This is a genomic window from Fervidobacterium changbaicum (assembly GCF_004117075.1).
GTDB lineage: Bacteria > Thermotogota > Thermotogae > Thermotogales > Fervidobacteriaceae > Fervidobacterium > Fervidobacterium islandicum.
The window spans coordinates 1,441,786-1,672,471 of the sequence record NZ_CP026721.1; the positions used below are offsets into that span (position 1 = coordinate 1,441,786).

The following is a 230,686-nucleotide window of genomic DNA, read 5'->3' on the forward strand; positions in this document are numbered from 1 at the left end:
ATTCGATGATACAGGAGTTGATAAAAGCAGTAGACTTACTGACGAAAATAAACATTGAAGAATTCAAGTGACGTTTGACATATTAGAACGCTTAGAAAGGTTCTCTCATAGTGTTTCTACGGTAGCAATTTCATACACCTTTGTATGAAGGAAAAAATGGAACGACAAATTTCAACAATGAAAGGTATTTTTCGGTTTTGTTGTTGATTTACAAAATTGCTAAAAATTAATGACATGGGGGATGTTATATAATGGATTTCGGAAGGTTAAAAGCGATCATAAGGAATCCTTTTGCATTTGTCAAAAAGAAAAAATCAAAACTTTTAAAACTTATGATAACACATCCTTTATCGTTCCCTAAAACCATGTATTATAATTTGAGGTAATACTACTTATGGTCCTCGAGGATCTTCAGATTTCCACTATTAACCTTGTGATGGGCAGTGGTCAAGTGTTCAAAGAAGGCAAGCATCTCAATCGATAATAGGCTGATATTAAGGCTTTTCACTTCAAGGATTGGGGAAATCGGGCGAATTAGTTATGATAGAACAATTGCACAATTAGCACCGCACAGAAAACTTATTATCGATGGTACTGTGAAATTAGGACTAAGAACAAGAGTAATACGGGACCATCGGCCCAACTGAAGATTGGAAAAAACACGTTCATTTCGTCCAACTCAAAATTATCTGTAAAGAAAAAATAGAAATAGGTGCTAATTGTGCTATATCTTGGGATGTTCAAATTATGGATACAGATTTTCATACTATGGTAACTTGGGAGGCACAGATAGTGAATCGGACTTTAGTAGTCAATGGAAAGCTTTGGACACCCACGAAGCCTATTAAAATAGGTAATAACGTTTGGATCGAGAGCCGGGTAAGAATACTTAAGGGTGTTACAATAGGTTATGGAGCGGTCATAGGAGCAGGGTCGGTTGTTACAAAGGATGTTCTACCGAACACTTTGGTAGCAGGTAACCCAGCGAGAGTTATAAAACAAAATGTAAGTTGGGTAAAGTGATACTAAGGCTACATAAAGTGAAAGAGAATTGTATATAAATAAATCTGAGGCAATCACAGATACTGTAAAGTAAGAGAAGTTAAGAACAACTATGATAGGGTAGCTGAAGAAAAAACATAAAGAAGCTACCCTATTTTTGTATTAATATATAGCATCAGAGAGAAGAGGTTGACAAGCCATGAGCTCGACAGCAAAGACGTTTCCTGGTAGATGTGATAAACAACAAGAAAAGCAGAATCTTATACGTGGTGGTATTGGACATAACTTTCTCTATATGCAACGTTAAAACTATTTGTTGATGTATTAGCAAAAGCAAAATCGAACTCAATGTACTCTGTGATGTTATGGATAAGCATAAAAATACCAAAATCTGATGATCATTCGTCCCAGTTTCAAATTTAACTAAAAAAATTTTCTAATCTTCCGATAATACAATCGGAAGCTTCAAGGGGGCCCCCAAAGCTGGAAGATAGTATTTGGAAATTTAGGAAAACCACACATGGAGGTGGAGAGGTATGAGGATTAACCACAACATTAACGCTTTGAACAGCTGGAGAAACATCACGATGACCAACATGGATATGGGAAAGACACTTGAAAGGCTCTCATCAGGTTTGAGGATCAACAGAGCAGGAGACGACGCAGCAGGTTTGGCAATCAGTGAAAAGATGAGAGGACAAATCAAAGGTCTTGAGATGGCAGTAAAGAACGCACAGGATGCCATTTCATTGATCCAGACAGCAGAAGGAGCACTGACAGAAGTACACTCGATACTCCAAAGGATGAGAGAACTTGCAGTACAGGCATCAAGTGATACAAACACAAATGTTGATAGGAATCAAATTCAAGCAGAGCTTGACCAATTAAGAGAAGAGATTGATAGAATATCAAGAACAACTGAATTCAACACAAAGAAATTGCTTGACGGAAAGCTTGAAGGATTCAGGTTCACACCGGATGCAAAGGTCGTTACTGGCGGAAACGTTGATGTTAAACTTGGAACAGTAAGTTCTGCGGCTTCTGAGGGTACATATATAATCGAGGTAGGACAGCTTGGCGGAACTGTCGATAGCGCAATAGATGTTAGGATTACTTATATTGGAAAAAATAGGGTTGAATCAACTACTACAGTGATAGGTGCTGGAAGTGTTGTTGTGAATGGTATAACATTCAAGTGGGACAAGAACGCTTTTGATATTTCTAAATTTGGTGGAGCATTGCCACTTAACGAAGTCACTGATAGTGCGGTTGTAAGAGTTGAAGGGATGTACACAGCGAATAATCAACTTGTCTTCCAGATAGGTTCAAACGAAGGACACAACATGATAGCTGGCATAGATGACATGAGTGCAACAGCACTTGGATTGACAACAGCAACGCTAAAGGTTACTGACCAAGACAGTGCGGAAAGAACGATAATGGTAGTAGACGCAGCGATACACAAGGTAAGTACAGCAAGGGCAGCGCTTGGTGCTATCCAGAACAGGTTAGAACACACGATAGCGAACCTTGGAGTAGCGGCAGAGAACCTGACAGCAGCAGAGAGCCGAATCAGAGACGCAGATATGGCAAAAGAGATGATGCAATTCACAAAACAGCAAATCTTGCTCCAGTCGAGTATGTCGATGCTTGCACAGGCAAATGCTCAACCACAACAGGTGCTTCAATTGATGAGGTAATTCTAAACCTGATTAGTGAAAAGCTAATAATCAATAAGATTTGGGAAAGCGGGCGAAAGCCCGCTTTCTTGCTTTTGTATAAAGTTTTAGGAATGTTCTTAGTGTAAAATGAATAATATGTTAGGAAAGTTATATCAAGAATTGGGGGTTTGGAAATGTCTGAGAAGAAGCGTTGTCTACTGAGTGTTGCAATGATTATGAAAAACGAAGAGCACAATCTCGACAGGGCTCTTGGAAGTATTAAGCCGTATGTTGATGAGATTATAGTCGTTGATACGGGCTCAACTGATAACAGCGTTGAGGTCGCTAAGAAATATACAGACAAGATATATTTCCATGAATGGAAAGATGATTTTTCTGAAGCACGTAATTATTCCCTGCAGTTTCCGACGTGCGAATGGGTGCTCATTTACGATGCCGATGAGGAGGTAAAAGAAGATTTTGCAGGAATTAGGGAGTTTCTTGAAAATCTTCCAGCCGACGTGAACACGGTATATCTTCCAACACTGAGTTATCTGGACTGGGATTTGAAAAAAACAGAAATTGCTTCTACGGCAAGGATTTTTAGAAATGGTACGGTAAGGTATGAAAACATAGTTCACAATCAGCCAATTTATAAAGGAAAAGTCGTAGAGGCACCGTTTACGATATATCACTACGGATATATATGGACAAGAAAACTCCGAAGGAAAAAGTACGAAAGAACGAGGAATTTCATCATTAGACTTTTGGAAGAAGGAAAGGATATGCCCAGCCAAGAAAGGGCGTATTATTTGTGCCAGCTTTATAAAACAGAACTGATTGGTGGGAATAAATACGAGCTTTATCCTATCGTTGAGGAAGTTATGAACATTATTCAAAAAGACCAAAAGATGCCCGCTATAGCTTTTGAGGTCCTGTTCATGCATGCACTCGATTTAAATGCAAAAGGCTTTCGTCATAAATCCAGGGAGTTGTTGAAGTTTTTACTGAAAGTTGAACCAAAAAACCCAGATCCATACTACGGCCTTTTAGCTGTTGAAGAAGCAGAAAAGAGTTATGACAAGATAATAGAATACGGCGAGGAATTCCTCAAAAGAATAGAATATGTTGAGAAGAACCCTCAAGAATTCTCATGGACTATAACTGCAATAAAGTATACCCCCATGGCTCATACACTTCTTGCTTTGGCTTATCTTAGGAAGAAGGATTTAAAGAATTTCAGAAGGCACTTTGAGAAAATATTCGATAGGTCTAAGCTTACCTCAGGTGAAGTTCAAAGGTTGGCAAATGCTATTTTGAAAACGGTTGTTGAGGTTGACGATGAGGTTTTCGCTGAGATTGTTGGCGAGTTAGAAGCCCTGCTTGCCATTTTGAAAGAGTTTGGGGTAGCCATCAATGTTATAGACATTGTAGAGCGAATCGTCAAGCTAAACTTAAAATTCAACGTGGACCTACTGAGGCCGTTCTTGAAAGGTCATTTTGGTGAGCTACTTTTTGAAAGACTTAAGGATGGAAAAGATAAATTAATAGAATACATCTTTGGAAAGAATGAAGAAGAATGGGGCCAAAAAATTGAACAATTAGGTTTGGAAGCACTTATTTTCTTCTATGAAAATGTACCGGATGACAATGTTTCAAAGCTCCGAGTATTAAGCAAACTAAGGAAATCGGAGAACCAAGTTATCAAAGGTATTACTCACGGACTTATTGCTGACACATATCTCGCAAAAGCTAATTTCAAACTTGCGTTAGAGTACTACAAGAGCGCAGCGGAAGTTTTACCGGAAATATCAAGGTTTATCAAACCAATACTTGATGATTTGAAAACAAAACTTGATCCTACTGTAGAAGGTGTATTCCACGAATTAAAGAGGTTCTATTTGGAAAACAAAGAACTGATGATGGAAGTTCTCAAGCAGTTTTCGAAAGAGGAACTATCGAAGTTGTATCTCATATCGGATACTGATTTTGCAAAATATGTGAGTGCAGTGAATATTTGGAAAGCGGATAAGAAGAAGTCTGCTGAGCTGTTAGAAAGTATTATGAATAAGGATGAGTTTCCGTTCCTCGAGCACAGATATGCGAAGTTATTTGAGGATTCGAGTGACCAAACTGATTTGGCAAAAGCATACGAATATCACTTAAAGGCTTTGAAGAAAAATGCTGCGCTGGGCGATATTGCGTTAGGAATTTTTAAGTTCGATAACTTCTATCCAGCCGAGAATTTCGGGAACAAAAGCGACGAAATAGTGTGGGTGGGAAATATATCTGAGAAACACTCTGGACTTGGTGTTATATCACCGCTGAGGGTTTGGAGAAAGACGGAAGAGTACTACTACGTTCAGCCGTTCCACATAGATGAGGCGATAAGTGTATATAAAGAACGTTCGAAGAACTACAATTTACCTGTTTTGGAAATCAAGAAAGAGGATATTTTAAAAGTTCTGAGCGATGTTAGCTTTAGCGATACAAAGCTTTTGGAAAATGATGAGAGATATCGTAATTTACTGAGAAGTGTTGCGGTAGAGCTTGAAATTAATCAGGTTGAGGATTCAAGGAATGTTGTTAGTTTTGAATTTGTAAACATCTCTCAGGATTTCTCAAGTCTTGTGAAGAATTTTGAAAGTGGAGTGTTGTTCTATTTTGTTCCAGAATTTGGTAATCATGATGACTTGGTTTGGCACTATCCTATTTTCAGATTCATCAGAACGAAGAAGCAAATCGAAAGTGAGTTAAAGAGGCTTGGTGTGAAGACGGTAAAACACTACATGTTGACAGGACCATTGAGGGCAGTGATATACGAAAAATAATAGGATTATTTTACTTTCCATGGAGGTGAGGTTATGCGTATTAACCACAACTTGTCGGCACTTAACGCATGGAGGCAGATAACACTCACGGACTCAGACATGAAAAAGGTGCTCGAAAGACTTTCGTCCGGTTTGAAGATCAACAGGGCAAGCGATGATGCGGCTGGTTTGGCGATCAGTGAAAAGATGAGAGGCCAGATCAAGGGTCTCGAGATGGCGGTAAAGAACGCACAAGACGCGATTTCACTCATCCAAACAGCGGAAGGAGCACTCAACGAAGTTCACTCTATCCTCCAACGTATGAGGGAACTCGCAGTTCAGGCGGCAAGCGATACAAACACGGATGTCGATAGGTCGAGTATACAAGCCGAACTTGATCAACTCCGTGAGGAAATTGACAGGATCGCTCGTTCAACTGAGTTCAACACCAAAAAGCTTTTGAACGGTAACCTTGAGAGCTTTAGATTTACGCCCGATGCAAAAGTTGTTTCCCAAGGAAACATTGACCTTAACGTGACTGCGGTCAGTTCTGCAGCAAGTGTAGTTGAGGGAACATTTGTTGTTGAAGTGGGACAGTTCAAAGGAAACGTAACCAGTGCTTTGGATGTTAGGGTTGTGCTTGTTCAATCAACGGGAGTAACTACTGTTGTAATCGACTACTCACAAGCTTCTGTCGTTGTTGGCGGAGTTAAAATCAGCTGGAACACTTCAAGATTTGATATCAAGCAATTTGGTGGTGGATTACCTCTGGAAGAGGTAATAGACACTGGAGTTGCAAGAGTTGAGAAAATCAACACGACAGGTAATCAGCTTGTGTTCCAGATTGGTGCAAACGAAGGTGCTAACATGGTAGCTGGTATTGATGCAATGAATGCGAAAGACCTTGGACTTCTGACCTCTACACTCAAAGTTACGACGCAAAATGACGCTGAAAGAACCATCAGCGTCATTGATGCGGCTATTCACAAAGTTAGTTCCGTGAGGTCACAGCTTGGTGCAATCCAAAACAGACTCGAACACACGATAGCGAACCTCGGCGTAGCAGCAGAGAACCTGACAGCAGCAGAAAGCCGAATCAGAGATGCCGATATGGCAAAAGAGATGATGCAATTCACAAAGGCGCAGATTTTGATGCAATCTGGTATGTCGATGCTTGCGCAGGCCAACACGCTACCACAGAACGTGCTTCAGTTGATGAGAGGATAATAACAGCCTTAATACTTAACAGGCGGCGGGGCGATTACGCCCCGCTTTGTTTTGGTGGTATAATAGTTTCTGATGTGTGTTTAAAAGGAACGAATAAGCAGAGGTGAAGTCCATGGGATTACTTGAAGTTTCCGGTCCGGTTATGATCGGTCCATCGAGTTCACATACACTCGGTGCGCTCAGAATTGCACGGTTTGTGTACAAGTTGATGGGGATTCCAGAAAGTGTAGTGTTTGTATTGCACGGTTCGTTTGCTTTAACGTACAAGGGACACGGCACGGACAGGGCATTGCTTGCAGGTATTCTTGGGCTTAAGCCGGATGACCCCAAAGTCAAGGATGCCTACAAACTTGCCGAGCAAGTAGGCTTGAGGTTCGAATTCGAGTTTGCCGACCTTGGTGATGTTCATCCGAACACCGTATTGATTAAAGCGCAGAAAGGCAATCTTTACAACGAGGTTGAAGGTTCTTCCATAGGCGGTGGTGCGATAAGGATTACAAAAATAAACGGTGTTGAATGTTCACTCGCTGGAGACTATCCGGCGTTGGTTATAGTCAATAAAGATAAGCCTGGTGCTTTAAAGGGAATTTTGGATTGTATAAGTGTGAATATAGCGAATGTTTATCTGCGCAGAGTTAATGCGCTTGAGGGAATTGCACTAACAATTATCGAGCTTGACGAAAATCCAAGCAACGATGTTTTGGAATGCATAAGAACTCTTAAGAACGTCATTGAGGTGTACGCTGTGCGTCTTGAAGAGGGTGAACAGATATGAAGTTTTCTGAGCTTGTTGAAATTTGGAAAAATACTAACCTTGAGTTTAGTGAAATCATTTTGGCTCAGGATATGATAGACACTGGCAGAGATCCGGAAAAGGTGAAAAAGCAGCTGGGGAAATTGCTTGAGGTAATGCTTGAAGAAGCGGAAAAGAACTTTGGTAAGAAATTTGAAACGCTCACAGGTTTAACGGGAGAGAATGCGCACAAGCTTGCGAGCGTAAAACCTAAGATGATGAGTGAGTTCAACTACGTGGCAACGGTGGTTGCTCTTTCTATGGGTGAATCAAATGCATCCATGGGACGAATTGTTGCGTGTCCGACGGCGGGTTCATGCGGTGTTGTTCCGGGGGTTGCGTACGCACTGTGGAAGGTGAAAAACGCAGAATTTGACGAGCTTTTAAAAGCTTACATCGTTGCCTCTGGGATAGGCAACGTGGTGGCAAAGAAGGCAACACTCTCAGGTGCAGCAGGTGGCTGTCAGGCTGAGATTGGTACGGCAACGGCTATGGCATCCGGGTTGTTGACTTACTATTTTTCAAAAGATGCAATTAAGGTAGGACATGCGGCTGCGCTTGCTTTGAAGGCACTGATGGGGCTTGTGTGCGACCCTGTCGGCGGATTTGTCGAAGTGCCTTGTGTCAAAAGAAATGCAAATGCTGTGAACGTTGCGATCGCGTCAGCGGAAATGGCGTTAGCTGGTATAGAGAGTGTTATTCCATTCGATGAGGTTGTTGAGGCGATGTACGAGGTCGGGAAATCATTACCCGAGTCGTTACGAGAAACAGGTCTTGGTGGTATTGCTGCCACAAAAACGGCACGGGAGATTGTTGAAAGACTCAGAGAGAACTGGAATGGAAAAGAATAAGGGAAATATACTGAAATATATTGAAATGCTTTGAAAACGTTGTGAAATGCTTTGCTTTCTTGTGTATGGTTATTTTTGAAATAATTGAGAAAGCAGTCTTTCAGAGTTAAAATAAATTGTAAGTTCGGACATCTTTTGAAGGGGGTATTCGGTATGGCTGAAGTGATTAGAGCTCCAAGGGGAACGACGCTGACTTGCAAGTCATGGCTCACAGAAGCAGCAATGCGTATGCTAATGAATAACCTCGATCCAGAGGTTGCACGTGATCCTGCAAATTTGATAGTCTACGGTGGCAAGGGTAAGGCGGCAAGAAATTGGGAATGCTATTACAAAATAGTCGAAACGCTAAAAGAATTGGAAGATGATGAGACGCTGATTGTTCAAAGCGGAAAGCCTGTAGCGGTTTGGAAGACACATGAATGGGCACCAAGGGTACTTATCGCCAATTCAAACCTTGTCCCAAAATGGGCAACGTGGGAGTATTTCAATGAGCTTGAGGAACGCGGACTGATAATGTACGGTCAGATGACGGCTGGTAGCTGGATATATATCGGAACACAGGGCATACTTCAAGGCACATACGAGACGTTTTATGCAGTTGCGAAGAAGTATTTCGGTGGTACACTGAAAGGCAAGCTTGTATTAACTGCTGGGCTTGGTGAGATGGGTGGAGCTCAGCCACTTGCTGTAACAATGAACGATGGTGTGGTAATCGCTGTTGAAGTGGATAAACGAATGATAGACAGAAGGCTTCAAACGGGGTACCTTGATACGTGGACAGATAGTCTCGACGAAGCGTTGAAAATGGCAAAAGAAGCCATGAAGGAAGGTAGACCTCTGTCGATAGGTCTACTTGCCAATGCGGCTGACGTACATCCTGAACTTGTGAGAAGAGGAATCATTCCCGATGTTGTCACAGACCAGACAGCTGCACATGATCCACTCAACGGATACGTTCCGGCAGGTATTTCTTTTGAAGAAGCACTTAAGTTGAGAAAAGAAAATCCACAAAAATACTTGGAGATGGTATATGGTAGTGTTGTTAAACATGTGAACGCTATTTTGGAAATGCAAAAACAAGGTGCAAAGGTCTTTGAGTATGGAAACAATATCAGAAGGCTCGCTTTTGACCACGGCGTTAAGGATGCGTTCAATATTCCAGGATACGTACCTGAATACATCAGAGACCTTTTCAGTGAAGGTAAAGGACCGTTCAGATGGGTTGCATTATCGGGTAATCCGGAAGATATTTACAAGACAGACCAAAAGGTGCTGGAACTTTTTGGAGAAGATGAACATTTAAGGAAATGGATAGAAATGGCTCAGAAGAAAGTAAAATGGCAAGGGCTTCCGGCACGAATTTGTTGGCTTGGTATGGGTCAAAGAGCTGAGATGGGACTTGCAATGAATGATATGGTGAGAAAAGGTGAACTCGAAGCTCCTATCGTTATTGGTAGAGACCATCATGATACAGGTTCTGTTGCAAGTCCGTATAGAGAAACCGAAGCGATGAAAGATGGTAGCGATGCAATTGCCGACTGGCCGATTCTTAACGCGATGCTCAATGTGGCAAGCGGTGCGACTTGGGTATCGTTCCACCACGGTGGTGGAGTGGGTATTGGCTACTCACTGCACGCAGGTGTTGTCATCGTTGCGGACGGAACTGAATTGTCCAGAAAGAAAATAGAAAGGGTACTGACAAACGATGTTGGAATGGGTGTTGTAAGGCATGCGGATGCCGGTTACGAAATAGCTATCCAGACAGCGAAAAAGCATGGAATTAAGATGCCGATGTTGAAGAACGAGGAAGGAAAGTAAGTTCATTAATTTGATAAGGAAGGTTGAGAACAAGCGATGTATGTAGGACCAGAAAAGTTCAAAAAGTTGGAGAGTATAGACTTTGATAGCTCTGAGCTCATTGCGTTTTTGGAGAGCAAAAAAGAAAGGCTTGATGTTTACCACCGCCATGTGGCGGTGGTAAGTTGTCATCTTAACCATACTGAACATTTTTCAAATTTCCCATTTTATTTCAATTTCATCGTCACACCTTCTAATGAAAAGGTTGTCGGTATCTCAATTTCACTGCCGATGTCTCTTACTCCTGCGATTTACAAAATGAACGATTTTGGAAAAAAGGAAGAATTTATCAGACTTTGTGGGGAGCTTATCGGCAACACGAATGAGCAGTGGATTTGCCAGTGTGGTATAATGAAATTGCCTTTGAAAACGAGGTTCGTAGCAGTCGCGGGCGACGAGACATTTTTGAACAAAGAGATGTTCAGTGAGAAAGTCTTTGGAGCAGAATCGTTTTCATTTGCTAAGCGAGTGAACGGGAGAGTATTGGAGTTTTTGGAAAAGTACAAAGATGGGCAGTACAAAATATGCAGAACGATAATAAACGATGAGGGTATCAACTTTTTTGTTGTAGATAAAAAGGTGCCTGATGAATTTCGTGCTTTGTACTCTGAGGTTATCTCGCTTCTAAGAAAAAAATACGGCCTATCACCAGCCAAGTACTATCCAATTTCAGAGCGCGTGATAGGTTCGTTTACGCTGGAATTTGAAACGATGTTTTCCAACGCACCTTTTGAAAGGGTCGACAGGTTGTTGGAAGATTATGAGAGAATTAAATCGGATATTGCGAAGTATTTTTAGATTACAAAGAGTGGAGTTGAGCAGATGAGAGTAAAGCGCATATTTTTGATTTTTTCTGTGATTTTTGTTTCAAGTATGCTTTTGGCTGTTGATTTTCCTACACCAACACCGTACAAATACATCAACGATTACGTTGGCGTTGTTGAGCAAGAATACGTTCAAAAAATCGTCTCTGTTGGGAAAGAACTCGAAGACAAAACAACTGCACAAGTTACAGCTGTTATCGTTGATTCATTGCAAGGAATGTCGATTGAAGAGTACGCTGTCGAGCTGTTCAGAAGGTGGGGAATCGGGCAGAAAGGAAAAGACAACGGCGTGTTGCTTTTGGTTGCGATTAAAGACCGAGAAATGCGCATCGAAGTTGGATACGGGCTTGAGGGTGCTATTCCTGATGGTAAGGCAGGAAGAATAAGAGATGAATACATAATCCCGTATTTTAAAGAAGGCGATTATTCAAAAGGTGTTTACTATGGATACCTTGCGCTTGCTCGAGAGGTTGCGAAAGAATACAATGTTGAATTGACGCTGGATGTTAACGCAGAACTACCGGAGAGTTCCTCAGATTCCGTAGGTATTGATGAAATTGTGTTCATAATCGTACTTATTGTTGTGTTGATTCTCATATTCTCACGAAATGGTGTAAGATATATTGGACCTCGTGGGCCTATGGGACCTGGTGGATTTGGTGGTTTTGGTGGCTCGGGAAGAAGTTCAGGCGGGTTTGGAGGTTTTGGTGGCGGCCGCAGTGGCGGTGGCGGAGCGAGTGGGAAGTGGTGAGGTGCTGAAAATAAATGGGCAGCATTCTCAAAGTTGAGAAAATAAATATACTCATATTAGAGGGGCTTGCGATATTCTTCGTCATGCTTGTACATTCCGGTACACCGAACCAAGTCTATGCTTTTTTTAGCTACGGGCTTGGCGCTCTTGTTTTTGCAAGGGGTTATCAGTGGAAAGAGCGCACAATAAAAGAAGTATTATCATCGAGGATTTTACTTGTTCAAACTTATTACTTTGCAGGTTTAATAAACACCATAGTCTTCTTACTTATCGCTCCACCAAGCGTTGTGAAGTACCCTAAATATGAGTACTTTTTGAATTTATTAATCGGAAGGATGGATAGACTTGATCAGGTGGCGGTTAACGCGATACCTCTTTGGTTTTTCTTAATGTTGTTTTTAGCTGAACTGATGTACTACTTTGTAAGCAAAAACAACGTTCTGTTAATTATTTCCATCGCCTTAGCGCTTGTTCTGAGGATGGTTCCTCACGAACCGCTCGTCTTTAAAATTGATGCTGCTATAGTTTCTCTGCCGTTCTTTTGGCTTGGGAAAATTTGGAAAAAATACAATGTTAAGGTGAGCCTCTTAGGTTTTGTTCTTACTACCGGTGGTTTGCTTCTTATAAGCCAAACGAACGGTGATATATCTTGGAACAACCAGTGGTTTGGCAAAAATGGTGTCATAGCGTTCTTTGGTGAGTTTTTTGCAATCATTGTGATAATATTCCTTTCTGAAGTGGTAAAAGTTCTAAAGGTCGATGGATTTTTCTACAAACTCGCCTTCAATGCACTCTTTGTAATTGCCTATCATATGTTGTTGGGAAGCCTACTGTACGTTATCCTTTCTGCATTTGGGATAGTTATTCCTGATGTTATGAAAGTTTTAAACAAAATGTGGTATATCTATTTTGCATTTGATTTGGCTGTTGTGTATTTGGCGATAAGATATATTCCAGCAAGAGTTAAATCATTTTTGATAGGGGACTTTAGGAGGGTTGTAAAGCGTGTCCGATGAAGCGCTTGTGTCAGTTATAATACCAGCGTACAACCTTGAAAGATACATAGAGCGTTCTTTGAAGAGTGTCTTAAACCAGACATATGAGAATATCGAAATTATATTAGTTGACGATGGCTCAACCGATAGGACAGTTGAAGTGGCGGAGAAAGTGCTCAAAAATTCTGGGAAACCATTCAAAATAATCAGTCAGAAAAATCAAGGTGTGAGTGTTGCAAGGAATACAGGTTTAGCTAACGCGAGAGGGAAGTATATAAAGTTCTTGGATGGAGATGATACGCTCTTTCCATATGCTATAGAAGAGCTTGTTGATGCTTTAGAGACAAATGATTGTCAGATGGCATTTGGAGGACAGGATGTGGTAAATATCGAAGGGAAACAACTTTATGCATACAACGAAACGTACACGTACAACGAGGGAATTTACAGTGGTAAAGAGGTGTTGAAAGATTTTATTACAAGTGTCACGTATGCACATTTAAATACATCTATATTTCGAAAAAACATCATCGAAAACTATACCCTTAGATTCACACAGGGTGCAAGGTATTCAGAAGATAACGAGTTCATAGCGAAATACCTTTATTATTCAAAACGGGTGTATGTCTTTGATAAGGCATTTGCGGAACTTCTTTACCGAACATCGTCAACTACCAAAAGGCCGACTTTAGCAGCATTTCATAACGTTGGTTCGTTGTTGAGGTTGAAAAAGTTTTTTGAGGAAAATGGAGAATCTGAGATTGTTGAAATACTTTTAACAAAAAGCATACCTATTGCTTATTCGTGGACACTTGGTAATCTTGCGTTTAACGGATATCCTTTGAAAGATTGGATGAAACTTGCTAGGAATGAATTAATACGTCAGCAGATAGTGAACGCGCTTCTTGAAGTGAATAAAACAAAAATGGGAAAACAATTAGCTTTCCTTAAAAACATATACAAGATTTCACCTTTTTTATGTTACAGCCTTTTGAGGTTAGCTGGCTGGATATTCAAACTGAATTCGAGACATTAGGATTCGAAGGTTCAATAGTGGATTGAGGTGATAAAAATTGGGCGGTAAGAAATATTTGATAGCTACTGCTTGCAATAAAAAATACGAGGATTTTCTTTTAAATCACTGGTTTAGGTCGTTGAAAGAGAATGTGAATCTGTCAGAAACCGATGTACTTGTAATGGACTACGGTTTATCTGACGAGGTTGTCCAGAAACTTTCTCAACAGGGAGCTATTGTCAGGAAAGCCAGACGGACAGACGGGCATATAAACAACACAAGGTTCTTAGAACTTGCGGACTTTCTTAAAGGAAACACTTTTTACAAAGGAATTGTTCTTTGCGACTCAGGTGATATAATCTTCCAAGATGATATATCAAACCTCTTTAAAGAGAACACGACGCAAATCAAAGCTGTTACAGAAGACATTTCTCCAAATATGGAAATGGTAATCAACGAAAAAAACGTTGATGGAGCTGATGACATAAAAAGAAAGCTTTGGAGAAAGAGATTAATAAATGCGGGTTTTGTTGTCTATCCAAGGAATGTTTACATCGACTTTGTTGAAAGAATGTTCTCTAAAGTGAAGGATATGTACGCTTGGGGAGTTGACATGATTCTTTTGAATTATTACGCCTACGAATCAGGTTTTCTCCAACTCCCTGTAATATACAACTTCATTCCAACAACGGCAAAGGTTAAGTACCTCGTTGAGGATGGTGTGTTCTATGTAGTTAACCATGGTAATAAGATCAAAGTCCGAGTTGTGCACAACGCTGGAGGACATAGGATTTTTAGGCCGATTTTAAACTTCGGATATGGAAAAGGTCACAATATACCAAGACCTGCTACTATATTTATGTTGAGAACTTTTTACGTCACTCTCTCAGCATTAAGAAGATTCGGTGCACTCTTTCAAAAGGAATAGCTCATCTAATTGATTAATTCTCTCAGCAGTTCTTCCAAGTTTTTCCCAGCTGCCAGCTTTTGTGCCAATCTGATTACGTTTCTTTTCCAGAAGTTGTATTCATCTTCTGTGATTTTTGAAAGTTTCTCGTCTAATTCCAACAAATTAGAAATTCCGAAACCGATGTTGTATTCTCTTACAAGCTCAAATATGGCAGCTTCTTTCCACACAATCAACGGCAATCCGCTCACGATGTAAAGTGAAGCTTTGTGAGGCGAATTATATTTTAGATACTCTCCGGTAGTCCCAGCTATCGTTTCTACTTCTTCCCCGTCCCACACTAATCCGAAATGCCCTTCGAGTTTGTAGGGAAGTTCATCGGGATGGAAAGCTCCTTTGAGTTCAAGGAAGCCTTCTTTCATTTGTCCTTGGTAGCCCTTGCCATAGAGATAAATAATATAGTTATTAAAAGACAACTTCTGAAGCATCTTTTCTATAAATTTTGATTTCGCAAGATTACCAGCGAATGCGATTGTGTACTTTCCGAGTGGCTTCTCGGGTATTGAAGAAAGTTTTTGCTGATCCAGGTGGTCAAGTAAATAATCAAAGAATCCAAGTATTAAGACTTCACCCCTGAAACCCAATTCGTTTCTTAGGTAATCTGCCATGTTTTTAGAATGCACTATTGCGTGTGTAAATTTGTTAAACACGCTTCTTTCCCTTGTCTTATCCATTTTCCTCCCCAATCTTATACTTTCAACATCGTGAATCACAATTATTCTTTTTCCCTTTCGGAATGCAGATTTCAGAAAAGGGGTGATGAACCAATCTAAACCTGTTCCGTTTTGAAATACAACGGTCGATTCTGTGAGTTGCTTGTTGCCCCAAGAACGAATTAACAGGGAAAACAATTTGTGAGGCATAAACACCTTTTGGGTATCTTCTGTTTTCCCTTTGAATACGTCTATCCTTTCAAATCCCATATTCATTATTATTCTTTCAACATCCATCTTTGCTTTAAAACCTGCGTTGAATTTGCTTCCCCAGTGAAAATACGGGACATAGTAAACCAATTAGCTCACTCCTTCAACCATCGTTGAACTTTTTCTATACTTGCCTCAATGACTTGGTCCATATTGTAGTACTTGTATTCCGCAAGCCTACCTACAAACAAGTATTCTCCACTTTCTTCTAATTTCCTCACTTGTTCCATATATTTTTCTCGCTTTTCCATATTATCCTGCGTCATCACAATATAGTACGGCTCTCCACTTGCGAGTGGGTATTCAAAACATACTGTTGTCTTGTCGCTCTTTTCGTTTAGAAAGTGCTTGTACTCTGTTATCCTCGTCCAGTCGTAATCGTTTGGGTAATTCACAACCGCAACTGGTTGGTAATATTCTTGGTCGTAAGTCTTCAGCTCAAGCCTTAGTGAACGGTATTCAAGCTTTCCATATGCGTAATCGAAAAATCTATCAAGCTCGCCAGTGTACACCGTCAGTTCAGGTTTGAACAGTTCCCTCACTTCGAAGTAATCTACTCCCGTGAGCACGGCTATGTTTGGGTGATTCAGAATGTTTTCCACCATCTTCGTGTATCCAGCCTTTGGAATCCCCTGATATTTGTCCGAAAAGTATCTATCGTCTCTGTTTGTTCTTATCGGTATTCTCTTTGCCACTTCAGGCGACAATTCTTCAGGGTCTCTTTCCCACTGCTTTATCGTGTAGTTTTTGAAAAACAACTCGTACAGCCTTTCACCAACTTGCGAGACAACAACGTCTCTGAAATTTTTGGGAGGATTATTGAACTTTGATTTCTTTACTTCTTTCTCCAAAAATTCTTCCACTTCGTAGGTTGCTATGTTAACACCAAATACTTCGCATATGGTATCTCTGTTGATTGGAAATGGGATGAGTCTTCCTTCAACGTAGCTTAACACTTTGTGCTGATAGTAATGAAAATCACAGAACCGGTTCACGAAATCCCAGACTTTTTTATTATTTGTGTGAAATATGTGTGGGCCGTAGGTATGGATAGTGATTCCATTTTCGTCTTTGTAATCGTGGCAATGTCCAGCTATATGTCTGTGCTGTTCGATAACAAGAGCCTTTTTTCCTGCTTCAGCAAGCACTCTTGCGGCTGTTGCACCTGCAAGGCCTGCGCCTACTACAACTATCTCAAATTTCATCTTATCACTCCTTATTTGAAATATCCGAATCGAACTTCTGCCATTGACAAGAAAGGTCAGTATGGTAAAATATATCTTGCGTTATATGAGTTGGGAGGTCGTCTAATGGCAGGACTGCGGACTCTGGATCCGCCAGTGGAGGTTCGAATCCTCCCCTCCCAGCCAACAAGTCAGTGAAGCTCCCGAAGGGGAGCTTTTTATTTTTTTATTCCAGTTCGGCCAACAAGTCTTTGATGCCGCTGACTACAAAGTCCTTTTCAAATTCTAATTGCTGGCCTGTCTCCATGTTTTTGACTAATACGATATCCTGTTCGATTTCGTTTTCACCGATGATTATACAAAGTTTAGCACCTGTTCTAGCTGCGTTTTTCAACTGAGCACTTAGTCCGCGTTCCATGATTTCCAAATTAACAGCGATACCTTCCCTGCGCAGTTGTTGTGCTAGCTTCATTGCTTCTATCTTGACTTCTTCACCACCGAAGTGTGCGATGTAAACTTCGTTTATCTTTACATCGTCAACATGTACATTCTCAGCCTTTATCGCAAGAATTAGCCTTTCCATACCCGCAGCAAAACCCAGCGCGGGAACATCTTTGCCGCCGATTTCCTTTATCAGGTTATCGTACCTTCCTCCACCTGCTATTGCGCTCATTGCACCGAGTCTGTGATAGTGCACTTCGAAGACTGTTCGGTTGTAATAATCAAGCCCTCGTACAAGTCTTGGGTCTTCCACGTACTTTATCCCAAGTGCATCAAGTAAGCTTTTCAGCTCTTCGTAGTGTTTTCTTGCGCTATCTCCAATGTAGTCTATGAGTTTTGGGGCTTGTTCTGCATACTGAACATCCACTTTACAATCGAGCAGTCTCAGAGGGTTGCGCTCGTATCTTGCCTTACAATCGTCGCAAAGGTTCTCAAGGTGCTGAGCATAGTATTCTCTGAGTGCTTGCCTGTAATTTGCTCTATCTTCTGCATCGCCAAGTGTGTTTATATGTATCTCAAAATCCACAAGTCCTATATCCCGCAGGAATCTATCCACAAAAGCTATCAATTCGGCATCGGCAAGAGCCGACGGACTTCCGAATATCTCAGCACCAAATTGGTGGAATTGTCTTTGCCTGCCCGATTGCGGGCGTTCGTATCGGAACATAGGGCCTATGTAGAAGTATTTTTGAGGAAAACCTTGAGTGATTAGGCCGTTTTCAACAAACGCACGTACTACCGGTGCGGTTCCTTCCGGTCGCAACGTGATACTCCTACCACCTTTGTCTTCAAACGTGTACATTTCCTTCTGAACTATATCCGTATCTTGTCCAACACTTCTGACGAACAATTTTGTATCTTCAAATATAGGTGTGCGGATTTCCGTAAATCCGTACAGTAAAGACAACTTCCTTGCCCTTTCTTCGATCCAGTACCAGTATTTCATCTCACCACCGTACAGGTCTTCTGTTCCCTTTATTTTTTGGTACACTTCTTTTCCACCTCCGAGAGTCTTTTAACTATCTCATTTTTTGCATCTTCGTCTACTACCTTCCATTCTGGTCTGACAGGTAACAGCAGTGCTGTTTCGTATATGTTCAGTGCATCGCAGAATTGCCCTTTCTTTTCAAGAAGTTTGCCATACATCAGATATGTAAAAATATGCTCTGGATTATTATTTAGTGCCTTTTTCAAATACTGCTCTGCAAGTGAGAGGTTTGGAAAAAGTGGAACTTCCAAGTTGCGCACACCTGCTAAGAAAAATGGTTCCCATTCATTTGGACCGAATTTCATAGCTTGTTCAAGGTGATAGTCGATCTTGTTGACAAGCGTGAGAGCAAGCAGGTTATTTTTTTGAACTCTATGAGATAGCACAACCGCCATTGCGTAGTGAAACTTCCAAAATTCTGGATATTTTTTGAGCATATCATCGGCCAATTTGTAGGCTTTCTCGGAGTAGCTGTAATCTACGCCAGCCCAGCTGTATAGTTCGCTTAGAGCGATTATATAATCGGCCTTCTCTATCAACGATAACTTTTCAAAATCCAACAAGCCAAGAAACTGTATAAGTTCCTTGGCTTGACGGTTGCCTATCATGTATTGAATTTTGTACGATACTTCACTCATCTGTTTTGAGTTCGAAAACAAAGAGCCGGAGAAAACTATCAAAAGTGCAAAGAAGATTAACAATTTGCGGTCTTTTACTATCTTCATCACCAGCTATCAATAGCTTTTTCAATCATCAATCCCCAGTGCCCATTTCTTTACCGCGTAAGCCACACCGGCTTCGTTGTTCGATTTCGTGATGTACCTTGCATATTGCTTCACTTCGTCGTGCCCGTTTTCCATTACGATGGGATATCCAACCATCTTCAAAAGGCCGATGTCGTTGAAGCTATCACCGAGGTACATAGTTTCTTCCGGTGCAACTTTAAAATACTCGAAAAGGTGTTTTATAGAAAGTTCTTTGGATGAATTTGGTCCGAAAATTTCGTAAAATGTTTCGTTTCCAATTGTGGTGTTCTTAACGACACTCGTTTGACTCTCAAGTCCATCAAGTGCCTCATTAATGGCTTGTCTAATTACCAGCTCTTCCCCAACGAGCGCAACTTCTGCAACAGCATCTTTTGTTTTTATGTATTTTAACACATCATCGACAATATTCAACCTCCATTGGTTTTGACCAAGGTAAAGAGAAAAGCTTCCAGAGTACGGCATATCAATGTACATGTCCTTTTCTTCAAGAAAGTCTCTGTAGAGTATGTAGAATAGCTTGTGCCTTCTCGCAGTTTCTATAACTTTAGTTGCAATTTCTGAGCCCAAGGCAGATTTGTATATAATTTTGTTTTCCATCCACTGGTAAATGAATGCACCATTTTGAAAGATAACAGGCACATCGAGTCCCAACTCTTCTACGTACGGTTTCGCCGAATAAAAGTTGCGACCTGTTGCGACACTTACGTGTATTCCTTTTTCCATGGCTGCTCTCAGTACTTCGATATTTTCCTTTGGTATATGCTTTTCATCGTTTAAAAGCGTACCATCAAGGTCTGTAACGATAAGTTTTACCATCCTTTAAACCTCCGGATTTTTCTTTAGCAACATAAGTTCATCTTGAAACAACAACTTTACTAAGGTCACCGACGATAATTTGTACGCCCTTCGGCTTACCGTCGTTTTCTACAATCTCGACCTTTTTGCCTATGAGAGAAGAGTCTATTCTGAAAGATAAGTTAGATATTTTGACTTCGTCCATGACGATAGAGTTCTCTATTTCACAGTTTTCGATCATTACACCGTTGCCTATCGATGTGTAGGGACCTATGTATGCATTTGAAATTGTACAATTATCTCCTATAATCACAGGTCCTCTAATAACGCTGTTGACAACTTCTGAATTCTTCCCTATACTGACCCTACCTTGGATGACGGAGGAGGCTTCAACTGTTCCTTCGATTTTAAATTCTTCAATGATATCGTCCAATATCTTGTGATTTGCTTCTATCAAATCCTCAGGCTTTCCCGTGTCTTTCCACCAACCGTAAATGATGTGTCCTTCAACTGTACCTTTGTTTTGAATAAGCCAATCTATTGCGTCTGTGATTTCGAGCTCTCCTCTCCAGGAAGGCTTGATGTTCGCTATGCCTTCGAAGATGTCTTTCCTGAACAAATAAAGCCCGATTATTGCGAGATTTGAAGGTGGTTCTTTTGGTTTCTCGATGGTTTTGACAATCCTGTTACCTTCCATTACTGCTATACCAAAGCGGGAAGGGTCTTGAACTGGGGAAAGCATGATCAATGCGCTGAGGTCTTTCTTCTCTTCGAACTCTTTTACAAAAGGTCTGATGTCGTCCATGATGAGGTTGTCGCCGAGGTACATCATGAAATCCTCGTCACCGAGGAAGTCCTTTGCCATGAGGACAGCATGCGCCAAACCCTTTGGCTCTTCTTGGAGGATGTAAGTTAATTTGACACCGTGCTGGGAACCGTCACCGAGCGCACTTATGAAATCCTCTCTGTTTTCGGGACTTACGATGATGCCGATGTTGGTGATCCCGGCGCTTTTTATTTTTTCAATCGTGTAGAGAATAACAGGTTTGTTTGCTACCGGAATGAGGTGCTTTGCTGTTGTATACGTGAGTGGTCGTAATCGCGTTCCTTTCCCTGCGCAAAGGATAATAGCCTTCACCTTTCTCACCCCTTATGATTTTTTGTAGATAAGTTTACTATTTTGAGAAGAGCTTGAGCAAAACTATTATATTACAAGAAGGCTGAAATTCAAACATTTCTAATTGAAAATGTGCGTGGTATTAGTGAGCATACTGAAGGATTTTTAAGAAAAGATGAGAAGTTCTGAGAATAGGTAAAGGTAAATCGTTTTTTGTACGCTCCATTGAACTGTTGTAATTTGTTTCTCCAAAAAAACCGTGATAGCATTAGTATGGAAGAAAGTGCCGTACACAAACTTTCGAATTCTGGGAGGGAACGAAATGACCAGTTCTCAGGTTCTAAAGCTGGTAGAACAAGAGGGAATAAATTTTATCGACCTTAAAGTTGTCGACCTGTGGGGCAGATGGAGGCACGTGACGCTTGCGAAGACCAATTTTTCTGAAAAAACTTTTGTCGAAGGTGTAGGATTTGACGCTTCCAACCTCGGCTATGCTGAGGTCTTCAGCAGTGATATGGTTATAATCCCTGATCCGGAGACTGCGATAATAGAAGAATACGATGGTGAAAAAGTTCTCTCAATGATTTGCGATGTCTATGAAGTTGAGAATATGACACCATGTTCGCATGACCCAAGGACGATTTTGAAGAAGACTCTTGAATCAATAAAAGACATTGCAGATGAGGTTTACCTTGGACCAGAGTACGAGTTCCACATATTCGAAGATGTGAGATACGATGTAAAGCCGAACAGGATAATGGTCGAAATCGATAGTGGGGAAGGTTTTTGGAAGTCAGGTGAAACGGGTGAGTATTTTATTGGAAGAAAAAAAGGTTACCACAGAATTCCGCCGTTTGACAGGTTGATGGAAGTAAGGAATGCGATTGTTAAAAAGTTGCTTGAGTACGGCGTACCTGTGAAGTACCACCACCACGAGGTTGGAACGTGTCAGGTGGAAATTGAACTGACACTTGTTGACGCGTTGAAAGCGGCAGATTACACGATGCTTGTCAAACACGTCGCAAGAATGGTTGCGAAGCAATACGGTTACTTGGTGACGTTCATGCCCAAACCGTTGTACGATGAAGCGGGCAACGGTATGCACGTGCACCAATTCTTGAAAAAGAACGGTAAGAACATATTCAACGGAGACAAACTCTACAACCTTTCGCAAGAGGCTCTCTGGTATATCGGTGGTGTGCTGAAGAACGCACCGGCACTCATGGCTTTCACCAACCCGTCAACGAACTCGTATCGTCGTTTGGTTCCCGGATTTGAGGCACCAACGAACGCTGTGTTTGCACTTGCAAATAGAACATCAGCTATAAGAATTCCGGCGTACGTAAAAGATCCCGAAAAGCGCAGAATAGAGTTCAGAACGATAGATGCAACATGTAATCCGTACCTTGGCTTTGCTGCAATGATATTGGCAGGTGTCGATGGCATCAGAAAGCATACAGATCCAACAGCAGAAGGCTTTGGACCTTTCGAAGGGGATGTGTACGAAAAGGAACTGAAACCACTACCAAAGTCGCTAGAAGAAAGCTGCGTTGCTTTGAAAAACAACCATCAATTTCTAACCACATTCCCAAAAGAGCTAATCGAACATTGGGTAAAAACAAAGTTAATTGAAGAAAGACAGGTCAATTCCGTTCCACATCCGAAAGAATACGATTTGTATTTCGATGTGTAATGCGTTAAGATAGTTTTGTCCCAGAGAAGCTTCCTCATACCAGTACCCCCAGCCCTCGGCGCTTTCAGGCCCGAGGGTTTTGTTTTTACACAGTATTGACAATTTATCAGTAATGATATATAATCATTTTGGAAAGTGGAACACTCTTATCTTACTTATCTTGACGTGTTAATGGAGGTGTGAGGTTTGCGTAGAAAATGTGGATGTAGTCACCAAGGGCATGGTCCTCACAGATGTGGAGAAATGGGATTTTCGGTTGGAGACTACTTAACGGCAGCTATTTTGAAAGAGCTATTGAAAAAACCAATGCACGGGTACGATTTGTACGAGAAGATAATCAACTCCGAGTATTATCCATTTAAACATGACCAAAGTGTTGTTTATAGCTTGTTGAGAAAACTTAATTCGCTCGGGTTTTTAAGGTACTCTCTTGAAGAGGGAAATGGTGGAGTGAGGAAAGTTTACGAAGTTACTGAGGAAGGTTCTAGATATCTAGAAGAACTTACTAACTATATAGCTGATCTAAAAGACGCTTTTGAGAAATTTCTCAATTATTAACAAAGATATTTTAGAATTCAGGAGGTGGCGTTATGAGGTTTGTTATTCCAACGGACGATGGTAACGTAGTTGCGGATCATTTCGGAAGAGCTATGTATTTCATGAAAGTGGAAATTAAAGATGGGAAAGAGATTTCAAGAATTTTGGTAGACAACCTCCATGCGAGAAGTCACGGAAACCATGGGCACCATGGACACTACGAACCCGGGCATCACGAACATGCACATGGATATGGACATGGACGCGAGTTCGGACATGAGCATGAACACGGACATGGACATGAAGAGGTTTTTGCCTCAACGGGAGAAATAGATGCGGTAGTTGCCGTGAGAATTGGTCCGCATATGTTTGAAGACCTTAAAGAAAGAGGCGTAGATATTTATCTTGTAAAGCCTCGCACTTCAATAAACGAAATTGTCTCTAAGATGCTCTCAGGTGAGTTAAAAAAGCTCGAATTAAGAAAATAAGAGCAACGAATCAATAGAAAAATCCTTGGCGGAAGCCAAGGATTTTTTTGGAGATTTTCAATAACTTAGAGAAAGGTTTAATCAACTGTTTCGTGTTTATCAGTGTTGATTGCTCTTGATTTGCTTTCGCTTCAAATAATCTTTGCCTAACATATCTGCAGTGATAATTGCCGCATAAACCATATCTGGTGTAACCTTAAACGGCATATTATGAATTGTTTCGCCTTCTGCGCACGCGGCTTGTGAAACAATTCGTATTTTCTCTTCTGTGCCATCTAAAATTCCCATTTGTTCCAAGGTTACTGGTAAGCCTACTTTAACACAAAAATCTAAAACTTCTTCTATTTCTTTCTCCGAACTATTTTGCAAAACTAGCTGGGCAAGTGTTCCAAATGCTACTTTTTCGCCGTGGTATAGATGATGGCAATCTTCAACCAACGTAAAGCCGTTATGAATTGCATGAGCGGCTGCTAAACCACCGCTTTCAAACCCAACACCGCTCAGATATATGTTAGCCTCAACAATTCTTTCGAGCGCTTCTGTAACAACTTTTGCCTCTGCAGATAATTTAGCCTTGTAACCTTCGTTTATTAAGGTTTCATAGCATAATCTGGCTATTGTAATAGCGGTGAGTGTTGGTTCCCCGCCAGCCATAGTAATCGCATGTGAATCATAACACGCTTTCGCTTCAAAGTATGTTGCAAGGGCATCACCCATACCTGCCACAAGTAATCTAACAGGTGCTTTTGAGATAATTTCCGTATCGACGATTACAATATCTGGGTTTTTGGGGAATAGTAAGTATTCCTCGAAAACACCATCGTCAGTATAAATCACCGATAGAGCACTACACGGTGCGTCGGTCGATGCAATTGTTGGAACAATAATGACAGGAGTGTTTCCATAATAGGCGACGGCCTTTGCTGTATCAAGAGCCTTTCCTCCACCTACTCCTATAACTCCCGAGCATTTATGTGTTCGTAACAAGCTCACCAATCTACTTATCTCGTTCTTTGAGCACTCTCCTTTGAATATTTCAAATACTCCTTCGATGCCGTGTTGGTTGAGACTTTTTTCGATAGTTTCTCTCGTCAAGTTCATCACAAACTCATCGGCAATGATGAAATATCTTTTTCCAAAAGGTTCCAGATACTTTCCGATGTAGTGTAAAGCACCAGCTCCTTGGATGTATTTCATAGGTGACTGGATAATTCTTAGCATACGCTTATTCCTCCTTCTCTTCAAAGTTATAAAGTTCTGTTGAAAAACGAAAATTACTATCTTCAAAATATCCTTCAGCTCGATGTTTTGGTGCTTTTTGAGAATTTAAAAGCATACGTACTTGATTGAGAAAAATTGGTTGACCAGATTAAAAATGGAAGCGGAATAATTGTGATATTTTTCACATTACATTCTTATTTTACCACTGCTGATAGCGTGTGTCAATAACTTTAGTGAAAAAAATCACTTATATGATAAACAAAGTAAATTATGTTGAATAAACAGCTTGAGTGAGACATTTGACAGACTTTGCAAAATTTTTTTGAATTTCTCACTCAGCATATAAGAAGTAGTTGGTAAAGTTTCGTAAGTTTCATGATAAAATTTTATTTGGATACACAAGTTATTAGACGAGAACTGAGCGTTATTTGTGATGAATTCTTATTATATGAGTATTTACAAGACATTGTGAGGGGCGATTTTTGTGCGGGTTTTCCTATTTTTGCAATTAATAGCGCTTGTTATCTTTGTGTATACTATGTATTTTCTCCCTTCTAATCTGTATTTTATTTCCGTCGTTTCTATATTCATCATTGTGAACACGGTCGGGCTCACCTACTATATTTTCAGAGCTTGGGCAAAGGAGTTGATTGCATCTTCTAAATCGAAATGGAGCAGATTTTTGTATTTTCTCTTAGTCGTAGTTGCTATCGTTGGCATTACTTTCTTGTTCTTGAACATATCTGGGATGTGGATTTCTAAGTATTCCGAAGATTCACTTGCAAACTTCACCAATTCGCTACTTGTCGTCTCAACATTTTTACTGGTTTCGTTTGGTATTGCTTACCTCACACTCAGGAGGGAATTAGAAAGACAGCTGCGAGAGTACGAAAAGCTTAAAGGTGCACAGCAGAAGTTGAGTATACAGGTTATCCGATACAAAACGAATCCACACTTTCTTTACAATTCGTTGAGTACAGCGATATCGATGCTGGATTTAGGTGAGGCACCAGAAGCTGTTAAAGAATATCTCTCAAATCTTGCGGAACTCTTCAGAACGGTCTTTCAAGCACCGGAGGTTTGGACGTTGAAAGATGAACTTGAGTTAGCAGCTCGGTACTTGGAAATTCAGAAGCTTCGGATAGAAGGGCTGAACTACGAAATCAAAGTCGATGCAGAATGCGACAAGGTTAGAATTCCATCATTGGTGCTCCAGCCTATCGTTGAGAACGCTGTAATCCACGGGATCGCTAAGTCTAAGGACGGAAGAAAAATACTTATCGAATGCTTTATTGAGAATGGTCGTGTCGTTATTAAGGTCATCGATGATGGGAAAGGTAGTGAAAACATAGTTCCCGGCACGGGTTTAAAACTTGTTGAAGAATTGCTGAAAGCGTTTGCAAGGAACGTTGAGCTAAAGGTTGAAAGCTACCCTGAAAAGGGTACCACAGTTATACTTTCTTGGCAAAGGGTTTAAAGTGTTTAGTGCTTTTTAGGGGGGAGCATATGACTTGCGTTATAGTCGAAGATGAGAAGCTTTTGGCATTGTTATTGGAAAAGATGGTGAAAGAGGAAGGAATAGATGTGCTTGGCGTTGCCAAAGATGCGGAGGAAGCGATAGCAATCATTAACGAGAAGAAGCCTGATATCGTATTTCTTGACATAAACTTAGGAGAACACGATGGATTCTATGTACTTGAACATGTCAGCCACAGGCCATACGTGATATTTACAACAGCGTATTCTGAGTACGCTGTAAAGGCGTTTGAAGAGAATGCGGTAGATTACTTGTTGAAACCTATAAAGAAAGAAAGACTGCAAGAAGCCATTGAAAAAGTCAGGAAATTGAGCGCTTTAGAAAGAGTGAGTATTTCTCAGAGTATAGAAAAAGTGAAGGATTTGGCGCAGAAGGTAAAGAGTGGAAAGTTTATTGTGGAGGTTGGTGATGAGATTCTATTTTTGAACGTTGACGAGATAGTTTTTCTAACTTCTGAAGAAGGTGAAACGATAGTTGTTGCAGAGGACAGGAAGCTGAAGACAAGAACTTCTCTCAAAGATTGCGAAGCCAAGCTTCCTGCAGAAAAGTTTTTAAGGGTACATAAATCTTACATAATCAATGTTGAAAAGATAAAGAAGATAATCCGGAATTACTTTGGTACAGTAGCACTCGAGCTCTCAAATGGAGAAATCATCCCAGTAGGTAGAAATTACAAAGATTCGATAAAAAAACTGCTCGAATGAATCGAGCAGTCTATATTGTTATCTGATTTTAGCTCTCGATATTTGACAACAACTTGATTAGACCTTTCATCTTTCCATCCTTCATGATAGTACCGGATAACACAAAAACATTTCTTTTTTCGTCATACGATATCGAAAAGAGCATGCCGTAGTCTGTATCGATGGTTTTTTCAACGACCTGTAGCTTGCCTGAGCTTTTGTCGTATTCAAAAAGGCCGTACCAAGGGAGTTTCTTTTCGCCATCGTATTTATAACCTGCAAAGTAGAGCGTATCTATTCCATTTTGTCCTTCACTTTGCAAACTGTTCAACACAGAATGGATTCTCACGTTCTCACCAAATGTTTTTATATACTCCACTTGACCGTTTATTGTAAGCTTTGCGATGAATGCACGTTCGGTTCCCAATCTTTCAGAGTTAGCATCGTTGAAATTTTCGTACACGTATCCGGAAACAAAGATAGCTCTCTCTGTGATAGACAAGTCCATAGGCCAGAGAGTATGTGAATTGGTTAAGACGGTCTGCCAAATTAACTGTCCAGCCGAATTGTAGCTAACAACGTACCCGTCGTACCTTGTTCCGTCTGTGAATGAATTACTTGATCCGGCAACGAGTATTTGACCTTTCATTGGATCATAGCCGACGGCATAGGCTCTATCCCAGCGTGTACCACCGAAGCTTCTATCCCAGATGATTTTTCCATCACTTGAGAACATAACAGTCCAGTAATCATGTTCGCCGAAGTTCTCTGTTACGTCGTTACCCTTGGCATAGTTATCGCCAACAAATACGAAGTTGTTCCCAGCTCTTACCATTCGATATGCCCTGTCCCAATCCGGTCCCCCGTAAGTTTTTTGCCAAATAGTGTTTCCATTCTTGTCTAAACGCAAAAGTAAAACATCGTATCTTCCTTTGGTACCTAAGCTTTTCGAAGAGGTTGTTCCGAGCACAAAAAAACCATCGTCGGTTTGAATGATATCGTATCCGAGATCGTCATTCTCAGCACCGAAGGTTTTAACCCATACGATGTTACCGTCATCATCGACTTTGGTCAAAAGTATTTGATATTTTTCACTTTCATCAGCTATGGTCGAACCTATTCCTACAAATCCATCAGGCGTGCTAATAACTCTTGATATCCGTGATTCGAAACCTTTGTCGATTGTTATCTCTTTGTCAATTTTTGCGGTTAGCTGAGTTGAACTGGAAATACCTTTTAAAAAGGCCAAAAACGTCGAACTGCGTGAGAAAATGAATCCAAAACTAAGAACGAAAATCCCCAGAATTAAAAATAGCAGAGTAATTGAAATCAAGGTTTTTGATTTAGCATGTCTTTGCGATTTTTTGGGCTCTGGCCCACTGGAGTGGGTTGAAGAACCTAGCGGATTAAGAGCCTCTCGATTTCTGAACGCTTTCTTGCTACGTGATTTACTATATTTTAAAGCCTTTCTCGTAGTATTTAGTTTGTCTCTGTCAAGTCTCAAATTTCTATGCCCCTTTCTTTGGCTATTTCTTCAAGGAGTTTTCTCTCTTTTGATGAGACTTTCCTTGGGATTGAGACCTTCACTTCTACTATTAGATTGCCACGTCTACCTGTCCTTGCGTTTGGAATGCCCTTGCCTTTGATAACTATACGTTCGTTGGGCTGTGTCCCCGCAGGTATCTCCACTGGAACTCGTTCGCCGTTTGGCAATGTAACATATACGATGCCACCGAGTATAGCACTGATGTAATCAACGGGAACAGTTACTATTATATCATCACCTTCGCGTTTGTAGTCGCTTGTTTTTCTAACTTTAACGTGGACATACAAATCTCCGTAATCTCCACCGTTTGTTCCAGCATTCCCTTTTCTCGGAATTCTGATAACCGCTCCATCTTCTACACCTGCTGGGATGTTCACGACTGCGTTTGTTTTTCTTCTAATTCTTCCTGCTCCTTTACACACATGGCAGGTTTCTCCCGGAATTGTGCCGCTACCACCACAGACGTCACAGGTATATTGGTTAATAAACACACCGAACGGTGTTCTTCTCTCTTCCCGAACAACGCCAGTTCCATGGCACTTCGAACATGTCACCCATTTACTTCCAGGTTCTACTCCTTCTCCCTTACAGTTCTCGCACAATTCATACCTGTCGTACTCAACGGTTACATCTCTTCCAGTAAAGACGTCAGCTTCTGAAATGGTCACTTCAAGGTTTATATCCTCTCCTCTTTTGGCATACCTTCTACCACCTGTTGTTCGTTGCGTTTGCGATGTACTTGTTCTATGCCCTCCAAAGAATATGTTGAATATATCATCATTTAAGAAGTCCCTGAAGATATCACTTATATCTTCAAATCCAAATCCGTTACCCCTACCGGACGGCTCGTAAACATAGCCACCTTCACCTACGTATCCAAACTTATCGTACATTGCACGTTTCTGTGGGTCGCTCAGCACCTCGTAAGCTTCCTGTATCTCTTTAAATCTTTGCTCGGCTTCCTTTTTCTTATCTCCCGTATGCCTATCTGGATGCCACTCTTTAACAAGCTTCTTGTAAGCCGCCTTTATCTCATCTTCTGATGCATTTCTTGGCACGCCAAGTATTTCGTAGTAATCTTTTCTTGCTGGCATATTGTATCACCTCTGCTTGTCATTTTTTATTGCTCATTCTCTTGCTTGTTCTCTGTCATGTTCTCAGATGTTTCTGCCTTCTTCCTTGGTTTTACAGCAACGCGCACTTTCGTTGGTTTTACAACCTGTCCGTTGAATGTGTAACCGTCTTCAATAACTTCAAGGATTGTGTATTCTTCAACATCATCGCGTTCTTCTTTCTCAAAGGCTTCATGGTTGAACGGGTCGAATTTACCTGTTGCGTCTATAACCCTTAATCCTTCGTTCTCCAAGGTCTTCAAGAGTTTTTCATATATCTTCTCTACTCCAAGTTTGAACTTTTCCAGGTCATTATCGGATTCGTAGTACTTAAAAGCCCTCTTGAAGTCATCTAAAATTGGTATAAGTGCTTTGATGATGCGAAGTGCGGTTGACTTTGAGGCATCTTTCAGCTGCCTGTCGACGTCCAATTTGTAGTTTTCAAACGTTGCTTTGATTATGCGTGCTGCATTCTGGATTTCTTTTAGTTGGTTTTCAAGTTCGGCTATTTTCTCCTTTAACTGCTTGTTTTCCTCGAATAATCCGTTCTGATTCATCTCTTCGTTCTCCTTTATCTCATTTAAATTTTGCGAATTATTGTTTTGCATTTCTTTCATTTCGTTTATTTTCTTTTCTTCACACATGGTCTCAACCTCCTTCTTATCTGGATTGATTTTAGATATTTCTCGATACAACAGTGAAGTATTCACTCAATCTGTTGAGCATGAATTCAAAGCTGTCGATGACTAAGTCATATCTCCCGTATTTGTCAAAGATGACAGCAACGCGCCCAACAGGTGTATCTTCTGAATAAAACTGACCGAGCATTACCGAGAAGTCTTCCAAGAATCTAAGGCCGTGTTCTTTACCGATGAATATATCGTTTTCAAGCTCAAAGAGTTCTTTGTAGAATGTGTCCGACGCGACGTATGCAAGGATGTTCTGCAATTTCTTCAGGTTGATTCTTTCATTTGAAAGTAAGTTTGGTAGTCCCTCTGTTATGTAATCTTCGTAACTCTCAACTGATAGTCTTTCAGTTATTTCCAGGAAACCTCGGCTGAGCGTTCCGAAATCGTTCTCTTTGAAGTTGTTTAAATTGCTCAAGTTATTTATTCGAGCGAGAATATCCCTAAGCTTGGACCTGAATTCGTTCAAAGTTAGTCCTGTCATTACTTTGTTGAGCATTTCTTCTATTTTTTCCGTCTCGTCGAGTTCACTGTGTTGGATCGGGATTGATGAGCTTAGACCAAGCGATGTTATTATATTCGCGATCGAGAAATTCTTGCTTACAGGTGTGACAACTATCCTTTTTATCCTTAAAGTTAACGGACTCGGTTTTTCGATGACAACCATACCTTTTGTTGAAGAACTTAAAAGTTTTGCGGCACCTGTAAGGACCTTTTCCATATCACCGATAGGGAAACGTGCCGCAACTTCGACGTGTGTGCTCTTTGATTTTATTTCTTCTCTAATTTTCCTAAGTTCGTTTACATAAAACCTGAGACCTTTGTCCGTTGGGACACGACCAGCTGATGTGTGCGGCTGGTATATATAGCCTGTTCTCATCAACCGATTCATGTCGTTTCTGATAGTGGCACCAGACCTTTCAATCGTAGCACTTTCCAAAACCCTTTTTGAACTCACTGGGGTTTTGGTATTGATGTACTCTTGAACGATACAATAGAGAACTTTCTTCTGCCTTTCGGTGATATCGTTTCCGAGCATACTTAACTATCACCTCGCTTTTTTGTATATCCATTCTTGCTGTTCTATTATTATCAAACTTATTAGCAATCAACATCCAAGTCTGCTAATATATTACCACAGATTTGTCGATTTGTCAATTTCTTGAGAGCTTACAATACGGTGTTGTTCGGATTTTTGTTACATAAAACTCTTCTTGATGAAAGGATTATTTTTGATAAAATAGAGACATAAAATTGTGCGGAATGCGAACTTTCTTATCGATGAAGATGAGGTGGTCCCTGTGAACTGGAAGGTTTATATATCTGGAGTAGCTGTTTCTGCTATATTTGGATTGTCTTTTCTTTTTACCAAAAACAGCATACAGCACATCAACGTCTACACGTTCTTAGCTTACAGGTTTGCAGTGGCAAGTATCGTTATGCTTTTGCTCGTTGGTGTTGGAGTTATCAGGTTGTCAAAAAAGCCATATTGGAAATTGTGGAAGGTGGCTTTATTTCAACCGATTCTGTACTTTGTTTTTGAAACAAACGGGTTAAGATTTGCGACTTCTTCGGAAGCAGGGATGTTGATCGCTTTGATTCCGATTGTAATTACCGTTCTAAGTCCTTTGCTATTGAAGGAAAGAATAAAGTGGTACCAATTTCTGTTCGCTTTTCTGAGCTTTTTTGGTGTCTTTCTTATCGTTGCGAGTGGTGGTTTTGAGCAAGGAGCGCTTGTCGGAAAGCTCTTGATCTTAGGTGCTGTGCTTTCTGCAGCTCTTTACAATATCTTCTCGAGGAAGTTGTCTGCACAGTTCACACCTGTGGAGACGACGTTCTTCATGATGATAACGGGTTTTGTGTTCTTCTTTTTGGTGAGTATCTTCACAGGTCAGTTCAAGGTAACACTCCATCCGGCTGTTATAATGGGAGCATTGTACCTTGGTGTGCTTTCTTCAACAGTTGCGTTCTTTTTGGTGAATTTCATGCTCAGCAAAGTTCCGCCAACGGTCTCTTCACTTTTTTCGAATTTGACAACGGTGATTTCAGTAATTGCTGGTAGTGTCATCAGACATGAGAAGATTGCGGCATTGCAGATACTTGGAATGGTTTTAATACTCGTATCACTTGTGGCTAACTCCTATTTGAAAAGTAAAGAAATGCACTGACAACGGTATAAATCAAATGAATTAAAAAGCCCTCGGTTTTTTCCGAGGGCTTCGTTTTAAATTACAGCTCTTATATTTCTTCTTCGTCAAGGTTTTCTGGGATATTAATTTCGATTTCTTCTGTTTCAACTGTTGCAGGCATTGCTTCTTCTGTTGAGTATGGTACCCCTTCGCGACCTTCGAGGTATGCATCGGCTATTTTACCAGCGATGAGTGCAATAGCTCTTATTGCATCGTCATTCGATGGGATCACGTAGTCGATTGGATCAGGGTCGCAGTTGGTGTCAACCATTGCAACTATTGGAATTTTGAGGTGGTTGGCTTCCTCAACGGCGATCTTTTCTTTTCTCGGGTCGACTATGAAGATAACATCTGGTAAACTCTTCATGTTCTTCACGCCACCGAGGTTCTTTCTGAGTTTTTCGAGCTTTTTTCTGAGTTTACTCTGTTCCTTCTTTGGCAGCTTGTCGAGTTCACCGTTTGCTTCCATTTCCTCGAGTTCGATGAGTTTCTGAATTCTCGACTGGATTGTGGAGAAGTTTGTAAGAAGTCCGCCGAGCCATCTGTTGTTAACGTAGAATCCTCCGCATCTTTCGGCCTCGTTCTTAACTACTTGCTGTGCTTGTTTTTTCGTTCCGACAAAAAGGATCGTTCCACCCTTGCTCGCGACATCTCTTACAAAATCGTAAGCTTCGTCGAGTAGTTTAACTGTTTTCTGAAGGTCGATGATGTAAATACCTTTCCTTGCACCGTAAATGTACGGCTTCATCTTTGGGTTCCATCTTTGCGTCCTGTGTCCAAAGTGAACACCTGCTTCCAAGAGCTGTTTCATAGTTACCACTGGCATACCTACACCTCCATGATTTGGTTTTATCCTCCGCCCCCTTGACCCACCGACCTTGCACATGGTCTTTAAATTCTCAATTTTGCAAGGCACCGAGGTGGGAAACGGGTTGGCGTGTGGATTGGGGTACTTTTCCAAATTTACGCACTCGAATTTTATCATATATTTTTGTTTAGTCAAGAGTTGAGCGAAGTTAATTCCAATTAGTTGGAAAATGACTTTGCTGTTATGGTATAATTGTGCTAAAATAACCTACAAGTAAGAACTAATTTAACTTGTTCTTAGAAGTCGGAAGGAGTCGGAGGTGAACATGTGATTGTCGAAAAGAAAAAGTTCTTGGCAAAGTTAGTTCTCATTTTGTTATCGGTGTGTTTACTGCCATCGATTTTGTTCTCTGCGATAAAGATAGGTTACTACGATAACTATCCGCTGACCTTCAACGATAACGGCAAACCAAAAGGATTGTTTATAGACGTACTTAGGAAGTCTGGCATTTTGAGTAGTTATGACGTAGAATTTATTTTTGGTGAATTTGCAGACCTTATGCAGCAGCTGAATAAAGGTTACATAGATATGGTAGTTTGCGTTGCGCATACTCCTGAGCGAGAGAAATTGTATTCGTTTAACAAAGAACCCGTGTTGATGAATTGGGGTGTGCTTGTTAGTTTTAAAACGCTCAACGATATCAGCGAATTGGATGGAAGAGCAGTAGCTGTTAATCGTGGGGATATATACTATCAGAAATTTCTGGAAATAGCCCAGTCGTTTGATGTACGGCCGAATTACGTAGGATTCGATACATACGAGAGCGTAATAAAAGCTGTGAACGATGGTATCGCGATTGCTGGAGTGGTTAGCAGACTATCGTATCTTGTCAACAGCAGTAAGTATCCGAGAGTGAGAGCCACATCTTTAGTTTTCAGCCCTGTTCAACTTAAATACGCAATACGCAGAGGTTCGGAAATCGCCAATAAAGATGTGTTGGAGAAGATCGACAAAACGATAGCATTAATGAAATCCTCTGGTGAGTTGGATGATCTCTTCAACTCGTATTTTAGAACGCAGGTTAATAGAACGACTTTAGGTTTAGAAACATATATGATTTTCATCTTTGCTGGTATCTACATAACAAGCATACTGATTTTCAAAAACATGTTAAAAGTTCAAAAACAGCGCTACGAACAAGCACTTGAATTAAATAAGCAAGCACTTGCCCAGCAAGTAATCGATGAAACAAGAGGTATTTATACTTACGGTATAGGAACTGAGATACTGAAAAAATACATGGAACTTTCAAAAAGAGAAAATCATCTGCTCGGTGTTGTTTGTGTGGAATTTGAAGGAAAGACGTGCGAACAAGAAAAAGAAAAGCTGGAGAAGATATTAAACGAAGAGACAAAAATGGGAGATTTTGTGATCCACGTGGCAGGTAGTACATACGCTGTTGTCCTTTACAAATATGGTGTGTTCTTCGCAGAACACTTCAGACGAAGGATAGGTGATTTAATAACAGATGAAGGACTCATGTGCAATGTCTATGTAGGTTTTGTCAAACACAACATAAGCGGTGATTCGACCGCTGAATCACTTATATACGAAGCAGTTGCGGAAATGGAGAAAGAAAAAGATTTTTGGAAAAGGGTTAAAGAATAAACCGAAAGAAAACTATTTCAATTCCTCCCAAATTTTTCGAATCTCCTCATGATGTTCTTTAAATATATCAAGCACTTTCGGTGAAAAGTGCTCCGGGGAAGTTCTTCCATCTCCATCGAGGATGATCCTCAGTGCTTCTTCGTGCGACATACCTTTTTTATATGGCCTATCGGAGCGCAATGCATCGTATATGTCCACAATCTTGACAATTTGCGCTTCGATTGGTATTTCCTCTCCAACCAAACCAAAGGGATAACCGGAGCCATCATGATTTTCGTGGTGGTACAGTGCGATGTTCAACGCGGTTTCAAATCCGGGTACATCCAATATCCTTTTTGCGTAAACAGTATGTTTTTTCATCTCTTCCCATTCTTCTGGTGTCAATTTTCCCGGTTTGAGCAGTATCTCTTTCGGTATGAAGATCTTACCAATATCGTGCAAGCTGGCAAACATGTCCACATCTTCGATCTTCTCATCGGCTAAGCCTAATTTTTCTGCAAGCAATTTTGAGAGTCGCTTAACTCTATAGATGTGTTGACCAGTGTTTTCGTCGTATCCTTCAGCTATAACAGCTAATTTTTCAGAAATGCTGACCAATAACCTTCTGAATTCTTCGCTCTTGAGCCTTAGCTCGTCGTAGGAACGCATTAGTTCTTCATTAGTTGCTTCGAGCTCTTCCATTGTTGCGCTAAGCTCTTGGAGTATCGCTGACAATGTTTCGTAAAACTCCTGTGTCTCAACCAGGTTAAAATTACCAGCTGGTGGTAGGGTACCCGTATTTCCAATTTCTCTTACGGCAATCGATAACTTACTCATATCTGAGGCAAATGGCTTTACGGTTGCGTTAGTGGAAAGGATCGTGAAAACAGTGACACTTACAACAAGTGTAAGCATGAATGTAAGAACATAAAACAAGATTTTTCTGAAATCAAAAACCACTTTTAGATAGATCGGAATTTTAATTTCTCCGTAAGAAGAGAAATCATATGCTTTATAATAAATATCTTGTAACCAACCTGCCTTGAAGTACTGTCGCGTAAATCCTCTCGCAATCACTTGATCGGGTGTCTTCTTAGAAGTGTCCAGTCTGTTCTCATAATCAACATATATCGCAATCTCCAAGATATTTCCAGCTGTAAGTCCTGACAAGCCCTTTATGAATCCATCGTACAACTTTTGATTTAAGTAGAAGGTGAAAAGCAGATATCTGTTGTCTGTCTCAGAAAGTTTTAGCCACACGTATTTTACCATACGAGCTGTACCGGGAACGAAACCGGTGATATGTGGCAACGAACCTGCAAGAAGAACGTTAGGTTTAAAACCGATGTTTTCTACGTTTGATAGGTAACCTGTAGCTCTTATAATGTCTCCCTTTTCATTTATCAAAGCTACGTTTAAGTCAACAAAAAGACTTGGTATGTTATTCAATACAACTCTTGAAAGTTGTTCGTTTATTTTTTCTAAAGCTTCATTTTCATTTAGATTCTCAATAAGCGTTTTAGCTATCTGAAGGTTGGCCTTGACGTAATTTTCTAACTCATCATCGTGATGGGAAATCACCGTATTGAGTGTTTCAAGGAAATTTCGAAGCGATAGGTCTATTTTTTCGAAATGCGCTTTTGAGTTTTCCATGCTGTAGAACTTTACCCAAAACAGCGCAATGGCCAAAACAAGGCCAGTGACTAAGAACGCAATTACAATATTACGAATAAGAATTTTCCTTTTCAACTGATCAACCCTGAGCATTCTCACACCTTCCCATCGCTTGTATCCATCTGATTCAAAATTTTCAATCTGTCGGGATTTTCGTAGTTCAAACAACATCCGCTTCCAAAGAGCCTAATTTCAAGTTTTTGAGCTTCTTCGTACGCGTTTATCTCTTCGAATTTACTGCAGAGGTTATCTTCCGTTAAGTATTTGCACTGGTTTTTCTCATAGTCCCATTCGCCGTAGTAACAAACGGTGTGCCTACAACACCAACCACACTTCACACACGGCGGGCACGCCGTTTGTTTTGCCTCATTCAGCATCTGTTCAAGTGCGCCTAAGAATTCGTCTGATAAAGGCTCAGAGTTACCCATAAGTTTATTCTCTCTCCTTGAATTTCAAAAATATCGGAGCACCAGTAAACGGATCGACCTGCTCTCTTATTGTTTTTCTTATCGCGTTTTGGAAACTCTCAGGCACTTCTAATTTATTCACAAAGAATAAAAACGTTGGTGGTCGAATATCTACTTGTAATCCGTAGTAGAGTTTCAGTCCATGAGGTGGTCGGGCTATCATCCTTTGAATGGCGGCATTCACAGCACTTGTTGGTACCCTTCTGTGTAGTGAATCGTAAGCGGTGTTTATAGACCTTACGAGTTCCTTGTAGCCCACGTGGTTTATCGCACTCGTAAAGACAACAGGTGCAAAGTCAACAAAATACAATTTTTCGCTGAACTGGTCCATAAAATCTTTGACCCTTTTATCCGCATGTTTGATCAAGTCCCACTTGTTGAAAACAACGACGATGCCTTTACCATTCTTCTCAGCAAGCCCTGCTATTCTCTGGTCTTGTCTTGTTATACCCTCCGTCGAGTCGATAACTAAAACTACCACATCGGAGCGTTCTATTGCGTCTATAGTTCTGAACGTGCTCACACGTTCTATGAAGTCTTCAATTCTACTCTTTTTCCTCAATCCAGCAGTATCAACAAAGAGGTAGTTTTTATCCCCGATTTTGACGATCTCATCTATTGTATCGCGTGTTGTTCCTGCTATCGGTGTTACAAGTGCACGCTCTTCCTTTACGATCATATTGAAAAGGGAAGACTTGCCAGCGTTTGGTCTACCAACGATTGCTACTCTTATGAGATTCTCCAACTTCGGTGCACTGCTCAAATCGTATCCTTTCTCTTCAAGCTTTGAGATGATCAATTCTACCAATTCGTCGAGGTTTTTGCTCTGTTCTGCGGAAACAGGGAAAGGTTCACCAAATCCCAAACTGAAAAGCTCGGGATAAACCTTTGAGTAGTTCTTTTCGCTCTCTGATTTGTTAGCTACTAAGATAACGTCTACCCCAGATTTTCTAAGCATATCGGCGATAGTATGATCTTCGGAAGAAAGTCCATTCTTTCCGTCTACCACAAAGAGTATCAAATCGCTTTCTTGCAGAGCCTTGAGCGTGAATTCTCTACTCTTTTCGTAGATCTCGTCTTCTTTTCCTTCAAAGATTCCGCACGTATCAACAAGCTGGAACGTTTTGTCAAAATAGACGACGCGGTCAACGACCGCGTCCCTGGTTGTTCCTCGCTCGTCCGCAACTATTGATTTCTTTTTGCCGATAAGCTTGTTGAAGAGCGTTGATTTTCCAACATTGCTTTTACCAACTATCAGCACCGTTGGTAACTTGTTTGTGGTGAACGATTTATTTGTCTGACCTTCAGTCTTTACTTGCTCCCCTTTCTGGTTCTTCGGATTCAACAGCATTCTCCAATTTTCCCTCCATACTCACTTGAGCTGTACCTTTTTGTTCTTCGTCTTTTGCTGTTTTCAAAGCAATTTCGTCATCGTGTGCTTTAGGACTTACAATGATTTTGTAAATATCTTTTTGTGGTTCAAGTTTGATGATTTTTCCGCTTACTTCGTCGCCTATGTTTAACGTTTCGTAGACTTGTGTTTTCGGTATGTACACTTCAACGCCTTCACAAAGACCGATGTAGCCTTTATCTAGGACTTTGATAATCTTTGCGCTTACCGTATCTCCTTCTTTGTGATTTTTGGCAAATTTCTCCCATGGGTTTTCTTTTGCTCTTCGGATGCTGACCTTGATCTTTTTATTTTCTTTGTCGATTGAGAGTATCTGGAATTTCACTTGTTCTCCTTCTTTTACAACCTCTTCTATTTTATCGACGAAGTTCCAGCATATTTCTGAAATGTTGCAAAAACCCGTTATATTTGGTTCAAGCTCGACGATAACTCCGTTTGGAAGTACCTTTACAACCTTACCAGTAGCAATGCTTCCTTCCGGATATTTTTCCGCAACCTTGTCCCACGGGTTTCCCTCAACGGATTTGTAGCTAAGCAGAATTCTTCTTTTCTCAGGAACGATTTCAAGTATTTGCAATTTAACCGCATCGCCAACGGCAACAACGTCAGTGACTTTTCCGGGTTTGCCCCAGAAGATTTCTGATATGGGCACGAGACCTTCAATACCATCATCAATCTTTGCAAAGAAACCGAACGGCTTTATCGATGTGACGATACCTGTAACTTGCTGTCCTACTTGGAATTTCTTAGTCACATTTTCCCATGGATCTGGCATCAGAGCTTTTAAACTTAGCGTTATTCTTTTTCTTGTTGGGTCGATTTCTTTGATTTGCAATTTTACGGTTTTACCAACTGAAAGTACGTCTGATGCCTTGGCATTCGTGTTGTAAGAAACTTCCTGATTTGGCAGGAAACCAGTCAAAACACCACCGATTTTGACAAATGCACCACGTTCATCGATGTTTTCAACAATACCTTCGACAACGTCACCTTGTTTTTTCGTTTGGAAGAATTCTTCAACAAGTTTTTGGAAAAGCTTTTTTCTTGAAACGACGATGTTGGTCTTTCTTCCGCGCTGCTCAAAATTAATGACTGCAAAGTGCATCTTTTCCCTTGGTAATTCTTCACCTTCCTTTAAATTAGATTCACTACCTGGAAGGAACGCTTCCACAACGTTTTCAAGAAGAACTCTGTATCCACCTTTTATCCTTTCAAGGATCCTACCTGTGACAGTCTTTCCCTCGTTGAATGCGTTTAATATATCTTCCATAACTTTTCTTTGCATCGGCTTTTTCTCAGAAAGAATGGCAGTTCCTTCTTCCTCGTTGAATTTTTCTATCCTAACAAGGATTTTCTGCCCCACTTTGTATTCAGAAAGGTCTCTGTAAAGCTCTTCAAGTGGTACAACACCTGTGCCCTTCCATCCAAAATCTACGTTTAATCCCGTTGGCGTAACCTCAGTCACGGTACCTTCAACTACGCGCCCCTTCCCCACGCGATTCTGTTCCATAGCCTTTTCAGATTCGTTGAGGAGTTCTTCAAAAGAAGGTTCTAAGTTTTCTTTTGACTCTTCAAAGTTTTCCTGCCCTTCCTGGACAGCGTTGTTGAGTTTCTCAAATTCCGCCATGAAAAGTTCCCTCCCACCGTATTTTTCAAGTATGTATTTGACGATGTTGCTAACATCGCTATTCGATGTTGAAGTACCACTTAAAATGCCAATCTTTGAACTGGAACTTGAAAGGGTCTCCAAAAGCTCAGCATCAGTAGAAATTACATGTTTAAATTCTTCAAGGTCTTCAATATGTATTGCTTTTGCATTGCCTTGCTGGTAAGCGATTTCGTAAAGCTTCTTTGTATTTGAACTGTTCTTTCCACCGACAACGATGACTAAGTCGCATTTTTCTCCAAAGACTTTGGCAAATTTTTCTCGCTCAATAGTGACATTGCATATGGTATTGTAACTGACAATTTGGCAATCCGGGTTTAGTGTTTTCATCAATTCTATGAATTTTTCATACCCTTCCTTTGAACTCGTTGTTTGACTAATAACTGCCCACTTTCCTGGTTCAAGGCGAACTGGGGTCTTGGTGATTATGGAATCCTCAACATGCCCTTTTAGTGCTACCATTTCCGCATGTTGCGGGTTACCATAGGCAACGATTCTAAATCCATCGCTTCTAAGCTTTTCAGCAAGCTTAAATACGTTTAAAACTATAGGACATGTTAAGTCTACTATCTTAAATTGCTGCGAAAGCTCTTTTATTGTCTTCGGAGGTAAGCCATGTGCTCTGACAGCAAAAATCTCACCAACGGAACTTACATTGTCCTGTGTTTTCAAACCAAGTTCCTTAAGGTGCAACATTACGTTCTTGTTGTGCACTATCTCGCCATCTGTGAGAACACTTCTTCCTTCCCGAAGTAGTTGTTCAACCTTCTCAACGGCTCTTTCAACACCAAAACAAAATCCAACAGGACCGATAAAAATTTCTGGCATGGAAATTTTTCTCCTTTGCCATTTTTTACCTTGTTAATTTACATCGCTCTTTAACGATTTCTAATATTTTCTCCACCACTTCCTCAACGCTCAGGTTCGAAGAATCGATCTCAATAGCATCCTCTGCTTTGACCAAAGGGGCTATCTCTCTGGAAGAATCTAGTTTGTCTCGTTCTATTATCTGTCGAAGGAGTTCGTCGTAACTCACTTCCAAACCTTTCATTTTGAGTTCTTCGTATCTTCTCTTTGCCCTAACTTCTGGCGAAGCGACTAGGAATATTTTAACTTGCGCATCCGGCATGACGACGGTACCGATATCACGACCTTCTGCAACGATGCTTCTGTTTGCACAGATCTCTTTTTGCAGCTTTGTCAAAAATTTCCTCACTACGGGGCTTGCCCCGTACTGGGAAGCGTAAACACCCGCTTGAGCAGTTCTGATCTCATCTCCTATTTTCTTGCCGTTCAAATAGTACTCCCCATCTTTGTATTCGATTGAAACTTCGTTAAGTATTTTTTCGATTTCTTCAGTTGAATCAGGATTTACACCGCAGTTATGTAAGTAAAGTCCAACGATACGATACATTGCCCCTGTATCAAGGTACTCAATTCCCAGCCTCTTGGCGAGTTCTCTTGCAACGGTAGTCTTTCCGGAGCCGGCTGGTCCGTCTATTGCTATCTTGCAGTGCAATTTATCATGCCTCCTCAACAGTTTGGACAATTTTGAAGACTCTATCAAGCCTTGTCATTTCAAATATTCTCATAACGGTTTGTTTCAGCGAAGCAAGAACGAGTTCTTTTTCAGCCATTCTGGCATCTTTGTAAAGCGCTACTAAACTACCAAGCCCTGCACTGTCGATGTAGTTAACCTCGGACATATCGAGTACAATCTTTGGTAACTTAGTCTCGGCAATGGCGTCTTTGATGAATTTCTTAACCTCTCCTGAATGATACGCATCTATTTCGCCATGTATAGAGATGATGAGTTTGTCACCTTGTTCCTTTTTCTCAAACTTAATAGCCATACGCACACCTCCCATTTACGCTGAATGTTGCGATATTTACTGCTTTAAGGAAATTCCTAACTCATCGAGTTGCCTTTGTGAAACTGGTGATGGTGCATTTGTTAACAAACACGTTCCGCTCGATGTTTTCGGGAATGCTATAACTTCCCTGATACTGTCAGCACCAGCGGCGATGGTAACCAGTCTGTCCAAACCAAACGCTATTCCACCGTGCGGTGGTACACCGTATTTGAGTGCTTCCAAGAAAAAGCCGAATTTCTCTTCCATTTCTTCTTTCGTCAAACCTATTATATCAAAAACTTTCTCTTGTATATCCTTCCTGTGTATCCTTATACTTCCACCACCGACTTCGAAGCCGTTGATAACCATATCGTACGCATGTGCCCTGATTTTTGAAAGTTCAACGCCGCTTTCTAAATCCTCGACATACGGCATTGTGAATGGATGGTGTCTTGCAACAAATCTGTTTTCTTCTTCACTCCACTCGAGGAATGGGAAGTCTATGATCCACATGGCATCGTAGCCTTCAACTTTGAAGTGTTCTTTTCCTATCTTAAGCCTCAGAGCACCTAATGCTTCGTTCAGTCTTTCCCTGTTGCTGTGGGCTGCAAGGATAAGAACATCCCCTTCTTTCATTTCAAAGGCTTTCGATATTTCAGTGTACTCTTTTTCTAAGTACTTCGCTGTGGTGGAGGTGATTTGACCATTTTCAATCTTAAACCACAGTACACCACCTAAGCCGAATGCTTTCACAAACTCCGAGTATTCGTCTGCTATCTTCCTACTCATCGGTATGTTAGTTTTAAAGCCTTTTACAAACCCTCCGTTATTCAATACATCTGCCACGATTTTGAATTGGGTGTTTGTAAAGTAGTTGGTTAAATCTTGGAGCTCCATCCCGTATCTTCTGTCAGGTTTATCTGAACCGTACTTCTCCATCGCTTCTTCGTATGGTATTCTGTCAAATTTCTCAGGTAGCTGTATCCCTACTTTGGAATATATGTACCGAATGAGGTTTTCCGCAAGTTCCAAGACATCTTCCATGTGGACAAACGACATTTCGATGTCAATTTGCGTGAATTCGGGTTGTCTATCAGCTCTTAGATCTTCATCACGAAAGCATCGTACGATTTGGAAGTATCTATCCATTCCACCGATCATGAGTATCTGCTTGAAAAGTTGTGGGCTCTGAGGGAGAGCGTAGAAGTTCCATTTTTTCAATCTTGAGGGCACGAGGAAATCCCTGGCACCTTCAGGCGTGCTTTTTGTTAAGTATGGCGTTTCGATTTCTAAAAAGCCTTGATTTGTGAGGAATTCTCTCGCATGGAATGCCATTTTGTGCCTGATTATGAGATTATTTGCCATCTTTGGATTTCTGAGGTCTAAGTATCTGTACTTCAAGCGCATTTCTTCAGAAACATCATCACCAGGATAGAACGGCGGAAGTTCAGATTTTGAAAGAATTTCTATCTTTTCAGCAAGAACTTCTATCTCACCTGTTGGATCGGAGGTCACGGCCTCTTTGGGTCTTGCACGGACGGTGCCTTCTACATTGATGACATCTTCTCTGGAAATAGAATTTACAATTGAATAGGCTGGTGAATCAGGGTTCACAACAACTTGCGTTTTACCGTACCTGTCCCTAAGAACGATGAATTTTACGCCGCCAAGGTCTCTGATTCTATCAACCCAGCCCGCAAGTTTTACTTGTTTTCCTTCATCTCTTAAGCGAAGCTCCCCACAAGTATGCGAACGATACATCTATTTACCTCCCTTTGTTTTTCCATTACTTTTACTTTTTCGAAGCTTTGTACGATTCCCAGTCTTGCAGGAACCGCTTTATTCCAACATCTGTAAGAGGATGTGTGAACATCTTTTTGAGTACTTCAAATGGTACAGTTGCTATGTCCACACCGATAAGTGCAGCCTCAACAACGTGCATCGGATGTCTGATGCTTGCAGCTATCACTTCCGTTTCAAATCCGTAGTTAACAAAAATCTGCATGATCTCTTCCAGTAATTTTATCCCGTCGTTTCCGTTATCGTCTATTCTTCCAATAAAGGGACTGACGTACGTTGCACCGGCTTTTGCCGCAAGGAGTGCTTGGTTTGCACTGAACACGAGAGTCACATTCGTTCTAATTCCTTCGGCTGACAGGATTTTGACCGCTTTAATTCCGTCTGGTGTCATTGGGATTTTCACTACAACATGGTCATCGATGGAGGCAAGTTTTCTGGCTTCTTCGACCATACCTTCCCAGTTCAACGAGATGACTTCAGCGGAGACAGGCCCTTGAACAAGTTCGCAGATTTCCTTTATCCGCTTTTCAAAATCGGCTCCTTCTTTTGCGATAAGCGTTGGATTTGTTGTAACTCCATCGACAATACCCCATTCGACCCCTTGCCTTATCTCTTCAAGGTTGGCTGTATCAAGGAAAATCTTCATATCAGTTCACCCCCATCAATGCATTTTAGTGATTGCGAAACCTATGCTATGATTATACCACAGTTCTTTTAAGTTTTGAAAGACCAAAGTTATCCTTTTCTATTTTTGTTGATTTCATCGTAGACTTCCTCTTTTCCAAATTTCACACTCTCACTATTAGCGAATGTGTATCTATCGTTACCGTGGTACAATAGCAATGATTTTGACAAGCCATTTTCGTAGTAAGACTTGTCGTAGTGTATTCCAAGTATTTCTCCAACATAGAGAATATGGTCGCCGTAGGTTCTTGAGTCAACGATTTTACATTCATAACAGGCTATGGCGTTTTCTAAAACAGGTACGGTAGCGACCTTTCCATCGAAATACTTCAAACCGAACGTTTTGACCTTGTCAAGCTCTCTACCCGAAGTTCTACCGACAAAACCAGCGGTCTTGTAGTCTTCGAATTTTAGAAAGTTAACCGAAAATGCGTTACTTTGCTTTAGAAGTTCGTTTGTATACCTTTTCGGTGAAATGAGCACTCCGTAAAGTGGTGGATCAAACGAAAGTTGCGTATGCCAGGCTGCGGACATGAAATTTACTTTCTCACCGGCTTTGACACCTACTATGGCAACGGGGAATGGGTAATGGTAGTAGTATTTACCGCTGCTTGGTTCGAAGATTAACGAACTCATTAAGACTCCCTCCCGTCGTTTAATTGCCAGTATTTTTGCTTTATTATCAATTCTAACATACAACGGTGCATTTTGTTAAAGATGTGGTATAATTTCCTGAGAAAGCAAGGAGGTGTTCACTTTGAGAGAGAAATTTTTCAACACAGAAGAATTTAAGAAACTAACTCTCAGTCAAGCTTTTGAATTTGCAAAAGATAATCCAGACCTACTTGTGAAAACATCTCTGGAGGTTATCGAGAAAGAAGACAAAGTGCTGAATGCATTTATAAGTGTCAACAAAGAAGCTCCGAGTGGTGTTCCTATCGGAATAAAGGATAACATAAACGTTCAGGGGATAGAAACAACCTGTGCATCGAAAATACTGAAGGGCTACGTGGCTACTTACGATGCTACGGTTGTGAAAAAGCTCAAATCTACAGGTTTTTCTGTTGTCGGAAAGACCAATCTCGATGAATTTGCAATGGGAGCAAGTACCGAATATTCTTCGTTTGGACCAACAAGAAATCCGCATGACATAGAAAGAGTTGCTGGGGGAAGTAGTGGCGGTTCGGCTGCAGCTGTCGCTGCTGGCGAAGTAGTGGCAGCCCTTGGTAGTGATACGGGAGGTTCTATTAGACAGCCGGCAGCCTTTTGTGGTGTTGTCGGCTTTAAACCGTCGTACGGCTTAGTTTCACGTTACGGGCTTGTTGCGTTTGCGTCTTCTTTGGACCAGATAGGACCTATCACAAAAACTGTTGAAGATAGCGCTATATTGATGAACATAATCGCTGGGAAAGATGAAAACGATTCTACCACGGTTGAGAGGCAGATAGATTTTACACAATTCATCGGCAAAGAATTGCCGAGGATGAAAATCGCCGTTGCGAAGCAGTCATTTGACGAAGGAGTAGAAGAAGGTGTCAAGCAAAAGGTTGAGGAGTTCGTTAGGTTTGTTGAAAATTTCGGACATTCTGTGGAGCTGGTCGATATAGACGAGATCAAATATTCCGTTGCGACGTATTACATAATCGCACCATCGGAAGTAAGCTCAAATTTATCTAGATTTGATGGGGTGAAATACGGTCTAAGAATATCAGCGGAAGGACTAAGGGAGATGTACGAAAAGACTAGAGGGATAGGCTTTGGGGATGAAGTTAAAAGGAGGATACTCATAGGAACGTTCACATTGAGCGCAGCCTATTACGATGCATATTTTGAAAAGGCCCAGAAGGTGCGAAGGAAAATAGCCATGAAGCTCAACAACGTCTTCGAACAGTACGATTTTATCGTTACTCCAACTTCCCCTATCGTTGCTTTCAAAATAGGTTCTGTAAGTGACCCGCTTGTTTATTATATGATGGACATATTCACAATTCCTGCGAATCTTGCAGGTTTACCTGCCATCAGCGTGCCATTTGGCAAGGTAGGACATCTTCCGGTGGGAATCCAAATAATGGGACCAAGGTTTTCCGATGCCAAGGTCTTAGGTTTCGCTGACCAGATTGAAAGGCATTTGAAGGATAAGTAATTATAACCGAGGAGGTTGAATGAGAGCATGGATAAACTAGATAGATACAAGCCCGTTATAGGTCTTGAGATACATGTTCAGTTAAGTACCAAGACGAAAGCTTTCTGCAGTTGTAGTGCAGATGTGTTCGATTTGGAACCGAATACTTCGATATGTCCGGTTTGTACAGGTCAACCTGGGGCATTGCCTGTACCGTCTTTAGAGATGTTTGAATTGGGAGTTAAGCTGGGATTGGCTTTGAATTGCAAGATAAACAAATATTCGAGATTCGATAGAAAAAATTACTTCTATCCTGATTTGCCGAAAGGCTATCAGATTACGCAATTTTTCTACCCGCTTGCAGAATACGGATTTTTGGAAGTTGAAGGTAAAAAGGTCCGAATAAGAAGAATACACTTAGAGGAAGATGCAGGAAAGCTTATGCATGCTGGTGATAATATCACCGAAGCTGACTACTCACTCGTAGATATGAACAGGTGTGGTGTTCCGTTGGCTGAGATTGTCACAGAACCCGATATAGAATCGCCTGAGCAGGCAAGAATATTTATGGAAAAGCTTAGAAGTATCTTGAGGTACATCGGTGTCAGCAGTGGCGATATGGAAAAAGGTGCTATGCGCTGTGATGCAAACATCTCTGTATTAGACACCTTAACAGGAAGGCAGAGCAACAAAGTAGAAGTGAAGAACATGAACTCGTTTAGATTCGTTGAAAAGGCGCTTGAGTACGAATACGAACGCATCGTAGAGCTCATGGAAAAGGGTTTGGAAGTGGAGAGAGAAACAAGAGGATGGAATTTGAATACAAAGACAACGGTCAGCATGAGAAGTAAAGAAGAAGCGCACGATTACAGGTACTTTCCAGAACCAGATATACCTCCCGTATTACTTGAGGATGAATTCATCGAGCAAATTAAATCAACGATCGGTGAATTACCTGAACAAAGACTTCGCAGGTTTGTTGAAAGTTACGGGTTGAACGCAAAAGAAGCGTGGGCATTGGTTGAGGATAAAGAGGTTGGTGATTTGTACGAAGAAGCAGTTAAAAAGAGTGGAGAGCCAAAAGAAGTTGCCAACTGGTTTTTAACTGAGCTCTTCAGACTGTACAGTGAGCACGAACCAGAAAAGCTACACGTAAATGCTGATACTTTTGCGCAAATTATCGGCTTGGTGAAAGATGGCACTATTTCAAGAAACATGGCAAAAGAGGTGTTCCAAGAATCCGTTCTCACAGGTAAGATGCCAAAACAGATAGTTGAAGAAAAGGGTTTAAGACAAGTTGACGATGCATCATTGATAGAAGAGATTGCAAAGAAGGTCATCGAAAGCCATCCAAAAGAGGTTGAAACCTTCAAAGCGGGAAAAGAAGGTCTCTTCGGTTTCTTTGTTGGACAAGTTATGAAGGAACTAAAAGGAAAGGCCAATCCTAAAACCGTAAACGAGGTACTGAACAGACTACTGAAAGGATGAGTCGGGAAGGGAACGCGTTTGACAAAGCTTGAGGGGGGAACTGGGATGTTTGGAAAGAGGCAGCTAAGGAAGTTGCTAACAGTTGGTGTATTCTTGTTTCTCTTTTTCACAGTAGCTTTTGGAGATTTAATGGAAGATATTACCAATATTGTGAAAGGCATAAGTCCTGAAATACATGGGATGTACAATGCACTTTCGCTGAATATGTGGAATGCATCACTAATTTACGAAGACTCCAAGCTGGCAATAGGATTAAGACTGCACGATGAAAGTACCAGAAGCGAATCGTACAAACTGGGATTCATAACGATGAAACGGCCGGTTGACAAAAGCTATTTCAACTTTATGGCTTTTGTCGGGCAAGTGCATGGTGTTGCACTAACGATTGGGTACGAGAGCTATTCGATACCTGTCACGGGATTTGAAAAAACGTACTACATTTCTACAAACCAAGTCCTGCAATCAGAATATTCAAAGACTTGGTTGTCATTGCCAAGTATTCCATTAGGTGAAACGATTATAGGGCCGTTTGCGTTAAACTATGAAGGCTTCTCACTTTCAAAACTGGGAAATGAAGAACCGAAAATTGAAATAAACCTAAAGAGAGGTTATGCGTTGATCGATACGCTACCTCTTAGCTTTGTTCAAATTGGCGGTATATACTCATTTGGCATGTTCTTGTTTGCGGATAAGTCGCTTGAGCAGGGAGCAATCGTGAACTTAGGTTGGGATTTTGACGAGGGCAGATTGGTAGGTGTCCTTGGTGGAAGATTATTCATAGACTTCCAGGATTTCAGATTTTTCTTTGCAACGTTTGGAACGTACATCCCGTCGTCGCAAAACGTCAAATACGGTGTCTGGTTTAGATTTCTCTCACCGATATCAGGAGATTTGATAATTCAGAATAACGTGGCTTACTTCAAATTAAGATTTTCTGAATGACTTGAATAAACAACTCGGAGAGGCTGAGTATACCGATGCATTTTAAGAAAGTTCAAGATGGTTTAGGTGTCTATATCCATATTCCATTTTGCAAAAGTCGCTGTGTATACTGTGATTTCGTTAGTTATCTGGATAAGAACTATGATGAATACACCGATTACCTGTTGAGAGAGATAGATATGTATAAAGAATACCTCGGTCAAGGTGTTGCGACTTTATACGTAGGTGGTGGTACTCCGAGTATCTTTCCGGTCCAGAACCTTGCAAGGATCGTCAAATCACTAATCGTTTATTCTAAAAACAATTCCTTTGAAGAGTTTACAATTGAAGTAAATCCCGATTCATTTGATGTAAACTTAGCAGTAGAGTATAAAGCGCTTGGCGTGAACAGATTGAGCATGGGATTGCAGAGCACGGATGATACGGTGCTTAAAAAATCAGGAAGACTGTACGATTTTGAGACTTTTTTAAGAAAGTACGACATAGCTCGAAGGTACTTTGACAATGTAAATGTGGATTTTATCGTTGGATTACCTGGAGAAACGTGGGGAACGATACAGGAAAATGTTCGTTTTGTCAGCGAGTTTGTACCTGACCACGTTTCGGTTTATATGTTGGAGGTCCATTCCGAGAATGGTGCTGGGATACTTAAAAAGCCAGATGAACAGGCATTTCAGAGGTATGACGAGTTCTTAAATTCACTGAAAGCTCTTGGATACGAACGATACGAGATTTCTAATTTCACTATCAACGGAAAATATTGCCTCCACAATTTAAAATACTGGTTCAATGTAGATTACATAGGTCTTGGCGTTGCGGCAGGTGGTCACATTGGTTTTCTGAGGTATAATAACTTCGAGCGGTTAAACGATTATTTTTTAGCTATTTCCGAGGGTCGACTACCGAGGTCCTACGAAGTATTCAATTCACCCGAGAGAGAGGCATTGGAAACGTTGTTTATGTCACTAAGAACGAAATGGGGTTCTGACATAGAGTATTTGAAACGTAAGACAGGTGTGGAATTTACAGATGTGTTGGAAGTCCTTAAGAGAAAATTTGATTTCTTCGATGGTCAAAAGCTTACCGAAAAAGGTATGGATTTTAGCAATCTTTTCTTTGTGACACTTCTTAGCGTGTGGGAGGAGTATTTCAAGTGAGGACAGAACTCAAAGTTACGATAGTTACCTATCTGATATTGTTCGTGGTTGGAGCAATTGCGATGTACAGTTTAGACATAGCAAAAGAGCAAGTTTTTAACACTTCAAGCAATTTTTTCGTGAAACATTTGGTTACAATGGGTGTTAGCTTGTTCCTCATGCTCCTTGTGAAGAATATACCATTTAGTTTTTACGAAAGGAACGATAAATGGCTTTATCTGGCGGGTATAATCTTGCTGGTTGCAGTCTTTGCATTTCCACCCATAAATGGTGCGCACAGGTGGTTACACATTGGCGGATTCACAGTTCAGCCCTCTGAGTTTGCTAAGATAATCCTCATATTGTACTTGTCAATTTACGTTAAGAAGCATAAAGGGAAGATGTCAGAGTTTTGGACAGGAATGGTTGTACCTATGCTATACGCAATAATATATGTAGGTTTGATTGTTCTTGAGCCGAATTTGAGTACCGCGATGTTCACGTTTTTGATAGCCGTAGTGACTTTATACTACGGAGGCACGAAGCTGAGGTATTTTGTTATCGCTGTTGTGCTAGTAATAGCGCTTGTCATAATAGGTTCTATAACGGGGTTGCTTCACTCTTATCAACTTGGCAGACTGCGTTATTTCTTCAGCGGGGAAATCGCACCGCAAGTTGATATAGCACTGAAAACTCTGAAAAACTCTGGCCCAACCGGTGTTGGAATTGGGAACAGCTGGTTGAAAGTGTACGTCCCTGAAGCGGAAAGTGATTTTGTACTGGCTGTTATTGGTGAAGATTTTGGATTTTTCGGAATACTTCTTGTTTGCATCACCTACTTGTTCCTGAGCTACTCACTTATGAGGTTAGGTAGTTACATCGAAGACATTGCAGTTCGTGTCTTTACTTGGTCTTATGCAACTGTTATACTTTTCCATGTGACAATAAACTTAGGCGTTTTCGCAGGATTCTTCCCTGTAACAGGAATTCCACTGCCGTTTATAAGCACTGGCGGAAGTTCAATGATGGCACTCTTAATTGGCTTTGGTATTATACTCTCGGGCTTGCTCAACACAGGGGAAGGTAAAGAGAATCAAAATAGTGCAAGGTCATCAATAGAAGGAGAGAGTTTGTGAAGTATGGAAAATACGTCTGCATCAAAAAGTAAAGTACTGAAAATCGCAGTAGCTGGTGGTGTTACCGGAGGTCATCTCTATCCGAACCTCGCTGTCTTGGAAGAATTCCAACGCAGAAGGAATATCGAAGTTCTGTATTTCTGCGTTCAGGGGAAGATAGAAGAACGGGTGCTTCCAAAATTTCACCCAGAGTTCAAAAGGTACAGTGTAAAAGTAAAAGGATTGAGAAGGCCTATATTCCATCCAGAAAACTTGGTAAGGTTTTCGAGATTGTTGATTAACTCGGTTAATATAAAAAGGGCTCTTGAGGAATTCGCCCCAGATTTTGTCTATGTATCTGGCGGATATGTAAGTTACCCAGTTGCTCTGGCTGGAAGAAAACTCGGTATTCCTGTTTACGTTCAAGAACAAAACACAATTCCAGGGAAGGCCAATATAACTATCTCAAAATTTGCCAAAAAGATCTTCGTTGCATTTGAGGAGTGTGTAACGAGATTTCCTGATGAGGTGAGGAAAAAGATAAAGGTTACCGGCAATCCCGTATGGACAAGGGAAGGGAGGGTTGAATTACCACGTCCAACAGTTCTTGTCATCGGTGGTAGTGGTGGTAGCGAGTTTCTCAACAAGATTACCTTGGAAGTTTCATGGTTGTTACCAGATGTGCACTTTATACTTTCAACTGGTGGGAAGAAGGTAGAAGGTGAAGTTCCAGCTAACGTTGAGATAGTGGATTACATAGAGAATATGTATGCCTACTGGCGCAGTGTGGACCTTGCGATTACCAGAGCTGGTGCAACGACTATATCAGAGCTCATTTATTTCAACGTCCCTGCAGTGGTGGTACCTTGGGAAGGTGCAACTGAATCGCACCAAGTTACAAACGCTAAGATTATCGAAAGACATGGGTTGGGAGTTATGATGAGAGAAATCGAATACGAACCAGAAAAACTGGCTGATATGATAAGAACATTGATGAAGAAAGGTAGGAATTTCAACGAGCGGGAAAACCCCGCAAAGATAATAGTAGATGAGATAGAAAGTAACATGTCCCTGTAATTCGCAAAAAATGAAATAATCTACAGCATGGAGGCATAGAAGATGGGTTTTGAGGAAAGTAAAAGAGAGAAAAAAGAAAAGATACACTTTATCGGTGTTGGCGGCATTGGGATGAGTGCACAAGCGATGCACGAACATTTCTGTGGAAAAGAAGTCTCAGGAAGCGACCCGTATAGCTCGGAAAGAACACAGTATTTGAGAACCTTGGGTATTAGAGTGTACGATAGACACGAAGAAGGTAACGTAAACGGTGTTGATGAAGTTGTGATGACGCCAGCAGTTTCCAAGGATAATCCTGAATACATTGCCGCAGTTAGAAATAACGTGAAGATAACGATGCGTATAGACCACTTCAGAAGGATCTTAGAACCGTTCAAGGGTTTTGCAGTGACTGGAACAGATGGGAAATCGACAACCACATCGATGCTCGCAAACAGTTTGATAAACCTTGGCGCTGATCCGTACGTTTTCTTAGGCGCACTGCACAATAAATTGGAACATGGGAATTACAGAAAGGGCTCTGAAAAAACAAAAATTGCGGTCTATGAACTCGATGAGAGTCAGCCAGGTTTTGAACAGTTCCGCCCGGAGTATCTTATAATCACAAACATACGTGAGGACCACTTAGAAAATTATCGAGATCTAGAACACTACTACAGTTCGTTTGAAACGCTTATCAAAAATTCAAAATTCGTCGTTACATTTGCAGACGAGGGCAAATACAAAGGTCATGCAACCTTTGGCATATACTCCGGTGATTTTAAGATGGTGGAGCGAAAACAGGAGGGCTTCAGGCAAGTTGTTACGATAATTACGCCTTGGGGTGAGAAGAAACTTTTCCTGCCTGTTCCCGGATATCACAACGCTCTGAACGCTCTTGCGGTTGTCACATTACTGGCGAGCACAGGTTATAACATTGATGATGTATTAAGTTCGTTCCATGATTTTGCACTTCCCGGTAGAAGGTTTAACGTGAGCTACGAAGATCCGAATAGAAGAATTACGGTCGTCGATGACTATGCTCACACGGCAGAGGAAGTTGAGGTGCTCTTGAAGACGGCTAAAGAGGTATATCCTGACAGAAAGGTTGTTGTGATTTTTCAACCACATCGCTACACACGACTGAAAAGGGAAGCCGACCGGTTCAGTAAGGTCCTGCAACTGGCTGATGAAATATACGTTACTGAAGTCTATGGGGCTTTCGAAAGCAAGAACGGAGCGAGTGCAAGGAAAATAGTGGAAGCTATACCAAGGGCTGTTTTTATTGAGCAATTAGACGAGCTAAAGAAGATGACGTTCGAAGACGGAGCGGTTTACATGTTCGTTGGTGCCGGGGATATTTACAACGTATCGCAAGAGATAATAAAGAATCTAAGCGTTCAATGATTCTGTAAGTCCGAATTTTTTGAGTGTGTTCCCTGTAAATAATGGGGAGGGTGGTCGGTGGTTTTAAAGGAGATTTTTATCAAGGGATTCAAGTCTTTCGCAGACCCTGTTCGCATAGAGATATCCGATAGAGTAACAGTTGTCGTTGGACCCAATGGTTCCGGAAAGTCGAACGTAGTCGATGCGATCCGCTGGGTGCTCGGTGAACAGTCGATGAAAGAAATACGCGCTCAAGAGCGTGAAGACGTTGTATTTTGGGGAAACGAAAAGAGACCACCTGCGCAGTATGCATACGTTGAACTGGTTTTTGAAGACAACGGGAATAAGGTCTCCATCGCAAGGGAACTTTCACGCGATGGAGTGAGTAAATACTTGCTCAATGGCGACGAAGTAAGACTCAAAGATTTAAGAGAACTCCTCATGTCTCACGGGTTTGGCAAAAACCCGTATTCTATTATTGGACAAGGGCAAATAGATAAGATAGTGTCTTCAACTCCCGAGAGTCTGCGTTCAATAATTGAGGAAATCGCAGGGATCGGTATATACAGAGAGAAAAAGAAGGAAGCACTCGCAAAACTCGATGCGACTCAAATAAATTTGAGCAGGATAACCGATGTGCTCTTTGAAGTGGACAAAAATAGAAAATCTCTTTACCTCAAAGCGAAAAGAGCAGAACGTTACCTTGAATATTCTCAGGAATTGGAAAATGTGAAGAGAGAATATTACGGTGGGGTTTATCAAATAGAGACACAAAGACTTGCAGATATGGAAAGCTACTTTAACGAGCTTAATGTTTTGTTAAAAGAAAAGCTGAAAAGGCTTGCTCAGCTGGAGATGAACTGGGCAACCTTACGCGAGGAGTTCAACCAGATAGACGTTGAAATTGAGAGCTACACAAAAACGTTGGAAGAATTTAAAACAAGGGAAGATCAACTAAGGGAGATTAGAGAAAAATTCAGCAAGAAGCTGAACGAATTGGAAAGTAGATACATTGAAACAACAACTCGACTCGATATGTTGACCGATGAAGCAAATTCGTTGAAGAACAGATACGAAGAAATAAAACTTATAGTTTCCAAGATAACAGAGGAACTGAATGAAAAAGAAGAAGAGCTTTCCAAACTCGAAAAAGAGAAAAGTGAAATATACACTCAGTATTCCGAACAGGAAAAAGAGATACTCAAGAAGAAGCAAGAGTACGAAGAAACAGAAAGAACGCTTTCAAGAATCCACAACGAGATAATTCGGTTGAATGAAAGTAACCAAGACATCAAGCATAGGCTTGAGATGATTCAGAGCCAAAGAACATCGAAGGAGACCAGAAAGCAGGAGTTAGAAGAAGAAATAAACGACCTTGAGAAGCATTTGCTTGAAATTGTGGAGAAAGAGAACGAACTTGTTAAGGAGTTAGAACTTGCTAAAAGTTCATTGGAAGAGTACAATCAAAGCAAAGAACAAAAGGTTCGACAGTTGGACGCAATTGTGCGAAGACAAAAAGAAGTCCAAGCGGAAATCGATGTGCTGAACAGACAGATTTCGGAATATCAAGGGTTTGGCTATTCGATCCGGAAGATTTTCGAAAATAAAGACGTGTTCAAAGGTTTAATCGACGTTGTTGCCAATCTCATTGACTTTGATAAATCGCTTTCTGTAGCGTATGAGACGCTTTTAGGAGGAGCTGTCCAGCACGTTGTTGTAAAAACGGCGGAAGATGCAAAACAGATAATCGAATTCTTGAAAGCCGGAGAATACGGACGTGCCACGTTCATACCTCTTGATCTGATCGATGCCTCGTTTTCACCTATAAACGGAATCGAACGTGAACCAGGATTCATCGGATATGCTGCAAATCTTGTGAGTGTATCAGCTGAGTATAAGAATTTGCCACTTTATCTTTTTGGTAACGATATCATCGTAAAGGATATCGATTGTGCCATAGAAATAAAGCGTAAATACGATATTAGGTCGAGAATCGTCACGTTAGATGGCGAGCTCATCTCTGGAAGAGGCTCAATCAGTGGTGGGAAGGCGAAAGAAGATTATTCAAATTCGCTCATAGCAAGAAAAGTAAGATTAAAAACGCTACAAGAGGAACTCGACGGGCTAGTTAGTGAGAAAGGAAAAATTGAAAAAGAAATTGATACAATACAAAGTGAGATTAAGCAACTTCAAGAGAGCATGGGTGTAATAAGGGAAGAACTGGCAAGTGTGTCGAGTAAATCACTTTCATCAAAGCGCGTGCTCGAAGAGCTTCAAAAGGCACTCAAAGACGTTTCGAACGAGCTTGCGGATTTGGTAAAGCTCGAAGCTGAATACAACGGGAAGTACGAAGGAAACCTCGCAAGAGTTGAGTACCTCGAACAGGAAAGTAAGAATTTAGAAGAGAAGCGGAAGGTTTTGCAAGCTGATGTCAGCGAATTTTCAAAAGAACTCGAAGAGCACAGGAAGAAGTTGGAGACACTGAACGAGCATATCGCTACACTGCGCGCTGAAATTAAGAATCTCGCTGAAAGGAAACTCCAATACACCGCTGAAAACGACAGAATAAGTAGCAGGCTATATGAAATCGCCAAAGAAGTCGCCGACGCCAAATACAGTATATCTCAGCTCGAACAGGAGATAAACGAAACTAAGAACTTTCTTATAGAAAACGAAAGAGAACTTGAAAGTCTGAAAGCAACAGCCCAGGATATTTTCACAAGTATAAGGGAAAGGAAAACCGGAAAAGAAGAAAAACTTCAACAACTCCAGATATTAGAAGAAGACATTAGCAAGTTGAAAAACGAAATAGAATCCACAAGGGAAAGAATCCACGAAACTGATTTGAGATTGCAAGAGATCAGATTCAGGATTTCTAATGTTCCTGAGGAATACAGGAATCCTGTGGAAATTGAACCTGAGAAATTGGATGAACTTGCACAACAAATGAAAGAACTGGAAAACAAAATAAAAATGCTTGGCGCAGTCGACTTGAGCGCTATTGATGAGTACAAAGCGGTTGAAAACGAGTACAACGAACTTGTTAAGCAGAAATTGGACTTGGAAGAGGCGAAAAGGAAACTGGAAGAGCTCATTGAACAAACGGACATTCAAGCAAGGGAGCAGTTCTTAACTACCTACAACAGAATCAATGGAGCCTTCAAAAGTTACATAGAGAATCTCTTCTACGGTGGTACAGGGAGCATGAGATTAATAGACGATGGGAATATATTTGAATCAGGGATAGAAATTGTAGTTTCAAAAGCAGGTAAGAAAGTTCAAAAACTTCAACTGCTCTCTGGTGGGGAAAAAGCGCTCGTTGGCATTGCACTCATCATGGCGATGCTTGAGTCGAACAAGGGTGTTTTTTACGTGCTTGATGAAGTGGACGCACCGCTTGACGATTACAATTCTGAGAAATTCAGAAGGTTGTTACAGCAACAGAACTCACAGTTCATAGTTATAACTCACAATAAGTTGATTATGGAAGCTGGAGATATCGTGCATGGAGTAACCATGGTCGATGGGGTTTCAAAAATCATTCAAGTAAAGATGGAGGAGGTAACAGCATGAGGTACTTGTACTTCTTACAACAGTTTTTCGAAAGACTTCCAGCACCCGCGTTCATTAAAGACAATAAAGGACGTTACTTGTGGATAAATAAAGAACTTGAAAATGCTCTGGGGCTGCCGGAAGAGAAGATCGTTGGAAAGCTGGAAAGTGAAATTCTGGGAATTGAGGAGATTGAAGAAATTGACAGGAAGGTTAAAAGAACGAGAAGAAACCACTCGCACGAGATAGTCTACAACGGAAGGTACTATAACATTCAGCGAATGCCTATAAGACTTGGAGACGGTAATTACGGAGTTGCTGGTGTTATGTTTGACATCACTCAAAAAGTTCTTGAACAGACGCTTTATAAACTTCTCACTTTTGTCGAGGAGAAAATCATGGAAGCTTTAGGTGAGGCAGATGGAGACATAGTTACGTTTGTGACTTCTTTTTCCAGAAAGTTCCATGCGCAGTATCCACACATCGCTGTTGTTCTTTTAATGGACAATGAATATCTTATTGGTACAAACGACGAAAAGCTCATAGAGAAAGCAAAAGAAATCGATGAGGTTAAGACTTTTGTTTACGACAAAAAAACTTATCAGGTCGTTCCTATCGACCGGTTTAAGTTTGTTGTGCACGTACCAGAACATTACGTAAGCATGGCAAAGGCGTTAGCAGGATTCCTTGGTTCTTATGTGCTCGCAGCACTTAAAGTGCTAGAAAGCCAAAAGGTCTACAAGGATGTTATTGAAAAGTTAAACTCGATAACAAAGCTCATAAAACTCTGGAACGAAACACAGTCGCTGGAAGAATACCTCAAGATTATGCTTGATGAACTTGTGAAAGTCATTCCGGAAACCCAAAAAGCCTCAGTATGGCTTTTGGAAGGCGACGATTACAAATGCGTTGCCGTTTATAATTATGGCGACGAAGTCAAGAACCTTGTCATCAAGGCTTCGGAAGACAGCTACGGACCACGTATTGGTGAAAATAAAGTTGTGGAGTTTTTGGATGCTTACAAATTCAATAGAGAGAGTAAGTACAAAGACCTTTGGGAAAAGTCGGGAGTTACCTCTCCAAACTTCATACCACTGGTTGGTAGTGTCAAAGTTGGAGATAAGAAAATGATTATAATATCGCTCGATAACTTTGAAGGAAAGCGGTTCTCTGAAGCAAGTAAAAAGGTTTTGCAGATCTTTGTTGAACTGCTCTCGACATTTTTATCTTCTAAGGAAAAATAAAAGGAGAGCAGAGAGAATTGCCGTTCAGACTCGAAAAGTTACTTTCGTTAAGGCAAAAGGAAGAAGAAGCTCTAAAAAACGAGCTTAATAAAGTAAGAGTGGAGATAAGAAGGCTGGAAGAAGAAATAGAAGAAGTTAAGAATTCGAAAAGATTTACCGAAGAGCAACTTCGCACCGGCGTCCAAACTGGTGCACAAGTTGCTTTTTTAATGTACTTGATACATATGTACGATGAGCATTTGAAAAAGCTCAATCTAAAGTTGTCCAACCTGCGTAAGATTGAGGAAGAGACTTTAAGAGCATATCTTGAGAAACGAACTGAGCGAAGGAGTTTTGAAAAGCTTAAGGAAAGGTATCTCAGGGCACAACTGATGGAGGCTGACCGCAAGGAGAGGATTATCATAGATGAAGTTGCTCTTCAAAAATACATACGAAATTTGGAAGGGCAGGTGCGTGAGTGACTGAAAGGGGACTGGTTCTCAGATATGTTTGAACTTATGAAGATAATATCTGCCTTTCTAATCTTTCCTGGTATCTTCGTAACACTCTTCTCAGTTCTGACCGTTTATTTTTTTATAAAGGAAAAGAATTCAAAGTACAATAAAATCTGGATTTTATTTCTTCTTTTATCTATTTTCTTTTATCTAACTTCTTCGACTTGGTTTGTAAACCTATTTTCAAAGGTTTTGTACGTTCCGGACACATCTGATGGCGGAGATTACATCGTTGTTCTTGGCGGAGGAATCGACGAATACTCAGGAAATGTTGAGATAGGAAGACATACTTTGAGGAGGTTGTATAAAGGCTACTTGCTTTACAAATCAAAACCAAGAAAGGTAATAGTTACAGGTGGGGTTGTTTCGAAGGGCATTCCGGAGGCACTTGTCATGAAAGACGTGCTCCTTTCTTTAGGCGTTCCAGAAGAAGATATCGTAGTTGAAGACAAGGCGAGGAATACGTACCAGAATGCAAGATTCACACACGATATAGTTAAGGACAAATCCATAACCCTCGTAACAAGTACAACACATATGAGAAGAAGTTTGATGGTTTTTAAAAAGTTCTTCAAAGAGATTTACCATGTACAGAGTGATGTGCCTATCGATTTTCGAAATTCATTCCTTGACTATATTCCAACGTACAGCGCTTTTTACGGGTTCTGTAACATAGTGTATGAACTCGTTGGACTTCTTCAGTACACGATTTTCAAACATTAGAGGCCTTTTATTTTTTTAGTGAAAGAGTAGAAAGGAGTGGGACCAATGTTCCCATTGTACGATACGATTCCCAGTTTGAGGAAACCTGTTGTGAATTATATGATAATCACCGTCAATGTGTTGGTCTTCTTGTATGAGCTGGCATTATTTTGGAACGAGGAACTACTCCAGGAGTTTTTTTACACCTTTGGTTTTGTTCCAGAACGTATGTTCTACGCTTTCCCAGTCTTACAAATCTTCACGCACATGTTTGTTCACGGCGGCTGGTCGCATATAATTGGAAACATGTGGTTTTTAAAGATCTTCGGTGATAATGTCGAAGATGCGATGGGGCATTTTAAATTTTTCGTGTTTTACATCACTGGTGGTATTTTTGCGCTCTTTTTCCACGTGGTTTTTAACCCGTTCTCCCCTTACCCGATGGTAGGCGCGTCTGGTGCAATATCCGCAGTCATGGGTGCTTATTTTGTTCTTTTTTACTATTCACGCATAGTCTCGCTTGTATTTTTCATTCTGCCTTTCATAGTGGAAATCCCTGCGGTAGTGTACCTCTTTGTTTGGTTCTTGCTACAAGTGTTGAACGGCGTATTTGCCGATGTCACAGGAGCAGGAGTTGCTTATTGGGCGCATGCAGGAGGGTTTATCTACGGTGTGCTGGTTGGAATGAGGATCAGAAGGAAAAGATACTGGTACTGATTAATTAACACACTGAAAAAGGGGAGAGGAATGTATGGCTTTTAAAGACGGTAATTGGCTGACCAAAAGAAGGAAAAAGATAGTTATCGTCAGTACAGGCGGAACAATCGCTATGGTGAAGAAAGGCAGAACTGTTGTACCTTTCGATAAAGGGAACGCACTTGTTACGGACATCCCTGAGCTTTACGAAATAGCTGATGTTGAACTTTACGAATTTTCAAATATCCCAAGCCCACACATGACTCCTCGTTTGATGCTTGAACTTGCAAGAAAGATAGATGAATTCTTGGAAGAAAGAGGTTACGACGGCGCGGTTGTAACACACGGAACAGATACATTAGAGGAGACAGCTTACTTTCTTGACCTCGTTCTGAAAACAGAAAAACCCGTTGTTCTGACGGCTTCAATGAGAAACATCAGTGAGCTAAGTACAGACGGGCCGCGAAACGTTCTTTCATCGGTGCTTGTTGCTTCGTGCGATGATAGTTACGGAATGGGGGTTGTTGTCTGCTTGAACGACGAGATCCATGCAGCACGTGAAGTAACAAAAACATACACGAGCAACGTTGCAACATTCGATTCGCCTGGTTACGGTCCACTTGGCTTAGTTGATGAAAACAACGTCGTGTACTTTAGAAAGTCGCTTACAAGAGAGAAAATACCAACTGACAGAATAGAGGAGAAAGTGGCCGTTGTCAAAACCTTCACAGGTGATGACGGTACAATTCTGCGTGCCGTGTACGAGATGGGCTACAAAGGTATCGTATTGGAAGGATTTGGCCGTGGCAATGTGCCTCCGGAACTTGCAGATGTTGTTGAAGAGATAGTGAAAAGTGGCATTCCCGTTGTTATCACGTCACGCTGTTTCAAGGGCAGGGTCTATCCAATTTACGGTTACACCGGCGGAGGCGCTGACTTAAGGAAACGCGGTGCCATACTCAGCGAACATCCACTTGCGCAAAAGGCGAGGATAAAATTGATGGTCGTTTTGGGAATTACGCAGGACATAGAAGAGATAAGGACATACTTTGAAAAACACATAGGAGGGGTGATAAGTGAAATTGAGCATTAGGCAACAGGCGTTGCTCATAGTACTTTTGTACGCCGGGATATTTTTCATTGCATTCACACTCTCAAAGACGTTACTCTACGTCTTCGTCTTCTCGCTCATATCTATACTAGTTGTGAATTTCATTTACAAGAACATGATGAGATTGAGAATTCCACATCCGATTTCGGTTACTGCGGCATTGATTATCTATTTTGGCGTCCTAATTTATGCGTTCGTCAGAATCATCCCTCTAGTGGTTAATCAAATAGGCTCTTTCTACGAATTCATGAAGAATATTCTCGATTCAAAATACTGGGAGAACTATTTAGCTGATAATCCAGAACTATCAAAGGTTATAGGTAATTTAGCCGACTGGGCAAGTCCAAGGATCACAGAGTTGTTCAACAATTTCCTCTTGGAGTTCGCCAAGAAGCTTCCTGGTATTGGTGTCGTTATCTTTTACAGCGTCCTTTTCACAATTTACGTGACCATATATACAAAATGGACAACAAAGTCATTGCCGGGGCTTTTTCCAAAACGCGTACGACCATTGGTGGAAGATTTCCTGTCGAAGTTGGGAATGTCACTACAAAGCTACGTCGATGTGGTACTTCTTGGAGGCCTTATTGTTGGCTTGAGCTTTTATTTTCTCTTCTCAATTTTTCTGCCAGAATATACCGTCTTACTCTCTTTTTGGGGGTTTATAACCAACTTAATTCCCATAGTAGGAGTAGTTATCGAATGGATACCTATTCTAATAGTTACACTGGGATTGGGACTTAAAAACTTCATAGTTGTCAATCTAATTGTCGCAGCCGTTCATTTTGGAGCGTTTCTGTTCTTCATATTCATAATGAAGCACAAAGCTAACATCAACCCTGTTCTGATGTTGATATTCATCTTCTTGGTAGGCTTAGTCTACGGACTTGTTGGAACGTTTTTTGCCGTTCCCGTCGCCATATTTTTCGTCACGTTATGGAACGAATTCATTAAAACTGAACTGGATGAAACAAGGATATAATCACGGATTATTCAAACACATGCGTTTGTTCTGGGAAGAGTTTTGATTTTACCTCTTCCCTATATTTTTTTACAGCGTTCAACATAACTTCATAGGTATTCGCGTAGCTCTTAGCAAATTTCAAATTCATCTGAGACAAGCCAACGACGTCGTGGAACACGAGAACTTGCCCATCACAAAACCTTCCAGCTCCAATGCCTATGGTTGGGATACCAACACTTTCCGTGATTTCCTTTGCTACACTTTCCACAACGAGTTCAAGAACGATTGCAAAACATCCGGCTTTTTCAAGGGCTTTTGCATCTCTTAGAAGCTTCTCCCTACTTTCAGGTGTTTTTCCCTGCACCCTGTGACCACCGAGCAGATTGACCGATTGAGGTGTGAAGCCAAGGTGCCCCATGACAGGTATTCCCGCTCGTATGATTTGCTTAATTGTTTCTACGTATTCTTCGCCACCCTCGAGTTTTACCGCATTGGCTCCGGCCTTGAGCATCAGTCCTGCGTTTTCGACAGCCTTTTCAATGCTCACTTCGTACGACAAAAAAGGCATATCTCCAACGATGAACGCATCGGATGCCCCTCTGCGCACAGCCTTTATGTGCATCAACATCTCTTCCATCGTTACTGGTATAGTGCTATCGTAACCAAGCACCACATTCCCCAGAGAGTCACCGACCAATATAATGTCAACACCTGATTCCGAGGCTATCTTAGCGGTTGGATAGTCGTAGGCGGTTAACATAACGATAGGTTCTTTGCCCTTCATATCTATAATCTTCTTGGTTGTCATCGCCATTTCTCCTCACCCCTTGAATTTTTGGAAAACAACTCCAACCAAGAAAATTATACCACTTCTGTGATATAATGGCTATATCGAACGTATAACAGCGGTTAAAGGGGTGAAAATCATGAGATGGAACTTAACGAACATCTATCCTTCGTTTGAGTCTGAAGAATTTAAATCCGATTTGGTGAGATTTGAGAAAGAAACTGCAGAATTCCTGAAGTGGATGGATGAAAACCTCAATTCAGCGGAAAATGCCGAGGAAAAGCTGGAGTATATCATCAGCAAACTGAACGAACTTTCTTTGATTGGTGGAAAATTGTACAACTTTGCCAGCCTAACGTTAAGTGCCGATGCAAATAACGAAACTGCTGCAAAGTACCTTGATGTTATCAGGAGTAAGTTCGTTGATCTTTCACTTGCGAGAACGAAATTTAGGAAGTTTTTGAAATCGGTGGAAATTGAAAAGCTTGAGGATACTCCTTCTGAGGTAATTAGATCCCACGTGTTTGTGATTAAAGAACAGAAGATACTTTCTAAATACATGCTTTCGGAGAATGAAGAGAAAATAATCAGTATGATGAGACTAACTGGTGGAAACGCTTGGAATAACTTGTACGAAAAGACCACGTCAAACTTACTGTGCGAAATGGAACTGAACGGTGAAAAGAAGAAATTACCGTTGATGAGAGTGAGAAACTTAGCGTACGATAAATCAGCTGAAGTGAGAAAAAAAGCGTACGAAGCCGAGATACGAGCTTGTGAAAGTGCTGCAGATGTTGTGGCTCAGTGCTTGAACAGCATAAAAGGGGAGTTTTTAACAGAAGTAAAACTGAGGGGATACACTTCTCCGCTTGAGCCTATGCTCTTTGAAAACCGGATAACTGAACAGACGTTCAATGCTATGATGGACGCAGTCAAAGAAAGTATGCCAAAGCTGAGGGAATACCTCAAAAAAAAGGCTAAGATCCTCGGACACGAAAAAGGTTTACCATGGTACGATTTATTTGCACCGCTTGGTGGATACGAACGTAAGTGGACCTACGAAGAAGCAAGAAGGTTCATAGTCGATAACCTGTCAGCATTTTCAAAAGAACTCGGTGATTTTATCGACAGTGCCTTTGAAAAGAGATGGATCGATGCAGAGACAAGGCCGGGAAAACGAGGAGGGGCATTCTGCTCTTCTGTGAAAGCACTAAAAGAGTCAAGAATACTCATGAGTTTTGACGGAACTCTTGACAACGTACTCACACTTGCGCATGAGCTTGGTCATGCATTCCACAACTACTGCTTGAAGGACGAAACACCACTGAACAGTACAACTCCAGCCACACTGGCTGAAACGGCTTCGATTTTTAATGAAACGCTGCTCTTAAACATGATAAAAGCAAGTGCAAAAAGTGAAGAAGAAAAACTCGCATTACTCGATAAAGAACTCTCCGATGCGGTACAGATAATCATAGATATTTACAGCCGGTTCTTGTTCGAAAAAACGGTCTTTGAAAAGCGTACGGCCGGTCCTCTCAGTGTCAAAGAACTCAAAGAAATAATGCTCAACGCACAAAAACAAGCATACGGTGATGGTTTGGACGAAGAGGTTCTCCACCCATTTATGTGGCTTGTAAAACCGCATTACTATTCACCAACGTTCCATTTTTACAACTTCCCATACACATTTGGTATGCTCTTTGCATTAGGCGTGTACGCAAAACGCGACGAACCTGGATTTTTTGGGACATACAAAAAACTGCTCTCTTCAACAGGAAAAGGCACAGCTGAAGAAGTCGCTGCGAGTGTGGGAATAGATATAACCAAAAAGGAATTCTGGCGCTCTTCGTTGGAGGTAATCGAAAAGGCTGTGGAAGAATTCCTCGAGCTCTAAATATAGCCTAATACACAATTAATAACGTGTGAGGTGGGGAAGTTGAACGCTCTGTCTGGTTATGGTTCGGTTGAGCAAAGGCTTTTTGGATATACTCAGGATGGCACACAGGTACACGAATACACACTCATCAACAAAAACGGGTTGATGATGAAAGTCCTCTCGCTCGGTGGCATTGTTCGGGAGTTATGGGTGCCCGATAAAGACGGAAGGTTCGTTGATATTGTTCTTGGATACAACAGTGTGGAAGAGTACGAACAAAACACGGGCTATCTGGGAGCTGTTATTGGTAGGTTTGCCAACCGGATAGCTTACGGAAGATTCCAAATCGATGGTGTTACTTATCAATTAGCGCTGAACGACGGTGGCGGGAAAAGGCCGAATGCACTACACGGTGGTTTTAAGGGATTTGACAAAAAAGTTTGGAAAGCCTTTGATGAAGTGACCCCTGAAGGTCCCAAACTTCAACTAAGACTAAGAAGTCACGATGGAGAAGAAGGTTACCCTGGAAATTTGGATGTTACGGTTATTTACACGCTAACAAACGAAAATGAATGGAAAATAGAATACACAGCGAAAACTGACAAGCCGACAATCGTCAATTTGACACAGCATACGTATTTCAACTTAAACGGCAGAGGCAAAATCTACGATCATAAAGTGTTTATTAACGCAGAGAAGTACACACCGGTCAATGAAAACCTGATACCTACTGGTGAAATTTCCACTGTCGAAGGTACTCCTTACGATTTGAGAAAGCAAACAACCATAGGAGAAGCAATAGAACGTTTGAAAAGCGTGTATCCGAACTTGAAAGGTTTTGACATCAACTACGTTCTTAGTGAAAGTGATGACAGATGTGAGAAATTTGTAGGAAAGGTATTAAGTGAAAAGAGTGGAATTTCAATTGAGGTTTACACAACGCAACCTGGAGTTCAGTTTTACACAGGGAACTACTTACAGGGGTTCCAAGGAAAGTACGGTCAGTATTACGACGAGCATACAGGCTTTTGCCTTGAGACACAGCACTTTCCAGACTCACCTAACCATAAAAACTTTCCAACAACGATCTTAAGATCAGGTGTGCTCTACCACCATATCACACACTTCAAATTTTCTGTAGCTTAAAACAACAAAGCCCCCAAATTTTTGTTTTTCGGGGGCTTTGTTTTAGTTTTTAATTTAAGTGCAAACTATCACGCGTTACCGGCTATATCGAGTGTACTTATCAGCACAGAAGGTGTTATTATTCCCATAAATGCGCGTATATCACTTCCTACTTCCTCGATGTTCTTTATCATCTCAAGGAAGTTCCCGGATATCGTTATCTGTTCAACTCCGTGCGTGATTTTCCCGCCTTCAACTTTGAAAGCTTTAGCACCAAGCGAGAAGTTACCTGATATTGGATTGGCTCCCGAATGCATACCTTCCACTTCGATTATCACAAGCCCATCATCCAAAGTCATCAGCAATTCTTCAAAGGATTTCTTGCCCGGTTCAATGTAAAGGTTTATCGGCTGTATACCGGTTCCCATTGCGTTACCTGTTGGCTCAACGCCATCTTTTTTTGCTGTTTTTAAATTGTGCAGGAATGTTTTGAAAACACCGTTTTCGATAATTGTCTTCTCTTTTGTAGGGACTCCTTGTGTATCAAACGGTGCACAGCTTATACTTAGTGGATGATACGGCAAGTCTTTAACCGTGAGTACCTCACTTCCAATCTTTTCACCAAGTTTTCCTTTAAGAGGTGACAAATTTTTCTGCGCATTTTCTGCGCTGATCATCGAAATAAGCATGCCAAGTATGTCTGAAAAAACGTCGTTTCTAAGAATCACTCTGTATTTCCCACTTTTGACTGATTTTGAGCCTACAAGTGCAAGTGCCTCATCGCGTGCTTTTGAACCCACCTGAATTGGATCAAGAGCTTCTGGTTTCCTTCCAAGTGCGAATTCGACTGCTGACCTGGGAGAGACATCTTTTGCAACGGCCATCGCGTACATGAATCCTCCACCGTTGACGTAAGACACGTCAAGTCCAAGGGTGTTAGCAAGTCGCATTTCGTTCATCTGTTGCCCGTAGACAGCCATATCGTTCATTATTTCCGCGCTTTTACGAATCTCTTCATGCGCCTTCTCAACGTACGACAGTCTTTCTTTCACAGACAATTTCTCAAAACTACCATCGTATGGTTCTATCTGTGGATATTCACCTTTTCCATCGTAGAAATATTCAACATCTTCTGTATCAATTATCGATATATTACTCAACGCGTCTTCGAATACTTTCTCTGGATCGTCCAAAGTTTCCGTGTAAGACATCCCAAGTTTACCATCTTTCAAAATTTGGAGTGTGATTTTGAATTTGCCTGCATCTGTGTACTGATCCATCTGACCATTTTGGTATCTTACTTGGAAGTTCTTATTTTGAGAGTAGCTTATCTGCGCCTCTACGCCATTTGCTTTTGCAAGCTTGAATATCTTTTCTTTGAATTGTTCGAACGTCATGCGTTTCGCCCCCCAACGATGATTTCTCTGACCTTAATCGTTGGTTGCCCAACGTCAGCTGGTATGGAACCACTGTAAGAACCACACATACCTTGTCCTCTTGCCACATCGTTTCCAACCATCTCGATCTTCTGGATGATTTCATAGCCCTTCCCTATCAACGTAGCACCTTTAACTGGTTTTGTTATCTTTCCATTTTCTATCAGATAGCCTTCGTTTACAGCGAAATTGAACTCTCCGGTTGCGGGGTTCACAGAACCTCCACCCATCGTCTTTGCATACAAACCATATTCAACAGAAGCGATTATTTCTTCAGGGTGGTAATCACCTGGGAGGATGAACGTGTTACTCATTCTCGATGTCGGTGCGAACGTGTAATCTTGCCTTCTACCACTGCCTGTTGATGGCATTCCCATCCTTCTTGAGCCGAGCTTATCGATCATGTAACCTTTCAGAATACCGTTTTCAATAAGCATAATTCTTTGCGTTGGTGTTCCTTCATCATCAACATTTGCACTACCCCATGCATTTGGAATCGTTGCATCGTCAACTGCGCTGACACATTCAGCTGCTACTTGTTGTCCAAGTTTGCCGGCAAAAACGGACATTCCGCGTGCCACAGAGGAGGCTTCCAGTGCGTGTCCGACAGCTTCATGGAAGATAACTCCACCGAATTCATTGGAAATTACCACGGTCATCTTACCTGCCGGAGCTGGTTGTGCATCCACCATCCTCACAGCAATCCTTGCCGCCCTAACACCTGCTTGTTCAACATCGATTTTTTCCAAAAACTCAGGTCCCATAGCTGCACCCGGACCGTAAAAGCCTGACTCCATCTGTCCATCCTTGACAGCTACGGCATTTATCATCAACCTGGTGCGCACCCTGTTGTCTGTTACGAATACGCCTTCGCTGTTTGCTATCAGCACATTCTGGTCGTAGTCCCAGTACCTTACGACAACTTGCGCTATCGTTGGTGAGTATCTCTTAGCTGCCTCGTATGCCCTTTTCATATAACCAACTTTTGCCTCTTTTTTGACTTGTTCTGGCTTCCACAAAACAAAATGCTTGTTCTCAAGTTCTTTCTTTCTCAAATCGATCGAGAAATCTTTGAGCTTGATTTCTCCAAGAGCTTCGCCAACGCGCTTGGCAACATTAAGAATATTTTCTTTAGACAGATCGTTTGTGTACGCATATATTGCCTTATCTCCGAGAAATCCCCTTATACCTACACCGAACATCCTGCCAGTTTGTGCAAGTTCTACTTTCCCGTTCTTCAGCTCAATGTTTGTAGAATATCTATCTTCGACAAAAACTTCCGCGAAATCTCCACCGTATCTCAGAACCGTTGCCAAAATCTCTTCAACAAAAGGCTTGTCAAATCTGTCCAACACAGTCTCACCCCTTTTTTCAGATAACAGATAGTTCGCTATTCGAACGAAACACATGTACAATTATACCACAAACGAAATTCATAAGTCAAAGCATATCAAGATATCGATTATGTTCATCTTCTTTCGAAATAACTATCCAGCTGGTCAAACGTGATTTTCATCATTATAGGTCTTCCATGAGGACATGTGAGGAGGTTTTTACCTTTTATCTCCTCGATAAGCATTCTTACTTCCTCTTCGCTCAGTTTATCACCTGTTTTCACGGCAGTTTTACAGGCCTTCGTTGCAAGAACGTGCAGAATGCTCTGTGGTTTGTTGAACGGAAGCCTATATTCCTCGAGTACCTCCAGTAACGTCTCTTGAGCTCGTGTTATCTTTATCAACGAAGGGATGGATTTTAAAACAACCTTGGCACTATTTTCTGATTTTTCCATCTCTATGCTGAAACCAAGCTCTTTCAATTCAGCTTCCAGACCTTCCAAAACATTCGCTAAGCTTTTCCCTATACTAAATTCCACAGGTATCAAAAGATCTACAGGCTGGAATTCATGCTCTTTGAGTTGTTCATAAATAACCCTTTCATGCGCGGCATGGAAGTCTATGATAACGATCCCATCGTTATCTTCAAAAAGGATGTACCTATTCTTTATTATTGTGAACGCTCCTGCTTTATCCAAACTCGTTGGACTGGCGAAATTTGGAAAGAGCGCAGGATGTGAGTTGGCGGTTTTGAAATCGACACTTTTCTGATATTTTTCACCTGTTTGAATCATGTGCTGAGGAAACGAAAGGCTTTTTTCCTTCGTTTGGAATTTTTGAAATTCATCCGTCTGGTTGAACTTTCCTGTTGAATCTTTGCCTGACTCGGTCAAAATGTTTTTTGACTCGCTCTGTTCAACGTACGTTGAAACGAATTGATCAAGAGCACCTTTGTCAATTTTTTCAACAAACAACTGGAATCCTTCGAACTTTCTTAATGTATCCCTCACGCACCTTGCTATCGCGTCGTAGACAACACGTGGTTCAGAAAATTTCACCTGCAGCTTTTGCGGATGAATGTTCACATCGACTTCGTTTGGCGGAATATTTATGAAAATCACAGCGTATGGGTGCGTGCTTTCAACAAGTGACTCACCGTATCCGCGCTCTAAAGAAAGATGAAGCAAATTATCCAACACAAACCGGCCGTTGACAAAAAACAGCTGGCCAGAACGGTTCTTTCTGAAAAACTGAGGTGATGAAATTATCCCAGAAATCGAAACTGAACTATTAACATAATTATCAATAACTTCAAACGACTTCACCTCTGGGAAAATCAACTTGAACCTATCGGGCAAGCTTGATGCAGGTGCATTGTAAACAATTTCTTCATCTACTTTGAAAAGGAACCGAATTTCTGGCTTTGTAAGTAAAAACCTCTCGATTACCTCAGTTACCATGCGCCTTTCGATCTTTTCTGAGGAAAGAAACTTTCTTCTTGCGGGGATGTTGAAGAATAAGTCGTGCACTTCAACGGTCGTTCCCTTCTCCCTGAAAGTTTCTGCTACTTTGACAAGTTTTCCACCAACCATTTCGAGTTTGTGCGACTCAATGCCGTCAGAAGTTGTTATCACCAGTCTTGATACTTCACCAATTGAAGCGAGCGCTTCGCCCCTAAAACCGTAGCTCGTGATGTTGTAGATGTCTTCGAGCGAAGAAATCTTGCTTGTTGTATACCTTTGAACTGCAAGTAGAAGGTCTTCCTTTGACATACCAGAACCGTTATCGACAACTTTGATATAGCTTTTGCCTCCGTCTTTTATCTGAACTTCTATATTAGAAGCACCGGCGTCAATGGAGTTTTCCACCAGTTCCTTAACAACGGACGCAGGGTTAGCCACAACCTCACCGGCGGCTATTTTCGATACAACTTCTTCAGGCAGTTTGATTATCTTTGTCTTCTCACTCATGACCGATTCTTTCCTCCTTTGAACAGCTTTCCAAAACAATTATACCATCTTAAAAGAAAAAAGCCTGCCGATTTCGTAATTGAAAATCGGCAGGTTGAGGGATACAAGTAGGTTTAGGATGTAGTTTTAAGTACTTAACTTACAGACCTCCGGATATTGTTAGTGAAAATCCTATTCCGGGGGTGGAATTGTTTGTTGGTATGAATGAGTTAGTTGTTGCTGTAAGTTTCAAATCGGCATTAAGGAAGAATAGATTCATCCCAACACCTATAGTGTGCGAATAGGTTATTTGGTTGTACCCAAGTATGTAGTATGCCTTAGCAATACCAATGTTCAGTCCTGCGTAGCCTTTTACTGCCCAATTACCGTCGAGCCAGTAACTGCCCATGACTCCCCACATTATGAATCCATCGTTTTTCAAATAAGCTGTAATTTGCATTGGCGGAGCGACACTTACCGGTGTTATCAGCCTTGCAACAATGGGGTCGGAAACAGAATACGTTGCGTCTGCGGTAATATTTGTACCCTCTGCTGTGTACGTGATTTTTCCGTTACCTATTACTTCAACTGAATACCAAGCTTTCGCCGGTGATATTACTATGTTACGTACCGCTATACCGAATACGTCATTTCCGTACCCCACTTCTACCGAAATCCCATAGTCTTCAAAGTTACTAAGGTCATTCACCAAGTTCTGTATATTTTGCGACATTAAGTCGTTCAAAGAAATTCGACTGTAAGCTCTAATTTTTCCAGAAGCACTTAGCTCAGCGTAGGCAGGTGTTGCACTTGAAGTGTACGAAACATCTATCATAGTTGTTTGTGGGTCACTGTACAAAACGGGTGTGAACAAGTTCCCCGCAACGTAAATATCTCCAATAACGATTGCGATACCTCCGTTTGCTGTAATATTTGCATTAAAGAAGTTCGTATAACTGCTTTCATATGTTTCATCTATTTGTGTATCACCAACAAGAAGTTCTGCAAACGTCTTCGGAAGCGTTAAGTTGATGTTACCATCAACACGTGTGTACGGTACAAACCTTAACGCTCCGAGTTTCAAGTCAGCGTATGCGCCTAAACTAACCGGAAGAGCAAACTGAAATCCACTTTGCAAAGCCGAAGAGAGAGTAGTTTTGTCGACTTTGAAATCCTCTTCATTCAAAAGTGCATTAATATTACCCATGCTGAGAATATTCTGACCAAATTCAAATTCAGCAAACGGGACGAACTTTAAGAGCGCCGTAAAATCGTGCCTAACCAACGAGACATTTCCAAAAAGTCCGAAAGGTTGGATGGTAAGAGCAAAACCTGAAATTGCTAGAATCAAGCTCAACATTACTAAAGAAGATGCAATCGTTCTCCTCATTGCACTCACCTGCCTTTAATTTCCAAGTTTGACTTCAGTTGCAACTTTCAGTTCAACGGCGATGTACGGTGCAACACTTAATTTACCGTTGTAGTTCAAGGCGATGTTTGAATTTTTCGGTAACAGTATCTGATATGGTGTGTTGTTCTTTGATAATGTTGCAATATCGTCTTTGTTCACACCTATGGTTGGAACTGAATCTGAAAGTAATACCTCTACTTCGCCATTCTGCCCGAGTTTGAGCTTTGCCTTCAAACCTGTCGTATTTGAATACGTTTTGAACTTTATACTCACGTTATCTACGAGCTCTTTCAGAGGTTCTAACTGACTCAAGTCTACTGTACCTGAGCTTATTACAACATCATGGTCAGGTGTGTTTGCACTAATCGGCAGCGTGAACCCAAGGTTAGCTTTTATCTCGCTATCTTTTGTTAGCTCGCCGGGATCGGTTTCAACCGTTATACTAAGACTCAAAGGCGAACCTCCGCTGATAAGGGTTTCTATAATATTTCCAATATTTACCGGTGTTCCTTTTGAGATGTTGACTGTATTACCGGAGATGTTTAGTGTTAGCGTTGCAGGTATTGTTGAATTCGTTATATCGAACGAGACGGACGCATTGATGTTTAAATCAAGTTCCCTTATAAATGCGAACTCGTCCTTGAAGATGTCACCGAAGTTTATCAATGTCCCAAGGTCTTGTGTAAAGGTTTGACCTTTGAGTTTTACTTTGCTGATTTCAAACTTTTCGATAACTGGTTCTATCCAAAGGTTCACACCTTCTCGTATATCAATGTCAGATACAGTCAGTAAAGGCGGTACCAACGGGATTATCGTCAAGTCAAACGAGGTGAAAGTGGAAAAATCGAAGAGCTTGTTAACAGATTGCAATACAATGGAGTTTTGTCCAGAAAGTACATATGTTCCATTACCCGAGTCGAAGATGTTAGAAGCTATGTTCAAAGTAATTCCTGAGATATTCCCAACATTGTAGTTGAGTTTTACCTTTATAGTTGCGGTTGCTTCACTGACGAAGTTGCGTACTTCACTTGGAACAGGCTGACTGAACGAAATGGGGGCTATACTGATGCCTGAAATCTTCGCGGTGGCTATTTTTATAGTCTGGTCACTTGGCAAATCGATAGTATAGGAAATCATGTTTCCAGTAACATTTCCACTTATTGTACCAGAAACTGACGCTGGCAAGGATACATTTTGGAACGGGATTTGAACACCGGCCGCTGTACTTGTAAGAGCATTATTTCCAAACGTTCCAGATACGTTAACAGATGTAAGGCCACTGAAGTTGAGTAGCATATATCCGCTATCTGAAGTGAATTTAAGCTCAGTAACATTATTTGGAAGTGGTACGTTAACGCTGAGCGGATAGTCCTGTATTTTTTTAACCTGTACGTTTGGCGTGATCTGAACTTTTGGTTTCGTCCTCAAGTCGGCACTGACTAGTCCTGTCAGTTCTATCGTGCCGTTAATATCTATTCCATCTCCTACCGTGAACAGTTTTGTATCATCGAGGTTTATTTGGGTGTTAAGTGAATTAGATGAGCCGATTCCGACTGTGTTACTACCAGAAACAACAGAGTAGTTTTGAGAAATATTTCCACTGAAACCAGCGATTGTTAATTTGATACCAACATTTCCACCAAGGGCTAATTTCCATGTGCCAGAGGTTATAGGTATATGTTGCGAAACATTAATGGAAATCTTGCCGCCGCCAAGTTTTGAAGTATCTAAATCTTTAAAGTAATCCACCTTTTGGTTTTCGAAAGCTAAGGAAATTTTAGCCATTCCTGAAGAGGCAGAATCAAATTTGATTTTTACAGAGGACGTCTTCTTTATCAGAACATTTGCCAAGTTCTTAATTCCATTTACAGTGATTGGATAAGTTGTTCCATCGATTAGAAGTTCTGCATTTGAACCAGTAATTTGCTCAATAATAAATCTTACATTGACACTTTTCAAATTCGCTTCACTAAATATAAGTGTTGACAATACAGCAGGGGGGACGTCGAAAACATTTGTACCACCAGTAACTGGTACGATGAGACCTGAAATAAGAGTGAGATTACCTATTTCTACTTCAGATTGGTTAATCTCTTGAACTACTGGTTCTACAGACGGTAATTCGATTTGTCCGGACATAGCGTTTAAGAAATACGAAGTATCGATCTTGTACTCGAATCTACTTCCAAGTTCACCAAGTTTCGACTCAAGCTCATTTTGAACATCTTGCAAAAGTGTCCCGGGGCTGTAGGTAATTTCCGAGGCGTACTTGAGTGTAATTGGGTCGGTTTTTTCTAAAGTTAAATCTCTACCAAGTTCGTTTGCAAAGCTATCGACCAAATCTTTCACTTTAAAATCAAGAGTCGTCAGTGGGAATTCCAGATACTTAGTGTACTGCACCTTAACCTTTTCAGGTGGTTTTGAAGGTAACTTCAAACCGCAGGAAAACAAGATAAGACCGATGACTACAACGGTGAATACCATGTAGAACTTCCTCATGAATGCCACCTCCTACATAAAAATATGGTATAAATAATTTAGCTTAAAAAAATTGAGGGCAGGACAACTTATGTCACCTTGGCTTTTAAGCCATTTTGGGAGTCTGTTGCCTGCCTTTAACCATGATAAGTTGGTTGGGCTTTCAGCCCTCGTCAGCATGGAGGATTGGTTCAGTAGGCTCCCTGCCCTCATCAATTGAAAGGAGGTTCTTGTATGAATAACTTCTCCATATTCGTCGGCATCGATGTTTCCAAGGATAAGTTCAACGTCTGCGCTATCTCTAATCCCAGTTCCATCATCTTCGAATCTTCTTTCGATATGTCCCAGCAAGGCTTTTCCTCCTTCGCAAACAAACTCTCTGCCTTCCCAAAACAATCCATCATCATCGCTATGGAATCTACTGGCTGTTATCATCTCAACCTTCTGGCTTTCCTTTCTTCCAACGACTTTGCTTGCGCTGTTTTTAATCCTCTAACTGTTAAAAACTTTGCTTCTCTTCGAAAGACCAAAACCGACAAAATCGATGCTCGCATTATCGCTACTGCTTTGTTTTACCTACAACATCAAATTCCTTCTTCTGCTTTTGTCAACTCTGAGCTTCGTGATATTGTCAGAGCACGCGAAAACATTATCCACCGCATCGCAAAAGTTAAAGGCAATATCGAAAAACTGCTCAACGTTCTTTTCCCTGAACTCGAAAGAGTTACCAATATCTACAGTGACACTATCCTCAATCTTCTTTCTCATTTCCCTTCTGCCAAGGCTATTCAAAAGGCTCGTAATCTGGATGTGTTCTTTTCCAAAGACCGTGGCAGAAGTACAAAACTTAATGCTCAAAAACTTAAAGAACTCGCTAATAACTCGATTGCTCAATATTGGCCGATGAAAGAAAAGATTCTTGTGCAAAATATCAAAGAACTACAATTTTTACAGCAACAGCTTGAAGAATACGACAAGATGATGAAAGAATATTGCGAATGTAGTGCGATAAACCTTGATATCGAGATACTCACGTCAATACCAGGTATTGGTGAAAACAGCGCGATGCATTTCTTGGCAGAAGTTGGAGATATCTCAAGATTTAGTACATACAAAAAACTCATTGCGTATTGTGGACTCGATCCAAGCATTGCCCAATCAGGCAAAAGCAAAGTAGAAGGACACATATCGAAAAGGGGCAATGCCCACCTAAGACGAATACTATGGCTAATGGCAGTGAGTGTAGTGATTCACAACGAATATTTCCGAACATACTATGAACGAAAAAGGCAGCAAGGTTTACCGTACAAAAAAGCGATAATGTCAGTAGTACACAAGTTATTGCGAACGTTGTACGCAATGTTGAGAAAGAAAGAGAAGTTCAATATTGATTATGCTATCTCACACTCAAAACAAAAATTTAATTTTGCATAGTTGACTCCCAATATAGTTTCCGTACACAAAAAGCTCTTTCTAATAGTTTAGACAACCAATGTTGTAAAATAGTTCACTTCTATTTTAGCATGTTCGAAGTTCATTCTTGTAGGAATCGGAGAATTTGTGGTAGAATAGTGAATATGAAAACAGGACGATTTGCAACAGGGGGCTTAAAACATGGCAGGTATATTCAACTCGAATTTTGACACACTAAAGACAGCAATGGATGTTCAAATGAAACGGCAAGAACTCCACGCACAGAACATAGCGAATGCGGAAACGCCTGGCTACAAGAGAAAGTACGTAGCATTCGAAGAATACCTTCAGGAATCGAAGATGAAATTGCAGCTGAAAACGACAAATCAAAAACATCTTCCAACATCCCCGAAAGTTGTAACTGCAAAAGAGGTAGCTATGAAAAATACGTCTCTTACCAATGACCAGAACAATGTGGATATAGACATGGAAGTCACGGAAATGGTTAAAGACGCGCTCAGATATCAGGTTCTTTCAAGACTGATGAGTTCGAATATCGATAGGTACAACACAGTGATTAGGAATACAAGGTAGTTGTGTCGTAGAATAACCTGAGAGGTGATATGATGCAGAGTGAATTCAACATAATGAACATCTCGTCAACAGGATTGTCGGCGCAAAGGTTCAGAATAGAGCTCATCTCAACGAATATAGCGAATTCCGAGACAACGAGAACGGAAAATGGGGGACCTTACCGAAGGAAAGTTCCTGTTTTTCAGGAACTTGTCAGAAACATCCAAGGCAAGCGTGAAAACTCTGGTGTGATTGTAAAAAGTATCTACGAAGACCCTTCCGAATTTAGGGTAGTTTACGACCCGACACATCCAGATGCGGATGAGAACGGATATGTGAGACTTCCGAACGTGAACATAGTTCGTGAGATGGTGGATATGATAAACGCACAAAGAGCTTACGAAGCAAATGCTACAGCGATAAACACAACGAAAGCGATGATAACTTCCGCCCTGCAGATAGGGAGGTGAAGTGAATGGTAGATAAAATTGGTGGGGTTAATCCGTTAAGACCTAACGTAACGATGAACGTTAACAACAGCCAAAATCAGGGTGAAAGTGAATTCAGTAAAGTGCTTTCTGAAGCACTGAAAAATGTGAACGATCAGCAAAAGAACGTGGAAAAGTTGACCGATGACTTCGCCATGGGTAAAGTGAGCAACATTCACGAACTGATTGTGGAGGCGGAAAAGGCTTCCATATCGTTGAGACTTACCGTTGAAGTGAGAAATAGGATAGTAGAAGCGTACAGAGAGATTATGAGGATGCAGTTTTAATTAGTTCAAATGATGAAAAAACAAGCGGGGCGAATTGCCCCGCATGTTTGTTTATACAATTTTCGATTATGCCTGCTCACGTAGTTAAAGGCTTATTCCTTTGGCATTACAAAAGGAAGAACAACCGCGATTGCTCCAAGCACTACTCCAAGCCACGCGATCATATTAACGTTGTTCACTTTCTCTTCAACGACTTTTGCGTCAGCTTTCGTATCGATCTTTGCCTGGAGATCTTTTACAGCTGCATTGAGTTCTTCTGTGCTTGCTTTTGTGTCGATCTTTGCTTGGAGGTCTTTTGCTGTGTCGTTAATCTGTTTCCTCAGCAAGTAATCTGTATCTCCGATTTGTGCGGCAAGGCCTGTGATTATCTCGTTCAAACCCGCAATTTGTTCTTGCAGATCTACAATAGTTGCTTCAAGAGTATCAACCTGTTCCCTGTCGGCCTTCATGGAGAGGTTGTCGTATATGTTGACAATGTCTTGGTCATGCATATCAAGTCTGAGGGCAAGTGATTCTACAATAGACGATGCTTCTTCCTGAGCAGCAAGGGCTTCTTGAATTTGTGCAATTTGTTCGGAGAGCATACCAAGGGTGTCGTATATCTTGAGGATGTCACTGTCGTGAATGTCAAGCGTTACTTTGAGGTCATCAAGTTGTGGTTGTAACTCATCCATGATCGCGGTTTTAACTTCTTCTTTAGCCGCATCAAGTGAAACTTCCACAAAAGATGTCAACCTTTCGTCAAGCGCTGCGAGGTTCGCAGAAAGTTCGTAGAGCATATCCCTTAGTGCTGGCAAACCCGTATCAATAGTGCTTTGAATGTTGAGAACTTTCGTTTCAAGTTCTGAAAGTCTTTCGTCGAGTTCTGCAAATGTTCCTTCAATTTCAGAAAGTGCTACCTCAAACTCATCCAGTGAGACTTTTGTTCCGAGTGTGTCGTAGATCATGTTGGTGTACTCTTCCAAAAGTTCAATCCTATTGATAAGTGTTTCTACTTCAGAAAGCACTGATTCAAACTCGTCCACTGAAACCTTTGTTCCAACTGTGTCATAGATCATGTTGGTGTACTCTTCCAAAAGCTCAATCCTGCTAAGAAGTGCTTCCATGTCAACTTCTTGAGCAAACGCAAATATCCCGAAAAGAACGACCGCAATAAGAATCCCCAGTTTCTTCATGCTTAATCCCTCCTTTTAAAAGTGTGATAATGTAGAACCCAAAAAACACCCGGTTTTTAACTAATAAAGAAGATTAACGTATCTCAAATATCGAACTGTCCAAATTGAGAAGTTCAACTAAATTATATTATAGCACCATTTTACAAAAATTTGTAAATAGCTATCTTCAAAAATTCCATAGAAATCCAGCGTTTTTCCATTGGAAACCTGAGAAATTGGCGCTATACGTTTTTTAATCAACTTTTTCCGAATGTTAAATAACACTTCTTCTCAAAATATAGATAAAACGTGGGCGCGATTCTAAACTTGACACGGCACTCATCATATTGTATCATATTAACGCCCTTGCTCGGTTGCGGGAATATTCCCCTACTTGGCAAGAGGACTTTAGACGGAGGTGTAGAAGATGGAGAAGCAGGACATCATTAAGGAATTTCAGATCCACGACACGGACACCGGAAGTACCGCAGTCCAGATAGCACTCTTAACCGCGCGCATAAGGCATCTGACAGAGCACCTTAAGAAGCACCCGAAAGATTACCACTCAAGACGCGGTCTTATGAAGATGGTTGGACGCAGAAGAAAGATGCTTAAGTACCTCATGAAGAAAGATCCAGAGCTTTACAAACAACTCCTTGAAAAGTTGTCACTAAGAAAGTAAAAAGCCAATTTTAAAATCTCAAAGGGCGGGGAACCGCCCTTTACTTTTGGATTTTGTGCAAAGAGGTGTGGTGTAATATGGGTTCAGTAGACCTTTTTAAATTGGAAGCGTACGACTACAATCTTCCAGAAGAACTTATCGCCCAAGAACCTGTCGAGCCGAGGGACCTTTCAAGGTTGATGGTTGTTGACAGACGAACAGGAGAGATCCAACACAAAATATTTAGAGATGTAATCGAACATTTAGACCCCGGTGACTTGTTAGTTTTCAATACATCAAAGGTCATTCCAGCAAGGCTGTTTGGAAGAAAAACAACAGGAGCAAAGGTTGAAATACTTTTGCTTGAGAAAATTGAACAGGGCGTGTGGAAGTGCCTTGTTAAGCCCGGCAAGGCGGTAAAAGAACGCACCGAGATTGTTTTTGACCTTTTTAACAAAGAATGTGGCATAACAGCCAAGTGTGTAGGAAGGGCAGAAGAGGGGACAAGGATTCTTGAATTTTCAACAAAAAGCGATAGCGAAATTTTTGCTATTGGGAAGGTGCCTCTGCCACATTATATAAAGAACGAAAATGTGGACTTCAACAGATATCAAACGGTGTATGCGAAATACGAAGGAAGTGTTGCAGCACCAACAGCCGGCCTGCATTTCACTACGGAATTGTTAGAAAAGATAAAAAATAAAGGAATTCTTACCGCCGAAGTTGTACTCCACGTTGGAATCGGCACATTTAGACCCGTTAAAGTGGAAGATATCAGACAACACAAAATGCATGAAGAATATTATGTTGTTCCAGAAGAAACCGTTCGGATAATAGATGAAGTAAAAATCAGAGGTGGAAGACTAATAGCGGTTGGCACAACGAGTGTGAGAACACTTGAGACGATTGCAAGACTTCCCAAAGCAACATCGTATTCCGGCAAAACAGATATATTCATATATCCACCATTTGAGTTCAAACTGGTCGATGCGTTAATCACTAATTTTCATCTCCCAAAATCATCTTTATTAATGCTCGTTAGTGCATTTACAGGGTACGAGTTAACAATGAAAGCTTACAAAATTGCTGTTGAAGAAAGGTATCGCTTTTTCTCATTCGGCGACGCTATGCTCATACTTTAATTTAACAAAAAGCAAAAATCAAATCGTAACATCCTAAGAAGTTGCAGCGGGTGTATAATTGGAAATCGAAAGATAAAAGAACAAACTCTAAATGGGTTAAATGATCTAAACACTTTGAAAAGAGGTTTTTCAATGCGGATACTTGGAATAGACCCAGGATATGGTATCGTTGGTTACGGAGTTGTGGAAAAGATCGGCAATCGCATAGCTCACGTGGTACACGGTGCCATAACAACGGGCAAAGAAGAACATTTCGAAGATAGACTCGACTACATTTATTCTGAAATCTTGCGCATTATTTCAAATTACACACCTTCACTTATAGCTGTCGAAAGCCTGTATTTTTACAAGAATGCTAAGACGGCTATCTTTGTCGGAGAAGCGCGAGGTGTTATCCTTCTTGCTATAAAGCATTCCGGTATTCCTTTTGTTGAATTTACCCCTCACCAAGTGAAACAGACCGTTACAGGGTACGGACGTGCCGAAAAGTCTCAAATTCAAAAGGTTATGAAAATACTTCTCAAACTCGATGAAATTCCTAAGCCCGACGATGCAGCCGATGCACTTGCTGTAGCTTGGTGCGCCGCCGTGACTCATTCAGGTTTGGCTCCGTCGAGTCGAAAGTAAAACAACCATTCAAAAATAGTACCGGGACCGTTCCGAGGTGGGCTATATGTATCACATATTTGAAGTCTCAAAGAACCTGAAGGATATATCAAAGAAAATAGGTATTGATGCAGAAGGAACAATAAAAAAGATTATTTACGACCGGAAAAGGGAATCGGTATCTTTTGTTATCCAAGATTTCAGAGGCGATGCGCGTTCATTCAAAAGAACGCTTGAGGATTTTATAGGTGTCCACATCGACTTGGTGTTTGAAACCGAAAACGGCAATCATATGGAAAGTTTAGAAACACTGCATAATAGGATCATGCAACTTCTCAACGGTTCGGGAAAATATATAGAAAAGATAGAAATAGAAGGAGAACATTTGAGAATCTATGCGCTTGGAGAATTTGGGAAGGCGCATGTCCTTACCCGTTTGAAAAAAATCGAACGCACCCTACCTTTCAAGAAGTACACCGTGGACGTAGTTGAGCCAACCAACGATACAACACCTGAAGACTTTCTTTTAAATGGAGCATCTCAAGCTTCTCAAAATTCTGTGCAGTTGCCACAAGAAAAACCAAGCAGAGAACTTGGAAAAGATAGTAAAGATGGCGATAAACATTCCATCTCAGAAGGTTTTAGCCCGTCCGTTCTGAAAACGCTCTACACCCCTTCAGAGCCTCCCGCTGTTAAAAAGAAGGCAAAGCTTTATGGCAAGATCTTCAAAATCGACAAAGTATCGGACGAAATACTCAATGTATATATAACAGACAAAAGAGATTCCATCCTTGGAAAAGTCTTCAATTCAAAAGTGAAAGAACTGGAAGAAAGCCTTGCCGAAAGCAATTGGTACATATTCACCGGTTCGATGAACTACGACAAAAACGGCAATCTCTTCTTCAAAATAGATTCCGCAACGTCGATTCCTTCACTCGACAGAATGGACAACGCAGTTGAAAAGCGAATAGAACTCCACGCTCACACGAAGATGAGCGATTTAGACAGCGTGCTTGATATTGCTGAATACGTCAAGACGGCCAAGAAATGGGGTTGGAATACCATCGCAGTAACGGACCATGGAAATGTACAGAGCATTCCCGAACTTTACGAGCTTGCAAAATCGGAAGGATTAAAACCAATTTTCGGTTGTGAACTTTACATTGCAAACGACCCGAAGAAAATAATGGTAAACGAAATAGACGGCTCAATAGAAAGTGCGACATATGTTGTGCTTGACTTAGAAACAACCGGCTTAAACCCTAGGCTTGACGAGATAATGGAAATCGGTGCTGTGAAGATCTTCGATGGAAGGGTTGCTGATGAGTTCCATACGCTTGTAAAACCCACATCTTTAAAAGAAAAGAGCTTGCAGATCACAGGGATTACCGAAGATATGTTGAAAGATGCGCCGGAGATCGCGGATGTTATCGATAAGCTCTGGGGATTTCTGAAAGGGGCTGTTCTTGTTGCCCATAACGCCGATTTCGACATTGGATTTTTGAAACACACGTTCGCAAGGTTTGGTAGAGAATTCAACCCGCCGTACATCGACACGCTTAGATTATCACAGGCTCTTTTAAGAAACCAGATGAAAGCCTTTTCTCTCGATAAACTCGTAGAACACTTCAAGCTCGGTAAGTTCCAACACCACCGTGCGTTGGATGACGCAAGGGTAACTGCAAGAGTATTTCTGCAGCTTGTTGAACTTCTGAAGAAAAAATCCATCACCACATTTGACAGAATAAACAAACTTGTTGAGCATATAAATCCGCTCTCCAAACACCCGCAACACTTGACCGTTTTGGTGCAGAACAAAACCGGTTTGAAAAACCTTTACAAACTGATCTCCAAATCCCACACAGAAACGTTCTTCACAGTTCCTCAGGTGTTGCGTTCTGATTTAGAAAAGCATAGGGAAGGATTGCTTATTGGAACTGGCTGCGCGAATTCTGAAATATTCGAAGCTGCCCTCGAAGGTGATAAAGATGCGCTCAACGAGATGTTGAAGTTCTACGATTACGTTGAAATCATGCCGCTCGATACAATTATTTCTGAAGAATTCACAAAAGATGAAGCGAAGCGTGCTTACAGGCTGTTGTACGAAGTTGCAAAAGAACTGAATATTCCAGTTGTAATGGTTTCGAACGCGCACTTTTTGGACCCGGAAGACATAAAGGCACGCAAAGTATTGTTGGCACCGCAGAGTAACGTTGAGGATGTCGATGCGAATTATTACCTGCGCACAACGGAAGAAATGCTCCAAGCAGCAATGGAAATCTTTGAAGACGAAAAGGTTTCGAGGGAAATTGTGATCGAAAATCCCAGAAAGATAGCTCAGATGGTCGAAGAGATAAAGCCTTTAGAGAAAAAACTCCACCCACCGAAAATTGAAGGTGCCGAAGAAAAATTGAGAGAAATGACGCTCATGCGTGCGTACGAACTTTACGGAAATCCACTGCCAGAAATAGTTGAGAAAAGAATTGAAAAAGAGCTAAACAGCATAATAGGCCATGGATATGCGGTTCTCTACATGATAGCGCATCTGATTGTGAAAAAGGCAGGGGAAGATGGATACGTCGTCGGTTCGAGAGGGTCGGTTGGTTCATCACTTGTTGCACACCTTGTTGGGATAACCGAAGTCAACCCACTGCCAGCGCACTACAGATGCCCGGATTGTAAGTACTTTGAACTTCACGAAGAATACGGTTCCGGCTACGATCTACCAGACAAGCGCTGTCCAAAGTGCGGCGCAAAGTTGGAAAAGGCAGGGCAAGATATCCCGTTTGAAGTCTTCATGGGATTTGAAGGGGACAAGGTTCCGGATATAGACCTGAACTTTTCTGGCGAATATCAAGAACGAGCGCACAAGTTCATCGAAGAACTCTTTGGTAAATCGCATGTCTTCAGGGCAGGAACTATAAGCACGATAGCTGATAGAAGTGCTGTTGGTTATGTCAAATCGTACATGGAGGACAAGAACGGAAACATTGTGAACCCACTGAACCCGGCCGAACAAGAGCGGCTAGCGATGTACGTTACCGGGGTTAAGCGCACAACCGGTCAGCACCCCGGTGGGCTGATGATAGTCCCGAGTGATTACGACATACACGACTTTACACCTTATCAACATCCAGCGAACGATAAAAAGTCAGGGGTTTACACCACACACTTTGCTTACGAAGCCATCCACGATGATTTGGTTAAGCTTGATGCACTCGGACACGATGATCCAACGATGATAAAACTGCTGTATGAATACAGCGGTGTAGATCCGATGAGCATCCCAATGGACGACAGAGCCACGATGAGCATCTTCTCATCGGTCAGAGCGCTCGGTGTGGATCCACAAGAGCTTGGAACAGATATTGGAACGATCGGTATACCGGAATTCGGAACTGATTTTGTTATGGGTATGCTTCGAGAAACAAGACCTAAAACGTTTGCTGAACTCGTGCGAATATCCGGATTGTCGCACGGAACTGATGTGTGGCTTGGCAATGCGCAGACGCTGATTGAAAAGAAAATTGCTACACTGTCCGAAGTTATCTCCTGTAGGGACGATATTATGATCTACCTCATCCACAAGGGAGTTCCACCATCAAATGCGTTCAAGATAATGGAGAACGTGCGTAAAGGTAAGGGGTTGAAAGAGGAAGAAGAAAAGTTGATGAAAGAACACAAAGTTCCCGAGTGGTTTATAGAATCGTGTAAGAAGATTAAGTACCTCTTCCCAAAAGCACATGCTGTTGCCTACGTAAGTATGGCATTCAGAATTGCGTACTTTAAAGTACACTATCCGCTGGCATTCTACGCTGCGTTCTTCTCAACAAAAGGTGACGAATTTGATGCGGAGTTAATTTTAAAGGGGAAAGAAGCTATCAAAAGAAGACTCATGGAACTCAACAACAATCCGAAAAAGGATGTTAAAGAAAAGAACGAAGAAAAGGTGCTTGAGGCTGCACTTGAGATGCTCTTGCGCGGGTTTGGATTCAAGAAACCTGATTTGAAAAAAAGCCACCATTCAAGGTTCATAATAGATGGTAAAGACTTACTCATACCGTTTAATAAAATACACGGTATAGGTGACAACGTGGCGAAATCGATAGTCCAGCAAAGAGAAATCAAGATGTTCACCTCTGTTGAAGACCTCATGAGTAGGGCGAAAGTGACGAAAGCGCAAGTAGAAGTTCTCAAAAGGTTAGGGGTGCTGGACGGACTACCGGAAACCGATCAAGCATCTTTGTTCTGAATTCTTGCTACATTTCCCAGCGGACAAGCAATTTGTTATGTTTTTTACGAGCTCGAAAAAATTCATTGTTTACTATTGCAAATTTAAAAAAAAACATGTTATAATAAACACTGAATCAGATATAGTAAAAGCGAATAAAGTTTGCATGAAGATTTGGAGGTGTTAAGATGCTTGCGGTTGTTTTGCTAATTATCCACACAGTAATTGCAGCAGGTCTTATTTGGATGGTATTGCAAGAGATGAGCAAGTTCGCAGAACTCGGTGGAGCTTTTGGAAGTGGTATGGCTTACACTATGTTCGGTAGAAAAAAGGGATTGGATACATCAGGTAAAATAACAGTTGGATTAGCCGTTGCATTCTTTGTGATGTGCTTTTTAACTTCTTGGGTATTGTCGAGATAATTTAAGTATTTAAGTGGGGTGTATCGCTTGCCAACGACAAAGCTCCCTCCCGAAGAGCAACTGAAAATACTGAAGAGAAATTGCGTTGATTTAGTTTCTGAACAAGAGCTACTCGAACGTTTGAAATCTGGCAGGCCGCTGAGGGTAAAGCTCGGAGTAGATCCTTCAAGACCGGACCTGCACCTCGGTCATGCTGTTGTACTTAGGAAACTTAAGCAATTCCAAGACCTGGGTCACCAAGTGATCTTAATCATAGGTGATTTCACCGCGATGATAGGTGATCCCTCTGGGAGAAATACAACAAGGCCGATGCTTTCAAAAGAAGAAGTTCTCGAAAATGCAAAAACATATGCAGAGCAGGCCTTCATGATACTTGACAAAGATAAAACGGAAATCCGCTACAACGACGAATGGCTCGGCAAAATGACGTTTGCCGATGTTGTGAGGTTGGCTTCAAAGTACACTGTTGCACGTATGCTGGAAAGAGAAGACTTCGCAAAAAGATATGCAGAAGGTTCACCGATCAGCATCTCCGAATTCTTGTACCCTCTTGCGCAGGCTTATGATTCCGTTGCAATAGAATCTGATGTTGAACTCGGTGGAACTGACCAGCTCTTCAACTTAATGGTTGGCAGAAAGATACAAGAAGAATACGGACAGCAACCCCAGATAGTTATGACAATGCCCATCATCGAAGGAACGGATGGGAAGCTGAAAATGAGCAAAAGTTATGGAAATTACATAGGCTTTACAGACGAACCAAAGGACATGTATGGTAAAATAATGTCGATACCTGACGAGCTCATTGTAAAATATGCAAGGTTGCTCACTGATGCACAAGAAGAATTCTTAGAAAAAATGGAAAGAGAAATTGACGAAAAGATTGTAAACCCGAGGGACTACAAGATGTGGCTCGCAAGAGAAATAGTGAAACAATTCCATGGTGAGCAAGCAGCAAGGGAAGCTGAAGAATACTTCGTGACAGTTTTTCAGAAAAAGGAACTGCCCGAAGAGATGCCGGAAAAAATTGTTAAACAAGGTGAATACAACATCGTAGAGTTACTCTTCAACTTAGGAATAGGCACAAAGAGTGAGATAAAAAGGTTGATAACACAAGGTGGAGTCTACTGGGATAACAACCGAATTGACAACTTTAAGGCAACGATTGCAGTTGTCGAAGAACATGTCCTAAGAGTCGGAAAGCGTTTATTTATCAAGATTATTGCTGATAAGACCAGATAACACCTTAAAGAAGTGCTGTTCTTTTCTGGTAAAAGATGAAGAAAAATTTGCAATACTAAGGATTATTGTGGTATAATATACGTGCAAAATGTTTTGCAAAATTCAGAAATCATCATGCATCATGGTATTATTTTAAAATCGACTCTTAATACGCAAGGTTGAACCAGAATCATTATAAAAGGGGGTAAGATTATGAGAAAAGTATTAGCGTTATTGGCGGTTATTGTTCTTGTCACATTCTCCATGGCAGCTTTTAGAGACATTCCGAAGGGGCATTGGGCGGAATCATTTGTGACAAGGCTGGAAGAGGCAGGAATTGCGACGGGGTTTCCCGATGGAACATACCGTGGTGATGAAGCGATAACGAGATACCAAATTGCGGTATTTTTGGTTAGAACTCTCGATTATGTTTTCCAGACTGTTGATTCCAGCTTGGTAAATTTAAAGTCACAGTTTGAAAGCGATGCCAAAAAGCTTGAAAACGATATAAATGCACAGTTTGCTGCGGTTAAACAAGACATAGAAGAACTCCAGATAGCGCTTGAGGATGCAAAGTTAGTTCTTGAACTTCACGACCAAGATATTATAAAGTTATATGACCTCGTCAATTCACTTCAGGATAAGTTCGTTTACACAGATGATGAAGGCAATCAGCAAGAAGTAGACCTTGCTGCGTTGAAGAGCGATGTACAAACGATCAGTGAAATCCTCAACGGTTTGGCTGCTCAGCTTGGCGATGTAGATTACCTTTTGAGAAAACAAATTGCCGACACAAATAAAGACCTTTCATCACAGATAGCAGAGGTCAAAACTAAGGTCGATGCAATAGACCTCGGAACAAAAGTAGACAAGGAAGTATTCGAAGGTTTGGTTTCAAGAGTTGAACTCTTGGAAGAATACGTAAATATGGTATACGAAACCCTTGGGACAAAAGTATCTTCTGATGAATTCGAAAGTGTAATCTCTGAATTAGATGCGAGGATTTCTGAGCTTGAAACACAGGTTCTGAACATTAAGAGCACGCTTGATACAGGATTGCCAGCGATTAGAGATATGGTTTACGAGCTATACAACAACATCGCAGCACTCGAAGAAAGGGTTACATCGTACACGGATGTCAGGATAGATGAACTGTACACAGAATTGCAAACACTGAAAGACGATATCGAACTCAATGCAGCAAAGCTTGCAGAACTTGAAGAAACTGTAGCGAATAATTATGCAACGCTAGAAGACGCGATCCTGGGACTTTACGAAGAACTGAACGCTGTTAACAATTCGTTATCGTCGAACGTTGAGAGAGTTGAAGTACTGGAGGAAAGGTTGAACTTAGTTGAAAATCAGGTAGCAAGTTTAGATCAGATTGTCAACGAAGTCAAAGCTGACAAGAGCGAAGTACAAGAAGTTAGCAAAAAAATTGACGACCTCAAGGCTGAAAAGGCTCAGGATGTTTCCCGCTTAGAGCAGATGGCCATGTGGGGCATTGGGCTTGGTGTAATTGGTGTTATAATAGGAATAATTGGTTGGTTCAGGCCGTAATCTAAGTAAACACTGTTTTTGAGCTCTTCGTTATATGCAGAATACTTCAATCATCCAAAAAGGGGGGATGGTAAAAGATAGTGAAGTTGAAAAAGCTATTTTCTTTAGGTTCATTTATAGACATTTTAACACCTAAACTTACAGGAGGAGGGAGAAGGTTATGAAGAAACTTTTAACGGTTTTGGTAGCACTTTTGGTAGTTGTTAGCATGTTTGCAGCGGAAAAACCATTCACACTCGGTCCAAACGTAACGTACACAGGAACAGTTAACTTCTCGCTTGTCGTAACAAAAGACGGAGTTGATATTGACGGTTCATTAACAAATGTTAAAGCATCGCTTGCATTTGGTCCAACAAGCGATACACAGGCTGGGGCAACATTTAGTATAACTTACGTACCATTTGGTGGAGTTAATCTTACACTCAAGAGCATCACATTCTCCACACCATACTTTGCAGCATTCTACAGCACAGATAAACAGTTTGTAAGTGATTATTTCACAGGTTTGGTCTACAAGCCAGATGGTACAACCTCATGGGCAGACGCAATGGCAGATTTCAAAGACTCATTAAAACTTACACTCCCAGCAGTTCCAGGTCTTGAGGTTTACTACCTTGACAAGACATCAGAAGGTAATGCAACATGGTTCAGCGATATGGTTCTTGTAAAATACCCGGTAGCTGGTTTCACAATCGTTGGTGGAACATACAATACAGGTAACACAACAACACACGAATTCGGTGCAGGAGTAAAAGGTGCACTCGACTTTGGAATATTCAAACCAAACCTCACAGTATTCGGTGGTATGGTTGATGGCGGAAAAGGAATGGTAACAGCATACGACGTTATTCTTTCTGGTTCACTCTCACCAGTTACAGGACTAACACTTGCTCCAATATTCAAATTTGCAGAAAACCTTGACAAACTCGACTACAAATCAACAAAAATTGAAAACGGTAAATACATCAGCCTTGGTGTAACATACACAACAACATTTGCACCAGTTACGCTTACAGCAAAAGTTACACCAAAAGTAGACTTCGCATCAGCCAGACCAACGACAACACTTCCACTTAACGAACTTTCAGCAAACATAGCACTCTCACCAGTAACATTCTATGTAAAGACAACAAATACTAACCTTTTGACAAACAACCCATTCACACTCTATGCAAAAGCATCTTACGCAGATGCAATGTTGTCCGCAGCTGTTGATGCAAGCTGGGCAGATATGACACAGCTTGCAACATACACATACATCCATGGAGCAGTAACCATCAAGGCAACACCAGAACTTACACTTTGCTCGGATGTTCACAAGATAATTGCAAGTACGAACGACTTTGGTTACAACGTTAGAGCAGCATATGCGATCACACCAAACGTAAAGTTGACAGGATCCTACGGAACATTGACAACAGATTCTAACGATGCTTACACAGTAATCAACACAGACCCAACATGGAACGTTAAACTCACATACACAGCAAGCTTCTAAAAGCCAGCTAATCAATAATTAACAAAAATCAACAAACCCCGTCCGAGAGGGCGGGGTTTTTCATTTCTTTCACAAAGAGCGTATATAAAATATAAAAACGCCCCTCCAGCTTGTAGGAGGGGCTTGGCGTTTAAATTTTCTAATATTGTTATCTTTTAATCGAATAGAATGCATCCAGTCCTTTGTAAATTGCCGCATCACCGAGTTCTTCTTCGATTCTAAGTAACCTGTTGTATTTTGCGATCCTTTCGCTTCTTGAAAGTGACCCAGTTTTAATCATACCAACATTCGTTGCAACTGCAAGGTCTGCGATGAACGTATCTTCCGTTTCTCCGCTTCTGTGTGAGATAACGTTTGTCATACCAGCGGTCTTTGCCATTTCTATTGCATCGAGCGTCTCTGTAACCGAGCCAATCTGGTTGAGCTTTATGAGGATTGAATTTGTGGCGAAGAGTTCAATTCCTTTGGCAAGTCTTTTGACGTTAGTGACATACAAATCATCACCAACGATTTGCACCTTTCCACCGACTTTCTGTGTGAATTTCACGTAGCTGTCCCAATCTTCTTGTTCGAATGGATCTTCGATGGAGATGATAACGGGCCAGTATTTGTCGACGAGCATGGAGTAGTACTCAATAAGTTCATCACCAGTCTTTTCCGTTCCATCGATGTTGTATTTTCCTGTCTCTTCATTGTAGAATTCACTCGCTGCGCAGTCGAGTGCGATGAATATGTCTTTTCCAGGTTCATAGCCGGCTTGTTCAATCGCCTTTATGAGAACCTGAATAGCCTCTTCGTTTGAAGAAAGATTTGGTGCAAATCCACCTTCGTCTCCAACGGCTGTCACGTGACCAGCGTCTTTGAGTATCTTTTTGAGTGTGTGGAATACTTCTGCACCATATCTGAGTGCTTCTTTGAACGAAGGAGCTCCTGCTGGAACGAGCATAAATTCTTGGATATCAAGGCTGTTATCTGCGTGTGCACCACCGTTGATAACGTTCATGAATGGAACTGGAAGAACCTTTGCATTTGCTCCACCAAGGTATTTGTAAAGTGGCAAACCAGCGCTTTCAGCTGCAGCTCTTGCAACCGCCATTGACACACCAAGGATAGCGTTTGCACCAAGTTTGGACTTATTTTCTGTGCCATCAAGTTCAAGGAGAACTTTGTCAAGGTAAACTTGATCAAACGCGTTCAATCCAACGACTCGTGGTGCGATGATTTCATTCACATGTTCAACTGCCTTGAGAACACCTTTACCCATGTATCTTTTTTTGTCGCCATCTCTCAATTCGAGTGCTTCAAATTTACCAGTGGAAGCACCACTTGGAACTATCGCACTGCCAAAGCTACCATCTTCAAGAAGAACTTCAACTTCAATCGTGGGATTTCCGCGGGAATCAAGCACTTCTCTTGCCCTTACATCAACTATCTCTACGTACATACTAACACCTCCTAAGTGTTTTGGTGAAAAAAGTTAAGAGCCTAAGTATATTATACCATAGAGTTGCATTAGTGACAATTTTCACTAACGTAACAATCGATGAAATCGTATTTTCACACTTAGACTATTTTCACTTCGTATGGTTTCAAAGTGATTCCTTCAAACGATTCGTTATGTCCTGCGATATTTGCGTATACTCTAAAACCATAATTACCATCGGTTACCGTATATGCGATAACAAATGTGTTGTGTGTAACGTTTTCGACCCATGCGTTTGTGAGCCACTCGTTTTCTTTTCTGAATTTCGTCCATGCTATGACCTCTCTGAGCAAGCTCCCTTCTCTGCTGAGTTGTTCTTCAACAGAGACTCCTGTAAATGCTCTGTTAAATCTAATTGCCTTCCAGAACGTTTGACCTTCTCCAGATAGTGATGCATACCATGGGAATGGTTCGATAACGTCTTCTGTGAATGTGGAGTCGTAAACACCTTTCATGCCAAGTTCATCACCATAGTAGATGAAAGGAACACCAGGAGTTGTCATGAGTAAACCGAAGAAGACTTTTCTTTGTTCTTCCTGTTGGATAAGGCTTGCGAGTCTGTGCATGTCGTGGTTACCTGTGAAGTTGCTTGGTAGGTATGGTTTTTTTGTTAGTGTCCTTTGGAAGCAATCGACGATTTTGTAAACGGCTCCATGTTGCATAGACTCTCTAATTGCTTCTGTGAAATAGAAGTTGAACGAACAACCAATTGTCTTTGCGTATCTGTCAACTATCTCTGGGTCGTCCCAGACCTCCGTAACGGCAAATATGTCTGAACCTTTTACCTGTCTTGCTTTGTCCATAACAAGTTTCCAGTATGCAACATTTTTTTCGTGGTCGTATCTAAATCTACCTTCTTTAATATCGTAATCGTATATGTGTTTTGCTGCATCGAATCTGAAACCATCAACACCTTGATTGAGCCAAAATTCAACGATTTCAAGTGATTTTTGGACAACTTCTGGATTTTCGTAGTTCAAATCAGGTGAGGAGCCTCCGAAAACCCCATAATACCACTTTCCATTCCTGTTGTGCCAGAGTAATTCTTCATCCCAGTGCCTCTTTTCGCTTAGGTTGAAGTGTGGTTGAGCCCAAAGGAAATAGTCTATGTAAGGTTTTTCACCGTTCATTGCTGCTTTAAACCAAGGGTGTCTGTCCGAAACATGGTTGAGTGGAAGGTCAATGACGACCTTTATACCTTTTTCATGGAGCGTATTGACCATCGCTTTGAAATCTGAGAGTGAGCCGAAAGAAGAGTTCGTATCGAAATAATCAATGATATCGTATCCGTGATAGCTCGGTGATTTGAAATGTGGTGTGAGCCAAACAAGGTCAACACCGATAGCTTTTAAGTAGTCTGCTTTCTGTGCTATACCTTTGAAATCACCTATACCATCGTCGTTTGAATCTGCAAAAGACCTAACAAATATCTCGTAGCCTATCATCTATCTTCCCTCCAATTTGAATACTGAAAGCGTTTTTCAAATTATTGTTCCAAAAGCTTTTTGACTATCGCTTTAAAATGGTCTCCACGTTCTTCGAAATTTTTATACGCATCGTAACTTGCACCAGCTGGTCCCAAGAGCACGTAATCGCCTTCGCCTGCCATTTTTGATATTTCAATAACTGCTTCTTCGATATTTTTGTATCTTTTGTAATTAATCTCTCTTTCCTTCAAATACGGCTCAATCTGGTCCGCGATAGGTCCGACTATAGCAACGTGTTTGCATTTTTTCTTTATCTCATCTGCCAGCTTTGTGTAGTCTTCGTTTTTACCTTTTCCGGCAATTATCAAGAAAAGATTCCCGTCGAAATTTTCAAGGGCTTTCAATACTGCTGCAGCATTTGTGGCTTTTGAATCGTTGTAATAATGTGCTCCGTTTATTGTCCCACAATACTCCATTCGATGTGGCAATGGCACGAAATCTTCGAGCATACTCATGTCAAATGGTAAGTTCAACACCTTCAACACGGTCTTCGCAGCGGCGATGTTTTCAACGTTCTGTTTTGTGCGGATGTGGAATGGTATCTCTTCGAATTTGAAATCCGCTGTGAATGGAACACGTTTGGCTTGGACGAGCGAGAGTCTTTTGAATGTTTCCATATCTTTTGGATTGTAGATGAAGTGGTCTTCGTTATCTTGGAACTTTGTTATTTTAAATTTCGATTCAACGTAATGCTCCATAGATGGATGCCAGTCGAGGTGGTTCGGATATATGTTTGTGATAACTGCCACGTGTGGTTTGAAGTATTCCGCCCAGTAGAGTTGGAAACTGCTAATTTCTATGACAAGATACTCAGGTTTTTTACCTTCCAGAAGTACTTGTGCTATTGGTATGCCGATATTTCCAGAGAGTTGAGAGGTTGCGGATTTTGAAATGAGATGGTTAATCATTGATACGGTTGTGCTCTTTCCAACGGAACCTGTAACCGCGATGATGGTTGGGTTCCAATCAAGATTTTTCGTAAAATAAGTGATTTCTGTGTCAACATGTTTGCCCAATTCTTTTGCTTTCATGAGAATGGGATGGTTGTATGGAACACTTGGGCTGGTTAATATAACGTCTGCTTCGAGGATTTTTTCGCTGTTTGTCCCTTCTTCATATGGGATGCCCGTTTCTTCCAAATATTTTTTATCCTCTTCTGAAAGCTTACTACCTTCGCTTACAAAAACTTCTTCTCCGAGTGATTTCAAATACCTTGCTGCGTATTTGTTACTTAACCCAAACCCCAGGAGTGCAAACTTCAAACAAATCACTCTCCTTTTTAAGTCTAAATTTTCCTGGATTTTCTCAAATTCTGAATATATTTTATCACAAAGTAGATTGTGAAACCGATTTTTGTGGAAATGTTCAATGAATGTTCATATTTCTAAACTCTACACTCTTGGCTTAAAATCCCCCAATATTGTTTGACTTTGAAAATCGCTTTATGGTATACTATACTTTAGTAAACTATACATATGTTAAGTATGTGTTATAAAACGTCATTGTTGGATTGATGAATATTGATGAATAATAAGCAGGGGGGTGATATCTGTGCTTTACAAGTGTGTTGCTTTGCTGGATATGGACGCTTATTTTGCTTCCGTTGAGGAAGCGAAAAATCTTTCGCTTAGAGGTAGACCTTTTGCGGTAATTGGGAATGGGGAAAGACCTATAGTTATAAGTGCGAATTATGTAGCAAAAAGTTTTGGAGTGAAGACTGGGATGGTTATAACAAAAGCACGGAAGTTGTGTCCGAAGATTATTTTTGTAAAGGCAGATTTTTCGCAATACGAGTTCACAACGTTGAAGATTATCCAACTTGTTGAGAAATATTTTCCTGTCTACAAAGAGGCAAGCATAGACGAAGTGTATATTGCGGTTGATAGTATTGGAGATGTATCTTATGGGGTGGAAAGGCTCAAAGAACTGAAGGAAGAGATAAAAGAGAAACTCAACCTTACTTGCACGATAGGGGTTGGACGAAATCCGATAATTGCAAAAAGTGCATGTGAGTTAGCTAAGCCGGATGGTTTCTTTGTCGTTCAAGATTTTGAGAAATTCGCAAAGGATTTGCCAATAAAGAATGTAACTGGAATAGGTAAGGAAAGTGAGAAGATTTTGGAAAGGTTAGGAATAGGAACGTTGGAGCAATTTTTGAACGATAAAAGGTTGGACGGTTTGAGTGGATTTCAAAAATTAAAGACGTTGATTTTAAAAGAATACACAGAATCTGAATTTTTTAAATTTGTTCCTCCAAAGAGTATTGGCCATTCGCTTACGTTAGATAGACATGTGAACAATTTAGAAGAGTTACTAGAGGTTTATAAATACCTTACGTTCGGTTTATACGCAAAGCTGTTGAGAGGGCGGATGGGAGCAAAGAGTGTAAGTTTGTATTTAAAAGATAGGTTCGGTTCTTTTTCGATTTCCCGTTCGTTTATTTTCTACACAAACGATTTTCTTTTCATTTCGAAAGTTGTTGAGAATCTGGTTGAAAAGTTGTTCAGAGGGTATCCCGTTTCGAAAGTAGGTATCTCTTTGAATAATTTGAAGTTAATCGATGGTGTTCAAAGCTCGCTATTTTGGGATGAACAGCAGAAAAGGTTTGAGAAATTGGCAGAATTTGAGAACATCTTTTTTGGAGGTTATTTTGTGTTGCGCACAAAGAAGATAGTTTGAGTTTTGTTTGAAATAATTTGGAGGATTGGAAGTGTTGAGGTGTTATAATTAGATTGTGAAATAGCAAAGCAGAGGAGTTGAGAAAGTGTATGAGGTAATTGATGTAACGGAATCTGTAAAGGTGTTAAGGGCGCCTGTTAATGTGGTGTTTTTCTTCAAATCTACGTTGGGAAAAAGCGAGTGCTTGGTCATCGATTCTGGAAGTAGCAATGAATATGGGAAAAAGATATTAAAATACCTTGAAAGCCAAGGTGTGAATAGGTTTTCGATACTCAATTCACACTCGCATGCAGACCATATCGGAGGAAATAGCTTTCTGCAGGAAAGAACCAAGTGCAAGATTTATGCGACGTATTTTGAGAGCGTCTTCATTGAACATCCTCAGCTTGAGCCGATGTATCTCTGGGGAGGACCTATTTTTGAAGGGATAGATAACAAGTTTTTAATGGCAAAATCTTCAATAGTTACAGACATTGTAGAATACGGCTGGTCTTCTGAGCTCGATGTAGAAATCATACCACTTAAAGGGCACTCTTTTAATATGGTTGGAGTGTTGATTGATGATGGTAAAAAGAGGGTGTTGTTCGTAGCCGATGCTGTTGTTTCTATGCAAACGATAGAAAAATACAAGGTTTATTTCTTATACGACGTGCACGAACATCTAAAAACTCTGCGAGGTCTAAATAAATGGGCAGAAAACGTAGATGTTGTTGTGCCGAGCCATGGTGAGATTTTTGACTTCAGCAAAGAAGATGATGGAGAAAACAAAAAAAGAGAGTTTTTGAACCTGATTAAAGGAAATGAGAAAGTTATAGAAGATGTTTTGGGTTTGATTTTGGGAATTCTGGTGGAACCGAAGACGATAGATGAGATTTTGAGCGAGGTTGCAGCTAATTTCTTAATCCCCATTGATGCCACGTCTTATGTGTTACTACTCCAAACTCTCAAAGCCTATTGTAGTTATCTGGTTAATGTAAACGAGATAGGTCTTACTTTCGAAAGAGGGAAATTGGAGTATATTAGAATGCATTGAGCTAAGAACAAAAAATCGGAGGATTGAGCGCAATGGATGAACTTTTAAAAAAAGGTTCGAAAAATGTGCGTAAGGCTACCTTGATAGTGTTATTTGCTGGTGTTTTGTTCTGGGTTGCTACTATATTTTATTTCTCAACCCGACCGCCGGAGGAATCGCACCAGCAATCGAGTTTGGCGTATAAGGTTATAAAGAAAATCGATAGTATTTTGGATTTTTCCAACACGGAAATTTTCAAAAAAGTTGAGAGGAAATTGAAATTGATTTGGTTTGGGACGGAATACGTGCCTGCAGAAATGGTGATTAGAAAGACAGCACATTTTGGATTGTATTTTGTATTTGGATTTTTGGTAGCCTTAACATTTTTTTGGTGGAAGAGAGATATAATAGTATCGGGGATAACAGGTCTTACAATCCCTTCAACGTATGCGATTTTTGATGAATATAACCAAATTTTCTACCGACGGGGTTCTTCACTTAACGATGTTGTTATCGATGCTTCTGGAGCATTAGTTGGTGTTATTGTGTTTCTCTTCTTACTTACTCTGTTTTGGGGAGTAAAAAGGTTAATTCAAATTCTCAAATGAACTTGTTTGAAATTGCTTATTATATCTCGACTGCTGTTTTGTTTGAGGGGTGATAAAATGTGTATGAAAAGGATGCTTAAGGTGGTTTTTAAAAGTTTTATAATGTTTGCTTTGTTTTTCACACCTTCTTTGGTGGTTGGTCAAAAAATTCTCTACACATACGCTCAAAATGCTGAACCAAAATTCATGTTAAGTGGTGGCAATATAACAGGGCTTTGTCACGACATCATTCAAAAGCTGAACGAGGAACTTAGAAGTCAAGCAATTAGAATTGAGTACAAATCAAAAGAGTTGAAAAGCAGCTCCGAGATTTTTGATGCACTTTCCAAAAATGAAATTCAGATATTCGTTGGGGCTGCTTACAGTAAGCAACGAGAAAGTTATACTACATATCTCCAGCCTCCACTTTACGGATTGAGGGAGATGTTTCTTATTAATTCAAGTGATGTAATGAGATTTGCTGAAAAGCAGTATGCGAAGATAGGTGTTATAGGTAGCACTGTAACATCGGAAAGTTTACCTACTATCGCACCAAAACAGGAAGTTATTCCGTTCAAGAACATAAATGATGCTATCAAAGCCCTTGAACGAAAAGAGATAGACACGGTGTTTTATTCCAGTCTAACGCTTGGATATATGCTTAAAAACTCAAAAGGGAAATTCGAAGCCTTAAAAGGTCCTTCGGAAAAGTATTACCATTACATCGTTCTTTCAAAGAGCGTGGGCAAAGATGTTGTGGCTAAAATTGAAACGGCGTTGGAGAAATTGCACAAAAATGGGGTATTGAAGGCGCTTATAAAGAAATACGGTCTGGATGGTTATGTCGTTCCTGGGAATGTTATAGAGATACTTACAATTGATTGGAAACCATACGAATGGTATGATACCATCAAAAAAGATTGGGTAGGCGTAGATGTAGATGTTGTCAGGGCAGTTTTAAGTAAGATGGGATATAAACCAGTTTTTATAACGTTCCCGTGGCCAAGGTGTTGAAGTGATGAAGGTCGGGGCGTACGATGGTATAATGAGTTTGAGAATCAGTGATGAGCGAAAAGGGTTTCTAAGCTTTCCAGAAGAGCCATTAAGCACAGGGAAAGATGTGCTTTTTAAGTTGAAGGGCTCAAAGGTCAACATAAACAGCCTTGAAGGAGTACCGCCTGAAACGCTGTGCGGTTACACGGATGGATATGCCTACGGCGATTGGTTCTGGAATTCGAGGTTCAGAAAAATCGCGGTACCAACTGACGAGGTAGGATTTAAGCTTTTGCAAGGTGGCAGAATAGAGCTTTTTGTGTGTAATTTACTTGTGGGCAGACAGCTTGCAAAGGAACTCGGCATTAATGTTGAGTGGTCTCCAACTTTTGGAGAGAAGATGATTTACTACTTGGCATTCTCAAATAATTACCAAGGAACTCTGTTGTCAGAGAATTTTTCACAAGTTTTGCGCCAGTTTAAATCAACAAAGGAGTATTTGCAGATCCTAAGCAAGTATGGGATAACCTATGAAGATTTTTGGAAGTAAGGTTGCTTGTGGTATAATAAAAAAGAGCATATTCTAAGAACTCTTTTCGAGTTTTGGTATTTTAACATACTTGTCGTACTTGTCAAATCTTGTAGAGGGTGAAAATGTGGTGGGAAAATATGAAGAACGAAAGTCGGAGAGAATATATCTTGCTCTAAATCTTGTTATCCTTGTTATCGTCGCTTTTGTATTCTCATGGTATGCAAAAACCTTCTACGAAAACTGGCAAAAAGAAATTGATACCTTCATGAAAAACATGGCTGCCAGCCTCTCTTATCCAGCTTGGACTTACGATAGAAGGGTTATTGAAGAACTCGTAAAAGTTATGATTGAAAAAAGGGATATCTTTTCAGTTGCGGTTTACGATGATAAAGGCAGTAAACTTGCCATTAAAGAGAAAAAATTGGAACTAACACTCTTCGACCAGATTTTCGGAATAAGACAACTGACAAAATCACTTAACCTTACATTTGCAGATACATTCGTAGGTAGCATAAGCTTTGGTTACACGGACAGGCAAGCCAGAATGTTTTTAGTCACTACGGGTTTCGTTGCTACGCTGTTCTATATAGTTCTTGTACTTCTGACTTTGAATTTGAAAAAGAACAAACAGCTTGGCGCGATGGTTAACGAACTCAACGAGATGAACTCTGAACTTGAAACGGCTTTCAACGAGCTTGAAGAAGCGCAAAACAAAGTCATCAACGCTGAAAAGATGGCTGCACTTGGCAAATTGATGGTGAACATCGCGCATGATATTAACACGCCTACAGGGATAATTTATTCGTCTTTGACTGAACAGATGAACAGATTGGAAAGTGTTAGGGAAAAATTCGAAGCCGATGAACTTACGGAAGAGGATTTCGCGGATTGCTTGAACACTGTGCGTGAGTTAACTGATATTATGATTCGGAATGCCAGAAAAATAACAGAACTTGTGCAGAGTTTGAAGCGTGTGGCACTGAACGAGATGACTCAAACTTGGGCTGAGGTTAATATAAAATCTGTGGTAAACGATGTTCTTAACGCAATGCATCCAAAGTTGAGAAAGACGAAGATCGAGGTTGTTACAGAGGTAGACGACAACCTGGTGGCGTATACTATCCCAGGTGTAATTGCCCAGATTTTGATGAATTTGATAGACAACGCAATAGTTCACGCATTCGACTACGACAACCCTGGGAAAATTGTGATCAAGTTTGAAAAAGTTAAAAGCCGCAATGATGGTGAATTTCTGCTTTTTACTTTTTCTGACAATGGGAAGGGAATGGACGAAGAGACCAAAAAACGTGCTTTCGAACCGTTTTACACAACCGATAAGGAATCTGGCACAGGGCTGGGTCTGAGCATCGTGTACAACCTTGTTGTAGATATACTTGGTGGAGAAATCGAACTTGAAAGCATTCCTGGAAAAGGGACAACTTTCCATATTAAGATCCCCTTGATGAAAAAAGAACGGTAAGAAAACGTTTAAAATTCCTCAAAAGCTTTTTCGATGAAGCCACTTGCTCTGAGAGGTTGAGAGGTGACATAGAATGCCAGAGTTTTTGAAAAAATCAGGAATAAAAGATAGCAATGGAGAATTTTGGAAAATTTTAGTTGTAGACGACGAACCCGATGTGCATGCTATCACATCGGTCGTTGCACGGGATATAGAGTTTGAAGGAAAGAAGGTAAAACTATACAGTGCTTTTTCTGCCGATGAGGCCAAAAAGATACTTACGCAAGTGCCAGACATAGCCCTTGCTATGATCGATGTTGTTATGGAAAAGGATACCTCAGGGCTTGATTTAGTCAGATACATCAGGGAGGAATTGAAGAATCCATATGTAAGGCTTGTCATTAGAACGGGGCAGCCTGGATTTGCACCGCCAAGGGAGATTGTTTTGAAATACGATATAAATGATTACAGAGAGAAGGCGGAACTTTCCAGTAACGGATTGTATACGATGATAATTGCAAGGCTGAGAGAGTACAGAGATATCATTGAGCTCGACACACAAAGGAAACTTTTGGAGCGGAGTGCGTTTTATTCTTCCGTGGTGCTCAACTCAAACGTCGAAGATTTCGACGACGTCTTAGCGGAAGCGTTCGACAACTTTTCTAAGATTTTGGGATTGACCGTCAGAATCGAGAAGCTTAGTGAGGTCAGAGCTGACAAGTTCAATGGTAACGCTTATTCTACCAACGTGTCTTGGAATGAAAGTAAGAGTGTAGAGTTCGTCTTGAGAAAAGAAATAGGCTTAGGTGAGAGGATAAGAGTAGATTTTTCTAAACCTTTGACACGTCATCAGTCCGAGCTAATGACCATGTTCTTGGAACGTTACCTTTCGGCTGTGAATAATTATGTTTTGTCGAAAGACTTGATAGAAACTCTATACAAGATAATTTATATAATTTCTGAAGTTACCGAAACTAGGTCACTGGAAACAGGCGAGCATGTGAGGAGAGTAGGAAAACTTTCAAGGTTAATCGCTTCGAAATTGGGATATGAAGGTGAATATCTCGAGTTTTTCGAAATCGCCGCGATGTTGCACGATGTTGGGAAGATAGGTATACCGGACGCTATCTTGAATAAACCTGCCAAGTTGTCAGATGAAGAATTTGAAATTATGAAGCGACACACTATCATCGGCTACAATATACTCGCCAGTGTTGAACACCCGCTCTTTAAGTTGGCAGCAAATATAGCACTTTACCATCATGAGAACTGGGACGGAACAGGTTATCCGAAGGGATTGAAAGGTGAACAGATACCGCTTGAAGGAAGGATCGTCAGTATAGTCGATGTGTATGATGCATTACTTTCTGACCGAATTTACAGGCCTGCATGGAGTGAGGATGATACTATACGTTACATTAAAGATAGCTGCGCAAAGAAATTCGACTCAAAGGTGTGCGATGTATTTTTCAAAAACTACGATGAGGTTAGGGGTATTTACGGGCTCAAGAAATAAAGTATAAGAATTATAAAGAATTCCGGAATTTTTCTAACTTTCAGCGAACGGTTATCAGTTCCTTCAGTTTTTCGAAAGTTTTCTCACCAATTCCTTTTACGTTTTTGATCTCTTCAATGGTTTTAAATGGGCCGTTAACTGTTCGGTAATCGATTATAGCTTGCGCTTTGGTAGGACCTATACCTGGAAGTTTTTGTAATTCTTCAGAAGTTGCTGTGTTGATGTTAATCTTAGCTTGTTCTTGTTTTTGTGCCGTCTGTGATTGGTTGAGTTTTGCTTGCTGGAGTGTCTGGTTATCATTTTCAATTTCTGGAACGGTTTGAGGTCTGCCGGCGGTATTTTTCGCACCCGCGGTTTCAACTCTTTCAACCTTTATTCTGTCTTTCAATTTTTCGTATGTTTTTTGCCCGATTCCAGGAACGCTCATTATATCCTCAGGCTTTGTGAAAGCTTGATTTTCCCTGTATTCGATTATCGCTCGCGCTTTTGAGGGACCTATGCCGGGAAGTGTCTGGAGCTCCTCAAAAGAAGCGGTGTTTAGATCTATAACAGACGGTGCGTAATTTCGCTGAGCTTCTTGAAGCGTGCCCTGGGTTGTTTTGTTTTCGCCACCCATACCCTCTGCCTGCAATTTCAATCTATCGTAGCTGGGATTGAAGAGTACACCTGAGATAACTATCAGTGCTGAAAAAAGAAGGAAAAACGTCTTTTGTTCCTTCGAGAGCTTGGAGTGAAGTGATTTTAAAAACTCCAGAAATCTTGTAAGCAAGATTTCTGGAGAAAAACGTTCCGAGTCGCCCTGGTCTTCGTCTGGCTTGTATCCACCAACACGGTTCAATGGCAACATAAATACAATCCCCCTGAGATACACCCGTACGTCACGTTTGTTTCATATCTTTTTTACCGTTCTCATCTGAGTTATCGAACTTACCCTCCTATTTTGGTTACCTTTGCCCCTTTTGTGTAGCCGTATTTTTCGAGCTCTACCCAATCCTGCGAGAAGTAGAAGTTCTTCGCCTGATTTTCGCTGGTGAATATTCCAAAACAGATAACGTACCCTGCGTTCGTAGAGACGCTGAAAGCACTTATGCCGAGTGTTCTAAGGTTGACAACGGATTTGAAAGCTTCTTTCGAGCTTGAAATTGGATCGGTCTTCACCGTCCAAAATCCTTTTGAGGGATTCAATTCAGGCATCACGTTCGTTGGTGTCACAACTACATACTTGCCTGAATCTGTACGGTCTAATACGTAGTTCTGTGTTATCTTTGCTATCTTGAGGGCGGTCTCTCCATCAACAACGTACACGTACGCATTCGTTAAAATACTTCCTGGTAGATTCTCAGCCATCCTTGAAACTAAGAGGTTGTAGTCGAATTTTGTGATATCTTTGAGGAACTTGTTTTCTTCAATAACAGGTTTCGCCTGCCCGCCTTCTGCAGTCGTCGTAGTTGCACTCTGGTTTACCTTAGTTCCTAAAGATTGGTCGGAAGATTGTGAAGATTGTGCAGCTGCGGTATCTGTAGTGCTTGTTGCTTGTATCAAAGGTATTAAATTCTCGGTTTGTTTGTTTTGTTTACCTTCTTCGCTCGAAGGCTTTATAACTTGTGATTGAGTAAGGGTGCTTTCATTAACCACCGAAGGTAAGAGCACAGTTAATGTACTCTCCTGTGCAGGCTCGACTACAATAACGGTCTGCGTTGCTGTCGTTAACGTCTTTTCCACAGGTGGATTAGTGTTAGTCCCTATCTCCCGTATCACAACTTCGACTTTGGACTTCTGCATCTTCAGATAAAATGCGTAAAATGCCAGTGCTATTGTGACTAACGAAAGTGCTATGATGATAACTGATAGGATTTTTAAGTCAAAATCAGTAATTTCCCTCCACTTTCTCGAACCAATGGGTGTCCTCTGCTTCATTGCTGATTATAACCCCTCTTCGCAGTACTTTATGGTAAGTTCTATTGTAGCTTCCACATCAGGTTCGTACACCATTTCGCTCGGGGTGTGGATGTACCTTGTCGGTATGGATATCGTAGCGCTCGGTATACCTGCTTTCGTGGCTTGGTAACCCGCTGCATCGGTTCCTCCGAATATGAGTACTTCCATCTGATGCGGTATGCTGTACTTTTCGGCGAGTTCTTTTAGCTTGTCGACGATGTGTCTGTTGCTTATCGAAGCGGAATCCTTTACTTTTATACACGTACCTTTGCCAAGTTCCATTGGGACCCTCTTCAATCCTTTTGGCGTGTCTCCAACGCCTGTAACATCTAGTGCTATTGCAACGTCAGGTTCTATATCGTATCCCGCAACGTGTGCTCCGATGAGTCCCACTTCTTCTTGAACAGCGAATACGCCGTATACGGTATTCGTAGGTTGCTTCAAACGTTTGAGTACTTCTATTATAACCGCACATCCGATTCTATCATCCATCGATTTGCTTATCATGTATTCACCTTGTTTGATGAAATAGCTATCGAACGTTCCGAACGTGCCGATTGGACACAATTTTTCAGCCTCTTGCCTTGATTTTGCTCCGATATCGACGAAGAGTTTTTCAAACGACATCTTTTGGATGTTGGTTTGGAGTTCTTCTGGTGTTTCGCCCTCGATTCCCACGATGCCAACCACATCTCCAAATCTCAATCTTGATTGGTAAATCGTGTACGGAGAAACACCACCAACTCTGTCTATTTTGAGAAAGCCTTTGTCATCGATATTTGTAACAACAACACCGATTTCGTCCATGTGGGCGTCAAGAAGGACTTTTTTATCACTTTTGCCATTCTTCCAAACGATTAAATTACCAAGCTTGTCTATTCTGTAACCATCGATATGCCCTTCGAGTTCTTTGAGGATTACCTGAGTTATTTCCGATTCCCTCCCACTTGGACTTTTTGCCATCGTCAGTTTTTCAACCAATTTTTCCAACACAATGAACACCCCCGCTTTTTTGGTTTTTATGAATGTTGTTTTCGTACTGAATAAAATTATACCACAACTTGCCTTTCGAACAAACAATTAATTAAGGTTTAAACAACACAATCTAAACATATTCTAAATCTATTCCATTGTTTTGCGTGGTATAATCAGAATTACCGAAAATTTCAAGCCAGTAGGAGGCATGTTCAAGAATATGGGAATTGGAATAGAAATCCTCCACGAATGTACGTTATGTCCAAGGATGTGTAAGGTGGATAGAAGTGTAACGAAAGGTGTCTGCACGGTTGGATATTTGCCTAAATTGTCGAATATCGTTCTTCACAAAGGTGAAGAACCACCATTGTCTGGGGAGAAAGGTGCAGCTGCGGTATTTTTCACGGGTTGTCAAATGAAATGTACTTATTGTCAGAACATGGGTTTTTCGCAGAAAGGCGTTGGGTTTGAGATAAGCGTAGAAGAGTTGGCTTGCGGGTTTTTGAAAGCGCAAGAGGCGGGTGCAAAAACGCTTGATTTGGTGACTCCAACACCGCATCTTCCTTGGATAATCAAGGCTTTGGACATGGCTAGGGAAAGAGGTTTTTCGTTGCCCGTTGTTTACAATACATCAAGTTACGAAAGAGTCGAAGTGTTGAGAGAAATCGAAGGCTACGTTGATGTGTACCTTGCCGATATAAGGTACACGGATAATGAATACGGAAAGGTTTATTCGAAAGTTCCAGATTATTGGGATGTTGCGCAGCAAGCGATTTTGGAAATGTACAGGCAAGTAGGCCCTTTCGATGAGGAAAGGATGAGAGGACTTATCGTGCGCATCCTTGTGCTGCCAAACAATGTGAGTGGTCATGAAAAAGCGTTTGAGTTCTTAGCCAAGCTCGATAAGAGGATACCCGTAGCCCTTATGTCCCAATACATTCCACACTTTGGTGCGAAAAACGACCCACTGATAGGCAGGAAGATCACAAAGCAAGAGTACGAAAGCGCACTGGATAAGTTGATCGAGTTTGACCTTGATGGTTGGATGCAACTTGATGAGAAAGAGCGTGTCACAACCGCACCTATAGATTGGAGATGCATGTTGTAGTTCGAGAGAAATTATTATGTTGAGAGAGGTTAGATATGGGCAAGCGTGAGTTCATCGGAATAGATCCATCCGCAACTTTATCGGTTAGCGTTACCAAAGGTTGTCCTCTTAATTGCGCACACTGCGGAGGACATTATTTAAAACACATGGTTCAAGTTGAGGACCTGGAAAAGTACGCAGAAAAGTACAAATCTTTCCTCATCAGTGGCGGGATGTTGCCAAACGGAGAGATACCCTTTGGAAAGTACATCAGCTTTCTTAAAGAGCTCAAAGAGAAATACGGTTTGAAATACAACTTTCACATAGGCTTTCCCCTCAATCCGCCTTATGAGATAGAAGAAGTTGCAGACGTAGTCAGCTTCGATTTCTACGCTGACAAAGAAGTGCTGAAGGAAATATACGGTATAGAAAGGGAACCAGAACAGATATTAGATGCGGTTTGGCCTTTAAAAGTCCAAAAGGTGCCACATATAACAATTGGTGTTTTGTGTGGTAAAATATCTCATGAGGGAAAAGCTCTCGAAGTGCTTTCAGAATATTTTGAAAGCGTTGTCTTAAACGTTTTTATCCCAACTCCTTTGACGAGGTATGCGAATTGTCAGCCACCGGAAATAGACGAGGTGGAGAAGATATTTGAAAAAGCAAGCAAGTTGTTCAATAATGTCGTACTTGGTTGTATGCACCCACGAGGCGAATACAGAAAACAGCTGCAAGAAAGGATACAAAGGCACGCGGGCTTTATTGTGAAGCCTACAGATAGAACTTATGATTATCACGGCTGCTGCTCTTTTTATGTGAAATAACTAAAAATTGGAAACGAAGGTGATAGATATGGGAAGTGTTAAAAAGAACTTACTGGATTTTACTTATGAAGAACTGGTTGAAGAATTCGCAAAACTCGGGCTTGAAAAATTCCGCGTTGATCAAGTGTGGGACTGGATATTCAAAAAGAAAATATTCGACTTCGGTGAGATGACAAACCTTTCAAAAGAGCACAGGCAAATTCTTGCCGAGAGGTTCTATATTGGTATCCCAAAACTTTTAGATATGCAAGTTTCAAAAATTGATAAGACGACGAAATTTCTTTGGGAACTGGATGATGGAAACACAATAGAATCCGTGCTGCTGTTCCACCCAGATAGGGTGACTGCGTGCATTTCATCGCAGGTTGGATGTCCTGTTAAATGTGCATTTTGTGCAACTGGTCAGAGCGGTTATGTCAGAAATCTTTCCGTTGGTGAAATCGTTGCTCAGGTTATTGCGATGGAAAAGGAAAGGCGTGTGAATATTGGTAACATTGTTTACATGGGCATGGGAGAACCACTTTTGAATTACAACGAAGTGGTAAAAAGTGTGCGCATATTGAACCACAAGAAAGGCAAAAATATAAGTATGAGACGAATTTCGATATCAACAGTAGGTATCCCGGAAAAGATAGTGCAACTTGCAAACGATTTGCCCGAGGTCAAGTTGGCGATTTCGTTGCATGCACCAACGAATTATAAAAGAGACATTATTATTCCTATGAACAGAAAGTATTCTGTCGAAGAGATAATCCATGCTGTCAAAGAATATCAAAAGATTACCAAAAACCGTGTCACATTTGAATATATCCTTATTAGGGAATTCAACGATTTTGTGGACGATGCGGAAAAGCTTGCGGAACTTCTCAGAGGTATAGGCGCTTACGTTAACCTTATTCCTGTTAACCCTGTACAGACCGATAGTGAAATCAAAATGGAAAGACCTCACCATTGGGCTATTGAAAGGTTCAAGGAAATCTTAGACAAGCACAACATCGAAAACGAAATAAGAAGGGAAAAAGGAACTGATATAGATGCGGCTTGCGGTCAGCTCAGAAGAAGACATATATCTGGTGGTAAAGTAAACAAGGTGAAAGAAACAAAATAAGGGGATGGTACCGTTGATCGACAAAAGAGGGAAAAAAGTGAAAAATGACGCATCGAAGAAAGGAAAAAACATAGGCGTGTTGCTCGTTTCTGCTCCGGTTTTAGTCGTTATCGTGTTGATGTTGGCGGTAATTTCAGGACTCATTTCGTTTTATTTGTTGATGTTCCTGGAAACGAAAAAGGGAACTGTGCTTCTTCCAAATTTCATAGGTACCGATGTCCGAACGGCAGAACAAAAACTGAGGAGTATGGGTTTCAAAATTGAAAAAGTGGGCGATTCTGGAAAGGTTATCAACATGGATCCTCCCGGCAATACGGTCGTGAAGAAGGGTAGAAAAGTAAAGCTGTTTGCTGAGAATGCAGTTCAGAAATCTCTGCTAATTCCTGATTTTAAGGGAACGTGGTATAAGAGCGTTCAACAACTTTTCAACCTGATGGAAATACATTCCGTAATCAAAAAAGTGCCTGAGGGTGGGTTGGAGGGTACAGTTATCCAAACATCACCTACTCCCGGCAGTAAAGTTTTCACAGGAGACATTGTTACATTGTTTGTAAGTACGGGCACGGGCTCTGCAGGTACAAATTCTTCCGAGAACGAGGATCGTCCAATGGAAAGACTCGATAGCACTATAAGCGAGCCACAGCCGGGAGGGACGGAAAGTGCGCTGGAAGTTATTCCACCGTCAATTCCGGTTGAATCTCGGAGTTCCCAGGAAACTAAAACTGAGCAAGAAACAAACGAAAGTTATCCTTTGAGCGAAGGCACTCCGCTTAATCAAGGGGGTCAGTTCTGAGAGATGAAGCAAGAAAGGAAATTGGGCAGGGTTATTAAGTTTTACTCTAATCTTCTCGTGGTTCAGGACCTCGAAAGTGGTGAAAGGTTTTTATGTAAGTTGCGAGGTAAGTTTAAGAAGCAAGGGATAAGACCCATCGTTGGTGATGTGGTTGAATACGTCAAAGTTGTTGGCAACGAAGGGGTAGTGGAGAATATTCTGAATAGGAACAACGAATTAAAAAAGCCGAGCGTTGCAAATGTGGATCAGGTTATAATCGTTACTACTCTTGAGAAACCACAAGTGCCTTACGATATTCTTGATAGGTTCATTGTTTTGGTAGAGTATGAAAAGTTGCCCATAGTCATCGCATTAAACAAAGTAGATTTACTTTCAGAGAAACAGATCAAGCAATTTGAATCCATATACGGAAAACTTTACCCGATAGTTAAAACAAGTGCCGTCGAAAAGGTTGGTTTAGAGGAGCTAAAAAGACACCTGATGGGAAAGGTATCTGTCTTTGCAGGTATGTCGGGTGTCGGTAAGAGCAGCCTGTTGAACGCTATAGAAAGTACACTTAAATTAAGAACCGGTGAGATTTCTGAAAAGTTGGAACGCGGTAAGCACACAACCACAGCTGCTGAACTGCTTTCGCTTTCGTTCGGAGGATGGGTAGTTGATACGCCAGGGTTTGCAAGTCTTGAGATTTCACACATCAAGCCTTTGGAGCTACGAGAGCTTTTCATCGAGTTCGAAAACGATAATTGCTTCTTCCCGGATTGTTTACATCTGAATGAACCCGAATGCTTTGTAAAAAAGTCTGTTGAGAAAGGGAAGATAAGTCCTTCAAGATACGACAGTTATGTGAAGTTCTTGAACGAACTGATTGAGAATCAAGAAATGCGAGCAAAGGAATAAAAAAGCGCTCCGTTTGTTTTTAAGGAGCGCTTTTTGTTTATTCAAACAGTTCTATGAGCCTTTTAAATATGGCGTTGAGTTTCAGTTGCAAGGAAGTGTTTATTATGGATGGCATATGGAAGTCTATAAACCCTTCTTTCAAAGCCCTTTGATAGATCACCTCTAACCTGTCAGCCATGGTGTTCATTGACCAGTGCTTTTCGACATATTCTATGCCTCTTTTTCGTAGTTCATCCTTCTTTTCAAGGGCAGTGATTATCGCATTGTAGAACTCTTCTTCATCGATACCCGTGGTTATGGCTCCTTCGCCATTTACAAGCACGTTTGCAATGCCTTTGTAAGCTATTGCGACGACGGGTATACCGCTTGCCAAAGCTTCTAAAACGACCAGACCTTGTGTTTCTGTAAGTGATGCAAATACGAATAGATCAGCGGCTTTGTAGTAATCTTTTATTTCCTTATGTGGAACGTATCCGGCAAAGACAACCCTTTCTGATAGCCCTTCGTCTTGGAAGAAGTTCTCAAGCTCTTTCCGTTCAGGTCCATCTCCAACGATTAAGAACCAAACATTGGGTTCATTGTGCATGTAGCGTGAAACCACTTTTGAAAGAAATCCCAGATTCTTTTCTTTTGCGAGCCTTCCTGCGTACATTAACAGTACAGCGTCCTGTGGTATGCTGTATCCTCTACGGATGTCCTTTTCAGGTGGCTTGGAAAACTCTATTGTATCGATGCCTGTCGGTACAACCTCGATAGGCCTTTGCACGCCGTACGATATGAGTTCACGTTTTATTTCTTCCGTTGGTGCTATAACGGTGTTGACCTTGTTGCAAAACCACTTAGAGAATTCCTCAACTGTCCGTCTGTCCGGTGTAAACGGCGGTGGTACGTAATGCCTATATTCGGTCAATAGTGTATGATAGGTATGAACATGGGGCAATTTCAAGTCTTTTTGCACTTTTAAAGCTCGCATACCGAGTGCCATAGGATCATGGCTGTGGATTATCTCTATCTTGTTCGCAAGCGCGAATTCTATTATCTTTATGTGGTTTGCAAAGACGACTTTGTGCTGCTTTTCTAGAAGAAAAGGAATACCTGGTACAACGAGGGCCTTGTCTTCTCCTTCCGGTTTAACGGGTGCTACAATGTAGACCTCATGCCCCCGCATTTCCAAATATTTTTTTGATAAATAAATCGAAGTCGCTACACCGTTAATTTGTGGTAGGTATGTGTCTGAAATCATAAGTATTCTCATTGTTTATCCCCCTGCTCATCATTAGAAGTTGATAGTTTACTCCTAGCTGCTTTCTGGTAAGACTTTTCTGCAGAATTTAGGTACCAGAAGAATGAAATAAGCAGGGCACCTATAAGACCTGCGGATGTGACAAAACCAAATTCCCTCAGCAGTTGCCCTTGCGCAAATATGAAGCTGCCAAAAGACGCAACAGTCGTGAGCACACTCATTATAATCGCTTTTTCCGTTTTTATAACACTCTCTTTTCCATACCGAATACTGTGGTCTAATTCTACAAAGCTATCAACACCTATCCCAAGAAAAATCGGCAAGACGATAAACGTGATGAAAGTTGTTTTTATACCCATAAGGTAAGAAATACCAAAGGCAGCAAGTGTGTTCAATATTGTCAGTGTCAATATACGTGATGCCTTCAAAGTGCTTCTAAAATCTATGTAAAGCACTATAAATTCTATCAAAAAAACTATGCCAAATACCCATACAGTGGACCTTAACAGCTCTTCGATGATACCATAAAAAAGGGCGGTGTAGCCGTACACCCTTATATCTCCAAGAACCTTAACTGACTCAAAGAACTTTTTGATATTATTGTTACTCCAGATGTCCATTGCAGGTGTTATGTGCGCAAGTAGATACTTCTTGCCTTGGATATCTTGGTAGAAAAGACTCGGGATGTCCTTTTCCATTAATTTGAAGAGGTCTTCGGTTGTGGTGATATTTTTTATCACATCCACTGTTGAAACGAAGCTTTCGTATAAGCCGTATTTTCTGAACAAAATCTCTAAAAATGGCGTGTTGGTTATCTCAAGTACCTGGACGTAGATATTCGATTTTTCCTCAGCTATTTTTTCTGGGTTTTGGATGAATGTTAATATAGAAAAGTCGGATGTTATCAAACCTGCGTCTTTGAGCTTTTGAATCGCGCTGTGCAGCTTTTCCGAAGTTTCTTCTGCTATTGCTATGTCACTTGAAGCAATGCTACCGAATTTTTTAGCTATAAGCTCGCTTGTGATATTTGTTTCTGACTTCTTAGGTATCAAGCTTGAAGTTGTGTATGAAAAGTTCAAAATGGAAAATACACCTATAGCTGCCAAGATAACAGTGAGAACCATGGTTGATACCATGAGTATCCGATTTTTTCTTATTATATCAACTATCCTCACGTACGTTTCCCTCTGTCTTCCCTTGAATTTCGAGATGAATCTATCATGGGCTATGGGGACCAGCGTGCTAAAGACGAAGAAATAAACTACTACGCCAAGAGCGATCGAAAAACCCATCTGTTTAATAGCATCGGAAGGACTTAAAAGCATTCCGAGAAATGCTAGTGCTGTTGTTATCATAGATATAAAAGACGGCCTAAAGTTCTCAATAAAGGCAGCAATAATACTCTGGCGTGAGATACCTTCAATGTTGAATCGTTCTTGTATTCTTGTAACGATATACATCGCGTAGTCTATACCCATTCCAAGTAACATGGCGTTGACAAAAGTGGTTACTATGTTCAGTTCTTTCAAAAACAAGGCTATAAGGCCAAGGGCTATACCCATTGCCATGAGAAGGCCTGTTGAGAGAATCAAAAGTTCGAGTAAGTTGCCAAAGCCAATGATTATTATAGCCACTATGGCCCCCAACGATATGAAAGTTGTTAGTGTGAAATCTTTCGAAGCTTGAACGTTTGCCTCGTAAGTAGACATGACTCCGCCGGTGAAATAAACCTTGACCTTGTTCTGAGCTTCGAAATTCTTGGACAATTTTTTCAACTCTTGTATAGCTCCTGTGACAAATTTTACATCGGACATTGGTTTTGTCATAGAGAAGTTCATAACCAACAGCTCTTTATCGGGAGAGATTAAGTAGTACTTTTTTATACCACTTTTTTGAACTATGTTTTCTATATAATTGTTCAAATCGTATAGGGCAGAACCAATGTTTCTCCAAAATCTGAAATCTACGAGTGTCTTTGGTTCCACATTGGTAAGGGAACGGTAGTACCTAACAGTGTCGCTTATTGTTCCTTCACCTAAAGAGAGCAGTCCATATTTTACCAAGGTTTCTGGGTTATCAAAAGGCTCTGCTTGGTTTATGTATGAAGTCTTTTCGAAAAGGTCTTTGAGTTTTTGTGCGACATCATCTGGATTGTGCTCTTTTAGACCATCGACAGCCACAATAAGGGTATTAGAAGTCAACTTTTCAGAAGTGTATTTCACAAGGTCTTGAAACCTTGGATCTTCTTTAGGTGCTAATCCCGTGATGTCCGCGTTTATTCTAAGACCGAGAACAGCGTACAGTCCGAGCGAAACCGAAATAATGAACAATGTGATTATGACTTGTTTTTGCTTATTTAGAATGGTTTCGATATACCACTTGGCAAACCTTTCCAATTCAGCTCGCCCTCCATGTTAACAGTAATAACAACGCTAATCCGTTGAATATAATTATGGGAAATCGTTTTTGGAATTTCGGTTTTACAAAATTACTAATGATGTAACATACCACATAACCATAATGGAATGAAAGTCCGTACCAACCAAGCCTGAACGCAAAGATGGGAGCGAAGGCGTATACAACCAGTCTTTGAACTTCCTGAAAAGTTTCCTCTAAGTTCAAAAACAAACTGGAAAAGAACACAAGTGTTGGAAGATATAAAAGAAAGAAGTTAAAGACCTCAGGGTCTAAGAGAAAGACTCCAAGGTGCAAATACTCGGCAGACCATGGGTAAAGGACGATTAAGAAAAAAAGAGCTACGAGAGACTTTATCATTTCTACAGTAGCTTTCGACTTCAACTTTGCCATTCAGAGTTTCTCCCCTTATCGTTAAGGCTTCAATTTACTTATCAGCAACGAATTCAACGTTGTATTTTTCTGTTATCAATCTTGCTATCTCTTCATCTGATTTTCCCAGACAAAAAGATGTATTCAAACCGTTAAGTGCGCTCCAAAGTGCATCTCCAAAGGTTTTGTTGGCACAGTACTTGCTGTAAATTAAGTAAACTCTTGGATACCAGACTAAGTTAATATGTTTGATTTTGTACCTTATCCACTCGACGCCATACCCCCACCAGTAGTGCCAAACCTTTTTTGTAACATATCTTGCTGCACGTATATCTTGTACCATGAATATCTCGCGTTCAAGTACACGCGAATCATCGTATATATGAATCCTTCTGTTGTATTCTATGAAAAACAGTTGTTGGTTAACCTCGTTAGTCTTTCTCAAAATCGTGTATTTGTATGGATTTTTCAAAAAAAGAGACGGAGAAGGCAGAACCTCCTCCATCGTTACAGGCTTTTTTCCTGTGGTCAGAAAAGTAAACGTGATGACCGTGAATGCGAAGAAAACTAACGCATAAAATTCTACCCTCATCTTTTCATACTTCACTTTCTAAAGTGCGTGTATTCTGATTTAACGAATATCTTCATTGTTCATTTTTTATCTGTTTTACAAGGTAATCAAGTGCAACTTTGACAACGGGGTCATTTTGGTCTACTTCTATTTCGGTTAACGTGTATGTTTTCGCATCCATCTTTCTGACGGTCGTGTTTGTAGCTCCTTGAGTTTCTTCGACTTTGAGATTTGGTTCGATGCCAACTTTGTGTATATCCTTGCCGGATGGTGTTAAATAGTGAGCGATCGTCAAAAAGACGGTCCCACCATTACTCAGAGGGAATCCTCTTTGCACGGAACCTTTTCCAAACGTCTTTTGACCGATAAGTACCGCCCTGTTGTTCTCTTTCAGAGCGCCAGCTACAATTTCTGAAGCGGAAGCAGAACCGTTATTTACAAGAACGGCCATCGGTACCTTTGGATAGTTGTTGCCTTCACTGATGTAACGCTCGGTGATTTTTCCATCCCTGTCTTTTACAGATACGATAATTTTACCTGCATCCAAAAATTGATTGGCCACGTTGATTGCTACGTCGAGTAATCCACCAGGGTTGTTGCGCAGGTCCAAAATCAAAGCATCGATCTTTTGATCGTAGAGTTTCCTGAGTGCTTTTTGAAGTTCTGAAGGGACAGGCTCGTTGAATTTAGTTATAAGTACGTAACCTATCTTGGTTTTGTTATACTCGGTTATACCGGATTTGACAGGGATTATCTGAATGATTTCACGAACTATAGTAACTTCAATAATGTTGTTTCCACGTTTTATGGTAAGTTTTACAGAAGTACCGGGTTTTCCTCTCATCTTATTTACAGCTTCCATGTATTCCATTTCACTCACAGGTTGGTCATCGATGCCTATGATAAGGTCTCCCGCCTGCAATCCCGCTCTCCAAGCCGGGGTTCCGTACATTGGGCTTACAACCTTAACAGCTCTGTTCTCACTGTCGTACGTAACTTCAATACCAAGTCCACCGTACTGACCTTCCATCTCTATCTGCTGCTCAGTCATCTGAGATGGAGGATAGTAGTAACTGAAGTCATCTCCGAGTCCTTTTACCATACCGTCTATTGCAGAATCGATGAGCTTGTCGAATTTTACATTCTTAATGTCGTAGTAAAAGTAATTAATTCTGTAAAGCGTCTCGTAGAGTGGAGAAATGTAATTGAGTAGTTCCTTGTCCGATGCTCCTGATAGTATCAAGCTCGATGCGATAACCACAACAGCCAAGAAAACGTAAGAAAGAAAACCCTTAAAAACGCTTTTCATACTTTTCACCTTCCTTTTCAACCACATTTTGATTAGGAACTCGCAATATCGTTTGTGTGTTCATGAAACCGGGCTACGGATACACGTGGCTTTAGCCATGAACAAGTAGCCCTTTCCCTCCTTTCGAACATCAACGTTTTAGCTCTCTCAATTAGCCTTAATTTTGTATACTTTACACTGTCACTTATCTTTTCTCCACTAAGACTACTTATCGAAAAATATCCGCTGCTTCTTAAACCTGTTATTATCCCTTTCTCACCTTCACACTCAACTTTATCAAACCTTCTAAACCCTCTCACTTGCTTAACTGTGTTAATTGGTCTTTTCCCGCCCTTAATCGGATTGGCTTTGTGAAGCGACCTGTTTTGTCGCCTGAAGAATTTACCGAAGTACCATTCGCTTGCTCTTTCTTGAATATTCCCACCAGCTATTACTAACGCGTCATCTCTGTGAGACTTCTCAAGTCCATACAGAATCCGTTTTTCTTTCGTAATACTACCATACGTGATTTCGACATGGTAGTTTTGCCTGAGTTTGTTGACTATGTGCCACCCAATCGTTGAAACGTGAGCTACGTGCTTAAACACCTTTATTTGCTCTAATCTTGATTTAGGTATCTTTATCTTGCCTTCGTGCAACATCTTGTGTTCTTGTGTTGTTAGCACTATTAAATTGTTCGGTGCATCTGTACCACCTTCGCTTCTTGGAATAATGTGGTGGATTTCCAGTATTCCAGTTTTACCAGACAGTTCAGACTTGTATCCAGCTCTCCAAAGGCAGTAATCTCTTACATCGCTAAATCCTTTCTGCGGACCATTTTGGTAGTCTTTTGCTTCTATGTCTGGATTTTGTACTTTCTGGATATCAAACGGTGCAACTTCCACAACGACTTTTGTTATCGGTATTATTTTGCTGAGCTTGTTTACTATCCTGACGTGCGCGTCTACTTTCCACTGCAAACTTGGAGGCAACCAACCATCTTCCTTTCGTCTGTTTAGAAATCTGGGTTTGCGATATCTTGTTTTTCTGTATCTTCTGAACCTTCTATGTTGCCTGCGCTCAAGTAGTAACTTTTTGATATCTTGTCTAAGCTGGACTTCTGCAGAGAATATCTCTTCTTTGTCAGTGACGGCAGATACACCTACAACCTTAGAGCCTGTGTCTATTCCAACGGTAACAGGTTGTGTGTAGTTTGTTGTTTCGTACAAAAGCTGGATGGTAAATGGTTCTCTGTTCACTACCTTCGCCAGTCCTTGTTTCAAGAGCCTTCTAACCTTTCCAAGCCTTTTTGTTGGCATTAGTGGTTTTCCATCTTTTGAAATCACGAATACCATGCGGTAAGCCTCCTATCGGAGTTAGGTGCTCATCCCCAAAGTTAGGCTGGCTTGTCGTGTCTGCCACACTGTCCCTACCCATTAGGACTGTTTAGTGGCAGACGGCAGGGCATGGAACTTGAGCAGTATTCCATGGTGCCGTGACCAGCCTAACGTAGCCGAAAAGGCTGAGGGTAGTCAACCAGGGCTTTTTCCAAGCCCGCCACTTAAGTGGTGGGTGGTTGACCTTTTGTTTCTGCTTTACCTTTTGCAAGTGCGTTCACCTTTCTGGCAAAGATCATATAAGTTGTGTGTGCGACCATCCTGTCGACTGGTCTTAATCTATTTGGATATGGTTTGAATTGTCTCATCAACGATTCCCACACTTCTACATCGATAAACGGTAGTTCGTACATCTTCTCAAGTACCATGGAGACCTGATTGACCGTTGGACAGATTACACCTATTCGACCACCGCCGGCAAGTGCCTCCCAGCACACCTGAATGTAGTTCTCTGGATCTGGTACGTCCAAAAGTAGAGCATCCACATTTGTTTCGTCAAATCCGAATGCGATATCACGGAGTTTCAATTCAACTCTGTTTACAAGTCCCCATTCTGTAAGGTTCTGGGTTGCGAGTTTGTAGAAGTCTTCGCGTCTTTCGTACGCGTAGACCTTCCCTTCTTCTCCAACAAGCCTTGCCATTGCAGCGCACATTGCACCGCTTCCAACGCCAGTATCAATAACCCTACTGCCTGGTTTGATATCTAATTTCATAACAATGTAGCTTGAATCCTTTGGATAAACTATTTGAGTCTTCCTTTTCATCGAGAATATGTCGTCGATATAGGTAGGTTGCAGGAGGTAGTAAGATTTGCTTGTCTTACCAATCGTAATTATATCGCCGTAATTTTTCCCGATTATCTTATCAAATTCAACAACACCAAGGTGCGTACCTTTTTTCTTCCCTGCTTCTACTCTCACAAGGAATTTTGTCCCATCTTCTCCATAGAGTAAGACTCTATCTCCGTCTTTTATCAATTCATCTACACCTACCTTCTTTTTTATTGTTGCTTATTTTCAATTTTAGCACGAGTGCTTGAAAGTTCAACAATCAGTGAAATCACAAGTAATAGTCCTAAGATGTAACTGGCCACAGCTGTTCCAAATATATCCATCAGAATTCCAGACAAAATGATGCTTGCGTAGACTGAAAAGGTCTCCCAAGGTCTTACTTCATTTATCTTCTGCACACTATCTTTGTAGATTTCTGGCAGGAATCTTTCCAAACCCAAGCAAATGGAACCAAGTGGCTTTTGTATTCGCGAGTAGATAAAGAAGCCGATTAAGAATGCAGATGTTAACATCCATCCTTTTATTGCAAGTAAGAAAGTCGTTGCGTAGATAAATAGCGCAAGCGCTGTATTAACGTGCCCTAAAAGACGGACCTTCTCTCCATAACTTTTGAAAAAAGCGCTTGAAAGAGCGTTTAGCGTAGCACCCAGAACGAAAAGCAACAGCATCTTAGGTGCTTCTAATTCAGGTGCGGTTTTGCGCGTAGTGAATGAGTACCATGCGTGTAAAGGTAGCAAGAATTCGATTTGATAAAAGAGTACGGTTTTTACAACGTCTAAGGATAGGTTGACTCTTTGAGCTTTGTTTTGGACTCCAGCCTTTGGAGTTTTCCCTATTTGGAATTTATCGTATATTTCAGCTTTCTCAGTTGTGCTCAGTTTGATTTTGTACTTCTTATCCTCAACTATCAAGAAAGCAACAGCAAAAACGGAGAAGAAAAACAAAAGACTCACGTGAGACACTATTTCACTGCACGTGTCGGTTTTGAATACTTTCAGAGAGTAAGTGTACGACCAGAGTGCTCCAAAGATACTCCAAAACACCGACTGAAAGTTTAAAAGCTTTTGGTTGAAATAAGTTTTCTTATCTTGCGCAAGTCCTATTAATGACAACGAGTAGACGAACAACGAGAAGTTAAAAGAGAGTAAAACAAGAAAAAGACTGAAGAGATTTGTCTCAGCTGTCATTAAATTTGGAATCGTTGAGAGTAAGAAAGCTGAGGTGGTTCCAAAGACGAGTATATAAGGAGTTCTTCGACCTATGGCACTCCTTGTCATTTCAAATAGGAAAAGTATTTTGTTCTTTAGTAAAGCAACAAAAAGCAACTCTGAGTAGAAAAGTGCAAGTGTAAGTGTCCTTGAAATTGTTGATTTCAATAAGAAGTTCAATGTTAGGTAAATGTAAGTTGGAACCACAAAACCAAGCCCAAAGAAACCAAAGGAAAGTACAATTATGTCTTTTATATCCTCTGTTCTTAACTTACCAAAGTTCATACCTTCGTTTCCCACCATTTTCACGCATAGACCACCTCTCTAAATTATGAAAACCAGGGAATTCTTTGAACACGATTATGGTTTATATCATCGGTATCTTTCGACTGTGAATTTGTATATTTCGAAATCATCATCGAATATCCCAGCTTTGAGTTTGGCTATTCGGATTTGCTCTTCAACTGTGTCTACGCCTTCTATGTCCGGTAAAAGTAGCCCTCTTCTCCATCCTTTTTGGACGATTATCCCGTATTTTTTTGGATCAAGCTCTGAGATGCTTTCCACAGGTTCGTATGGGTTTAGAACATCAACATTGACTACGATGTTGTCTAATTCATAAGGTTGCACAGGCGGAAACCTCGGATCTCTTGTCGCAGCTGCTATTGCATTGTCACGTATTTCGTACGCGAGGTTTTCACGCACAGGAACAAAAGTTCCTATACATCCCCTCAATGAACCATCCAAGTTATGCAATGTTACAAAACAACCTGCCCTTCTTTCGAAAAGTTCCTTTGGAAGTCCTTCGTGTGGTTCGATAGCTCTTTTGTGTTTAACGTAATTTTCAATGACTTCAATTGCCCACTTTACATAAGGATGTTCTCCAATCACGCTAATCCCCCCTTGCTTGCATAGATGCTGTTAACTAAAAGTATTGAAAATTTCCAAAAACCGTATTATCTTCTTATTAGTGGAACACCCCCCACCATCAATTCTCACAAAAAGGAGGTACTCCACTATGCAAAATTCTGTAGTCTCTTGCCCCAAATGCGGCTCTACCAACATCTACAAAAACGGTCATGATAAGTACGGTAACCAACAATACTTTTGCAAAGACTGTAAGCGCACTTTCAGACTTGTTCATTCAAAAAAACACAAGCTCTTCTCTTTCCCTTATCCTAAATGCCCTGTCTGTGGAAAAACTATGCAAATCCACAAAATCAAAAAAGCCTTCGTTAAGTTCCGTTGCCGTTCTTGCCATACCAGAGACGAAATCCCAACTAACTTACCTCAATTTGTCCCTCTTCCTTTCGACTCTTTCAAGTTCTTCCGTTTCCCTATCTTTATTGTCCTTAAAGCCTTCGTCCTTTATTTCAAAGCTGTGTCCTTGCGTTCCATCAGAGACTCACTTAATATCAAAGTCTCTCATGTCGCTATCTACAAGTGGATCCTTAAGTTGTCTTGTTTCTTTTCCATCCTCGTTCCTGTAGATGCTTTCAAAGTCCATGGTGATGAAACTGTCGTTTTGTTTAAATCCAAAAAGTACTATGTTTGGTTCTTAGTTGACCATGAGACGAATCTCATTGTTGCTTGGCATGTATCCAAATATCGCGATATGGGTCAAGTGAAGATATTGTTAGAGAAGTTCTTTGGTAACAACGAAAGAACAATCGAACTAATTACAGATGGACTTGGTGCATATGGTGCAGTGAAGATACTATACAAGAATATCAATCATATTGTTGTGAGACTTGGGCAAAACAATCAATGTGAATCGAAGTTTTCGTTATTCCAAGACTTTGTACGAGCCAAGCGTGGATTTAAGAATATTGACAATCTTCCAATGTACGTAAACAGTTTTTGTGTAGTGAGAAATCTCTTGAAACTGAACGGGAATGATATTGCGCGTGTTATGAGTGTTCTATTGTCTTCCATCACTACAAGTTAACAGCATCCTTGCATATACCGGAGATTCCAAAAACTCTAAACTGAAAGTTCAAGGTCTTTGCCTCTTCATGAGGTCGATTATTAGTTGAACTTCTCCCACACCCATCTTCATCTTTTTGGCAATTTCCACGGGCTCTAAGCCACTGAGATACATGTCAAATATGAGCACTTCTTTCTTGTTTTGTTCTGGTTCATCAACTCCATCGACATCTTGTATTCCCTCGTAATCTGAGTACTCATCTTCTTTTTTTGAGCTCTCTTTCCTCGATGATGGTTGTGCTGAGTTGGATGGAACGTTTTTGAAGATATATCCTTGAATTAACGCCTTTTCGTCTGGAGATATCTCAACATCGGAACCGGAGGATTTTCCGCTTCTTTCTTCCCTCAGCCCGCCAGTTTTTGAACTTGAGAATTCCGTATTTACATCAGTGCTGGTTAAGTTTTGTAACTGATTTTGAAGCTGAACAGCCAAAGTAGCTAAGGATACGTATTGTTCGTTCAGTTCCTTTATCAGATTCTTTGCTTCCTCCATTTTCTTTTCAAGTTGTTCCAATTTTGAATCTACGAATATTCTTACCTTTCCTATCAGTTCTACAAGCTTTTCTTCCTCTTCATCTATTTCGCTCTTTTCAGTTCTCTTCTTGAAGCTTTCCAATATATACGTAGCCCAGGCAAATATTAGTGAACTTATTGAGGCTAAAACTACAAACCAGTGGAAAGCTGACATGTTTTACTCATCCCCTTCCCGATGAGTTGAACTTTTGTAAACAACTTTTGGGAAAGTCTTTATGTCCTCTCCGCTCCATACAAGCAGTGTTCCCAAGTTTTTGGTTGGTGTGGGTTCGACAGTTTCAATTTCTGCATCTTCGGGTAGATGAACTTTCAGTGTGGAATTTGCTACCGAATTCATCCGGATTTGTCCCATGTCAAGAATGTAACTAGAATCGCTTTTCTGCACAATACCGCTTAATACAACAGTTTCGGTAATTTCCAAAATGCTTTCTTTGTCATCCATTGTCGATTTGAAATCTATTACCTCGATCTTTTTTCCTATCTCGTCTGAAACTTCACTGAAGTACTTTTTGAATGTGTCAAGAGAAGTCTGCTTGTATGTTTTGATGTATTCTTCCTTTTTCTTGTCACTCTTGAACTTCAATCCACTTACGGTAGTTATCGTGGCGTTGTCTTCATAGCCGGCGATAATATCGGAATTGTAGTACTCGACGGTGAAGTTCGGAGACCTGAACATCAATGTTAAAATGTCGGTGATTAGAAAGAACAGAACGATCAACATAAGTAGGTAAATCATCGTCTTATTTCCCATTTCTAACATCCTTTCTTCTTATTCTTTGCTACCGAAGTTTTGAGTTCATTACCTTCGTGAGTCTTAATTCATCGACCTTCTTATTTATATCATTTACCAACTTTGCTATTGCGTATATAACTATCAGAAATTCAAACCTTCCTGTGAACATTCCTATGATTAATGTCCACATGGCCGTCAATGGCATGTTTGGAGATGTAATACCACAGCTGAGACCTACACCATCCATTGCCGACGCGAATTCAAACATCGAGTTCAGAGCTCCGTATCCATGTAGCATAAGTATGAAAGAACCAATAACGAACGAAGTCAAATAGAGCGATATAACGACTAAAGCTTCGCGAATATTCTCATCACCGAGAATGATTTGCTGTTCACCCTTAAATATTATTCTTTTTTTCACAGTGTTTCTTGGTAAAAGGAAGCTTTTCACGCTATCGTAAAGTGTATTTATTACGACCCAGAGACGAAACTGCTTAATACCACTCGATGTCGAGTCCATCATACCACCGGAAATCATTAAGATTATTAAAACGAACATAAAGGGTGAAAAAGCTATCCATTTTGTTTCGTTCAATGGCAGAGTCTGGAATCCAGTTCCGCTTATAGCTGAGACGGTCTGGAAAAGTACATATCTTAAGGCCTCTTTGAAGTCTTTGAAATATTTCCCCACCGAATAAACCGATAAAATAATCGCCGTACCAAATGAGGAACTTATCAACAACCATGGCTCACCGTTTCTCAAAACAGCTTTGAAGTTCCCTTTCCAAAACGCATAGTGAACTCCGAATCCGGTTGCACCTATGATCATCAGGAATATTGTAACTATCTCTATCGATAAGCTATTGAATTCTCCTATACTGCCGTTACGTGTAGAAAATCCTCCAGTTCCCAGTGCAGTCATCGTGTGGTTGAGTGCTTCAAACCAATTCATTCCGGCTATCCTTAGTGCTACTGTACCGGCAACGGTATAAGCAAGGTAGATTTCAATTATCAGTTGCGCTGATCTTCTTATATTCGGCACCAAATTATCGGATCTACCTTCTGATTTGTAAAATCCCAGAGCTCTTGGACCTAAGACCATTCCGAGCATCAAAACTGCGAAGCCTGCACTCCCAACGTACTGGGTAAACGACCTCCAAAAGAGCAAGAGTTTCGAAAGCTTCGTCACATCCGTGAATATGGTCAAACCTGTGCCCGTAAGTCCGCTTACCGATTCGAAAACCGCTTGAGAAAACGTAAGATTACCCAACAATTTATGCGGAATGGCAGATAGCAGTGAGATGATTATCCAGGTAAAGACTGTTAGCACTGCACCCTCTCTGTAATATATCGTTTCAACATCCTCAACTCTAACAAGAAAGCCTGATAAATATATGATAAAAGAGATCATCGATGTGAGCAGAAAAGGATACGTGTTCTTAACTTCTTCTGGGTAGAAGATACAAAACACTACAGGAACTAACACAAGTAACGCATACTGAAACATAACAAGGGTAAACACTTTATATACTTTGAGATAGCTTCTCAACATCTGTAGCAACCTCCAAAAAGAACGATGTTTTCAACACATTATTTAGTTTCTGACCTAAACAAAGTCAAACCTATTTTATTTTCATGAACTAAAGAACGACAGAACTTCCATGCGCTTTTCTTCTGGGCAAACAAGGATAACCTCGTCTCCTGGTTGAAGCGTAGTCTCACCCCGCGGGATAATGAAACCATCTTCTCTTTTTATACCAACGATCACAACATCTTCCGGTATATTCAGTTCTTTGAGCTTTTTTCGTGCAATGTTTGAGTCCCAACTTAAAGAAACTTCTATAACAGATACTCCCTTTAGAGCAGTTTTCTCCTCGAGTTCTTGTGTTAGCTGGCTTCCAAAAAGCAGTGGCTCCAAGTTTCTCATAATCAGATCAGTAACGCCAAGCGTCCTGATTCCAAAACGCTCGAACAAATCGAGATTTTCCGAGTTATTCAACAACGTAACAACATTTTTCACTCCGTAGTATTCCTGCACCAAGCGTGCAACGAAGAAATTCTTTCTATCTCTTTCCATGAGCAGAACAACGATATCGCTTGGTTCAATTTCTAACTGATCGAGCACTTTTTTTGAAGTGGCATCTCCGTTAACGATGGTGGCGTTCAGCGTTTTTGAATACTCCTCACACAGCTCTTTGTCCCTGTTAACGAAATACACGTCGTAGCCTTGGGCTATCAATCTTTTGGCCAAAAAGTACGGTACCCTTTCGCCACCGATAATAACTATTTTCATCTCTTTTCACCAACCTTTGGTTCGATGTGTTCAAGAATATTGTTCTGGAATGAATCGACTGTTAATTCAGTTGGTGAAATAACATCAATTCCACTTTTTATGAAAAGTGGAATACAGATTGTTGACAAACCCCACTTTTCGATAAACGAAAGGTGGGGTTTTATTATCGCCAATACAACTTTTGAGAAAAATTCTAATAAAACTTCCAAATTTTTGCCCTTCCCTGGACCTCCCTTCCCCTTTTTCCATATCCAATTCGCTAATTTTTTCATGTTAAAACATGTGCAAGTCAATAACACTTGCATGTGCACCTTTTCTATCCCCCTCAGCATCGTCACCCTCATACCGTGCTTCTCCTTCAAGTCCGCAAATACCCTCTCTATCGTCTTGCTTCTTTCTTTGTACAACTCTTTACATTCTTTCGTGTGCCTTAAATACTCTACTTCTTCCATGTATTCTTCCCATACATGTCGGGTGATTATCTTCGTGTGATTCTTACTGCTTGTACATCTACCTAAATCTTCACATTTCTCACATACCTTCGGATCCGATTTGTATTCTTTGTACCCTTTTCTGTTTGTTGTTGAGTATTCTAATATCTGCCCTTGTGGACATATGTAGCAATCGTAATATTCATCGTATACGAATTGTCTTTTTTTGAAATACCCTTCTTTGTGTTGTGCACGTGTGTATGGCATGCACGGGACTATACCTTCGTCCATCAATAGCTTACATATCGGTGGAGTCTTGTATCCTGCATCCAAAGCTGCCCTTTTCGATTTGCCAGCGTTCTTTTTTGTTTTATTGAATAAGTTCTCAAACACCATGCTGTCGTGGACATTTGCTGGTGTTGTTATACAGCTTAGTATTATCCCGTTCTTATCGCATGCTATGTGTGCAGAATATCCGAACTGGTGTTCTTTTTCATTTTTGTTTATCATCCCGCTATCTGGGTCTGTCGTGCTTATTTTTATTTCCTTCAGTTTTACTTTCTCATGTGTGAAATCCAAAGGCTTCAATCCGTGTTTTTGCCTATCTTTGTTTATTTCTTCTTCTAAAGCTTGTTTGTATGTCTTGGTTTGCTCCTCTACAAATACCTTCTCGTACTTTTTCTTGTTCGCACTTGCTTTGATGTGTGTTGAATCCATGAACACGGCATCCATATTTACCAAGCCATGCTCGATTGCTTGCTGCAGTATTTTGTTGAAGATTTGCTCAAACAAATCGGTTCCTTTGAACCTACGTTCGTAGTTTTTACTGAACGTGCTGAAATGAGGGATGGTATCAGAAAACCCGAATCCGAGAAACCATCTGTATGCGACGTTTGTTTGTATTTCCTTTATGGTTTGACGCATGGATTTTATGCCGAACATATATTGGATAATGGTAATTTTAATTAACACAACGGGGTCAATACTAGGTCTGCCATTATTGAGGCAGTACTTGTCTTTGACAAGGTCGTAGATGAAATCGAAATTGATGGCGGATTCGATTTTTCTGACGAGGTGGTCATGAGGGACGAGTTGCTCGATGGAGACGGATTCGATTTGTTCTCTGCGTGATTTATCTTTGTTGATGGTCAGCATGTATATTCCTCCTACTATTTGTGTAAAAAAAGAGGATCCTGTTTGGAAAGGATCCTCTTTTGAAGAGATTATACTTGAACAAGTTATACTTTGTCAACAGTCTGAATTCCACTTTTTATGAAAAGTGGAATATTCTCTCTATCATTGACAAGCGAAATAATTCTTGGGATTCCGAATATCTTTGCTCCGACGAGTGAGATGAAGTAATTCGTCGAGTCGTCTTCAGTTGTTACGACCAGCAAGTCAGCTTTTATTGCCTTTGCTCTTTCCATCGTTTCACGTTCAGTGGCATCCCCTATGATAACGAATCCCCCGTAATCTTCCGGCAATAAATCCAGTGTGTTTGGGTTTTTATCAACGACCGTGACGTTAAAGCCTATTCTTGAAAGTCTTGTTGCCACTTCCAGTCCAATCTTTCCGCAACCTACTACTATTACGTAAAGCCTCAGGTCGGCGGATATGTTTATATTAATCGGACTCAATTTCATCACCCTTTCGATACCCTTTCATATTCGCATCCAAAGCCTTAGCAGCGCCTCTGTGCCTCTCTGCCAGTTCTGAATTCCCACGTTTCTCTAGTATCTCCGCCATCAGATAGTGCGGGATAGGCGATGACGGCATGATTGAGAACATTGTCCTGACGAGCTGTTCCGCTTTGTCCAGATCACCTGGGAAGTTCGAATGGATTAATCCTTCCGCTTCCCTCAGGTACCTTTCGAACGAATCCTTTGTGTGCTCAAGTAAACCCTTAATCTTTCTTCTTAGTTCGTCTTGAGTGAACGGCTTAGAAAGGTAATCTATCGGGCTGTACTTACAAGCTTGTGCAATATCTTCGGGTGTAGCATAGGCGGAAATAATCAAGACGGGAGTGAAAATCCCCCTCAGTCTAAGGCGTTTTATAAACTCGATCCCGTCAAGGTTTTCATCGTTTTCAAACTTTATATCTGTCGTTATCAAATCAAACTTGTATTTATCGCAAAGCTGAAGGGCTTCTTCTACACTACCAACTTCTATTGGGTTGCATTCATACGCATTTGAAATCATACGAACCAATAAATTTCTAACATGTTTTTCGTCGTCAACCACCAAAACGTCTATCATCTTCAATCGCCTCCTTCTTTGGAAATTATACCACACTTTTTTTGATATGCACATTCCGTGGTACAATAACAATAGTTCTTAGTCTTTCTTCAAATATGGAGGTGGAGAAGATGGGAGAAAAACTGGTACGTCAGTTAGAACAGAGGCGCTTTACCTTCAGTTTCGCGTCAGTTTTAGCTTTGTTAAGTGTTGCTTTTTCAGTCGTTTTTTCTGTTTTGGGTTTCTCAGATGTGCTCAGCCAATACAAAGGTGGTTGGGCGGATAAGGTTTTGTACATGATAATGATCGACCGATTTAACGATGGGGAACCATCAAACAACAACCAAGGTAAAGGAGAGTACGATCCAAGGGACGGTGCGAAATATAGCGGTGGTGATTTGAAAGGTATCATCGACAAGATCGATTACATCAAAGGACTTGGTGTAGACGGCATATGGATAACTCCTCCTGTTGCGAACCAGTGGTGGGACCCATGGGTGAGCTACGGAGGTTACCACGGGTACTGGGCTAGGGACTTTAAAAAGGTGGACGAACACTTTGGTACATTGGAAGATTACAAAGCCTTGGCTGAGAAACTGCACGAAAATGGGATGAAGTTGATACAGGATATCGTTGTGAATCATGTGGGTAATTATTTCCGATTCAGAAACAACGTATTTGAGTTGAATACGGGAAGCATCCCTACGTCTGCTCCAACACAGTATCCGTTCAATTTGAACAATTACAACGATCCTAGCCAGCGAGAAAGGGCGATATACCACTGGACACCGGATATAACAAACTACTCTGACCCCTACCAGAAGCTGTATTACCAAATGAGTGGTCTTGACGACCTGAATACAGAAAATCCAGAAGTTGTTGAAGCACTAAAAGATTCTTATGCTTATTGGATCAAGGAAATTGGCGTCGATGGTTTTAGAGTAGATACGGCAATGTACGTTCAAAAGTCGTTCTTCGATGAGTTCTTTAAAGGTAATAATGGGATGTTTTCATTAAAGCCAGATTTTATAGCTTTTGGAGAAACATGGCTATCTTCAAAGCCATATGAGAACACCTCAGACTTGGAAATAGCCTCTTATTTCGAACATGGATTTAACTCAATGCTGGATTTCACTTTGATGGAGGACATAAGGCGTGTGATTAAGGGTGGACAGCCCACGGATTTTCTTGCGTACAGGCTTACTACAAGAAATGAGATCTTGAAGAGAGGACTGTTGGTTACTTTTATCGACAATCACGATATGGAAAGATTTGGCAAAGGGGTAACTCCGAACATCACGATGCAAGCTTTGGGGCTTCTTTTAACTCTACCAGGTATGCCTGTTATATACTATGGAACTGAACAATACTTTGAAGAAACACGTGCCAGCATGTTTAACGGCGGATGGGGTTCTTTTGGAAAAAGTCACTTTAATCCAGACAGCGACATGTACAAATTCATAAAGAACGCTATAGAATTTAGAAAGTCGCATCCTGCAACAAGATACGGAGAAGTTGAGATTCTTTTGTCTGAAAAGAGAGGTTCTGGATTGCTCATTTATACACTGAAGTGTGAGGAAGAGGAACTGATGGTCGTTTTAAATACAGCGAACGATTCGCGAATAACGAACTTTAAGACAAAGTACGAACCAGGGACAACCTTAGAGCCTATCTACAACGCCGTGGGTGGTTTTGGAACTCCCGTTGTTGTAAGAACTGATGGCTACATAACTCTGAGGGTTCCACCAAGAACATTTACAGTCTTTGGTATCTCACAGGAAAAGTCAGAGGTCTATACTCCTACAACGACCGTGGGAATTGACTTGAAAGATGGTGATACTATAAAGGCACTACGAGAAGTTGTCGGTACAACGACTGGAAAAACCGTGTACGTGTATATTGATAGGAAGGCTGAAAATGAGATAAAAATAGAACCAAAAGAAGGAAAATTTACGTTCACCATTGATCCGTTCAAGCTCGACCCTGGAGAACATGTGCTGCTTGTCAGGGCTGTCGGGAGGAATGTTAGGGATACAGTTTACACAAGCGAAATAAGATTTGCAGTTGAGCTTGAAAAGAGGTTGCTTGCCGAGGTAAAAGACCCACTTGGTGATGATATAGGTCCAAATGGAACTTACGTGTACCCGACCGATGCGACGTTTAAACGCCAGATGGATATTGTGGAAGCAAAGGTGGAAAGCATAGGTAGCACACTCGTGATCTCAATCAAACCGAGGGATTTAACAAAGAGCTGGGGGCCTCCTAACGGATTTGACCACGTAACGTACCAGATTTTCATAGACAATCCAAACAGGAAGGGCACAGGTGTTTTACCGCTCCAGAACTATGAATTCGACAACTGGGATTGGGACTGGGAAGTCTTTGCAACAGGATGGTCGAGTGCCATATATACTTCGCAAAGTGCTACAAAGGACAAATTCGGTACGCAGATAGGTTCACCTGAAGTATTTGTTGAAGATGAGTGGGTAAAGATAATAATCAAAGGTGAATGGCTCGGAAATCCTTCATCCTTCGCAGGCTGGACGATATACATAACGAGTTGGGACTACGACGGGATAGAGAATAAATTCAGGCCACTTCAACAAGAGCCTAAAGCTTACATCATGGGTGGCGGTAATCCAACAGATCCGTTGATTATGGACGACGTGTGGCTGGAAATCGAAGGAGAGTAGTGGTTGAAGAACAATTAAAAAAGCCCGCCGATGGACCTATGGCGGGCTTTTTTATTACCTTTAGTTGCCTTTCGTTTTAAAGACCTTTGGGATGGTCGTTAGACTAAAGGAGTAGCCTTCCTTTAGAATTCTTAGTTCTACCAGCATCGCCAAGTTCTTGTCTGTGTTCTTTTCAAATTTGACTATCTTTTTACCGCATTCGTTTAACTGCACTTCCAAATCGATACTTTCCCACCGGGCTTTTCTGAAATCCAGCGTATCAGAAACAGCGTACCAGCCTTTTGCGTACTCTAACTCTTCAGGTGTTTCAACGATCATCCCACTTTCGTTTTCCTTCCACTGTATTTCTGGAAGGCTATTTGCTACAGCCAGCACAAAAAATGCCCTAAGTGTATTGAAAAATTCGGCTTGGTTAGTAATGTTATGTACTTCGTTTGGTATAACGTATGCGTACACTGGTGCTGGTAAATCGTAAAAGTACAGTTGAGAGGAGTCAACAACCCAGTAAGGATCGTTTGTACCTATCACTATGAGCTTTGGCATCGTTAAGCTTTCTTTGTAGTAGAAAGGATCGATGGCTTTAACGATTTCTGGGACTTCGTTGAGGTCGGTTTCGGCTATCATCTTTGTGAGACCGTACTTTGTGTAGTCTTTTATCTGCTCACTGAATGTTCCATAGTATTCGAGTTGTTTTTTCATCTGGAGTGGCATATTCAAGTTGTCGTACACAATGGGCGCAATTGCGAAAACCCTCGGGTCAATGGCAGCTGTAAGGTACGTTGTCCATCCTCTTTTTGACGCCCCTGTGACCAGAAACTTTTCAATCCGAAAGTTCTGTTCCTTTTCCAGTAGGTTTTGCACACAATCCATCGTTGAAATCACACCCTTAACCATGGGGAACAAGAGGGGCCAATCTTCTTCGCCGGTCTCAAGATATTTCGCCAAAGTGTAAGCTATCAGAGCGTCTTCTCTTAGGCCGAATATTGGCTGGTTAGGTATATCCCAGAGTATTATGAAAGGTGCACCGATACTTTCGATGACAAGAGCATAGTTGTTGATGTTGGACACCGGGTCTTTCGGCGCAGAACCTGTCACCATCAAAACGCCATGGTTTTTATAGACCAATCTTCTTGGTACGTATATCCCCACTTTGTGGTTCCATTCGATACCACGCCACGTCTGGCTCTTTACATTCAATAAGTAAAACTTACCACCAAATATCGTATTTGCAGAACTTAAAACAGTGTAGGTCGGCTTTCCTGAGTTTAATATGTATTCACTTAAGGAAAGTGTCGCAATACTTGTCTGTGCTATCGCCAAAATAATGGCGATCGTGAAAAATAATAATAAACTCCGAGGTCTTAATCTTGACGATACCATTGAAATGGATACCTTCACAGTTATCATCCCCCTCAAGAATTGTAGACAAAGCTATTTTAACATATCTCAGCCTTTTTTCTGTTTTCGAAATGTACAATTTGTGATATAATTTGAACAGCTAACATTGTGTGAGAGAAAGACTCTGCCAGGCTTGGGCAAAGGAGGTGGGTAGGATGGAGAATTTCGTTTTTCACAATCCAACAAAACTGGTCTTTGGGAAAGGAACGGTCGAACACATAGGTGAATATCTCAAGAAGGATGGTATAAAGAAGGTCCTCATGCTCTACGGTGGTGGCTCGATTAAAAAGAACGGCGTTTACGAAAAAGTTGTTAGGTCGCTCCATGAACATGGTATTGATAAGGTAGAAGTCTCAGGTGTAAGGCCGAATCCTGTTCTTTCGAAGGTCCATGAGGCTATCCACGTTGCACGCGAAAACAACGTAGAGGCAATTCTTGCAGTCGGTGGCGGGAGCGTTGTCGATAGTGCAAAAGCGGTTGCAGCGGGTTTTTACTACGATGGTGATATTTGGGATGCCTTTGTAGGTAAGTACAATGTGAAGAAAGCACTTCCTTTGTACGTAATCCTCACGATGTCTGCAACTGGCACAGAGATGAACGGGAATGCCGTGGTGACGAACGAAAAGACACAAGAGAAATTCTACTTTGGCTCAAAACACGTGTACCCTGTTGTTTCGATAGTCGACCCGACAACTCAGTACAGCTTGCCTGCCAACCAAGTAGTCTACGGTGCTATCGATGCTATAAGCCACGTGATGGAATACTACTTTGACGTGGCTGGTAGCGACTTAATCGATAGAATAGACGAAGGGATAATCAGAACACTTATGGAAACCACAGAAGTTATACTCAAAGAGCCTGAAAACTACGAAGCAAGGGCGAACTTCTGCCTTGCCACTACGTTAGCACTCAATGGATTGACCGGCATGGGAACATCGGGAGGGGATTGGTCTTCGCACGAGCTTGAACATGCGGTAAGCGCACTTAATCCTGATATCGCCCACGGTGCAGGCCTTGCCATAGTCTTCCCCGCTTGGATGACCTACGTCAAGGACAAAATCTCTGGCAAACTCATCAAATTCGGCAAAAACATCCTTGGCATGTCTGGTGAGTTCTCACCGGAGGATGTTATCGAGCAGCTGAAAAATTGGTACAGGAAAATCGGTGCGCCTGTAACGCTGAAAGAAGTTGGCTTCACCAAAGAAGATATTGAAAGACTGACGCAGTTGGCGAATAAACATGCACCGTTTGGTAGTGTCAAGGAACTGAAAGTGGATGATATCAGGAAGATATACGAGATTGCTTTTGAATAAAACATTTTCAAGATTTAAAGACAGCAGAGACAGGAGGTATTGAGAGTGCGCAAGACGCTTGAGGAGCTTAAAAAACTGAGTATCCAGTGTCGTGGAGATATACTGAAAATGACTTACGTAGCAAACTCAGGACATCCGGGTGGTTCGATGTCCTCTATCGATATGCTCTTGGCCCTCTACTCATTTGCCAACGTTGATCCAAAAGATCCTTGGAATGAAGATAGAGACAGGATTGTAGTAAGCCACGGTCATATTTCACCTGGTGTGTATTCGACGCTGGCCGCGTATGGTTATGTTAATAGAGACGAAGTGATTGCCGGTTTCAGGCATCCTGCATCGATATTTGAGGGACATATCACCCGCGGTATCCCCGGTGTCGAATGGACAACCGGTAACTTGGGTCAAGGACTGTCGGCTGGTGTTGGTTTTGCCCTTGCGGCAAAGTACAAAAAGAAGAATTACCACGTATACGTCGTCATGAGCGATGGTGAGAGTGCAAAGGGACAGGTTCAAGAGGCGAGAAGAACTGCCAGAAAGTACAAACTCGATAACTTAACAGTGTTGGTGGACTACAACGATATTCAAATCAGTGGACACGCCCATGAAATCATGTATGTCGATATAAAATCGGAGTTTGAAGCAGCCGGTTGGAAGACGATAGAGATCAACGGTCATGATTTTGAACAGATACTTGCAGCGCTTAAAATCGCAAGAGACGACGGGTATCCAACGGCGATAATTGCACACACCGTCATTGGCAAAGGTGTGGATTTCATGGAAGACAAGCCCGATTACCATGGTAAAGCGTTAAGCAAAGAAGAGCTAGAAAGGGCATTGGCTCAACTTGGTGTGGAAAATGACGTTGAAAAATACATTGAGATGCGCAAGAAACTGCCCGTCAAAGCGCATGAGAAGGTAAAATTGACCTACGATGTACGTCTGGATACAGGCAAAGTCAGAGTATATGACAAGCCAACGGACAATAGAAGCGCACTCGGTAGGGCCATAGCAGACCTTGCTGTGGTAAACGACAACGTAGTCGCTGTCGATTGCGACCTCAAAGGCTCCGTGAAGTTGGATTTCTTAGATAAAGAAAGACCTGACAGGATAGTGGAAGTGGGTGTTCAGGAACACAACGCTGCGGCGTTAGCTGGTGCGATGTCGGCAGACGGTATTGTAACGTTCTTTGCAGATTTCGGAGTCTTCGGTGTCGATGAGACGTTCAATCAGCACAGATTAAATGCCATCAACAACACTAACCTTAAAGTTGTTGTTACACACTGTGGAATCGATGTTGGTGAAGATGGAAAAACACACCACGCACTCAATTACATCGGTGCACCGCTTGCTTGGTACGGGTTTAAGGTTATCGTTCCAGCGGATCCGAATCAAACAGATAGGGTGGTTAGGTACATTGCCAAAGAGTACGGGAATTTCGTTGTAGCTGTTGGGAGAAGTAAATTGGAACCAATAAGAAAAGAAAATGGAAGCTTGTACTTTGATGAAAACTACGAATTTGAATACGGGAAAATGGATATCTTACGAGATGGGACAGATGGTGCAATATATGCCATCGGTTCCGCGGTCCCGTACGCACTTAAAGCTTACGAGATACTGAAAAGCAAAGGTCTGAATTTCGCCGTGATCAACGTCAGCTGTCCGTACGCTTTGGATGAAGAAGTGCTCAAAAAGTACTCGAATTTCATTGTCACCGTCGAAGACCACAATGTTTTGAATGGTCTTGGGAGCCTCATAGCTCAAAAGCTCTTTGAAATGCGCATAATTCCAGCTCAATTTATCAAGCTTGGACTGAGTGAATTCCCAGTTTCTGGTGATGCAAAGTTGTTATTTGAAATCTACGGACTGAGCGGTGAAAAGATTGCTGAAACGATCCTGTCAAACCTTCGATAGGGGCTTAAAAACCTTGTTGTAAGACCGTGAAATATGGTGCGGGAAGCGGGCTTCCCGCACTTATTTTTAATTTTTGGTGAAATACTTGGAATTTTTGGAAATTTAATGTATAATAATACCAGCAAGCTGTAGGAGTGGTTTAAATGCCAAGAAGTATGACAGGTTACGCAAAGGTTCAAAAGATACTCGACGATTACAAAATCACCTGTGAAGTGAAGACGTTGAATTCAAAGGGGCTTACAATCGACGTCTCGATGAACTATTTTCTCAACTCGAAAGAACTCGATGCGATGGCGAAGATAAAGGAGTACATATCCAGGGGAAAGGTCAGTGCAAGGATCTGGGTTAAGTTCATGAAGCCCATACAAGTTTCCGTGGATTACTCCCTACTTAAAACCTATTACGACGCCTTATCCGACATCAGAGAGAACTTGAACATCCCAATCCCCGTTAGCTTGGAACACCTGCTTGCGTTTAGAGATGCGTTCCAGTTTGAGATCGGCAACGAAGAAATTGAAAATGCGTGGCAGTGTGCTAAAGCAGTCTTGGAAGAGGCACTTGCAGAAGTAGTGAGGGAGAGAAAAATAGAAGGTGAAAAGCTAACGAAGGATTTGGTAGAAATGGTTGAAATGATGCAATCAGTTGTGGATAGAATTAATGAGAAAGCTGAAGATATTCCGAAAGTTGTTGCACAAAGGATAAAGACGAACACTCGAGATCTGTTACCGGATGATATTGAACTGAACAAAGAGCTTTTCGAGAGTGCGGTTGCACTTATCGCCGACAGGGCGGATATACGCGAAGAACTTGTCAGGCTGGATAGCCATTTGAAAAGGACCCGAGAATTACTTTCAAAAGACGAGCCCGTTGGAGATATGCTGAATTTCATATCGCAAGAAATCTTGAGAGAATTCAACACAATACTCTCAAAGAGCAGGTTTACCGATATAACGAACTTGGCGCTCGAAGGGAAATACCTTGTTTCGCAATTCAAAGAGCAGGTAATGAATATCGAGTAACTTTACTTTGAGCAATTGAACAGAGGTTTTACCAATCTGGGAGGTGTAGATTATGTTTGGATTGATCAACATCGGTTTCGGTAATGTTATTGCTGGTGACAGGGTTATCGCCATAGTTAATCCTGAGAGCGCGCCACTTAAGAGGTTGAAAGAAGATGCAAAGAACGAAGGGAAACTCATAGATGCAACTTATGGAAGAAAGACCAGGTCGATTCTCATAACCGACTCAAACCACATTATACTTAGTGCTATCCAGCCTGAAACGATTGCGCAAAGGTTCATAGAATCGATGGTCGAAATTGAGAAACAGCTCGAAAAGATAAGAAAGGGCTAAGATAGGAATGGAGAGTAAGGAGAAAGACTTGGATTTAAAAAATGACCATGCTGAAGGTATACTATTTGTAATAAGTGGGCCGAGTGGTGTTGGTAAGACAAGCATCATCAGGTCTGTTCTTGAAAGAGTTGAACGAGTTGTATTCTCTGTCTCCTGCACAACTCGAAAGCAAAGACCTGGGGAGATACATGGTATTGATTATTTTTTCATTACGCACGAAGAATTCGAAAGAATGATAAAAGAGAACAAGTTCATCGAATGGGCAAAAGTCCACGACAATTACTACGGAACACCAGCAGAGATGGTTTACGATAACATAAGAAAAGGTCTTGATGTTATACTTGATATAGATGTCCAAGGCGCTTTGACGGTTAAGAAGAATTTCCCCGGTGCCAAGTTTGTCTTTATCGCACCCCCAAGCTATGACGTTTTGAGAGAGAGACTCAAAAAAAGAGGTACAGAAACTGAAGATAAAATACAAAGAAGATTAGAGACTGCAAAAAGAGAACTCACATTCATTCCTGAATTTGAATACTTGTTAATCAATGAAGATTTAGAAGAATCGATAAGGAACTTGATGTCGATAATTTACGCAGAGAGACTGAAATTCGAAAGGGTTAAAAACACCACAAAGGTGAGACAGTTAATAGAGGAGGTGCAGTAAGTGAGCAGACTTGTTATACAGTACGACAAGTTGCTTGAGAAAATCCCCTACAAGTACGCAATACCAATAGTTATTGCAAAGAGGGCAGAGGCGATAAACGATTTTGCCAAACCGTTTGTCACGACCCCGGATGGCTATTCTGTCAGCATCGCTTTTAAAGAACTCCAGGAAGGGTACATAAGAATAAAGAACGAAGATATCTTAAAAATACTCTTACCTGATGTGAAATAAGGGATAAGTGTGCGCAGAGGAACCGGTTGGTTCCTCTGCGTATTTTAAATAGAATGGAATAACAGAAAATGGGAAAATATAGAATGTGAAGAGTCAGTCTCACGTGGGGGGAAAAAGATGTGTGGCATAGCCGGAGTATGGAACGTTGACGAGGCGTATAACGTCATACACGATGTTTTGCTCACACTCCAGCATAGAGGACAGCAGTCTGCTGGTGTGGTTGTGAACGGTTTTAAGTCGGTAAAAGGTGAAGGTTTGGTTGAAAACGTCCTAACCCCAGAACGCTACCTTCCTGGAAATAAAGGAATCGGTCACGTACGTTATTCCACTTACGGCTCACTCGATGAGATCCAGCCACTAACAGCTCACACACTCAAAGGAAGGATTTCCGTTGCCCACAACGGTAACATCATCGATGCGGACGAGAAAAGAAAGTTCATAATGGGGAGTGGAGGTATATTTGCTACCACACTTGACACGGAGATAATCATCCACTATTTTTCCATAGCACCATATACCAATCCTCGCGAATCTCTCCAGTGGGCATTTTCACGTATAAAAGCAGCCTATTCCGTTGTGGTGCTTCACGACACCTTCCTTGCTGCCGCAAGAGACTCTTTCGGTATTCGACCACTTTTTTACGGTAAGTTCCAAAGTGGATACATTGTAGCATCGGAAGATGTGGCGTTGAGGGTTATAGGTTGCGAAGACATAGTAGAAATCGAGCCCGGAACGATCGTGTTCTTCACTGATAGGACTCCCCCAGAAGTTGTTAGATTCGCAAAGCGAAACGACAGGTTCTGCTCGTTTGAATTCGTTTATTTTGCGCGACCGGATAGCAATTTCTACGGTGTGAACGTCCACGAAGTGAGAAAAGCACTCGGTATGAAATTGTACGAAGAACACAAACTTGGAGCTGATGTGGTTGTCCCTGTACTGGATAGTGGATTTTCTGGTGCACTCGGATACAGTCAGGCGTCAGGAATACCGATAGAGTACGGACTGATAAGGAACCATTACGTTGGCAGAAGCTTCATTATGCCAAAGAACAGACAAGATATCGTCCGAAGAAAATTGTCCGCTCTCTCTGCCGTACTGGAAGGGAAAGAAGTGATACTGATAGACGACTCGATTGTTCGTGGAACGACCATGAAGCTAATAGTTGAGATGGTTAAGGAAGCTGGCGTGAAAAAAGTCTACGTAGGTATCCATTCTCCACCTGTTATTGGTCCTTGTAACTACGGGATAGACACTTCAAGAAGAAGCGAGCTCATAGCGTCCGAAAACGATATTAAAAGTTTGCAAGAATACATCGGTGCAGACAGGTTGGTTTATCTGTCCGTTGGAGCATACCGAGAAGTTTTCGAAAAATGTGGGGTGCATGGTGTATGCATGGGCTGTTTCGATCTGAACTACCCAGCGTAAGTAAAGAACTACCAACTATCGTTGTTCTTGCTTCCGGAAACGGGAGCAATTTCCAAGTCTTGGCGGAAAAATCGATTTCTGGTGAATTGAGGGCTAATTTGAAAGCGCTTATTGTTGATAGACCGTGCGGCGCAGTTGAGCGGGCTAAGAAATTAGGAATAGAAGTAGAAATGCTTTCTAAACCCTGGCATGAAGACCTCGAGAGAGTTCTCGATACTTTGAAACCAGATTTGATCGTCTTGGCAGGTTTCATGAAAATCATACCGGAGCGCATTGTAAATAAGTACTTTCCAAGGATCGTTAACATCCACCCATCTTTGCTACCAGCGTTTCCTGGAAAAGACGCAATAAAGCAGGCATTTGATTACGGTGTCAAGGTAACAGGAATTACGATACATTTTGTCGATGCGGGTGTCGATACGGGTCCGATAATCTTTCAAAAGGCTATAGAAATAGAGGAAGGTTGGGACTTAGAGACCTTAGAATCGAAAATCCACGAACTTGAGCATGAAAGCTACTGGAAAGTGGTAAGCAATTTGCTCTATAAAGCATACAAGATAGAAGGCAGAAAGGTCAGATCCTGTTAACTTGTAGTGATGGAAGACAATAGAACACAGATAACACGCGCAATATCATTGTTGTTCAGTTTCAAGAGATTTCTCACTACACAAAAGCTGTTCACGTACATTGGAAGATTGTCAATATTCTTAAATCCACGCTTGGCTCGTACAAAGTCTTGGAATAACGAAAACTTCGATTCACATTGATTGTTTTGCCCAAGTCTCACAACAATATGATTGATATTCTTGTATAGTATCTTCACTGCACCATATGCACCAAGTCCATCTGTAATTAGTTCGATTGTTCTTTCGTTGTTACCAAAGAACTTCTCTAACAATATCTTCACTTGACCCATATCGCGATATTTGGATACATGCCAAGCAACAATAAGATTCGAATCGTGCTCAACTAAGAACCAAACGTAGTACTTTTTGGATTTAAACAAAACGACAGTTTCATCACCATGGACTTTGAAAGCATCTACAGGAACGAGGATGGAAAAGAAACAAGACAACTTAAGGATCCACTTGTAGATAGCGACATGAGAGACTTTGATATTAAGTGAGTCTCTGATGGAACGCAAGGACACAGCTTTGAAATAAAGGACGAAGGCTTTAAGGACAATAAAGATAGGGAAACGGAAGAACTTGAAAGAGTCGAAAGGAAGAGGGACAAATTGAGGTAAGTTAGTTGGGATTTCGTCTCTGGTATGGCAAGAACGGCAACGGAACTTAACGAAGGCTTTTTTGATTTTGTGGATTTGCATAGTTTTTCCACAGACAGGGCATTTAGGATAAGGGAAAGAGAAGAGCTTGTGTTTTTTTGAATGAACAAGTCTGAAAGTGCGCTTACAGTCTTTGCAAAAGTATTGTTGGTTACCGTACTTATCATGACCGTTTTTGTAGATGTTGGTAGAGCCGCATTTGGGGCAAGAGACTACAGAATTTTGCATAGTGGAGTACCTCCTTTTTGTGAGAATTGATGGTGGGGGGTGTTCCACTAATAAGAAGATAATACGGTTTTTGGAAATTTTCAATACTTTTAGTTAACAGCATCAAAGGTCACGTGGGGGGTGTAGTTCATGGAGTTTTTGAGTGCGCAAAACGTGGAGAAACTTGAACTGAAAAAGTTTGACATCGAGCTGAGATATGGTGAGAACTCGCACGAGCAAGTTTACATCTTTGGAAAGCCTCAGTTTGAAGTATTGCACGAAGGAAAGCAACTTTCTTACAACAACATACTCGATGCGGAGGCTGCTTGGGTACTCGCAAGGAACTTGACAACCATCGGTGGTGGCGCAGCTGTAATAAAGCACCAAACACCATGTGGAGTAGCGTACTTGAAAAATGAAAGTGAAGACGGAAAGATAGAAGCAATCAAATTGTCAATCCAAGCAGATAGCGAATCGAGTTACGGTGGCATCCTTGCAACGAGCTTTCCGTTCACACTGGAGATGGCAAAAGTGTTAAATACATACCTTGAGGTTATCGTTGCTCCCGAATTTGAGCCACAGGCAGTGGAGTTCTTATCAAAGAAAAAAGTCAGGTTAATAAAGCCTAAAGAATACACACCATACGCAGGAAAAGTTGCATTTGGTAGTTTGGTTTTATCTGAAAGAAGATTCGAAGGTGAGCCCGAGCTGTTATTTGGCACACCTATCGATATTAAAGACGTGAAATTCGCTCTCATCGTTGTCGAAGCGGTAAAGTCAAATGCGATTGTGATCGTAAAAGACGGAGTTACCGTTGGAATTGGTGGCGGGCAGCCGTCAAGGAAGAGGTCTGCGTGGATCGCAACAACATTGGCAGGAAACAATGCGAAAGATGCAATAGCAGCATCGGATGCGTTCTTCCCATTTACCGATGGCTTGGAGATCCTCATAAATGCGGGTGTGAAATGCGTTGTTGCACCACTTGGTTCCATACGAGACGAGGAAGTCCTAAGCTTTGCTCGTGAAAAAGGCGTCACGTTCTACAAATCACCTATAAGACTCTTTAGACACTGAAGATATCGGTATCTGGGGAGTGAATTTTATGGAAAAAATCAGGAAAGTGCTGATTCTTGGAAATGGTGGTAGAGAGCACGCTATTGGCTGGGCTTTTAAAAATGCGCACTTTGAAGTCTACTTTTTCCCTGGCAACGCGGGGACCAAGTTGATCGGTGAGAATTTAAATATCAGTGAGCAGGAAATTTTCAACACTGCTGTTCTGAACGATTTTGACTTGGTTATCCCCGGCTCAGAAGATTTTTTGGTGAAAGGTGTAGCCGACGGGAAAGAGAACGTCTTCGGACCTGACTCAGCTGGTGCACGGCTTGAAGGTTCAAAATGCTTTGCTAAGCTTTTTATGGAAAAATACAACATCCCAACAGCCAAATTCCAAATTGCTAAGAACAAAGTTCAGCTTGCAGATGCTCTCAAATTCTTTTCCCCACCTTACGTGATTAAGGCAGATGGCCTTGCGCAAGGCAAAGGTGTAATTATAGAGGACGACTTTTCAACAGCCTTAGAAAAAGGTTGTAAACTAATAAACGGAAGTTTGATTCCCAATGTCAGTGGTCCAGTTGTCATCGATGAGTTTTTAAATGGCTGGGAACTTTCCGCCATAGCTATCGTAAGTGGGCGAAAATTTGCCTTGCTGCCATTCACCCGAGATTACAAACGTGCATTCACAGGTAACAAGGGTCCAAACACAGGTGGAATGGGCGCGTACGGTCCAGTAGAGATAGATGAACGGCTGAAAGAAAAGATAAAAGAGATATTTGAGAAAACATTGTACGGTCTGGAAAAGGAAGGGATTTTTTACAAGGGATTCCTTTACATAGGGCTGATGGTTGTAGAAAACGAGCCGTACGTTCTTGAATACAATGTCCGACTCGGTGATCCCGAAACAGAGGTCATAGTCTCTATGGAACCAAAGAGATTTGTTGAAAACGTCTTAAAAGCATTTAGCAAGAAAGACTTTGAAGAGTACGTACCTTCAAAGTACGCAGTTGATGTTGTCGTTGCATCTGAAGGTTATCCAGAAAATCCAAGGAAGGGGCAAAAGATAACGATTGGAACGACTGATAGTATCGAAAGCGAAGGAAGTTTAATATTCTTTGCAGGCGTTAAAGAAGTAAACGGCGAGTTATTTGTTTCTGGCGGTAGAGTTATACACTCAGTTGGAACCGATGTAGAACTGAAAAAAGCAAGAGAAAAGGCTTATGGTAACATAAATAATATCCATTTCGAAGGTATGTTCTACAGAGAGGATATAGCTTTGTAACGCACTGCTATTTACATTGTGAGGTGAAAGTATGAAAGGTATAAATGGTGAAAAGAAATATACGTACTCAGGTTCTGGCGTGGATGTTCTGAGGAACGATGAATTCACTGATTACATCAAAAACGTTGTGAAGGTCCCGGAATGGGCTGTTAAAGAACCAACCGGATACGCGACGATCTTGAATTTCACAAATCCACCGATAGTGTTGACAGCGGACGGAGTTGGTTCTAAGCTGCTACTACACATCGAACACAACCGTTGGGATGATGCAGCCCAAGACCTAATTGCTATGAATTACAACGACATTGTTTGTGTTGGAGGGGTCCCGAAGGCATTTGTTGATTATCTGGGTGTGAATCACATCGATAAACAGCATTACGAATTCATAGAGGCGTTGGTGAAAAAACTTACCGAATACGAAATGGCACTTGTTGCTGGTGAAACTGCGGAAATACCATCCATTTACAGCGATAAAGATTGGGATGTTGCAGGTTTTTGCGTAGGAGTGCTCCAAAGACGGATGCCCATTGAAACGATATCTTACGGCGATATTATCGTAGGATTGTCAGCCAGTGGTTTTCATTCTAACGGATGGTCGCTGATAAGGAAGATACTGAAGGAAGAAAAAATAAGAATTGAAGAGTTGGATTTTGACCTTCTAAAGGGAACCAAGATATACAGCGAAGTTACTAATGTATTTGAATTGGTAAAAGGCATTGCGCATGTTACAGGTGGGGGAATATTGAGAGCGTTAAAAAGAATTTTGAAGGACAAAGGATGGCATATAAGTATCAAATTGCCAGATTACATGCGTTGGGTTTTAAATTACGTTGAAATTGAAGAGGCTATGAAAACGTTCAATATGGGATACGGAATGATTTTGGTTGTCTCAAAAGAGCACTTAGAGAAAGTCATTGAACATGTCCAAGGTGAGATCATAGGCGTTGTTAGTACAAATACCGAAATTGTGGTAGAATAGTGTAGTAATTGAAAATTATAGGAGGTGAACAACTTGAAGCTACATCCTGCGGTGATAGTGCTAATAGTTGTGCTCGTCGTTGTATTGATAAGTGTTTTCTGGGCAATAAGTATATACAACAGGATGGTCTCTTTAGAACAAAGGGTACAAGAGTCTTACAGTCAGATCCAAAACCAGCTTCAAAGAAGGGCGGATTTAATACCCAACCTTGTAGAAACTGTGAAAGGTTATGCTGCGCATGAAAAAGAGATTTTTGAAGCACTTGCGAACGCGAGGGCAAAACTGGCAGGTGCTCAAACTCCGCAAGAACAAGCAACAGCTGATGCGGAACTGAGCAATGTACTTTCAAGATTGCTTGTCATTGTTGAAAATTATCCAACGCTGAAGGCTGATGCCAACTTCCGCCAGCTCATGGACGAACTTGCCGGTACGGAAAACAGAATAGCAGTTGCAAGGAAAGATTACAACGAGGCTGTTAGAGAGTACAACGCATTCATAAAAAGATTCCCGAACGTACTTATCGCAAATGCATATGGATTTAAAGAAAAGCAATATTTTGAGGCAAAGCCCGGAGCGGAAGAACCACCGAGTGTGAAATTTTAAGGAGTTAAGTCGACAAATCTCTTTTTTACAACTGATAGCAACTTAAATGCCCGGTAAACTCTTCCGGGCTTTTTTGTTGACTAATGCGGTTTGAACTCTTCTATTAAGTAGTGGGTTAAATGTAGTATAATAGTTTTGTAGTATCTTTGCAATATGTACAGAAGGAGGCTGCGAAATATGAAAACCGACTTACTCTTTGCGGAAATAGGTTCTACAACTACTGTTTTAACGGCATTTCATTTTGGTTTTAAGCCAAGAGTAATTGCTCAAACGGAGCACTGGACAACGGTTAATGAGGGTGATGTGACAATTGGAATAGAGCTGGCCTTGAAAAAGATGGAAGAAGAGCTTGGTGAGAAGGTAGTTTGGGAGAAATTTGCAGCAACAAGCAGTGCAGCCGGTGGTTTAAAGATGACGGTCCATGGCCTTGTCTACGACATGACGGTACGGGCTGCCAAGGAAGCAGCACTTGGCGCTGGCGCGGTTATTAAGTACGTAACGGCTGGTAAGATGAATGAGTTCCATTTGAAGAAGATAGAATCTATACAACCAAAGTTGATTCTTCTTGCCGGTGGTGTGGACTACGGTGAAAGTGAAACGGTTATCCATAACGCAAAGATGCTTGCCAAGTTGCCACTGGATGTGCCTATCGTATATGCAGGAAACGTAGCCGCAGCCGAGCATGTAGAGTTCATCCTCACAAACGCTGGAAAGAGGGTCTACGTAACAGAGAACGTTTATCCAAGGATCGATTATCTAAATGTCGAGCCGACAAGGAATGTGATAAAGGAAGTGTTCGCTGAGCACATAATAAAGGCTCCGGGTATGGACAAAATAAAAGGCATGGTCAACTACGAAATTATTCCAACACCTGCCGCAGTCATGACAACAACAGAACTGGCGTACGAGCACTTTGGTGACTGCTTGACAATAGACATAGGCGGGGCGACAACCGATGTTGATTCTGTTACCGACGGTTCTCCAGAAGTCCAGGAATTGCTTATCTCTCCCGAGCCTTTCGCAAAAAGAACAGTAGAGGGTGATTTGGGACTGTATGTTAATGCTCATAACGTTATCGAAATGATCGGTGAGGAGAATCTGAGAAAGCAATTCGAAGATTACGACGAACTTGTCAAAAGGATCAGTCCGTATCCTGCAACTGAGCGAGACGAATATTTCATAAGCAAACTTGCAACATTCTGCGCCCAGCAGGGGTTAAGAAGACATGCCGGAAGCAAAAAGCACCTCTACACCCCAACTGGTAGGAAGACAATAGCCGAAGGTAAGGATTTGACTGCCGTTCGAGTTATCTTCGGAACAGGGGGATTTTTATCAAGATCAAAACACGCAAAGGAAGTTTTAGAGAGTTTGAGACATCTTTCGAAACTTCATCCGATGGAGCTGCTACCACCGGAAGAAGTCAGGTTGTTTAGAGATAAGCATTACATATTTGCTGCGATAGGGCTTATCGCAAGTAAAATCGATAAGGATGTGGCGAAGCAATTGCTCGAGATGGATGTTGAACCATACTAAAAAATACAGGGGGAGAAATCATCATGGGCATTAGTGAAAATAATGCGATGAAGGAAAAAGTACTCGTTGTGAAGACAGAGGAAATTGAACGGCTGTGCAAAGGGAAAACAGGTGTAGTTGAGGTCCCACAAGAGGAATTCTTTAGTGTGCTAAAAGATGGTTTCTTCGTTGAGCGCGAAAAGGCGGAATACGATGAATCAACGCGACAAGTGATTCCGTACATTGTTTTAAAAGAGGGTGATGAATACATATTCTTCAGAAGAACGGCCAACCAGACGGAAAAAAGGCTCCACAATCTCATTACTCTTGGGGTCGGAGGGCACCTGAATATCGAAGATTCGCAAGATCCTGTGGAATGCTTTGAGAATGGTTTGAAGCGAGAACTGGCAGAAGAGGTTGATGTTGAGCTGAAATCATTGAGATACGTCGGCTTGATAAACGAAATTGAGAATCCCGTGAGTCGTGTCCATGTGGGAGTTCTTTACATTGCAGATGTGAAGTACAATGGAGTTGTTGAAAAGGAAAACTTTGTTGAACTACGTTCTAAAAGACTACAGGATTACGTTGGGGAGATGGAAGGATGGGCAAAGGTGGTAGCGTTGTACTTAGAACATTCGCAAAGCTGAATCTTTGCTTGGATGTTTTAAGAAAAAGAGAAGATGGTTTTCACGAAATAGATTCGCTCTTCCAGACGATTTCCCTCTTTGATAGAATGATTGTCAAAGTTAGGCAAGGTAATGGAGATTTGAAAATAGAATCGAATGTGGATATTGAGAACAACATTATTGAGAAGATTTGGAGTTTAGTAGGAGTTCGGGACCGTGATGTACACGTCTTGCTCGAAAAGAATATACCGATCGGTGCAGGACTTGGTGGCGGAAGTAGTAATGCTGCAGGTTTTTTAGTTGCTTTAAAGTTGTTCGGACTGATATCTGAGCAAGAAGCCTTTGAATTGGCAAAAGCGGTGGGTAGCGATGTTCCGTTTTTCTTATACGGCGGCACCGCGATTGTTTCAGGCAAAGGTGAGGTTATCAAGGAGGTTGAACCTCTGGAAGGTTACGACGTCGATGTGTACTTTCCAGGTTTTTCGATATCAACAAAAGAAGCGTATGCAAAATTGAAACCGGAATGGTTTGGAAAAGCACCTTCGAAAGCTGCTGAGCTTTACGAAGCTTACCGTACAAGAGATTTCGAGAAGATAAAGTTAGGAACCTACAACATTTTTGAGAAGGTCATCCCTGATGAATTACTCGATAGGATTGAGGTGCTAAGAAGCGAAAATCCTGCAGCTCTCACCGGTTCAGGCAGTGCTTATTTCGTCTTGACACCGCAGGGCAAGTACCACTTTACTAAGAAGGGAGTGGAGATCGATGCCTTTGAAGAAGATTAGGGTGGAAGAGCTTGTTGTAGATAAAAGAATTATTCCGCCTATTGAATCTACGGAAGATGTTAGAAAAACTCAATCGTTTATCGGTCGACAGAGCGCTATAAAGGCTCTGCGCTTTGGTTTGGATATGGATAAAGAGGGATACAACATCTTTGTTGTAGGACTACCGGGCACCGGTAGGAAAACTTTTGTCAAACACTTTGTTAGCGAGTACGCACAAAAGAAACCTGTGCCTTCTGATGTTGCTTACGTGATGGATTTCGACGACCCGCAGAAGGCTAATACTCTCTTCTTACCTGCAGGGAAAGGTGTTGAGTTCAAAAAGGACATGGAGAAACTCGTGGAGAACCTAACGGAGAAGATTTCAAAGGTGTTTGAAGGAGAAGATTACAAGGCGCGCAGAAAGGAGATAGACGAGGAATTCGAAAGTGAGCAGGAACGGGTTGTGAACGATTTAGTTGGAAAAGCACAAGCACTGGGATTTTTGATAAAATTCACACAAACAGGTGTGAGCTATTATCCTTTCAAAGATGGAAAACCACTGAAAGAAGAGGAATTTGCCGCATTGAGCGAGGAAGAAAAGAAGAGATTTGAAGAAAATGAAAAGAAGGTTCAGCTATTGATAGAGGCAGCCACCGAGAATGTGCGGAAATTGGAGAGCTTGTACAAAGAGCGGGTAAGAGATTTGAATCGGTACGCTTTATTATTTGCAACCGAAGAGTTCTTCTCTGTGATTGAGGAAAAGTACCCGTTCAGCGATGTGAGGGAATTTATTCACAAGATCAGAGAAGATATCATCGAAAAGGTGAGTTCAACAAAGAAATTAGCAGAGCTTGAATACTATTTCAAAAGAGCTTACAGTATAAACCTTGTAGTTGATAACTCGGATTTGAACTGCGCGCCTGTGGTTTTTGAAGATACGCCGACTTATCACAACCTGTTCGGTAAGATCGAATATATTGAACGTGAGGGAATGTTGTACACAGATTTCAATATGATTCGACCCGGCGCTTTACACAAAGCAAATGGTGGGTATTTGATCGTTGACGCACGGGAATTGCTTATCCACCCATTTGTGTGGGATAGACTTAAAAAGATACTCTTTTCAAAGCAGCTTGAGGTCGAGAACGTCGATACAGCCTACGGATATTCCACGATAGCGACTTTGAAAACTGAACCTATCCCACTGAGGGTAAAAGTGATACTCGTAGGTACTCCTGAGATATACGAACTACTGCACGAATACGATCCTGATTTTGAGAAACTTTTCAAAGTAAAGGTAGAAATGGATTGGGAACTTGATACCACTGTTGAGAACATTTCTGACTTGGTAGCATTTATCACGGATTATACGCGTGAAAGGGAGATATTGCCTGTTAAAAGAAGCGCTATAGAGAAGATTGTTTGGTACTCAACAAGATTGTCAGGTGATAGGACTAAGCTTTCGATGAAACTCGGGTCAATAATAGACCTTTTGGAAGAGGCAAACTTTTTTGCTGTAAAGAGAAATTCAAAATACGTTGAGTACGAAGATGTCTCTCGTGCTTTGAAAGAGCGGGAGGAACGACTGAAACTTGTTGTGGAAAAGTACGATGAGATGTTTAGAAGGGAAGACTTGATGATTGATGTAACGGGCAAGGTTGTTGGACAGGTGAACGGTTTGACTGTTATAAACTTCGGAGATTTCGAATTCGGTCTGCCTGTAAGAATAACGGCAAAGACGTACCTTGGTAGTTCCGGGATTCTCGATATCCAAAGGGAAGCGGACTTGAGTGGGCAGATACATAGCAAAGCAGTAATGATTTTAACCGGTTATCTTGGAAGTAAGTACGCAAGAAAAGTACCTTTTTCAATAGGAGTCTCGATTTCGTTTGAGCAAGTCTACGGTTACGTTGAAGGTGATAGTGCTTCTCTTGCCGAGGTACTCGCCATTATTTCCGCTATTTCGAAAATTCCAATTAAGCAAAATATAGCGGTCACGGGTTCGATAAACCAACATGGACACGTTCAACCAGTCGGCGGTGTTACCGAAAAGGTGGAAGGCTTTTATCGAATCTGCAAAATTAAAGGTCTGACAGGTAATCAAGGAGTTATCATACCAAAGGCGAACGTGAGAAATCTCGTACTCTCTGACGAGGTGCTTGATGCTGTTAGAAATGGCCTATTCCACATTTGGACTGTGGATGATGTAGATGAAGCCGTAGAATTGATGACTGACATGAAAGCGGGAATCATGAACAAGAATTACGAATATCCACGCGGGACTGTTAATTACTACGTTGTTCAGGCTCTTAAACAGTCGCATGATATAGCTGAAGGGAAAGGTAAAGAGAAGAAGGCCAAGAAAAAGCGCGAAAAAATGTAAAATAGTTTAAAAGAAACGCCGATAAAGGAATAAGTAGACTATTCCAAAAGTTTGTGGTATAATTCAGCTTGTCTTGAAACGACAATGTAAGACTTTTTTAGGGAGGCGATTAAGTTGAAGAGGATAGCTGTGATGACTAGTGGAGGAGACTCTCCTGGAATGAATGCCGCTATAAGGGCTGTTGTTCGATACGGTATCAAGTCAGGACTGGAAGTTTACGGTATCAAGAGAGGTTATGCAGGACTTCTCGATGAAGACATAGAGCCTATGACTTTCGCTTCCGTTGGCGGTATCATGGAAAAAGGTGGTACAATCCTGAGAACGAGCAGATGTCCGGAGTTCGTTAGAAAAGAGACAAGAGCAGAAGCTGCGAAAATCCTCAAAAAACACGGAATCGAAGGACTTGTAGTTATTGGTGGAGAAGGAAGCCTGCACGGTGCGATGTTTTTGGAAGAAGAACAAAAAGTCCCTGTTGTGGGTCTGCCCGGTACGATAGACAACGATATTGCCATGACAGACATGAGTATCGGTGTGGACACGTGTCTTAATACAGTTGTCGATGCGATACAAAAGTTAAAGGACACGGCAAGCTCACATGAAAGGGCATTCATAGTCGAGGTTATGGGTAGGTCTTCAGGTTATATCGCCACTGTAAGCGGGCTTGTAACAGGCGCAGAGGCGGTTATTATCCCAGAGGTGCCCGTCAATTACGAAGAGTTGGCAAATAAATTGCTCGAAGAGAGGGAAAGAGGAAAGATAAATTGTATAGTGGTTGTTGCAGAAGGTGCCGCAAGTGCGTACACAGTTGCAAGACACTTAGAGCACAGAATTGGATACGAAACGAGAATCACTATACTTGGTCACATCCAACGCGGAGGTTCACCGACTGCGTTTGATAGACTACTTGCTTCGAGAATGGGTGTGGCAGCTGTTGATGCCTTGCTGCGCGGCGAAAGTGGAGTCATGACCGCACTCCAGGGAGGAAAGATTGTAACCGTCAAGCTTGATGAGGTTTTGAAAGAAAAGAAGAGATTAGATATGGAATTGGTCAAGTTGGCTGGTATGCTTTCGTAATTTTGAAAAAAGTGAGTCGATAGAAGGTGTTAATTTGGTTGTAAAAAATGGTTACGTTTGGAACGGAAGGATTTTTGAGAAGAAGGACCTTTACATTGAGAATGGTGGATTTGTGCCCCACTCAGACAACGGACCTGTGGTTGACGCCACAGGTCTATTTGTAATGCCCGGATGGGTAGATTCGCATGCTCACATCATCGGAACTGGAGTGAAGATTCTAACGCACGACCTGGCAAAAGAAAATTTGGCAGATGTGTTGACAAGCGCAAGTAATTCTTCTGAAAACTTTGTAATTGCTCGTGGCTGGGAGACGTTACCTGAAAAAGCTTTGCTTGATAAGGCAAACGCACTAAAAAGACCTGTGGTGCTGATAAGAAAGTGTGGACATGTTGCGTGGATAAACAATTACATGAAAGAAAAGATTGGAAAGACGGGAAATAGTGCAAATAATGAGAACTTAATCTATGAGAATGAAATAGAAGAGATTTGGCATTCTTTAGGCGATGAGTTCTTTAAAAGGGCTTTTGAAATAGGTCAGCGGGTATTCTTAAAACACGGTGTCACGCAGGTGCATTCCGATGACTTTCATGGAGTCAGTTTTGATGTGCTAAAAGAATTGTTACAGAATAGCGAGCTTAGAGTGTTTGAAAAGCTTTACACTTACGAGCCTTGGAATTACGAATTTGGAGTGTATGGCAATTCCAAAATCGGTGGTATTAAGTTGTTCGCCGATGGTTCGCTTGGTGGGAGGACTGCGTGGATGCACAATCCGTACAAAGATACTGGAAATTACGGAATGAATACCTTACCCGACAATTTTGACGAAATAGTGAAGTTTGCCGAAGCCAAAGGCATACAGTTGAACATCCATGTGATTGGAGATAGGGCGCTTTCGGAAGTTCTAGAAAGGCTTGAAAAAAATAGAACGAAGTTGAGACACAGGTTGATACATCTGCAATTTGTTTCAGAAAGAGATTTTCCAAAACTAAAAAGGTACTACCTATCGGTTCAGCCACACTTCTTTTTCGAAGACATTCCCTTACTAGACAACGTATCTTTTGAGCTTGCTTATCCGTTTGTCAAAATGCACGAGGCTGGATGTTTGATGGCATTTTCCACTGATTCCCCCGTTTCACCTGTCGATCCAAAGTACGTGCTTGAACATGCGTTGAAGATGGGATTTACAAGGGAGGATGCGATCTATTACTATACAGAAGCAGGTTCTAAGATTGGTGGATACAAATGTGGAAAAATAGAAATAGGATACCATGCAGATTTTGCTTTATACGATGGTAACCCGTTGGAAAGAGATCCAGTTGCCGTCTTTGTTAACGGTAAGGAGGTAATGAGCAGATGAAGATAGACTACGGTAGTTATTTTGAAAGGCCAGAGGACGATTATTCGTTCGATATCATAGTCATAGGTGGAGGACATGCAGGAATCGAGGCTGCTTTGGCAAGTGCAAGGCTTGGGTTTAAAACGATGCTCATAACTGGCAACCCAGACAACGTGGGATGGGCATCGTGTAATCCCGCTATCGGTGGATCTGCCAAAGGGATTGTTGTGCGTGAAATAGATGCACTTGGTGGGGAGATGGCGAAAACCACCGATGAAACGATGATAAATGTGAGAATGCTCAATACAAGTAAGGGACCTGCAGTTCAAGCTTTGAGGGCACAGATAGACAAGTACGGTTATTCAAGAACGATGAAGAGAAAATTGGAAAGTCAAGAAAATCTGCTGCTGCGCTATGGAATTGTAAGGGAAATCATCGTCGAGAACGGTAAAGTTTCAGGGGTTGTGGACTCATTCGGAATAGATTATCGCGCACGTGCGGTTATTGTTACTACAGGAACGTTTTTAAGGGGACGTATATTTATCGGCAGAGAGACGATGGAAGCTGGTCGAATGGGCGATTTTTCAGCGCATGGCTTGACGGACTCACTGATAAAATTGGGATTCAAGGTGGGAAGGTTTAAAACTGGAACTCCCGCTCGTGTTTTGAAAAGGAGCATAGACTTTTCGAAAATGGTAAGACAAGACACCGACGACGTGCCTTGGGCGTTCTCGCACTTTAACGAACCAAAAGTACTGCCGAAAGATTATCCGTGCTGGTTAACTCATACCGTTCCAGAGACTCACAAAATCATAAGAGATTACCTTATCTTCTCACCTCTTTACGGTGAAGTGAAACTCATCCAATCGAAAGGGCCAAGGTACTGCCCTTCGATAGAAGACAAAGTGGTAAAATTCGAGCGTGAAAGTCATCAAGTGTTCGTTGAGCCGGAAGGAAAGGATACGGAAGAGTACTATCTTAATGGCTTATCGACCAGCCTGCCGTACGCTGCTCAAATCAAAATGCTTAGAACAATTCCCGGACTTGAAAATGTGGTCATCGTTAGACCGGCCTATGCGGTTGAATACGACTACATCGACCCAACACAGCTTTATCCCACATTAGAATCGAAACTTGTTGAGAATCTTTACTTCGCCGGACAGATCAACGGAACGAGTGGTTATGAAGAAGCGGCGGGTCAGGGGATAATAGCGGGAATCAACGCAGCATTGAAGCTGCGCGAGGAAGAGCAGCTGATTTTGAGAAGGTCGGAAAGTTACATAGGTGTCATGATCGATGACCTTGTTACAAAGGGCGCAGATGAGCCCTACAGATTGTTGTCATCAAGAGCGGAGTACAGATTACTTCTCAGGCACGATAACGCACATATCAGATTGGCAAAATACGGTTACAAAGTCGGGTTAATTCCAAAGAGTTTCTACGAAAGAGTTTTGGAAATTGAGCAAGAAGTGCAAAGGCAATTGGAAAGACTCGAAAATGTGAAAGTACCACCTTCAGGACAGGTCAATGACTTGTTAGTAAGAGTTGGTTCTACACCTTTAACGGAAGGTACAAGACTTGCAAAGCTGCTCAGAAGACCTGAGGTTAAATACGAAGATATTCATATGTTGGATCCAGAACCGATTACCGATAAAGAGGTCCTGACACAAGTAGAGATACAGCTTAAATACGAAGGTTACATTAAATCAATGCTGGAGCAGGTCAGAGTGTTTGATGAGTACGAAAATTTACAAATTGGAAACATAAAATTTACAGAAGTACCAAACTTGTCGACAGAAGCGCGCGAAAAATTAGAAAAAATCAAGCCATTCTCAATTGGACAAGCTATGCGAATCCCAGGTGTGACTCCTGCAGACATTATGGCATTGTTGACGTATATTAGGAAAAAATGAGAATTTTTGGAACTTAATCGGTAAAAACAATTAAGCGCCACCCAATTTTGACAAAACGAATTTTTATGGTAAAATATAACAGGATTTTTTTGTTACAATCAGAATAAGGGGTGGTAGAAGTGCGAAAAATATTGGTGTTTTTGATATTATCAATTGTTGGATTGACATTTGCATTTTATATAAACTACCAGGTTCAGTCGGGGGACACTCTTTACAGTATATCGAAGGGGTTTGGAATTCCTATTCCCGTTATTCTTGACTGGAATCCAGAGGTGTCACCATCAAGTTTAAAAGTTGGTCAAAAGTTGAAGATACCATTTGTACCTGGAGTGATGTATAAGCCTGTTAAAACGTTAACCCTTTCTGATTTGGCGAAGATATTTTTTATTGATCCCGAAGAGATTTTAGCGATCAATCCTTCAATTGGTAGTAAAGTTACAGCAGGTAAAGAAGTGTTTGTACCGCTTGGTAAAGTGAACACTTCTTTTACACAGCTTGCAGATTACATCTGGCCTGCTTATGGGCGCATTTCTTCGGAGTTTGGATGGAGGATCCATCCCATATACAATAAAACAATGTTCCACACGGGGATTGACATAACTGCAGATACGGGAAATCCTGTTTTTGCATCAAGGTCGGGGGTAGTTAAATTCGCTGGATGGAAGTCTGGATACGGAAATTTGATAATCATTGACCACGGCAGTGGAATAGAAACCTACTACGCACATTTATCGAAAATTAATGTTTTTGTTGGTTTAAGAGTAGAAAAGGGCGATTTGATCGGAAGAGTCGGAAGCACAGGTACGTCCACAGGCCCGCATGTACATTTCGAAGTTAGAATAGGCTCAGAAGCGAACGATCCTGTAGCCTATCTACCAAGAACGAACACTTATGTTATGAGGAGGGTGCTCTCTGAGTAATTTGAACAAAGATAGTAAGGTATTTAAAGAGGTTGTCTTTGTTTTTGATGAATTGAAGCAAGATGTTGTCGATGAAATACTTTACGGTGAATACGATTATTACGAGATAGAAAGCAGCGAGGGAAAATTCCTCGCTGTTGTTTCGCCATATGGGGAAAAATTGGAGGAAGTCAAGAAGACTTTAATGGACGCTGGCCTAACGTTTGTGGGTTACCGAGAGACGAGACCAGAAGACTGGTTTAAGAACATAATAACGGAGCCTTTTGAAATGATAGAAGGTGTTTGGGTTGACCCTGATGAGCACCATTTAGAAGAAAAGAATGGAATTGTTGTTTTGAAAATACCACAGGGGTTGGCTTTTGGAACAGGTCTGCATCAGACAACCAAGATGTCGGCTATGTACCTGAAAAAGTATTTGAAACCAGGTTTTGATGTTCTTGACCTTGGTTGTGGGAGTGGTATACTCGGCATACTTGCAAAAAAGCTTGGTGCTGGGAGAGTCTTGGCTGTCGACAACGACCCACTTGCCGTTGAGGTAGCTCAGGAAAATGCGATGAGAAATGACGTAGATATCGAAATAAGGTGGTCGGATCTATTCTCGAATGTTGATGGAAAGTTTGATATAATTGTTTCAAACATCATTGCAGAGATTCTCGTCGAAATGCTGAAAAATGCAAAGCACTATCTTAAAGATCACGGATTGCTTATACTATCAGGCATCATTGTTCAGAAAGCAAATCTTTTTGAAGGATACAATATTCTTGAAAAAATGGTGATGGACGAGTGGAACGCATTAGTGATAAAGATCTAAGAGTTATACACGCTCAGCTTGAAAGAAGCGTTGACAACGTTTTAGGAGTTGAAAAACGCTGCTCTTGTGGTTTCCCTCAGGTCATCCTCAGCTACCCCATCAGAGACGGTAAACCGTTCCCCACAATTCACTACCTTACATGCCCTCACCTAAGAAAAGAAGTTGCTAAGTTGGAGGAAAAAGGTTGGATCAAAAAATTCGAAGAGTTGCTTAGCAACAACACAGAGCTATTCGGAAAACTTCAAAATGCCCACAAGCAGGTTATATCCAAACGACAGGCTCTTTTAAAACCCGAAGATTCAGACTGGTCATCGGTGCTCACTTCTGTTGGTACTGGTGGAATCAGGGATTGGAAGACGATAAAATGTCTGCATCTGCATCTTGCGGATTATCTTGCTGGAATCGATAATCCAATTGGGGAAATGGTGTATAATCTCATTGTAGAAAAAGAGTGTGCGGATTGTTTTTGCAAGACTTTTGAACTTTGAGCTTCGTCTTTTCAGGGATGATGCTGTTAACTTGTAGTGATGGAAGACAATAGAACACTCATAACACGCGCAATATCATTGCCATTCAGTTTCAAGAGATTTCTCACTACACAAAAACTGTTTACGTACATTGGAAGATTGTCAATATTCTTAAATCCACGCTTGGCTCGTACAAAGTCTTGGAATAACGAAAACTTCGATTCACATTGATTGTTTTGCCCAAGTCTCACAACAATATGATTGATATTCTTGTATAGTATCTTCACTGCACCATATGCACCAAGTCCATCTGTAATTAGTTCGATTGTTCTTTCGTTGTTACCAAAGAACTTCTCTAACAATATCTTCACTTGACCCATATCGCGATATTTGGATACATGCCAAGCAACAATAAGATTCGAATCGTGCTCAACTAAGAACCAAACATAGTACTTTTTGGATTTAAACAAAACGACAGTTTCATCACCATGGACTTTGAAAGCATCTACAGGAACGAGGATGGAAAAGAAACAAGACAACTTAAGGATCCACTTGTAGATAGCGACATGAGAGACTTTGATATTAAGTGAGTCTCTGATGGAACGCAAGGACACAGCTTTGAAATAAAGGACGAAGGCTTTAAGAACAATAAAGATAGGGAAACGGAAGAACTTGAAAGAGTCGAAAGGAAGAGGGACAAATTGAGGTAAGTTAGTTGGGATTTCGTCTCTGGTATGGCAAGAACGGCAACGGAACTTAACGAAGGCTTTTTTGATTTTGTGGATTTGCATAGTTTTTCCACAGACAGGGCATTTAGGATAAGGGAAAGAGAAGAGCTTGTGTTTTTTTGAATGAACAAGTCTGAAAGTGCGCTTACAGTCTTTGCAAAAGTATTGTTGGTTACCGTACTTATCATGACCGTTTTTGTAGATGTTGGTAGAGCCGCATTTGGGGCAAGAGACTACAGAATTTTGCATAGTGGAGTACCTCCTTTTTGTGAGAATTGATGGTGGGGGGTGTTCCACTAATAAGAAGATAATACGGTTTTTGGAAATTTTCAATACTTTTAGTTAACAGCATCAGAATTGATGGTGGGGGGTGTTCCACTAATAAGAAGATAATACGGTTTTTGGAAATTTTCAATACTTTTAGTTAACAGCATCTCAGGGATGAAGGGGGGCAAGGATATGGAGGGTTCAAGTTTTCTAAGCTCTTCTAATATCTTCCTGCTTTTTGATTTCCAAAATCAGCCCGTTGATGTCCAGCTTGTCTACAAAGAGGCTCAGAAATATGGAAGAATCGTAGGTGGAAAAGCATACGGTTCGTGGTCGAAAAACAAAATGGCTGCATTCGCTTTGTATAACTACGGCATCGAACTTGTCGAAGTGCCGGAGGCAGAGTTCTTGCCAAATAAAAAGGGGAACGATATAAGGCTTTCGGTGGACTGTATAGAACAGGCACTCAGAAATGAGGTTGTAGATACGTTCTTCCTTGTTACAGGAGATGCAGATTTTACCGCACTGGTGTATAAACTTAAATCGTATGGTAAACGTGTCATAGCACTTGCCAGAACCAAATCAACAAGTTACGAGTTAGTCTCCGCTGTCGATAAGTTCATACCTTACGAGGACCTTGTGAAGAGCGAAAATCTCACCGATCCCGTTGATAGACTGGCTGAAGAAATGGAGATATTCCTGAAACGTTCCGGCAAAGAATTTACGCGTGACAACCTTTCTCGCTTCTTAACATCTTTTAACATCAATCCTTCAAAATACGGTTTCCAAACCATGCACGAACTTGTTGATGAAGTCTACGAAAGGAAGGTTCAGAAACCCGAAAGATTAAAGAACGTTAAATTGATGATTTTGAATGCGGTACTGTACGAATCGTTGAGTGAAAAGACACTACCAAAGTTCGCAGAAGAGAATAAGATTCCAATAAGCGATCTTAAAGCAGCGGTTGAAATTTTGGTAAACGACAACGTTTTGAAATTTTCAGAAGGTACATATGAAATAAACAGAAAAAAGGCGTTCTTTGCTACGTTGCTTGAAAAATATCCGGTGGTTCCCGAACACCTTTCGGAATTTGTAGAAAAGACTTACAAAGCGTTCGTTAACGGGCGTGTCAAGGCTTTAAATCAGCTCCTGCCAAGTGAATTTAAAGTCCCATCAAGCGAGTTTAAAAGCTACGTTGAAGCTATAAAAAGGAGCGGGTGTTTGAAAGGACTTGATGATAGTGACTACATATCGTACTCCACACCTGCGAAGATTGTATGCGATATTGAAACATTCAAAATATCCACATTCGCCTACTTTGTCAAGCGTGTGTTGGCACAGACTTTCGTCTTTGAAGATGAGTTGCACTACATAAGAGAGCTAATATTCTCAAATGACGAAACATTATTCACAAAGACTATGGATTACCTGCAGCAAACAGGGGAAGTAATAGAAGTGGGAGGTGTCTATTTCTACTCTCCGATATGAAGATAGAGATAATTATTCCAGGTAAAATCTCCAAGCATCTTTTACCAGCTCAAGAGTTCTACGAAGAAAAGATCTCGCGTTTTACAAAATTAGACATAAGCTTTGTTCCACTCGGTGGGGATATTAACACCACAGACCCAAAGGTCATACTCTCAAAAGAGGCAGAGTACATTTCAAGAAAACTAAGAGAGCGCAAATACACACTCATCGACCTTTGGGGAAAACAGATGAGTAGTGAAGAGTTTGCACAATATTTGGACAAAAGTTTTCTCAAAGATTCTGAATTAGTCTTTGTCATAGGTGGACCTCTTGGGATTGATGAAAGTCTAAGGAAAAAAGCCAATGAGAAGATTTCATTTTCGAAGATGACGTTTACACATGAGATGTGTTTAATTCTTTTGTTAGAGCAGATATTCAGAGGTTTTAAAATTTTGAGGAACGAGAAGTACCATTACTGAGGACTGTGCTTAAGAAAGCTTCAAATGTATCCGATAATTATCTCGGGAAGATTAATAACGTTTTGAAAAGGCGGTGACGTGTATGATCGACAAAATCAACAAAGCGGGAATGCAGAGTGCACAGAACGTTCCGGAGGTCAAAGGAAAAACCGAAAAGGGTGTAGAAAAATCTAAGGGGAAGGAAGTAAGAAAAGGTGCAAGTGATTCGATCGTAGTTGAGGAAGGAAGGAAAGTGGCCGAGTATATCGAGATGGCGAAGAGCTATCCTGAGATCAGAGTAGAACTCGTTAATAGTATCAAGCAGGCCATTGAAAACGGGACCTTTAAGGTTGATCCGGAAAAGATAGCTAAGAAGATATTGGAGGGGTAAGATGTTGCTAATGGAAAACTTGAAAAGCGAAGTCCGGGTTTTTGAAAGTATGATTCAAGCCTTTAGAGGGCTTGAAAGTGCTGTTTTAAACAGGCAGACAGATATGCTCTCAAAATATGCAGTTGCAATTGAGGAACTTTCCTTGGAAGTTTCGAGATTAGAAGACGAAAGGGATATTATTTTGAAAGAAATGGGGTACCACAATATAAAAGATTACATCAATAGGTCGACAGATGAAAACACTCCACAGGTAGCCTACCTTGCTGCTGAGATTGTTGAGAAACTCAACGAACTAACAATTGTTATCGAAAGCATAAGGCAAATATTCGAATTTGAGAATCACTACTTCGAGTTTCTCAACAATCTTGTCAGAGGTATTAACCCTTCCCCAAATTATTCGTTTAACCAAAACAGACATGGGGTTTCTTCTTACAGTTCAAACTACAACGCTCCCAGGTACGATAGTTTGAAGTAACTGTTTCCTCAGCCAATAGAGGGAGTGATGAGACTTGCCAGACATCAGCCTATTTGGGACACTGAACACCGGATTGCTTGGTATTTATGCGAGTAAATTGGCAATGAACGTGGTTGCACACAATATAGCCAACGCAAATACGCCCGGCTTTTCAAGGCAAAGGCCGGAACTTCTCACTATGCCACCTATACCGGCGAGTTCGCTAACGCAACCATCAATACCCCTTCAAATCGGAACGGGCGTTTACGTTCGTGATATAAAGCGAGTAAGAGATGCTTTTCTTGATATACAGTTTCGTCAAACGAACAACAAATACAACTACTGGGACACAGTAACTTCAAACCTCCACTTCGTTGAACAACTCTTAGCAGAACCTTCCGAAGCCGGTATTAGGTATCTGTATGATTCACTTTGGTCAGGAATCGAAGAAGTTATCACTGATCCAACAAACACAGCAGCAAAGCGCGGACTTGTGAGCAGGGCAGAGCAATTAGTCCAGCACGTGCAAGACCTCTACATGCGTTTAGAACAACTGCGCGTTGATTTGGACAACGAAATAGCACAACGCACTCAGCAGATAAACGCAATGGTTAAAAGGCTCGCTGATATAAACGCAAAGGTGAGAACAGCTGTAAGCTTGAGGTACACACCTAACGATCTACTCGATGAGCGAGATAGAATCTTAGATGAGTTGTCTAACCTTTCCGATATTTATTACTACGAGGATAACGCAGGTCAGATTACTCTCAGAATTGGTAACCAGATAGTTTTGACTGGTCAAGATGTAGTTGAATTGCGTGCACTCGAAAGACCGTACGGAAAAGGTTTCAAGGAGGTATTCGCCGGAAATTCAAAATTGGTGTTTAACGACGGAAAGCTGAAGAGCCTTTTCGATCTGCGTGATGAAATACTTGTAAAATACATGAACAGGCTTGACGAATTCGTGTTGTCACTTACGGATGAATTCAACCTGATACATCAAGATGGCTTCAACAGTGACGGGAGTGTAACTGGCTTAAAATTCTTCAACGATATTTCTGCAGAAAGGATAGAGGACTCCAAACTTTACCGGTTGGCTGGTGCCAAACGTGTTGAGAATGGACCTATCAATTTCATCTCTGGCATGAACGATAGAAAAGATTTCGCCGATATTACGACAAAACCGTTCATAGAAAAGGGTGCGATAGTGTTTTTTGATGGAACAGAGAAAATCTTTGCCGCGCGAGTTAACCCATACGACAAGGTCGAAGACTTTCAAAATACACTCTCGACAATTACCGATAGGTGGTTTGATTTGAAAGTTGGTGCCCACGGTGATGGGGGTTATAGGCTTTACTTTGAATCTTCGCAAAATCTTAGAAATACACTTGCGCTTGACTTCAACGGTAATATGTTCAATACAATGGGATTTGCGACGAAAAACGTGGATGTCTTTGTTGTTGATAGAAAGGATTTCAAAGTCAAAGCAGGAAGTTATAAGATCGCTATCAATGGGAAGGAAGAGATTTTGAATGTCACCGAAACAACAACACTCGAGGACTTGGCAACCCAGCTTAACACTCACTTTGGAACAGATATAAAGGCCTTTGTTCACGATGATAAATTACTCGTAATTCCCACGAAGGTGAACGAATTCAACTTGAAGAACATAAAACTATCGGATTCTGGTGGATTATTCACACAGGCGAACATCCGTGTTGAAACGTATAAGGCACTCGATACAGGTCGCGAAACGCTTGAAAACATACTCGGTAGAAGTCAGGCATTCTCTATTAGAATCGGTGCCACGGAGATAAGAATTGATCCCACGAAGACAACTTTGAGAGATTTAGCCAAGATGATAAATGATGCCAATACTGGTATCATAGCTGAAGTCACACCGCACGGCAAGTTTGTTTTGCGTGGTTCAAGGTCGCTTGATTTCGAGCTTAAGAAAGTAATCCAAGGTCCAGAAGCTCTGTGGACTGCTCTTGGATTTATAGACCCAGACGGTAACCCTTTGAACGATTGGGATGAAGGATTTGTGTTCCTCAATCCTTTCGAGCCACCGAAAGACCAGAGGATGAGGTACATTAAAGCTGATGCATTATTCATAGACAAGGGAATTCCGAAAGACCCATATCGATTTGTTGAGAAATTCGCAGTCAACTCGACGATAAGAAGCAATCCAGAAACGTTGGCTGTGGATATTGGATACACTGAGGAGAACCCGAACTGGGATGCAAAGGTCTTCAAACCATCCGGTCGTGCGAATACAGGCATAGTAGAGCTACTTTCGGCTTTGAGAAATAAAAAAGTCCTTAACGATGGACTTGAATCATTCAATGAATATCTTGGTAGTGTTGTGGCCGAACTCGGTGTTGAGAGTGAAACGGCGATGAAGATAAAAAGTAACACGGACTTGATGAAAAAAGAGATCGATGGAGAACGAGAAAGAGTGAAAGGTGTCTCTTTGGACGAGGAGATGGCGAATATGATAAAATACCAGCAAGCTTTCAATGCAGCCGCAAGAGTAATGACCGCTGTAGATGACATGATCTCAAGAGTTATAGACAGATTGGGTATGGTGGGAAGATAGTCTAATTAGGAGTTTGAATAATCTAAGGGGTGATTTGTGATGAGAATTACGAACAACATGATAAACGAAAGAACCCTTTTCAACATACAGCAGAGTTTGTACAGAATTGCTAGAATGCACGACAAACTCTCTTCTGGAAAAGAAGTTCAGTATCCAAGTGATGACGCTGTCATCGCTACGAGGTCTTCTAACATATCAAGTAGGTTGAGAGAACTCGAGCAATTCAAAAGGAACGTTGACCATGTCAATAACTTCGTTCAATCGTACGATACCACGCTCCAGGAGCTCTCGGATTTGTACCACCGAGTTCGAGAATTGATGGTCCGTGGTGCAAATGGAACAAATACCGTTGATGAGAGGAATTCAATAGCTGCTGAACTTAAGGCATTAAAGGAGCACCTTATTGAAATTGCAAATACTAAGGTCGGAGATGAATATATTTTCGGAGGTGCGAGATCAGAATTAAGACCTGTGGATGAAAACGGCAACATACAGACACCAATGGAAGCTAACGTGAGAAGGAAAATCAACGCATTAGGTTACACCATCACTTACGGTGTTACCGTCTATGACGTTTTCACATTGGAAAATGGTAAAACGGTATTTTCAACAATTGATGATGCGATAAATGCACTGTACGAAGGAAATGAAAAGAAGCTCTCTGAAATATCGTTAAAAGAGATCGGGATTTTGGAACGTTCCGTGATGGAGCACTTCGCATCTGTTGGTGCAACCTCTCGCATGGCAGAGATGGTTGCCTCAAGGATTGAAGATTTGAAACTCTTCAACACAGAATACCTTTCAAAAGAGCAGGATGCAGATTTAACGAAAATTTTAACTGATTTGAGCATGCAGCAGGCGGTTCTTGAAGCTTCATTAAAATCGGCAGCCATGGCCATACAAAAATCACTTGTCGATTTTGTCGGTGGATGATATTCGCTGTTCGCACGAGAGGTAAGTGGTGAAATGCATCTTGAAAGGTTTTCACCTGACATTTTGAGAGTAATAAAAACAATCGATACACCATATCATAAGCCGACGCACGCGTCGGCTTTTTTAGTTTGGTATTCAAAACCAACGAGTGATATAAGAACCGTTGCTGAACTTGGTAGTGGGACCGGTGTAGTTGCATTTGCATTAGCTAAATTGTATAATCTTAGTGTTGAAGGGATTGAAATCCAGAGTGAACTTGTTGAACTTGCTCAGCAGGGGGCAAAGTTAAACGGGCTTGAAGACAAAGTGAGTTTCAAAAACTTGGACGTTAAAGACGTTAGAGACTATTATAAACCAGAAACCTTCGATATGATTGTGTCAAACTTCCCGTTTCACGTTGCAGGCAGAGGGAAAGAAAGTCCATATCAAGTGCGTCGCTTGAGTAGGGCAGCGGATTTAGAAACCATAAACTCTTTCATTCAAGGCGCTTCGTACTTGTTGAGAAACCGTGGGACATTTGTATTCGTTTTCTCACCGAGTATATTACTTACCGTCTTGGAGTACTTGGACAGTTCCAATCTTACTGTACAAAGAATGTGCTTTTTACACGGCACACCAGAAAAAGAGGCGAAATTGGTGGTTGTTAGAGGAAAGAAAAATGGTGGGCAGCAGTTGGTAGTTGATCCACCGCAGTGGGGGGTGTAGAAAAGATGGTAGAAAGGTACGCACTTGAACCATTGAAAAGCCTTTGGACACTCAAAGCACAGTACGAAAGATGGTTGGAAGTAGAACTTGCTGTAGTTGAGGCTTACGAAGAGGTCGGGATCGCACCAAGAGGGACAGCTGAGAAGATAAAAGATAAAGCCGTCATAGATGTTGACGATATCTTAGCTATTGAACAGATAGTTGATCATGATGTTATCGCTTTCATAAAGTCTGTAACAAAAAATATGGGTGATGAGGCAAGATACTTTCATTACGGTTTGACCTCTTCTGATGTGGTGGATACAGCCAATTCACTTGCCCTTGTGCGTGCAACGGATGTCATTATAGAATCGATGCTCAGGCTAAGTGATGTTTTGTACGAAAAAGCTCTTCGATACAAATCACTTCCAACGATTGGCAGAACGCACGGGATACATGCCGAACCTACGTCATTTGGATTGAAATTTCTTTCTTGGTATGCAGAACTTCTAAGGAATATTGAGAGACTCAAAGCCGTGCGTGAGGAAATAGCCGTCGGTAAACTGAGCGGTGCGGTTGGTAATTACGCAAATATTTCACCAGAAGTTGAAAAAATAGCACTTCAAAAACTCGGACTAAAACCAACACCTGTTGCAACACAAGTCATATCGAGAGATTACATAGCACACCTGATTTCTATATTTGCTTTGATTGCAGGTTTGATAGAACGAATAGCAATAGAGATAAGGCACCTACAACGCACAGAGGTACTTGAAGCAATGGAACCTTTTAAGGAAGGACAAAGAGGTTCCTCTGCAATGCCGCACAAGAAAAATCCCATTCTCTGCGAGCGACTAACCGGTATGGCAAGACTCATGAGAAGCTACGCTCAGGTTGCATTCGAAAACATGGCGCTGTGGCATGAAAGGGACATATCGCATTCATCTGCCGAGCGGTACGTACTGCCAGATTCGACGATGACGATGTATTACATGCTTGAGAAAACAAGATATTTGATTGAGAATTTGAAAGTCTTTGAAGAGAGGGTTAAGAAAAACATAGACCTGACACACGGTTTGGTTTATTCCCAAAGGGTTCTCCTTGCACTTGTAGAAGCAGGCATGAGCAGGGAGGAAGCTTACATCCTTGTCCAAAAGTACGCTTTGCAATGTTGGGAAACTGGGGAATCGTTCAAAGAAAAATTGCGTTCAGATACAAGGATCAATCAGCTCATCAGCGACGAGAAGTTTGAAGAACTGTTCAGACCGGATTACTACCTTAGAAACGTCGAACAAATATACGAAAGATTCCAAAAGTAAATAACAATATAAAAAGCGGGCTGAAAAGCCCGCTTTTAATTAACTTAAAATGTCCATTAAAACGCTTGTTCGGTTGCCTCTTCAGTTGTTCCTTCCGTTGTTGTTGCTTCAGTTTCTGTTCCTTCCGTTGCTGTTGCTTCTTCTGTTGTTGTTTCTTCAGTTGTTACCTCTTCCGTTGTTGTTTCTTCCATTGCTGGTGCTTCTTCTGTTGTTGTTTCTTCCGTTGTTACTTCTTCAGTTGTTGTTGCTTCTTCTGTTGTTGCTGCTGCCTTGCTCTTGTTTGCTGCTACTGCCCAGATGATAGCGACTACGATGATGGCGATGACAATAAGTGTTACTGTCAAACCTTTCTTGGATGCCATAGCTCCAACCTCCTTTTGATAAGTTATGAAAAAGCTTTCCTAACTTTCACGGTTATTATACCATTCTGTATGTAACTTTCAATGAGCAATTAGTGAAAAAAGTATGTTAAATCCACATTAAGCAACTTGTTATACTGCATCGTGATTATATTTGTAGTAGTTTACGCATTCATAAAACTATGCTTTCTTCTTGTTTTATGTGTTGTTGCATACCAGCGCATAAACGAGCAAAAGAAAGAGAAAATGAGTATAAAGGGGCTATAATTTCATCTCTTCGGTTTTAGCTACTATCACACACTTAGGAACGTTTGAATTACGGTGGTGAAATTATGTAAAATAAATAACAGAGCACACTTTAGCCATGAAATTAACAGACAAAATCTACCAGTGGGAGGGGATTAGAGTGAGGATAGTAACATGGGGTTTTGGTGCTATGGGACGTGGTATTGCAAGAAACATCATCGAAAGCAAGTTCATGAAATTGGTTGGTGTTATCGATAAGAACCCTGAGTTTATTGGGAAAGATGTTGGTGAACTGCTTGGTGTTGGAACGTACGGTGTTCGCGTTAGGGATTCTATCGATGTAATCGAAGAGACAAATCCTGACCTTGTTGTTATTGCTACAAGCTCGTTTGTGAAGGATGTCCTGCCACAGATCGAGTACGCAGTCAAGAACCACGCAAATGTCATCACCATTGCCGAGGAAATGGCTTTTCCGTTTGATTCCCATCCAGAAGAATCACTTTACATGGACAGTTTGGCCAAAAGATACGGGGTGACGATCCTTGGAACAGGTGTCAACCCGGGATTTGTCCTTGATACGTTGATAATTGCACTCACGGGAGTGTGTACAAGAGTTGAGAGAATCGTTGCGAAGAGAATCAACGACCTGTCACCATTTGGAAAAACCGTCATGGAAACACAAGGTGTTGGAACAACACCAGAGCAGTTCGAAGAGGGACTGAAAAAAGGCACGATAGTTGGACACATAGGATTTCCGCAGAGCATTGCGATGATAGCGCGGGCTTTGGGATGGAACATCACAAAGATAGAAGAGGAAAGAAAACCGATAATTTCGAACGTCCATAGAGAAACACCAGTTGTTAAAGTTGAACCCGGTATGGTTGCAGGATGCAATCATTCAGCAAGAGCATATGTCGGTGATAAATGCGTGATTGAACTGTACCACCCACAGCAAATTCACCCGCACCTTGAGGGTGTCGAAACTGGAGATTACATAGAAATATACGGCGACATAAACATAAATCTGTCGATAAAGCCTGAAATCCCAGGTGGTAAGGCAACGATCGCTATAGCAACAAATATGATACCGATAGTCATAGGGGCACAGCCTGGTTTGAAATGCATGGCCGACTTGCCAGTACCGAGGTCAATACTTTCTTTTACAAAATGATTTTTTAGCTCTTTAAAAAATCGTGGAGGTGAGCTTAATGCTCGCTAATCTTGCCAAGAAAGGCGATTGGGTGCAGGTTCAGGTGACGATACTCCAGCCGCACGAACGTGCACCGCAAGTACCTGAAGATACCAAAAAAGTTCCCCTTGAAATGAGAGTAAAAGGTTTTTTACAAGACGAAGCTGCCGAAATAGGTGCAATGGTGACAATAAAAACAATGACTGGCAGATTGGTAACCGGGAAACTCGTTTCGGTTAATCCAAAATACGAACACGACTTCGGTGAACCCGTACCAGAGCTCATCACGATAGGTATGGAACTACGGGAAATATTGGAATCATCGGATGGTGATGAGAAATGAGCAAAGATAAATCATACACTGCAGTAATGGCAAGACGTGCTGAAATTATGCGCAAAGCTGTTGGAATAGACTACGAAAAGTTCATAATTGAAGGTATCGCTTTTGATTACGAAAAGATGATGAAAGAAGTTGGGTATTCGCTTGAAGAAGTACGAAAGATTCAAGCAGAAACATGTGTTGGCAACACTCCACTGGTCGAACTCAAGAACATCAACAAACTCATCAAAAAGCTCGCCCCGAAAGGCAAAGGTGCGTGGATTTTCCTAAAAGATGAAGCTACAAACCCATCAGGTAGCTTCAAAGATAGAAGGGCAGCAATAAGCGTTTACCATGCTCAAAAACTTGGGTACAAAGGCGTGATAGCAGCCACAAGCGGTAACTACGGCGCTGCGGTTGCATCTCAAGCAGCCAAAAGAGGTCTAAAATGCATCATCGTCCAAGAATGTTACGACAGCCAATGGCGTGGCCAACCTGAAATTCTTGAAAAGGGTCGCTCTTGTGAAGCGTACGGTGCAGAAGTTGTCCAGCTAACAGTAGGACCGGAACTTTTCTATTACACGTTGGTACTGCTTGAAGAAACCGGATATTTCAACGCATCACTGTATTCTCCGTACGCAATTGCTGGGATAGAAACTCTTGGATATGAAATTGCAGAGCAGATGAAAGCACTAACCGGAAGATTTCCGGATGCCGTTATCGTTACGCATGCAGGTGGTGGTTTACTTACAGGTACTGCACGTGGCTTGAAAAAAGCCGGCGCGACGGAAACTAAAATAATCGGTGCAAGCGTAGATTTGAGAGGGCTACATATGGCTAGTGATACGGACTTCAACAGGAAATACTTCACAACAGGTCACACAGGGTTTGGGATACCATTTGCCGTGTTTCCAGATAGATCAGATGTACCGAAAAACGCGGCAAGACCTTTGAGATACATGGATAGATATGTACTCGTAACGCAAGGAGAAGTTTTCTACGTTACTGAAATGCTTGCACAACTTGAAGGCTTGCAAAGGGGACCAGCTGGGAACACATCACTAACGGCGGCAATCGCACTTGCGCTTGAAATGGACGAAGACCAGACGATAGTGGTGAACGAAACAGAGTACACGGGTGCTGGGAAACTGCCCTCAGCTCAGCTCACATTTGCAAAGAAGATGGGCATGATTGTAAAACGGGGGGATCCGATAAAAGAGGACGTCCCCGGGAAAGTCATTGCAATCCCTGAACATCCTTCACAAATAGGAGTAATCGAATACCCAGTCGAAGAGATGAAAAAAAGTTACCTCAAAGAACTTATCAAACGCGAGGGCAGAAGTGAATTCACAGAGACTGAAATGAAATTCTTGGAAGAAGACCTGAGAGCAACAAGGAATGAAATAACACGCTGGATAGAAGAAGTTAAGAAAATCTTGTAGAGAGAAGAGATTGAGGAGGGAAAGGGATGAAGCCAAGACCAGATGATTTTGCAGAAAGGTCGAAACACCTTCAGAACATGACCGATGAAGAACTCAACGCCTATTTTTGGCAACTTGTTGAAAAAGTTGTCGATCCTCTTGTTGAACTTGCAAAGACGCACACAAGCCCATCTATCGAAAGGTCCGTTCTACTGAGGATGGGGTTCAACAGTCTGGAAGCGAAGAAACTTGTAGACATGATCTTTGAACGAGGCCTTCTTGGGAAAGGTGCTGGTCACATCGTCTTGAGGATTGCCAAGGAACACAACATAGATTACATAGAGGCAGGTAGAAGGATGATAAACGGCGAATATTGGGATGATGTGGACAGGATTTTCAAAGGGGTCAACCACCCCTGACTGAAGTCGAGAGCTTGTAATAGCCCTGGTTGACCAGCCTGAGCACTGGACCCGAAGGACAAGGGGATGAAGGTGCTACGTTGGTAGTAGGCTCAAGACCCACTCCGGGATGCTTCTCCAGTCTCTGACCCTGGAAGTGAGTGAGAGGGAGCGGATTTTTCGACATTAAGGATACGAATGGCAAAAGGATTAGTCAGGGAATAAGATATAAGTACTGCAAGCTGATTCAAATATCTGACGGCTGGCAATATAGCAAGAGGAAAGCAAACTATTACAAGTCTCACACGCCTGAAGTCGCGTGTCTCTAAGTCGGAGGTGAAGAAGAATGGATAAACTCGACCCAAAAGTTCCAATCGATGTTGAAGAGATACTGAAAGACTTAGATAAATACCGTCCAAGAAGAAGGGGCTGGACTTGGCGAAAGAAACTTCCAGAAGGCACAAAAGTTGATAGGTACGAATACTACCAAATCAGCGAGCCATTGAAAAACAGCATCCCACTACCAGCTGCGCATTATTTCAACAACATCGACCCGCAGCCAGATGTCGTAATCACAAGTGAAATCGCTTCCGGAAGGTTCGAAGATGACATCAGGAGAATGCGCATGGCAGCATGGCACGGTGCGGATCATATAATGGTCATACGGACACTTGGGCAATCGCACTTCGACGGGCTCATCGAAGGAACCCCAGAAGGCGTCGGAGGGATACCAATCACGAGAAAGCAAGTTAGGGCAACCAGAAAAGCGCTTGATTTGATAGAAGACGAAGTTGGAAGACCTATAAACTTCCACAGCTACGTTTCTGGTGTTGCAGGTCCTGAGATAGCTGTTCTCTTTGCAGAAGAAGGCGTCAACGGTGCTCACCAAGACCCGCAGTACAACATTCTTTACAGAGGTGTCAATCCTGTTAGATCGTTTGTCGACGCAGCCGTTGCAAAAAAGATAATGGCATGGGCGAACATGCTCCAAATAGATGGTGCACACAACGCAAACGCATCCGCAAAACTGGCGTGGACCGTAATGCCAGAACTACTCGTCCAGCACGGTATCAACTGTATGTTCTCCGTCAAGGTCGGAATGCCGAAGGAAAACATCGCACTATCAACAGTTCCTCCGGTCATCGCACCACTGCCGGAAATGAGAATAGACCTACCATACGCGGTGGCGTTGCGAGAACTCTTCAAAGGTTTTAGATTCAGAGCGCAGATGAACACAAGATACATCGAATCAGACCTTTTCGATGCAACAAGGGTGCACGTTCTGAATGCCGTACTCTCAAGATTAACAAGTGCGGATTTACAATCAACGATAACTCCCGATGAGGGAAGAAACGTGCCATGGCACATCAACTCGATAAGGGGAGTAGAAACGGCAAAACACACACTTCTTGCGATGGACGGAATCAAAAAGTACGTCAAAATCGACCAAGAAGCGATTCGAGAAAAAGTCAGAGAACTGAAGATGAGGGCCATTTTGATGCTCGAAGAGATCCTCGAAATGGGAGGCTACTTCGAGGCACTCGAAGCAGGTATGTTTGTTGACAATGGGTATTATCCTGAACGACTTGGCGATGGTATCGCAAGGAAGAAAGACGGAGAAATCGCCGCAGGAACGGTTGTTCCAAGGGAACCAGACTACATGGCACCAGTTTGCGAACACTTTGGATACAACAACTTGCCGGATGGGCTCGAAAAACCGTGTGATCTCATCGGTGGTTGTACGTTCCACAAACCTGAAAAGATACAGTTCATAGACGAGCTTGACGAAACGGATAATGTCAATCTTAGATTGCAACGCATTAAAGACATGAAAGCAAGAAACGTCATCAAACCGGAAGTTGAATGGTATTCAGATGGCTGGATCCAGATTGATATGACGTTCGCACTGCCAGAAGAGTACGCAGAAGCAGCGGCTCTTGCAGTATGTGAAAAGCTTGGGCTCGAGGATCCTACGGTAATTGCAAAAACTGTGCTCCATCCAGCTGAGGGAACGTACGTTGAAGTAAAAGCAAAAGTTCCATTCGAAATTAAGATAGATGAATTGAAACTTCCCAAAAAACCAGAAACACTCCCGGAAGAAGAAATATTCGAGTATGTAGCCAAACGTCCAATAAAAGTGGTGGCAGCAACCGTAGGAGAAGACGAACATTCGGTCGGCCTGCGTGAAATTCTTGACATCAAACACGGTGGTATCGAAAAATACGGAATCAAATACGTCTACCTTGGTACAAGCGTTCCACCAGAAAAACTCATCGACGCAGCAATCGAAACGGGTGCGGATGCGATACTTGCTTCCATGATCATCACGCACAACGATGTGCACATTAAGAACATGAGAAGACTCAACGAACTTGCAATTGAAAAAGGTATAAGGGACAAGGTATTGATAATCGTTGGTGGAACACAGATAAACAACGACATGGCAGTAGAAAACGGTGTTGATGCAGGATTCGGTAGAGGAACAAAGGGTATACACGTTGCCTCATTCATTGTAAAAAAGCTCAAAGAAAAGGAAGCAAATTAAGAATTTAAAGACAAAAGCCAAATCTATTCCAGGGGGGATTGGGATGTACGAAGTAACGGATTGGACGATCATACCACCTTTCAAAAATGAGCCTGTAGCCGACTTCTCAAAACCAGAAAACGAGCATAAGATGAGAGAGGCTCTTGAAAAAGTCTACAAAGAATTCGGGAAAGAGTACGATATTGTAATCGGAGGAAAAACGTACAAAACGGAGAAAAAGATCAGGTCCATCAACCCAAGCAAACCAGACGAAGTTGTTGGTGTTGTGAGCAGTGCAAACGAAGAACTTGCACAAAAAGCACTCGAAGCAGCCTGGGAAGCTTTCAAAACGTGGAGTAAAACACCTGCGCATGTAAGGGCAGAGTACTTACTAAAGGCTGCGAAAAAAATCAGAGAAAGGAAATTCGAATTTGATGCAGTAATGGTCTACGAAGTTGGTAAGAATTGGGTTGAAGCTGATGCAGATACATCTGAAGCTATAGACTTCTTAGAATTTTACGCACGCGAAATGCTTAGATATGCATCAGAACAACCAGTTGTCAGAATTCCTGGAGAGTACAACGAGCTGAGGTACATACCACTCGGTGTTGGCATTATCATTCCACCATGGAACTTCCCACTCGCCATACTCGTTGGAATGACAAGCGCTGCTATAGTCACAGGCAACACCGTTGTGTTAAAACCAGCGAGCGATAGCCCGGTAATTGCAGCTAAATTCTTCGAAGTATTGCAAGAAATCGGACTTCCTGATGGAGTTGTCAACTTCTTGCCGGGCAGTGGTGCACTCGCTGGTGAATTCTTAGTGAAACATCCGAAAACAAGGTTCATAAGTTTCACAGGCTCAAAAGATGTAGGCTTACGCATACACGAACTTGCCGCAAAACCACAGCCCGGACAGATTTGGATTAAGAGAACTGTGCTCGAAATGGGCGGAAAAGACGCCGTTGTTGTCGATGAAACAGCGAATCTTGATTCAGCAGCGGAAGGAATAATCGTCAGTGCATTCGGATTCCAAGGGCAAAAGTGCAGTGCGGGAAGCAGAGCAGTTATTGTTAAAGATGTCTACGATGTGTTGATTGAGAAAGTCATAGAAAGGGCGAAGAAGATAACGATTGGTGACGTAAGGTACAAAGAAAATTGGCTCGGTCCGGTTGTAAACAAAAGCTCGATGGAAAAGATAATGGCGTACATAGAAATAGGCAAAAAAGAAGGGCAGCTCATATTCGGTGGTAATGCACGTGAAGACCTTGGTGGATACTTCATTGAGCCAACGATATTCAAAGACGTACCATGGGATGCAAGAATAGCACAGGAAGAAATATTCGGTCCAGTGCTCGCGATAATTAAGGCAGAAGACTTCGACGATGCATTGAGAATAGCGAATGCTACAGAATACGGATTAACTGGTTCTCTGTACTCGCGTGACAGAAGCCGTATAGAGCGAGCAAAAGAAGAGTTCCACGTTGGAAATCTGTACTTCAACCGAAAATCAACAGGTGCACTTGTGGGAGTCCATCCATTTGGTGGATTCAACATGTCAGGCACCGACAGCAAAGCAGGTGGAAGAGATTATCTTGGATTGTTCTTGCAAGCAAAAGCGATAAGTGAGAAGATTTGAAAACTAATCATGTTGAAAAAACCGGCCTGAAGAGGGCCGGTTTTTTTAGTTTTGGTGTTGTTCGATATGAGCGACATAAATTCGATATTTCAGGATTTTAATTGTGCATGGTTAAATAAATCAGGAGTCTTCTTACTAAACAAACCGAACCACATCGATGTTTGGTTACTGGAAGCAGAAAAGTGCAAATTTCGGAGAAATTTGCTGAAATGAGAAGTTTTTTCTCGCGATTCATTGCTATTCTTTTTTAATGTGTATTAATCAGTTCTTAAAATTGTGATATAATAATTAGCTACGGTAATAGGGCACGTTTCTTTTTCTCTATCTTTAGTAATTGAGAGACTTCGCTGAAAGAGTTTGAAACAGGAGCAAGATGTTCTGGTATAGGCTTAGCACTAGTTAAAGGGATTTTTGTTATATGAAAACCATTCGCAGGATTTGTAGGTTCTAAGTTTTTTTCAACACATACTTTAGTTGTGGAAAGTTTTGGATAAAAAAGTTGTGGTTTATAAGTAAAAGAATTTTTTGTGGTTTTTTGGAAATTTTCAACGCTCTCACTTTGCAAAACCACTACTTACAGGGGGTGTATGGTTATGGGTAAAAGTAGGGTCTTACTTTTGACAGCGGTGGTAGTAACTTTGCTGCTGATTTTCTCTTGTGTTCCTCAGAATCAAGGTAGCGGAGGTAACGGTGGTGGCGGAGGCGGAACAACAGTGAAGGACATCTACGGTTGGAAACTTGAAATTCTGAACTCAGCAAACCCGGATACGGGGATAACGATACCGGAAATCTCTGGAAAAGTGATTTACGTATCATCGGCTAACGCGATAATTTCAGATGCAACAACGGCCATTTTTGTTTACAAAGCAAACTTAACGAATAGCGACATTGGTAAGAAACTCACAATAAAAAATGCTGTTGGGAAGACGTACAGCAAGTCCTTAGAAATAGACCTTAGCAGTGGGACTAAGGAACTTAGCGAGGATACAAGTGTTATTGAGCCGGCTCTCTTGAACACAGCTCTCGATAAAACAAAAGAAACAAGAGCACTTTGGGATATAAGATATGCATATGTTTACGGTGAATTTACGGGTAATGCTGGCGAACTTCCAAATACTTACGAGTTCAAATATCCTGTGGGTGATGAGAAACTTTCGATAAGTGTTTACAAGGTAGCCGATGTCGATGCTATATACAAACCAACGACAACTACACCAGCGACACTTGTAGGTTATACAAAATACTACAACGATGTGTGGGAGTTTGTCGTATTCCCTGATAAAATAATCATAGAGCTTCCTATGGTAACAAATGCCCGCGCCAAATACAATCCGAATTCAAAACTCTTAACACTGAGTTGGGAGTCAGATGTGACAGATGCAGCATTCAATATTTACATCTCGGATGAATCTGAAACGACACTTGCTACAACAACAACATCGAAGGAAGTTATAATACCAGTTAACGAAGCGCCAAAGTCAGTTGGCATTGAAATTGTGAAAGGAACTTCAAAGAGCAAAATTCTGACAATTTCCAAAGAAGAAATCGAAGTTGTGATAATAAATCCAGTAACAGGTTTGCTTGCTTCATACGATGACTATAACGGTAAGATGTACGTTAGCTGGTCTTACGATGGTGAAGCTCAGTTCAAAGTCTACACAAAGGTTGCAGGCGAGTACGTGCTTAAGGGAACGACAAGTGACAAGAGCTATTCTTTTGACTTAGCACAGGGAGATTACAACACACTTGAAGCTATCGCTGTTACACCCGTTGTTGACGGCCAAGAAGGACCAAGTGAAGAAGTGAAAAAAGAGAATATCGGATACACATTTGCAGGTGGAGATGGCTCGGAGAGTAATCCGTATCTCATTGGTACCGTGAATCAGCTTAAGCTTTTGAATAAGGATGCTTATAGAACGACAGGCAAGTATTTCAAACTCGTTGCCGATATCGATCTGCAGGGTGCCAACTGGGAACCAATAGGAACGTACAGCTCCAACTTAGCTCAGTCGGCATTTGTCGGTGTCTTCGATGGAAATGGGAAAAAGGTAAGGAACTTAACTTACAACGACTCGTCGAAGACGAATGTTGGTTTGTTTGGGTACATTTACAATGCAACAGTGAAGAACTTGATACTCGAAAATGCGAACATAACAGCTCAAGCTTACGTAGGTGTACTTTCTGGAGGGGCTAAGAATTCGACTGTTGAAAAGGTTGGAGTTAGAAATTCTTCTGTTACCGCAACCAACTCGGGGAACTATCCGTACGTTGGCGGATTAATAGGCGATGTTAACGCAGACACAGGTTCTACGAACCCTATGATAGTGCGCCAGTGTTTCGCTGACAACGTTACTGTAAGTGCACCGAACAATGATAACGCAAGAGCTGGAGGACTTTTCGGAAGGTTCTATGCAAATCAGACAACAAACAGCGTTGTCGAAGACTGTTATGCTACAGGACAAGTCAACTTCAAATCGACAAGTAGTTCTAACATAGGTGGTCTAATTGGTCTTGTTTCAAGGAACACAAGTGGTTCACCACTTGGTGAAGTTACAATTCGCAGATGTTATGCAGCGGTTCGACCAGGCTCGAGTGGGAATAACAATTGGAAAGGATTCATAGGTGGTAGCAGTGTTCCGGCAAGTTCAAGTAGTGGTAACAACTACTTCGATAAAGATGTAGCTGGAGAAAATTCTGGTTCAGCAAACAGTTCATTGCAGGCAGCCAAAACCACAACTGAAATGAAACAGCAAAGCACGTTTGTGGGTTGGGACTTTACAAATATTTGGAGAATTAACGAAGGACAAGATTATCCAAGGCTGAGATGGGAATACTGATAATCAATTTTGGGCGAAGTATCAAAAATGCCCCGGGCAGTTCCTTGCCCGGGGTGTTTAACGAAAATCCAGCATGATAATTTTTGGGAGGGATTAGCGTGAGAAAGTTTGTTTTTATCTTGATTTTAGTGTTTGCTACTATTAGTTTTTCCTTCAAACTTGATTTTCAAGTACGAGGTTATCTGACTTATGATCTTAACTCCGGCGCTATAGATAATTTTCCTATAGCGTACTGGACAATTTCTTTACCAAGCCCGCTTGACTCTTTCGCTATAAAGCTAACTGATTACATGACCTATTCACATCAAACGTTTAATTTGTTTGGAATGAATTTTATAGTTCCAAGATATTACTTTGTTGATTCAAGGTTTAGACTTGACAACAGCTACATAAATACGTTGTATATAGCGATTGGTCGAATGAGGTTATCGCGTAGCCTTACAAATAATTACGACGGTGTTCAAATCGGGGGGTTAAAATACGACACCTACAAAACTTCAGCAACGGAATTGGGTATCGGTGGTGTTGTTGGTTACGTATCGGGAAAGGTTGGGAACTACTCTTACGAGGTTGGCGGAGCTTACAGCATTGAATTAAATAATTATGCCCTTTACGGTACGCTTAAGACAGATTTCGGACAATTTGGGGCGTATTATGAAACAAGGTACTATCAACTTTCGCTCAATTATCAAAACACGCAGAACTTGCCTTTCGGTACTTTGAAGTACTGGGCTGGTGTTGGGTCAGCGACGAATACGATAAATGAACCAAGTTTTCTCGCAGGTGCAACATTAAATTCTGGTCCTATTTTCTTGGCAGGTCAATTCGCTTGGATTGGTGGAAACAAATACGATGTGAGTTTTGCAACAGGTGAGCCTTCCAACCCCAACCAACCAAGATCATGGAATGTCATGGGCGAGATAGGTTACAACCTGCCTAACTTCTATGTGGGATTGTTTGCAAAGTACAACAGCATCTGGGCAGAAAATGGTTGGCTACCACTTTACGGTGTTAAGATAACGTCTGGGGACTTTTCACTATCGTTTGCTAACGGTGATTTGTACGTTTCTTCCTCAATGCCCGGAACTCAGTCAGTGCTTCTAAAAGTGACTTATAACTATCAAGCGAGTATAGATTTACTTGCTGGTGTGCAAGGTGTCTTATCTCAGTTCGCGCCAAAAGCAGTTTCAACATCCGCTCAAAGGGAACAAACGATAACAGTTGCTGATCTGTACAAGATGCCTGAAGGTTCGAAGGTTAAAGTCACTGGTACCGTACTTGCACCAGTTGGACTCTTGAGTGGTTCAACAACATACATACAGGATAAAACAGGTGCGATAATGTTGTACGGAAGGTCCATTCCTACAACACTCAAGGTTGGAGATGTGGTATCGGTAACTGGTTCGACAAAGGTCTACAACGGTATACTTGAAATAGTTGTGGACAGTGTAACCGTGGTTGGAAATGCCAGAGTCGAGCCCGTAGAATTGAGAGAACTTTCAGACAAATACATGTCTAACTTAGTCTATGTGATCGGAACTGTTGAAAATGTGGCAAAAGACAATTTTATTGTCAACACAGGCAACTTTAAAGTGAAAGTTTATATAAAAGCTGCTACGGGCATTAGTTTAGCTAACATATCAGAGGGAACAAAGGTAAAGGTAACTGGTATTTTGACGCTCTTTAAAGGCGAGTACGAAATTCAACCGATTCAGCAGTCCGACATAGAAGCAATGTAACTGATGCAGCATTTATGAGGTTACTTTATAGAAAGGTGGTTTGCAAGTGAGAAAGTTTTATAAAAACTTTTGGATAATCATAGCTCTTGTCGTAACACTTTATCTATCATCTTGTGCAACTCAGCAAGAGATACTAAAGAACGTTGAAGTAATCGATGGTGACACAGTCAAAGTCTATGGTCAGTCATACAGACTAATAGGTATTGACGCACCAGAAATCCATTCTGGTGATAAACCTGCTGGTGAGTACGGAATCGATGCCAAGAACTACCTTATATGGTTTGCAAACAATTTTGAGCTAACTTATGAACAAAAAGGTACAGATAACTACGGAAGAAAACTGGTTTACCTTTTTGGAATTGATGGAAAGAACAAATACTTATACGAAGCTTCGGTTACCGAGCAAGGTTACGCAAGACCTCTTATTTACGAGAGCACAGCTGTACCGATGTACACAAATCAGATAGTCGCTGCATATAACAGAGCTTATCAAAATAGGAAAGGCATATTCTCAAAATATGATGAAGCACCAATTATTACGAAGTCAAATCTTTCAAGTTCATACATAGGAAAAATTGTATGGCTTGAAATGGATGTTTCCAACGTGAGGTACTCTAATTATACGTACTATATAGAATCTGATTTCGTTCTTGCCAAAGTGAGATATGAAGAATACAAATACCTATTCAACGGGTACAATTTGTATGGTTTAAAAGGCAGAAAAGTTAGGTTCTATGGTGAATTGTGGTACGATAACTATGAGAAGAAATACATGATAATGCTGCGCGCACCATTTGAAATTAGAATCGTTAGCTAGAAAGGGAGGTTGGGAGGATGAAAAGGTTGCTTATCGTTTTCTTGGTTATTCTCAGCACGTTTTTCTTTGCAAATAGTCTTCTTAAGATCGCAGATATTTACAAGACAAAGGAAGGGACAACTGTTGAAGCAACAGGTATAGTTTTGGCACCAGTAGGCGTACTTGGAACACTGACAACATACATGCAAGATGAAACAGCTGGTATTATGCTCTACGGTAAGGTGCTTCCAGCAGACTTAAAAGTGGGCGACGTTATTAAGGTGGCTGGGAAGACGAAAGTGTACTACGGAATCTTGGAGATCATCCCTGACAAAGTCGAAATCCTTGGGACGGCTACACCGACTGCAGTTGAGCTCAAGGATGATAAATTCGAGAAATATCTATCGAATCTTGTTGTGGTTGTTGGAACCGTGAGTTCTGTTGAAAAGTTCCAGTTCAGAGTGAAGACTGATAAGTTCGAAATACTGGTCTACATCAGGAAAGAGGTACCATTCAAAGTCGATACTCTGAAGGTAGGGGACAAGGTAGAAGTTACCGGTATAATGTACCTTTATCAAGGCATGTACGAAATTCTGCCAAGAAGACCAGAGGATATAAAGAAGTTCTAAAAGCAGTCGAAATTCAGAAAGTTGTGATGGTTTGAAATCAGCTGGCGACCGCCAGCTGATTTATATTTCTTAATGATAGTACACAATCCCTTTTCAGACTTCCTTTTATAATATAGTCGAAGCGCATCATTTTGTACACACTAAGAGGAGGTGTAGGGTATGAAGTTGAGAAGCGTATTGGTTTTAGCACTTGTTTTTATCACAGCTTTAGCATTTTCTCTCAACGTGATATTCTTGGTTGGGGATGGTATGAGTTTTAACCAGCTTCTTTTAGCAAGCATTTTGGAAGGAAGAGTACTGACAACGATGACGCTTCCTTACACCGGCATAACCACTACTTATTCTGCAGATTCTTGGGTTACCGATTCTGCACCGGCAGGTACAGCTCTTTTCTCTGGTTACAAGACTTTGAATAGGGCGATCGGTATTCTTCCAGACGGTACTTTGGTACCTTCAATGTACGAACTTGCGAAGAAATCCGGATACAACATCGGTATTGCTGTAACCTGCAGAGTCACGCATGCAACACCAGCTGCTGTCTACGGTCATGTTGCTAGCAGGGATGATGAAGTTACCCTTGCAAAGCAGCTTGCTGAATCAGGTGTTGTTGATGTCATCTTCGGTGGCGGTTGGGACATGTTCGTTCCAACTGCGCAAGGTGGTAGGAGAACAGATGGACTAAACCTTATAGAAATGATGACCAAGAACGGATACGAGTACATCACCACACCAGAACAACTCAACAAAGTCAGTTCCTCAAAAGTTCTTGGTTTGTTCACAAAAGGGCACTTGGATCCAGTATCAAGCAGACCAGCAAATCAACCAACACTCGATGCCATGACAAAGAAAGCAATCGAACTTCTCTCCAAAGATGGAAAACCGTTCATGCTCATGGTTGAAGGTTCTCAGATAGACTGGGAATCACATGCTAACGATTTTTACGGTGTGTGGAAGGAAGTTGTTGAGTTTGACAACGCCGTAAAGGTAGCTCTTGAGTTTGCAGCCAAAGATGGGAACACGCTTGTTGTTGTTCTTGGAGACCATGAAACAGGTGGATTGTCACTTTCTAAAGGTGGGTACACAATAAACGTGGAACAGGCAAGGAAAGCAAAAGGCACAACACAGATGTTCCTTGCACAGTATAACATAAGCGAAAAGGATAAATTCATGGCAGGGCTCAAGGAATGGTACGGAATTTCCGTTACGGATGCTGAATACGAAAACCTCAAAAAGATTCCAGCAAGTGATTTGAGAAGACAACTTGCAAGATTTGTGGGCGAAAAATTAGGCTTTGGTTGGACAACATTCGACCACACGGCAGCCCCAGTTCCAGTGTACGCATTTGGTCCTGGTGCACATTACTTCACAGGCTTCATGGACAATACCGACGTTCCAAAAATACTTATGACATTAACGAGAATTTCATCAATCACATTCCCTGTCATCAAGGAAACAGGTAGTGGATACTAATTAAGCAAATCCTATGTAAAACATCGCTTATGCTTTTCTAAATGATTATTCTCCCCTGCGCGTTTAACGTGCAGGGGCTTTTTGTTGTTTTTTAGGTTTTGTTTTAGACGGAAAAAGATGTAAAATAGAATTGTAAATACCATCCATTGATTATCTTAGGGGGGAGCAACGTGCCAAAGATGGATTTTCTTACCTATCCACTTCCAGATGTTTTGAAAAAATACATATATCAAGGTTTTTTCAAAAAAGCGCACAAGCAAATCGACAAGATATTAGAACACAGACTGCCACCACAGATGAGAGAGCGGCTGAAATTTGAACTGTTTAGAATGGAACTTCTCAAACGAACCTACAAATATCCCCACGACGAAGCACTTAGGATTTTCAAAAAGTCCTATAAGAACGCAACCAAGTCTGAATTTGAGCAGCTTTGGAAAGAGGGCAAAATCGACTGGATATACATCGAAACGCAGAGGTTTTTCGAAAGCAGGTTCGATAAAAACTTGGCTTTCAACGAGAAAGAATATAAATCGAGACAAAGAGTCGACAAGCAAACAATTCGAAGACGGGAGACAATAAACAAGGCGGTTGAAAGGTTGCTTAAGAGTGGAAAGCCGAAAAGCTACCGCGTGCGTGCAAGAATAACCGTTGGAAAGGAAAATCCGAAAGAGGAAAAGGTTCGCGTGTGGTTGCCCTTCCCAAAAGAGGGATTTCAGCAAAGTGATGTGCAGTTGATAAGTTCGAGCCATGAATGTGAGATTGCAGACAACTCGGTTGGTCAAAGGACGGTTTACATGGAAGGGAAAGATACGGAGAAGTTCTATGTAGAATTCGAATACACGATTCACGAATGGATTGGACAGCAGTCACTCTTCACTGAAAAGCCCACAAAAGAAGACCTCAGCGAGTTACCCCCTCACATCGTCTTCTCACCTTTCTTAAAAGAGCTCATCCATACGATATTTCACGGAGAAGACTACACAACTTTCGATGACCTCACTCGTGCAAGGAGGATATACGATTTCGTTACGCTAAACGTGAACTATTCGTACGTTCTTCCGTACGCACTGTACGATAATATCCCCGAATACGTAGCGACAACGTTCAAAGGAGACTGCGGATTCCAAGCGCTACTTTTCATCACGCTATGTCGAATGATTGGTATACCGGCAAAATGGCAATCGGGCTGGAGTATAACGCCACTGGGTGCTTCGTCGCACGATTGGGCACTTATCTATCTTGAAAAATACGGCTGGGTTCCTGTTGACCTTTCGTTTGGTGGAGGAAGAAGAGAACAAGAGCCCATGCGCATATTCTACTTCACTAACCTCGATGGGTTCAGGATGTTTGCAAACACAGAATTTCAAGGGGATTTTTATCCTGAAAAAAAGGCTTGGCGATTGGATCCCTACGATAACCAGACGGGAGAGATGGAAATTATCAGCAAAGAGGAAGACGGGTACGTAGTAGATTTAAAAAGCGAGATCGAAGTACTGAAATTCGAAGAGATTCGTTAAACTTGTTGAGATGGAGGGGACTGAAGATGGGTAAAATCAAATCTGTGAAATTCAAGCTGAATCGCTTTGAATACGTCAAACCGTTCCACATAACGAACAACATTTCGTACGACACAGAAAATATTGAAGTTGCCGTCGAATTGGACAATGGTGTTGTCGGATATGGCGAAGCTTCACCATCTTTTAGAGTCAACGGTGAAAAGGTAGCTGCTTTGATGGGATTAGAGAGTGTTGTAAATGATATGATAGTAGGGATGGACGTAAGGCATTATCGACAGATATTCGATGTGACAGACAAGTTGTTCGGTACACCAAGTATAAAGGCTGCTATTCAGTACGCAGTACTTGACGCTTTCAGTGAGGAGACAGGTGTTCCAGTCTATCAGATACTCGGTGGTGCGAAAACGAAGATAGAAACAGACTACACGATAAGCATTGGTTCTATTGAAGAACGTGTGGAAGAAGCAAAAGAGATAGTTCAACGTGGGCATAACGTTATAAAGATCAAAGTGGGGGAAAACTTAGAAGAAGACATACAAGCGATGATGGCGATTTACGAAGTTTCAAAAGGATGCAAATACATCGTCGATGCGAACACCGGTTACACACCGAAACAGGCGGTTAAGTTTGTGACAGAGCTATACCGGGCGGGTATCGATATACATGTATTTGAACAGCCTGTGGCTATGCACGATATCGAAGGTCTCAAGTACGTGAGATGGAATTCACCGTTCCCAGTTGCTGCAGATGAAAGTGCAAGAACAAAGTACGATGTGATGAGGTTGATAAGAGAAGAAGCGGTGGATTATGTAAACATCAAGCTTATGAAATCAGGTATAAGTGATGCACTTGCGATTGTTGAGATGGTGAAAGCCGCAAATTTAAGGTTGATGATTGGTTGTATGGCAGAATCGAGCCTTGGTGTTAATCAAAGCGTTCACTTTGCACTCGGAACAGGTGCGTTCGATTTCCACGATTTGGATAGTCCGCTGATGCTTAAAGAACCAGAATTTAGAGGGAAATACAAAGTTGATGTTCCATACTACTTTGTTTGATACCAATCCGGTTGGCAGTTATTAACATAACCTGGAATTTCTGCAAATTTCTACTGAAATGGATAAGCCTTTTCATGCTATACTATTCTTAACCAACATAGGGAGGTGAAAGGTATGAAAAAGCTCTTGTTCTTGGTTTTCGTATTATCAGTAGTTATCGCGTACGCAGGCAACTACGTTAATGCTTATACCACTCTTGAAGAGCCACTTGCAAAGGCTCTTTTCCAAGAATTCGAAAAGGAAACGGGTATAAAGGTCAACTGGGTAAGATTATCGACTGGTGAAGTACTTGCAAGGCTTGAAGCAGAAAAGAACAATCCACAAGCCTCGATATGGGTCGGTGGTGTTGGTGTCTTCCATGTTGAAGCGAAGTTGAAAGGTCTTACAACTCCATACAAAGCTCCATACAGTCAGTTCATAGACGAGAAATTCAAAGACCCTGACGGCTATTGGATAGGTCTCTACGTTGGACCTCTCGCGTTTGCGACAAACAAGAACAAAGCCAAAGAACTTGGTATCACACCACCAACAAGCTGGGCAGATTTGATAAAGCCACAGTACAAAGGGCTAATAAGAATGGCAAATCCGAACACTTCAGGTACTGCGTATAACGTTATTACAACCTTGATTAACCTTTACAACAGAGATGAAAACAAGGTTTTTGACTACTTAAAGAAGCTTGACGCAAACGTAAACATGTATACCAAGTCAGGTTCAGCACCAGGAAAAGATTGTGCAATTGGTGAGACGACCATAGCGATTGGCTATCTCCACGACCTTGTGAAACTTCAAAAAGAGGGAGCGCCTATCATCATCACACTGCCTTCAGAAGGCTCCGGATATGAAATAGCAGCAATGTCACTTATAAAGGGTGGAAAAGAACCTCTCGAAGCAAAAAAACTCTACAACTGGATACTTGGCGACAAAGCGCAGGAAATAATCGCAAGCTGGTACGTGATTCCTCTATCACCTAAGGCACCGAAAAATAAGATGGTTTACAAACTATCAGATGTGAAGTTAGTCCAGCAAGACCTTCTTTGGGAAGCTCAAAACAGAGAGAGGTTAGTGGACAGATGGAACAAAGAAATTGGAAAATAATTAAATATGTCATTGCGCTCAGCATTTTGTTTTTTGTGCTCTTTTGGATACGTACAACGATAAGAAACGAGTTCTCCCGCTCCTTGCGGGAGAACTTATTCAGGTTGGCAAACTCAATATCGACTATGGAAGTTGACTCTATAAGTGAGAGATTCCCCGACATCCTTGTCTACAAGTCAACATTTGAAGGTGAAGAATACGAGACAAGAAAGGGTTTGAAGGGACTTGTTAAAACGCTCCCTGACTACAGCTACGGAGAAGAACATGCTTTTTATGAAGAAGTATATCTTTCCTCTAATATCCTAAGAGTTGACAACAAAGACTATTTTGTAGTCTTTACACCTATTGTTAAAGACTTTGAAGTAGCCGGGATTCTTATCCAGCTCCATCCAGCAAGTGACTCTTTGAAACTACTCAGAACAGTAGATGTTATGTTCCTGATATTCTATGGACTTTTCGCAATTGCTTTTGCGATTGCTACGTTCTCGATAGATCCGGTGACAACGTACGCAATAATTGTCACTTTTGGAGTCGTTTTGGTATTCATCGTCTACCCGCTTTATGAAGCGGTTAGGCTGACCTTCATGAGAACCGGCACGTTTACTACCAGTGTATGGAAGACAGTACTTACTGAAAAAGGATATTTGAAAGCGTTTGCTAACAGCGTGTTACTCGGTTCCATAACAGCGACTGTTTCCACGATCGTAGGTTTCCTTTTTGCATTTTTAGTTACGAGAACAGCAATCAAGGGAAAGAAATTTATCTCCACATTAGCAACGCTGCCGGTCATTTCACCGCCGTTTTCTTTAACCTTGTCCATAATACTCTTGTTTGGTTCAAATGGACTTATAACCAAGCAACTTCTGAAATTGAATTGGGATATATACGGTTTAGATGGTTTGGTAATTGCGCAGACGATGGGAATGTTCCCAATTGCGTATCTTACGATGGTCGGTGTTTTAGAAGCTATAGACAGCACGCTTGAAGAAGCCTCAATGAACCTCGGTGCAAGTAGGTGGAAGGTCTTTACAACAGTAACGCTACCACTATCACTTCCAGGGCTGCTAAGCTCGTGGCTGCTTGTTTTTACGAATTCGGTGGCCGACTTTGCGAATCCTCTAATGCTTGGTGGAAAATTCAACGTGCTTTCAGTCACTGCGTACCTCGAAGTAACTGGTATGAATCGCTTAGACAGAGGTGCTGCTCTGTCGTTATTGCTGTTACTTCCTACGCTCACCGCATTCTACTTGCAAAGGTATGTCGTTAACAGGAAATCGTACGTTACGGTCACAGGTAAACCCAGCGGTAGGATAGTTGAGATTGTAAGCCCTGGTGCAAGAAGGGTTCTCAGTGTGATAGCGTATGTAATTATAATATTCCTGGTAGGTTTGTATTCAACAATCTTTATGGGTTGTTTCGTCAAGAACTGGGGAATAGATTATACCTTTACAACTGCAAACATCGTCGAGGCACTCCAGCGCGGTAAAAAAGCGTTAACGGATACAACTTTGCTTGCGACTGTTGCGATGCCAATTGCAGGTGTATTTTCAATGATTGTTGCGTTTCTCTTTGTTCGTAAAAAGTTCCCAGGCAAAAAACTGTTGCAAGGTCTTGTACTATTACCATTTTCAATACCAGGTACGCTTGTGGGTATAAGTTATGTGATAGCGTTCAATAAGCCACCACTAATATTGGTTGGAACGGCTGCGATTATTGTGATAAATTACGTGATCAGAGAATTGCCCGTAGGGGTAGAAGGCGGAGTTGCTACTCTGAAACAAATAGATCCATCGATAGAAGAAGCAGCTCAAAATCTGGGAGCTAACCCACAGACAGTGTTCTCGACTATAATTCTTCCGCTCATAAGACCAGCGTTTATTTCAAGCCTTTCTTACACTTTTGTTAGATCTATGACCGCAGTTAGCGCGGTGGTGTTCTTGATTTCGGCGAAGTGGTATCATATTACTATGCAGATATACAATTTCTCAGAGAATCTAAGATTCGGTCTTGCAAGCGTACTATCTTCGGTACTTATAATCATAATCCTTGTTGTCTTCGGATTATTGAGGCTTCTCGTTCGTAAGAGCGAATATTTAGAAAAAACGATTGTCCAACAATGAAAAGAGAGGGATACATACGATGAAGCAGGTCTCATTGAAAATAAAGAACGTGTCTAAAGTATTTAAAGATTTCAGAGGAAGAGAAGTAACCGCGGTCGATAATATCAGCTTCGAAGTTAACCCGGGGGAATTCGTTACTTTGCTGGGGCCCTCTGGATGCGGTAAAACGACAACTTTAAGAATGATTGCTGGCTTCGAGAAGCCAACCAGTGGAATGATACTAATTAACGATGTAAACGTGGTAGAAATTCCACCATGGAAACGAGACACAGCTATGGTTTTTCAAAGTTACGGACTGTTCCCTCACATGAACGTTGCTGAAAATATTGCCTATGGATTGAAGATGCGAAAAGTACCGAAGGAAGAGATAGAGAAGAAGGTCAAAGCCATTTTAAAGGTTGTTGGACTTGAAGGGTTTGAAGAAAGGCCGCCTTCCAGTCTCTCGGGTGGACAACAACAGAGGGTGGCTCTTGCAAGAGCGCTTGTTGTTGAACCTTCGGTTCTTCTTTTTGACGAACCGTTGTCAAATCTTGACGTATTGTTGAGAGAGCAGATGAGGGTTGAAATCAAGAGAATTCAAAAAGAAGTAGGTATAACGGCAATATATGTCACGCACGATCGAACAGAGGCACTAACACTTTCAGATAAAATTGTTCTCATGAAAGGTGGAAAAATAGAACAAATAGGTACACCGGAAGAGATTTACGAAAAACCGGAGAGTAAATTCGCGGCTGAGTTTATGGGTAAAATCAACTTTTTCCCAATAGATGTTGTGGAATTTCAGCCGGACAAAACGGTTGTCAAACTGAAGAATGCAGTCTACGAAATTCCTTCAGTTCCTACTAAGAGAAGTGAGAAGTACGTTCTCGGTTGCAGGCCGGAAGGCTTGAAACTATCAAAGGAAGGACCGGTGAAGGGAATAATAACGACGATAGTCTATCTTGGAAACTTCTCAGAATACTACATTCAAACGGATTACGGAGAGGTGATGGTCAAGGTGTTACCTCCGTTCGATAAAAATCTCACTGAAGGCAGGGAAGTGTTCATCGAAGTAATACCAGAAATAGCAAAGATTATACCAGAAAGCTAATAAAAGGGCGCTCAAACGAGCGCCTTTTTTCGTGCATCTTAAAAAATACTGAACTTTTGAAAGAGCGTTGCGAAGATAAGTGAAATCACCGCCATGATTTTTATCAGTATATCGAGGCTAGGACCGACCGTATCCTTCAATGGATCACCAACAGTGTCGCCTACAACCAAAGCGGCGTGCTCCGCCGATCTTTTTGCCAAACCTGGGATTTTGCCCTGCTCCAAATGTTTCTTTGCATTATCCCACGCACCACCGGCATTTGCTGTAAATATTGCGAGCATTATTCCACTAAGCGTTGTTCCCACAAGTAGACCACCTACAAAATCAACACCGAAGGTGAAACCAGATATCAAAGGTGTCACGATAGCTATCATCGCCGGAAGGACCATCTGTTTGAGAGCGCCGTCCGCACTGATCGTGATGCATCTTTCATAATCGGGAGTCTGGGTACCATCAAGTATACCAGGCATTTCTTTAACTTGTCTTCTGATTTCCTCAACCATCTTCGAAGCAGACTTAACGACCGCTTCTATGAGTATCCCACTGAAAAGAAAGCTGAGTAAGGACCATATCGGAATCCGTAATTCACAAGTGCTTCGTTTGATTCGCTTTTTAACAATATCCCTGTAAGTGCAAAATTTCCAACACCGGTTAAGAGAGCGGATATGATAAGCGCTGTGTTGAGCTCTTGGTGTGGTTTATCTGATAGTTTTCTGAAAACCACAAACATTATACCTATCGAACATGCAATCAAGCCGACCGTAGTAAAGGCTATCGGGTAGAGAATTAGTTTTACTGCCGTTTCATAGAATTTGCCAGAAAGTACGTAGTTGTAAGAAGCAAGTACAATAGCAGACAGCATCGCACCCACAAAGCTTTCAAGTAAATCCGCACCAAGACCGGCGACGTCTCCAACGTTGTCACCGACGTTATCAGCAATCGTTGCAGGGTTTCTGGGATCATCTTCGGGAAGTTTTAACTCTGTTTTTCCAACAAAATCAGCTGCCATGTCGGCTGCTTTAGTGTAAACCCCTCCACCAACCCTGTCGAACATAGCGACTATCGAACAACCAAGTGAGTAACCTGATAAGGTCATGGCGAATGGGATGAAATTAACACCTATGTGATTACTAAAGATCTGCATGCTTTCAAAGCTCAGCTGGTTTTTGAATAGGGTTAGCACTATGTTAATTCCCAAGAGCGCCAGTGCACCGACTGAAAGTCCCATAACAGAACCGCCTTGGAATGCAATCTTTAAAGCAGGTCCAATTCTTTTCGTTTACCTTGCAGCTTCCAAGACTCTTACATTCGCCCTAGTGGCGGCTTTCATGCCGAAGCAACCTGCTAAAGAACTCATAAATGCACCGAAAAGAAAAGCAATACCTACGTACCATGCTGTTAAGAGACTGAGGACGACCGCGATAACGATGGTATAAATTGCAACTGTTCTGTATTCGTGGTAATGAATGCGTCTGCTCCTTTGCGAATGCATATAGAAATTTCTCTCATCCGTTCAGTTCCTTCTGGTTTCTTGAGGAATGAATAGAAGTTGTAAGCAACCAACATAAGTGCGACTACAGGCCCAAAGACGAAAAACAGTTGCATAAGGCTCCCCCTTGTTTGGTATTACAGTTCTCATGGCCAACTTTTTACTCTAAGTCTATCGCAAATTATTCAATTCTCAAAATTGCCGAGTTTATTTCAGAACAGTCTAAGAAAACAAAAAAGAGGGCACCATTTTTGATGCCCTCTTTCTGCTTTTACTTTTGGTCGGGGTGACTGGACTTGAACCAGCGACCTCTTGCGCCCCATGCAAGCGCGCTAGCCACCTGCGCTACACCCCGACTCTTGTGTTGATACGGAATTATTTTAGCATATGCTCAATAAAAAATCAAGTAAGTGGGAAGTGGACAACTTTGGTGTTGCTTGTGTTATAATATTCAAAAATTCTGGAACGTAAAGTAGGGGGGATTATTGTGTACGAAGATGTGGAACTCTCTCTTAAGAATTTGAGAGAAGCTTTCGAGGTGTTAAGTCGAGAAAAGTCTGAGAAAAAGAACAAATTTCTGAAAAGGCTTGCTGAGAAAATAGATGAAAACCGAGAGTATCTGAAAGCTGAAAACAGCAAAGATGTAGAAAGAGCTCGTGAATTGAAGGTCAAAGAATCTCTGATAGATAGGCTGGTACTTAACGATAAAAGGATAGACGAAATGATTGAAAGTTGTCAGATTGTCGAAAGCTTGAGAGATCCCATCGGTGAAGTTGTCGACTCGTTCGTCAGAGAAGACGGTTTGACAATTTACAAAGTCCGTGTTCCGATAGGTGTTCTTGCTATTATTTACGAATCACGTCCAAATGTGACGATCGAAACTTCCATTTTGGCACTAAAGTCGGGAAACACGATATTACTTAAAGGTGGTTCTGATGCGCTAAATTCAAACAAGGCTCTTGTCAAACTTATAAAACAAGCATTAGATGACGCTGATTTACCAAGAAATTCGGTTGAATTAGTCGAACATACTGATAGAAGTGTTGTTGATTACATATTAAAACAACGCGGGTTGATCGACTTAATCATTCCGAGAGGAGGCAAATCTTTAATTGACTATGTTGTAAGTAACGCAAAGATGCCTGTTTTGGAAACGGGGGCTGGTGTCTGTCATATATTCGTTGATGAGAGTGCGGACATTGACAAGTCAATTGCAGTAATAGATAACGCGAAAACCCAAAGACCTGGAACCTGTAACGCTGTGGAAACTTTATTAGTCCACAGAAAAATAGCCTCCGAATTCTTACCAAAGTTGAAAAAGTTATTTGATGATAAGAAGGTTGAAATTCGTGGCTGTGAGGAGACCAGAAAGGTCATAGAATGTGCCCCGGCCACTGAGGAAGATTGGGCAACTGAATATTTGGACCTGATTATATCCGTGAAGGTTGTCTCTTCGTTAGATGAGGCAATTGAGCATATCAAGAAATATTCTACAAAACATTCCGAAGCAATTCTTACTGAGAACTATTCAAACGCTATGAAATTCTTAAATGCAATAGATTCATCAACAATTTATGTTAATGCTTCAACAAGGTTCACAGATGGTGGACAATTTGGAATGGGAGCTGAGATTGGCATAAGCACTCAAAAGTTTCACGCGAGAGGCCCTGTAGGACTCAAAGAACTAACAACAACTAAATTTATCGTCTTCGGTGATTATCATGTCAGAAAATAACCATAGGAGTGATTGACATTATGGCTAAGATTGTACTGAAGGTTGGCAGTAATTTGCTTGTCAAGGAAGATGCAATAGATAAGACGTATGTTATGAAGCTGGTCTCGCTTGTCGACGAGCTAATGGGTTCAGGCCATCAAGTGGCAATTGTCTCATCTGGTGCTGCAGCTTCTGGAAGAGCATTGTTAGCATTCAAAGGACATTCTAAAAGCCTTCTATCCAAGCAAGCACTTTGTGCCATCGGCCAACCTAAGTTAATGGAAATATATCAGCAGGCGTTTAGTTTTTACAATCGGCAAGTTGCACAGATATTGTTGACGAGGGACGACTTTAACAACCGGCAGCGGTTTCTAAATCTCAGAAACACACTAATTGGTCTAAGTGAACTTGGTATCGTACCTATTGTGAACGAAAATGACACGATTTCGGTTGATGAAATAAAGTTCGGTGATAATGACGTGCTTTCTGCCATGTTTTCGATATGCTGGGGTGCTGACTATCTGTTCCTTATGACTTCAGTTGATGGTGTAATAGGAGAAGATGGAACGGTTATAGAGAACTATCCAATTGACATCCAAAACGTAAAAATAGCCGAACTTGGAAAAACTTCTTTTGGTTCTGGCGGTATATTTTCGAAAATTGCGGCTGCAAAGATTGCAGTTGAAAGCGGCGTGGATTCGTATGTGATTAATGGCAGGAATTTGGAATGTGTAAAAAAGATACTTAGAAGAGCGAAATGTGGAACCAGGTTTGTTACTTCGAAGCAAAGAAGACTATCCAAAAGAGAATCATGGGTGAAGTACATCAGCAAGCCAAAAGGAACGGTTTACATAAACGAAGGTGCGAGAACTGCCTTGTTAAATAGAAAGAGTCTGTTACCTGTTGGGGTAGTTGATGTTGAAGGTAAGTTCGAAAAAGGTGATGTCGTTCTTTTAGCTCATGGTGAGGAGATTTTGGGAAGAGGTATCACAAACTATTCAGCCGATGAAATTCAACGAATAAAAGGGTTAAGAACTTCGGAAATCCCTGAAGAGATTTACACATACGATGAAGTAGTACACGCAGATAACGTGATTCTTGAGATAAAAACATTATAAAGAAAAAAGGAATTTGCTGAGACGGTTGGTGATATGTATGAAAGTAGGGATAGTAGGTGTTGGAAACATCGGTAGCATGATTTTAGAGGTTTTAAACAGCAAAAGTGAACACGAGTTCTTTATATACAATAGGTCACCCGAAAAAGTTCGAAAGTATGAAGCGTTTGAGAATATTAAGATCTGTGCGAACATCCAGGAAGTCTATCAGGAATCTGATTACACGTTCCTCTGCGTAAAACCTCAACAAGCCCCGCAAGTATACGAGGCACTTGCTGGAGTATCACAAGAAAACGGAATTATAGTAAGTACTGCTGCTGGCAAAAGGATAGAAGAGATTTCGTCTGCCACTCGTAAGAACAAGATAATCAGAATAATGCCCACGATAACTTCGAAGATTTCCATAGGTATTACCGCTGTCTGCTACAGTAAACACGTACCTATGGAAAAACGGAAAGAATTTTCAGAATTAATCTCTCCATTCGGTGAGATAATGGAATTGGAGGAAGATAAATTCGATGCGTTTACTGTGCTTAACAGCAGTGGCCCAGCTTTTGTTGCTTTCGTGTTGGAAAGTTTTATAGAAGGAGCGATAAATATCGGTGTCAATCCGGATTACGCGCGAGATATTGTACTCAGAACCTTTGAAGGTTCCATAAAGTTGCTGGAACATATGAACATCGAACCTTCGAGGTTGAAGTACCTAGTTTCTTCACCCGGAGGAGTTACTATACGAGGCTTGTACGAACTTGAAAAGAATGGAGTCAAGGGTGCAATAATGTCTGCAATATATGAAGCATACAAACGAAGTCACGAGTTGTGAAAGTCTAGTATCGAGCATCTAATTTTCATATTACAAACCATATGGTTAAAAAACGGAACATTTCGTTAATGTATATGGTATACTATTTGAAGTAAAAGTGAGAGACGGAACTGTACCTTGGATGCTGTTAACTTGTAGTGATGGAAGACAATAGAACACTCATAACACGCGCAATATCATTCCCGTTCAGTTTCAAGAGATTTCTCACTACACAAAAGCTGTTTACGTACATTGGAAGATTGTCAATATTCTTAAATCCACGCTTGGCTCGTACAAAGTCTTGGAATAACGAAAATTTAGATTCACATTGATTGTTCTGCCCAAGTCTCACAACTATATGGTTGATATTCTTGTATAGTATCTTCACTGCACCATACGCACCAAGTCCATCAGTGATTAGTTCGATTTCTCTTTCGTTGTTACCAAAGAACTTCTCTAACAATATCTTCACCTGACCCATATCACGATACTTAGACACATGCCAAGCAACAATAAGATTCGAATTGTGCTCAACTAAGAACCAAACGTAGTACTTTTTGGATTTAAACACAACGACAGTTTCATCACCATGGACTTTGAAAGCATCTACAGGAACGAGGATGGAAAAGAAACAAGACAACTTAAGGATCCACTTGTAGATAGCGACATGAGAGACTTTGATATTAAGTGAGTCTCTGATGGAACGCAAGGACACAGCTTTGAAATAAAGGACGAAGGCTTTAAGGACAATAAAGATAGGGAAACGGAAGAACTTGAAAGAGTCGAAAGGAAGAGGGACAAATTGAGGTAAGTTAGTTGGGATTTCGTCTCTGGTATGGCAAGAACGGCAACGGAACTTAACGAAGGCTTTTTTGACTTTGTGGATTTGCATAGTTTTTCCACAGACAGGGCATTTAGGATAAGGGAAAGAGAAGAGCTTGTGTTTTTTTGAATGAACAAGTCTGAAAGTGCGCTTACAGTCTTTGCAAAAGTATTGTTGGTTACCGTACTTATCATGACCGTTTTTGTAGATGTTGGTAGAGCCGCATTTGGGGCAAGAGACTACAGAATTTTGCATAGTGGAGTACCTCCTTTTTGTGAGAATTGATGATCCTGTTAACTTGTAGTGATGGAAGACAATAGAACACAGATAACACGCGCAATATCATTGTTGTTCAGTTTCAAGAGATTTCTCACTACACAAAAGCTGTTCACGTACATTGGAAGATTGTCAATATTCTTAAATCCACGCTTGGCTCGTACAAAGTCTTGGAATAACGAAAACTTCGATTCACATTGATTGTTTTGCCCAAGTCTCACAACAATATGATTGATATTCTTGTATAGTATCTTCACTGCACCATATGCACCAAGTCCATCTGTAATTAGTTCGATTGTTCTTTCGTTGTTACCAAAGAACTTCTCTAACAATATCTTCACTTGACCCATATCGCGATATTTGGATACATGCCAAGCAACAATAAGATTCGAATCGTGCTCAACTAAGAACCAAACGTAGTACTTTTTGGATTTAAACAAAACGACAGTTTCATCACCATGGACTTTGAAAGCATCTACAGGAACGAGGATGGAAAAGAAACAAGACAACTTAAGGATCCACTTGTAGATAGCGACATGAGAGACTTTGATATTAAGTGAGTCTCTGATGGAACGCAAGGACACAGCTTTGAAATAAAGGACGAAGGCTTTAAGGACAATAAAGATAGGGAAACGGAAGAACTTGAAAGAGTCGAAAGGAAGAGGGACAAATTGAGGTAAGTTAGTTGGGATTTCGTCTCTGGTATGGCAAGAACGGCAACGGAACTTAACGAAGGCTTTTTTGATTTTGTGGATTTGCATAGTTTTTCCACAGACAGGGCATTTAGGATAAGGGAAAGAGAAGAGCTTGTGTTTTTTTGAATGAACAAGTCTGAAAGTGCGCTTACAGTCTTTGCAAAAGTATTGTTGGTTACCGTACTTATCATGACCGTTTTTGTAGATGTTGGTAGAGCCGCATTTGGGGCAAGAGACTACAGAATTTTGCATAGTGGAGTACCTCCTTTTTGTGAGAATTGATGGTGGGGGGTGTTCCACTAATAAGAAGATAATACGGTTTTTGGAAATTTTCAATACTTTTAGTTAACAGCATCGTACCTTGAAAGGGGGGATTGGCATGAAGTACGTGAAGTACCTACTGGTAAGTATTTTGGCTTTGGCGGTCGTTGCTTTTGCGTTCGATCCGACTATTTACGTGTCAGCTGGCGTTGGTGAACCGGATACCTTGGATATCCACCAGGCCTACGATACGGTCAGCGGTGAGATTATCTACAACGTATACGAAAGCCTTATTGCCTACAAGGGGAGCAGTTTGACAGAGTTTGAACCAAGACTGGCGACGCAAGTTCCAAGTTTGAAGAACGGTCTTATCAAAGACGGTGGGAAGACGTACGTATTCCCTATCAGAAAAGGAGTCAAGTTCCACAATGGTAGCGCATTAACACCTGAGGATGTGGAGTACTCCTTTGAAAGAGGGCTGTTGTACGACCCAACTGGCGGCCCCATGTGGATGCTGTGGAATGCCATCTTTGGTGTCAACTCGCTTAATGAAATGATACAAAAGTACGTCGGAAAACCCGTTACAGAGATATTCAAAGACGGAGAACCGTTACCAGAGTTCAAGGATAAGCTTGTCCAGATGTACAAGGAAGTTATTGACCCCGCTATCGAAGTCGAGGGTGACAACGTTGTCTTCAAACTTGTCAGACCATACGGTCCATTCCTCACAATAATGGCACACACGGTTGGATGGTCAGCTGTACTTGATAAAGAAACATCCGTAAAAATGGGGCTTTGGGATGGCAAGCCAGATACTTGGTGGAAGTATAGAAATATCGCTAAGGAAAAATCACCACTTTACGCAACAGCGATCGGGACAGGTCCTTTCAAACTTGTTGAATGGGATAGAACCAACAGAAAAGTAGTGCTCGAAGCAAATAAAGATTACTGGCGCGGAGAACCAAAGCTTAAGAAGGTCATACTACTCACCGTAAGTGAATGGGGAACAAGGAAACTGATGCTTGAAAAAGGCGACGCTGACGATATAGCTATTGTTCTTGAATATCTCGACCAAATAAGAGGAAACAAGGACATACAAATTATTGATAACATCCCGTCTATGTCGGTCACAGTTGTTGGTTTCTCTTGGTCAGTTTCACCGAACAGCAAATATATTGGTAGCGGAAAGTGGGATGGAAACGGATTACCACCAGACTTCTTTAGTGATATCAACGCAAGAAAAGCGATATCTTATGTTATCAACTACGATGCTGTGATCAGAGATGTTCTAAAAGGTTACGGTACAAGGATACCAGCTGCTCTTCCAAACGGATTACTTGGATTTGACCCGTCACTTCCACTCTATAAATTCAACGTTACTGAAGCAAGAAAAGCACTTGAAAAGGCTTGGGATGGTAAGGCCTTAAAGGTTGGAATAAAGTTCACAGTAGCCTACAACACAGGAAACATGATGCGACAAAGAATTGCTGAGATGATAAAAACCTACCTCGAAATGATAGCGCCTGGCAAGATCAAAGTAGACATAGCGGCACTTAACTGGCCAAGCTATCTTGATGCTATGAGAAAGTCAGAACTTCCGATGCCGATATTCAACTGGCTTGCCGACTTCCCTGACCCAGACAATTTTATATTCACGTTCTATCATTCGGCAGGAACTTACGCACCAAGACAGGGAGATAATTTCAAAAAATTCGTTAGCACACCAAGAAAAGAACTCGGTGGCAAGAGCTTAGATGAATTGATAGAAATGGCGAGGAATTCTTCAGACCCTGAAGAACGAGCTAAACTATATGTACAGATTCAGAAATTCGCAATCGACAACTACATTAGTATCCCAGTTTACCAACCAGTGGGAGTCAGAGCTCAGAGAGCATGGGTCAAGGGTTGGTATCCGAACCCGATGAGACCGGGTAACGACTACTTTGAACTCTACAAGCAGCAGTAACTCTAATAGTTTAAGCGCTAAAAATTGAAGCCAGGGGTAGTTCCCCTGGCTTTTCATTTGGTTTCTCTTCTTGTTTTGTAGCCGCATTGTTCTATAGGGCACATTTCACACCTAGGTTTCGTTTTACAAAATGCCTTCGCATGTTCAACTATCAGTCCGTGAAATTCCTGATATAATGGTACATTTTTGGGATAGAAGCTTTCAAATAGCAGTCTGTATTCATCGTACTCCTTAAATTTAATGTTTAAGATCCTCTCTAGGATGCGTTTCGTGTAAGCATCTACTACGAAAATAGGTAGTTCCAATGCATAAAGAATAATTGAATCCGCAGTTTCTTTGCCGATACCTTTGATACTCAGCAATTCCTCACGAACTCGTTCAGTGCCTAGTTGCTTAATTGCTTGTATGTCCAAATCATACTTTTCGATCCATTTCAAGAGATTCTTTAACCTCTCGGCTTTAATATTGAAGAAACCGACAGGCTTAATAAGTGCGGAGAGCTCTTGTACACTTTTCTTTGTCAGACAGGTGAGTATGTCTTCTTCACAGTTGTTCCTGATATTTTCCAAAGCCTTTTGGACATTTTTCCAATTTGTGTTTTGTGTTAAAACAGCGGAAACGATGATTTCTTCGGTTGTGCCTGGCCACCATTTGCCCAATTCTCCGTGGATAGATTTCAGCTGATCGTATAGCTCGTTAAATTGCAAAGCCAAGCTCCCTCCCCTGAAGTGCAAACCAAAGTGTTTTTGAGTAATTTTCTAATTCTCCAAACAGAGTTTAGCACAAAAAAGCGGAGGTTTGAATAACCTCCGCGATTTTCTAAAGCCTACTATCATTTGTAATCATCCGCCGAGATACGCTTTCCTAACTCTTTCATCTTCGAGAAGTTCTTTTCCAGTACCTTCAAGTACTATTCTTCCGGTTTCAAGAACGTACGCATAATCAGCCAACTTGAGGGCTTCATATGCGTTTTGTTCAACGAGGAATATCGTAACTCCCTCACTGTGAATTTTCTTGATCATCTGAAATACTTCCTTAACAATGACGGGTGCAAGACCGAGTGATGGTTCATCGAAAAGTAACAGCTTTGGCCTTGACATTAAAGCTCTTCCGATGGCAAGCATCTGTTGCTCTCCACCTGACAACGTACCGGCCCTTTGATTAGTTCTCTCTCGTAACCTGGGAAAGAGGTCGAAGACGTACTCTATATCCTTCTTGATCTGTTCTTTATCTTTCCTCAAATATGCACCTGCAAGGAGATTTTCGTAAACTGTCAAGTTTGAAAAGACTCTACGACCTTCTGGAACCATCGTGATCCCCATTCTTACTATTTCGCTTGTGTCAAGTTTCGTCAGTTCTCTGCCGTTGTATTTTATGCTTCCTCTCGATGCCTCTTTCAAGCCGCAAATGGTCCTAAGAGTTGTTGACTTACCTGCACCATTTGCACCTATAAGTGATATTATTTGACCATCCTCGACTTTCATAGATATCCCTTTCAGTGCGTGAATACCGCCGTAGTGTACGTGCAAATCCATAATCTCAAGCATCTTCATCACCTGCACCTAAGTAAGCTTTTATCACAACTGGATTCTTTTGAATCTCTTCTGGAGTGCCTTCTGCAATCGTGACTCCATGATCGAGAACGATAATTCTCTCACAGATATTCATGATAACTTTCATATCGTGTTCTATAACTATGACCGTAAGTTTAAACTTCTCTCTGATCCTCAGAATTAGCTGGTTTAATTCAAGCGTTTCGTCAGGGTTCATACCAGCCGCAGGTTCATCCAAAAGCAACAGTTTAGGCCTTGTTGCCAACGCTCTAGCTATCTCGAGCTTTCTTTGAAGACCATAGGGCAAAGATGTGGACTTATAATCTGCAAGGTGGTCTATGCCCAGCTCTTTCATCAGTTCCCAGGTCATCGTTTGAATGTATTCTTCTTCTTTTTGATAATTTGGTAAAAACGCGATAGCTGAGAACAAATCAGACTTAAGATGTGCGTGGAATGCTGTCATTATGTTTTCCTTAACTGTCATATTGCCGAAAAGTCTTATATTCTGAAATGTTCTCGCGACCCCAAGCCTTATAATTTTGTCAGTTTTAAGATTCGTTATATCTCTTCCGAGAAACTCTATCCTTCCCTCTGTTACTGGGAAGACGTGTGTTATTAAGTTAAATATCGTTGTTTTTCCTGCTCCGTTTGGACCTATCAATCCTAATAGCTCGCCATCTTTCAGTTCTAAGTTAAAATCAGATACTGCGACAAGACCGCCGAACTTTTTAGTTACATGTTCCATCTTCAAAACAGTTGTTTTCACTTCTTTTGAAGGGGCGGTTGCCTGCAACGTCATCATTGGCTCACCTTCCTTTTTGTGAACAGCCTGAAGAAGCCTTCCCAAGTGAACTCACGTTGTCCAAATAGACCTTGCCTGAAGAAGAGGATGGTAATCATCAGCAGAATCGAGAAGATGAGCATACGCATACCAAGAATACCCGGAATCGTTATTCCGAATATTTTCATTGGCATTTCGACAAATCTTAGAGCTTCCATCAGGAAAGCAAAGCCGATTGCAACAATAACACTACCGGTAATATTTCCAAGCCCTCCGAGTAGTATTATGGTTATTATCTGATAAGTAAACAATATGCTAAAGGAGTTTGGGTCAATAGTCATGAGCAAGCTACCCAAAAGTCCCCCTGCGATGCCTGCGAAAAATGCTCCAACAACAAATGCGAGAACTTTATGTTTGAAAAGATTTATACCCAAGTTTTCCGCAGCCACCTCATCGTCTCTTATAGCTTTCAGTGCCCTTCCGTAAGAACTATCAACAATCCTTCTGATGACTATAATAGTTACTATTGCCCAACTAACTGTCCACCACAGGTTCGTGTAGGTTGGCAACCCCTTTAAGCCTAACGGCCCGTTTGTTATGTTCTGCAAGTTGTTAAAAAGAGACCGAATGATTTCTGAAAAACCGTATGTAACGATTGCAAGATAGTCACCGCGCACTCTAAGACTCGGAGCACCGACGATAAAACCCATAAGTGCAGACATTAATCCACCTATCAGCAATGCCCAGAAGAACGGTATGTGTATCTTATCAAGCGGTGAAATCAGTGGTTCCATGAAGAAATTAGACAACTTGCTCTCAGGTGACATGTACAACAGTGCAGAAGTGTACGCACCTATTGCCATAAAACCAGCGTGCCCGAGAGAAAATTGACCCGTAAATCCATTTATTAGGTTCAAACTGACGGCAAGAATAACGTAAATGAATCCGGTATTTAAAATCCTCTTTATGAAAGGATCCATATACTTTTCAGCAAAAAATACGAAAATATAAACGATAATGATCAGCATTATACTAAGCATAATTCTTGTTGAGCGCTTCATGCTTTTTCACCTACCTCCTGACCAAAGAGGCCATTTGGTTTGAAAATGAGAACGAGAACTAAGAGCAAGAAGATAAAAGCTTCACGATAACCAGAGTATTCTGGGAACATAGCAGGAATTAGCACGGTTAACAAACCAAGAACAAATCCACCTATAAGCGCGCCTTTAAGACTCCCGATACCACCAACAACTGCGGCTATGAAAGCCCTACTACCAGGATACTGCCCCATGAATGGAAATATCTGTGGATATCTGAGTGCCCAAAAAACGGCACTAACAGCGGCAAGTCCTGAACCAAGAGCAAAAGTGAATGAAATTGTTCTGTTAACATTTATTCCCATGAGCCTTGCTGTGTCGAAATCTCGAGAGAGGATACGCATTGCGAGTCCTGTTTTTGTTTTCTGTAGTATAAACGTGAGTATTAGAACAACTATTATTGAGAATATAATCGTGTAAATAGACACCGCTTGTATTCTAACCTCACCGAGTACTATAGTTTTTTTCATCGGTTCCGGAACTGGGAACGATCTTTGGATACCACCAAAGACCACAACCGCAAAATTCTGAAGTAAGAACGACATACCTATTGAAGACACGAGAGAATTTATCCTGGGGTACTTCCTAAGCGGTTTATACGCAACTTTTTCGATACCTACGCCAAGAAGAGAGGTAAGAACGATACCCAAGATTACGGCACTTAGCCAAGGAGCACCGAATATCAAAGATGTGTAAAACATGAAATACGCAGCCATCATAAACACGTCACCGTGTGCAAAGTTAACAAGTTTTACAACACCGTAGACGAGAGCATAACCAACCGCGACCAATCCAAAAACAAAACCAAGTGAAATAGCGTTTACCATATGTTGCAAGAATAAGCTCCAGTCCATCCCAACACCTCCAAATCATTGAAAAATCAAGAAGAGAAAAAATAGATAAACTAAAAGACAGGAATGGCGAAAGCCACTCCTGTCGACAAGTAGTAGTCAACTATTCACCCTTAATCACAGTTACGAACTCAAATTTGCCATTCTTTATCGTTTTAATAACCGCATCTTTTATTGCATCTCTGTTCTGGTCAAATCTTATTCTTCCGGAAACACCTATGAAATCTGTTGTAAGCAATGCCCTTCTTATCATTTCAGGGTTATCGCTACCTGCTCTCTTTATCGCATCGATTAGTACCATATAAGCATCGTAAGCAAGTGCAGGCAGATAACCAGGATCTTCGTTGTATTTCTTTCTGTACTTTTCAACAAATGGTTTTGTCTTATCTGATAGTTCGGCTTTAACATCAAACATCGTGCTATAGTAAGCTCCTTCAACTGCACTACCACCGATTTCTATAAGCTGTGGTAGGTCCCAAGTGTCACCACCGAGAAGTGGCTGTTTTAACCCGAGTTCGCGTGCTTGTTTAGCAATAAGGGCTGCATCGCCGACTATTCCTGCTGGTACAAATATGACGTCAGGATTAGCTTTCTTAACAGCGGTAAGTTGACTTGTGAAATCTTGGTCTCCGCCTTGATATGCAATGTAGACTTTTACTGACTTGGGATCTCCGGTCAATTTTACAAATGCATCCCTGAAATAATACGCAAGACCAACCGAGTAGTCGTTCGAAACATCATATATGACAGCAGCTGTTTTGGCTTTCAAGTGTTGGACAGCAAATTTTGCCATTACCGTGCCTTGGAATGGGTCGATGAAGCAAACTCTAAATACAAATGGTTTGTCCTTTGTAACGAGTGGATTTGTATTTGAAGGAGCGATGTAAACAACTTTATTCTTGTTCGCTATTTCGGCTCCTGGTATTCCGAGTGCACTCGAGTAAGTGCCAATAATTGCGGAAACTTTGAACTGTTCAATAAGCCTTGTCACAACGTTAGCAGCTTCGATCTTATCGCTCTTGTTATCAAGAATGACAAGCTTTATAGGTCTTCCAAGTACGGATGGTACTTCTTCGTACGCCATTTCAATACCTCTCAAACCAAGCTGGCCACCCATTGCATAGTTTCCTGTTAGTGGTTGAGTAACTCCTATCATGATTTCATTTGCTGCAAAGGTGATTGATAAACTCAGCAACAAGGCAATGAAAATAATGAGTTTTCTCATAGTAATCCCCTCCTAAACTCTTATGTAAAACCCTATGGTTTTACAATAGTTATCAGCTTAAATTTGCCATTTTCTATCTTCTTTACAATCGCATCTTTTATTGCGTCTCCGTTCTCATCGAATGTTATAGAACCAGTTGCACCTTGGAAGTTCTTAGTTTGAGCTAACGCATTCTTGATGTCCTCTGGTTTTGCAGATTTTGCCCTTGTAATCGCGTCGAGGATGACAAGGTAGGCATCGAAACCAAGTGCTGCGAATGCACTCGGTTCTTCGTTGTACTTCTTTCTGTAGGCCTCAACGAATTTTTTCGTCATTTCAGTTGTCATAGCTTTCTCGTCGAAGTGAGTGCTGAAGTAAGCTCCTTCAACTGCGTCTCCTCCAACTTGGACTATTTCCGGAACTTCCCAAGTGTCACCGCCCAAGAATATTGACTTAATTCCCATTTCCCTTGCTTGCTTCATAATCAAAGCAGCGTCTCCATAGGAACCAGCTGGGATGAAAAGGACATCTGGGTTCTTTGACTTAGCCAACGTTAGTTGGGATGTGAAGTCTTGGTCTCCACCTTGGTAGGAAGCCACTCCAAGGACAGATTTGCTATTGCCTGTAAATTCAATGAAAGCGTTCCTGAAATAGTGTGCCAACCCAACTGAGTAGTCTGAAGAGATATCCTGGATGATATACGCTGTTTTTGCCTTAAGTGTCTCAACCGCGAACTTTGCCATAACTCTTCCTTGGAATGGGTCAATGAAACAAACTCTGAAAACATATTCCTTGTCCTTTGTTACTAGCGGGTTCGTTGGTGAGCATCCTACCATCGGGACTTTCATCTTGTTTGCAACTTCGCTGCCAGGAATAGCTAACGAACTACCATAACTTCCGATGATCGCACTTACGTTGTAGACTTGGATCAACCTTGTGACTGCGTTTGCTGCTTCAACTTTGTCGGTTTTGTTGTCAAGAACAATCAACTCAACCTTTTGGTTAAGGACCGTTGGGTACATTTCGTTAGCAAGTCTGATACCCTTGAGCGTGAGCTGACCACCGGCAGCAAAAGCTCCCGTGAGCGGTTCGAATACACCTATCCTGATAGCCGCAAATGTGGAAACAGCCAGTACAAGCACAAGAAGAGCCAGAAGAACTTTCCTCACAACTACCCCTCCCTTCAAAGAGTTGAAATGCCTAAAAAATTGATAAAGACAATTTGCTGAGTGTTGCAAATTGTTGCAGGAAATATTCTGCGGTATTTTGTTACATTATATAATAAAACATTCAAAATTTTAAATGTTGATAATTAATTATGTAGGTTTGTTTTTTTGAAATTATTAGTGAATATTTGCATTTTCTTGCGATTTGGTAATTTTATCAATCATAATATTGCGAATGATGTAAACAAAGAAGCGAGGCCTTTCTGCCTCGCTTCGTGTTTAGTGCTTTTAACTTTTAAGTTTTCGTGTGGATTATTTTTAAAATGGATAAAACCCCAACTCCAGGTTGTTCCTTTCAATTATCGCCTTTATTTCTTCTTCAATTATCCTCTTGTGCCCCTCTTCCCAATCTCTCAGTACCAAGAGCAACTTCTTCACTCTTTCATCTATCTCTTTCTGAGCCGCTTTTTCGTAAAATTCCATAAAGTCTTTTTCGATTAAGTAAGCCATCCTCAAAACGGAAAGGTCAGCTATATCGTCTTCCTGAGAGGTTTCGGAAATTTTTTGCCCTTCGTATCTGGATTTGTAATACGTAGTACTTTGCTGCGGTAGCGATTCAATTTCCGAGCCTTCTTCAAGAGATTTTCTTAATCTTCTGATGAATTCAGTGTGTTCTTTTTCCATCTGGGCTAAGTAGTCGAATATGTCAGCTACCGACTTGTTCTTCACTTCGTCCCTTTTGGTTCTGTAGAACTTGAATCCTTCTATTTCAAACTGTTCCGCTAACTTAAGTACGTCGTACATGCTCTCCCTCCTTATCATTTCTGCTCTCTCAAGTATTGGTCAATACCTCTTGCTGCCCAGTAACCATCTGCGACACCATGTATTATGTCCGGCCCATTGACGATATCTCCACCAGCAAAAAGCCAAGGAATCTGTGTTTGCCTGAGATTGTTTGTAAGTATCCTTGGTCCGACGAACTGGAGCTTCGATTTCCATTCTTCTGGGAGATACGAGTAATCGGGTGCTTGACCGATGGCTTCGATTATCATATCACCGTCGTAGTATTGAACTGTTGATTCGTCGAACTTAGGATTGAACCTTCTGTTTTCATCGAAGACCTCGGTACATTTTACACATTCGATTCCTTTTATGTTGTCTCTATCATCGAAAATCACTCTTCTAGGACCCCAGCCCGGACATATCTTTACACCTTCTTCAATGGCTTCTTCGATTTCTTCCATGTCAGCGGGCATTTCGTCGTGTGTTCTTTCAAGACATGTGACCGTGACATTTACCTCACCGTATTTCATCTTTTGAAGCCTTGCCATACTCCTTGCGATATCCATTGCGACGTTTCCGCCACCGATAACTACGACTCGTTTGGGTATCTTCGGTTCCGGAGCTTCGCCGCGCAGGTAATCTCTTATAGCCCTCAACAGTGGCAATGCTTGGACAACATCTGGATGGTCAGAACCCGGGATTTTTGTAGACCTACCGAGTGTCAAACCAGTTGCCAAGAATATCGCATCGTACTTATTTTTCAACTCTTCGAATGTAATATCTTTCCCAACAGCGACACCGGTGAAGATCCTTACACCGAGTGATTCGATGAATGCGATATCCTTATCAAGTGCTTCGTCTGGCAGCCTGTACCTCGGGATACCGTACCTCATGACACCACCAGGGCGGTTGAGTGCTTCGTAGATATCTACCTCGTATCCCATCGTTGCCAAGAAGTAAGCAGCGGACAATCCTGCAGGACCACTACCAACGATAGCAACTTTCTTGGGTTGTTTTGTCACATCGAATGTCACAATTTCATGCCATTTTTCAGCTGGAACGCTATCCGTTATGTACCTCTTCAACCATCTGATAGCGATTGCTTCTCCCCTGTGAGAAATCGCACAGACTTCCTCACAGCGATGTGTACAGACTCTTCCACAAACACTTGAGAGTGGATTTGCACCGAAGTTGTTTTGATCTTCGACACCTTTGAGAAGCCACTTGAGAGCGTCCTGTAAGTCATCTTTCCAAATTGCCTTTATATACTGTGGTATCTGCATGTGCTCTGGACACCTGTCAACACAGATAGCACACTCAACACACCTTGCAGCTTCAGATATAGCCTGCTCTTTACTGTAAGCTTTGACAAATTCAACAAAAGAATCCACACGTTCTTCAGCTGGGAGTGTTTCAGGCATAACTCTATCAAGGTCGAGTAAGTCGCTATCTTCATCCCTCGTCCAACCGATCTTGATTTCTTCTGGGGTCTTGTTAAGTATGCCTTTCTCAGTTGGCGCGAAGTAGAAGTCTTCAGGATTTGGAGAAATGAATATGTATTCCCTTGTCATTTTCAAAGAGCCTGTTGTACAGATGTCGACACACATAGCACAAAAACTACATCGGCCGTAATCTATCGTAGGTCTTTGTGGTTTCATGCCGTATTCTTGCTTCATATCAGGCACTTCTACCATCGTTATCGCATCAGTTGGACATATCTTTGCACAAGTTCCACAGCCGATACACTTTTCCCAATCGTTCACATGGAAACCTCTGTACCTTGGAGCAGCTTCCCTGGTTTCTTTTGGAACGCGTATAGTTACCGGCTTTTCAAAAAGATTTTTCCAAGCTATGAGCGGGGCGAAAAAACTCTTCTTTGGCGTTTCTGTTCTATTTTCTTTTATTTCCATCATCGGCACCTCCCATTACCTATCGATTTCCGGGGCACACACGCCCATTGTATCGAGCCAGATAGGTACATCATCTATCCTCGTTCCAGGTAGTAGGTGTTCCACACCGTAGAGTCCTTGTGGATAGGAAGCGCCTCTGACCGCTACTCTGTATGGTGTTTCCTCGCCGTTTGAGACGACGAGGTATCCGTACTCTCCACGTGTAGATTCAACGCGTGCGTACGCCATTCCCTTTGGAACCCTAATTCTCAAGCCGTTACCATCGGAAATTTTTGTATTCACAGGACCAGCTGGCATCTTTTCCAACGCCTGCCTGATTATCCTGATGCTCTGTCTTATCTCCTTTGGTTTCAGGCTCATCCTTGCAAGTGCGTCGCCTTCTGTAGCTGTTGGAATTTCGAATTCTACCTTATCGTAGAACAGATACGGGTCAACTTTTCTAATATCGTATGGCACACCTGTTGCCCTTAATCCGATGCCTGTCACACCTAGTTTTAAACAAGTTTCTGTGTCAATCTTTGCGATACCTTTCAACCTCGTATGGAGTATTCTGTTCTTAAGGATGAATGTTTCGTACTCTGGCATTCTTTGTTCTAAGTAATCCATTAACTTCAAAATCTTTTCTTCAAGCTTAGGTGGAAAGTCCTTTCTAACACCACCAGGGATGATGTACATATGGTAAATCCTTGCCCCCGTTAACTCCTCGAAAATGTCAAGGACCCTGTCTCTGTCAGAAACACTCCAGAACATACTTGTGTACATTCCGGTAGGTCCTCCGATACCACCAAATGACCAAAGGTGGTTCGCAATGCGAGCAAGTTCGAGCACAATCATCCTTATCCACTGCGCCCTTTCTGGGACTTCGACTTTTGCTATCTTTTCAATTGCCATTGCATAACAAGCTTCGTTTATATCCGGCTCAGGCACACAAATACGTGGTATCAGCGCAAGGTTCTGATACCAAAGTCTTCTTTCCATGAGCTTTTCGAATCCACGGTGCAAAAAGCCCGGTAGTGGTCTTGCCTTGACGACAATGTCGCCTTCCACGTACATGTGGACGCTGAAATTACCGTGCATTCCAGGGTGATTCGGACCAAAGAACAGCTTCACTTCACCCATTTATATCACCCCTTGTGTCTTCTAAATCTGCTCTTATTATCTTTGCTTCATGGATCGCATCCTTTTCGTATTCCCTGTCTGGGAAGTGTTCTTTTGAGAACTTCAATGGGTCAAAATCTTTTCTGAGTGGTGGTAAATCGTTCCAGAGCTCGAGGAAGAGTGGCAATCTGCATCTCTCGTTTCCTTCGAATTCCACACCGAAGAATTCGTGGACATCACGCTCGTAGTACTCCGCAGTTGGCCACATATCTTTGACGGTGTAGAAGACAGGTTTATCTCTGTCAATAAATGTAGAGACAAGTAACGTGACACCATTTGACCAGTTGAAGAGTATGTAAACAAGTTCGAATCTCTTCTCTTCGATCCAGTCGATACAAGTCAAAATGGAGAGATGCGAATAGCCTGATTCTTTCAGGAAAGCGAGCAACGGTATTGTCTTATCGTTTTCTGCAATGAGTTTATGCTGTCTTTCTGCAATATCTTCGACCCTGACATCGAAGAGCTTCTTAGCTTTTTCAAGTATTTCGGCAACGTTATTATTCATGGAATTCGTCATGGACAATCACCTCTCCGAGACTCCTCAACTGATTCTGCTTGTACCATTCGTAATTTTCCTTGTACCTCTTCCAGCCGTTCGCTTCGCCTTTCCTTATCATCTCCATCAGCGTATTAAAAGCGTTGAGTATCGCCTCCGGTCTTGGCATACAACCTGCGATGTAAAGGTCGACAGGTAAGTAATAGTCAAGTCTGTTGATTGTGGAATAAGAGTCGAAATATATGCCACCGTTTATCGTACATGAGCCGAATCCAATGACGTACTTTGGATCGGCCATCTTTTCGTACGTGTAAATGACCCTTCTGAGAGTTTTGACACTCAGGTATCCAGTTATCAAGAGTATGTCGGCTTGTCTTGGAGTTGCCATTGGTCCCATCCCAAGACGCTCCATATCGAATCGAGAAGTCATCGATGGTGGCAATTCGACAGCACCACAACCGGTACAGTAATGGAGCATCCACATTGATCTACTTCTCAATTGGTCTGCTATCTTTTCCCATACACTTCTTTCATCTATCTTAGCCATCCATTTCACCTCCGCATTATCCATTCAGCTTAAAATACCCAGCCGTTTACAACAAAGAAAGCCTGCAAAAACGCAAGAAGTATTGGAACTGTCCAATAGAACGCCACTGCTTGCTCGATTCTGAATCTTGGTAGTACAGCCGAGACCATAACTGCAAAAGTCCAAACGATGAAGTATTTGAGCAAGAAAACAAAGAACGTCCCGCCGCCAAGGAAGAAGTCAACGAAAAGACTTATTTCAATGAATTCCATAAAAGTGTTCATCAGCATCAGCAAGCCCATGTATTTTGCCGAGAGTTCAACCATGGGACCAGACGCGATTTCCGCTGGTGCTATTGGTGCTTCAAACGGTTCTTTACCAAGCATGCCTTGGAGGGAAATAAGCGCAACTAAAGCACCTATTGGAAACTTTACGATGTTCCATTCCCCTGCTTGTGCCTGTGCTTCGATAATTGATGAGATATTTCCCGTTTTGTAGTAGAAAAGCAGTGTAGTGATAACGATGAGATATGGAACTTCATAACCGAGCATAAGTGTGAGAGCCCTTGCAACACCGATGGATGCCCACGGGTTTCCTGTACCTACCATACCCATTGCCATACCTAATGCTCCAACTGTGAACAGATACGCTATTACAAAGAAGTTATCAAGCCCTGGGAACGCTACTAAATTTCCGAGTGGAACGAACGAAAGTGTCGCAATAACACCGCCAAGGGCCATAAGCACGCCAAAATCGAATATCCAGCCGTGCGTCCAACCATGCTTAGTTAAGGTTTTGAAGACATCTATAAAATTCTGATACCAAGGTGGACCGTACCTTTTCTGGATACGCGCGGTTATCTTTCTACCTATACCTTCGAATGTCAAACCAAAAAAGAACGCGGTAAATAATACGCCTGCTACTCTTCCAGCTGTCGCTAATCCTGTCATCGCTTACCACCTCACCCACATGATTAACGCAAGTACCACAGCGACCCAGAACAGATACGCAGAAGCTGTCCTTCGAGCCAGATAATCGACAAACTTCCCAAACGCTTTAAGTGCGTTAACAATCGAAAGGTACCAATCCTCGAAAGATGGGTGACCTTCGTATTCTCTTTCTAAGAACGCGTAGAACTTTGATGCGTAATGGTACAGGTCGTAATTGTGTAAGAATTCTCCTGAGGTGTATTGGTCTTCCAGCGGTATTTTCTTTCCTTTGGGCATAAGGGCGTAGATGATAGCAGCGATGATGAATCCAACTGCAAACATCACAAAGACCATCCATGTATCCCAGTAGCCCATACTGGTTTTCAAGAGCGTACCTTCGAATTCAAATGGTGTCATTCCGAATTCTTTCTGCACATCTGTGATCCAAACGAGCACCTGCTGTGGGAAGACGCCCCAGAGTACTGTAAGTGCAACGAGGATTATCATTGGAATCTGCATGATTATGGGTGCTTCTTTGACATCTTTGTGTTTGCTCTTCAACTGACCAAGGAATACACCTGCAAGTGGTCTGAAGACGTAAAGGAATGAACCGATGCTACCAACAAAAACGAACATCTCAGTGACGAACATACCTTTTGATACAAGCGATTGGAAGATCATCCACTTCGAGATAAAGCCGCTTGTCGGTGGAATTCCTGCCAATGAGATGATACCTACAAGGTAGGTTACAAACGTTACTGGCATTCTGTGGATTAACCCACCCATTTCATCGATTTTCGTGGTTCCAGTTCTGTAAACTACTGCGGCAAACGAGAGGAATATCATCGTTGCTGCAAGTGCGTGGTTGATTATGTGGAACAACCCACCTGCATAACCAACTTGGTGGAGCGTTGCCAGACCGATGAGTATGTAACCACTGTTTGCTACTGTTGAATATGCAATCAGCATCTTCATATCGTTCTGCTTAATTGCCATTAATGTTCCAACGAGGATCGAGATGTTACCGAGCCAGATGAGAATATACGAAAGTATGTTCACTCCGTTGTAGAACTCTGCAAACATATTTGCGATTGGAAAGACGCTCAGAATAAGTGCGATTAAGTAGGATCCCATCTTCACAAGCTGACCGGAAAGAACGGCACTGAATGTGTCTGGTGCGTTACCGTGGACGTTCCTAAGCCACACGTGTAGCGGGAAAACACCGCTCTTGGCTATGCCAGCTGCAAGCAGTAGCAAGACAACTGCCCATTTGAATCCGGAAGATGCGCTTTGAATATACTGCCCAATTTCGAATATATCGAATGTGTTGTATCTTTCATACAGTATGAAGACCCCGTAGAGGAAAAGATAAGTACCGATCGAGCTTATGACTATATACCAGATCGTAGCCTTCTTTGCTTCTTCTTTTCCCATCGGCACTATGAAAAGTGACGCAAGCAGTGCGATTTCCCAGAAGATGTAAAGAACTATCAAGTTTGCTGAGAAAAATACACCCAATGTGCCAAGCAACGTTAATATCGAAAGTACGTTGAATGCTGATGGTCGCTTTGCTTTTGTAATCCATGCAATGTTGAAAAATCCATAGCATGCAAAGACTAACAGAGTGATTATCGAAAGATATTTGGACAAAGCGGTAAATCTCAGCACGTTTTCAAAACCGAATAACGATTCTGATATCCCTGTGGGCATACCCCAAAGCATGTACAATCCGTAGACGGACAAAGCAAACAATACAATAGGACCGAGATGTTTGTTTATCTTTGAGAGAAGGTATCCTACAAGTGCGCCTATGGCAAGGTATATTATCAAACTCTGCATTATCACATACCCCCTTTCAACAACGTATCGAAGTACGTTCTGAAATCAAAGACGTAACTTGCTGCTTTGTCTGTGTAAGACATTACTAAATCAGGCATAAAGCCTATCACAACTAAAGAAAGTGCAAAGAGTAGGATAACAACTTGTGCACCGAATGGGAGGTAGAGTTCTTCTTCCTCCTCGTTCTCTTCTTTTGGATACCAAAGGTCAACATTCCATTTGATTAAGTACCCTGCTTCTATAACTGTAGCAGCAAGCAGTACCGCTGGAAGTATGAAGTCTCCCGCTTTGAAAAGCGCCGTGAGTAGGGTGATCTTTGCCCAGAACCCTGCTGTCAGTGGGAAACCGATGAGTGATATCGTTGCAAGCGAGAAGGCTATTCCAGCTGCAGAGTTGCTTTTAAAGCCTTTCTGGTTGAGATAACCGTAGATTGTGAATAGTATGAACATGGAAATTGCCTCATTGAAAAGGTATAAATATGCGGCCGAGACAATTGCTTCGCTACCGAGGGAACCTGAAGAGAGCGCTGCCATGACCGTGCTTGCTCCTGCAATGGATGCGTATGCGAGCGCTCTTCCCAAAGTTTTTTGCTTCATTGCGGCAAGCTGTGATACTACAATCGATATCAAAGAAAGTATGTAGACCGGCATTGGTTTAACAGGTTCCAAAACGTTGAAAAAGATTCTTGAGAAAAGGTAGAAGATAGCGACTGTTACTGTGCTACCAAGAGCTACGGGTGTAACCGTCGAACCATTTGAATACACATCCGGCGCCCAAAGACCGAGTGGAAGTATCTTGAGCTCAACAAGAAGAGCGATGAGAATCATAACGCCTGCGATTTGAACGTACTCCGGTGTGGCTATGAAACCAGCGTATCCCATGTTGAGAGTTCCAGCATAGACATACATCGAAACAACGCCTATAAGGTATAAAACACCTGCGACTGAGCCGAAAATGAGGTATTTGAAAGCTGCGTAAGAATTCCTATTCTGCGCTGCCAACACGTAAGCAACTGCAGCAATGATTTCAAGGAATACAAAGGAATTGAAGAAATCACCTGTTAAGAGTAGTCCGTTCAGTGCAGCTGTGAGCACGAGCAAGAGCACACCAATTTTGTCTTCGTACGTTGCTGAAATCGAAAGTGCGAGCAAAACCAAATTGACTAACAAAAGGAACGGATAGTTCACATTATCAAGCAGCAAAACAATACCGTAAGCTGCAGGCCATTTTCCAATTTCTACGACCTGGACTGGATGGACAAAGCCTATCAAAAGTGCAAGGTTGAAAAGAACAACAAGTGGCAGAATGTATTTACTCAGTTTCGGAAATGCTATTGTTGCAAATGCGAACGCAAGAGGAGCGGCAACAAGCAATGCGATCATTCTATCACTTCCTTTGCTGCGCGAATTTCTTCGGCATCGACTGAGGAGTATTCTTCATGGATGTGCACCAAAAGCATGGAAGCAACTGCCAATGTCCCGACACCTATAACGATTGCTGTAAGAACAAGGGCTTGTGGAAGTGGGTCGACGAAATTAGCAAGTGGTGTAACTGCAGAATAAATAGGTGCTTCTCCACCTTGCAGATAACCGAGAGATACTATGAAGATATTTACCGCGGTGTCTATTATCGTTAACGAAACGAGCTGTTTGAACAGATTCTTCTGGGAGACTATGCCGTACAGTCCAATTCCTATCAAAATAAAGACGATGTAGTATATCATGCCTTATCCCCCTCCCTCATTTCAGATACAAGGCTTGACAACTCGGCTCCAACTTTGAAGCCGATGAGTGTATACACGATAGGTACTACGCCTGCACTGAATAAATTTCCAACAACGCCAGTTGGGAGGAAGTTTGCAAGAAAGACACCTACAATAGCCATGCCGATGAGTCCAACCAACACGTATCCAGAACCAGCAATTTGTTCTGTGTGCTTTGCAATTTCGGTCACTTTAAATTCGTTCTTCGAAAGCATCAACAACAAAACACCGAGTGCGATGATCGTTCCGCCGGGAAAACCTCCACCGGGAGTGAGGTGACCATGGATAAACACATAAGCTCCGAAGAGTAGTATAAGTGGGAAGACTATACCAGTAGCTGTAGCCAACACCTTATGTTCTTCAAATTCAATTCTTCGCTTTCTGATATTAGCAAGAATCCCAACACCGAGTGCTGCTGCAAACAGAACGGTGACCTCTCCAAGTGTGTCAAACGAACGGTAGTTCACAACGATCGATGTTACGACGTTTGCACTGCCGTCTTCCAAGTCTTTAGATTTCTTGAATTCTACAGGCTGGTATTCCTTCGTTGTTGACTTACTTATATAGTCGAAGGAAACTCTTCTGTACATATCGATATTCCCAAACATTGGGAGCGTCGGGTAATAAGAAGCAATTAAAAAGTACAGAAAAACAGCACTGATGAGAACTGCCCAGATCCTTCTCATTTCTTCTCACCTGCCTTCATCCTAAAGAGCGCAAAAATCATCACTGCGCTCGCAAGACCAGAGCCAACGGCTGCTTCGGTGATAGCCACATCTGGAGCTTTCAGGACGATGAAAAGCAGAACGGAGAGCAAACTAACTGCAGAGAGAGCAAGTATAGAATCGAAAACCTTCTTCGCTTCAACGGCGAATAGTGAGTAGATTATCATAAGACCTCCGATGAGGTAGAAAATCCAATCGAGAAGCTCAAGATTTTGGAAAAATTCGATAATATTACTCATGATTCTCACCACCGTTTTCTTGCGTTGTGTAAACTGAAGCAATTTCGTCAACAACCGTTTCCTTACAAGCTGGCACTTTATTTTTGTATGCAGCCCTAATCATAACAGAAGAGGCAACCGGGTTTGTTAGTGCAATAAAGGCTATTAACAACAACGCTTTTCCGAGGAATGCAGGGTTAAGTATCCCAACACCGAGCGCCACTGAGAACGTTCCAAGTGTCGTTGCCTTTGTCGAAGCCTGAAGTTTTGTGTAAAAATCAGGCATCCTCAAAAGGCCGAGCCCTGCGTAGAAATAGAAAAGTGCACCGAGTGCTGTCAAGGTGTATCCAACTATCTGCTGGATTAATCCTGTCATTTCACATCACCGTCCACGGATTTTGACTCAGCATTGTTAACAGCCTGATTTTCCAAATACCTTGCAAAGACTATGGTCTCGATAAACGAAAGCAACCCGTAGAGTATAGCGATATCCATGTACATGTTGTTTTTGAAAATATAGGCTATAAGTGAAACAAGACCTATGACCATTACGTTCATCATATCGACTGCCATAAGCCTTTCGAAACTGGAAGGTCCCAAAAGAAAGCGCAAAAGAGAAAAGAATATCCCTAAACCGGTGAGACCAAAGACGATGAGGTCGATTAAAAGGCTCCCGCTCATTCGTACACCCCCTTCAATATACGCTCAAATACACCGTAGAAACTCTTCTTAGACTCTTCGTCGGTTCCTTTAACTTCGATCCAGTGGATGTAAAGCTCATCATCTTTGATATCAACTGTAATCGTTCCTGGTGTGAGTGTTATTGAGTTCGCAAGTGTAAGCTTTGCAACGTCACCTTTCAAATCAGTTTTGATACGAACAAAACCGGGCTTCACCTTTACCTTTGGTTCAACCACCCTTGAAGCTACATCAAGGTTCGCCTTCAACATCTCCCAAATAAACACGGGAACGTACACGAAGACAAACTTGAACAGTCCGGGGATGAACTTCGCACTGAGCTTGATGTTGTAGTACCTCTTGAAAATCACGGAAATAACAGCCGAGACGATGAGACCTACAATAATTTCCTGAGGGTCAATCGTCCAGGTGAGAACCAACCAAGTGAAAAAAGTCACAATAAAAACAGAAAAACTCACAAAAATCCCTCCCACTCAGGATTAAGATATTTTTCACAAAGTCCTTAAAAAAGAAGAAGTAGCAACTTTTAATACTAATTTGGACTTTGCTTGTGAATTGAAAATAGACAACAACACTCTACTTTTCTGGCATATTTTAACAACACACTTAAAAAGTGTCAAATACGAAAATAGGACAAAAAATGTCTGAAATAAGGGAAATCTTTGCTGATTGCGAGTTTTTGTTGTCGTAGAATGTGCTTTGAAGATTAGTCAAATCCCCAAGCGTATTATACCAAATTTGTTTTTAAAAACAAAATCACAGAAATTCATCAAGATACTGTATTCGGGGTGAAGATTGTATATAGACAATATGGTTCACCGATAGTAAGAGTTGTTGAGGGCTGTTGAAAAAATATGTATAAGACACAAAACCTATTGGCATTCTCAATATCTTTCGTGCGTAAATTGTTTTTCTCTGATAAAATATACTTGAAAAGAAATCCTCTGATTGTCTTAATGTGTTGTACTGTAAAAACTTAAGGATCAGCAAGAAAGGCATATCTTTTCAAAAGTTCGTTGTTCGCTAAGTAATAGATTAGAAATTTGCATTACTTCTAACTAATAAGATGCAACTTGAAAGAGGTGATTTAAAATGGTCACGTTTAAGAAAACAGCTTCAGAGCGGTTGGAGGAAGGTGACGCTCTCTACGATGCGGGGCTGTATGAAGAAGCCATAGAGTGCTATGATCAAGCAATAAAGCTTGAACCTGAGAACATTAACACACTCATTCTCAAAAGCACCGTATTAGCTCGTGTGAGGAAATTCGATGGGCGTTGAGCTGCATCCAAAAAGCTCTTCAAATCGCTCCCAATAATGCCGATGCGTTGGAATTTAAGAATGCGATTTTGAAAATGCTGGGGAGGTAAAAGAAAGGGAGATTTTCGGTGGATATTTTTGGAAAAAGCGCTGGATATTTTCTAAACATGGGAAATCTTTTCTACGAACAAGGCAGGTACGAAGAAGTGCTCCAGTGTTATGAGCAAGCTTTGAGAATTGCCCCTTACTTTGCTGCAGCGTGGTACAATAAAGGCCATTTACTGAAACAGTTAGGCTGGTATCAAGGAGCTATCCAATGTTACGGCGAGGTGTTGAGAATAGACCCATATTTCATTGATGCTTTCATCAATAAAGGCAATGCGTTGAAACAGTTAGGTAGGTACGAAGAAGCTATCCGTTGCTACGATGAAGCACTGCGAATTGATCCCAATCACTCAAGAGCATGGTATAACAAAGGTAACGCGATGTTGCAGATAGGTAGGTATGAAGAAGCTCTAAGATGTTATGACCAAGCTTTGAAAAACAATCCAAGTTATCTAGATGCCTGGAATAACAAGGGCGTCGTTTTGCAACAGTTAGGTAGGTACGAGGAAGCCCTCAAATGTTATGATGAATTGTTGAGACTTAACCCAAGTTACATCCGGGCTTGGTATAATAAAGGCAGTGTATTACAGCTATTAGGAAGGCATGAAGAAGCTCAGCAGTGCTTTGACCGTGCACGGGGATTTAATAACTTCTAAAATTAGCGATAAATTTCTCTTCGATCATTTCAGCCCGTGCTTATGTTTTGTATTTAGTATTGTCACCAAGCGCAAGTATGCTTAACTGAGCAATGAATAGCTTAGACCTATAAAACGCTACGACAGAATACCGGAATTTGATATATGTTAGAGTTTAAATAAAACAGATGTTGAACCTTACATGGATAAAAAGCCAGACGCCGTTTTGAGCGGCGTCTGGTTTGGTTTATTTCTTATATTCTTTCACCATCTCCACAAAATATTCGTGTATCCTTGTGTCATCTGTCAATTCAGGATGGAATGATGTGACGAGTACGTTATTTTGTCTGAGCATGACCGGATGGTTGTCTAAGAACGCGAGTGTTTCTACCCCTTCACCCCAAGCTTCAACACGTGGTGCGCGAATGAATATGGCTTTGAATGGTTTGTTGAAGCCTTTGATTTCGATGAACTCGTCAAAACTATCAACTTGTCTTCCGTAAGCGTTCCTTCGCACCTTAATGTCAATAACCCCCAACGACTCTTGCGGGTAATTCTCGATTTCTTTTGCAAGGACAATAAGCCCTGCACAAGTTCCGTACACAGGAAATCCGTTGAGTATTTTCTCTTTCAACGCATCAAAGAGTCCTATTCGTTTCATAATGCGTATCATCGTTGTAGATTCTCCACCGGGGATAATCAGTCCATCGACTTTTTCCAAGTCTTCAGGAGTTCTTACTACGTAGGTCTGTATTCCGAGTTTTTCTATCATCCACTTGTGTTCTCTGAAATCACCTTGTATTCCCGAAACGCCAATTACCATTTTTCACCAACCTCTCTCTTGCAGTCGCACTTCGAGCGTCTCAATTTCCAAGCCTTCCATCGGTTCACCGATGTCTTCGGAGATTTTTAAGAGCATCTCGGGATCGTTCCAGTACGTAACTGCCATTACGATGGCCTTTGCCATCTTCATCGGGTCTTTTGATTTGAATATACCACTACCTACAAAAACGCCATCTGCTCCAAGCATCATCATCAGTGCAGCATCAGCTGGTGTTGCAATTCCACCTGCAGCGAAGTTAACAACGGGAAGTCTGCCGAGTTCCTTGACTTGTTGAACGAGTTCCACAGGAGCACCTATCTCTTTCGCGTAGGTGACTATCTCTTCGTATGGCATGTTCTGGACTTTTCTGATTTCAGACATAACAGTTCTCATGTGTTTTACAGCTTCAACCACATTTCCTGTGCCTGCTTCACCTTTTGTCCTTATCATCGCGGCACCTTCTGCAATCCTTCTGAGAGCTTCACCGAGGTTCCTCGCACCGCAGACAAAAGGAACTTTGAATTCGTGCTTGTTTATGTGATACTTGTCATCAGCTGGTGTGAGAACTTCCGATTCATCGATGAAGTCTACACCAAGTGCTTCAAGAATGCGAGCTTCTGCAATGTGTCCGATTCTGACTTTCGCCATCACCGGAATCGATACTGCTTCCATTATCTCTTTTATCTTCGCAATACTTGCCATCCTTGCGACTCCACCAGCTTTTCTTATATCCGCTGGAACTCTTTCAAGTGCCATAACTGCTACAGCACCGGCTTCTTCTGCTATCTTGGCTTGTTCAGCCGTTGTGACGTCCATGATAACGCCACCTTTGAACATTTCGGCAAAACCCTTCTTAATTTCCCATGTACCTTTTTCCATATATACCATCCTCCCTTCAATATTCTCCACTGCTCTCTGTGTCAAGTATATTTAACTACAGTACTTTTACATTTTCAAGAGTGTCAGATTATAACCGTCTCGGTGTATTCACCAAATACTTCCCTCAGTGCGTTGCTGATTTCTCCAACTGTTGCGTAAGCTTTAACTGCTTCGAGTACGTACGGGAAGAGGTTTTCATCTGTTGCCGCAACTTCTTTGATTTTGTTGAGTAGCTTGTTTACTTTTTCGTTGTCTCTTCTTTCTTTGAGCTTTTTCAACCTTTCTTTCTGTTTCTTTTCGAGTTCTGGGTCAACTTTGAGAATCTGAGTTTGTTTTACATCCTCTTCTACTTGGAATTTGTTAACACCGACGATTATCTCTTCGCCTTTTTCAACAGCGAGCTGGTGTTTGTAAGCGCTTTCATGAATTTCTTTTTGGACATAACCAGATTCTATGGCCTTTATCATACCGCCCATCTGATCGATCTTTTCAATGTACTCCATCGCGCGTTTTTCGATTTCGTTTGTCATGGCTTCTACCACGTACGAACCACCGAATGGATCTATCGTATCGGCAACACCGGATTCGTAGGCTATTATCTGCTGCGTTCTCAGTGCGATTCTTGCCGATTCTTCCGTTGGTAAGCCAAGTGCTTCGTCGTAGCTGTTAGTATGGAGCGATTGTGTGCCACCGAGTACGGCGGCGAGTGCTTGAATTGTAACGCGGATGATGTTGTTGAGTGGCTGTTGAGCTGTCAATGTGGAACCACCGGTTTGTGTGTGGAACCTGAGTTTCAATGCTTCTGGATCTGTTACGCCGAATCTGTTCTTCATTATCTTTGCCCAGAGTCGTCTTGCCGCACGGAACTTTGCGATCTCTTCTAAGAAGTTGTTGTGCGCTGCGAAGAAGAACGAAAGTCTTTTACCAAAAACGTTTGGATCGAGTCCTTTCTTTATCGCAGCTTCGACGTACGCAATTCCATCGGCAAGTGTGAATGCAACTTCTTGAACTGCCGTTGAACCGGCTTCTCTGATGTGGTATCCGCTGATACTTATTGGGTTCCATTTCGGCATGTACTTCGAACAGTACTCGAATATGTCCGTGATGAGTCGCATGGAAGGTTCGGGTGGATAAATGTAGGTTCCGCGTGCAATGTATTCTTTCAATATGTCGTTTTGAATTGTTCCGCTGAGTTTGTCTTGTGAAACGCCTTGCTTTTCTGCAACGGCAATGTACATAGCAAGAAGGATCATCGCGGTGCTGTTGATGGTCATGGATGTGCTGACTTGGTCAAGTGGTATGCCATCAAATAAGATTTCCATATCTTCGAGTGAATCTATGGCAACTCCAACCCTTCCAACTTCACCTTCCGCCATTGGGTCATCTGAATCATAACCGATTTGTGTTGGGAGGTCGAAAGCAACGGAGAGCCCTGTTTGACCTTGTTGCAAGAGGTATTTGTACCTTTTGTTTGATTCTTCAGCTGTTCCAAATCCTGCGTATTGACGCATTGTCCAAAATCTTGCACGGTACATTGTGGGTTGTACTCCACGCGTGAATGGGTAGTCTCCAGGGAAGCCTAAGTCGTCAACGTAATCTAGATGCTCGATATCTTCTGGTGTGTAAACACGTTTGATTTCATAGCCAGATGTGGACATGAACGGAGATTTCCTTTCCGGAACTTTGGCTATCGACTTCGCAACAACTTCTTCGTATTTCGCTTTCGCCTTCTGGAATCTTTCATCCATCTGTCTTCTCCCCCTTCGCTCCAAAATAACTCAGTCTTGCGCATTATTTAATCCTTCATCCTTGCCTGTCAATCTCTTGTCCTTTGCTTTCTGTTTGAATATACGACTGCACCATCTTTTTGCCTGTTTCAGTTTTCAGTGCAGTCTCTTTGAATTCTTTCATCTTCTCTTCAAGTACTTTCATGCGTTGTTGGTCGCGCTCGTAAATTTCCTTTAGCTCGCTTTCGGTGAGTTTTGTAAGCAGTTTTTCGCGTTCTTCAAGTAATTGATTGAGTTTTTCGTAGTCTTCATTCTCTATGGCTTCATCGATTTCCTTCTCAATAGTTAATATATCACGCTCAATTTGATTTTCCATGGTCAATCACTCCAAACTTGCTAGCTTTTAGACTTTGACGCTTTGTTTTCTAATTCATCGAGGATTTCTCTTACAGTTTTCAGAGAAACAGGATGCACAAAATTCGGTGCTAATTCATACATCGGTTTCACAAAGAATATTCTATTCTCAAAATCGTAATGCGGAACGGTTAGTACATCACTCTTGATAACCAAATTCCCGTAGAACAAAATATCCAAATCGATGATCCTTGGCCCCCATTTTTCGATGCGCACTCTTCCCATTTCTCTTTCTATTCTGAGTAGTTCATTTAAAAGCTCGTCTGGTGCAAAGTTGCTTTCTATTTCCACGACACAATTCAAGAAAGAAGGTTGATCTGTTTTTCCGTAAGCTTCTGTTTCGATAATACTCGATACGGAAAGTACTTTTGATATTTCGCTTAGTTTTTCGATAGTCTTTTGTATGTTTTCTTCACGATTTCCCAAGTTTGTTCCAATACCTAAGAACACTTTACCGTGCAATTTCTCAAGTACAACAGTTGCGAATGCGAACGAATCGTGCGATAGTGAGGCATGAATGTAGTTGTAAAGACCGTTTCTTGATGGCTTATAGCGGTGATGCATTGCGTAAAGACTACCGTCAATTCTGTTTAAGAAAGAAATATCCTGAAACGAGTTTCCCGATAAACCTCTCAAGAGTGCTTTGAAGTAACTCTCTTTTAGTGCGAACCTGCCTGCGACGTATTCTTTAGTTATCTTCCCACCTTTATTTTTTCTTTCTTCTTCGGTAAGTATCCGTCTTTGGAGTTTTTCATCGACTCTGGAGATATCGACGATGTCGTTGCCCAGACCTATTATCAAATCGGGTAGCCTCCTTCGTACTCGTTAACGATAGACCAGTCAACGCAGATCTTCTCATCGTAGCGCTTTTTTAGGTACTGCTTTCCGACCTCACCCAAGATTGCGTAAATGAGCAAATCTTCATCAGTTGAAGCTAAAAGACCTATTTCTTTTTTTCTCTTTTCGAGTTCTGGTTCGATGTAATCTGCAGGTCTACCCTCTATCGGTTTTTCGTCACCCAGAATTTTTTTAACCAACTCTTCATCAATTGGTGCAGGTGGTCTTCCATAAAGGCCTTTTACGTAGTCTTTGACTTCCCTTGTGACTTTTGCATACCGTTCACCCGTTAACACGTTGAGTACTGCTTGCACACCGACGATCTGGCTTGTTGGTGTAACCAACGGAGGATAGCCAAGGTCTTTTCTCACGCGCGGGATCTCTTCAAGAACAGCGTCGAGTTTGTTGAGCATCTTTTGTTCGGCAAGTTGTTTAACAAGGTTAGAATACATTCCACCCGGAACTTGCGAGGTAATTATCCTGTGGTCTATACTGTACATCTTAACATCGTACTCTTCGTATCCCTTTCTTACCTCGGCAAGATACTTCACGATCCTGTCAACCTTTTTCCAGTCTATCTCTGGTAACGATTTGTATTCATTCCATGAGTAATAAATCGGTTCGAATGCGGGTTGGCTCGTTGTCATTGCAAACGGTGAAAATGCAGTATCAAGAATATCCACACCGGCTTCAATAGCGGCCAAGTACGCAAGTTCACCAAGTCCTGCTGTAGCGTGTGAATGTACTTCGACGGGCAAATCGAACTTTGATTTCAAGTTCTTGACCAGTTCTGCGGCAACCTTTGGTGTGAGCAGACCTGCCATGTCTTTTATACACAAAGAATGAACACCGCGTTCGACAAGCTGCTTGGCGTAGTTCATGTAGTACTCGATGGTATGAACTGGACTGACGGTATACGATATTGCACCTTGAACATGCGCACCGCACTTCAAGGCAACCTCTATGCTCTTTTCCAAATTTCTTATATCGTTCAGCGCATCGAATATCCTGATTACCTGTACTCCGTTTTCAACTGTCTTTTTAACAAACAGTTCCACAACATCGTCCGCGTAGTGTCTGTAACCAACGAGGTTTTGTCCACGCAAAAGCATCTGGACTTTGGCGTTTTTCAGTTTTGACCTAATCTGCCTCAGTCGTTCCCATGGGTCTTCGTCCAAATATCTCACGCATACATCAAACGTTGCCCCACCCCAGACTTCAAGAGCTTGGAACCCCATACTGTCTACTTCTTCTATTATCCCAAGTATATCCCTTGTTCTCATTCTTGTGGCGATTAACGATTGGTGTCCGTCACGGAAAGTGGTATCTGTGAACATATTAAGCTGTGCCAATTTGATCACCTCTTTTTTAATGCTGTTTTCAAAAATAATTATAGCACCTTTGTGAAAAGTATAAAGTCGTATATCGTAAAGCAAACAAGAGAAAAGTAGCGCATCAGCTATATTGGTTATGATAGACCACACTGTGAAAATCTGGTATAATTTAAAGGAAAAGAGTGTATTCTAAAAGGAGGTCAGGAGGATGGGTCAGGAAAATTATGGTACAAATATCCAAAGGGAACATCATTCAAGACATTCAGCTCAAAGTTCTCGAATTTTCGGTAAAAGGGAATCAAAATTACCAAAGTGGGAGTTTTATTTTGTCATCTTGGTTGGGTTTATAACCTTTGTATTTGGATTTATCTCCACAGCCGTTTATTTTGCCGTGATGTACATCTCTCCTATCGTTTCAAATCTCACGGGCTTTACTTTTTTGGAGTCAAGGTTTTTGCTTTTCACTTTGGCGATGCTGACGTTAAGCGGTTTCTTGCTGGCGGTTTATCCTTATTCAAAGGCTCTTGATGGAAATTCTTCTTTGTTTATAATCCTTTCGTTTATTGCATCAGGTATAGCACTGGGAGTTCAGGTTTACAAATTAGCGTTCAACGGACCTACCTGGATTGGGCTGGATCTACTTGGTGAGCATGGTAATACCCTTGAAATGATGTACTTGGGTGCGGTGTACTTTGTGTACAATTTGATATTGTTCGTCTTGATATACACAATAATGAAAAAGGAGTTCGAAGAATAAGTTATGAGGGTGCTTGGGATAGTAGTTGAGTACAACCCATTTCATTACGGGCATTTGCACCATTTGAGAGAGTCTATAAGGCTTGTTAAGCCTGACTACGTTGTTGCAGTGATGAGTGGGAATTTTTGCCAACGCGGTGAACCTGCTATCGTAAACAAATATGCACGTACGAAGATAGCGCTGCTCAACGGAGTGGACCTTGTTTTGGAACTCCCAACGGTTTACGCTATTCAAGATGCCGGTGGATTCGCTGTAGGATCCATTGGTGTGCTGCACAAGACCGGGGTTGTTACAGATATCGTTTTTGGTAGTGAAAGCGGGGATATTGATTTTTTAAAGAGGGTTGCGCACACACTCGTCAACCAAACGCCGGAATTTCAAGCTGAATTCAAAAAGCAGTTGAAGATGGGATTTTCGTATCCTAATGCCAGAAAATATGCACTTATGGGCACATTAAGCGATGATGTAGCTAAGCTTTCAAAATCAAACGATATTCTGGGAATTGAGTACATAAAAGCACTGATGCAATACAAAAGCGAGATAGAGCCACACGTAATCAAAAGGGTCGGAGCGGATTATAACGACCCGGAATTCAAGGGAAGGTTATCCTCTGCAACGGCGATCAGGAAAGTTGTTAAGGCAGGGCAATTTGAAACGATAAGAGAAGCTGTTCCTCCTGCAACTTACGAGGTACTGAGGGAAGAGTTTGAGAAAGGAAGAGGACCTGTATTTTGGGAATATTTGGAGTTTGTTATAGCGGTGTTCAGAAAGATGAAGAGGGAAGAGTTTGAAAAAATTTACAGTTTCAACGAAGGGCTTGACTTGAGGTTTTGGGAAGCTGCCAGACAGACAGGGGATCTACAGCAGTTCGTTGAGTTAGTAAAAGCCAAGAGGTTCACCTATTCGAGGATTAGACGTGCGATTTTGCATGTGCTATTCGATTTGGAAAAAGAAAAAATGGAAAAGTCCAACGCTTTGGGACCTCAGTATTTGAGGATTTTGGGATTCAACACTAAGGGAAGAGAACTGCTTAGAGAGATAAAGAAGAAATCATCCGTTCCTCTGATTGCAACAGCGTCGCTTTACAAACAAGTTCTTGAAGATGTCGAAAAGCAGCAAGCCGAAGGGAAACGCGAATGGCAGGTAGATGGTGATTTATACATCTGGCAGTTTGAAAAAGATGTCTTGGCAAGTGATATATACAGTTTTCTTTATCCAAACAAGTCGGTTCGCTCAGCTGGTATGGATTTTGAACAGCAACCTGTTATGTTATAGTGAAGCCCGACTCGATTACAATACGTCAAGTACGGAGGTGTTTGATTAATAAAGCGATGAATGAAATTGTTATAGTTCCAACCGAAAAAGATTGTGAAATAGAAGGGTATTATTATATACCAGATTACGATGTGCTCCCTTACGAAAACCTGAGCCCTTCATGGTATGTTAGGTCTCGGCGTATATTTGCACTTCACCTTGCAATTCAAGGAAAGTTAAAAGGCGTCTGCACACTACGTTCCCTTTTACACTTTGTGATGCCACCAAATGTTTTGAAAGAAAATACACATCTACTTAAAGTTGGGGACAGACTTTCCGAACCTGAGAAACTCTTTGCAAAGCTCGGGTATGAGAGGGTTTTTAATGTCCGTGAAGGCGGAACGTTTTCGGTAAGGGGAGAGATAATAGACTATTTGGGACCAGACGGCTTACCTGTCAGGCTGGAGCTTTTTGGTAACGTCATCGAAGACATTCGAAAGTTCAACCTAAAGACACAGCGAAGTGAAGAAAGTTTAGAAAGTGCCATTTTATTGCCAGCACGGGAATTTGTACTTAACGGCGAGTATTTCAAATCGGCTGGCGAGATAATTTTGGAGCCAATAGAAAACCAGCTCACTGGCAAGTTTGTGAGTGGAACGTTTTTAGATTACGATGTTGAATTGTACGTAAAAGACAGAAAGAGCGTCATCGAGCACTTCACTCGATTTGAGCGTGAACTACGTAAGTCGATGGAAGAGATGGGGCAAGATGACAAGCTAAGGGATTACAAACGCTTTGGAATAATAGACTACGACCTAGTTTTATCGAAGGCGAAAGAACTACCTATTGAAAAGGCTCAGTTTGTTGTAAGAAAGCCTCAGGAAGAGGAATACATACCATCAGAACCTGTAATCTCAGAGGATGAACTGCAGGTAGGCGATATTGTTGTCCACAAGAAATACGGTATTGCAAGGTTCAAAGAAATTAAAAAAGTCGAAGTGAACGGTGTACAACGTGAGTTTTTGGTGTTGAACTTTGCCGATTCTGTTCTGTACGTACCTATCGAAAGGATAGACTTGGTAGAAAAGTACGTTGGCGATGAGGTAAATGTAAAGCTTGACTCACTTAAGAAAGGTACTTGGTCGCGAAAGGTTGAGAAGGCGAAGAAAAATATAGAACAGCTTGTTCGAGATCTTGTCTTGATATACCACGCGCGGAGTAGTGTTAGAGGCTTGTCATTACCAGGAGATGCCGACCTTGAGGAAGAGTTTGCCAAGACCTTTCCGTTTGTTGAAACACCCGACCAGCTGAACGCAATCAGCGAAGTACTTGAAGACTTGGCGAGCGAAAAGCCGATGGACAGACTGCTTGTTGGAGATGCAGGTTATGGGAAAACGGAAGTGGCCATAAGAGCGATATTCAGAACAATCGTCTCCGGTAAGCAAGCGGTACTCCTTGCTCCAACGACGATCTTGGCAAAGCAACACTACGATAATCTCGTGACAAGGTTTAAACCATTTGGAATAAACGTTGCACTGCTGAATAGGTTCGCAACGAAAAAAGAACGCGAAGAAATTTTAGAAGGTGTAGAATCAGGAAAAATAGACTTGCTTGTCGGAACACACAGCGTACTGCGCGATGTGAAATTCGCAGATTTGGGACTGGTTGTTATCGATGAAGAGCAGAAATTTGGAGTAGAGCAGAAAGAAAAATTCAAGAAACTGAGGGTAAATGTGAATGTTCTTTCCATGAGTGCCACACCTATTCCGAGAACATTGAACATGGCACTTTCGAGTTTGAAGGACCTATCTGAAATTAAAACGCCTCCGTTAGGAAGAAAGGAAATTCAAGTGCACATAGGTCCATTTGATGAGAGGATTATAAGGCTTGCGATATTGAGGGAGATAGGTCGAGGTGGGCAGGTCATATACGTTCACAACCGCGTGAACTCTATATATGGGGTTTACGAAAGGTTAAAAGAGTTGGTTCCGGAAGCGAATATTGTAATCGCTCATGGACAGCAACCAAAGAGCGAAATGAAGAGAGCGATAGATGCGTTTTACCACAAGCACGCGGATGTACTTCTTTGTACTACGATAGTTGAAAATGGTGTAGACGTACCTGACGCAAATACGCTTATCGTCGACGATGCCCATAGATATGGACTTGCACAATTGTACCAGCTACGTGGCCGGGTCGGCAGAAGCGACAAGATAGCTTTTGCCTATTTCTTCCATGGAAGAAATGTGAACGATAAAGTGTTGGAAAGACTTTATGCGATAAAATCTTACCAAGGTCCTGGAAGTGGTATGAAAATCGCAATGAAGGATATGGAAATCAGGGGCGTGGGCGCTATTTTCGGTGTCGAGCAGCACGGGTACGTCAACGACCTCGGGCTCAAGTATTACCTTGACTTACTTAATGAAGCGGTCATGGAATACACAGGACAAGTGCAGAGCAAAATCGATACGGAACTTGAAGGTATTCCAGGAAGCATCGTGATACCGGAGTTTTACATATACGACCCGTTCGAGCGCATGAGATTCTACAGAAGGATAGCATCAGCGATCAGTGAACAAGAAATACTCGACATTCACGAAGAACTTGTCGACAGGTTTGGTAAGATGCCAGAAAGTGTAGAAAATCTGCTGAAATATGCACTATTGCGTATAATACTATGGAAAAGAAACGTTGCAAAAGCTACGATATCGGATGTCGGACTGGTTGTCAAATTCAAAAGTGGAAAGTTTGAAGAAATATCTCCAAGTTATATATACAACGAGAAAGAAGATGTCTACATCTTTTTCGTTAACTTGGATGAACTTATAGAACAATCAAAGGTGGTTGTCTGAAGCGTGAAGATTTTTGGTTTTGTCGTGGAGTCGTATGGAAAGTACGTGAAGGTAAAGACATCGGACGGTGAATATATAATAAAGAGCGAAAAGAAGGCACCGAAAGAGGGTACTAAGATTGAGCTGAAAGATTTCGGGGTGGGTGATTACTTAGCAAAGGTCTTGGCGAAAAAGCCTTACAACTTTCGAGATTTGCCAAGTGTTAGGTTTGTTCAACTCGCAGAAGAACTCGTCAACGATTTGGAATTCTCAGCTAAAGAACGACTCATTGTTGCAATTGCGCTGTTCTTAGAGGAGGTTTCTAAACGAATGGAAATGGACAAGTCTATGCTTCAAAAACTTAAGATGGCTTTGAAAAAAACACGCTCTCTGAATGTGGAATCATCAGACGATAAGACAAAAGAAAATGAGAAACAGCAAGACCTGGCAGGCTTTTTAAATTACTTGAACGTTTTATCCGGGAAGTATGGTCTAATTGTTGATGAAGGAGTTGTTTTTCTTGACAGGGAAGGTGGAACTTTCGAGGTCTTTCTCAAGAATAACCGTATTTACGGAATTATTCAGGAAAGTACCTTAAGTTCGAGCGTAACGTTATTTTTTGAAAAGGTTCCAGAGAACATACTTGAGTTGGAGAAACGTCTGAAGGATAATTTTAACGTTGTATCGATAAAGCTCGAGGCGATGCGTGATGGAACGTACGTATGAAAGTGATAGGTACGATACAGATTGCACAACGAAATTGGCTGTAGCTCTGAGATACAAGCCGGGCGAAGATTACGTACCTTTTGTAGTGGCAAAAGGCAAGTGTCATTTGGCTGAGATGATAGTCAAGAGAGCACAAGAAAGCAATGTCCCGATAGTGAAGTCTGAAGAGCTGGTGAGAGAACTTTTCAAACTCGATGTGCTGGAGCCAATACCATCAAAACTCTACGTTGCCGTTGCAGAAGTACTTGCGTTCATTCAGCTCGGGCTTAACAAGTAATTAAATTTAAGGAGTCAACTATGCAAAATTAAATTTTTGTTTTGAGTGTGAGATAGCATAATCAATATTGAACTTCTCTTTCTTTCTCAACATTGCGTACAACGTTCGCAATAACTTGTGTACTACTGACATTATCGCTTTTTTGTACGGTATACCTTGCTGCCTTTTTCGTTCATAGTATGTTCGGAAATATTCGTTGTGAATCACTACACTCACTGCCATTAGCCATAGTATTCGTCTTAGGTGGGCATTGCCCCTTTTCGATATGTGTCCTTCTACTTTGCTTTTGCCTGATTGGGCAATGCTTGGATCGAGTCCACAATACGCAATGAGTTTTTTGTATGTACTAAATCTTGAGATATCTCCAACTTCTGCCAAGAAATGCATCGCGCTGTTTTCACCAATACCTGGTATTGACGTGAGTATCTCGATATCAAGGTTTATCGCACTACATTCGCAATATTCTTTCATCATCTTGTCGTATTCTTCAAGCTGTTGCTGTAAAAATTGTAGTTCTTTGATATTTTGCACAAGAATCTTTTCTTTCATCGGCCAATATTGAGCAATCGAGTTATTAGCGAGTTCTTTAAGTTTTTGAGCATTAAGTTTTGTACTTCTGCCACGGTCTTTGGAAAAGAACACATCCAGATTACGAGCCTTTTGAATAGCCTTGGCAGAAGGGAAATGAGAAAGAAGATTGAGGATAGTGTCACTGTAGATATTGGTAACTCTTTCGAGTTCAGGGAAAAGAACGTTGAGCAGTTTTTCGATATTGCCTTTAACTTTTGCGATGCGGTGGATAATGTTTTCGCGTGCTCTGACAATATCACGAAGCTCAGAGTTGACAAAAGCAGAAGAAGGAATTTGATGTTGTAGGTAAAACAAAGCAGTAGCGATAATGCGAGCATCGATTTTGTCGGTTTTGGTCTTTCGAAGAGAAGCAAAGTTTTTAACAGTTAGAGGATTAAAAACAGCGCAAGCAAAGTCGTTGGAAGAAAGGAAAGCCAGAAGGTTGAGATGATAACAGCCAGTAGATTCCATAGCGATGATGATGGATTGTTTTGGGAAGGCAGAGAGTTTGTTTGCGAAGGAGGAAAAGCCTTGCTGGGACATATCGAAAGAAGATTCGAAGATGATGGAACTGGGATTAGAGATAGCGCAGACGTTGAACTTATCCTTGGAAACATCGATGCCGACGAAAACAGGGAAGTTATCCATGAAAAATCCTCCTTTCGAATGATGAGGGCAGGGAGCCTGCTGAACCAATCCTCCATGCTGACGAGGGCTGAAAGCCCAACCAACTAATCATGGTTAAAGGCAGGCAACAGACTCCTTAAATGGCTTAAAAGCCAAGGTGACATAAGTTGTCCTGCCCTCAATTTTTTTAAGCTAAATTATTTATACCATATTTTTATGTAGGAGGTGGATTTCTATGAGCAAAATTTTTAAGTACCTATCTCGTGCACCGATATTCGGATTGGTATTATTTGTCATTCTGACGACAGTGACGACAATCTCGGCATTTGCTGAGTTCTCATTCCAAATAATCATCGGCATCGGTAATGTGCCCAATATCTCCATAAATGATTTGCCCGATTACTCGGTATTACTCTACACGGACGAACCATTCGCTGCTGTCTACATCGATGGAAAATATGCTGGGAATACCGACAGTTTCGGTAGAATAGTGGTAAGATTTGACGCGGAGGGTTACCATTCGGTTTGGATACTCACATCGAATAAATACGCAATGTATGACAGAATCGTATTCTATGTAGAAAAACAGCCAAAGATAGTTTATATCCCATCTACCCGCTTGGGAGAAGTTACGGTTTTCTCCAACGTCTACCCTGTCTATGTTTACTCTTCCAAAGGCGTGCTCTACGGTGTTGTGAAAAAAGACGGTGAAAAGGTCTTGGCACCAGTTGGTCTTCAAGAGTTAGTCTTTTCTTCTCCAGGGTTTGAGGACATAAGGCAAAATCTCAATATCCAGTACGGTAAAGAAGTACCCGTTTGGTTGAAGTTCAGTCCTCTTCCGTTCAACTTAGAACTTGTTGTGTCCGAGAAGTTTTCACCGAATGGTGATTGGAACGAGGACGAGTGCGTTATTAAGATATACTCATCAAGACCGGCAAGTGGAAGTATTCAAATTATCAATTCTTCTGGTATAATTGTCTATGAAAAGCCTTTGAAAATCGATGCCGGGACAACACAACTCAAATGGGATGGAAAAGGTTATCCGGACGGTGTTTACACCGTCAAAGTTTTGTTATCGGATGGTTTGACAACTATTCAAAAAGAAGCGAAGACGGTTTTAGACACTTCTGTTTACACGTACGCAAAAGAAATCACAATAGCGTTTATTCTTCTTTTTACAGGCCTCATAACTTATCTGGCTTTGACTGGTAAATAATTTAAATTAGAATAAATAGAGACAGAGAGGTGTGTAAGAGTGATAACGTACGAACAGAAACAACGAATCGAAGAACTTAAGAAGAAGTTTGATGATATCATCGAAGTGTTCCATCCCGAGGACAAGAAGATAAGGCTAAGAGAACTCGAGGAAGAAAGTTTGAAACCTGACTTTTGGAGCGATCAGAAAAGGGCTCAGCAAGTGAACAGGGAAATACAAAGGACAAGGAAGATCATTGAGGATATGGAGCGTATCAGATCACTGTTCGAAGACATAGAAGTTGGTATCGAACTTGCTGAGGAAGACCCATCGATGCAAGAGCATCTGGAGGAGATCATCGAAGAAGTCGCAAAAAAGATTAGGGAATTCG

General features: G+C 41.5%; 203 protein-coding genes, 2 tRNA genes and 3 pseudogenes (1 of these 208 cut by a window edge). 121 read left to right on the forward strand and 87 right to left on the reverse strand.

The window, feature by feature from the left end; genetic code table 11:
• Positions 1 to 768: 768 nt before the first annotated feature.
• From CBS1_RS06695 to CBS1_RS06750, 12 genes are all read left to right on the forward strand, one after another.
• On the forward strand, positions 769 to 1,023 hold the full coding sequence (locus tag CBS1_RS06695; protein WP_479680585.1) for a DapH/DapD/GlmU-related protein: 255 nt from the start codon (positions 769 to 771) through the stop codon (positions 1,021 to 1,023).
• A gap of 515 nt (positions 1,024 to 1,538) precedes the next feature.
• Positions 1,539 to 2,702, forward strand: a complete 1,164-nt coding sequence (locus CBS1_RS06700) for a flagellin N-terminal helical domain-containing protein (RefSeq protein WP_090222226.1) — start codon at positions 1,539 to 1,541, stop codon at positions 2,700 to 2,702.
• A 155-nt stretch (positions 2,703 to 2,857) separates the two neighbouring features.
• On the forward strand, positions 2,858 to 5,494 hold the full coding sequence (locus CBS1_RS06705) for a glycosyltransferase family 2 protein (RefSeq protein ID WP_090222224.1): 2,637 nt from the start codon (positions 2,858 to 2,860) through the stop codon (positions 5,492 to 5,494).
• Positions 5,495 to 5,527: 33 nt separating this feature from the next.
• Positions 5,528 to 6,700 (forward strand): flagellin N-terminal helical domain-containing protein, encoded by a 1,173-nt coding sequence (locus CBS1_RS06710; RefSeq protein ID WP_090222222.1) that lies wholly within the window; start codon positions 5,528 to 5,530, stop codon positions 6,698 to 6,700.
• A 112-nt stretch (positions 6,701 to 6,812) separates the two neighbouring features.
• The gene (sdaAB, locus tag CBS1_RS06715; protein ID WP_090222221.1) at positions 6,813 to 7,475 is read left to right on the forward strand and encodes an L-serine ammonia-lyase, iron-sulfur-dependent subunit beta; all 663 of its coding nucleotides are present in this window, start codon (positions 6,813 to 6,815) and stop codon (positions 7,473 to 7,475) included.
• Complete coding sequence (sdaAA, locus tag CBS1_RS06720) at positions 7,472 to 8,344, forward strand: L-serine ammonia-lyase, iron-sulfur-dependent, subunit alpha (protein ID WP_090222219.1); 873 nt, start codon at positions 7,472 to 7,474, stop codon at positions 8,342 to 8,344. The genes sdaAB and sdaAA overlap by 4 nt, the downstream gene beginning before the upstream one ends.
• A gap of 153 nt (positions 8,345 to 8,497) precedes the next feature.
• Positions 8,498 to 10,162 carry a urocanate hydratase gene (gene hutU / locus CBS1_RS06725; protein ID WP_090222217.1) on the forward strand — a complete coding sequence of 555 codons (1,665 nt, stop codon included), beginning with the start codon at positions 8,498 to 8,500 and terminating at the stop codon, positions 10,160 to 10,162.
• A 36-nt stretch (positions 10,163 to 10,198) separates the two neighbouring features.
• Positions 10,199 to 10,999 carry a DUF4895 domain-containing protein gene (locus CBS1_RS06730; RefSeq protein WP_090222216.1) on the forward strand — a complete coding sequence of 267 codons (801 nt, stop codon included), beginning with the start codon at positions 10,199 to 10,201 and terminating at the stop codon, positions 10,997 to 10,999.
• Positions 11,000 to 11,023: 24 nt separating this feature from the next.
• Positions 11,024 to 11,776: a TPM domain-containing protein gene (locus tag CBS1_RS06735; protein ID WP_033192341.1), complete on the forward strand. Its 753-nt coding sequence runs from the start codon at positions 11,024 to 11,026 to the stop codon at positions 11,774 to 11,776.
• A 14-nt stretch (positions 11,777 to 11,790) separates the two neighbouring features.
• Positions 11,791 to 12,792: a hypothetical protein gene (locus CBS1_RS06740; protein WP_033192342.1), complete on the forward strand. Its 1,002-nt coding sequence runs from the start codon at positions 11,791 to 11,793 to the stop codon at positions 12,790 to 12,792.
• Positions 12,782 to 13,807, forward strand: a complete 1,026-nt coding sequence (locus CBS1_RS06745) for a glycosyltransferase family 2 protein (protein WP_090222215.1) — start codon at positions 12,782 to 12,784, stop codon at positions 13,805 to 13,807. Before CBS1_RS06740 ends, CBS1_RS06745 begins: the two co-directional genes overlap by 11 nt.
• Before the next feature lie 37 nt (positions 13,808 to 13,844).
• Positions 13,845 to 14,714 (forward strand): hypothetical protein, encoded by an 870-nt coding sequence (locus CBS1_RS06750; RefSeq protein ID WP_090222214.1) that lies wholly within the window; start codon positions 13,845 to 13,847, stop codon positions 14,712 to 14,714.
• A gap of 5 nt (positions 14,715 to 14,719) precedes the next feature.
• On the opposite strand, the gene CBS1_RS06755 is transcribed toward CBS1_RS06750, so the two are convergent.
• Both CBS1_RS06755 and glf read right to left on the reverse strand, forming a co-directional pair.
• Entirely contained in the window at positions 14,720 to 15,766 is a 1,047-nt protein-coding gene (locus CBS1_RS06755) for a glycosyltransferase (protein WP_090222213.1), read from the reverse strand.
• A gap of 5 nt (positions 15,767 to 15,771) precedes the next feature.
• Positions 15,772 to 16,881 carry a UDP-galactopyranose mutase gene (gene glf / locus CBS1_RS06760; RefSeq protein WP_033192344.1) on the reverse strand — a complete coding sequence of 370 codons (1,110 nt, stop codon included), beginning with the start codon at positions 16,879 to 16,881 and terminating at the stop codon, positions 15,772 to 15,774.
• A gap of 91 nt (positions 16,882 to 16,972) precedes the next feature.
• Between glf and CBS1_RS06765 the strand changes: the two genes are divergently transcribed.
• Positions 16,973 to 17,046 (forward strand) — tRNA-Gln (locus CBS1_RS06765).
• Positions 17,047 to 17,086: 40 nt separating this feature from the next.
• On the opposite strand, the gene hisS is transcribed toward CBS1_RS06765, so the two are convergent.
• From hisS to CBS1_RS06785, 4 genes are read right to left on the reverse strand one after another with little or no spacing between them, the layout of a single operon-like run.
• Complete coding sequence (gene hisS, locus CBS1_RS06770; protein WP_090222211.1) at positions 17,087 to 18,352, reverse strand: histidine--tRNA ligase; 1,266 nt, start codon at positions 18,350 to 18,352, stop codon at positions 17,087 to 17,089.
• Positions 18,337 to 19,074, reverse strand: a complete 738-nt coding sequence (locus tag CBS1_RS06775) for a tetratricopeptide repeat protein (protein ID WP_033191740.1) — start codon at positions 19,072 to 19,074, stop codon at positions 18,337 to 18,339. Before CBS1_RS06775 ends, hisS begins: the two co-directional genes overlap by 16 nt.
• Before the next feature lie 21 nt (positions 19,075 to 19,095).
• Positions 19,096 to 19,932 carry a Cof-type HAD-IIB family hydrolase gene (locus tag CBS1_RS06780; protein WP_090222210.1) on the reverse strand — a complete coding sequence of 279 codons (837 nt, stop codon included), beginning with the start codon at positions 19,930 to 19,932 and terminating at the stop codon, positions 19,096 to 19,098.
• Positions 19,933 to 19,969: 37 nt separating this feature from the next.
• A complete protein-coding gene (locus CBS1_RS06785) occupies positions 19,970 to 21,049 on the reverse strand; it encodes a glucose-1-phosphate thymidylyltransferase (RefSeq protein WP_033191738.1) in 1,080 nt (359 codons plus the stop codon).
• A 301-nt stretch (positions 21,050 to 21,350) separates the two neighbouring features.
• On the opposite strand from CBS1_RS06785, the gene glnA reads away from it, so the two are divergent.
• The 3 genes from glnA (at position 21,351) to CBS1_RS06800 (ending at position 23,746) form a co-directional block, all read left to right on the forward strand.
• Positions 21,351 to 22,721 carry a type I glutamate--ammonia ligase gene (glnA, locus tag CBS1_RS06790; protein ID WP_090222208.1) on the forward strand — a complete coding sequence of 457 codons (1,371 nt, stop codon included), beginning with the start codon at positions 21,351 to 21,353 and terminating at the stop codon, positions 22,719 to 22,721.
• Between the two features lie 186 nt (positions 22,722 to 22,907).
• Positions 22,908 to 23,279, forward strand: coding sequence for a PadR family transcriptional regulator (locus CBS1_RS06795; RefSeq protein ID WP_033191736.1), 372 nt, complete (start codon positions 22,908 to 22,910; stop codon positions 23,277 to 23,279).
• Between the two features lie 32 nt (positions 23,280 to 23,311).
• A complete protein-coding gene (locus tag CBS1_RS06800) occupies positions 23,312 to 23,746 on the forward strand; it encodes a NifB/NifX family molybdenum-iron cluster-binding protein (protein WP_033191735.1) in 435 nt (144 codons plus the stop codon).
• Between the two features lie 99 nt (positions 23,747 to 23,845).
• Here CBS1_RS06800 and CBS1_RS06805 read toward each other — a convergent pair whose 3' ends face one another.
• A complete protein-coding gene (locus CBS1_RS06805) occupies positions 23,846 to 24,967 on the reverse strand; it encodes a glycerol dehydrogenase (protein ID WP_033191734.1) in 1,122 nt (373 codons plus the stop codon).
• Between the two features lie 484 nt (positions 24,968 to 25,451).
• Here CBS1_RS06805 and CBS1_RS06810 point away from each other — a divergent pair, with 484 nt between their 5' ends.
• Positions 25,452 to 26,444, forward strand: a complete 993-nt coding sequence (locus tag CBS1_RS06810; protein ID WP_033191733.1) for a sensor histidine kinase — start codon at positions 25,452 to 25,454, stop codon at positions 26,442 to 26,444.
• 29 nt (positions 26,445 to 26,473) lie between these two features.
• The gene (locus CBS1_RS06815; RefSeq protein WP_090222207.1) at positions 26,474 to 27,208 is read left to right on the forward strand and encodes a LytR/AlgR family response regulator transcription factor; all 735 of its coding nucleotides are present in this window, start codon (positions 26,474 to 26,476) and stop codon (positions 27,206 to 27,208) included.
• A gap of 28 nt (positions 27,209 to 27,236) precedes the next feature.
• Here the strand turns inward: CBS1_RS06815 and CBS1_RS06820 are convergent, their stop codons facing one another.
• The 4 genes from CBS1_RS06820 to hrcA form a co-directional block, all read right to left on the reverse strand.
• The gene (locus CBS1_RS06820; protein ID WP_128998133.1) at positions 27,237 to 28,436 is read right to left on the reverse strand and encodes a hypothetical protein; all 1,200 of its coding nucleotides are present in this window, start codon (positions 28,434 to 28,436) and stop codon (positions 27,237 to 27,239) included.
• 251 nt (positions 28,437 to 28,687) lie between these two features.
• Positions 28,688 to 29,827 (reverse strand): molecular chaperone DnaJ, encoded by a 1,140-nt coding sequence (gene dnaJ, locus CBS1_RS06825; protein WP_033191730.1) that lies wholly within the window; start codon positions 29,825 to 29,827, stop codon positions 28,688 to 28,690.
• A 26-nt stretch (positions 29,828 to 29,853) separates the two neighbouring features.
• Positions 29,854 to 30,489: a nucleotide exchange factor GrpE gene (locus CBS1_RS06830; RefSeq protein ID WP_090222203.1), complete on the reverse strand. Its 636-nt coding sequence runs from the start codon at positions 30,487 to 30,489 to the stop codon at positions 29,854 to 29,856.
• Positions 30,490 to 30,520: 31 nt separating this feature from the next.
• Positions 30,521 to 31,570, reverse strand: coding sequence for a heat-inducible transcriptional repressor HrcA (gene hrcA, locus CBS1_RS06835; RefSeq protein WP_090222202.1), 1,050 nt, complete (start codon positions 31,568 to 31,570; stop codon positions 30,521 to 30,523).
• Between the two features lie 262 nt (positions 31,571 to 31,832).
• Here hrcA and CBS1_RS06840 point away from each other — a divergent pair, with 262 nt between their 5' ends.
• Entirely contained in the window at positions 31,833 to 32,699 is an 867-nt protein-coding gene (locus CBS1_RS06840; RefSeq protein WP_090222200.1) for a DMT family transporter, read from the forward strand.
• Between the two features lie 70 nt (positions 32,700 to 32,769).
• Here the strand turns inward: CBS1_RS06840 and rpsB are convergent, their stop codons facing one another.
• Positions 32,770 to 33,546, reverse strand: coding sequence for a 30S ribosomal protein S2 (gene rpsB, locus CBS1_RS06845; protein WP_033191727.1), 777 nt, complete (start codon positions 33,544 to 33,546; stop codon positions 32,770 to 32,772).
• 309 nt (positions 33,547 to 33,855) lie between these two features.
• On the opposite strand from rpsB, the gene CBS1_RS06850 reads away from it, so the two are divergent.
• Positions 33,856 to 35,196 (forward strand): transporter substrate-binding domain-containing protein, encoded by a 1,341-nt coding sequence (locus CBS1_RS06850; RefSeq protein ID WP_090222198.1) that lies wholly within the window; start codon positions 33,856 to 33,858, stop codon positions 35,194 to 35,196.
• A gap of 12 nt (positions 35,197 to 35,208) precedes the next feature.
• Here CBS1_RS06850 and CBS1_RS06855 read toward each other — a convergent pair whose 3' ends face one another.
• The 9 genes from CBS1_RS06855 to CBS1_RS06895 form a co-directional block, all read right to left on the reverse strand.
• Positions 35,209 to 36,942: an HD-GYP domain-containing protein gene (locus CBS1_RS06855; RefSeq protein ID WP_090222197.1), complete on the reverse strand. Its 1,734-nt coding sequence runs from the start codon at positions 36,940 to 36,942 to the stop codon at positions 35,209 to 35,211.
• Between the two features lie 2 nt (positions 36,943 to 36,944).
• Complete coding sequence (locus tag CBS1_RS06860; protein WP_033191724.1) at positions 36,945 to 37,277, reverse strand: hypothetical protein; 333 nt, start codon at positions 37,275 to 37,277, stop codon at positions 36,945 to 36,947.
• 4 nt (positions 37,278 to 37,281) lie between these two features.
• Positions 37,282 to 38,667 carry a ribosome biogenesis GTPase Der gene (gene der, locus CBS1_RS06865; RefSeq protein ID WP_090222195.1) on the reverse strand — a complete coding sequence of 462 codons (1,386 nt, stop codon included), beginning with the start codon at positions 38,665 to 38,667 and terminating at the stop codon, positions 37,282 to 37,284.
• Entirely contained in the window at positions 38,621 to 41,221 is a 2,601-nt protein-coding gene (gene ispH / locus CBS1_RS06870) for a 4-hydroxy-3-methylbut-2-enyl diphosphate reductase (RefSeq protein ID WP_033191723.1), read from the reverse strand. Before ispH ends, der begins: the two co-directional genes overlap by 47 nt.
• 25 nt (positions 41,222 to 41,246) lie before the next feature.
• Complete coding sequence (gene cmk / locus CBS1_RS06875) at positions 41,247 to 41,912, reverse strand: (d)CMP kinase (RefSeq protein WP_033191722.1); 666 nt, start codon at positions 41,910 to 41,912, stop codon at positions 41,247 to 41,249.
• Between the two features lie 4 nt (positions 41,913 to 41,916).
• A complete protein-coding gene (locus CBS1_RS06880) occupies positions 41,917 to 42,246 on the reverse strand; it encodes an STAS domain-containing protein (protein WP_090222193.1) in 330 nt (109 codons plus the stop codon).
• 36 nt (positions 42,247 to 42,282) lie between these two features.
• Positions 42,283 to 44,007, reverse strand: coding sequence for an aspartate--tRNA ligase (gene aspS / locus CBS1_RS06885; protein ID WP_033191720.1), 1,725 nt, complete (start codon positions 44,005 to 44,007; stop codon positions 42,283 to 42,285).
• Between the two features lie 31 nt (positions 44,008 to 44,038).
• Positions 44,039 to 44,692 carry a fructose-6-phosphate aldolase gene (gene fsa, locus CBS1_RS06890; protein WP_033191719.1) on the reverse strand — a complete coding sequence of 218 codons (654 nt, stop codon included), beginning with the start codon at positions 44,690 to 44,692 and terminating at the stop codon, positions 44,039 to 44,041.
• A gap of 89 nt (positions 44,693 to 44,781) precedes the next feature.
• A complete protein-coding gene (locus tag CBS1_RS06895) occupies positions 44,782 to 45,366 on the reverse strand; it encodes a flavin reductase family protein (protein WP_090222192.1) in 585 nt (194 codons plus the stop codon).
• A 121-nt stretch (positions 45,367 to 45,487) separates the two neighbouring features.
• On the opposite strand from CBS1_RS06895, the gene gatA reads away from it, so the two are divergent.
• The 14 genes from gatA to CBS1_RS06965 are packed head-to-tail and all read left to right on the forward strand — an operon-like array spanning position 45,488 to position 62,756.
• A complete protein-coding gene (gene gatA, locus CBS1_RS06900) occupies positions 45,488 to 46,873 on the forward strand; it encodes an Asp-tRNA(Asn)/Glu-tRNA(Gln) amidotransferase subunit GatA (RefSeq protein WP_090222191.1) in 1,386 nt (461 codons plus the stop codon).
• A gap of 27 nt (positions 46,874 to 46,900) precedes the next feature.
• On the forward strand, positions 46,901 to 48,340 hold the full coding sequence (gatB, locus tag CBS1_RS06905) for an Asp-tRNA(Asn)/Glu-tRNA(Gln) amidotransferase subunit GatB (RefSeq protein WP_090222190.1): 1,440 nt from the start codon (positions 46,901 to 46,903) through the stop codon (positions 48,338 to 48,340).
• 45 nt (positions 48,341 to 48,385) lie between these two features.
• Positions 48,386 to 49,282, forward strand: a complete 897-nt coding sequence (locus CBS1_RS06910) for a hypothetical protein (RefSeq protein ID WP_241685498.1) — start codon at positions 48,386 to 48,388, stop codon at positions 49,280 to 49,282.
• 35 nt (positions 49,283 to 49,317) lie between these two features.
• Positions 49,318 to 50,439, forward strand: coding sequence for a radical SAM family heme chaperone HemW (gene hemW, locus CBS1_RS06915; RefSeq protein WP_090222188.1), 1,122 nt, complete (start codon positions 49,318 to 49,320; stop codon positions 50,437 to 50,439).
• Positions 50,436 to 51,554, forward strand: a complete 1,119-nt coding sequence (locus CBS1_RS06920) for an FtsW/RodA/SpoVE family cell cycle protein (RefSeq protein WP_052107148.1) — start codon at positions 50,436 to 50,438, stop codon at positions 51,552 to 51,554. The genes hemW and CBS1_RS06920 overlap by 4 nt, the downstream gene beginning before the upstream one ends.
• Positions 51,555 to 51,557: 3 nt before the next feature.
• Positions 51,558 to 52,610, forward strand: a complete 1,053-nt coding sequence (locus tag CBS1_RS06925; RefSeq protein WP_033191714.1) for a UDP-N-acetylglucosamine--N-acetylmuramyl-(pentapeptide) pyrophosphoryl-undecaprenol N-acetylglucosamine transferase — start codon at positions 51,558 to 51,560, stop codon at positions 52,608 to 52,610.
• Positions 52,611 to 52,652: 42 nt separating this feature from the next.
• Complete coding sequence (gene murC / locus CBS1_RS06930) at positions 52,653 to 53,996, forward strand: UDP-N-acetylmuramate--L-alanine ligase (RefSeq protein WP_052107147.1); 1,344 nt, start codon at positions 52,653 to 52,655, stop codon at positions 53,994 to 53,996.
• A 57-nt stretch (positions 53,997 to 54,053) separates the two neighbouring features.
• A complete protein-coding gene (smc, locus tag CBS1_RS06935) occupies positions 54,054 to 57,548 on the forward strand; it encodes a chromosome segregation protein SMC (RefSeq protein WP_090222186.1) in 3,495 nt (1,164 codons plus the stop codon).
• Positions 57,545 to 58,771 (forward strand): PAS domain-containing protein, encoded by a 1,227-nt coding sequence (locus CBS1_RS06940; RefSeq protein ID WP_090222184.1) that lies wholly within the window; start codon positions 57,545 to 57,547, stop codon positions 58,769 to 58,771. The genes smc and CBS1_RS06940 overlap by 4 nt, the downstream gene beginning before the upstream one ends.
• A 17-nt stretch (positions 58,772 to 58,788) precedes the next feature.
• Positions 58,789 to 59,232: a flagellar export protein FliJ gene (gene fliJ, locus CBS1_RS06945; RefSeq protein ID WP_090222182.1), complete on the forward strand. Its 444-nt coding sequence runs from the start codon at positions 58,789 to 58,791 to the stop codon at positions 59,230 to 59,232.
• 24 nt (positions 59,233 to 59,256) lie between these two features.
• A complete protein-coding gene (locus CBS1_RS06950; RefSeq protein ID WP_090222181.1) occupies positions 59,257 to 59,988 on the forward strand; it encodes a YdcF family protein in 732 nt (243 codons plus the stop codon).
• A gap of 45 nt (positions 59,989 to 60,033) precedes the next feature.
• Positions 60,034 to 60,684 carry a rhomboid family intramembrane serine protease gene (locus tag CBS1_RS06955; protein ID WP_090222179.1) on the forward strand — a complete coding sequence of 217 codons (651 nt, stop codon included), beginning with the start codon at positions 60,034 to 60,036 and terminating at the stop codon, positions 60,682 to 60,684.
• 34 nt (positions 60,685 to 60,718) lie between these two features.
• Positions 60,719 to 61,756, forward strand: a complete 1,038-nt coding sequence (locus tag CBS1_RS06960) for an asparaginase (RefSeq protein WP_090222177.1) — start codon at positions 60,719 to 60,721, stop codon at positions 61,754 to 61,756.
• Complete coding sequence (locus CBS1_RS06965; RefSeq protein ID WP_090222175.1) at positions 61,740 to 62,756, forward strand: AI-2E family transporter; 1,017 nt, start codon at positions 61,740 to 61,742, stop codon at positions 62,754 to 62,756. Before CBS1_RS06960 ends, CBS1_RS06965 begins: the two co-directional genes overlap by 17 nt.
• Positions 62,757 to 62,763: 7 nt before the next feature.
• On the opposite strand, the gene panB is transcribed toward CBS1_RS06965, so the two are convergent.
• Positions 62,764 to 63,546, reverse strand: a complete 783-nt coding sequence (gene panB / locus CBS1_RS06970) for a 3-methyl-2-oxobutanoate hydroxymethyltransferase (protein ID WP_090222173.1) — start codon at positions 63,544 to 63,546, stop codon at positions 62,764 to 62,766.
• A gap of 118 nt (positions 63,547 to 63,664) precedes the next feature.
• Here panB and CBS1_RS06975 point away from each other — a divergent pair, with 118 nt between their 5' ends.
• Positions 63,665 to 65,422, forward strand: a complete 1,758-nt coding sequence (locus CBS1_RS06975) for a M3 family oligoendopeptidase (protein ID WP_033191708.1) — start codon at positions 63,665 to 63,667, stop codon at positions 65,420 to 65,422.
• 42 nt (positions 65,423 to 65,464) lie between these two features.
• Positions 65,465 to 66,550 carry an aldose epimerase family protein gene (locus CBS1_RS06980; RefSeq protein WP_084384088.1) on the forward strand — a complete coding sequence of 362 codons (1,086 nt, stop codon included), beginning with the start codon at positions 65,465 to 65,467 and terminating at the stop codon, positions 66,548 to 66,550.
• Positions 66,551 to 66,618: 68 nt separating this feature from the next.
• Here the strand turns inward: CBS1_RS06980 and CBS1_RS06985 are convergent, their stop codons facing one another.
• The 5 genes from CBS1_RS06985 to CBS1_RS07005 all read right to left on the reverse strand — a co-directional run bounded on the left by CBS1_RS06985 (position 66,619) and on the right by CBS1_RS07005 (position 75,158).
• On the reverse strand, positions 66,619 to 67,926 hold the full coding sequence (locus tag CBS1_RS06985) for a TldD/PmbA family protein (RefSeq protein ID WP_033191707.1): 1,308 nt from the start codon (positions 67,924 to 67,926) through the stop codon (positions 66,619 to 66,621).
• Complete coding sequence (locus tag CBS1_RS06990) at positions 67,923 to 69,320, reverse strand: TldD/PmbA family protein (RefSeq protein ID WP_033191706.1); 1,398 nt, start codon at positions 69,318 to 69,320, stop codon at positions 67,923 to 67,925. The genes CBS1_RS06985 and CBS1_RS06990 overlap by 4 nt, the downstream gene beginning before the upstream one ends.
• Positions 69,321 to 69,433: 113 nt before the next feature.
• Entirely contained in the window at positions 69,434 to 71,269 is a 1,836-nt protein-coding gene (gene mutL / locus CBS1_RS06995) for a DNA mismatch repair endonuclease MutL (RefSeq protein ID WP_090222172.1), read from the reverse strand.
• A 139-nt stretch (positions 71,270 to 71,408) separates the two neighbouring features.
• Complete coding sequence (locus tag CBS1_RS07000; RefSeq protein ID WP_090222170.1) at positions 71,409 to 72,638, reverse strand: hypothetical protein; 1,230 nt, start codon at positions 72,636 to 72,638, stop codon at positions 71,409 to 71,411.
• Between the two features lie 15 nt (positions 72,639 to 72,653).
• Positions 72,654 to 75,158 carry a hypothetical protein gene (locus tag CBS1_RS07005; protein WP_090222169.1) on the reverse strand — a complete coding sequence of 835 codons (2,505 nt, stop codon included), beginning with the start codon at positions 75,156 to 75,158 and terminating at the stop codon, positions 72,654 to 72,656.
• A 213-nt stretch (positions 75,159 to 75,371) separates the two neighbouring features.
• On the opposite strand from CBS1_RS07005, the gene CBS1_RS07010 reads away from it, so the two are divergent.
• The 4 genes from CBS1_RS07010 to fliE all read left to right on the forward strand — a co-directional run bounded on the left by CBS1_RS07010 (position 75,372) and on the right by fliE (position 77,898).
• Complete coding sequence (locus CBS1_RS07010; RefSeq protein ID WP_241685499.1) at positions 75,372 to 76,571, forward strand: IS110 family RNA-guided transposase; 1,200 nt, start codon at positions 75,372 to 75,374, stop codon at positions 76,569 to 76,571.
• A 189-nt stretch (positions 76,572 to 76,760) separates the two neighbouring features.
• On the forward strand, positions 76,761 to 77,144 hold the full coding sequence (flgB, locus tag CBS1_RS07015; protein ID WP_033192587.1) for a flagellar basal body rod protein FlgB: 384 nt from the start codon (positions 76,761 to 76,763) through the stop codon (positions 77,142 to 77,144).
• Between the two features lie 32 nt (positions 77,145 to 77,176).
• A complete protein-coding gene (gene flgC, locus CBS1_RS07020; RefSeq protein ID WP_033191702.1) occupies positions 77,177 to 77,593 on the forward strand; it encodes a flagellar basal body rod protein FlgC in 417 nt (138 codons plus the stop codon).
• 5 nt (positions 77,594 to 77,598) lie between these two features.
• Positions 77,599 to 77,898 carry a flagellar hook-basal body complex protein FliE gene (fliE, locus tag CBS1_RS07025; protein WP_090222894.1) on the forward strand — a complete coding sequence of 100 codons (300 nt, stop codon included), beginning with the start codon at positions 77,599 to 77,601 and terminating at the stop codon, positions 77,896 to 77,898.
• A 92-nt stretch (positions 77,899 to 77,990) separates the two neighbouring features.
• On the opposite strand, the gene CBS1_RS07030 is transcribed toward fliE, so the two are convergent.
• On the reverse strand, positions 77,991 to 79,073 hold the full coding sequence (locus tag CBS1_RS07030) for a hypothetical protein (RefSeq protein ID WP_090222896.1): 1,083 nt from the start codon (positions 79,071 to 79,073) through the stop codon (positions 77,991 to 77,993).
• 406 nt (positions 79,074 to 79,479) lie between these two features.
• On the opposite strand from CBS1_RS07030, the gene rpsO reads away from it, so the two are divergent.
• The 8 genes from rpsO to CBS1_RS07070 all read left to right on the forward strand — a co-directional run bounded on the left by rpsO (position 79,480) and on the right by CBS1_RS07070 (position 90,393).
• The gene (rpsO, locus tag CBS1_RS07035; protein ID WP_014452393.1) at positions 79,480 to 79,734 is read left to right on the forward strand and encodes a 30S ribosomal protein S15; all 255 of its coding nucleotides are present in this window, start codon (positions 79,480 to 79,482) and stop codon (positions 79,732 to 79,734) included.
• Positions 79,735 to 79,811: 77 nt separating this feature from the next.
• Positions 79,812 to 80,855 carry a tRNA preQ1(34) S-adenosylmethionine ribosyltransferase-isomerase QueA gene (gene queA / locus CBS1_RS07040; protein WP_033191699.1) on the forward strand — a complete coding sequence of 348 codons (1,044 nt, stop codon included), beginning with the start codon at positions 79,812 to 79,814 and terminating at the stop codon, positions 80,853 to 80,855.
• 132 nt (positions 80,856 to 80,987) lie between these two features.
• Positions 80,988 to 81,482, forward strand: coding sequence for a crossover junction endodeoxyribonuclease RuvC (ruvC, locus tag CBS1_RS07045; RefSeq protein WP_033191698.1), 495 nt, complete (start codon positions 80,988 to 80,990; stop codon positions 81,480 to 81,482).
• 46 nt (positions 81,483 to 81,528) lie between these two features.
• Entirely contained in the window at positions 81,529 to 85,713 is a 4,185-nt protein-coding gene (locus CBS1_RS07050) for a PolC-type DNA polymerase III (RefSeq protein WP_090222898.1), read from the forward strand.
• A 167-nt stretch (positions 85,714 to 85,880) separates the two neighbouring features.
• Positions 85,881 to 86,114, forward strand: a complete 234-nt coding sequence (gene secG / locus CBS1_RS07055) for a preprotein translocase subunit SecG (protein ID WP_033191696.1) — start codon at positions 85,881 to 85,883, stop codon at positions 86,112 to 86,114.
• A 27-nt stretch (positions 86,115 to 86,141) separates the two neighbouring features.
• Entirely contained in the window at positions 86,142 to 87,356 is a 1,215-nt protein-coding gene (gene tyrS / locus CBS1_RS07060) for a tyrosine--tRNA ligase (protein ID WP_090222899.1), read from the forward strand.
• Positions 87,357 to 87,548: 192 nt separating this feature from the next.
• Positions 87,549 to 88,895: an S-layer homology domain-containing protein gene (locus tag CBS1_RS07065; protein ID WP_033191694.1), complete on the forward strand. Its 1,347-nt coding sequence runs from the start codon at positions 87,549 to 87,551 to the stop codon at positions 88,893 to 88,895.
• A 160-nt stretch (positions 88,896 to 89,055) separates the two neighbouring features.
• Positions 89,056 to 90,393 (forward strand): hypothetical protein, encoded by a 1,338-nt coding sequence (locus tag CBS1_RS07070; RefSeq protein ID WP_090222901.1) that lies wholly within the window; start codon positions 89,056 to 89,058, stop codon positions 90,391 to 90,393.
• Between the two features lie 148 nt (positions 90,394 to 90,541).
• On the opposite strand, the gene eno is transcribed toward CBS1_RS07070, so the two are convergent.
• The 3 genes from eno to murD form a co-directional block, all read right to left on the reverse strand.
• Positions 90,542 to 91,837: a phosphopyruvate hydratase gene (gene eno / locus CBS1_RS07075; RefSeq protein ID WP_090222903.1), complete on the reverse strand. Its 1,296-nt coding sequence runs from the start codon at positions 91,835 to 91,837 to the stop codon at positions 90,542 to 90,544.
• A gap of 119 nt (positions 91,838 to 91,956) precedes the next feature.
• The gene (locus CBS1_RS07080) at positions 91,957 to 93,321 is read right to left on the reverse strand and encodes an alpha-amylase family glycosyl hydrolase (RefSeq protein ID WP_090222904.1); all 1,365 of its coding nucleotides are present in this window, start codon (positions 93,319 to 93,321) and stop codon (positions 91,957 to 91,959) included.
• 41 nt (positions 93,322 to 93,362) lie between these two features.
• The gene (murD, locus tag CBS1_RS07085; protein WP_090222906.1) at positions 93,363 to 94,625 is read right to left on the reverse strand and encodes a UDP-N-acetylmuramoyl-L-alanine--D-glutamate ligase; all 1,263 of its coding nucleotides are present in this window, start codon (positions 94,623 to 94,625) and stop codon (positions 93,363 to 93,365) included.
• 289 nt (positions 94,626 to 94,914) lie between these two features.
• Between murD and CBS1_RS07090 the strand changes: the two genes are divergently transcribed.
• The 7 genes from CBS1_RS07090 (at position 94,915) to CBS1_RS07120 (ending at position 102,141) form a co-directional block, all read left to right on the forward strand.
• A complete protein-coding gene (locus CBS1_RS07090; protein WP_090222908.1) occupies positions 94,915 to 96,042 on the forward strand; it encodes a Y-family DNA polymerase in 1,128 nt (375 codons plus the stop codon).
• A gap of 85 nt (positions 96,043 to 96,127) precedes the next feature.
• On the forward strand, positions 96,128 to 97,075 hold the full coding sequence (locus tag CBS1_RS07095) for an MBL fold metallo-hydrolase (protein WP_090222909.1): 948 nt from the start codon (positions 96,128 to 96,130) through the stop codon (positions 97,073 to 97,075).
• A 32-nt stretch (positions 97,076 to 97,107) separates the two neighbouring features.
• Positions 97,108 to 97,662 carry a VanZ family protein gene (locus CBS1_RS07100; protein WP_064012014.1) on the forward strand — a complete coding sequence of 185 codons (555 nt, stop codon included), beginning with the start codon at positions 97,108 to 97,110 and terminating at the stop codon, positions 97,660 to 97,662.
• Between the two features lie 63 nt (positions 97,663 to 97,725).
• Positions 97,726 to 98,655 carry a substrate-binding periplasmic protein gene (locus CBS1_RS07105; RefSeq protein ID WP_164969256.1) on the forward strand — a complete coding sequence of 310 codons (930 nt, stop codon included), beginning with the start codon at positions 97,726 to 97,728 and terminating at the stop codon, positions 98,653 to 98,655.
• Between the two features lie 4 nt (positions 98,656 to 98,659).
• Positions 98,660 to 99,184 carry a substrate-binding periplasmic protein gene (locus CBS1_RS07110; protein WP_090222912.1) on the forward strand — a complete coding sequence of 175 codons (525 nt, stop codon included), beginning with the start codon at positions 98,660 to 98,662 and terminating at the stop codon, positions 99,182 to 99,184.
• Between the two features lie 106 nt (positions 99,185 to 99,290).
• Positions 99,291 to 100,646, forward strand: a complete 1,356-nt coding sequence (locus tag CBS1_RS07115) for a sensor histidine kinase (protein WP_090222914.1) — start codon at positions 99,291 to 99,293, stop codon at positions 100,644 to 100,646.
• 73 nt (positions 100,647 to 100,719) lie between these two features.
• On the forward strand, positions 100,720 to 102,141 hold the full coding sequence (locus tag CBS1_RS07120; protein ID WP_090222916.1) for an HD domain-containing phosphohydrolase: 1,422 nt from the start codon (positions 100,720 to 100,722) through the stop codon (positions 102,139 to 102,141).
• Positions 102,142 to 102,181: 40 nt separating this feature from the next.
• On the opposite strand, the gene CBS1_RS10750 is transcribed toward CBS1_RS07120, so the two are convergent.
• The 3 genes from CBS1_RS10750 to CBS1_RS07135 form a co-directional block, all read right to left on the reverse strand.
• Positions 102,182 to 102,988: a ComEA family DNA-binding protein gene (locus CBS1_RS10750; RefSeq protein ID WP_090222917.1), complete on the reverse strand. Its 807-nt coding sequence runs from the start codon at positions 102,986 to 102,988 to the stop codon at positions 102,182 to 102,184.
• 80 nt (positions 102,989 to 103,068) lie between these two features.
• On the reverse strand, positions 103,069 to 104,058 hold the full coding sequence (locus tag CBS1_RS07130) for a hypothetical protein (RefSeq protein ID WP_090222919.1): 990 nt from the start codon (positions 104,056 to 104,058) through the stop codon (positions 103,069 to 103,071).
• Positions 104,059 to 104,064: 6 nt separating this feature from the next.
• Positions 104,065 to 105,069 carry a M42 family metallopeptidase gene (locus CBS1_RS07135; RefSeq protein WP_090222934.1) on the reverse strand — a complete coding sequence of 335 codons (1,005 nt, stop codon included), beginning with the start codon at positions 105,067 to 105,069 and terminating at the stop codon, positions 104,065 to 104,067.
• A 193-nt stretch (positions 105,070 to 105,262) separates the two neighbouring features.
• Here CBS1_RS07135 and CBS1_RS07140 point away from each other — a divergent pair, with 193 nt between their 5' ends.
• The 5 genes from CBS1_RS07140 to rsgA are packed head-to-tail and all read left to right on the forward strand — an operon-like array spanning position 105,263 to position 109,763.
• Entirely contained in the window at positions 105,263 to 106,162 is a 900-nt protein-coding gene (locus CBS1_RS07140; RefSeq protein WP_407918654.1) for a radical SAM protein, read from the forward strand.
• A gap of 35 nt (positions 106,163 to 106,197) precedes the next feature.
• Positions 106,198 to 106,965, forward strand: coding sequence for a radical SAM protein (locus tag CBS1_RS07145; protein WP_090222922.1), 768 nt, complete (start codon positions 106,198 to 106,200; stop codon positions 106,963 to 106,965).
• A 28-nt stretch (positions 106,966 to 106,993) separates the two neighbouring features.
• Positions 106,994 to 108,073, forward strand: a complete 1,080-nt coding sequence (rlmN, locus tag CBS1_RS07150; protein WP_090222924.1) for a dual-specificity RNA methyltransferase RlmN — start codon at positions 106,994 to 106,996, stop codon at positions 108,071 to 108,073.
• A gap of 37 nt (positions 108,074 to 108,110) precedes the next feature.
• A complete protein-coding gene (locus CBS1_RS07155) occupies positions 108,111 to 108,866 on the forward strand; it encodes a PASTA domain-containing protein (RefSeq protein WP_164969257.1) in 756 nt (251 codons plus the stop codon).
• A 3-nt stretch (positions 108,867 to 108,869) separates the two neighbouring features.
• Positions 108,870 to 109,763 carry a ribosome small subunit-dependent GTPase A gene (gene rsgA / locus CBS1_RS07160; protein WP_090222927.1) on the forward strand — a complete coding sequence of 298 codons (894 nt, stop codon included), beginning with the start codon at positions 108,870 to 108,872 and terminating at the stop codon, positions 109,761 to 109,763.
• 37 nt (positions 109,764 to 109,800) lie between these two features.
• On the opposite strand, the gene CBS1_RS07165 is transcribed toward rsgA, so the two are convergent.
• From CBS1_RS07165 to amrA, 9 genes are all read right to left on the reverse strand, one after another.
• Positions 109,801 to 111,018 (reverse strand): glycosyltransferase family 4 protein, encoded by a 1,218-nt coding sequence (locus CBS1_RS07165; protein WP_033191681.1) that lies wholly within the window; start codon positions 111,016 to 111,018, stop codon positions 109,801 to 109,803.
• Positions 111,015 to 113,402, reverse strand: a complete 2,388-nt coding sequence (locus CBS1_RS07170; RefSeq protein WP_033191680.1) for an efflux RND transporter permease subunit — start codon at positions 113,400 to 113,402, stop codon at positions 111,015 to 111,017. Before CBS1_RS07170 ends, CBS1_RS07165 begins: the two co-directional genes overlap by 4 nt.
• Before the next feature lies 1 nt (position 113,403).
• Positions 113,404 to 113,814, reverse strand: a complete 411-nt coding sequence (locus tag CBS1_RS07175; RefSeq protein WP_033191679.1) for a hypothetical protein — start codon at positions 113,812 to 113,814, stop codon at positions 113,404 to 113,406.
• Positions 113,815 to 113,848: 34 nt separating this feature from the next.
• A complete protein-coding gene (locus CBS1_RS07180; protein ID WP_090222928.1) occupies positions 113,849 to 114,385 on the reverse strand; it encodes a hypothetical protein in 537 nt (178 codons plus the stop codon).
• 52 nt (positions 114,386 to 114,437) lie between these two features.
• Complete coding sequence (locus tag CBS1_RS07185; protein ID WP_090222930.1) at positions 114,438 to 115,673, reverse strand: S41 family peptidase; 1,236 nt, start codon at positions 115,671 to 115,673, stop codon at positions 114,438 to 114,440.
• A 32-nt stretch (positions 115,674 to 115,705) separates the two neighbouring features.
• Entirely contained in the window at positions 115,706 to 117,007 is a 1,302-nt protein-coding gene (iscB, locus tag CBS1_RS07190; RefSeq protein ID WP_084384095.1) for an RNA-guided endonuclease IscB, read from the reverse strand.
• 206 nt (positions 117,008 to 117,213) lie between these two features.
• Positions 117,214 to 118,026, reverse strand: coding sequence for a tRNA (adenine-N1)-methyltransferase (locus tag CBS1_RS07195; RefSeq protein WP_052107141.1), 813 nt, complete (start codon positions 118,024 to 118,026; stop codon positions 117,214 to 117,216).
• A gap of 23 nt (positions 118,027 to 118,049) precedes the next feature.
• A complete protein-coding gene (locus CBS1_RS07200) occupies positions 118,050 to 119,357 on the reverse strand; it encodes a hypothetical protein (RefSeq protein WP_033191676.1) in 1,308 nt (435 codons plus the stop codon).
• Positions 119,358 to 119,420: 63 nt separating this feature from the next.
• Entirely contained in the window at positions 119,421 to 119,939 is a 519-nt protein-coding gene (amrA, locus tag CBS1_RS07205; protein ID WP_090222932.1) for an AmmeMemoRadiSam system protein A, read from the reverse strand.
• A 127-nt stretch (positions 119,940 to 120,066) separates the two neighbouring features.
• On the opposite strand from amrA, the gene CBS1_RS10495 reads away from it, so the two are divergent.
• On the forward strand, positions 120,067 to 120,996 hold the full coding sequence (locus CBS1_RS10495) for a DDE-type integrase/transposase/recombinase (protein WP_033190915.1): 930 nt from the start codon (positions 120,067 to 120,069) through the stop codon (positions 120,994 to 120,996).
• Positions 120,997 to 121,044: 48 nt separating this feature from the next.
• On the opposite strand, the gene CBS1_RS07210 is transcribed toward CBS1_RS10495, so the two are convergent.
• The 7 genes and pseudogenes from CBS1_RS07210 to CBS1_RS07240 all read right to left on the reverse strand — a co-directional run bounded on the left by CBS1_RS07210 (position 121,045) and on the right by CBS1_RS07240 (position 127,281).
• Positions 121,045 to 121,722 (reverse strand): DUF6115 domain-containing protein, encoded by a 678-nt coding sequence (locus CBS1_RS07210; protein WP_090223374.1) that lies wholly within the window; start codon positions 121,720 to 121,722, stop codon positions 121,045 to 121,047.
• 3 nt (positions 121,723 to 121,725) lie between these two features.
• Positions 121,726 to 122,319, reverse strand: a complete 594-nt coding sequence (locus CBS1_RS07215; RefSeq protein ID WP_241685500.1) for a DUF4897 domain-containing protein — start codon at positions 122,317 to 122,319, stop codon at positions 121,726 to 121,728.
• A 28-nt stretch (positions 122,320 to 122,347) separates the two neighbouring features.
• A complete protein-coding gene (locus CBS1_RS07220) occupies positions 122,348 to 123,853 on the reverse strand; it encodes a TrkH family potassium uptake protein (protein WP_090223370.1) in 1,506 nt (501 codons plus the stop codon).
• Between the two features lie 81 nt (positions 123,854 to 123,934).
• Positions 123,935 to 124,594 (reverse strand): potassium channel family protein, encoded by a 660-nt coding sequence (locus CBS1_RS07225; protein ID WP_090223369.1) that lies wholly within the window; start codon positions 124,592 to 124,594, stop codon positions 123,935 to 123,937.
• A 242-nt stretch (positions 124,595 to 124,836) separates the two neighbouring features.
• Positions 124,837 to 126,180: pseudogene (locus tag CBS1_RS07230) on the reverse strand (IS1182 family transposase); the annotation flags it as partial.
• An 83-nt stretch (positions 126,181 to 126,263) separates the two neighbouring features.
• Positions 126,264 to 126,668 (reverse strand): potassium channel family protein, encoded by a 405-nt coding sequence (locus tag CBS1_RS07235; protein ID WP_128998135.1) that lies wholly within the window; start codon positions 126,666 to 126,668, stop codon positions 126,264 to 126,266.
• Entirely contained in the window at positions 126,649 to 127,281 is a 633-nt protein-coding gene (locus tag CBS1_RS07240; RefSeq protein ID WP_090223305.1) for a response regulator, read from the reverse strand. The genes CBS1_RS07235 and CBS1_RS07240 overlap by 20 nt, the downstream gene beginning before the upstream one ends.
• A 110-nt stretch (positions 127,282 to 127,391) precedes the next feature.
• Between CBS1_RS07240 and CBS1_RS07245 the strand changes: the two genes are divergently transcribed.
• Positions 127,392 to 129,953 carry an alpha-amylase family glycosyl hydrolase gene (locus tag CBS1_RS07245; RefSeq protein ID WP_090223304.1) on the forward strand — a complete coding sequence of 854 codons (2,562 nt, stop codon included), beginning with the start codon at positions 127,392 to 127,394 and terminating at the stop codon, positions 129,951 to 129,953.
• A gap of 60 nt (positions 129,954 to 130,013) precedes the next feature.
• Here the strand turns inward: CBS1_RS07245 and CBS1_RS07250 are convergent, their stop codons facing one another.
• On the reverse strand, positions 130,014 to 131,351 hold the full coding sequence (locus CBS1_RS07250) for a PhoPQ-activated protein PqaA family protein (RefSeq protein ID WP_164969258.1): 1,338 nt from the start codon (positions 131,349 to 131,351) through the stop codon (positions 130,014 to 130,016).
• Positions 131,352 to 131,506: 155 nt separating this feature from the next.
• On the opposite strand from CBS1_RS07250, the gene CBS1_RS07255 reads away from it, so the two are divergent.
• The 8 genes from CBS1_RS07255 (at position 131,507) to purN (ending at position 138,835) form a co-directional block, all read left to right on the forward strand.
• Positions 131,507 to 132,664: an iron-containing alcohol dehydrogenase gene (locus CBS1_RS07255; protein ID WP_090223301.1), complete on the forward strand. Its 1,158-nt coding sequence runs from the start codon at positions 131,507 to 131,509 to the stop codon at positions 132,662 to 132,664.
• Between the two features lie 45 nt (positions 132,665 to 132,709).
• Positions 132,710 to 134,575: a transketolase gene (locus tag CBS1_RS07260; RefSeq protein ID WP_090223299.1), complete on the forward strand. Its 1,866-nt coding sequence runs from the start codon at positions 132,710 to 132,712 to the stop codon at positions 134,573 to 134,575.
• A 143-nt stretch (positions 134,576 to 134,718) separates the two neighbouring features.
• Entirely contained in the window at positions 134,719 to 135,594 is an 876-nt protein-coding gene (locus tag CBS1_RS07265) for a YicC/YloC family endoribonuclease (protein ID WP_033191671.1), read from the forward strand.
• A gap of 52 nt (positions 135,595 to 135,646) precedes the next feature.
• Positions 135,647 to 135,928 carry a DUF370 domain-containing protein gene (locus CBS1_RS07270; protein WP_014452437.1) on the forward strand — a complete coding sequence of 94 codons (282 nt, stop codon included), beginning with the start codon at positions 135,647 to 135,649 and terminating at the stop codon, positions 135,926 to 135,928.
• A 7-nt stretch (positions 135,929 to 135,935) separates the two neighbouring features.
• Complete coding sequence (gene gmk, locus CBS1_RS07275; RefSeq protein ID WP_052107139.1) at positions 135,936 to 136,592, forward strand: guanylate kinase; 657 nt, start codon at positions 135,936 to 135,938, stop codon at positions 136,590 to 136,592.
• Positions 136,593 to 136,823, forward strand: coding sequence for a DNA-directed RNA polymerase subunit omega (locus CBS1_RS07280; protein WP_033191670.1), 231 nt, complete (start codon positions 136,593 to 136,595; stop codon positions 136,821 to 136,823).
• A gap of 117 nt (positions 136,824 to 136,940) precedes the next feature.
• A complete protein-coding gene (purF, locus tag CBS1_RS07285; protein ID WP_090223297.1) occupies positions 136,941 to 138,248 on the forward strand; it encodes an amidophosphoribosyltransferase in 1,308 nt (435 codons plus the stop codon).
• Positions 138,212 to 138,835 (forward strand): phosphoribosylglycinamide formyltransferase, encoded by a 624-nt coding sequence (gene purN, locus CBS1_RS07290; RefSeq protein ID WP_206732133.1) that lies wholly within the window; start codon positions 138,212 to 138,214, stop codon positions 138,833 to 138,835. Before purF ends, purN begins: the two co-directional genes overlap by 37 nt.
• Here the strand turns inward: purN and CBS1_RS10500 are convergent.
• Entirely contained in the window at positions 138,832 to 139,761 is a 930-nt protein-coding gene (locus tag CBS1_RS10500; protein WP_033191365.1) for a DDE-type integrase/transposase/recombinase, read from the reverse strand. The two genes, purN and CBS1_RS10500, sit on opposite strands and share 4 nt — an antisense overlap.
• Before the next feature lie 129 nt (positions 139,762 to 139,890).
• Between CBS1_RS10500 and CBS1_RS07295 the strand changes: the two genes are divergently transcribed.
• The 14 genes from CBS1_RS07295 to CBS1_RS07360 all read left to right on the forward strand — a co-directional run bounded on the left by CBS1_RS07295 (position 139,891) and on the right by CBS1_RS07360 (position 155,484).
• Positions 139,891 to 140,814 (forward strand): phosphoribosylaminoimidazolecarboxamide formyltransferase, encoded by a 924-nt coding sequence (locus CBS1_RS07295; RefSeq protein ID WP_090223286.1) that lies wholly within the window; start codon positions 139,891 to 139,893, stop codon positions 140,812 to 140,814.
• Between the two features lie 28 nt (positions 140,815 to 140,842).
• Positions 140,843 to 142,075: a phosphoribosylamine--glycine ligase gene (purD, locus tag CBS1_RS07300; RefSeq protein WP_090223284.1), complete on the forward strand. Its 1,233-nt coding sequence runs from the start codon at positions 140,843 to 140,845 to the stop codon at positions 142,073 to 142,075.
• Positions 142,076 to 142,106: 31 nt separating this feature from the next.
• Positions 142,107 to 143,054 carry a phosphoribosylformylglycinamidine cyclo-ligase gene (locus CBS1_RS07305; RefSeq protein WP_090223283.1) on the forward strand — a complete coding sequence of 316 codons (948 nt, stop codon included), beginning with the start codon at positions 142,107 to 142,109 and terminating at the stop codon, positions 143,052 to 143,054.
• A gap of 33 nt (positions 143,055 to 143,087) precedes the next feature.
• On the forward strand, positions 143,088 to 143,657 hold the full coding sequence (locus CBS1_RS07310) for a LemA family protein (protein WP_090223282.1): 570 nt from the start codon (positions 143,088 to 143,090) through the stop codon (positions 143,655 to 143,657).
• A 177-nt stretch (positions 143,658 to 143,834) separates the two neighbouring features.
• On the forward strand, positions 143,835 to 145,190 hold the full coding sequence (locus CBS1_RS07315; RefSeq protein WP_090223281.1) for a GlmL-related ornithine degradation protein: 1,356 nt from the start codon (positions 143,835 to 143,837) through the stop codon (positions 145,188 to 145,190).
• A gap of 23 nt (positions 145,191 to 145,213) precedes the next feature.
• Positions 145,214 to 145,816, forward strand: coding sequence for an NUDIX hydrolase (locus tag CBS1_RS07320; protein WP_090223280.1), 603 nt, complete (start codon positions 145,214 to 145,216; stop codon positions 145,814 to 145,816).
• Positions 145,771 to 146,580 carry a 4-(cytidine 5'-diphospho)-2-C-methyl-D-erythritol kinase gene (ispE, locus tag CBS1_RS07325; RefSeq protein WP_033191658.1) on the forward strand — a complete coding sequence of 270 codons (810 nt, stop codon included), beginning with the start codon at positions 145,771 to 145,773 and terminating at the stop codon, positions 146,578 to 146,580. The genes CBS1_RS07320 and ispE overlap by 46 nt, the downstream gene beginning before the upstream one ends.
• Positions 146,561 to 148,942 (forward strand): ATP-binding protein, encoded by a 2,382-nt coding sequence (locus CBS1_RS07330; protein ID WP_090223279.1) that lies wholly within the window; start codon positions 146,561 to 146,563, stop codon positions 148,940 to 148,942. The genes ispE and CBS1_RS07330 overlap by 20 nt, the downstream gene beginning before the upstream one ends.
• 114 nt (positions 148,943 to 149,056) lie before the next feature.
• Complete coding sequence (gene pfkA / locus CBS1_RS07335) at positions 149,057 to 150,016, forward strand: 6-phosphofructokinase (protein WP_033191656.1); 960 nt, start codon at positions 149,057 to 149,059, stop codon at positions 150,014 to 150,016.
• A gap of 34 nt (positions 150,017 to 150,050) precedes the next feature.
• On the forward strand, positions 150,051 to 151,373 hold the full coding sequence (locus CBS1_RS07340; RefSeq protein ID WP_033191655.1) for an amidohydrolase: 1,323 nt from the start codon (positions 150,051 to 150,053) through the stop codon (positions 151,371 to 151,373).
• Entirely contained in the window at positions 151,370 to 153,265 is a 1,896-nt protein-coding gene (gene mnmG, locus CBS1_RS07345) for a tRNA uridine-5-carboxymethylaminomethyl(34) synthesis enzyme MnmG (RefSeq protein WP_033191654.1), read from the forward strand. Before CBS1_RS07340 ends, mnmG begins: the two co-directional genes overlap by 4 nt.
• Positions 153,266 to 153,384: 119 nt before the next feature.
• A complete protein-coding gene (locus CBS1_RS07350) occupies positions 153,385 to 154,185 on the forward strand; it encodes a LysM peptidoglycan-binding domain-containing M23 family metallopeptidase (protein WP_052107138.1) in 801 nt (266 codons plus the stop codon).
• Between the two features lies 1 nt (position 154,186).
• Positions 154,187 to 154,996: a 50S ribosomal protein L11 methyltransferase gene (locus CBS1_RS07355; RefSeq protein WP_033191653.1), complete on the forward strand. Its 810-nt coding sequence runs from the start codon at positions 154,187 to 154,189 to the stop codon at positions 154,994 to 154,996.
• A complete protein-coding gene (locus tag CBS1_RS07360; protein WP_033191652.1) occupies positions 154,969 to 155,484 on the forward strand; it encodes a DUF501 domain-containing protein in 516 nt (171 codons plus the stop codon). The genes CBS1_RS07355 and CBS1_RS07360 overlap by 28 nt, the downstream gene beginning before the upstream one ends.
• Before the next feature lie 26 nt (positions 155,485 to 155,510).
• Here CBS1_RS07360 and CBS1_RS10505 read toward each other — a convergent pair whose 3' ends face one another.
• Positions 155,511 to 156,440, reverse strand: coding sequence for a DDE-type integrase/transposase/recombinase (locus CBS1_RS10505; protein WP_033192800.1), 930 nt, complete (start codon positions 156,438 to 156,440; stop codon positions 155,511 to 155,513).
• Between the two features lie 210 nt (positions 156,441 to 156,650).
• On the opposite strand from CBS1_RS10505, the gene CBS1_RS07365 reads away from it, so the two are divergent.
• From CBS1_RS07365 to purB, 8 genes are all read left to right on the forward strand, one after another.
• Positions 156,651 to 157,946 carry an NYN domain-containing protein gene (locus CBS1_RS07365; RefSeq protein ID WP_033191651.1) on the forward strand — a complete coding sequence of 432 codons (1,296 nt, stop codon included), beginning with the start codon at positions 156,651 to 156,653 and terminating at the stop codon, positions 157,944 to 157,946.
• Positions 157,943 to 158,404 carry a 23S rRNA (pseudouridine(1915)-N(3))-methyltransferase RlmH gene (locus CBS1_RS07370; RefSeq protein WP_033191650.1) on the forward strand — a complete coding sequence of 154 codons (462 nt, stop codon included), beginning with the start codon at positions 157,943 to 157,945 and terminating at the stop codon, positions 158,402 to 158,404. The genes CBS1_RS07365 and CBS1_RS07370 overlap by 4 nt, the downstream gene beginning before the upstream one ends.
• An 82-nt stretch (positions 158,405 to 158,486) precedes the next feature.
• A complete protein-coding gene (gene flgM, locus CBS1_RS07375; protein ID WP_033191649.1) occupies positions 158,487 to 158,774 on the forward strand; it encodes a flagellar biosynthesis anti-sigma factor FlgM in 288 nt (95 codons plus the stop codon).
• 1 nt (position 158,775) lies between these two features.
• Positions 158,776 to 159,249, forward strand: a complete 474-nt coding sequence (locus CBS1_RS07380) for a flagellar biosynthesis protein FlgN (RefSeq protein ID WP_236938379.1) — start codon at positions 158,776 to 158,778, stop codon at positions 159,247 to 159,249.
• Positions 159,250 to 159,283: 34 nt separating this feature from the next.
• The gene (gene flgK / locus CBS1_RS07385; protein WP_033191648.1) at positions 159,284 to 161,827 is read left to right on the forward strand and encodes a flagellar hook-associated protein FlgK; all 2,544 of its coding nucleotides are present in this window, start codon (positions 159,284 to 159,286) and stop codon (positions 161,825 to 161,827) included.
• 39 nt (positions 161,828 to 161,866) lie between these two features.
• Positions 161,867 to 162,760 carry a flagellar hook-associated protein FlgL gene (gene flgL, locus CBS1_RS07390; protein WP_033191647.1) on the forward strand — a complete coding sequence of 298 codons (894 nt, stop codon included), beginning with the start codon at positions 161,867 to 161,869 and terminating at the stop codon, positions 162,758 to 162,760.
• Between the two features lie 33 nt (positions 162,761 to 162,793).
• The gene (locus CBS1_RS07395; protein ID WP_033191646.1) at positions 162,794 to 163,465 is read left to right on the forward strand and encodes a tRNA1(Val) (adenine(37)-N6)-methyltransferase; all 672 of its coding nucleotides are present in this window, start codon (positions 162,794 to 162,796) and stop codon (positions 163,463 to 163,465) included.
• Between the two features lie 5 nt (positions 163,466 to 163,470).
• Positions 163,471 to 164,763, forward strand: coding sequence for an adenylosuccinate lyase (gene purB / locus CBS1_RS07400; RefSeq protein WP_033191645.1), 1,293 nt, complete (start codon positions 163,471 to 163,473; stop codon positions 164,761 to 164,763).
• Between the two features lie 56 nt (positions 164,764 to 164,819).
• Here the strand turns inward: purB and CBS1_RS07405 are convergent, their stop codons facing one another.
• Complete coding sequence (locus CBS1_RS07405; RefSeq protein ID WP_033191644.1) at positions 164,820 to 165,125, reverse strand: hypothetical protein; 306 nt, start codon at positions 165,123 to 165,125, stop codon at positions 164,820 to 164,822.
• Positions 165,126 to 165,528: 403 nt separating this feature from the next.
• On the opposite strand from CBS1_RS07405, the gene ord reads away from it, so the two are divergent.
• The 16 genes from ord (at position 165,529) to CBS1_RS07485 (ending at position 187,209) form a co-directional block, all read left to right on the forward strand.
• Positions 165,529 to 166,539, forward strand: coding sequence for a 2,4-diaminopentanoate dehydrogenase (gene ord, locus CBS1_RS07410; protein ID WP_033191643.1), 1,011 nt, complete (start codon positions 165,529 to 165,531; stop codon positions 166,537 to 166,539).
• 37 nt (positions 166,540 to 166,576) lie between these two features.
• Entirely contained in the window at positions 166,577 to 166,900 is a 324-nt protein-coding gene (gene ortA, locus CBS1_RS07415) for a 2-amino-4-oxopentanoate thiolase subunit OrtA (protein ID WP_033191642.1), read from the forward strand.
• A complete protein-coding gene (gene ortB, locus CBS1_RS07420) occupies positions 166,897 to 168,318 on the forward strand; it encodes a 2-amino-4-oxopentanoate thiolase subunit OrtB (RefSeq protein ID WP_033191641.1) in 1,422 nt (473 codons plus the stop codon). The genes ortA and ortB overlap by 4 nt, the downstream gene beginning before the upstream one ends.
• Before the next feature lie 26 nt (positions 168,319 to 168,344).
• Positions 168,345 to 168,716, forward strand: a complete 372-nt coding sequence (locus tag CBS1_RS07425) for an ornithine aminomutase subunit alpha (RefSeq protein WP_033191640.1) — start codon at positions 168,345 to 168,347, stop codon at positions 168,714 to 168,716.
• A gap of 325 nt (positions 168,717 to 169,041) precedes the next feature.
• A complete protein-coding gene (gene oraE / locus CBS1_RS07430) occupies positions 169,042 to 171,240 on the forward strand; it encodes a D-ornithine 4,5-aminomutase subunit OraE (RefSeq protein WP_090223033.1) in 2,199 nt (732 codons plus the stop codon).
• Between the two features lie 43 nt (positions 171,241 to 171,283).
• On the forward strand, positions 171,284 to 172,858 hold the full coding sequence (pruA, locus tag CBS1_RS07435; protein ID WP_090223034.1) for an L-glutamate gamma-semialdehyde dehydrogenase: 1,575 nt from the start codon (positions 171,284 to 171,286) through the stop codon (positions 172,856 to 172,858).
• A 593-nt stretch (positions 172,859 to 173,451) separates the two neighbouring features.
• Positions 173,452 to 175,695 carry a M26 family metallopeptidase gene (locus tag CBS1_RS07440; RefSeq protein ID WP_090223036.1) on the forward strand — a complete coding sequence of 748 codons (2,244 nt, stop codon included), beginning with the start codon at positions 173,452 to 173,454 and terminating at the stop codon, positions 175,693 to 175,695.
• 98 nt (positions 175,696 to 175,793) lie between these two features.
• Positions 175,794 to 177,434: an OB-fold nucleic acid binding domain-containing protein gene (locus CBS1_RS07445; protein ID WP_090223038.1), complete on the forward strand. Its 1,641-nt coding sequence runs from the start codon at positions 175,794 to 175,796 to the stop codon at positions 177,432 to 177,434.
• A gap of 46 nt (positions 177,435 to 177,480) precedes the next feature.
• Complete coding sequence (locus tag CBS1_RS07450; RefSeq protein ID WP_164969259.1) at positions 177,481 to 178,251, forward strand: thermonuclease family protein; 771 nt, start codon at positions 177,481 to 177,483, stop codon at positions 178,249 to 178,251.
• Positions 178,252 to 178,268: 17 nt separating this feature from the next.
• Positions 178,269 to 178,859, forward strand: a complete 591-nt coding sequence (locus tag CBS1_RS07455; RefSeq protein WP_090223041.1) for a single stranded DNA-binding domain-containing protein — start codon at positions 178,269 to 178,271, stop codon at positions 178,857 to 178,859.
• 159 nt (positions 178,860 to 179,018) lie between these two features.
• Positions 179,019 to 180,329, forward strand: a complete 1,311-nt coding sequence (locus tag CBS1_RS07460) for an alkaline phosphatase (protein WP_090223043.1) — start codon at positions 179,019 to 179,021, stop codon at positions 180,327 to 180,329.
• Positions 180,330 to 180,508: 179 nt separating this feature from the next.
• Complete coding sequence (locus CBS1_RS07465; protein ID WP_033192570.1) at positions 180,509 to 181,846, forward strand: transglutaminase-like domain-containing protein; 1,338 nt, start codon at positions 180,509 to 180,511, stop codon at positions 181,844 to 181,846.
• A gap of 26 nt (positions 181,847 to 181,872) precedes the next feature.
• Entirely contained in the window at positions 181,873 to 182,901 is a 1,029-nt protein-coding gene (locus tag CBS1_RS07470; RefSeq protein WP_090223044.1) for an L-Ala-D/L-Glu epimerase, read from the forward strand.
• A 114-nt stretch (positions 182,902 to 183,015) separates the two neighbouring features.
• On the forward strand, positions 183,016 to 183,999 hold the full coding sequence (locus CBS1_RS07475; protein ID WP_033191632.1) for an ABC transporter substrate-binding protein: 984 nt from the start codon (positions 183,016 to 183,018) through the stop codon (positions 183,997 to 183,999).
• Positions 183,975 to 186,119, forward strand: coding sequence for an ABC transporter permease (locus tag CBS1_RS07480; protein WP_090223046.1), 2,145 nt, complete (start codon positions 183,975 to 183,977; stop codon positions 186,117 to 186,119). Before CBS1_RS07475 ends, CBS1_RS07480 begins: the two co-directional genes overlap by 25 nt.
• Positions 186,120 to 186,138: 19 nt before the next feature.
• Entirely contained in the window at positions 186,139 to 187,209 is a 1,071-nt protein-coding gene (locus tag CBS1_RS07485) for an ABC transporter ATP-binding protein (protein WP_090223047.1), read from the forward strand.
• 38 nt (positions 187,210 to 187,247) lie between these two features.
• Here the strand turns inward: CBS1_RS07485 and CBS1_RS07490 are convergent.
• Both CBS1_RS07490 and CBS1_RS07495 read right to left on the reverse strand, forming a co-directional pair.
• A pseudogene (locus tag CBS1_RS07490) lies at positions 187,248 to 188,814 on the reverse strand (sodium/proton-translocating pyrophosphatase).
• A gap of 162 nt (positions 188,815 to 188,976) precedes the next feature.
• Positions 188,977 to 189,053 (reverse strand) — tRNA-Pro (locus tag CBS1_RS07495).
• Between the two features lie 132 nt (positions 189,054 to 189,185).
• Here CBS1_RS07495 and CBS1_RS07500 point away from each other — a divergent pair.
• From CBS1_RS07500 to proC, 3 genes are read left to right on the forward strand one after another with little or no spacing between them, the layout of a single operon-like run.
• Positions 189,186 to 190,433 carry a glutamate-5-semialdehyde dehydrogenase gene (locus CBS1_RS07500; RefSeq protein WP_241685502.1) on the forward strand — a complete coding sequence of 416 codons (1,248 nt, stop codon included), beginning with the start codon at positions 189,186 to 189,188 and terminating at the stop codon, positions 190,431 to 190,433.
• A gap of 20 nt (positions 190,434 to 190,453) precedes the next feature.
• Positions 190,454 to 191,530: a glutamate 5-kinase gene (proB, locus tag CBS1_RS07505; protein WP_090223051.1), complete on the forward strand. Its 1,077-nt coding sequence runs from the start codon at positions 190,454 to 190,456 to the stop codon at positions 191,528 to 191,530.
• 13 nt (positions 191,531 to 191,543) lie between these two features.
• Complete coding sequence (proC, locus tag CBS1_RS07510) at positions 191,544 to 192,350, forward strand: pyrroline-5-carboxylate reductase (RefSeq protein WP_305367216.1); 807 nt, start codon at positions 191,544 to 191,546, stop codon at positions 192,348 to 192,350.
• A 127-nt stretch (positions 192,351 to 192,477) separates the two neighbouring features.
• Here proC and CBS1_RS10510 read toward each other — a convergent pair whose 3' ends face one another.
• The 3 genes and pseudogenes from CBS1_RS10510 to CBS1_RS10515 all read right to left on the reverse strand — a co-directional run bounded on the left by CBS1_RS10510 (position 192,478) and on the right by CBS1_RS10515 (position 194,375).
• Complete coding sequence (locus tag CBS1_RS10510; protein ID WP_338323351.1) at positions 192,478 to 193,221, reverse strand: DDE-type integrase/transposase/recombinase; 744 nt, start codon at positions 193,219 to 193,221, stop codon at positions 192,478 to 192,480.
• Positions 193,222 to 193,335: 114 nt separating this feature from the next.
• Positions 193,336 to 193,407, reverse strand: a pseudogene (locus tag CBS1_RS10895) (hypothetical protein); the annotation flags it as partial.
• A 38-nt stretch (positions 193,408 to 193,445) separates the two neighbouring features.
• Positions 193,446 to 194,375: a DDE-type integrase/transposase/recombinase gene (locus tag CBS1_RS10515; RefSeq protein ID WP_033191365.1), complete on the reverse strand. Its 930-nt coding sequence runs from the start codon at positions 194,373 to 194,375 to the stop codon at positions 193,446 to 193,448.
• A gap of 127 nt (positions 194,376 to 194,502) precedes the next feature.
• Here CBS1_RS10515 and CBS1_RS07515 point away from each other — a divergent pair, with 127 nt between their 5' ends.
• On the forward strand, positions 194,503 to 196,350 hold the full coding sequence (locus CBS1_RS07515) for an ABC transporter substrate-binding protein (protein ID WP_090223093.1): 1,848 nt from the start codon (positions 194,503 to 194,505) through the stop codon (positions 196,348 to 196,350).
• A gap of 53 nt (positions 196,351 to 196,403) precedes the next feature.
• Here CBS1_RS07515 and CBS1_RS07520 read toward each other — a convergent pair whose 3' ends face one another.
• The 21 genes from CBS1_RS07520 to CBS1_RS07620 form a co-directional block, all read right to left on the reverse strand.
• The gene (locus CBS1_RS07520; RefSeq protein ID WP_033191625.1) at positions 196,404 to 197,057 is read right to left on the reverse strand and encodes an endonuclease III domain-containing protein; all 654 of its coding nucleotides are present in this window, start codon (positions 197,055 to 197,057) and stop codon (positions 196,404 to 196,406) included.
• Between the two features lie 135 nt (positions 197,058 to 197,192).
• Positions 197,193 to 197,897 (reverse strand): ABC transporter ATP-binding protein, encoded by a 705-nt coding sequence (locus CBS1_RS07525; RefSeq protein ID WP_033191624.1) that lies wholly within the window; start codon positions 197,895 to 197,897, stop codon positions 197,193 to 197,195.
• Positions 197,890 to 198,705, reverse strand: a complete 816-nt coding sequence (locus CBS1_RS07530; protein ID WP_236938381.1) for an ABC transporter ATP-binding protein — start codon at positions 198,703 to 198,705, stop codon at positions 197,890 to 197,892. Before CBS1_RS07530 ends, CBS1_RS07525 begins: the two co-directional genes overlap by 8 nt.
• Positions 198,702 to 199,745, reverse strand: a complete 1,044-nt coding sequence (locus CBS1_RS07535; RefSeq protein ID WP_128998137.1) for a branched-chain amino acid ABC transporter permease — start codon at positions 199,743 to 199,745, stop codon at positions 198,702 to 198,704. Before CBS1_RS07535 ends, CBS1_RS07530 begins: the two co-directional genes overlap by 4 nt.
• The gene (locus CBS1_RS07540; RefSeq protein WP_090223094.1) at positions 199,742 to 200,635 is read right to left on the reverse strand and encodes a branched-chain amino acid ABC transporter permease; all 894 of its coding nucleotides are present in this window, start codon (positions 200,633 to 200,635) and stop codon (positions 199,742 to 199,744) included. Before CBS1_RS07540 ends, CBS1_RS07535 begins: the two co-directional genes overlap by 4 nt.
• A gap of 100 nt (positions 200,636 to 200,735) precedes the next feature.
• Complete coding sequence (locus CBS1_RS07545; protein WP_090223096.1) at positions 200,736 to 201,857, reverse strand: ABC transporter substrate-binding protein; 1,122 nt, start codon at positions 201,855 to 201,857, stop codon at positions 200,736 to 200,738.
• Between the two features lie 32 nt (positions 201,858 to 201,889).
• Complete coding sequence (locus CBS1_RS07550) at positions 201,890 to 203,005, reverse strand: ABC transporter substrate-binding protein (protein WP_033191620.1); 1,116 nt, start codon at positions 203,003 to 203,005, stop codon at positions 201,890 to 201,892.
• A gap of 315 nt (positions 203,006 to 203,320) precedes the next feature.
• Positions 203,321 to 203,806 carry a ferritin-like domain-containing protein gene (locus CBS1_RS07555; protein WP_090223098.1) on the reverse strand — a complete coding sequence of 162 codons (486 nt, stop codon included), beginning with the start codon at positions 203,804 to 203,806 and terminating at the stop codon, positions 203,321 to 203,323.
• Positions 203,807 to 203,820: 14 nt separating this feature from the next.
• Entirely contained in the window at positions 203,821 to 205,695 is a 1,875-nt protein-coding gene (locus CBS1_RS07560) for an FAD-dependent oxidoreductase (protein ID WP_033191618.1), read from the reverse strand.
• Between the two features lie 15 nt (positions 205,696 to 205,710).
• A complete protein-coding gene (locus CBS1_RS07565; protein ID WP_033191617.1) occupies positions 205,711 to 206,814 on the reverse strand; it encodes an NADH-quinone oxidoreductase subunit D in 1,104 nt (367 codons plus the stop codon).
• Entirely contained in the window at positions 206,807 to 207,370 is a 564-nt protein-coding gene (locus CBS1_RS07570; RefSeq protein WP_090223100.1) for an NADH-quinone oxidoreductase subunit C, read from the reverse strand. The genes CBS1_RS07565 and CBS1_RS07570 overlap by 8 nt, the downstream gene beginning before the upstream one ends.
• Positions 207,351 to 207,887, reverse strand: coding sequence for a NuoB/complex I 20 kDa subunit family protein (locus CBS1_RS07575; protein WP_090223125.1), 537 nt, complete (start codon positions 207,885 to 207,887; stop codon positions 207,351 to 207,353). The genes CBS1_RS07570 and CBS1_RS07575 overlap by 20 nt, the downstream gene beginning before the upstream one ends.
• Positions 207,888 to 207,925: 38 nt before the next feature.
• Complete coding sequence (locus tag CBS1_RS07580) at positions 207,926 to 208,825, reverse strand: respiratory chain complex I subunit 1 family protein (protein ID WP_033191615.1); 900 nt, start codon at positions 208,823 to 208,825, stop codon at positions 207,926 to 207,928.
• 3 nt (positions 208,826 to 208,828) lie between these two features.
• Complete coding sequence (locus CBS1_RS07585) at positions 208,829 to 210,643, reverse strand: proton-conducting transporter transmembrane domain-containing protein (RefSeq protein ID WP_090223102.1); 1,815 nt, start codon at positions 210,641 to 210,643, stop codon at positions 208,829 to 208,831.
• A gap of 2 nt (positions 210,644 to 210,645) precedes the next feature.
• The gene (locus CBS1_RS07590) at positions 210,646 to 212,025 is read right to left on the reverse strand and encodes a complex I subunit 5 family protein (RefSeq protein ID WP_090223104.1); all 1,380 of its coding nucleotides are present in this window, start codon (positions 212,023 to 212,025) and stop codon (positions 210,646 to 210,648) included.
• Positions 212,022 to 212,366, reverse strand: coding sequence for a sodium:proton antiporter (locus CBS1_RS07595; protein WP_033191612.1), 345 nt, complete (start codon positions 212,364 to 212,366; stop codon positions 212,022 to 212,024). Before CBS1_RS07595 ends, CBS1_RS07590 begins: the two co-directional genes overlap by 4 nt.
• Positions 212,363 to 213,091: a hydrogen gas-evolving membrane-bound hydrogenase subunit E gene (gene mbhE, locus CBS1_RS07600; RefSeq protein WP_090223106.1), complete on the reverse strand. Its 729-nt coding sequence runs from the start codon at positions 213,089 to 213,091 to the stop codon at positions 212,363 to 212,365. The genes CBS1_RS07595 and mbhE overlap by 4 nt, the downstream gene beginning before the upstream one ends.
• The gene (locus CBS1_RS07605; protein ID WP_052107133.1) at positions 213,088 to 213,369 is read right to left on the reverse strand and encodes a hydrogenase subunit MbhD domain-containing protein; all 282 of its coding nucleotides are present in this window, start codon (positions 213,367 to 213,369) and stop codon (positions 213,088 to 213,090) included. The genes mbhE and CBS1_RS07605 overlap by 4 nt, the downstream gene beginning before the upstream one ends.
• Positions 213,362 to 213,724, reverse strand: a complete 363-nt coding sequence (mnhG, locus tag CBS1_RS07610) for a monovalent cation/H(+) antiporter subunit G (protein WP_033191610.1) — start codon at positions 213,722 to 213,724, stop codon at positions 213,362 to 213,364. Before mnhG ends, CBS1_RS07605 begins: the two co-directional genes overlap by 8 nt.
• Positions 213,721 to 214,029 (reverse strand): cation:proton antiporter, encoded by a 309-nt coding sequence (locus tag CBS1_RS07615; protein ID WP_090223108.1) that lies wholly within the window; start codon positions 214,027 to 214,029, stop codon positions 213,721 to 213,723. Before CBS1_RS07615 ends, mnhG begins: the two co-directional genes overlap by 4 nt.
• On the reverse strand, positions 214,026 to 214,505 hold the full coding sequence (locus CBS1_RS07620) for a Na+/H+ antiporter subunit E (protein ID WP_090223110.1): 480 nt from the start codon (positions 214,503 to 214,505) through the stop codon (positions 214,026 to 214,028). Before CBS1_RS07620 ends, CBS1_RS07615 begins: the two co-directional genes overlap by 4 nt.
• A gap of 634 nt (positions 214,506 to 215,139) precedes the next feature.
• On the opposite strand from CBS1_RS07620, the gene CBS1_RS07625 reads away from it, so the two are divergent.
• Positions 215,140 to 215,325: a tetratricopeptide repeat protein gene (locus CBS1_RS07625; protein ID WP_090223112.1), complete on the forward strand. Its 186-nt coding sequence runs from the start codon at positions 215,140 to 215,142 to the stop codon at positions 215,323 to 215,325.
• A gap of 107 nt (positions 215,326 to 215,432) precedes the next feature.
• The gene (locus tag CBS1_RS07630) at positions 215,433 to 216,065 is read left to right on the forward strand and encodes a tetratricopeptide repeat protein (RefSeq protein ID WP_090223114.1); all 633 of its coding nucleotides are present in this window, start codon (positions 215,433 to 215,435) and stop codon (positions 216,063 to 216,065) included.
• Between the two features lie 226 nt (positions 216,066 to 216,291).
• Here CBS1_RS07630 and pdxT read toward each other — a convergent pair whose 3' ends face one another.
• The 6 genes from pdxT to CBS1_RS07660 all read right to left on the reverse strand — a co-directional run bounded on the left by pdxT (position 216,292) and on the right by CBS1_RS07660 (position 222,061).
• Positions 216,292 to 216,867, reverse strand: coding sequence for a pyridoxal 5'-phosphate synthase glutaminase subunit PdxT (gene pdxT, locus CBS1_RS07635; protein WP_090223115.1), 576 nt, complete (start codon positions 216,865 to 216,867; stop codon positions 216,292 to 216,294).
• Between the two features lie 3 nt (positions 216,868 to 216,870).
• On the reverse strand, positions 216,871 to 217,746 hold the full coding sequence (gene pdxS, locus CBS1_RS07640) for a pyridoxal 5'-phosphate synthase lyase subunit PdxS (RefSeq protein WP_033191603.1): 876 nt from the start codon (positions 217,744 to 217,746) through the stop codon (positions 216,871 to 216,873).
• An 83-nt stretch (positions 217,747 to 217,829) separates the two neighbouring features.
• The gene (locus CBS1_RS07645; RefSeq protein ID WP_090223117.1) at positions 217,830 to 219,494 is read right to left on the reverse strand and encodes an acyl-CoA mutase large subunit family protein; all 1,665 of its coding nucleotides are present in this window, start codon (positions 219,492 to 219,494) and stop codon (positions 217,830 to 217,832) included.
• Positions 219,495 to 219,549: 55 nt separating this feature from the next.
• Positions 219,550 to 219,849 carry a flagellar protein FliT gene (gene fliT, locus CBS1_RS07650; protein WP_033191601.1) on the reverse strand — a complete coding sequence of 100 codons (300 nt, stop codon included), beginning with the start codon at positions 219,847 to 219,849 and terminating at the stop codon, positions 219,550 to 219,552.
• 20 nt (positions 219,850 to 219,869) lie between these two features.
• A complete protein-coding gene (folK, locus tag CBS1_RS07655) occupies positions 219,870 to 220,688 on the reverse strand; it encodes a 2-amino-4-hydroxy-6-hydroxymethyldihydropteridine diphosphokinase (RefSeq protein WP_033191600.1) in 819 nt (272 codons plus the stop codon).
• Complete coding sequence (locus CBS1_RS07660; RefSeq protein WP_033192563.1) at positions 220,685 to 222,061, reverse strand: pyruvate carboxylase subunit B; 1,377 nt, start codon at positions 222,059 to 222,061, stop codon at positions 220,685 to 220,687. The genes folK and CBS1_RS07660 overlap by 4 nt, the downstream gene beginning before the upstream one ends.
• Before the next feature lie 205 nt (positions 222,062 to 222,266).
• Between CBS1_RS07660 and CBS1_RS07665 the strand changes: the two genes are divergently transcribed.
• Genes CBS1_RS07665 through CBS1_RS07685 form a run of 5 tightly spaced genes read left to right on the forward strand, consistent with a single transcriptional unit; the run spans position 222,267 to position 227,903 of the window.
• Positions 222,267 to 222,815, forward strand: coding sequence for a hypothetical protein (locus CBS1_RS07665; protein WP_090223118.1), 549 nt, complete (start codon positions 222,267 to 222,269; stop codon positions 222,813 to 222,815).
• A gap of 3 nt (positions 222,816 to 222,818) precedes the next feature.
• Complete coding sequence (locus CBS1_RS07670) at positions 222,819 to 224,090, forward strand: nucleotidyltransferase (protein WP_090223120.1); 1,272 nt, start codon at positions 222,819 to 222,821, stop codon at positions 224,088 to 224,090.
• A gap of 41 nt (positions 224,091 to 224,131) precedes the next feature.
• Positions 224,132 to 226,921, forward strand: coding sequence for a DEAD/DEAH box helicase (locus CBS1_RS07675; RefSeq protein ID WP_090223122.1), 2,790 nt, complete (start codon positions 224,132 to 224,134; stop codon positions 226,919 to 226,921).
• Positions 226,922 to 226,924: 3 nt separating this feature from the next.
• Positions 226,925 to 227,626, forward strand: coding sequence for a hypothetical protein (locus CBS1_RS07680; protein WP_090223123.1), 702 nt, complete (start codon positions 226,925 to 226,927; stop codon positions 227,624 to 227,626).
• Entirely contained in the window at positions 227,610 to 227,903 is a 294-nt protein-coding gene (locus CBS1_RS07685) for an EscU/YscU/HrcU family type III secretion system export apparatus switch protein (protein WP_052107129.1), read from the forward strand. Before CBS1_RS07680 ends, CBS1_RS07685 begins: the two co-directional genes overlap by 17 nt.
• Before the next feature lie 18 nt (positions 227,904 to 227,921).
• Here CBS1_RS07685 and CBS1_RS07690 read toward each other — a convergent pair whose 3' ends face one another.
• Positions 227,922 to 229,121, reverse strand: coding sequence for an IS110 family RNA-guided transposase (locus CBS1_RS07690; RefSeq protein ID WP_236938522.1), 1,200 nt, complete (start codon positions 229,119 to 229,121; stop codon positions 227,922 to 227,924).
• A gap of 214 nt (positions 229,122 to 229,335) precedes the next feature.
• Between CBS1_RS07690 and CBS1_RS07695 the strand changes: the two genes are divergently transcribed.
• Positions 229,336 to 230,316 carry a T9SS type B sorting domain-containing protein gene (locus tag CBS1_RS07695; RefSeq protein WP_090223220.1) on the forward strand — a complete coding sequence of 327 codons (981 nt, stop codon included), beginning with the start codon at positions 229,336 to 229,338 and terminating at the stop codon, positions 230,314 to 230,316.
• Positions 230,317 to 230,355: 39 nt separating this feature from the next.
• On the forward strand, positions 230,356 to 230,686 hold the start of the coding sequence (gene prfB, locus CBS1_RS07700; protein WP_090223218.1) for a peptide chain release factor 2. It continues 779 nt past the right edge of the window; the window shows 331 of its 1,110 coding nt (coding positions 1-331); the start codon lies at positions 230,356 to 230,358; the stop codon falls past the right edge of the window.

Excerpts from the sequence above, each read along its gene's own strand:
- CBS1_RS06695 (WP_479680585.1), top strand. The coding sequence starts at position 769 with ATGGTAACTTGGGAGGCACAGATAGTGAATCGGACTTTAGTAGTCAAT.
- CBS1_RS06700 (WP_090222226.1), top strand. The coding sequence starts at position 1,539 with ATGAGGATTAACCACAACATTAACGCTTTGAACAGCTGGAGAAACATC.
- CBS1_RS06705 (WP_090222224.1), top strand. The coding sequence starts at position 2,858 with ATGTCTGAGAAGAAGCGTTGTCTACTGAGTGTTGCAATGATTATGAAA.
- CBS1_RS06710 (WP_090222222.1), top strand. The coding sequence starts at position 5,528 with ATGCGTATTAACCACAACTTGTCGGCACTTAACGCATGGAGGCAGATA.
- sdaAB (WP_090222221.1), top strand. The coding sequence starts at position 6,813 with ATGGGATTACTTGAAGTTTCCGGTCCGGTTATGATCGGTCCATCGAGT.
- sdaAA (WP_090222219.1), top strand. The coding sequence starts at position 7,472 with ATGAAGTTTTCTGAGCTTGTTGAAATTTGGAAAAATACTAACCTTGAG.
- hutU (WP_090222217.1), top strand. The coding sequence starts at position 8,498 with ATGGCTGAAGTGATTAGAGCTCCAAGGGGAACGACGCTGACTTGCAAG.
- CBS1_RS06730 (WP_090222216.1), top strand. The coding sequence starts at position 10,199 with ATGTATGTAGGACCAGAAAAGTTCAAAAAGTTGGAGAGTATAGACTTT.
- CBS1_RS06735 (WP_033192341.1), top strand. The coding sequence starts at position 11,024 with ATGAGAGTAAAGCGCATATTTTTGATTTTTTCTGTGATTTTTGTTTCA.
- CBS1_RS06740 (WP_033192342.1), top strand. The coding sequence starts at position 11,791 with ATGGGCAGCATTCTCAAAGTTGAGAAAATAAATATACTCATATTAGAG.
- glf (WP_033192344.1), bottom strand. The coding sequence starts at position 16,881 with ATGAAATTTGAGATAGTTGTAGTAGGCGCAGGCCTTGCAGGTGCAACA.
- CBS1_RS06775 (WP_033191740.1), bottom strand. The coding sequence starts at position 19,074 with ATGAAGATAGTAAAAGACCGCAAATTGTTAATCTTCTTTGCACTTTTG.
- CBS1_RS06780 (WP_090222210.1), bottom strand. The coding sequence starts at position 19,932 with ATGGTAAAACTTATCGTTACAGACCTTGATGGTACGCTTTTAAACGAT.
- glnA (WP_090222208.1), top strand. The coding sequence starts at position 21,351 with ATGACCAGTTCTCAGGTTCTAAAGCTGGTAGAACAAGAGGGAATAAAT.
- CBS1_RS06800 (WP_033191735.1), top strand. The coding sequence starts at position 23,312 with ATGAGGTTTGTTATTCCAACGGACGATGGTAACGTAGTTGCGGATCAT.
- CBS1_RS06805 (WP_033191734.1), bottom strand. The coding sequence starts at position 24,967 with ATGCTAAGAATTATCCAGTCACCTATGAAATACATCCAAGGAGCTGGT.
- CBS1_RS06815 (WP_090222207.1), top strand. The coding sequence starts at position 26,474 with ATGACTTGCGTTATAGTCGAAGATGAGAAGCTTTTGGCATTGTTATTG.
- dnaJ (WP_033191730.1), bottom strand. The coding sequence starts at position 29,827 with ATGCCAGCAAGAAAAGATTACTACGAAATACTTGGCGTGCCAAGAAAT.
- CBS1_RS06830 (WP_090222203.1), bottom strand. The coding sequence starts at position 30,489 with ATGTGTGAAGAAAAGAAAATAAACGAAATGAAAGAAATGCAAAACAAT.
- hrcA (WP_090222202.1), bottom strand. The coding sequence starts at position 31,570 with ATGCTCGGAAACGATATCACCGAAAGGCAGAAGAAAGTTCTCTATTGT.
- rpsB (WP_033191727.1), bottom strand. The coding sequence starts at position 33,546 with ATGCCAGTGGTAACTATGAAACAGCTCTTGGAAGCAGGTGTTCACTTT.
- CBS1_RS06855 (WP_090222197.1), bottom strand. The coding sequence starts at position 36,942 with ATGCTCAGGGTTGATCAGTTGAAAAGGAAAATTCTTATTCGTAATATT.
- CBS1_RS06860 (WP_033191724.1), bottom strand. The coding sequence starts at position 37,277 with ATGGGTAACTCTGAGCCTTTATCAGACGAATTCTTAGGCGCACTTGAA.
- der (WP_090222195.1), bottom strand. The coding sequence starts at position 38,667 with ATGCTGTTGAATCCGAAGAACCAGAAAGGGGAGCAAGTAAAGACTGAA.
- ispH (WP_033191723.1), bottom strand. The coding sequence starts at position 41,221 with ATGCCAGAAATTTTTATCGGTCCTGTTGGATTTTGTTTTGGTGTTGAA.
- CBS1_RS06880 (WP_090222193.1), bottom strand. The coding sequence starts at position 42,246 with ATGGCTATTAAGTTTGAGAAAAAGGAACAAGGTGACAAACTCATCATC.
- aspS (WP_033191720.1), bottom strand. The coding sequence starts at position 44,007 with ATGTATCGTTCGCATACTTGTGGGGAGCTTCGCTTAAGAGATGAAGGA.
- fsa (WP_033191719.1), bottom strand. The coding sequence starts at position 44,692 with ATGAAGATTTTCCTTGATACAGCCAACCTTGAAGAGATAAGGCAAGGG.
- CBS1_RS06895 (WP_090222192.1), bottom strand. The coding sequence starts at position 45,366 with ATGAGTTCGTTAATCTTCGAACCAAGCAGCGGTAAATACTACTACCAT.
- gatB (WP_090222190.1), top strand. The coding sequence starts at position 46,901 with ATGGATAAACTAGATAGATACAAGCCCGTTATAGGTCTTGAGATACAT.
- CBS1_RS06910 (WP_241685498.1), top strand. The coding sequence starts at position 48,386 with ATGTTTGGAAAGAGGCAGCTAAGGAAGTTGCTAACAGTTGGTGTATTC.
- hemW (WP_090222188.1), top strand. The coding sequence starts at position 49,318 with ATGCATTTTAAGAAAGTTCAAGATGGTTTAGGTGTCTATATCCATATT.
- CBS1_RS06925 (WP_033191714.1), top strand. The coding sequence starts at position 51,558 with ATGGAAAATACGTCTGCATCAAAAAGTAAAGTACTGAAAATCGCAGTA.
- murC (WP_052107147.1), top strand. The coding sequence starts at position 52,653 with ATGGGTTTTGAGGAAAGTAAAAGAGAGAAAAAAGAAAAGATACACTTT.
- CBS1_RS06940 (WP_090222184.1), top strand. The coding sequence starts at position 57,545 with ATGAGGTACTTGTACTTCTTACAACAGTTTTTCGAAAGACTTCCAGCA.
- CBS1_RS06950 (WP_090222181.1), top strand. The coding sequence starts at position 59,257 with ATGTTTGAACTTATGAAGATAATATCTGCCTTTCTAATCTTTCCTGGT.
- CBS1_RS06955 (WP_090222179.1), top strand. The coding sequence starts at position 60,034 with ATGTTCCCATTGTACGATACGATTCCCAGTTTGAGGAAACCTGTTGTG.
- CBS1_RS06960 (WP_090222177.1), top strand. The coding sequence starts at position 60,719 with ATGGCTTTTAAAGACGGTAATTGGCTGACCAAAAGAAGGAAAAAGATA.
- panB (WP_090222173.1), bottom strand. The coding sequence starts at position 63,546 with ATGACAACCAAGAAGATTATAGATATGAAGGGCAAAGAACCTATCGTT.
- CBS1_RS06975 (WP_033191708.1), top strand. The coding sequence starts at position 63,665 with ATGAGATGGAACTTAACGAACATCTATCCTTCGTTTGAGTCTGAAGAA.
- CBS1_RS06985 (WP_033191707.1), bottom strand. The coding sequence starts at position 67,926 with ATGACGTTCGAACAATTCAAAGAAAAGATATTCAAGCTTGCAAAAGCA.
- mutL (WP_090222172.1), bottom strand. The coding sequence starts at position 71,269 with ATGAGTGAGAAGACAAAGATAATCAAACTGCCTGAAGAAGTTGTATCG.
- CBS1_RS07000 (WP_090222170.1), bottom strand. The coding sequence starts at position 72,638 with ATGAGGAGAACGATTGCATCTTCTTTAGTAATGTTGAGCTTGATTCTA.
- CBS1_RS07005 (WP_090222169.1), bottom strand. The coding sequence starts at position 75,158 with ATGAGGAAGTTCTACATGGTATTCACCGTTGTAGTCATCGGTCTTATC.
- CBS1_RS07010 (WP_241685499.1), top strand. The coding sequence starts at position 75,372 with ATGAATAACTTCTCCATATTCGTCGGCATCGATGTTTCCAAGGATAAG.
- flgC (WP_033191702.1), top strand. The coding sequence starts at position 77,177 with ATGCAGAGTGAATTCAACATAATGAACATCTCGTCAACAGGATTGTCG.
- fliE (WP_090222894.1), top strand. The coding sequence starts at position 77,599 with ATGGTAGATAAAATTGGTGGGGTTAATCCGTTAAGACCTAACGTAACG.
- CBS1_RS07030 (WP_090222896.1), bottom strand. The coding sequence starts at position 79,073 with ATGAAGAAACTGGGGATTCTTATTGCGGTCGTTCTTTTCGGGATATTT.
- rpsO (WP_014452393.1), top strand. The coding sequence starts at position 79,480 with ATGGAGAAGCAGGACATCATTAAGGAATTTCAGATCCACGACACGGAC.
- queA (WP_033191699.1), top strand. The coding sequence starts at position 79,812 with ATGGGTTCAGTAGACCTTTTTAAATTGGAAGCGTACGACTACAATCTT.
- ruvC (WP_033191698.1), top strand. The coding sequence starts at position 80,988 with ATGCGGATACTTGGAATAGACCCAGGATATGGTATCGTTGGTTACGGA.
- CBS1_RS07050 (WP_090222898.1), top strand. The coding sequence starts at position 81,529 with ATGTATCACATATTTGAAGTCTCAAAGAACCTGAAGGATATATCAAAG.
- secG (WP_033191696.1), top strand. The coding sequence starts at position 85,881 with ATGCTTGCGGTTGTTTTGCTAATTATCCACACAGTAATTGCAGCAGGT.
- CBS1_RS07065 (WP_033191694.1), top strand. The coding sequence starts at position 87,549 with ATGAGAAAAGTATTAGCGTTATTGGCGGTTATTGTTCTTGTCACATTC.
- CBS1_RS07070 (WP_090222901.1), top strand. The coding sequence starts at position 89,056 with ATGAAGAAACTTTTAACGGTTTTGGTAGCACTTTTGGTAGTTGTTAGC.
- eno (WP_090222903.1), bottom strand. The coding sequence starts at position 91,837 with ATGTACGTAGAGATAGTTGATGTAAGGGCAAGAGAAGTGCTTGATTCC.
- CBS1_RS07080 (WP_090222904.1), bottom strand. The coding sequence starts at position 93,321 with ATGATAGGCTACGAGATATTTGTTAGGTCTTTTGCAGATTCAAACGAC.
- CBS1_RS07100 (WP_064012014.1), top strand. The coding sequence starts at position 97,108 with ATGGATGAACTTTTAAAAAAAGGTTCGAAAAATGTGCGTAAGGCTACC.
- CBS1_RS07105 (WP_164969256.1), top strand. The coding sequence starts at position 97,726 with ATGAAAAGGATGCTTAAGGTGGTTTTTAAAAGTTTTATAATGTTTGCT.
- CBS1_RS07110 (WP_090222912.1), top strand. The coding sequence starts at position 98,660 with ATGAAGGTCGGGGCGTACGATGGTATAATGAGTTTGAGAATCAGTGAT.
- CBS1_RS07120 (WP_090222916.1), top strand. The coding sequence starts at position 100,720 with ATGCCAGAGTTTTTGAAAAAATCAGGAATAAAAGATAGCAATGGAGAA.
- CBS1_RS10750 (WP_090222917.1), bottom strand. The coding sequence starts at position 102,988 with ATGTTGCCATTGAACCGTGTTGGTGGATACAAGCCAGACGAAGACCAG.
- CBS1_RS07130 (WP_090222919.1), bottom strand. The coding sequence starts at position 104,058 with ATGAAGCAGAGGACACCCATTGGTTCGAGAAAGTGGAGGGAAATTACT.
- CBS1_RS07140 (WP_407918654.1), top strand. The coding sequence starts at position 105,263 with ATGTTCAAGAATATGGGAATTGGAATAGAAATCCTCCACGAATGTACG.
- CBS1_RS07145 (WP_090222922.1), top strand. The coding sequence starts at position 106,198 with ATGGGCAAGCGTGAGTTCATCGGAATAGATCCATCCGCAACTTTATCG.
- rlmN (WP_090222924.1), top strand. The coding sequence starts at position 106,994 with ATGGGAAGTGTTAAAAAGAACTTACTGGATTTTACTTATGAAGAACTG.
- rsgA (WP_090222927.1), top strand. The coding sequence starts at position 108,870 with ATGAAGCAAGAAAGGAAATTGGGCAGGGTTATTAAGTTTTACTCTAAT.
- CBS1_RS07165 (WP_033191681.1), bottom strand. The coding sequence starts at position 111,018 with ATGAGAATACTTATGATTTCAGACACATACCTACCACAAATTAACGGT.
- CBS1_RS07175 (WP_033191679.1), bottom strand. The coding sequence starts at position 113,814 with ATGGCAAAGTTGAAGTCGAAAGCTACTGTAGAAATGATAAAGTCTCTC.
- CBS1_RS07180 (WP_090222928.1), bottom strand. The coding sequence starts at position 114,385 with ATGAGGGTAGAATTTTATGCGTTAGTTTTCTTCGCATTCACGGTCATC.
- CBS1_RS07185 (WP_090222930.1), bottom strand. The coding sequence starts at position 115,673 with ATGAAAAGCGTTTTTAAGGGTTTTCTTTCTTACGTTTTCTTGGCTGTT.
- iscB (WP_084384095.1), bottom strand. The coding sequence starts at position 117,007 with ATGGTATTCGTGATTTCAAAAGATGGAAAACCACTAATGCCAACAAAA.
- CBS1_RS10495 (WP_033190915.1), top strand. The coding sequence starts at position 120,067 with ATGCAAAATTCTGTAGTCTCTTGCCCCAAATGCGGCTCTACCAACATC.
- CBS1_RS07210 (WP_090223374.1), bottom strand. The coding sequence starts at position 121,722 with ATGTCAGCTTTCCACTGGTTTGTAGTTTTAGCCTCAATAAGTTCACTA.
- CBS1_RS07215 (WP_241685500.1), bottom strand. The coding sequence starts at position 122,319 with ATGGGAAATAAGACGATGATTTACCTACTTATGTTGATCGTTCTGTTC.
- CBS1_RS07220 (WP_090223370.1), bottom strand. The coding sequence starts at position 123,853 with ATGTTGAGAAGCTATCTCAAAGTATATAAAGTGTTTACCCTTGTTATG.
- CBS1_RS07225 (WP_090223369.1), bottom strand. The coding sequence starts at position 124,594 with ATGAAAATAGTTATTATCGGTGGCGAAAGGGTACCGTACTTTTTGGCC.
- CBS1_RS07235 (WP_128998135.1), bottom strand. The coding sequence starts at position 126,668 with ATGAAATTGAGTCCGATTAATATAAACATATCCGCCGACCTGAGGCTT.
- CBS1_RS07240 (WP_090223305.1), bottom strand. The coding sequence starts at position 127,281 with ATGATAGACGTTTTGGTGGTTGACGACGAAAAACATGTTAGAAATTTA.
- CBS1_RS07245 (WP_090223304.1), top strand. The coding sequence starts at position 127,392 with ATGGGAGAAAAACTGGTACGTCAGTTAGAACAGAGGCGCTTTACCTTC.
- CBS1_RS07255 (WP_090223301.1), top strand. The coding sequence starts at position 131,507 with ATGGAGAATTTCGTTTTTCACAATCCAACAAAACTGGTCTTTGGGAAA.
- CBS1_RS07265 (WP_033191671.1), top strand. The coding sequence starts at position 134,719 with ATGCCAAGAAGTATGACAGGTTACGCAAAGGTTCAAAAGATACTCGAC.
- CBS1_RS07270 (WP_014452437.1), top strand. The coding sequence starts at position 135,647 with ATGTTTGGATTGATCAACATCGGTTTCGGTAATGTTATTGCTGGTGAC.
- gmk (WP_052107139.1), top strand. The coding sequence starts at position 135,936 with ATGGAGAGTAAGGAGAAAGACTTGGATTTAAAAAATGACCATGCTGAA.
- purF (WP_090223297.1), top strand. The coding sequence starts at position 136,941 with ATGTGTGGCATAGCCGGAGTATGGAACGTTGACGAGGCGTATAACGTC.
- purN (WP_206732133.1), top strand. The coding sequence starts at position 138,212 with ATGCATGGGCTGTTTCGATCTGAACTACCCAGCGTAAGTAAAGAACTA.
- CBS1_RS10500 (WP_033191365.1), bottom strand. The coding sequence starts at position 139,761 with ATGCAAAATTCTGTAGTCTCTTGCCCCAAATGCGGCTCTACCAACATC.
- CBS1_RS07295 (WP_090223286.1), top strand. The coding sequence starts at position 139,891 with ATGGAGTTTTTGAGTGCGCAAAACGTGGAGAAACTTGAACTGAAAAAG.
- purD (WP_090223284.1), top strand. The coding sequence starts at position 140,843 with ATGGAAAAAATCAGGAAAGTGCTGATTCTTGGAAATGGTGGTAGAGAG.
- CBS1_RS07305 (WP_090223283.1), top strand. The coding sequence starts at position 142,107 with ATGAAAGGTATAAATGGTGAAAAGAAATATACGTACTCAGGTTCTGGC.
- CBS1_RS07315 (WP_090223281.1), top strand. The coding sequence starts at position 143,835 with ATGAAAACCGACTTACTCTTTGCGGAAATAGGTTCTACAACTACTGTT.
- CBS1_RS07320 (WP_090223280.1), top strand. The coding sequence starts at position 145,214 with ATGGGCATTAGTGAAAATAATGCGATGAAGGAAAAAGTACTCGTTGTG.
- ispE (WP_033191658.1), top strand. The coding sequence starts at position 145,771 with ATGGGCAAAGGTGGTAGCGTTGTACTTAGAACATTCGCAAAGCTGAAT.
- CBS1_RS07330 (WP_090223279.1), top strand. The coding sequence starts at position 146,561 with ATGCCTTTGAAGAAGATTAGGGTGGAAGAGCTTGTTGTAGATAAAAGA.
- mnmG (WP_033191654.1), top strand. The coding sequence starts at position 151,370 with ATGAAGATAGACTACGGTAGTTATTTTGAAAGGCCAGAGGACGATTAT.
- CBS1_RS10505 (WP_033192800.1), bottom strand. The coding sequence starts at position 156,440 with ATGCAAAATTCTGTAGTCTCTTGCCCCAAATGCGGCTCTACCAACATC.
- CBS1_RS07365 (WP_033191651.1), top strand. The coding sequence starts at position 156,651 with ATGGAGGGTTCAAGTTTTCTAAGCTCTTCTAATATCTTCCTGCTTTTT.
- CBS1_RS07370 (WP_033191650.1), top strand. The coding sequence starts at position 157,943 with ATGAAGATAGAGATAATTATTCCAGGTAAAATCTCCAAGCATCTTTTA.
- flgM (WP_033191649.1), top strand. The coding sequence starts at position 158,487 with ATGATCGACAAAATCAACAAAGCGGGAATGCAGAGTGCACAGAACGTT.
- CBS1_RS07380 (WP_236938379.1), top strand. The coding sequence starts at position 158,776 with ATGTTGCTAATGGAAAACTTGAAAAGCGAAGTCCGGGTTTTTGAAAGT.
- flgL (WP_033191647.1), top strand. The coding sequence starts at position 161,867 with ATGAGAATTACGAACAACATGATAAACGAAAGAACCCTTTTCAACATA.
- CBS1_RS07395 (WP_033191646.1), top strand. The coding sequence starts at position 162,794 with ATGCATCTTGAAAGGTTTTCACCTGACATTTTGAGAGTAATAAAAACA.
- purB (WP_033191645.1), top strand. The coding sequence starts at position 163,471 with ATGGTAGAAAGGTACGCACTTGAACCATTGAAAAGCCTTTGGACACTC.
- CBS1_RS07405 (WP_033191644.1), bottom strand. The coding sequence starts at position 165,125 with ATGGCATCCAAGAAAGGTTTGACAGTAACACTTATTGTCATCGCCATC.
- ortA (WP_033191642.1), top strand. The coding sequence starts at position 166,577 with ATGCTCGCTAATCTTGCCAAGAAAGGCGATTGGGTGCAGGTTCAGGTG.
- ortB (WP_033191641.1), top strand. The coding sequence starts at position 166,897 with ATGAGCAAAGATAAATCATACACTGCAGTAATGGCAAGACGTGCTGAA.
- CBS1_RS07425 (WP_033191640.1), top strand. The coding sequence starts at position 168,345 with ATGAAGCCAAGACCAGATGATTTTGCAGAAAGGTCGAAACACCTTCAG.
- oraE (WP_090223033.1), top strand. The coding sequence starts at position 169,042 with ATGGATAAACTCGACCCAAAAGTTCCAATCGATGTTGAAGAGATACTG.
- pruA (WP_090223034.1), top strand. The coding sequence starts at position 171,284 with ATGTACGAAGTAACGGATTGGACGATCATACCACCTTTCAAAAATGAG.
- CBS1_RS07440 (WP_090223036.1), top strand. The coding sequence starts at position 173,452 with ATGGGTAAAAGTAGGGTCTTACTTTTGACAGCGGTGGTAGTAACTTTG.
- CBS1_RS07455 (WP_090223041.1), top strand. The coding sequence starts at position 178,269 with ATGAAAAGGTTGCTTATCGTTTTCTTGGTTATTCTCAGCACGTTTTTC.
- CBS1_RS07460 (WP_090223043.1), top strand. The coding sequence starts at position 179,019 with ATGAAGTTGAGAAGCGTATTGGTTTTAGCACTTGTTTTTATCACAGCT.
- CBS1_RS07465 (WP_033192570.1), top strand. The coding sequence starts at position 180,509 with ATGGATTTTCTTACCTATCCACTTCCAGATGTTTTGAAAAAATACATA.
- CBS1_RS07470 (WP_090223044.1), top strand. The coding sequence starts at position 181,873 with ATGGGTAAAATCAAATCTGTGAAATTCAAGCTGAATCGCTTTGAATAC.
- CBS1_RS07475 (WP_033191632.1), top strand. The coding sequence starts at position 183,016 with ATGAAAAAGCTCTTGTTCTTGGTTTTCGTATTATCAGTAGTTATCGCG.
- CBS1_RS07480 (WP_090223046.1), top strand. The coding sequence starts at position 183,975 with ATGGAACAAAGAAATTGGAAAATAATTAAATATGTCATTGCGCTCAGC.
- CBS1_RS07485 (WP_090223047.1), top strand. The coding sequence starts at position 186,139 with ATGAAGCAGGTCTCATTGAAAATAAAGAACGTGTCTAAAGTATTTAAA.
- proB (WP_090223051.1), top strand. The coding sequence starts at position 190,454 with ATGGCTAAGATTGTACTGAAGGTTGGCAGTAATTTGCTTGTCAAGGAA.
- CBS1_RS10510 (WP_338323351.1), bottom strand. The coding sequence starts at position 193,221 with ATGCAAATCCACAAAGTCAAAAAAGCCTTCGTTAAGTTCCGTTGCCGT.
- CBS1_RS10515 (WP_033191365.1), bottom strand. The coding sequence starts at position 194,375 with ATGCAAAATTCTGTAGTCTCTTGCCCCAAATGCGGCTCTACCAACATC.
- CBS1_RS07515 (WP_090223093.1), top strand. The coding sequence starts at position 194,503 with ATGAAGTACGTGAAGTACCTACTGGTAAGTATTTTGGCTTTGGCGGTC.
- CBS1_RS07525 (WP_033191624.1), bottom strand. The coding sequence starts at position 197,897 with ATGCTTGAGATTATGGATTTGCACGTACACTACGGCGGTATTCACGCA.
- CBS1_RS07530 (WP_236938381.1), bottom strand. The coding sequence starts at position 198,705 with ATGATGACGTTGCAGGCAACCGCCCCTTCAAAAGAAGTGAAAACAACT.
- CBS1_RS07535 (WP_128998137.1), bottom strand. The coding sequence starts at position 199,745 with ATGAAGCGCTCAACAAGAATTATGCTTAGTATAATGCTGATCATTATC.
- CBS1_RS07540 (WP_090223094.1), bottom strand. The coding sequence starts at position 200,635 with ATGGACTGGAGCTTATTCTTGCAACATATGGTAAACGCTATTTCACTT.
- CBS1_RS07545 (WP_090223096.1), bottom strand. The coding sequence starts at position 201,857 with ATGAGAAAACTCATTATTTTCATTGCCTTGTTGCTGAGTTTATCAATC.
- CBS1_RS07555 (WP_090223098.1), bottom strand. The coding sequence starts at position 203,806 with ATGTACGACGTACTTAAGTTAGCGGAACAGTTTGAAATAGAAGGATTC.
- CBS1_RS07560 (WP_033191618.1), bottom strand. The coding sequence starts at position 205,695 with ATGGAAATAAAAGAAAATAGAACAGAAACGCCAAAGAAGAGTTTTTTC.
- CBS1_RS07565 (WP_033191617.1), bottom strand. The coding sequence starts at position 206,814 with ATGGGTGAAGTGAAGCTGTTCTTTGGTCCGAATCACCCTGGAATGCAC.
- CBS1_RS07570 (WP_090223100.1), bottom strand. The coding sequence starts at position 207,370 with ATGACGAATTCCATGAATAATAACGTTGCCGAAATACTTGAAAAAGCT.
- CBS1_RS07580 (WP_033191615.1), bottom strand. The coding sequence starts at position 208,825 with ATGACAGGATTAGCGACAGCTGGAAGAGTAGCAGGCGTATTATTTACC.
- CBS1_RS07585 (WP_090223102.1), bottom strand. The coding sequence starts at position 210,643 with ATGCAGAGTTTGATAATATACCTTGCCATAGGCGCACTTGTAGGATAC.
- CBS1_RS07590 (WP_090223104.1), bottom strand. The coding sequence starts at position 212,025 with ATGATCGCATTGCTTGTTGCCGCTCCTCTTGCGTTCGCATTTGCAACA.
- CBS1_RS07595 (WP_033191612.1), bottom strand. The coding sequence starts at position 212,366 with ATGATATACTACATCGTCTTTATTTTGATAGGAATTGGACTGTACGGC.
- mbhE (WP_090223106.1), bottom strand. The coding sequence starts at position 213,091 with ATGAGAAGGATCTGGGCAGTTCTCATCAGTGCTGTTTTTCTGTACTTT.
- CBS1_RS07605 (WP_052107133.1), bottom strand. The coding sequence starts at position 213,369 with ATGAGTAATATTATCGAATTTTTCCAAAATCTTGAGCTTCTCGATTGG.
- mnhG (WP_033191610.1), bottom strand. The coding sequence starts at position 213,724 with ATGACAGGATTAATCCAGCAGATAGTTGGATACACCTTGACAGCACTC.
- CBS1_RS07615 (WP_090223108.1), bottom strand. The coding sequence starts at position 214,029 with ATGAGCGGGAGCCTTTTAATCGACCTCATCGTCTTTGGTCTCACCGGT.
- CBS1_RS07625 (WP_090223112.1), top strand. The coding sequence starts at position 215,140 with ATGGTCACGTTTAAGAAAACAGCTTCAGAGCGGTTGGAGGAAGGTGAC.
- pdxT (WP_090223115.1), bottom strand. The coding sequence starts at position 216,867 with ATGGTAATTGGCGTTTCGGGAATACAAGGTGATTTCAGAGAACACAAG.
- pdxS (WP_033191603.1), bottom strand. The coding sequence starts at position 217,746 with ATGGAAAAAGGTACATGGGAAATTAAGAAGGGTTTTGCCGAAATGTTC.
- CBS1_RS07645 (WP_090223117.1), bottom strand. The coding sequence starts at position 219,494 with ATGGATGAAAGATTCCAGAAGGCGAAAGCGAAATACGAAGAAGTTGTT.
- fliT (WP_033191601.1), bottom strand. The coding sequence starts at position 219,849 with ATGGAAAATCAAATTGAGCGTGATATATTAACTATTGAGAAGGAAATC.
- CBS1_RS07660 (WP_033192563.1), bottom strand. The coding sequence starts at position 222,061 with ATGTTCACAGATACCACTTTCCGTGACGGACACCAATCGTTAATCGCC.
- CBS1_RS07665 (WP_090223118.1), top strand. The coding sequence starts at position 222,267 with ATGGGTCAGGAAAATTATGGTACAAATATCCAAAGGGAACATCATTCA.
- CBS1_RS07670 (WP_090223120.1), top strand. The coding sequence starts at position 222,819 with ATGAGGGTGCTTGGGATAGTAGTTGAGTACAACCCATTTCATTACGGG.
- CBS1_RS07685 (WP_052107129.1), top strand. The coding sequence starts at position 227,610 with ATGGAACGTACGTATGAAAGTGATAGGTACGATACAGATTGCACAACG.
- CBS1_RS07690 (WP_236938522.1), bottom strand. The coding sequence starts at position 229,121 with ATGGATAACTTCCCTGTTTTCGTCGGCATCGATGTTTCCAAGGATAAG.
- CBS1_RS07695 (WP_090223220.1), top strand. The coding sequence starts at position 229,336 with ATGAGCAAAATTTTTAAGTACCTATCTCGTGCACCGATATTCGGATTG.